The organism is Chitinophagaceae bacterium (assembly GCA_016717285.1).
In the GTDB taxonomy this organism is placed as follows: Bacteria; Bacteroidota; Bacteroidia; order Chitinophagales; family UBA10324; genus JACCZZ01.
This window is the reverse complement of record JADKFU010000001.1, coordinates 57,672-288,357: the sequence shown is the minus strand read 5'-3', so window position 1 is coordinate 288,357 and position 230,686 is coordinate 57,672. Positions and strand designations below refer to the sequence as shown.

Sequence of the window (230,686 nt, the reverse complement as noted above, 5' to 3'; positions counted from 1 at the left end):
CTCCATTGATTCGCTTGCCGGTTTAATAACCTGCGATTGCCCTGCAAATTGAATGTATGGCTCGAGCCGGTTGAAATCCGATTCCCTGAAACCATATATCATTTTGAGGTCTTCCTTTTTGAAAAATTTTCCGCCCTTTGAACGGTATTTCAAAATCGTCCGGATATTTTTTTCCGGCACACCCAAACTTTTCCAACCGTTTTCAGCAAGTGAATTTGGATCAAAGGGAAAGAGTTGCAATTCAGATTCAATAATGTTGGTTGCCGATGTTTTACTGCGTAATCGCCCATTGCGAGCGAGTTCATGGATGAATCACCATTTGAAAATTGATCAGCTTTATCTATACTGTTTGCACGAAAGGAATCGATGGCCAGTTGAAAAGCTGAAAAATCAACCGGAGGATCTTTGTAGAGTCGCTTAAATACAGCGGGCCAAAAAGTGATCAGTAACATGATCAGCAGCAGCACAATTAATCCGTTACGTTCTTTCTTGTTAAACGTAAAATAATTACGCAGGAATTTTTTCCACATATAGATTGCTTTATAGTCAGCATATAAATAATTAATAACATTGGAAAGATACTTACTTCCGGTGAATCAACCAATAACTACCATTCAATTTTTAATCCGTCATACGCCAGATAAATATTCGGCGGCAGTAGTTTTTCTACTTCTTCATGCTTTCCCAACTGATGGCTGATGTGCGTGAAATAGGTTGCTTCTGCACCTATCTCTTTTGCCAGGGCAATAGCTTCTTCGAGGTTAAAATGAGAAATATGCTTCTCTTTACGAAGTGCATTCAACACCAGAAACCGCGACCCTTTTATTTTCCTTTTTTCTTCTTCCGAAATAAAATTCGCCTCGGTTATGTAGGTGAAATCATTAAAACGAAACCCCAACACAGGCAATTTAAAATGGAAAACTTCTATAGGATCAAAAGCAATGTTTCTTATTTTGAACGGACGCAAATCAATCATGTGCAGCTTAATTTTTGGAATGCCCGGATAATCATTCTCCCTGTCAAATGCATAAGAAAATTCATTGCGTATTACTTGTTGAACCGGTAGTGTTGCATAAACATCCATTGGTTGCTGTTGAAAATAGTTAAAGGCACGCACATCATCCAATCCGGCAAGGTGGTCTTTGTGTGCATGCGTAAACAAAACAGCATCCAGTCGTTTCACTTTTTCACGAAGCATTTGTTGGCGGAAGTCAGGACCAGCATCAACGGCAATACAAGTATCACCGGAATCAATCAGTATGGAAGTCCGTAACCGTTGATCCCTGGTGTCCGGTGAATGACAAATAGCACATGGACAACTGATAACCGGAATGCCTTGCGAAGTACCCGTTCCTAAAAATGTAACCTTCAATTTTTTATCCTGGCTTCTTTAATATGTTCTAAAAATTCCAATGATTTTTCTGATAGTTTGGAATAATCCATTTCAATCTGCGACAGTATATCCAGTAAACTGTTGATCCGGGATTCCGTATCAAAATATTTATTGATCACCAGCACTTTCTTGTCTTCAAGAATACAATAGCCTGACTTAAAAGTACCTTTCTCATAACGCACCACGTAATCACTTTCCCGGTAAAGATGCTCCAGTTTTTGAAGCGTGGCAGGCGTGTATCTAAACATAGCTATGGTTGGTTAAATCAATCAAAAAAATTACAACCGCTGTTTATCAATCAGTTGCAGATTTTCACTTTAACATTGCCTTGTTAATTGCATTGAATTGCTTTAGGTTTGCCTCAGCGAAAAAATCCGGACAAAGATAAACGTTACAATTCAGTTTGCTCCGGTACGATATTCACAATGGATAAAAGCATACTGCTGAAATTTTTATTCGTGGTTTTCATGACTTGCTTTTATACAGCGGCAAGGTCACAGGATGCCGACAAAACGGAACTTCGGTTTCGCGGCGGTGCAGTTTTAGGACTGAATGCCTGCCAGGTAGATGGTGATGATTTTGCAGGTTATCATAAGCTCGGACTTAATGGCGGTTTTTTGGCTGAAATTCCTGTTTCCAAAAGATTCTTCTTTAGCATGGAAATTCTTTACAGTCAAAAAGGAGCTAAAAGCCGTACCTATCCCGGTATTCCGACAGAATATAAAGTAAACCTCGATTATGCTGAAATTCCCCTGCTCTTTAATTTCCAGGAAAAGTCTGCAGTGAATTTTGGGTTAGGTGTTTCTTACGGAAGACTGGTCAGAAATAAAGAATATGTTGATCAACTTGCGCAACCAACTTCAGATGATTTTGATCGCGATGATATTTGCGCTATTGCCAATGGCAATTATCTGATCTCTGATCATTTTCGATTGAATTTGCGTTTTGCTTATTCCATAGTTCCTATGGGACATCGCGACTCCAGCAATTTCAATAACAGGGGCATGTATAACAATGTGCTTTCCTTCAGGCTGGCTTATGTGATGTAACGTGAAGTTGTTTATTGTGTCGATAATATTCACTTACCTTTAGCTATATTTTAAAACGGATTTTCGTTTTACACTATATCGAAATAAATTGCTTCCAATGATTTCTAAAACTTTCTTTAAACATGAGTGAAGTAACCAACCTGCGAATGGCCATGCTGATTGATGGCGACAACGCACAACCGAAACTGATTGCATTAATTCTAACTGAAGCCTCCAAGTATGGCAAGGTGACCATCCGCCGTGTGTATGGCGACTGGACGCAACAATCCATGAACGGTTGGAAAAATGTATTGAATGAAAATGCCATAAGCCCTATTCAAAAATTTTCTTACACCACTGGAAAAAATTCTACCGACAGTGCATTGATTATTGATGCCATGGATATTTTACACAGTAAACTGGTAGATGGTTTCTGTATTGTTTCCAGCGACAGTGATTATACCGGCCTTGCCAAACGCATCCGCGAAGAAGGCATTTTTGTATTGGGAATTGGCGAACAAAAAACACCAAAGGCTTTTGTGCATTCCTGCGACAGCTTTACTTTTTGCGAAACATTGCTGGCAGAAGAAGAAGCTGAAAAGACACCGCATACCAAACAAAAAATAAAATATACGGTACTCAATAAATCCGCTTCCAAACATGATCTCAATATCCTGAACAGAGCTTTTAACATGGTAGTCGGCGATAATGAAACTGCTTACCTCTCAGAAATTGGTTTGGGATTACGAAAGCTCGATCCAAGTTTCGATCATCGAACTTACGGTTTTAAATCACTGGCAGAATTATTCCGCTCACTTGAAAATGAATTTGAAGTGCTTACCAATGATGCGAATGGAATGAAGGTTTATATGGTAAAAAGAAAGTAGAAAGTTTTAATAGGCTAACGATCAAGTCTAAATTATTTATACCATCTTCCTGCTCCCCACCCATACAAACCGCTTAATCACAAACTCCGGATTGGTGAAGGAGGCATTGCCAGCAGGGTTTCCACCCGTAACATGAAAGTCGGAGAAGGCCGCATGCTGATTGACCCAAATGGGACCGGTGAGATTGAATGTTACCGGAGTGAATACTTCTTCCATTTCATCCGTAATCATTTTCATCACTGTATCATCGGTAGTATAAGCAGCACAAGTGATAGCACCTTGTTTCACGGCAAGTTCTTTTGCGAGCGCTATGGACTCTTCTGTATTTTTTGTTCTGATGGCAATAGCAATGGGTCCAAATAATTCACTTTCGAATAATGCAGTATCAGTTGCCTGCACTTCCAGCAAAACAGGTGATACCGTTCTTGAGTTTTCAAATTCTTCATTCTTCACAGCAACCGATGTGAGCCATAATTTTCCACCAACACCACCTGCCTTGTTCGCTCTCTCTTCTGTCTGCTCACTTTGAACAGCTCCTAATACGCCTGCTCCCATTTTTGGATTATTCACCAACCCACTCATGCTCTCTTTCAGCTTCGCTACCACTTCATCAAAAGAGAGAAAGTCATCACCCACCTTCACCAATTCAGGAATAAAAAAATTCTGAGGTGCCGTGCACATTTGTCCGCTGTAGAGTGAAACTGAAAACGCAAGATTTTGTAAAACAGGTTCCAGTTCTTTTACAGAATCTAGTATCACTGAATTCACACCGGCCTTTTCGGTAAATACAGTCTTGCCTGGAATTGATTCGATATAGTTACCAAAAGAAGTGCTGCCGGTGTAATCAATCAGCTTTATCGCAGGATGCATCGCAAGTTCTTTTGTATTTTGATTGACAGAAGTATCTGCTGCCAATTGCACCGTGTTTGCATCAAAACCATTTTCTGTCAATGTTTGCTGAATAGCAGCCACACAAATCGCAATCGGCAAGATTGCTTTTGGATGAGGCTTCACAATCACCGCATTTCCGGTTACGAGACTCGCATATAAACCGGGCAAACTGTTCCATACCGGAAAAGTAGAGCAGCCAATCACCAATCCGATTCCTTTGGCCTTCGGCAGGTATGTTTTTTCAAGCTTCACCGAAAATTTGCCCATTGGTTTTTCCCAAACTACTCTTTCAGGAAACCGAACCTGCTCATGATATCCCAATGCTATGGTTTCCAATGCACGATCTGCAGCATGCGGACCTGATGCCTGAAACGACATCATCCACGATTGGCCGGTGGTATGTTGAGTAGCCAAAGCAATGTCGAAGAAGTGCGCTTTTATTTTTTCCAACGATTCCATCAGTAAACCTGCTCTGTCAGCAGGCGTTGCATTCTTCCAGGATTCAAAAGCATGTCTTGCATTTATAATGAGATCTTCAACTTCATAAATCGGGTAAGAAACATTCAGTGGTTTACGTGTATAAGGCGATATTTCCTCACCTTTCCAATCAGTTGGTATTCCCTGTGAAGGAAGCTCAAACTTTCTGCCTTCATAATTTTTATACACTGCAGCCCCTTCTGAAGGCGCTTCCTCTCCATAAGCTTTCGGATGCTCCGGAAATGCTGTATAGAACATGCGTTCATGAATCGCTTGTACAGCGCGGTCCAGCGCATCCTTGTGCTTCTCGAAAAGTGTCATGGTTCAGTATATTTTATGAATGAATTTTTCAGGAGTAAAAGTGATTTATAAGAAATGCAAAAGTAGGTTTTGATGATGGAAGTTAAAATTAAAACCTTTTATGTGCTGGAAGACTGTTAATATGTTTGAACGTGAATAGAGAAACTTCGCCTACGTAATAAAAGGGCACCAGTCGATTTTATGAATCTTGAAAGAAACGATAATTTTGAGATGACTTAAACTGCTATAAAAAGAATGAAGAAAACCATAGTCTTACTAACCACCTTGTTAATGACGCAACTATTTTCCTTTGCGCAATTACAGGAGCCATCAGCTCTGCACGGTAAAGAATATGGCAGCTACTACATTAAGAACTTAAAGCAAGGTGCTTTGGTTATGCGACTTAACTTCAAAACAAAAGCTATAAATGCACTTCTTAAGGCGGATAATCCAAACGGAGCAAACCAGATTCGTTATCAGCAGGCTGAAATAAATTCCGTGATTATGAACGCTTTTAGTAAACATTTTAAATTTTGCCCCGTGTATTTTATCTCCTATGATTCGACATTTGCTTTTGTTGAGGGCAGGCGATCAGCCATTTTTCTGGACAATAATCTTCAGATAGATACGGCAATAAAACCGGCAACTGACTTCTTCTTAGTGGCTGAGTTAGGCACATTGGAAACGAAGGTTGCAAGTGACGAATTGATTGACGGGCAGGAAACTGCACAACACGGTTTAATCGACAATGCCCTGGTGATACTCAATGAGGACCTTAGACCTTTACATGATCCTTTTCCGTATTATGTCCGTCAGCAACAAAACTGGGATAGCCGCATTAAAAAGCTCGATAAAAAATTCCAGAAATATTATGAAATGAATAAGTAAAGATGATGTATCATCTTAAATAGAAAATAATTTCTCTGCAATTATTCCAACTCTGCATTTTCGTTTCAGGAATAAATTCGACTTCGTAACCTAATTGAATTCCAAATTTCAAAGTCATTTTTCAAGATGTTATTCGTGATTACTTAGTGATATAAGTGTGTAAAAGAAGGCCACAGGAAAAAAAATCATGATGGAAATCATATGACAGAAAATCGTTAACCAGCAATTTCACAGGGTATGATTCGTAAAAAACTTTTCAACCAGCGCCTTTTTAAGTTTCATCAGCGTGGTAAAGAAATACGCCGGATCGAAACATTCAGCGATGCCATTTTTGCTTTTTCAATTTCCTTGCTGATCATGTCATTGGAAGTGCCGCAAACTTTTAAAGAGTTGTTGATAATTCTTCAAAATTTTCTTCCTTTTATCGCCACAGTTTTTTTGGTCACCTTATTTTGGAAGGCGCAGGACCGTTATTTCCGCCGCTATGGCTTTAATGATTCGCTGGTAATCTGGTTGAATATTCTGCTCCTGGTGGTCATATTGTTTTACGTTTATCCGCTAAAATTTCTATTCTCACTATTACTTTCTATGCTTACTCACACCAATTATTTTCCAAGAGCAGGCAGTGAAGTTGTAATTAATGCGAATGACTTTCCAAGCCTGGTTATGATTTATAGTTCAGGATATGCTGTAATCTGGTTGCTGTTTCTTGCGCTTTATGAAATTGCCTGGTACCGCCGTGATTTGTTAGGACTAAATCAATATGAAAGGGCTGTAACAAAGAAGGAATTGCGCGGTGCTTTCTTCAATTCATGCATTGGTATTTGCTCACTTATTTTCGCAGCTTTTCAAGCGCCGGCACTTGGAGGAATGTGCTTTTTATTAATTCCGGCAATTTTATGGATAAGCGACAGGCGAATGAGAAAGGAATTAAATACAAATTCGTAACGTGGTATTTATAAACCGAATTTCATTAACCTGTACATAAATATTCCAATACCATTTCAATCTTGATACTTACTCTTTCACCCATTTTATGGTTGTCGGATTTTTACCAGGAATTTCAACCTGCAAAATATATATGCCAGGAATAAGCGAACTCACATCAATTTTTAAATCTTCTGACCCGTCCGTAATTTTTCGCACCTCAGTTAGCTGACCCATAAGATTGAACAACTTCACCTGGCCGGAAGTTGGCAACACGTCAAAATGTATGGTAATTTCATTACTGGCCGGATTAGGATACACAGATACATTAACCGAAACCGGAGCATCATTTAGAGAGGGTCCGATATTCAATGGAACTATTTGTATGGAATAGTCTTCTACCTCACCATGCAAAAAAGTATCACATGAAGTCTGCGCATCACCCCTTTTCATTGAAATCCTCATCCTTGTTTTGCCTATAAAAGCAGAAGCTGGTACTTTGAAGTTTTTGGAGATGATGCCCTTATTATTTGCACTCTTTTTTAAGATAGTCTCGTTATTTTCAAATACACCGTTGCCGTTAAAGTCGATCCACGCCCTCCACGATTCGACGAAACGTAAATCAGAATAACCTGCGCTGAAGGAAAGGATATTCTCTGAATTAAGTGCAACTGAGGTAAATATCAAAGTCCCATCATAATAACCATTATCTGCAGCAGAAGTACGCTCAATAGCACCACACTTAACATAGTCTATCCATTCCCGATCTGTTTTGCTGCCAAAAGAACTGCAATAGTTGATCAACGGAGTAAATGAAACTGTATAATCTTCCACCTCTCCATATTTAAATGATTCGCAGGTGCTGGCCGCAGAATCAAACTTCATAGAAACGCGCATCCTTGTATTGCCGGCCAATCCCATGGGAACAGCAAAAGTACCGGTAATAGCGCCACTGACAGGTTGAGATTGGAACACTTTCTCATTAGCATCCAGGAAATCGAAATCTTTATTGTAGTCAATCCAAACTGTAAACGTTTCATCATAATTAGTGCCTGCATATCCGGGTGTCAATGCAATTGAAACAGTAGTTCCAGAACTAAGGTTAGCAATATGGTTTGTGAAATCGGAATAACCGGTACCTGCTCCGGACTCTAAATTCATTGTGGTCAGCACCACAGACTCTATCCATTCTCCACTCGTCGATTGTCCTTTAGAAAGACAGTAAGACGGAGGATTCGGAACACAGGATGAACTGAGGCAACTTGAGGCATCAACAGCCGCGCGGATCGCATCGCCGGGAAGCAGACCAAAGCCCTTATTAAAATTAATACCAAAAGTGGTCAGGTGACAATAGCTCATAATAGTGCCACCATCAACAGGCGCTGGTCCTAAAGGACAAGTGCCACCTTCATTAGGAAAACCGATCAGCGGTCCGCAATTATCAATTGCACCACCAGGCCAATTACAATTATGCGTATGGTAGGCTCCCAGCAGATGTCCGAATTCATGTGCAACCACATTTACCGTCCACGAATATGCAGGAACAGTGGAGAAAGCTAAATCCACATCACTGTAGCAATATTTGTTATCCGAATTACATAAGCCATTTATTGCGGAAGCAACACCACCGAGCGTACCGGGCTCCATAGTTAACAACTGACCTATATCACCATTAAATGAAGCCCTGAAACTTTTAAATGTGTTTAACTGAGTAACTGCTGAGGTGGCATTGAAAGGATCATCTTGCGTCCACACAAATATTTCAGAGATCGCTGTCTTTATATTGTCGTTGCTGTAAAGGGTTGCAACATTATTATGCACAGCAGTTATCCAGTTAACAGTAGTAGTTAAATTGATACCGTTATTCTGGTAAATTGCATAATCAGCTTCATAATACATCCTCACACAGTTATTGGTTCTGATAGTTCCGGCATTATCAAGTAATTGTGCGAGTTGGGTTGCGTAGGCGGGATCATCATATGTTGAACAGCTATTCGAATGTGGAATTTTGAAATCACGATCAGCGTAAATGATATATTCATCAGTTTGCAAATTGCCGTTTAGAAGTTTCCCAATCACAATATTACCGTCTGAAGATGAAATCATTCCGATTACCTCGTCTTTAAAAAATGAAAATGTAGCTATGGAAGATGGTTCACCTTTTATGGTACCGCTATAGTAGATTCCAGGTTGGTATGCAACGGATAAGCCACCTGAACCATCCGTAACCACTTTAAAATCATCAGTAAAAAGATTTGCCTTTACAAGTTCTAATTCGATATCTGAATTCTTATAAGGAACAGTCAGTTCTATTCCACCTGGAGCTTCTTCCAGACAATTCTTTAATGCATTCTTATCTAGATTTATCCTGGTATAATCTTTCAATATATTGTCTTCCTCAGCTCTTCGCAAAGAAGAAACATTGAATAAATATTTTTTGGGAAGAACAGGAAATGCAGATTTATATCTGTCAACTGTTGCTGCTACATTTCCGGGGCTGATTTGCTGTCCGCTTGTGTAATATGGAAAAACACCTATTACAATCAGCAGAAAAAGTACCAACCAATTAAGGTAATTTTTAAGCACCATTCTGAAAAATTGAAGTCTCTAAATTATAACAAAAACATTAACTAAATGCACAATTTGGTAATGAATTTAACACAAAAGCAAAGAATTAATCAACATGTTTATAACTATTCATTACTCCACAGGAAATACACATTTCCTTCCAAGTCAACGTATTAACCGGATTATACCAATGTCACCGGTAAGTTTTAATTCATGATCAATGACAGCCGTTCCAACTGGTCGTTTGATAATTCAAGATGTTCCTTTAAGAAACAATGTCATATTACAGTATGCTACACTCTGGCAAATAATTAATGGGTGACGTGTAACATTTATCGGTTTCATTCGCCACACAGTCTCATTTCAAAATAAAAAATTTACGCATGAACGTCTTATTCATAAAAACATCCCTTTTTGTTTGGCTTCTTTCCATTTCTTTTCATTCGGGAGCTCAATCAAATACGGCTATAGAAAACAGAAATTTATCTGGATTTTCAAGTGTCGTTCTCAATGTGCCTGCTATGCTGACGGTAAGTCAATCAGAAGAATTTTTAGTTCAACTGGAAGGCCCTAAGGAACTTCTTGACGAATTGATTACAGAGTTAAAAGGTGATCGATTATTGATCAGGTATAGAGAGAATAAATGGCCTTCTGCTTCAGAAAAAGCATTGCAGATTTACATCAAATTGCCTGATGTAACAGGTCTTGAGTTAAACGGATCAGGTACAATTACTGTAATAACGGAACTCAATAGTAAAAACCTTGCACTGGAAGTAAACGGTTCCGGTAACATAAAAACCAGGAATATTAAAGTGGAGAATCTTACCGCATCGATAAACGGATCAGGTGGCATTTTGGAATTAGGTGGTCAAGCTAACATGGCAGAAATGGAAGTGAATGGTTCAGGTAAAATTGATGCTGATAAATTAATGTGTACGAATACGAGCGCAACTACTACCGGATCAGGTAATATTTCGGCAGGCACTCCTGCTTCCATTGATGCCACCATAACCGGTAGTGGTACTATTTTTTACAATGGAAATGCATCAAGCATAAAAAAGAACGTCACCGGCTCAGGAAAAGTGATTCAACATTAATACTTTCTACATTTACAAAACCCGTTAAAAAACAATTATGAAAAAAATACTTCTGTTTGGAAACCTGTTGTTCCTCCTTCTTTCATTGGAGAAGCCCGCACATTCTCAGCAAGTCACTACCGGAAAATCTTCGTCTCAGACCCGAGCGCTTTCGAATTTTAGTTTCATTAATTTGAAAATGAGTGGAACCATTTATCTTAAGCAGGCAGATGAGTTCCGTGTGGTAATTGAGGCTCCGGTTGAAATTATTGATAAGATAACTACCGAGGTTTCCGAGAACACACTTATAATACAGAACAAAAACAAATACACGATAGGCTACTCTCCAACCGTTAAAATTTACGTGAGCTTACCAAGACCCAATGGATTGGAGGTAAATGGTTCAGGTGATATAATTGCACAAACAGATATCTCGAGTAACTTTTTAGCTGTGAGCGTAGCCGGCTCAGGGAGAATTAAACTCATGAACGTTTCGGCAGGAAAGATGAATGTTCAGTTAGAGGGTTCGGGTCAAATTAGTCATAATGAAGTCATTACAGAAAGTGCATTGATTGAAATTCGCGGATCAGGAGATTACGATGGAATAAAATTAACCAGCCGGTTAATTTCTGCTTTACTGGACGGTTCCGGCAGCATTAAACTTTCCACCATTGCTGCAACAAAACTCTGGATGCAAAACAAAGGATCGGGAAGCATAAGACAACTGAGTGGAATGGCGACAGAGGTTTTATTTGAAAATAATGGTTCGGGCGATATTTCAGCAGGTGAACTTAATGGGGGTACCATTTCCGTATCAAATGCAGGGTCCGGAAATATTGATGTAGGAATTTGCGAAACATTGAATGCAGAATTGAGTGGAAGTGGTGATGTCCGATATCACGGAATTCCTAAAACAATGCGGAAGGATGTTTCAGGATCCGGCAACGTATCACAACATTGATAGTAATAGGATTACCCGGAATTATAAAAGGCACTCGAAAGGTGCCTTTTACTTTTGCAGAAGAACATTTTACAAATCTCTTCAGATCAACTGCGTTAAGTAAATGTATGTATTGTTTTACCTTACTAATATATGGAACCAACATTTGATGGTGAGTGGTAAGATGGAGGTCAAATGTTAAACAGCCTTTCAATTCTTCGTACGCCTGCCCGGCAACCAATTCCTTAATCCTTCTAAAGTGAACTTATCAATCAGGAAAATCTCCCGAACACTCTATTTTAAATCAGTCCGGCTTCTGAAAAATTATCCTTAGTTTCCGAGCCGAACTCAATCTGCATTATGTTTAAAAAAATAAACCTTACCGCCCAGATCATGATAGGCATGATCTTGGGAATTGTTATTGGCCAGGCATACAGAAGCACTCATACGGATCCGGAAGACCTTAAGTCATTTGCACATGGCGTTCAGCTTTTCAGCGATATTTTTCTCCGGCTGATTAAAATGATCATTGCCCCGCTTGTGTTTTCATTGTTGCTTGTCGGCATTGCGAAAGTGGGAGATTTTAAATCTGTCGGAAGAATCGGTTTAAAAACAATTGCCTACTTCACCTTTGCGGCTTTGCTGGCCATGGTGGTTGGCTTGATCATCGTAAATGTGGTGGAGCCGGGAAAAGCGCTTAACCTACAGCAGGTTGCAAACAATGGAGTAGAATCCAAAGCATTCGATGCACGGGAATTCATCACTCATATATTTCCGGAAAGCGTATTTGATTCCATGGCACGCAACCAGATTTTACCCATTATCATATTTGCGATATTCTTTGGCATTGCAACAGCTGCCATTCATGATAAAGGCAAAATCATTATAGAGTTTTTCGATTCAGTTTCACATGCGATGCTTAAGGTTACATCTTATGTAATGAAACTGGCACCATTGGGTGTGTTTGGTGCAATTACCGCGGTAATAACAGAAAAGGGGCTGAGTGTGCTGGAAGGTTACCTTACCATCATCGTTTCCTTTTTCTGCGGATTGATTGTTTTTGTTTTTGTGATTTTATATGCCATCTGCCTAATCATGCGGATAAACTTTTTCTCATTGCTTTCTCATGTGCGGGAACCTATGTTGCTGGCATTTACAACTTCAAGTTCTGAAGCGGCGATGCCAAAAACGATATTAGGCCTGGAACGTTTTGGATGCTCTAACCGGATTGTAAGTTTTGTTTTACCGCTTGGTTATTCATTCAATCTTGATGGTTCCATCATGTACATGATCTTCGCCACCATTTCTATTGCACAGGCTTATGGGATGGAAATCTCCTTCGCACAACAGGTATCTATGATGCTGATACTCTTAATTTCAAGCAAAGGCATGGCCGGAGTGCCACGGGCTTCGTTGGTGGTTATTGCGAGCATGTTACAGATCTTTCACATTCCTGCAGAAGGTCTTACGCTATTACTGGCTATTGATTGGCTACTGGATATGGGCCGAGCTTGTACTAATGTAATCGGGAACGCAGTTGCTACTGCAGTGGTAAGTAAATGGGAAGGTGAACTGGTAGGTCCACAAATAGCTTCGAAATAAGGAAGCATTATCAAGATGCAACAGCGCAAAAAAAATCGCCCGACTTTTTCAAATCGGGCGATTCACTTTTTAGAAGATAAATACTACTAAGCACCGCCGGATTTTCGCTGGCGGATTTTAGGTGTATTGGTAGTTTTTGTTGAAGTTTTTTTCTCGCTCTTCTTAGTATCAACAGTCTTAGATTCTGTTTTTGCACCTGCTGGTTTTGCACTTCCTCTGCGGGTGCGCTTCTTAGGCGCAGCTTCCGTTGCAGTGGCCGTTGCTGATACAGCACCATTGAGCAGACTGTAATCCACCAATTCAATCAATGCCATATCAGCATTGTCGCCTGCGCGGCTACCAATCTTGATGATCCTCGTATAGCCACCTGGACGATTTGCAATTTTCTCAGCCACGTCACCGAAGAGTTGATCTACTGCTTCCTTGCTCCTCAAAACACTGAATACCATTCTTCTGTTATGCGTGCTGTTTTCCTTCGCACGTGTAATCAGCGGTTCCACGTAGCGGCGCAACACTTTTGCTTTTGCGGTGGTTGTCGTAATGTGCTTATGCAGGATCAGCGACGTTGCCATATTACTCAGCATAGCACCTCGGTGCTGGCTGGTTCTGCTAAGTTTGTTAATCTTATTCTGGTGTCTCATGGGATTATTAGGTATTCCTGTAAAATCAGCTTACTACAAAAAAGCGGGCGGATCTTGTCAGTATTTATTCTTGATTCAATCTTCCAGCTTAAACTTCGAAAGGTCCATTCCAAAATGAAGTCCCTTCTCATTAATTAACGCTTCAATTTCCATCAATGATTTGCGTCCGAAGTTGCGGAACTTCAAAAGTTCATTCGTATCATACTTCACCAATTCAGAAAGCGAACTGATCTTGGCAGCCTTCAGACAATTGTAAGCACGAACAGATAAGTCAAGATCTTCCAGTGGAGTCTTGAGCAATTTGCGCATGTGCAGGATGTGCTCATCAACCACATCATCTTCTTTCTTTTCCTTACTGTCGAATGTGATGTTCTCATCTGAAATCAACATCAGGTGTTGAATCAGAATACGCGCAGCTTCCTTAATGGCTTCTTCAGGATGAATAGTGCCGTCAGTAGTAATTTCCATGATCAGCTTCTCATAATCAGTCTTCTGTTCCACACGGGTATTTTCTACTGCATATTTCACATTCTTAATAGGTGTGAAAATAGCATCAGTTGCAATAGTTCCGATAGGTGCATCCTTCACTTCATTCTCTTCAGCAGGCACGTAACCACGTCCTTTCTGAACGATGATCTCCATGTCGAGCTTCACACTGCGTTCCATTCTGCAGATCACCAGATCCGGATTCATGATTCTGAAATTAGAAGAAGCTTTTTCAATATCACCAGCGCGGAAATCATCCTTGTTTTTTATGGAAATAAGAATTTTTTCCTGTTGCAGATCTTCTTCGGTTGTTTTCTTGAGCCTGATTTGTTTGATGTTGAGAATAATCTCGGTAACATCTTCAATCACACCTTTAATAGTTGAAAATTCATGATCCACGCCACTGATGCGAACTGCGGTGATGGCATATCCTTCCAGCGAAGAAAGAAGCACTCTCCGCAAAGCATTTCCGATGGTAACACCAAAGCCGGGTTCCAACGGACGGAATTCAAATAAACCTTCAAAATCAGTTGCTTTTTGAAGAACGATCTTGTCAGGCTTTTGAAAAGTGAGTAAGGCCATTATTTGTTTTGAGTTTAAGTTTAAAATTTAAAATTTTCGCTTCAAGCTGAAAAGTGATTGAGCATTCACTATTCTACTTAGAATACAATTCCACAATCAATTGTTCGTGGATATTTTCCGGTATCTGATCTTTTTCAGGCATCGCCAGAAAAATGCCTTTCATCGTGTCGCTGTTCCATTCAAGCCATGGATATTTTGATTCACGATTTCCAAGTGCTTGTGTGATGGCAGGCAAACCTTTTGATTTTTCCTTGATGCTGATTACATCACCTACCCGTAGTACCAATGATGGAATCCCCGCAACTCTTCCATTAACTGTGATATGCTTATGCGCCACCAATTGACGGGCTGCACGACGCGTTGGCGCTACACCAAGACGGAATACAGTATTGTCGAGACGAGCTTCCAGTAATTTTAACAAGTTTTCACCCGTTACACCTTTTTTTCGAACAGCCTCTGAATAAAAACGGGCAAACTGACGTTCGAGCAAACCATACGTCATTTTCGCCTTTTGCTTCTCCTTCAATTGCGTAGCGTACTCTGAAGATTGTTTCTTCTTACGCGACTGACCGTGCATGCCGGGCGGATAACTTTTCTTTTCCAATGACTTGGTATAACCCATGATAGGTTCTCCAAATCTCCTGTTTACTTTAGCTTTTGAACCGGTGAATCTTGCCATGTTACTTTTGTATGGTGTGTGATATCTTGTTAACTGGAATGGTATGAAATAAAAGTTGCAATCTCTAAACTCTCCTTTTCTTTGCCGGTCTGCAACCGTTGTGTGGCAATGGCGTAATGTCCCTGATTAAAGTAACATCAATGCCTGATGAAGAAATAGAACGTATCGCTGACTCACGACCTGAGCCCGGACCCTTTACAAACACTTCCACTTTGCGCATACCCGAATCATGTGCAACCTTTGCCGCATCCTGAGCTGCAAGCTGAGCAGCGTAAGGGGTATTCTTTTTAGACCCCTTAAAACCAATCTTACCTGCCGACGACCATGAAATTACTTGTCCCGTCTTGTTGGTGAATGTGATAATGATATTGTTAAAGCTAGCCTGGATATGCACATGTCCTTCCGGTTCTGCCTTAATACTGCGTTTCTTGGTGGTCTTCTTTGTTTCAGCCATTGTGGTTAATTCTTTTACTGATTTATGCGCGTTGTAAATTCTGTATTACGCAACTCCTTCTATTTCTTAGCCGGTGTTTTCTTCTTGCCAGCCACTGTTTTACGTTTACCCTTTCTTGTTCTGGAATTGGTTCTCGTGCGTTGACCTCTTGTAGGTAATCCTTTACGATGGCGGATGCCACGATAGCAGCCAATATCCATTAAACGTTTGATGTTCAACTGCACTTCAGAACGTAAAGCACCTTCCACCTTCCAATCGTTGTTAATAATCGTACGGATAGAGTTCAACTCATTGTCGTCCCAGTCCTTTACCTTTTTGGCAATGTCTACTCCTGCTTCCAGCAGAATCTTTTTCGCAGCCGACTGGCCAATGCCAAAAAGGTAGGCAAGGCCTACATATCCCTGTTTATTCTTTGGTAAATCAACACCAGAAATTCTCGCCATGTTGTATTATTAATCTTGAAGTTTGTTTCGTTTAATTATTGCCGGTCTCATTTCGTATTGTGAAAAACAGCTTATCCCTGGCGCTGTTTGTAGCGTGGGTTTTTCTTGTTAATCACATACAGTTTACCTTTCCTGCGCACAATTTTACAATCCGCGCTTCTTCTTTTAATGGATGCTCTGACTTTCATCGGTTATTTTTTATGCTTTCCTGAAATTAAATTGTGTTCTTTCCGCTAAATCTATCCTACTTAAACCGGTAGGTAATTCTCCCTCTTGTCAAATCGTATGGCGACATTTCAACTGTCACTTTATCACCTGGCAAAATGCGGATGTAGTGCATGCGCATTTTTCCTGAAATAGTTGCAATAATCTCGTGGCCATTTTCAAGGCGGACGCGAAACATGGCATTTGATAACGATTCCGTGATCGTGCCGTCCTGTTTAATAAGATCTTGTTTAGCCATTCAAAATTTGAGGGTGCAAATATCGCTTTAATTCGTCAATTTTTTAACCTTTCATCGAATTACCTTCTTTTGATTTCTTTCACGCTGAAACTCCACTTAAACAGCAACACTTGAAACCTCTTCAATGAACTCAAAAGTGGTAAGCTTTACGGGTCCGTCTTTAGAAATGGCTATTGTATGTTCAAAATGCGCCGACGGTTTATGATCTTCCGTAAAAATTGTCCAACCATCATTGGACTGCATCACATTCTTCTTGCCCATGTTCACCATTGGTTCAATTGCTATCACCAAACCTTCCTGCAGTTTGGCACCAGAACCGCGTCTTCCATAATTTGGCACTTCCGGATCTTCGTGCAACTTCTTGCCAACACCATGACCAACCAACTCTCTAACCACTGAATAGCCATTCTTTTCAACAAACTCCTGAATTGTTGCAGCAATATCTCCGATTCTTTTACCAATCCATGCTTGCTGTATTCCCATTTCCAAAGATTGTCTGGTAATATTGAGCAATCTTTGCTTTGCTTCACTTATTTCACCTACCGGGAAAGTATAAGCACTGTCACCGTAGAATCCATCCAACACCACTCCCAAATCGACAGAAACAATATCACCTTCCTTCAGCACCGTTTCACCGGGAATTCCATGAACCACTGCTTCATTTACTGAAATACAGGCTGAATTCGGAAAACCTCGGTAACCCAGGAAAGCAGGAATTCCACCATGATCCCTGATAAACTGATCAGCCAATTTATCAAGACTGATCGTTGTCGTTCCAGGCTTAATGTGCTTTGCCACTTCAGCTAAAGTTCTTGAAACAAGCAAAGAACTTTGTCGGATGCGCTCAATCTCTTCCGGTGTCTTGTAATAAATCATTCCTTATCTAAGCACTTACTGCTGTTGTCCTGCCTTTAATTCGTCCCGATTTCATCAGTCCGTCGTAATGACGCATCAGCAAATGACTTTCAATTTGTTGAAGTGTATCCAGAATAACACCCACCATAATGAGCAATGAAGTGCCTCCGTAAAAATTTGCCCACTGGCTGTTTACACCAAATGCTCTTGCGAATGAGGGCATGATAGCTACAAAAGCAAGGAACAAAGCACCTGGCAATGTGATTCTTGACATTACTGTATCAATGAAATTGGCGGTCTGTTTGCCAGGTTTTACACCGGGAATAAAGCCACCATTTCGCTTCATATCATCAGCCATTTGAACCGGATTCACAATAATGGCAGTGTAGAAATAGGTAAAAATCACAATCAACAACAAGTCCACCAGGTTATACCAGAAAGAACCAGGATCAGTAAAGGAAGTGGCGCCCTGCATTGCTGCCGAATCAGGAAAAAACTGTGCAACTGTTGCAGGAATAAACATCAATGCCTGAGCAAAGATGATAGGCATTACACCGGCAGCATTCACCTTCAAAGGAATATACTGTCTTACTCCTCCGTATTGCTTATTCCCAACAACGCGCTTGGCATATTGAACAGGAATTTTTCGTGTTCCCTGCACCAGCAGTATCACCACTACAATTACAGCCAACAACAAGGCAAGTTCCAGAAGAAAAGAGACTAAACCTCCACCTTCATTCAGGCGGCTATCGAATTCTGCAAGGAAAGCAAATGGCAAACGAGCAATAATTCCGATCATGATTAATAACGAAATACCATTTCCAATGCCACGGTCAGTAATTTTTTCACCCATCCACATAATAAAGATGGTACCTGCAGTAAGTATCACCAAAGATGAAAACCAGAACAAACCGGGATTAACACCACTCACTACATTGGCACCTATTCCGCTCTTCAGGTAAACTACATATCCGGATGCCTGGGCAGCAGTAATAGCTACAGTCAGCCAACGGGTAATATTATTGATTTTCCGACGTCCGCTTTCGCCCTCTTTCTGCATTTTCTGAAAAGTAGGGACGGCCAAAGTGACCAATTGCATCACGATGGATGCTGAGATGTACGGCATGATACCCAAAGCGAAAATGGATGCCCGCGAAAATGCGCCACCGGCGAAAATATCGAGCAACCCAAAAATACCTTTGGCACCTTGAGAAGTAACGGATGCAAGCTGAGCAGGATCAACACCGGGAAGTACAATGTATGAACCTACTCTGTAAACGAAAATAAGACCGAGCGTATAAAGTATTCTTTGACGCAGGTCTTCAATTTTCCAAATATTCTGTATGGTCTGAATGAAACGTTTCATGTACCTGATTAAACAAGGTTAACTGTACCACCGGTAGCTTCAATGGCTTTCTTAGCCGCTTCGCTAACCGCATTTACTTTTACATCGAGCTTTGCCTTTAATTCGCCGGTTCCAAGAATCTTCACCTTGTCTTTTTTGGTAATGATTCCATGTTCCAGCAATATTTCATGGGTGATTGCTGTGAGATTATACTTGTCTACATATTCCTGCAAGCGACCCAGATTAATTACTTCAAACTCTTTGCGAAAAGGATTTTTAAATCCAAACTTTGGCAACCGGCGTTGTAATGGCATCTGACCTCCTTCGAAGCCTCTTTTGCTCTTGTTGCCACTTCTTGAGCCGGCACCTTTGTTACCACGCGTAGAAGTTCCACCATGACCACTGCCCTGCCCGCGACCAATACGCTTAACTTTTTTTACCGACCCTTTGGCTGGTTTAAGATTACTGAGATTCATACTTAGATTTTTTCAATAGTCACTAAATGTTTCACCTTCGTCAGCATTCCCTGAATCTGGACGGAGTCTTCCTTAACCACCGGAACATTCAGTTTGCGGATACCCAACGCTACAATCGTTCTCTTCTGACGCTCCGGCCGGTCGATTGCACTTTTTACCTGGATGATTTTGATTTTTGCCATTGTTATTGTTTCAGTTGGGTGATTTGATGAGTAGTCTACTCCACAGTTCAGCCGCTCAATTTTTTCCGGAAAAATCTCCGGGCAAACTAACCATTAAAGACTTTGTTTAAATTGATGTTCCTTGTTTGGGAAATAACCAATGGATCTCTTACCAGTGATAATGCCTTTATGGTTGCCTTTACTACATTATGAGGATTAGTTGAGCCCAATGATTTGGCTAACACGTCTGTAACTCCCGCACTCTCCAGTACCGCACGCATGGCACCACCTGCAATTACACCTGTTCCATGTGAAGCCGGCTTGATCCAGACTTTGGATGCGCTGAATTTTGCAATTTGCTCATGCGGAATCGTCCCTTTGTAAATCGGCACCTTCACGAGGTTTTTCTTTGCATCATCAATGCCTTTGGTAATTGCTTCCTGCACTTCACGCGCTTTTCCCAATCCCTGACCAACAATACCGTTGCCATCTCCAACTACTACCAGCGCAGAAAAACTGAATGTTCTACCACCTTTGGTCACTTTCGCAACCCGTTGGATATTCACCACCTTGTCCTTGAGATCAAGTTCGCTTGCTTTTACCCTTTGAATGTTTGCTTGCGCCATTTTTGTATTTCTAATTTCTTGTTACCTGATGTAAGCTTTCGCTTCTTTGTTAAAACTGCAATCCTCCTTCACGGGCACCCTCTGCCACCGCTTTCACACGACCATGATAGAGATAGCCTCCGCGATCGAACAATACATTGGAAATGCCGGCTTCAATTGCTTTCGAAGCTATTGCCTTACCAACTTCTTTTGATTTTTCAATCTTGGTGCCTTTAAGGTCTTTCATATCGCGTGAAGAGGCTGCTGCTAAAGTATGACCCTGCGAATCATCTACGATCTGCACATAGATTTCACTGTTACTGCGATATACAGAAAGACGGGGTCTTTCTTTTGTTCCGGAAAGTTTCTTACGAATCCTTCTGCGAATCTTTTCTCTTCTTGCTTCCTTTCTAACCATTTTATTTGTTTTACCAGCGACCACGGAAGTTGCCGTAGTTCATTTTTTAATTTCTTATTTAGCTCCAGTTGCTGCAGACTTACCAGCCTTACGACGTAAAATCTCATCCTTGTATTTAATACCCTTGCCTTTGTATGGCTCTGGTTTTCTTACTTCGCGAATCTTTGCTGCCAACTGACCGAGTAACTGCTTGTCGTAGCTTTGAAGCGTGATGATCGGATTCTGACCCTTCAGTTGTTCAGCTGATGCCTTAATTTCTTTGGGAAGTGAAAACATGACCGGGTGAGAAAAACCAACCGACAATTCTAACAACTGGCCTGTAACCGTAGCACGGAAACCGACACCTACCAGTTCCAGTTTCTTTTCATATCCATCAGTAACACCTTTCATCATGTTGGCCAGCAACGCACGGTATAAACCATGCAACGCTTTGTGACGCTTCTGATTGGTGGGCCGGTTTACGACTACCTGACCTTCTTCTGTAGTGAAAGTGATATCGGCATCCACCTTCTGAGTCAGTTGCCCCTTCGGACCTTTAACCGTTACTTCATTGGCAGGAGAAACAGAGAATGTAACTCCTTTGGGCAAAGCAACCGGCATTTTTCCTATGCGTGACATGATTGATTATTTCTGGTTATGAACTAATTTTTTAAAGTATTCTGAATGTTATCCGTTGTATTTATTTCTAAACAACGATCCATTCTAATGTTTCAAAATCTTATTGATTCTATTCTCTCTTTTATTTAGAAAATGTAACAAAGCACTTCTCCACCTATCTTCTGCGTCTTTGCTTCTTTATCAGTCATCAACCCTTTTGAAGTTGAAATAACGGCAATACCCAATCCATTCATCACTTTTGGCAATTCCTCAGCACCCTTGTATCTTCTCAATCCCGGGCGACTTACTCTGCGCAAAGAACGGATGGCAGGCTGTTTCGTAACCTGGTTATACTTCAATGCAATTTTGATGACACCACTTCCGTGATCGCTGTCTTCAAACTTGTATTTAAGAATGTATCCTTTATCATACAAAATTTCAGTCAGACGTTTCTTCAGGTTGGATGAAGGAATCTCTACAATTCGATGATTTGCACTCAATGCATTACGCATGCGGGTGAGGTAGTCAGCTATCGGATCGGTTACCATTATGAGTTGTGAGTAGTTAGTAGTGAGTAGTTTGTTTAATAAGACTTACCAGGAAGCTTTGGTTACGCCCGGAATCTTGCCATTTAAGGCCAGTTCCCGGAACTTGATCCTTGAAATCCCAAATTGGCCAATGTATCCTTTCGGACGGCCGGTAATCTGACAACGGTTATGCATACGGACCGGCGAAGCATTTTTCGGGAGCTTATCCAGTGCAGCATAATCACCTGCCGCTTTCAACGCCTTACGCTTTTCAGCATATTTAGCTGTCATGCGTGCACGCTTTCTTTCTCTTGCTTTTACTGATTCTTTTGCCATTTGCTTATTTATCTTTTTTGAAAGGAATACCAAGCTCTGTGAGCAATGCTTTTGCTTCGTTGTCGTCGTTGGTGCTGGTTACAAAAGTGATATCCATACCATTCATCTTGGTAATTTTATCGATGTCAATTTCCGGAAAAATAATGTGCTCCGTTACACCCAGCGTATAATTGCCCCTGCCATCAAAACTTTTATCATTCACGCCTTTAAAATCGCGAACCCGCGGCAAAGCAACTGATATAAACCGGTCAAGAAATTCGTACATCCGTTCTCCGCGAAGCGTAACGCGCACGCCAATGGGTGTGTTTACTCTCAACTTGAAATTGGAAATATCCTTTTTTGATTTGGTAGAAACAGCACGTTGTCCTGCAATAGCAGATATTTCTGATATGGAGGTATCAATCAGTTTCTTGTCGGCAGTAGCCGCACCAACGCCCTGGTTGATTGCAATTTTCTTTAGCCGCGGCACTTGCATGCTCGACTTAAAACTAAACTGTTTTTTTAATGCAGGCACCACATTTTCTTCGTAGTGTTTTCTTAACCTGGGAATGTATTTTTCCATTACACTGATTCTTTAAGAAGTTTATTTTATCACCTGGCCGGAACGAACCCTGCCTTTGGCGAAACGCACTGATTTTTCATTCTCTCTTTTTCTGCCTACGCGGGTTGGCTTACCATCTTTAGGGTCCAGCAACATTAGCTTGGAAATGTGCACCGGTGCTTCCTTTTTCACAATACCACCCTGCGTATTTTTCGCATTCGGTTTGGTATGGCGCGAAACGATATTCACTCCTTCCACCAAAGCCTTCATCTTATCCACCATCACTTCCAGCACGCGGCCTTTCTTTCCTTTGTCATCACCCGAACGAACATACACCATGTCATTTTTCTTAACATGTGTTTTCGTCTTAAACCGGGTTGTCGTATTTTTTGTATTGCTCATGGTTATAGTACTTCAGGTGCTAAAGAAATAATCTTCATGAATTGCTTCTCCCGCAGTTCTCTTGCCACAGGGCCAAAAATGCGGGTTCCTCTTGGTTCATCAGAAGGGTTCAGCAATACGCATGCATTGTCGTCAAAACGGATATAAGAACCATCCTTCCTGCGAATTCTCTTCTTTGTTCTTACGATCACGGCTTTTGAAACAGTTCCTTTTTTCAATTGGCCGGCGGGAATCACATCCTTTGCAGTAACAATTACTACGTCACCTACTGATGCATAGCGTTGATGTGAATGGCCCAACAGCCGAATCACCAGCACTTCCCGTGCCCCGCTGTTATCTGCCACCGTCAATCTTGATTCTGTCTGTATCATTGCTCTAAATTCTTTTTTCTTGTATTGTCAACCTGCTGTTAAACGCTGATTTAAAAACCGGCAATTCAATGCGAGTGGCCTAATTACTATTTTACTTTTTCTATCACTTCAACAAGTCTCCACCGTTTGTTTTTGCTAACAGGCTTCGTTTCCATGATTCTTACAGTATCGCCAATAGAACATTCCTGTTTTTCATCGTGCGCCATCATTTTCTTGGTCTTCTTAAGATACTTACCATAGAGCGGATGCTTCACCTTTCTTTCGATGGAAACCGTGATGGTTTTGCTCATCTTGTTACTGGTAACTACACCTATTCTTGATTTTCTGAGATTTCTTTCCATGAATTTCTTACCTCTTTAATTGATGATCAGGATTACTGTTTCCCGATTGTTATGATTTGCTTTCCACTTTTGATTCCGTCAGCGAACGTTGTTTCAATTCAGTTTTCATGCGCGCAATATCCCTGCGAAGCTGTCGCAACGTCATAGGATTTTCAAGAGTGGTTACCACATGATTGAATTTCATCTTGGTGTAATGCGCACCATCCTCTTTCAACTTTTCAACCACTTCAGCAGTGGTAAGATCCTTAAGGTTCAATTTTTTCTTAGCCATTATGCTTCACTTTTTTTAAGCTTTGTAATCTCTCGCTACTACAAACTTTGTATGTACCGGTAATTTATCTGCCGCCAGTTGCATGGCTTCTTTAGCAATACTTAATGCTACACCTTCCGCTTCGAACAGAATTCTTCCGGGCTTAACAGGCGCTACCCATCCTTCCGGGTTTCCCTTACCCTTACCCATCCGTACCTCTGCAGGTTTTTTGGTAAGTGGCTTATCAGGAAAAACACGAATCCACACCTGACCTTCACGTTTCATGTGACGGGTTAAAGCGACACGGGCAGCTTCCAATTGTTTATCTGTCAACCAGGCTTCGTCCAGCGTCTTTAATCCGAATGAACCGAACGAGAGCGTGAACCCACGTTGTTCATTACCCTTCATCTTGCCTCGTTGGGTCTTGCGGTATTTGGTTTTTTTCGGTTGTAACATATTTACTGCTCTTTACTGGTTCTTTCTTTCTCTTTATTCTTTTATAGTCTTCTTACAGAATAATTAACGGTACTAATCTCTTTCAGGACGTTCACGATCCTTTCCTCTTCCTCCGCCACTTCCACCTCTTCTTCCACCTGCACCACTGCCACCGGTTCCGCTCTTAGGACGTTGCATTTCAGTAGTTTTTTGTCCTACGTTTGGCGACAGATCGCGTTTGCCATAAATCTCTCCTTTACAAATCCACACCTTAATTCCGATTTTTCCGTACACTGTTTGTGCTTCCGACAATGCATAATCAATATCAGCGCGGAAGGTATGCAAGGGGACACGACCTTGTTTAATTTCTTCTGAACGTGCTATTTCCGCACCACCCAAACGTCCACTGATTCTCACTTTTATTCCTTCTGCACCCATTCTGAGTGCTGAAGCAAGCGACATTTTTATCGCACGGCGGTAATTGATACGTGCTTCAATCTGCCGTGCAATCGTATCACCTACAATTGCTGCTTCGATTTCCGGACGACGGATCTCAACTATGTTGATCTGAACTTCCTTGTCCGTAAGTTTTTTCAATTCCTCCTTAATCCTGTCCACTTCTCCACCACCTTTCCCGATGATGATACCAGGACGTGAGGTATGAATGGTAATGGTGATGCGGTTCAATGTCCGCTCAATTACTATTTGCGCCAGTCCACCTTTTGTGATACGTGCCCTGAGGTAGTTGCGGATTTTCTCGTCACCTACCAGGTTAGCGGCAAACTCACGTCCACCGTACCAGTTGGATTCCCATCCTCTAATGATTCCGAGTCGGTTACCAATCGGATTTGCTTTTTGTCCCATGCAGTTATCTTATTCTATTTGGGTTATTTAAGTTTATGCTGTTACTGTTTCTTTAGGCGCTTTCTTGCTTCTCGCCTTTTTTGCCGGCGCTTCAACGGTTGGTTCCACTTTGTTTTCCGTCGCTTTCTTCTTAAATTTTCCAGGTGTTTCTACCACAGCAGGTTTCGAATCAACTACCAGCGTAACATGATTTGAACGTTTCCGTTTTTTGTAGGCACGACCATGAGGTGCCGGTAACCAACGCTTTAGCATTGCGCCACCATCAACAAATAATGTTTTTACAATCAGTTGAGCATCCTCAATGCGGATTCCTTCATTTTTCTTCTCCCAATTATCAATTGCCGACCTCAACAATTTCTCCATTGGTTTTGCACCATACTTTGCACTGTGCTGCAACACAAACAATGCTTTTTCAGCATCCATGCCGCGAATCATGTCAGCAACATAGCGCATCTTCCGTGGGGAAGAAGGGCAATTTCTCAATATGGCTCTTGCTTCTGCCATGGCTTAGCTAATTTTCTTTGATGAATGACCTTTGAAATTCCGTGTAGGAGCAAACTCTCCCAGTTTATGCCCGACCATGTTTTCACTTACATAGATGGGTATGAACTTGTTACCATTATGGACAGCAAATGTATTTCCCACAAACTCAGGCGTAATAGTGGAGCGACGCGACCATGTTTTAATCACGGTTTTCTTGCCGCTGCTGGTCATTTTGTCCACTTTCTCCTGGAGATTGTGATCTACGTAAGGTCCTTTTTTTATACTTCTGCTCATTCTTGATGATTAGTTATGCTTGATCAGTTAATCATTTATTTTATTCAACTCTTCGGCTAAAAGAGTTCGTCGCTATTTCTTCTTCCTGCTAATGATGAATTTATTAGATACATTTTTAGGATGGCGTGTTTTCATTCCCTTCGCGTATTTACTTGTTCTTGAACGCGGATGTCCACCGGAAGCCTTTCCTTCACCACCACCCATTGGGTGATCAACAGGATTCATGGCAACACCACGAACACGCGGACGAACACCTTTCCACCTGTTGCGACCTGCCTTACCTGATCTTTCTGTGTTATGGTCTGAATTGGAAGCTGAACCTATGGTGGCAATACAATTTGCAAGCACCATTCTGTTTTCACCTGAAGGAAGTTTAATGATCGCGTACTTGCCTTCCCGGGCACTTAACTGTGCATTTGCACCGGCGCTACGTGCCATCGCACCCCCTTTACCAGGATGGAGTTCAATATTATGAATGATGGTACCCAGCGGAATATCCTTCAGGAAAAGCGCATTACCGATTTCAGGAGGTGCATCCGGACCTGAAATAATTGTTTGTCCAACTTTAATACCGGCAGGAGCAAGTATGTATCTTTTTTCTCCGTCCTTATAATTAATGAGAGAAATAAATGTGGTGCGGTTCGGATCGTATTCAATGGATTTCACTTCACCGGGAACACCATGTTTGTCCCTTTTAAAGTCGATAACACGGTACATCTGTTTATGTCCGCCACCGATATATCGCATTGCGCGATGTCCATCGCTGTTTCTTCCACCGGTTTTCTTAATGGGTTCCAGCAAACTCTTTTCAGGAGTATTGGTAGTTATCTCTGCAAAAGCATTGACGATTCTGAACCTTGATCCCGGTGTAACCGGATTTAATTTTCTTACTGCCATCTTTGATTACTTTTCCGCTAATCTTTAACGTTAGTTGCTATTCGTCTTTTCACGTTGCTGATTTCAACAACTGTGTTTGCACTCTGAATGATCAGATGTTTGCGTAGAAATCAATCGCTTCGCCTTTTGCAAGGGTCACGTATGCTTTCTTGATCGGACTCTTCATCCCTGTCGAAACACCTTTTCTTGTACTTCTTTGTTTTGTCTTACCAGGAAGAACTGAAGTAGCCACTGATTTAACAGTCACTCCATACATTTTCTCCACTACATTCTTAATCTGAATCTTATTCGCATTTCTGGCCACTACAAAACCAACCTTATTGAATTTCTGACTAAGCGAATTCAACTTCTCCGAAATTAATGGCCTGATTAGTATTTCTCCCATGATAATTCTTCTTTAGTTGTTAACTGCTTCAAAATGTTTCAAACTGCTTTCCACAAAAACAAGTGTTGAAGCATTCATGATTTCGTATGTATTCAAATCACTCACCTTGGCAATGCGGCTTTTTTGAACATTGCGGCTGGCTATCATTAAACGATCATCTGCTTCATTTACAATCACGATAGTCTTCTTGCCTGATAAACCCAGATTTTTCAGGATCTGAACAAATTCTTTAGTCTTTGGATTGGTCAAGGAAAAATCTTCGATGATTGCGATGCCATTGTCCTTTGCTTTATAAGACAGTGCGGACTTTTTGGCGAGATCTTTAACTTTTTGATTCAACTTAAAACTATAGTCACGTGGTTTTGGTCCGAACACTCTGCCACCACCCGGAAACAACGGGCTTTTAATACTCCCTTTTCTTGAACCACCAGTGCCTTTTTGCTTATGAAGTTTTTTGGTTGATCCTGAAACTTCCCATTTCTCTTTCGCTTTGTGTGTGCCCTGGCGCTGGTTAGCCAGAAACTGCTTCACCGTAAGGTAAATAGCATGGTCATTGGGCTCCACTCCAAAAAAGGAATCCGGAAGCTCAACGCTTCTTCCTGCTTTATTACCATCTGTTTTTAAAACATCAACTTTCATGATCGTATTATTAATAGCGGTGAAGCCCTTTTAATTTTCATTTTTGATAACTACATAAGATCCTTTTGGTCCGGGTATGCAACCATTTACCACCATCAGGTTCTTATCGGCAAATATTCTAAGCACGGAAACATTACGAATCTTTATAGTTTTTCCGCCATCACGACCTGCCATGCGCAACCCTTTGAAAACCCTGGAAGGATACGAAGAACCCCCCTAATGATCCAGGTGCCCTGTTGCGGTCATGCTGACCGTGAGTTTGCCCTCCCACACCATGAAATCCGTGTCTCTTTACAACACCCTGGAATCCTTTTCCTTTGGAAACACCCACCACATTTACTTTGTCTCCTTCAGCGAAAATATCTACTGATATGGTATCGCCAAGGCCCTTCTCCAATTCAAAATCACGAAATTCAAGCAACTTCCTTTTGGCAGGAGTTCCGGCTTTCGCAAAATGCTTCTGAAGTGGCTTACTCGTATTCTTATCTTTCTTGGTATCATATCCCAATTGAACAGCGCTGTAGCCGTCTGCGTCGTTGGTTTTGATTTGTGTAATCACACAAGGGCCGGCTTCTATAAGCGTACAGGGAATATTCTTCCCGTTTTCGTCAAAGTAGCTGGTCATCCCGACCTTTTTTCCAATTATGCCTTTCATGTTGGTAGTGTCTTTTAACCTTTAATGTTAATCTCAACACCACTGGGCAATTCCAATTTGCTCAGCGCATCCACAGTTTTGGATGATGAGGTGTAAATATCAAGTAAGCGTTTGTATGTACAGAGTTTAAACTGTTCGCGGGCTTTCTTATTCACGTGCGGAGAACGCAACACCGTGAAAATTTTAGTTTCGGTGGGAAGAGGTATTGGCCCCGCCACAACGGCACCGGTGCTGCGCACCGTTTTCACAATCTTTTCACAGCTTTTGTCAACAAGACTGTGATCATACGACAATAACTTAATTCTGATTCTCTGTGCCATTTATTTCAATGAGCTTTTAAAAACGGATTGCAAAGGTATAAAAACTACTTTGTTTCTCCAATAGCCAAACAAAGATTTTTGCATTTGATTTATAAACCGTCCGATAACGGCCGGTTATAGAGTAATGTCCATACAGGCAAAAACCGTATTATTATGGGGCAGCGTGAAAATTAATCAAGCAAAAATTGGAAACTGAAATATTGAGCGCCGTTAAAACAGCGATATAATCATTTTTACAACGATAAACATAAATGTAGCGGCAAGGAACCATCCACCAATTTCGCTGATCAGCTGACTTTTGATTTTCATGGTAGTAATGTTTATGAAACGCAGACTGGTCAAAAACGGCGCCGTTTAAAACAATAATACTTATGGTGGTCAGTATTTAATAGAAATGCTCCTCGTTTTACAGTTAGATGACAAATATTGCTTTTGCGGTATTCAGTTTCATCCTGCACAAATTCACAATGAAAAGCCCCCTGAAAATCAGAGGGCTCAACTCAATTTTAATATGTTAAAAGACTTCAGGCCTCAGCCTTTACCTTGCCTTTTGCTTTCGAAACAACATCCTCAGTTATAGCCGCAGGCGCAGGTGCATAGTGTGAAAATTCCATGATGGAAGTCGCGCGGCCAGATGTGATGGTACGCAATTGTGTTACGTAACCAAACATTTCTGAGAGCGGCACTTTGGCCTTGATCACCTGTGCGTTGCCTTTCATTTCCATTGATTCAAGGTGACCACGGCGGCGATTTAAATCGCCCACTACATCACCGGTATATTCTTCAGGAGAAACAATTTCTACTTTCATGATTGGCTCCAGCAAAATTGGATTTGCTTTGGCACATACTTCCCGGAAAGCATATTTTGCACAAAGCTCAAATGCCATCTGATCAGAATCCACATTGTGGTAACTTCCATCATACAGCGTTACTTTAAGATCGTCAACAGGAAAACCGGCCAAAACACCTGCAGACATTGCTGCCTGGAATCCCTTCTGAACAGGAGGAACAAATTCACGCGGGATGGAGCCTCCAAAAATTTCATTCACGAATACCAACCCTTTTTCTCCTTCACCTACCGGTCCAACTTCCACATGTATATCAGCAAACTTACCACGACCACCGGTTTGCTTCTTGAACACTTCACGGTGTTTGATCGTCTTTGTAATTGTTTCTTTATAGGCCACTTGCGGAGCTCCCTGGTTACATTCTACCTTGAATTCACGCTTCAGACGATCAACAATGATTTCAAGGTGCAACTCACCCATACCACTAATAATAGTTTGGCTCGTTTCATCATCCACTCTCACTTTAAATGTCGGATCTTCCTCGGCAAGCTTTGACAATGCATTCCCAAGTTTATCAACGTCAGCCTGGGTTTTGGCTTCCACAGCAATCGATATAACAGGATCGGGGAACTTAATGGTTTCCAGAATGATCGGATGCTTTTCATCACACAAAGTATCACCGGTGCGAATTTCTTTAAAGCCTACTGCAGCTCCAATATCGCCAGCTTCAATTGTATCAATCGGATTCTGCTTGTTGGCATGCATCTGAAAAATTCGCGAAATCCTTTCCTTTTTATCTGTCCGGGTATTCAATACATAGGAACCGGCATTGAGCGTACCAGCATAAACTCTGAAGAATGCCAGACGACCAACAAACGGATCGGTCATGATCTTAAAAGCAAGTGCTGTGAATGGCTCCTTTGCATCAGGTTTGCGGAAAATTTCTTCTTCCGTATCCGGATTGATGCCCTTCACCGCTTCGAGATCCATAGGAGAAGGCAGGTAAGTGATTACCGCATCCAGCATGGCCTGAACACCCTTATTCTTAAAGGAAGAACCACACAACATCGGTATGATAGCGATATCAATCGTTGCTTTGCGAATGGCTTCCATCACTTCTTCAACTGTAAGCGAATTTGCATCCTCAAGATACTTCTCCAGAATCCTGTCGTCATAGGAAGCAACCGCTTCAATCATGATCGTACGATATTCCTCCACCAGGTCTGCCATGTCTTCCGGAATCGGAATTTCTTTGTACGTCATTCCCTGCGTGGTATCATCCCAGATTATCGCTTTATTAAGTACAAGATCCACCACCCCTTTGAAAGAATCTTCAGCACCAATAGGCAGTTGGAGCGGAACAGGATTCGCACCCAATTTTTCCTTCACCTGCTTAACAACATCTAAAAAATCAGCACCGCTACGATCCATTTTATTAACGAATCCAATACGGGGAACTTTGTAACGGTTGGCCTGGCGCCAAACAGTTTCTGATTGTGGCTCTACGCCTGAAACTGCACAGAACAATGCAACCATACCATCCAATACACGCAAGGAGCGTTCTACCTCCACTGTAAAATCCACGTGACCGGGCGTATCAATAATATTTACTTTGTATTCATGGTCCTTATACTTCCAGAAACAGCGTGTTGCAGCAGAAGTGATGGTAATACCACGTTCTTTTTCCTGCACCATCCAGTCCATTGTGGCAGCGCCATCATGCACTTCACCTATTTTATGGGAAACACCTGTGTAGTACAGGATGCGTTCTGTAGTAGTTGTTTTGCCGGCATCAATGTGCGCAGCTATCCCGATGTTTCGGGTAAACTTTAAATCCTGAGCCATAAGATTGTTAAAAAGCTAAGATGATTAAATCCTGAAGTGGGCGAAGGCTTTGTTTGCTTCCGCCATTTTGTGGGTATCCTCCTTCTTTTTGAAGGCTGCTCCCTCGCCTTTAGCGGCGGCAATTGATTCTGCAGCAAGCTTGTCGGCCATAGAACGACCACTACGTGCGGCTGCATAATTAATCAGCCATTTCATTGCAAGTGCAGTTTTACGCGTTGGACGAACTTCCGCAGGAATCTGGAAAGTAGCACCACCGATACGACGACTGCGAACCTCTACAGCCGGCATCAGGTTTTCCACTGCTTTTTTCCAGATAGGATATCCTTCTTCTTTTGTAGTGTCAGCTATTTTATCAATAGTATCATAGAAGATTTGAAAGGCAGTTGTCTTTTTCCCCTGCTTCAACAGAGTATTCACAAAACGGGTCACCAATTCGTCGTTAAACTTTGGATCTGGTAGAATCGGGCGTTTTTTTGCTCTTGATTTTCTCATAGTATGAAATCGAAAAAGGGTGTTTAAGAATTATTTTTTAGCTGCTGCTCCGGCTTTAGGTCTCTTTGTTCCATACTTAGAACGACTCTTCTTACGGTCATTTACACCGGCCGTATCCAATGCTCCACGTACTATATGGTAACGCACACCTGGAAGATCTTTCACACGACCGCCGCGGATCAGCACGATGGAGTGTTCCTGCAGGTTATGACCTTCTCCGGGAATGTAAGAGATCACTTCAATTCCATTGGTAAGCCGCACCTTGGCCACTTTCCGCAGCGCAGAGTTGGGCTTTTTAGGAGTTGTGGTATAAACACGGGTGCATACACCTCTCTTCTGTGGTGAACTGTTCAACGCTCTTGATTTACTCTTGGAGCGGATGATGGTTCTTCCTTTACGAACTAATTGTTGAATGGTAGGCATTCTTATTTACAGCTAAAATTTTAGAGGGTGCAAAAGTACTTTGAATTTGCGGGATATACAAGTACCCTAAAAAGAAAGTGGGAATTGAATATTTCCAGAAAGGTTCGCTCCACAACAAAGAACCTGTTTACTGCAATTGCAACTGTTGCAAAAGGATCTTCAATAATCAGCAATATTATAAAATTCATTTTCAATCGTGTAGGTTTGAGGATTCTAAATAATCCATTAATTCCATTTTTTATGAAATACTTACCCATTGATCCGCAGCTTTTTATTGACAACAGGAACCGGCTCGTTTCGCATTTGCTTCCCAATTCCATTGCATTTTTCCATGCAAATGATGAGATGCCTAAAAGCGCTGATATGAATTTTGAATTCAGGCAAAATGCAGATTTGTTTCACCTGACAGGAATTGACCAGGAAGAAACCGTGCTACTCATTTTCCCCGACTGTCCTTTGCCTGAATATAAAGAAGTGCTGTTGCTCCGCCGGACCAATGAAGTGATTGCCGTTTGGGAAGGTCATAAATATACCGTTGACGAAGCGCGTAAGCAATCGGGAATCAAAACCATCATGTGGCTGGACGAATTTGAATCGATCCTGCACATGCTCATGACCTATGCCCACAATGTTTATCTTGATACAAACGAAAATTACCGGGCACAACCAAAAGTTGAAGACCAGAACCTTCGTTTTGCGCACCATCTGATGCGTCGTTATCCTGTGCATGATTATCACCGGAGTGCTCCTATCATGATGCAATTAAGACAGATTAAATCAGCTATTGAAGTGAGTTTAATCAAAGAAGCTATCCGCATTACCGCTGTCGCTTTTGAACGGGTGCTGAAATTTACGCGGCCAGGTGTGATGGAATATGAAATTGAAGCAGAAATTACCCATGAATTTTTAAGAAACCGGTCGGGTGGCCATGCTTATACGCCCATTATCGCGAGCGGCAAAAATGCCTGCGTGCTGCATTATGTTGATAACAATCAGCCATGTAATAAAGGTGACCTGCTATTACTTGACTTTGGTGCTGATTACGGCAATTATGCTGCTGACTTAACGCGCACTATTCCGGTAAGCGGCAAATTCTCGCCCCGTCAAAAAGAGGTGTACAATGCAGTACTGAGAGTGCAGAAACAATCAATTGCCATGCTTCGTCCCGGAACTATCATTAATGATTATCATAAGGAAGTCGGAAACATGATGGAAGATGAATTGATCGGGTTGGGCCTATTGAAAAAAGCAGCCGTGAAAAAACAGGATCCGGAAAGGCCATTGTATAAAAAATATTTTATGCATGGAACTTCTCATCATTTAGGAATTGATGTACATGACCTCGGAACACGATTCGCACCCATCGAGCCCGGAATGGTATTTACCTGTGAGCCCGGCATATATATTCCGGAAGAAAACATCGGTATCAGGATAGAGAATGACATTCTGGTTACGGAAGGAAATCCGGTTGATCTGATGTCAATGATTCCTGTTGAGGTGAAAGAGATTGAGGCAATGATGAAGTGAAAGCCATGATCATTCTTTTCCGATTGCTATAAGGTAGTACATAGCTGTGGTGAAAACATCTCTCAACCAGGGTACAGAAGCTACCAGCTTATTTTGTTGTTGCGCTTTCCACCCGAATTTGTATTCGTAAATAGGATTGATCAGATAATACATCCGCTGATCAATTACATAATTGAGTCGTTTCACTATTTTTTCAAAACGCTCAATTGATATTCCTGTTTCTTTTATTTCTGCCATGTCATCAATTACCTGCTGTGATTCGCCGCCCCATTTTAATACCAGTTTATACAGCGACATTGGAAGCAGGTGATAATAAGGAAGTTTAGAGAGCCACTTACTTTTGCAAATCTGCTGATGTCCGCCGAAAGGCATATACCAGGGTGGAAATCCAAAAAATATTCTTCCTGTTGGTCGCAAATATTTCTTGAGTTGTTCCATTAAACGCTGCTGATCGTGAATATGCTCGATTACATCTTTAAGGATGATAAGATCAAAAGCGTTTTTGAATGCATCCGAAAATGACGGATCATAAATATCCTTCGCGATGATTTGAGCATTTTGTTCAGCAATTTCATTTTGCAGAAAGTGCCTTGCAAGCTCTGCTCTTGATGGACTCAGTTCCACGCCAACACCCTTACATCCTCTGTCCAGAAATGCTTTTAAAACACCGCCTTCAGCACAACCGATTTCCAGCACTTTCATTCCGGGAGTGATTTTCAAACCTTTTTCAACAAAAGGAATCACCCACTTAGTGGCATTTTCTTTTTGAATATTAAAATAGGTTTCTTTCTCCTTATGAAATTCGAACATGCAACCGGTTACTTTTATTTTGGATAAACAATCGCAAGGTTAAGGATTTTTTTTCCAGCTTAACAACCTTAATATTTCGTATCCTGCCGGCATACATTAAAAAACCAGTATTGATCCTCCAGGTAGAATCAGTACTGGTAGCTTAATTGAAGGAATGGCCAAATTTTTAATTATTCCACCACAAATTTTTTAGTAAATACCTTTTCGCCCTGCTCCGCAACCAGCAGATAATTACCAGACTTTAACTGATCAATCGACAGGACAATGGTTCCGGTTGATTCATCAAAATTGAGCGTTTGCATTAATTCAGTCTGACCTAATAGATTTACTATGCTCAATTTGATTTTGTCGTTCTGGAAACTTCCGGTAAAATCAATATATAATTTGCCCGAAGCGGGGTTCGGATAAACATTCAGAGCATCAACATCAGCCATAAGGATTGGTGTACCGTCAGATCTACCTTCACAAGGGCTCAATGCCCCGCAATAATTATTATTTATATTGTATTTGCATGCCAGGTAATTTTCCACTGCCATTCTATCAGCAGCGCTGAGTTTCACATTGTACCCAATTACTTCATAGATGTTGCCGACCAGGTACTCAGAAGGGTTGAAAGAATCACGCTGACCAATAGTGATTTTCCGGTTAATGGGTGACAAAAGTGCCTGTACTCCCTGTTGATCTATTGGGTCGGTTGATATTAATCCATTTGAAAAATAAGTTATTTCAGTTACACCAGGTCCCCAGATTCCTTCCATAATACAATAAGTATTGTCTGGTATTGAATTAAGACAGGTGGAAGCTTGCGCAGCGTAATTACCAGAAGAATGATGATGGTAAATTCTTTTATCTAAAATAAGCAACTCCTGCGAAAAGCCACCAGGTGAAAGTGAAATAGCAGCGCCTGAAAAAGACTTCTTCTTTACAATAAAAATCGTAGCAGTAGGATTAAAAAAGCTTGTGCTCGCAGGCGCCTGCAAATATTGACGCCCGTTGAATTTTATAGCTGGGATGTCGGATGGTGTAACATAAAATGGTTTGGACGATCCGGAAGACGAAACATTATTGTTGGCCCCTGATTGGTCTAACCATTTTTTAACCCTTGTTCCATCAGCATTGAGCAAAACTCCTGCATCAGTTTTTAACCAGAGTTGCAAACTTGAATTTCCTGAAACATCTCCAACTCCTCCAGGACCGCTTTGCGCAATTAAATTTTGTAAAAGGAAAAAACACAAGCAAGCAAGAACAATGCTTTTTTTCATAGAAAATCAATTTAAGGTGCGAGACAATATTGTCAAGTCAAATATATATAAGTTTTAACAGAAAAATGTTGGACATTTCTGCGTCTATCATTAAAGAATTGCGGGCTATTTTAAAAGACACCATTGGTGTAATTTCTTTTGAATTAAAACAACGATTATTAAGATGTTTTAACCGGATTCAATGAAGGTTAAGTCGTTGATCTAAGGCAGGAATGTTTATTCTCTCATCGTTCATTCGATTATCAATGTTTTCACCAGCAAATGGCAGTATTTTCCATCGATTACCATGTTGGTGATTTAAAGCAGTTGCTATCTCAAATAAATTCCACCGAGTATTTGCATCAATCATGTAAAGTGAAGGCGCATCATTCAATGCAAGATCTAACAAACGATCGCATGTATCTTCAATAAAGGAACAGGCAGGTTTCCAATTTATATTCACCCGTACTTCTCCGAATTTATTCATTTGATTTTGCAGGTAGTCAATCATGTTATTGCTTCCTGCCGCCGATGCAATCTGCCAACCCAACCTGGCAACAATAGAGGCAGGATTTTGCGATAAGACATATTCTTCCGCTTTTCTTTTTTCATAGCCGTAGCCACTTTCTGCCTGTGGTATGGATGCAGTATCAAATGGCCCTTGCTGGCTGTTGGAAAAAACCAGATTGGTGCTGGTAAAAAGGAACTTCACATTCAGCTTACGGGTGATCCACGCTAATTCTCCCGGCCATTCATAATTAATTTTCCACGATTCATTTTCAATACCTGAGGGTTTTGAAGCATAGCCAAGATGGAATAATATGTCTGGCTGTACATGACTTACAAAATCCTCCATTTGCTGATAATCCTCTAAAGGAATCTTATTACGGTTCCAGGAAATCACTTCAATTCTCCGTTGTTCCAATAAACCACAAAGCACTTTACCAATTGTTCCGCCTGCACCTGTAACTAAAGCCTTCATTCAGATTTTGGATTAAATAATTTGCATTGACTCAAGAATCAAGACTGAAGACACAAGACTCAGGACCTAAGACCCTGGACATACTAAATCTTGATTTGTTTCAAAAAATGGAGGAAACTTCTGACTTACTGCTTCATTAAAGGAATCATGTTTGACATTTCCTTAGAGCTAATCTTTAAAAAATATACGCCTTCTGTCAGAAGTGGATCAAGGAAAATGCATTCAGTATTAAAACCTCTTCTTCTTAATCCTTCTCCGATTTGTTGCCTCAACCTTCCATGCATATCAAACAATGAAAAATTTAGTTGCACATCATCTAAAAGGACATACTGCAAAATAAAGTCAGTGGATACCGGATTTGGATAAATCAGCAACATAGATAAATCTTCCCCAAAAACTGATTGCCCTACTGCCACATCGGAAATAAAGCGTGCCATTGCAAAATCTCCACTGCTACTGCCGGCGGCAAGGATCTTGCCATCAGGTTGCACCTTCAGGTCACGAAGAATACCAAATGTTCCGGTTAGCGCCATGCCATCCTGGCCAAATGTAGAATCAATAGTTCCGTTTAAGTTCAGTCGCACAACGATATACCCATCGAATGCCGTTGCACCTAACAATATTTTGCCGTCTGCTTCCACAGCAACCGAAACATTTATAGTATTATCCAGCAATATATCAGGAATCACTATTCCATTGCCTCCAAATGAATTATCTAAAGTTCCATCAGACTTTAATCTGGCAACTGCAACTTGATACTCCGATATTCCAACTCTTCCCGCAACCAATATTTTATCATCTGGCTGTATTGCTACATCAGTAGCTTCACAAAATGTAAAATTCTGAAAGTTGGCAGTAATCACACCACCTGAACCAAATGTATTATCCAAAGTGCCGTCATCATCATAACGTGCAACTACCACTCCATATCCATCGTAAGAATAGCCGATTGCCACAATCTTTCCATCAGGTTGAATAGCGATTTCTTCTAAATAATCACTGTCGTTGCTGATTTCAGTAATTACGATACCTCCATTTCCAAAACTTCCATCGAGTACTCCATTGCTAGTAACACGTATGAGACAAAAGTCCCAGTCACTGGGCGAATCAAAATGAATGGCAGTAATAATTATTTTGCCGTCAGCCTGAATGGCCACTCCTGTTCCGCCATAGGCATATTCAAAATCATCGCCGATTTTCACTATCCCAGATTCGCCGAAAGAATTGTCGACAGATCCATCTGTGTTTAATCTCACCAAAACCACATAACGAACTGCGCCATATTCAGCATTACCCGCCAATATAATTTTACCATCTGCCTGTAAAGCAGAAGCATTACAATTATCAGTGCCTCCAATATCTAAAATCACCTTTCCATTATCACCATAAGAAGTATCCAACCCACCATCGGCATTAAATCTTGCAGATGCAAAATCGTTTGGATCGAAAGAAGAATAATCTACCACTCCCGAAGCAATTATTTTACCATCTGGCTGAACTAAAACCGAGTAAATAGTTTCTGATGCGCTGTCTAAATCAAAAGTCAATAATCCGGATTGTCCAAAGGAATTGTCGAGTGTGCCGGGTTGTCCCGATAAGTATGGACCAGGCAGCATCAGGAATATCAATTGCATATGGAATAAGGCAACTTTAGCAAGAGTATAATTACCAGCATTCATAATAATGAGCCATTATGAGCTAAATATAACGAATTCGATATCAATAAAATATTGACGTTGTTTTTCCTAAACGGGGGAATAAATTCATTGCAATGTGTTATGAGTCTGGTATTGGTGGAGGTGAAAGGAATCGAACCAATGACCTTCCCGACTGAGGTCGCGACGATCCTGGCCAAAAAAAAACCACTCCGGGATTGAAGTGGTTTTTGGGTGGAGGTGAACGGAATCGAACCGATGACCTCCTGCTTGCAAGGCAGGCGCTCTAGCCAGCTGAGCTACACCCCCAACAAATGCCGCAATTCCGTTCTACCGGAAATATGGCACTTGAAGTAGGCCCGGGCAGAGTTGAACTGCCGACCTCTACATTATCAGTGTAGCGCTCTAACCAACTGAGCTACGAGCCTGTGTCTGCCTGGGAATTGCGGACAAATTTTAAAAGAACAAAATACACCAGCACCTGATTTCAAACAATGCGGGAGCGCAAAAGTAAAATTTTAATTCAAATGAGAAACGACCCGGGCATTTTTTTCGGCTTTTAATTTTCAGAGAATATGTTTCCATTCCTTCAAAAAGATTCTTCAAATAACATTTTTATACTTCTATTTTTGGCCTCTCAATAATTCAAATGCGCCCCACCGTCTTCCTCTCCATTCTGCTCTGCACCCTTTTCCTGTTTTCATTTTGTCTCCGGGAAAACAGCACAAATAATCAAACAGACCTAACAGAATATCCGGCCAGAGGAACCACAAACTTCATCATCGCTTTTTATAATGTGGAAAATCTTTTTGACACCCAGGATGATCCTGCCATTGATGATTCGGAGTTTCTTCCCGGAGGAAAAAATGACTGGACTCATGAGAAATATAAAGCGAAGAGCGATAACATCGCCAGGGTTATCAGCGAATTGAATGATGGCAACGGCGCTGACCTGGTGGGTTTATCAGAAGTTGAAAACGAAGGTGTAATCAAGGATTTAATAAATCATCCGCAACTAAAGAAGATGGATTACGGCATCGTGCATCACGAATCACCTGATATGAGAGGCATTGACGTGGCCATGATTTACAAAAAGAAATCTTTCAGGGTGATCGGTACGAAGGCGCTGACAGTTGACATCAGCCAATTTGAATCGAGACCAACAAGAGATATTCTTTTAATTACCGGTATAACTTCCACAAAAGATACACTCTACATTTTTCTCAACCACTGGCCTTCACGGCGCGGAGGAACGCAGGAATCCCAGGCAAGAAGAGAAGCCGCAGCCAAAGTTTTACGGAAAGCGGCAGATTCCATTTTACTTAAATCTCCCTACGCGAAGATGGTGCTGATGGGCGACTTTAATGACAATCCTTCTGATGCATCTGTTTCAAAAATATTGGGAGCAACGAAAACACCTGACATGACGGTTAATAATTCTTTGTATGATCCGGCTAATAATTTCAATTGGAAGGCCGGTGAAGGATCAGAGTTTTACAAGGGAGACTGGAGCAGATTCATCCAGATTATACTATCTACATCGCTTATCAAAAACGAATTGGACGATCAGAATAATTTTCATGATATCTATCTTTTCAAACCACCATGGCTGCTGACTGAAGAACCCGCGTATCAGCAAATGATACCTTACCGGACTTTCGAGGCTCAGAAACCCATTGGATTCAGTGATCATCTGCCGGTGTATGTGAAGTTGAAATTATAAGTATTGAACCTTTCTATTGATGTCGTAATTTTGATTTCATTCTTTTAAGTATGAATGATTGTTCCAGCGAATTAACAGGAAAAGTCAAACCGGAAAAATTGTGTGCAAAACAAGAAGACTTTCATCATTTGGCACAATGGACACAATGTATATATTGCGGCGCTAAGCGAAAAGGAAGCTGAATCCGGATATTATAAATTAGCCATTCCGATGTTTAAACAGTACAATTTTTCATTACTATAAAAATAAGGGAGTACAGCATGAGTAATAATAATTTTGAAGTTCTCGATGAGGTCGTGATCAAATTCGCAGGCGACTCAGGCGATGGAATGCAGCTTACAGGTGGCCAGTTTACCAATACGGCAGCCTTGTTCGGAAATGATCTTGGTACTTTCCCTGACTTTCCTGCCGAGATCCGCGCACCAATAGGCACTGTAGCAGGTGTTTCCGGTTATCAGCTAAACTTCGGCAGTAAAGAGATTTTTACACCGGGTGATAAATGCGATGTGCTGGTAGTTATGAATTCTGCCGCACTGAAGGTGAATCTTTTCAATTTGAAAAAAGGCGGGATCATCATTGCCAATACCGCAGGATTTGACTTAAAAAATTTAAAGCTTGCCGGATATGAAAAAAATCCGATAGAAGACAATACGCTGGAAGGATTTAACCTGATAAAGGTGGATGTTACCCGTATGACGCGTGAAGCTACTTCCGATATTCAGCTGGGCGTGAAAGAAAAGGATCGTTGCAAGAATATGTTTGTGCTCGGATTTCTCTATTGGATGTTTGACCGCCCGATGGAAAACACCATTAATTTCGTTACGAAAAAATTCGCCAAGTCAGAGGATGTAAAAGAAGCGAATATCCGTGCACTAAAAGCCGGTTACAATTACGGTGATACCACAGAAACTTTCACCACGCGTTTTCATGTGGAGAAAGCGAAGATGGAACCCGGCACTTACCGGAATATAATGGGTAACCAGGCATTGACATTGGGCCTGGTGGCTGCATCGCAAAAATCAGGATTGCCGTTATTTCTTGGTGCTTATCCAATTACACCCGCTTCAGATATTTTGCATGAACTTGCGAAGTATAAAAATTTTGGCATCAGAACTTTCCAGGCAGAAGATGAAATTGCTGCTATCTGTTCTGCCATTGGAGCATCATTCGGCGGATCATTGGGTGTTACTACTACCTCCGGCCCGGGCATGGCATTAAAAATTGAGGCTATGGGATTGGCCGTAATGCTTGAAATTCCATTGCTGATTTGTAACATTCAACGTGGCGGACCCTCTACAGGGCTTCCAACCAAAACAGAGCAAGCCGATCTGATGCAGGCTTTATACGGTAGAAATGGAGAATGTCCGATGCCGGTTATTGCGGCCAACTCGCCGGCAGATTGTTTTTTTGCTGTGTTTGAAGCTGCAAGAATTGCCATTCAACACATGACGCCTGTTATTTTATTAAGTGATGGTTACATCGCCAATGGTGCAGAACCCTGGAGATTTCCTTCCGCAGATGATCTGAAAGAAATAAAAATGGCCTTTGCGAAACCCATGGAGAACGGCGAAAAATTTATGCCTTATGCACGTGATGAAAAACTTGCACGTCCATGGGCTATTCCGGGTACGAAAGGATTAGAACACCGTATCGGAGGATTGGAAAAACAAAACATCACCGGAAATATTTCTTACGAACCGGAGAACCATGAATTCATGGTAAAACTGAGAGAAGAAAAAGTGGAACTGATTGCGAATTATATTCCGCTACAGGATCTTGACAGCGGTCCTTCAAAAGGAGAATTGCTGGTGTTAGGATGGGGTGGAACGTACGGTTCTATTAAAGCTGCGGTGAAAGAACTGCAGGAAGAAGGATACAAAGTGGCACATGCACACCTTCGCCATTTGAAACCTTTCCCGAAAAACCTCGGAGAAATACTCAACAACTATGATAAGGTGATGGTGCCTGAAATTAACAATGGTCAGTTGGTGAAAGTGATACGGGATAAATTCATGATTCCTGCTATTCCATTCAATAAAATACAGGGATTACCCATTATGAAAGCAGAATTAGTGCAGGCGATCAAAGAAATTTTGGCATAGCAAGTACTGAAATAAAAAAGTTTAGCATTTAGAACTCTAAAAGAAAATTAACAAGATGTCTGAAACACTCACAATAGACGCAGCCCCTGAAGTAAAGCTCACTTCAAAAGATTTTCAAACTGATCAGGATGTAAGGTGGTGCCCCGGATGTGGCGATTATTCCATTCTCAAACAGGTGCATACTATACTTCCGCAACTCGGTCTGAAAAAGAAGACATCGTATTTATCAGTGGCATTGGATGCTCTTCGAGGTTTCCTTATTACACCGATACTTTTGGAATGCATTCTATTCACGGTAGAGCAACAGCAGTTGCATCAGGTCTTAAGGCAAGCCGGCCGGAGCTGAGTGTCTGGATTGTAACCGGTGATGGTGATGCATTGTCAATTGGCGGCAATCATTTTATTCACCTGATGCGCCGTAATTTTGATGTGAATGTGCTGATGTTCAACAACCAGATTTATGGTTTAACAAAAGGTCAGTACTCTCCCACTTCTGAAGAAAATAAAGTCACCAAATCAACTCCATACGGTTCTGTTGATCATCCGTTCAATCCAATTGCGCTGGCTTTGGGATCTGATGCCACTTTTGTGGCGCGTTCGATGGATCGTGATCCTGCCCATCTGCAACAGATGTTATTACAAACCTGGAAACACAAAGGAGCTTCCTTCCTTGAGATTTATCAAAACTGCAATATTTATAATGATGGCGCTTTTGAACTCTTCACCGAAAAAGGGACCAGGAAACTGAATGACCTTTTCATGGTGCAGGGACAACCATTGATATTCGGCAACAACGATGAAATGGGCATACGGCTGGATGGATTTACGCCACAGGTAGTGAATCTGAATGAAGGATTTTCGAAAGATGACCTGATGGTGCACGATGCGAAGGACATTAACAAAGCCATGATACTTTCACGCATTTATGAAATGAATGACGGTACGCATTTTTATCCAAAACCATTCGGTGTTTTTTATACGAGAGTCCGTGATACTTACGAAGACGTGATGAATGAGCAGATTGTGAATGCTACCGCGAAAGTTGGAACCGCAGATCTTGATAAGTTGCTTCGCGGAAGGGAAACCTGGACGGTAGAATAATTGCTGATCGAGTTCAGATAACTCCTATCACTTCTCTTTCACCTGTGCTAAATAATTCAGCCAGTCTTCCAATTGCTTTTTCTTCAGCACTCTTGGAAATTTATGCTGACCACCCAGCTTGCCTTGCTGTCGCATCCATTCCATAAACACGGAAGTTGGCATTATATCGACCAATACTTTTTTTAAAGCGGAAGTGCGCTCTGTTGCGTAATCATCATTCAATGCAATCAGGTGCTGATCAAGCTTATCACACAGCATTTTCGCATCCACAGGATCGTCACAACCAATGTACCATTGATGCGCGAATAAACCTTCGTAAGGAATGCCTGCAACAGAGAACTCACGGATATTGATATTGAGTTCTTCATTCACCAGTTCAATGGCACGGTTCATATTGTCAACAGAAAGATGTTCGCCGGTTAAACTCAAATAGTGTTTCGTTCTTCCTACAATTATTATTTCCGCTAACGCGACTGATGTAAACTGCACCACATCACCAATCAGGTAGCGCCATGCGCCGGCACAGGTGGTGAGCAGCAATGCATATGGTTTTTTTTCTTCCACTTCACCGATATGAAGCGCTTTGGCATCTGGCAGCATGTCGCCATTTGCATCAAAATGATCATCATCGAACGGTACAAATTCATAGTAAATTCCATTGGTGAGCAACAATTTCATTCCTTCCGCCTCCGGATGATCAGCGAAAGCGATAAATCCTTCTGATGCGAGATAGGTATCAATATCCACCACTTTTTTTCCGAACAGCTTTTTAAAACCTGTTCGATACGGTTCATAAGAAACACCGCTGTGCACATAGCAGAGCAGGTTGGGCCAGATCTCATGGATGTTTTCAAGATCGTTGTATTCAATAATCCGTTCGAGCATGATCTGAATCCATGCAGGAACGCCAACAATGATGGAGATATCCCAACCGGGCGCTTTGCGTGCAATTTCATTCAGCTTTTTTCCCAGTCTTTTCCTGCGCAATTTTTTTTCCGGGTTTGTAAAACACCTGGAACCAGAAAGGAATTTTCTTAGCGCTGATACCACTCAAGTCACCTTCAAAATATTTACCGCGTTTATTAAGATCAGTGCTGCCACCTAACATTAAAATCCTTTTTTCAAATATCTCCGGTGGAAAGCCAAAATGCCGTCCTGAAAGAATCTGTTTTACAGAAGCTCTTTTAATCGCCCTGATCATGTCAATGGTCAATGGAATTCTTTTACTGCCCGATTCGGAGGTTCCGGAGCTCAATGCAAAATATTTCGTACGACCTGGCCAGCAGATATTGTTTTCGCCATTCAATGTGCGTTGCCACCAATTTTCAAGAATAGAATTATAATGGAAAACAGGTACTGCTTCCCGGTAGGCACTCATTACATCATGATGCATCAATACATTGTAGAACCTGAAATGCTTCCCAAACTCTGTGAATGCAGCTTTGCGCAACAATCTTTTCAACTGCCGCTCCTGGTGTTTAAGTATGCTCACCGGCAGCAAACGGTTACGTTGTTCTTTTAACCGGTCGTTGAGAGCGATCGTGCGTTCGATCATGGGTCCTAGTAAAGGCATCAGGTTACGTTTTCTGTGAGCGGTTGCAAATTCTGTTTTGATAAATGACTTTCAAAACGGTTAAAGATAATACTTCACACATAACATGAACGACCTGCAACCAATCAACTAATGGATCATGATCACCACCCAAAAAACAATAGTTCCTATTGTGAAGTTTGCAGTGAGCCGGTATTATGACATTGTTTAACCAACGCTGCCTGTTGCAAGGCAACCAAATAAAGTTCATATTTGCCGTAAGCTATAAAAACATTTGGACGCAACAAATCCCATATCAATTTCCGAAGATGTATTGGTATCCCGTCTTTTTAAAAAGGACCAATCAGCATTTTCTTATCTCTACGATAATTATGCGCCGGCTTTGAATGGTGTTATTTTCCGGATTGTTCAGGATGAAGAATCATCAGAAGATGTATTGCAGGATACCTTTGTAAAGATCTGGAATAACTTTTCGCAGTACGATAAAACGAAGGGCAAGTTATTCACCTGGATTGTAAACATCGCCCGCAACCTTGCCATTGATTACACCCGTTCTAAAGGCTTCAAGAACCAACAGAAAAACCTTGACGTTGATAAAATCGTAGGTTTCATCGATTCAAAGAAGAGCACCGCTTTTAATCCTGATCAGATAGGATTGAAAAACATGCTTGATAAATTAAAACCGGAACAGCGTGAAATTCTTGACCTCGTTTATTTCAGTGGTTATACACAGGCAGAAGTAGCGAATGAGTTGAACATTCCGCTGGGTACAGTAAAGACTAAAATCAGAATGGCTTTGATACAGTTAAGATCTATTGTTTAATTAAGTGAATACTGAAGAATACATATCATCCGGAGTGCTTGACCTGTATGTCTCAGGACTTCTTTCCATAGAAGAAATGAGAGATGTGGAATTGAAAGCCTGTCAGCATGCTGAAATAAAAGCCGAATTGGTTTCGCTACAATTTGCACTGGAAAGATTTGCTTTTAAATATGCTATTGCTCCATATTGTTGCCTTGAGTGGTATTGCATTTTATTTCAATCATCAATTCATGCATTCACAGGAACAGTTAGCGCAATTGGAAGAACAGGAATCGGGCATTTTAAAGCAAGTAGATGTGCTTCAGTTAGCGTTGAAGCAAAATACAGAGAAGGTGCAGATGCTTACAGATGCGAACACGACAAGGGTGATGATGAAAGGCACTGTGAAATCTCCGGCCAGTGTCGTGCTCGTTTACTGGAACAAAGAATCAAAAGTTGTATTCATGGATATCAAGACGTTGCCGCCTGCTGCAGCCGACAAACAATATCAGTTGTGGTTTATTGATCCAGAAGCAGGTCCGGTGAGTGCAGGTGTTTTTGATGTTAAAACCGGTGAAATGATGAAGATGACCAATGCAACAAATGCAGCAGCCTTTGCTGTAACGCTTGAGCCGCGGGGTGGCAGTGATCATCCCACTATGGATCAGATGTATGTAATAGGAACAGTAGCGTCCTGATTGCGGCATTATTACCGTTTTGAGAAATTTTCAAACTACCTGCAACAAAAATTATTATTCAAATTTATTGGGTAAGTGCATTGAAGAACTAAGGTTGTGTTTGATGTGATTATTTTATCCATCCGATGCGCCTTGCCCGATTGCTTTGCAATGCATCGGATGGTGCGCAACAGCCTGAGTTCATCCATCGGATAGCTTGCGCCAGACCATGAGTAAAGTGCTAACCAATGGATGGGGAATTTTGTAAAAAGCATTTGTATTAAAGATTGGCCATTGATTAAAATCAAAGGCAAGAGATACCGGAATGGCTGCTAAAAAATAGCCTTTCATAGAAGCCTGTAAGTTTCGTTTTACTGTCCGACTCCTATCGCTTTCAAAACTTTTCTATTTTTGAAAATATAAAGCGACTGCTACAAACTGAAATCCACGCATGTATTCTACGGAAGAACAAAAACAACTGATTGCTCTCAGCACACAACTGCTGAAAGAATTTCCTGGTAAGTCATTAGCCAACAAACCGGATCTAAATTTAATCCGCGGACTTCATGACGTAATCCGTTATCACGAATGGCGCTATTATGTTTTGTCGGAACCCGTGATTGCAGATGTTGAATACGATCATTTGTACAGCTATTTAAAAAAGCTGGAAGAAAAATTTCCTGAAATCATCACTGCAGATTCTCCAACACAACGTGTCTCCTATGATCTAACGAAGGAATTTCCGGAAGTACAACATTTAGTTCCGATGCTGTCCCTCGACAATTCGTACGATGCCGAAGACCTGCGTAGCTGGGATAAAAGAGTACGCGACCTTACCGGCGAAAAAGAAATTGTGTATTGTGTAGAACCAAAATTTGATGGCGCGGGCATCTCCGTAGTGTATGAAGGCGACAAACTTATCAGAGGCGCCACACGTGGCGACGGATCCGTTGGAGAAGAAATCACGAACAACATAAAAACACTGCGGTCCATTCCCATTACAGCAGCATTTTCAAAATATGGTGTTCATAAAATCGAAATAAGAGGCGAAGCACTGATCAATAAAGATTCATTTAAAAAGCTGAATACAAAAAGGCTGGAAGAAAATTTACCGCCGCTTGCGAATGCACGCAATTCAGCTTCCGGTGGTTTACGGCAGCAGGATCCAAAAGATGTGGCGGAACGAAAACTCGAAGCCTTTTTATACCACATCAGTTTTGCGGAAGATGCCAATGAAAAAAATTTACTGGGACCCACACTTTCCAATCACGCGGATAATATTTACATGCTGTATGCATTGGGATTTAAAACACCGCAAGGCGAAATAAGAAAAGTAACGGGCATTGATGCGGTGATTGAAGTGTGCAAAGATTTTGAAAAGAAAAGAGAATCACTTGCGTATGAAATTGACGGCCTCGTAATAAAAGTAAATGAGCTTTCGCTTCAAAAGAAATGCGGCTTTACTTCTCATCATCCTCGTTGGGCCATCGCTTTTAAGTTTGCAGCAAAGCAGGCGACAACCGTTTTAAAAAAAGTGGATTTCCAGGTAGGAAGAACAGGCGCCATCACACCGGTTGCAAAATTGGAACCCGTTGAACTGGCCGGCGTCACCATTTCATCTATCTCGATGTTCAACGAAGATTTTATCAATGATAAAGACTTGCGGATCGGAGACCGTGTGCTGATTGAACGTGCAGGTGAAGTGATTCCTTACATTGTGATGGCGGTAACGGAAGGCAGAACAGGCAAAGAAAAGAAGATTGATTTTCCGACACATTGTCCTTCATGTAATGAACCTTTACATAAGCCCGAAGGCGAAGTGAACTGGAGATGTATCAACGTCAATTGTCCGGCGCAGGTTGCTGAACGGTTGATTCATTTTGTTTCGAAAGATGCAATGGACATTAAAGGATTAGGCGCCGCAACAATACAGGAATTTGTTGACGAAGGATTACTGAGCACGATACCTGATATCTATCATCTCGACTACGAGCACATCCGCAAATTAGAAGGATGGAAAGATAAATCCGTAAGCAACCTGAAGAGTGGTATTGAAGCATCGAAGAAACAGCCATTGCACAGAGTGCTGTTTGGAATCGGCATCCGCTTTATCGGCGAAACCACTGCTAAAAAATTGGCGGAACAAATTCACGACCTCACTGATCTAAAAAGCTGGACACAGGAGCAGCTCATGAGCATGGAAGACATAGGGCCTAAAGTGGCCATGAGTGTTTATGAATTTTTTCATACAGAAACAAATGTCGAATTGATTGAAGCCTTACGCAAGGCAGGTGTAAACATGGTGCATGAAAAACGGAAACAATCAACAGAAGGGGCACTTGCAGGAAAAACATTTCTCTTCACCGGCACCTTAAACATGAAACGCGCCGATGCGGAAAAGATGGTGGAAGAAAATGGCGGAACTATTTTAGGATCAGTAAGTGCCAAGCTCAATTACCTGGTTGTAGGTGAAGATGCCGGATCGAAATTGGAGAAGGCGAAAAAGTTGGGGACAGTGAGTATACTTAAGGAAGAAGAATTTATGGGGATGATAGATACAGTTTGATTAAAAAAACACAAAGCAGCAAAAAAGTGAGTGTGCATACCCTGCGGCATTCATTTGCCACGCATCTTTTGGAACAGGGTACCGACCTCCATTACATACAAACTTTGCCTGGACATGAAAACAGCAAAACCACTGAGATTTACACACACGTTACGACAAAGGGATTCGACCAGATCGTAAGCCCGTTAGACAAACTGGAGCTATAGACAATCATGCTACCGAAACACAAATAATAATAACTTGTCATAGAATTGAGATAGTTTAGATGACAGAAATACAATGAAATCAGTTAACCTCCACAACTCTTTAACCCTTAAACAGCAAGCCGGTTGGAATATTTGCGTCATTCGCATATTTCAGCACCAAAATAACAAGTTGTTAATTTTCAATACATTAACACAAAAGTAGAATAGCAAAAATATACGTCATTTTGACGCAAACACAAATGTTATAAGCCATTTTAAAGGACGACAACCAAAATATGAAAATCATCAACTATTTAGCTGACAAACTATTCCGACACCAGAAGAAATTGGAAATTATTGCAATATTTCTTCTTTGCCTGACAATTAGTTTTCGTTTCACAAATTTCAAAACAGAGTGGCTATGGAGTGACAAAACTTACATTGCTGTCATTTTAGTTTTAATGTTAATTTCAATAGCACTTATTTGGATAAAAATTGAAAAGGTAAAGACCGATAATTTAATCAAACTTATAAAAACTGAAATAATCTCCAACAGAACAAACACAGAAAATCAATTAGACGAATTATCTGCTAAACAAAAACAGGTTTTTGATTTGATAGTAACTGGAAAATCAAACAAGGAGATAATGGATGAATTATGTATTGAGTTAAGCACTCTTAAAACACACATAAATAGAATTTATAAAATACTCGGAATAACATCACGACAACAGATTAAAAAGTTAAAAATCTAAGACTAAAACCCTTTATGCCGACAATTATTCAACAAATCAACCTTTTTTCAACCTTCTATCAACCCCTCTCAACCTTGACGGACAGCAACGAACAGACTAATTTTGCAGCTCACAATTTAAATAAAGAGAAAATGAAAAAAAGAAATCTGTTTATGTCCACAACAATAATGTGTGGACTTTTTGTTGCTGCATTTACGTTCAAAGGTGACCAAATTACTTGGTTATGGGCTGACAATAAACCCTTAGCAATTTTTTTAGGCATTTTAGCTATTGTATTAGGGACACAGTGGATAAAGTATCAAAGACTATTGAATAGTGCAAAACAGAATTAGAAGATTGTAATAAAACGGCTTATAACATGGGTATGGCAAAAGTGGCGGTGAAGTGCTGAAATGAACATTTGTGCTTCTTATCAAGTTCAGTGCTGGCAGACAGCTTTGTGCTTTGTATTCGCCACCTTCGCCAAGCCCAAAAACGTTATAGCCAATGCTAAGACCACCTCTATAATTGGTTTTAAACCTGTACAATTAATCTTGAAGTAGTTGTCTGATTAGTTAACTTTGCTTCGTGACGTTTGAAAGACAGGTAATTGCTTATAAAAACTAGTTTCTCGATTTCTGTGAGGAACAACCTGACAACGTTCAGGCAAAGATTGAATGGACGTTAAACTTAATTCGGGTAATGCGACAAGTTCCAGAGAAGTACTTTAAGCATTTAGAAGGCACTAAAGGACTTTACGAAATTCGAGTTGAAACTGGAAGTAACATTTATCGCATCTTTTCCTTTTTCGATAAGGGAAACTTAGTGGTTCTTGGAAATGCCTTTCAAAAGAAAACGCAAAAAACACCAAAGCAGGAAATTCAAAAAGCACTTAAAATAATGAAGGAATATCACTATGAAAACAAAAAGTAACATCACAACATTAGACCAACTTCTTGACAAGAAATATGGCAAAGAAAAGTGCTCCCAAACGTGAACAATGGGAACAACAATTTGAAGCGTTCAGACTTGGGGTCTTGCTGGCAGAAGCAAGAACGAAACGAGGTATGACACAAGAAGAGCTTGCAGAAAAGTGTGGAACGAATAAATCTTATATTTCAAGAATTGAAAACAACTCCTCAGATATCAGACTTTCCACACTAATGAAAATTATACAACAAGGGCTTGGTGGAAACTTAAAATTGACGCTTCAACTTTGATGATAGAAAGAAGCACTGGCTATAACATGCAAATTTGCAATAGGCGGGGTTTTGTTTCCCGCGAGCAGCTTTTTAGTTAATCAAAGTGAAGTTTGCCGAATGAGCATTTGTGTTGAAAGCCCACACATCGCAAATTTGTAAAACTTTAGCCGCAATGCTTGGCAACCCTGCCAACTTGAAATTTCAAAGGTGTATCCACCGATTTTCTTGATAATTTATTTTAAGACAGAATTGATCCTTGTTCACTTTTAAGTTATCTTTGTGCCGTGAATAAAGAAAGAGAAATAATATTTCATGGACAATACTTCAAAGACTTTTACATTGGGGTGAATGACCTCGTAAAAGAAAAGATTGGTTATGTATTTCGTATTGTAAAGTCTGTTGACAAGATTTCGGAAAAGTTCTTGAAACATATTGAAGGGACTGACGGTCTTTATGAAATCAGAATTGAAGCTGGCAGTAACATTTACCGCATCTTCTGTTGCTTTGACAAAGGGAATTTGGTTGTGTTATTCAACGCATTTCAAAAGAAAACTCAAAAGACACCACGACAAGAAATTGATTTAGCATTGAAATTAAAAATGAATACTTCATTTTAAAAAACAAACAAAATGAAAAAGAACGAAGCAATAAGAAACGCTAAAAACTTTGACGAAATTTTAGACATCCAATACGGAAAGATTGGAACTAAAAAGCGCGATGAGTTTGAAGAGAGGGCACAGTATTTTGTGATTAGCGAAACACTTAAAGCTGCAAGGCGTGAAGCTAACTTGACACAGGAACAACTTGCAAACAAAGTTGGAACTAAAAAAAGTTACATCTCACGACTTGAAAACGGCAAGTGCGACATACAGCTTTCAACGCTTTACAGAATTTTTGAAGACGGACTTGGCAGACGGATTAACTTGCTAATTGCATGATTTCATTTCAGAGGCAATTGCAATGACTAAAGAAAACATCAAGCAAAATAGTTATCCTTTTTTACTTTGGGGCTGGCTCATCACCATCGCAAGTTTTTCTTTTTTCTTTTTACATCAATACACCACCACACCCTTTTATTTTTTGCCGTTTCCAGTGTTGGCAATCGCCGGCGTTATCTCAACAATTATTCATTATCGTAAAAATGTTTCCAACGCTACCGTTTCTTATCTAAGCAACTTCCTTTACAAAATGTGGCTGGTGTTAGGCATTTCATTTTTAGCTGTAGTGTTCATCAATGTTTACACATCCAATCCCCCATTCACTTACACTTTAATTATTGCCGCCATCGGAACATTGGCATCAGGACTTGTAATGAAATTTCAACCCCTAATCATAGGCGGCATCTTATTTTTTGTTGCAGCTATCGTCAGTGTATTTGTTCCCGAAGATTACAAAGTTTTGCTTCACGGCATTGCAATCGTTTTCGGTTACCTTATCCCCGGGTATTTATTAAAATCTGCGAAAGCATAAAATGTATAGTGAACTCGACCCCATTTTAAATGTTCCTGTCCGCCTGGCAATTGTTTCGACATTGATGAAAGTGAAACAAGCCGACTTTAATTATTTAATGGAAATCACAAAAACAACACAAGGAAATTTAAGTCATCAAATAAAAAAATTGAGTGAAGCAGCATACATTGAGGTGGAAAAAACATACAAAGGAAATTATCCGCAAACCATTTGCAAGCTCACTGCAAAAGGAAAGAAAGCATTTGAACAATATGCAGAAACAATAAAAAAATATTTGCACCTCTAAAAAATATATTTTTTGTCCATTTGGTTTGTAATACAAACAACATTAAAGAACCAATGTAAAAAACAATTTCAATAAACATTAAGGCGAAGCCGAAAACCTTTTCAGAGCACCATTTCTAAAAAAAAATCATGCAAACTATTTCACATTACAGTTCTGTTTTGTGCAGGACTTTCATTCGTAATTTCATTTTCACCCACAAGCCCACATTTCCCGGCACCTTGGGACACAACTGAAATTATCAAAGCATATTTCAGTGGCTATCCTCATGCAGTATTGATGTGCTCCTTTCTACAATTTATTGCAGCAGTTCCATTGGGGCTATTTGTTGTATGTGTCGTTAGCCGACTGCGCTTTCATGGAGTAACAGCAGTGGGTCCTTATATTGCATTATTCGGTGGACAGATTGCAGCAGCAAATATTCTATTGTCGTCTCTCTTACTTTGGGTAATGGCCTATCCCGAAGTTGCGCAAGACACATCAATCATTCGTGTTTTGTATTTTATAGTATATGCAACCGGCGGTGTTGGTTATTCATTACCACTTGGAATTTTCATCGCAGGTGTTTCCATCACTGCATACTTCACTAAACTTTTACCAAAGTGGTTAGTGTATTGGGGCTTTGCATTGGCATTGTGCGGACTGTTAAGTTCATTGAGTTTGCTTACTCTCCACCTTTTATTTTTTATTCCGCTAACAAGATTCATTGGTTTTATCTGGCTCATCCTTGCCGGTTTTAAGCTTCCATCAAAACAAATGTCATGAAACATCAAACACTCAAATCAATTTCGCTGATTGCAATATTACTTTCAGCATATTTTTTTATTACGTCATTTCAAACAGCAACCGTCAACAATCTGCAAGTAACGGTTACGGGAATCAGAAATTCAAAAGGAGAAATAAATATTAATCTATTCAACAAAGCCGATGGATTTCCAAAGGAAGCATCAAAAGCAATGCTTCATTTAAGAGGTAAAATAACCCACGGCACAAGTACCATAACTTTTGAAAATATTCCCTTTGGAAGATATGCAATCGCAGTTTACCACGATGAAAACAACAATAATAAAATAGATAAAACCTGGTATGGAATGCCTACCGAAGGCATTGCAGTTTCAAACAATGCAAAAGGTAGCATTAGTGGACCACCAAGTTTTGATGCTGCAAAATTTGATTTCAATGCTTCCAAAAAAATTATCTCAATCAAATTGGATTACATCCATACGGAATAAAACAACTTCATTAAAAATAAAAATCAAGTCACATCAACAAAAAGCAAAAAAAATATGCAAGCCGTTTTACAAATAACATTGACATTACACCTTATTGCTTTGGCAATGGCAATAGGTATCACATTAGCAAATGCCATTTCACAATATCAATTTTGGAAACTCTACGACTCAAATAAGGAGCAGGGTTTGGCAGCATTCAAAGCCACAACAAAATTTCGTGTGTTCGGAATTATTGGTTTGATGGTTTCAATTCTTACAGGACTAATCATGCTTTGGCTTTTAAACTGGAGTTTGACAGCACTGCTTTGGTTCAAAATAAAATTAGCCATCGTGGTTTTACTTTTTGTTAATGGTTTTACACTTGGCAGAACAACTTCCGACAAATTAGATGCAATATTAAAATCGGAAAATAATACTGACGAAGTGCAACACGAAACAATTCGCTTGAGAAGAAACATGCAACTCTTCCAACTCACACAATTATCAATGTTCATCATCATTATCATTTTGGCTGTTTTTAGATTCAATTAAACAAACGATACTTTGTAAACGCAAGTAAAAACATGACAATATCCATTGTAAATCGCTTTTAATTACATGCGTAGTGAAATTGACCTAAGACCAATGTTGATGGTGTACATCTGAGGATGGATTTAATGATTTTTGGTTCTATCAAAGTCAGCTCCGCCACCACACCTTCCTGCATTTTGTTTCTGCATTCATTTTATCGTGTGTCTGTTTTGTTCATCATTGCTGTTATTAAGTTGATCTGCCGCGTTCTATCAGTTTCAACGTAATCATCTTTCCCCTTTTGCAATGCGGACAAATATGGAGTGGTCACCAGTCAGAAAATAAGACAAGCGCCATTGATGCAATTTTGTACAGCCTATTTCCCGGTTTGTCGTCAGCCAGGGTAAGTTGGGCTATTTTACTTTATCGTTTTGGTTTATGCATTTACATTTATCAATGGTATATATTATTCAAACCTTTGTTTGAAATGTTATGAGCAAGCACAGTATGATTTGGTAAAATGCTTCAGGTGTTTTGAACATAAAGAAATAAAAATAAAGCATGCTTTTAATTCAGGTTAACTAAACAGCATCCATTGCATTCTTATGAGTTTAACCCGCCGTAAATTCTTACAGACCTCCATACTCGCTGGCTTCGCCTTAGCGACAAAAAAAGGTTGGGCAAACAAGGTTCCCACAGCTGCCATTGAACGCCGCGACCTTTTTCCACAGGGTGTAGCATCCGGTGACCCGACAGCTAACAGTGTAATCTTGTGGACGAGACGTCCGCCAGTAAATGATAGTGTTGCTAAAAAGCTGGTTGTTGAAATTTCAACGACACCTGAATTCAAAAAAATCCTGGCAGGTGGTACATCACAAATCAGCGCTGATTCAGATTGGACCTGCCGGTTTTTGGCTGCAGATCTCGAACCCAACCGTGCGTATTGGTACCGTTTCATTGATGAGCATGGTTTCGCCAGCCGGACCGGTCGTACGATAACTGCACCCAGCGACGATTCGGATGCACCCGTTCGCTTCACCTTTGTTTCTTGTCAATGCCCTAACGAAGGTGCACTGAATGCTTACCGGAAGATGATCTTCGAAGATGAGGCACGTTCCAGGGACCAGCAACTTAATTTTGTGTTGCACCTGGGTGATTTTATTTACGAAGTCACCTGGTATGCAGAAGATAATCCCAACGGAAACCGCGGCCGTCGTATCAGAGATCTGTATAAATTCCCGCAAGGCAGGAAGGTTAGCAATTTTCATCTACCCGTTACGCTCGAGGATTATCGTACACTTTATCGTGCCTATCTCGAAGATCCCGATTTGCAGGATGCGCGGGCGCGTTGGCCATTTGTCTGTGTTTGGGACAATCACGAATTTGCCTGGGCAGGCTATCAAAGTGAGTATGTGGCAGGAGGCGGCTACAACGCTCCTGCACAAAACCAGAAAGTCTATGCCAACCAGGCCTGGTGGGAATTCATCCCTGCGCTGGTTGAACAACCCGGAAACCCTAAGCTCGAAAAATTCATTGCTCCGGAAGTGGTGGATACTCCCATGGAAGAGTTCAACGACGACGGACTCTCAGAAGAACCTAATAACCTGCTGGCGATTAACAGCCTGAAGATCCAGCGGGTATTGCGTTGGGGAAAGAATGTCGATTTGTTGCTCACTGATAATTGGTCATTCCGTTCTCCTGATATGTCCACTGATGATTTTGAAGCTCCGGAGTATCCAAGGGTTTCCCCACAAGTGCCTTTTGAAATTATGAATTATGGTCGTCATTATAATGGCGACCATCCGCCGGACACCATTCGTTTCAACGGTAAGGACATTCCGAATCCGACAAAAGATGTTCATGCCCAGACTTTCCTGGGCAGTGAGCAGAGACGCTGGTTCATAGAACAGCTCGGGGCCTCTACTGCGCGCTGGAAAATATGGGGACACACTTTTGGCACTATGGAAGTGCGCAGCGATTATCAAAATTTACCCGGCGAATTAGGAAGTCAATGGCCTAAAGAGGCAGGATATGCGGTAATGGACAACCGGTTTCTTCGTGATAAAGACTTGATATTTGATTTCATACGCGATCAGAAAATCACTGGTTTTTGTGTGGTGGGAGGTGACCGTCATGGGTTTTATGCCGGATTAACTTCCAAGGCGCTGCCGCCAAAGAATTATGAACCATTAGGTGTGGAATTCATTACCGGTTCCATATCGCAGCAGACTCTTTTTGAAGTGATGGAAGTTACCATGGCTAAAGATCATCCGAAACGTGTGCTGCACCTGATCGATCAACCTGATGGCAAGGTGATCCCTTCCATGAATGTTACTGCTTTACATGGTGTGAATTCAACGTTAAAATTAAAGGAGACCGGAGATATGGAGCAAGCCCGTGCCGTGCGCAATCCGGACGTAGCGCCGCATATGTCATTGGTCGACTTTGGCGGTCACGGCTATGCACTGGTGACTGCTACTAACGATCATCTTTCTGCAGAATTTGTATGTATACCGCGACCCTTTGAACGCAGTGAAGGGACTGATGGTGGTCCTTTGACTTATCGTGTTGTGCATCACACACGTTTATGGAAGGCAGGTGAGGCGCCAAAACTTGAGCAGGAAATTATGGAAGGAGATCCAGGATACTGCATCTGATGCGGCGAAAAACCAAAACAATCACCGCATATTTGCGGTGGTGTGAACTATTCCGACAAAATAAAATCGGTTCTTTTTGGTGTTGCAGTTGGTGATGCACTTGGCGTTCCAGTTGAGTTCCACAGCAGGCAAACCATTCGTAAAAATCCTGTAACCGATATGATTGGTTACGGCACTTATAATTTACCTCCAGGAACGTTCTCTGATGACAGCTCACTTACTTTTTGTCTTGCAGAAGCATTGACAAACGAATTTGACTTAAACACTATCGGACAAAATTTTGTAAGGTGGTGCTACCATAATTATTGGACACCGCGAGGAAATGTTTTTGATATTGGTATTGCAACCCGGCAAGCAATTGACCGGCTTGCAAAAGGTGAACGGCCAGATTTAGCAGGAGGTTTTGATGTTTCTTCCAACGGCAACGGCTCACTCATGAGAATTTCGCCTTTGACTTTTTATTTGTTGGACAAACCTATTCATGAACGCTATGAAATAACAAAACAAGTTTCTTCCATCACTCACGGACACATTCGTTCTGTAATTGCCTGCTTCTACTATCTTGAATTTGCCCGGCAACTATTTGCACAGAAAGATAAGTTTGAGATTTATAAAAACCTGCAAACAGAAATCACACATCACCTCTCTTATCTTTCAATCAATCTGACAGAGGTTGCCTTGTTTGACCGTTTGCTAAAACAAAACATATATGAACTGACGGAAGAAAATATTTTTAGCAGCGGTTATGTGTTACACACTCTTGAAGCTGGTATTTGGTGTTTGCTGACAACTGACAATTACAAAGACGCTGTTTTGAAAGCGGTAAATTTAGGTGAGGACACAGATACAACAGGAGCGGTAACAGGCGGACTTGCAGGATTGCTTTACGGACTTGACAACATTCCAGCGAATTGGATAAAACAAATAGCAAAACAGGACGACATTGAAGAACTTGCGGAACGATTGGCCGAGAAGTTTGCCAGCCTCCAATCGGATAAGCGGCAGTGAGTGAATTATTCACTTTGCGCTATTTACACCACTATGGGTGTTGGGATGCGTAAAGCGGTTCGTCAGGCATACAAAGGTTTAAACAAAAACGCTCCGAAAAATTCCGGAGCGTTTAATTTTAAACCAGGTGTTGGCTATTCAATCACGAGCTTCTTCACATTCGTTTCGCCATTCGACTGCATCCTTAAAAAATAAATGCCTTTAGATAGAGATTGCACTGCATCTGCCTGTACTGATTGCTGATGACTGCCGGCTGCCTGTTGTTCGTTTGAAACCTCGAATATTTCTCTTCCTGTTAAGTCGATGATGGAAACACGCACTTCAGCTGCTTCAGGCAGACTGTAGGTAAGCGTAAAATCACCATTGTTCGGGTTAGGGAAAATATTGAGCGCAGCAGTACCGGAAGCAGGCGACTGAATGCCTACTCCATATTCAGAAACCGCGATATCATCGATATATAAATTGTTGCCATAGCTGCCGCCGGTAAATTCAAACTTGATGCGGATATTGGGTTGCGCAACAATGGATGGAAAAGATACAGTTGCCAGACTCCAGGTACCAGTGGTTGCTCCGGGTGTAAAATAATTTCCATACGCGCCATTATTAATCAGGTCAAGTCCGGAGCGCACATTTCTTAAATACCACGATTCTCCGCAATTGCTCGAAGTATAAATTCTGAGCGCATCATTTATGTTGGTTACGTTCGAACTTCCTGAAGCAGCAGCATAGCGAAAGGAAAGGTTGATCTCGCCCATTCCTGAAAGATCCATTGCAGGGCTGATCATATAATCTACATCTCCCTGATCACCGTTGAAGTTATCAATCCGGGCGCAATGGGAACCTTCATATGCTGCATTCGTAGCAAGCGCCCACTCTGATCCGTTTCCATCAATATTCCTGATGATCCAGTCATTGTTGAATTTGTTCACATCTTCAAAATCTTCGAAGTAATAATGCGAATAGCTGGGAGTAGGCGGACTTACATAAATATCCTTTGAAACAGTGCTGGACCCTGCGGCATTCGTAGCTGTAAGTGTAATGGTGTGCTTGCCAGCTTCATTAAAAACAATCACAGGACTTTCTTCGGTTGAAGTAGAAGGTGTACCACCCGGAATATCCCACGACCAGCTTGAAGCGTCGCCGCCCCATGAAAAATTAGTAAAAGCAATATCAGCACCCTGGCAGATGTTGTAAAATTTCGGGTTAAAATCCGCACGCGGTGCACATTCTGCAACGTAGCCATCATTGGTTCCGGTTGCAATCAGGTTGCTTGCTGACCAAAGATTATCGCGATCAGAAACAGGATTATTTAAGATGCCTCTCATGATCGCTATCTGTCCTTCCGTAAACATTTTTGAACAATACGCATACTCCATGTAATTCTGCACATTCTCGATTACGCCGGCATTGCAAACTGCTCCGCTCAGATTACAACTGGTCCATCCTTTTGTTTCAGGCGTATCCTGAACGCCATCATCACCACATTCCACTCCGGGTGAATTGGTGGAGCCCCAGGTATGCGGCAGATTGAGATAATGACCAATTTCATGGGTGAGTGCTCTTGAAGTTTGTACACTGCTCGATCCAATAGATCCTATATAATCACTTAGTATCATGATGCCATCATAAGGTGCCAGAAAACCGGCTACAGAAGAAGGATAATAAGCATATCCTGCAACGCCATTCTGCATTTTATTCACTGTCCACACATTCAGATACATATTTCTCGGCCACTGAGAGAGTTTTGATCCGTCGTTGCCCTGGTATGTTTCATGAGATTGGATACGGTCGATGCCTGTTGTGCAACCGCCGCCGGACGTTTTCTTTGCCAGCCTGAATTCGATATGCGCATCACCTGCTATTCCTAAAAAAGCATTTACGATGGCCGCAGTATCCGCATTCATCTTGCGGTAGTCATCATTCAGTACACGCACCTGATCTTCTATCTGTTCATCAGAAATGTATTCACTTCCATAATTATGAATTACATGAAATACAATAGGAATAATGTAGACTTCATCTTCATCCCTGGTGTTATCGCTGGCAGCGATCTGATCACGGATTTGCTGATCATAATCCTGCTGCGCCTGCCATAATTCAGGGTATTGTGCCCAGAGTTTCAACTGCATTTCTGTGGCGCCGCAATGATTCAGATCCTGCGAAAAGGCCATGTGTTGGAGACCGGAAATGATAAGCAGGCAAACAATTACTACTGTACTATTTTTTTTCATTCAGGTAGATTTATGGTTTGATCAGGAATTTAATTTCACAATTGAAGGCTATTTTTTAAACTGCTTTAAGTGGTTGCGCTTATATTTTTACACTTAACACGAAACCTGGAAAAGCAAAATATTCCGCGTTCATTTGAGGAAACTGATAAAAAGGGAGGAGAGAGTGTATGAGTCTTTTCAACGAGGAAAATTTCGGCAAATGTAGAAAAAAAGGTCGTTGTTTCACTCATGCAACTTGTGCATTGATAAAACTGACAATTAAGTTACAAACACGCCAAACTCAATTACGGGCCGGTTATTTTTCCAAATCGACCGGCAATTAATTACTTTGCAGTGTACTTACCGATTATCACATGGATTTTGTCGCGATAGATTTTGAAACCGCTAATGAGCTTTCCACCAGTGCCTGTGAGCTGGGAATTGCTGTAGTACGCAACTATAAGGTGGTGGAAAGCAAATCCTTTCTCATTCAACCACCGGATCTCCGGTTTAATCCTTTTAACACCATGCTGCATGGCATCGGTGCCGAGCAGGTGGCAGACCAACCCGATTTCAAAGCACTCTGGCCTGAGCTTCTCCCCTATTTTGAAAACGAACTCGTGATTGCCCACAATGCAGGATTTGACATGCATGTGCTACGGAGTTTGCTCCTTCACTACGAGATTCCTTTCAATGAAATGCCATTTACCTGCAGCATTAAAGTAGCTAAAAAAGTGTGGAAAGAGCACCAGCGATATGGTTTGAAATCACTTACAAAAATTCTCGGAATTGAGCTCGAACACCACCGTGCAGAATCAGATGCAAAAGCATGCGCGCTGATTGCATGCATGGCATTTCGTGAAAACCAGGTGAGCATCACCGAAGAGATCATTACAAAACTCAATATTTACCCAGGCAGCATTTCTTTAGAAAAACTGGTTTCCACCCGTAACAAACCGGAGCTGGTAAAAAGAGGTAAGCGATATTTCTACCGTGAAATGGAATAGTAATTTATTGCTCTGAGATAATGACGATCTATCGTTACTATAAATATCCCGTCAAAAAATTCTGGACAGGTCGAATATCGATGAACGATTTCTGATTGAAGAATTAAAAAGCCTTCGAAGCTGCACCCGTGCCTTCAGTGACTTCCTTTCAAAGAAGTATTCTTTCTATTTTCGCTTCCCCTCCATGGTTCAAAAACTTAACATCGATGCCTTTCTTCAGCAATCAACCGGTCATCCGGTGATTGATGTGCGGGCGCCGGGCGAATTTCTGCATGCACATATTCCCGGAGCTATAAGTCTCCCGCTATTTTCTGATGAAGAACGGGCGGTAATAGGTACGATTTACAAACAAAAAGGACGTGAAGAGGCTATGTTAAAAGCGCTTGATTATTATGGTGCAAACATGCAACGAATCATAAGCGATTTAAAAAAAACAACTGACGATAAAAAGTTATTTGTTCATTGCTGGCGTGGTGGCATGCGCAGCGGTGTGGTGTCATGGATGCTGGATCTTTTCGGATACCAGGTTTCCACACTGAATAAGGGTTACAAAGTATTCAGGGCAGCAGTGCTCGAATCATTTTCACAGACCAGAAGGCTGGTAATTTTAGGAGGCAAAACAGGATCAGCGAAAACAATGGTCATTCATGAATTAATCCGCCAGCAGCAGCAGGTAATTGATCTTGAAGGGCTGGCTTGCCACAAAGGATCTGCTTTTGGAGGATTGAATGAACCGGAATCCCCTTCACAGGAACAATTTGAGAATGATCTTTTCATGAAACTCCGGAAGACCGATGCTTCTCTTCCGATCTGGCTCGAAGATGAAAGCCAGCGCATCGGACCTGTTAATCTTCCCAATGCGCTCTGGGCGCAAATGAGAAATGCACAAGTGATTTATCTCGAAATTCCTTTTGAAGAACGGCTGAATTATCTCGTGCAAACGTATGGCGAATATGAGCAGGAAGAATTGAAAGCAGCAACGCTTCGTATTCGCAAAAGGCTGGGTGGACTGGAAACAAACAAGGTGATTCAACACCTGGAAAGCAAAGACATGAAAAGCGCATTTAATATTCTGCTTCATTACTACGACAAGAACTACCTGCGGGCAACAAAAAACAGAGATGAAACAATGATTCAGAAAATAGACAGTAGCACGGTAGATGCTTCAGCGAATGCGCAATTGATTTTGCAGGCTCTCAAGAATAGATGGATCAATTCCAGCAAAGTTTGATCAATCAAAATGTTGCATATTGAAAATGGATTTAAAAACCGGTTTACCCAATCAATAAATGGAAGAAGAAAAAATCAGGCTTACACAATTCAGTCATGGTGCCGGATGCGGATGTAAGATTGCACCATCGGTGTTGCAAGAAATTCTTAAAGGTTCACGATCAGGAAACACCTTCTCCAATTTACTGGTCGGCAACGAATCAGGTGATGATGCCGCGGTGTATGAATTGACAAATGGTGATTGCCTCATCAGCACAACCGATTTCTTTATGCCGATTGTAGATGATCCATTCGACTTTGGAAGAATTGCCGCCACCAACGCTATCAGCGATGTGTATGCGATGGGTGGTGCACCGATTATGGCGATTGCCATTCTGGGTTGGCCTGTTGAAAAATTGCCGGTTGCATTGGCGCAGCAAATTTTGCAAGGTGGAAAATCTGTTTGTGAGTTGGCAGGTATCCCGTTGGCAGGTGGACATACCATTGACAGTCCTGAACCGATCTTCGGACTCAGTGTGAACGGACTGGTGAAAAAAAATTTCCTGAAAAGAAATAATACCGCAAAAGCCGGTGACCTTTTATTTCTTACAAAACCCATTGGCACCGGCATTCTTTCCACTGCTTTAAAAAGAAAATTAGTGACGGAAGACGCACTGAAGCCTGCGGTAGAACTGATGTGTACGCTTAATAAACCCGGCGAATTATTTGGCGGGTTGGATTACGTGCATGCCATGACCGATGTAACAGGCTTTGGAATTCTTGGTCACCTTTTGGAATTATGTGAAGGCAGCAATGTTTCTGCAACACTCACTTATGCTGCTATCCGTTTGATCGATGGAGTTGAGCCATTGGCAAAAAAATTTGTAGCACCTGATAATACTTTCAGAAACTGGAAAAGCTATGAACCAAAAGTTGAAGGTGTAACCGGCGAACGACTTGTAACACTTTGCGATCCTCAGACTAGCGGCGGATTATTGGTTGCTATTGATCAACAGTTCGGGGAAGCGTTTCAAAAACTGCTTAAAGAGCTTCACCTGGAAAATCATTTGGAACCTATTGGCATTCTTAAAGAAAAAAAAGAGGAGCAGTGGATCAGTGTAGTATGATCGAATCATTTAATTCGGTTGGCTTCGATTAATAGAACTTTTGCTCCCGAAGGCGCAAAGTTCGCAGAGTTACTTCCCAAAGAGGAGCAGTGGATCAGTACAGTATGATCGAATCATTTAATTCGGCTGGCTTCGATTAATAAAACTTTTGCTCGCGAAGGCGTAAAGTTCGCAGAGTTTACTTCCCAAAGAGGAGCAATGGATCAGTATAGTCTGATCGAATCATTTAATTCGGCTGGCTGCGATTAATAGAACTTTTGCTCGCGAAGGCGCAAAGTTCGCAGAGTTTACTTCCCAAAGAGGAGAAGTGGATCAGTGTAGTATGATCGAATCATTTAATTCGGCTGGCTTCGATTAATAGAACTTTTGCTCGCGAAGGCGCAAAGTTCGCAGAGTTTACTTCCAAAAGAGGAGAAGGGGATCAGTGTAGTATGATCGAATCATTTAATTCGGCTGGCTGCGATTAATAGAACTTTTGCTCGCGTAGGCGCAAAGTTCGCAGAGTTACTTCCCAATGAGGAACAGTGGATCAGTATAGCCTGATCGAATCATTTAATTCGGCTGGCTTCGATTAATAGAACTTTTGCTCGCGTAGGCGCAAAGTTCGCAGAGTTTACTTCCAAAAGAGGAGCAGTGGATCAGTGTAGTATGATCAAATGAGCTAATTCCACGGGCAGTGATTAATAAATAATTTGCTCGCAAAGGCGCAAAGTTCGCAGAGTTTACTTCCAAAAGAGGAGCAGTGGATCAGTACAGTATGATCGAATCATTTAATTCGGCTGGCTTCGATTAATAAAACTTTTGCTCGCGAAGGCGTAAAGTTCGCAGAGTTACTTCCCAAAGAGGAGAAGTGGATCAGTGTAGTATGATCGAATGAGCTAATTCCACGGGCAGTGATTAATAAATAATTTGCTCGCCAAGGCGCAAAGTTCGCAGAGTTTACTTCCCAAAGAGGAGCAGTGGATCAGTGTAGTATGATCGAATCATTTAATTCGGCTGGCTTCGATTAATAGAACTTTTGCTCGCGAAGGCGCAAAGTTCGCAGAGTTACTTCCCAAAGAGGAGAAGTGGATCAGTATAGTCTGATCAAATGATTTAATTCCGCTGGCGCTGATTAATAAATAATTTAATCGCAAAGGCACAAAGTTCGCAGAGTGTGCTGACCAACATTTCTTTGCGAGCTTAGCGCCTTTGAATAAATAAAATTTTAGAGGTGATGTGGATTAAAGTAGTAGGATCAAATGATTTAATTCTTCCGATCTTCATCAATGAATATTTACTTGCAATGGCGCAAAGTTCGCGGAGTTTACTTCCTCAATTTTTCCTTTGCGAGTTTAAAGACTTTGCGCGAACATATTTATCAGAAATGGATCATATTGATCACACCGGATTGACAATTTGAAACACACCCAAAGCAATTTTATATTTTCGCAACCCGTTAGCAGCTTTTAATCAACTCTTCAATTCCAGCTTTTGTCAATCATCGTTTCAGGGCTCACAAAAATGTATGGTCAGCAGCGTGCTGTTGACGCCATTTCATTTGAAGTGAAAGCCGGAGAAGTGCTGGGATTTCTCGGACCCAATGGTGCAGGCAAGTCTACCACCATGAAAATTCTGACCGGATATCTTCCGCAAAATGAAGGTCATGCATCTGTCTGTGGATTTGATGTGGAAAAACAATCGCTCGAAGCAAGAAAACACATTGGCTACCTGGCAGAAAACAATCCATTGTACGCTGATCTTTATGTGAAAGAATTTCTGCTGTTTGTGGCGCGCCTGAACCAGGTGAACAACAAAACCAAACGTGTCCGGGAAATCATCGGCATGACCGGTTTAGAAAAAGAACAACTCAAAAAGATCAATGCGCTTTCAAAAGGATACCGTCAACGTGTGGGCATTGCGCAGGCTTTGCTTCACGATCCGCAAGTTTTAATTCTGGATGAACCCACTTCAGGTCTGGATCCGAATCAATTGACAGAAGTGCGGCAACTTATCAGGGAATTGGGGAAAGAAAAAACAGTGATACTTTCTACCCACATCATGCAGGAGGTGCAGGCGATCTGCAGTCGTGTGGTAATCATCGACAAAGGAAAGATTGTTGCTGATGATGCGATTGAACGGTTGCAACAAAAGTCAGGTGGTGAAATAATAATACTTGTTTCCTTCAAGCAAAACACAGAAAGAAAAAAACTGGAGGCCATCATCCATGTTAAAAAAGTTGAATCCGCCGGAGATAATAAATGGAAAATCTATGGACAACCGGGATTACAGGAAGATGTCTTCCGTTTTGCAGTAGACAATCAGCTTACCATTACTTCACTGACTGAAGAACAACAATCGCTGGAAGAAGTGTTTAAGGAATTGACAAAAGTTCGTGGCAACTTAAATCAATAATAAAGAAACCGGCTTCGTAAAGATTCGGCGCGTAAACATATGATCGCAATATTTCGAAAAGAGCTGACAACATTTTTTTCTTCCCTCATTGGATACATCGCCATTGCAGTGTTTCTGATATTGATGGCACTCATCATGTGGGTGTTTCCGAATAATGTGCTTGACAACGGATATGCCAACCTCGACATACTGTTTGATAATGCACCATTGGTTTTTATGCTTTTGATTCCGGCAGTAACCATGCGTATGTTTTCAGAAGAAAAAAAAGCTGGCACACTGGAGTTGATTGTAACGCGGCCGATAACAGCACTGCAAATTGTGATTGGTAAATTTTTAGCTGCTGTCTGCCTTGTCCTTTTTGCTTTGCTTCCAACTTTATTGTATTACTATTCCATTTACGCTCTGGGATCTCCAATTGGAAATCTAGATTCCGGCGCAACATGTGGATCATATATCGGATTAGTGATGATCAGTGCAGCTTTCATATCTATCGGACTTTTTTCTTCTTCTATCACGGATAACCAGATTGTCGCATTTGTAGTAGCTGCATTTTTATGTTTCATTGCATTGTTGTCGTTTGATGCAATAAGTGGCTTAGGATTATTTGGCGGAAAAGCGGATACCATTATTCAATCAATCGGTATGCAATACCATTACGATTCTATCAGTCGTGGCGTGGTGGATACAAGAGATATCATTTATTTTGTTTCTGTTGTAGTGGTATTTGTTTTGTGTACGAAGACGGTGTTAGAGAGCAGGAAGTGGTAGGAAGGGTTTAAAGAGTTTGAAGGGTTTATGTTGTTTAGGGGGGTTGAAATGTTGGTTGAAAGTTTGAAATATAGAAATGAATAGTAAAAGGACATATAAGCGGGAAGCGTTGATCCAACTATCCATCGTGATTGGAATAGTGGTTGCGTTGAATGTATTGTCGTCTGCGGTTTTTACAAGGGTTGATCTTACTGCCGACAAACGATTTACGCTCACTGATTCTACACGTCAGTTGTTGCGGAAACTGGATGATGTGGTATTCGTAAAAATTTATCTCGAAGGTGATTTTCCGGCAGGATTTAAACGGCTTGCCAATGGAACAAAGGAACTGCTGAATGAATTTAAAGTATACGGCGGTGATAAAATTCAATATGAATTTGAGGACCCTACCAAAGGAAAAAATGACAAAGAACTTCAGGATATATTGAAAGAGCTTGCCCAAAAAGGCCTGGAACCGACCAATGTAAAAAACAATGCCGGCGATGAATATTCTGAAAAAATAATTGTTCCGGGAGCCATCGTCAATTATAAAGGACACCAGGTTGCCGTTAACCTGCTCGAGAATACGCCAGGAACAGTAGCTCAGGAAGCATTGAATAATTCCATCGCACATCTCGAAGATAAATTTTCACAGGCCATTGAATCAATGTCATTGATTCGTGCACCAAAGATTGGTTTTATCAGAGGTCATGGTGAAATGAATAACATTGCCACCGCTGATCTTACCACAACAATGTCTGCTTTCTATGATTTGCGAATCATTTATCCGGACAGTGTTACTGAAATAGCAAAAGATTTCAAGGCAATTGTAATTGCAAAACCAACGAAGACTTTTTCTGAACAGGATAAATTCAAGATCGATCAGTATTTGATGAACGGAGGAAAAATATTATGGCTGGTAGAAGCATTGAATGCAGAATTGGATACTGTCATTGCGCGCCGTTCTTTTTTAACCGTTGATTATCCGCTCAATCTCGAAGACCAGTTGTTCAGATATGGAATACGTGTTAATCCCGCATTGGTACTTGATCTCCAGTGCAATCCTGTTCCATTGCTTGTGAGTTACGAAGGCACCAAACCGAAGTTCAATTTATTTCCCTGTTACTATTTTCCGGTATTCGCTGCCGGCAGTACGCATCCGATTGATAAAGGCATCACCGCAGTGTCCTCCTCATTTGCAAGCTCTCTGGACACGCTTGCATTGAAAGGCGTGCAAAAAACTGTTTTACTTTCTTCCAGCGATCACAGCAAGCTCGTGTTTACACCCTGGATGGTGGATTTTAAAGAACTGAAATCAAGACCTGATGAATCGCAATACAACAAGAAAAAACTGATCTCTGCCGTCTTGCTCGAGGGAACATTTCCATCCGTATTTGCCAATCGCATTGCACCTGAAATGTTAACGACATTGAATGATTCACTCAAGATGCCTTTCCGGGAAAAAAGCGTTGAAACAAAAATGATTGTGATTGCAGACGGCGACATCGCGAAGAACGAAGTGAATGCACAAGGTCAGCCACTCACTCTCGGCTACTATCGATTTACAGGAGAATATTTCAGCAACAAAAATTTTCTGCTCAATTGCATCGATTACCTTACAGGCTTCACGCAACATATTGATACACGTTCAAAGACCGTTCAGCTTCGCTTGCTCGACAACACAAAAGTGACTGCTGAAAAAACAAAATGGCAATTGATCAATACACTTGTTCCAATCGGTTTGCTGATTGTTTTTGGTTTGATGTTTAACTTTATCCGCAACAGAAAGTTTGCGCATTAAAATCAATCATTCCAGGACTATAAATGATTAAAGAATTTCAATAAAAGTGCATATAACAACATAAAATAAATGCGTCGCAATTTCCTCTATCTCTTCTTACTGGCTGTGCTTGCAGTGGCTGCTTATTTTCTGGTGATAAAAAAATCTTCCTCCACACTGAATGAAAAAGAAAAATCATTCGCCATTGAGGACACTGCTTCTATTTTCAAAATATTTATTGCTGATATGGAAGGAAAAAAAGTGGTGCTGAAACGGGAAGATGATCACTGGACTGTGAATGACCGCTTCGAAGTAAGAAATGATTACATGAAAACATTACTGTCGACCATCAAGCGATTAGATGTAAGTTATCCTGTTCCGGAAGCTGCGGAAAAAACGGTGATCACTGCGCTTGCGAGCAGCAACAAAAAGGTTGAACTGTATGACAAAGAAGGTTCGCTGCTCAAATCTTATTACGTAGGCGGAGGCACGCTGAATTCTGAAGGCACTTATTTTCTGATGAATGGTTCAGACAAACCTTTTGTGGTTTCAGTGCCTGCTTTTGCAGGTGTTTTGGACAGTCGTTTTGTAACCGATGAAGAGGTGATCCGCAGCACTGCTGTTTTCCGCTTCCGAAATAACGAGATCAGTATGATTACCGTAGAATATTTTGAGAAGCCTGATAGTTCATTCAGCATTAAACAGTTGAGAGCAGACTCCTTTGAAGTGAGTAATAAGAACAAAGGAATATTGGCAGGCGGACAACTCAATAAAGAACGGGTGCATCATTATATTTCGCTGTACTCTTCTATCTTTTGCGAAAGTTTTGTGAATGATCTCCCAAAGAAAGATTCCATCCTGCAAACCATTCCGTTTTGTACAGTTACGGTAACAGACCGGCAACAGCAATCGCAAAGCGCGACATTATATCACATGCCCCGCAATTCCACCAGCGAGCAATTTGATATGAAGGGGAATGAATTGAAATACGATGTCGACCGTTACTTTGCAACCATACATGACAACAAGGATTTCGTAATTCTTCAACAGTTTCATTTCGGACGTTTATTAAAATCTTTCTCCTATTTCAGTATCAAATCAAACGGTAAGAAGTAATGAATGCATTGATTCAACAATTCGGTGATACCGATGTGCTGTATGTTATTTTTGGAATTGTTGTTTTGCTATTCCTGGTGCTCGACATCGGAATATTGCAACGATCCGATAAACCGATGACAGTTAAAAGCGCGCTGTTTCAAACAGGTTGCTGGGTTTCAATTGCATTCGCCTATGGTTACCTCGTGTATCATTTTCATGGAACAGAAAAAGGACTCCAATATATTTCCGCTTACCTGATGGAATATTCCCTTTCGGCAGATAACCTTTTGTTTTTATACTCATACTCTCCTACTTTAAAATATCGGATAAATACTATCACAAGGTTTTGTTCTATGGAATTATCGGCGCGGTGGTTTTCCGGGTCATCTTTATATTTCTCGGAATTCTGATAGTAGAACAGTTTCATTGGGTGTTGTACATCTTCGGTGCGATACTGGTTTACACGGGTGTTTCCATGTTATTTTCGAAAGGGGAAAGCGAATTTAATCCGAAGAAGAATATCATGTATAAACTGCTGAACCGCTACTTCCGGTTAACGGATACTGAAGGTGATGGAAGCTTCAGGATTCAGCAAGACGGCAAAACATACTATACTATTTTATTCCTTGTAATCATGGTGATCGCATCAACTGATCTTGTATTTGCTATCGACTCCATTCCTGCGGTATTCGCTATTTCGCAGGACAGACTGGTGATTATTACCTCCAACATTTTTGCAGTGATGGGATTACGGGCCATGTTCTTCCTGTTAAAAAACATGGCGGATAAGTTTGACTATCTGAAAGAAGGAATTTCTATTATACTGATTTTTATCGGTGTAAAAATGCTGTTGGAAATTTTTCACATTACCATTACCACCGGATGGTCACTTGTTGTAATTGGTTCCATATTGACGATTGCGGTGTTGGTTTCGATTTTCAGGGATAAGAAGTGAGTAGCGAGTAGCGAGTGGTTAGTAGGGTTGGATTACCAGGGGTCGAAATCAAGGTCGATTTTTGGAGGACGTTTATGTTTGCTGCCTGTTATTGGATCGACCTTTCTTTCTTTTGATTTCCTCGGCCCTGTTCCTGCATGATTGTTTCTTACTGGTCTTGTTTCGTTGGAAACTATTTTCTCCATTGTAATTTTTTTTGCGTCAATCGCAGCTTTCAGTTGGAGCGCCAATTCCTTCTTTTCTTTTTTGGTCATGATACAATCTATTTAGTGATTGTATTTTAGAGAATAAAATGGAGATTCTAAGGTTGAATATGCTTTCATAAAAATTCTTGTTGTTGCCTCCCCAATGCTGGCCATTTGCAAATTCGTAACGATGCAGCATACAACATTAATTTCCACACCAATGGCTCACAGCGAATGACCATTCTTGGAAATACCAATCCGGGTTTTGTTGGAATTGGTACCACATCCCCTTCCTCCGTTTTGGAGGTGGATGCATCTAATTATTCAACCGGTGAAGTGGTTCGCACTGTGGCTGCTTCTGGTACTAATAGTTATTGGAGAATGTTTGGCGTTAACAGCGGTACTACTTATGAGTTTGCCGCCTTGTACCGCAATAATGGCTCATTGGATTTTCAGATACAGGCATCTTACGCTGCCAGCGGTGGCGGGGCTTTGCGGTTCAATACGGGAGGCAGTAATTTAAGAATGATCATTACCGGCGGCGGCGATGTGGGCATTGGTACTTCCGGACCAAATGCTAAATTCGAAGTTGTGAAAGCCGCAACCTACCAGCAGCGTTTAAGTTATGATGCTGGGCACTATACGGATATAGGAACATCTTCATCAGGTGATTTAATATGAAACCTGATTGTTCATCTGATTAATTCAAGGCTGTGTTGACTTATCAATGCACACGTACATCGAGGGTAATTCCTCTGTGTCCTGAAATATATTGAAACACAAATAAATTTGCTCTTAGTAACCATTTTATATATTTTAGCTAACTAATTATAAAACATATTATGCTTACCCTGTTACTACAGTTATGCTCTTTTTGATTCAAAACAATCCGCTTCCTGCACCACATTCTCATATTTCTTGTCGCTTCATAAATAGATTAACCCAACTTCACTCGCCCGACTCTTCTTCCGACCCTGATTCTTGCTTAAACACCAAGAGCCGGGCAAGAGCCGGCATCGAGAATGGTGATTGTCTTCATTTAATAGCTAGAAGACTTATTATTTGATTTGGCCAATCAAAAGCTCTTCTTCCCACTGAGTTTTTTTAAAAGTGGAACAAAAACCAAATCATGAAATCTTTTTTACCATTTCCTTTCTTTTTTTTACTTCTGGGTATTTGTCAGGCTCAAAATTTGGTTCCAAACGGATCATTCGAAGAATACGATGCATGTCCAACAGGAATCAACCAAGTTGATACTTGTAAGTATTGGTTTCCATTTGGTGGAATTTATGGAGTTCCTGGTTCACCAGATTACTTCAATGTGTGCGCCTTATCTATAGCTTCAATTCCAGATAATGCTTTCGGTACTCAACCTGCTTACGAAGGGAATGCCTATATGGGATTATATACATTTGAATATTCTTATGGTTATCGTGAATACATTGGGACAAGTCTCCTTGATACTATGCAACCAGGGAAGCACTACTCCGTTTCCATGAGGATAAGTCGGGGCAATCTAGTTCCAGGCGGTACTGATGCAACTGTGGCTAGTAATAAAATGGGCATGCGCTTAACAACATTATCTTATCCACCTGGAAGCATATTGCCTGTGAATAATAGTGCTCAATTGTATGAAGATTCAATTATTGTTGATTCCGTAAACTGGGTTCTATTGCATTGGAATTTCATTGCGGATTCTGCATATACACATGTTTACATTGGTAACTTTTTTGACTCTGATCATACAGACACTCTAAGAGTGGAAGTTATTATTCCGCCTGGAAGAGCATATTATTTCATCGACAGCGTAAGCATTAATTGCACGGATTGTGTATCTACTTCAATGCAGCCGATCCCAAAAGCAATTGGAGTAATTTATAATGGGTATTGTAGTACCTTGGAACTATGTGCAACGGAAACTACTTTGCTGACTGTAGTTAACGAAACAGGAGAAATGTTATTCTGTGACGAAATAAGCGCCGGAAAGAGGAGTATTCCATTTGCGTACTCATCAGGTATTTATTTAATTGTTTTGCAAACAAGGAAAGGAGTAATGGTAAAGAAGATTTTGATTGAATGAATTTTTCAAAAACAAAAAATCTTCATACTATGAAAATTCAATTATTGATCGAAATAGCATTCATGTCAATGCTTGCAACTAATGTAAATGCACAAACATGGTCCACAACTGGTAACACTCTTGGTGGAAGCGATTTCCTTGGCGGTTTATCAGGTGGTGGCAATCCGCTTCGCATTAAGACAGAAGATGCACAGAACCTCAATTTCTACACAAATTCTGGCAGTGGCACATTTAATAATCTACGAATGACCATTCTTGGCAACACAAATCCGGGTTTTGTTGGAATTGGTACCACATCTCCTTCTTCCGTTTTGGAGGTGGATGCATCTAATTATTCAACCGGTGAAGTGGTTCGCACTGTGGCTGCTTCTGGTACTAATAGTTATTGGAGAATGTTTGGCGTTAACAGCGGTACTACTTATGAGTTTGCCGCCTTGTACCGCAATAATGGCTCATTGGATTTTCAGATACAGGCATCTTACGCTGCCAGCGGTGGCGGGGCACTGCGTTTTAATACGGGAGGCCGCACTTTAAGAATGATTATAACCGGCGGGGGCGATGTGGGCATGGGTACTTCCTGACAACTTTTCAATTTTAACAATTTTCCATTCGACCACATTTATTTACTATTATGAATGTTGAATCCTGCACAAGTTCCGCCTCAGTTATCCCGCTACAAATTGCGGTGATATAATTTCTCTACCTTCGCGTTCATCTAAATCATGAGCGGGAAACTGATTGTAATCACCGCGCCATCGGGCGCCGGAAAAACCACGATCGCCAGGCATCTGCTGGACAGTTATCCCATGCTCGAATTTTCTGTATCTGCTACCACACGCCAGCGCCGGCCTGATGAAGTGCATGGCAGGGATTATTATTTTCTTTCAGATGAACAATTCCGGCAGCGCATCGACAACCAGTCTTTTGTAGAATGGGAAGAAGTTTACAAAGGCACATTTTACGGAACGCTCAAAGATGAAATCGAGTCGATATGGAAATCAGGTAAAGATGTACTGTTTGATGTGGACGTGAAAGGGGCGATCAACCTGAAAAAGCAATATGGAGAGCAAGCGCTTACACTTTTTATCAAACCTCCTTCCATTGAAATTTTATTGGAGCGGCTTCGCAGCAGGGCTACTGAAACACAGGAACGTATTGAAGAACGTATTACAAAAGCGCAGTCTGAATTGCAGTTTGAATCTTACTTCGATGAGACGATAGTGAATGATTCATTGCCTGATGCACTCCGGCAGGCGATAGCTATCACGGACAAGTTTTTGTTTTCTTAACAGCACTTCTGCAATAAGAAAAAATATTTACGGCAGTTTTCCCGCTTCCGTTAAAAATCAAATTGCATCAAACTCACACTGCCATCAGGAGTTGCAGTTTGATCGAGTAAGGTACCGTAAGATAGATGTGAAACCCGGAGGTAATAATAGTCCTCCTGAAGTCCGGTAAAAACAGCCAAACCACTGGAGTCTGTAAAGTGATAAACTACAACATCCAGACTGTTATCACGATCATATTCAGTTTTATATACTTCCGCTATTGCTCCGTTGACAGGTGTATAAATAATTTCTCCGTTTACGCCGTCTTGCTGATGGTAAACATTCACTTTGATAGTCGCATTGTGCACATGCGTCACCATATCTTTCGCCTCTTCTTTTCCGCATGAACAAAACATGAAGAAAATGAATGTTAAAATCAAAAAGCTCCTGAGATTCATAAAAAATATTTCTTTGTGTAAATTTACCAATAATGCTTTCTAAAAACTTCATGATATGATAAGGGGTGCACACCAAATTGTCGCATTGATGTTTGGAAAAAAAAGTAAAATCAAAGCTGTCATCCCGAATTTATTTCGGGATATCTCAATTTAGCAGAGATGCCGCCCGCAGGATCCTTCGGAAAATAAATTCGGCATGACGGTTCCATTTAGCGACAATTTGGTCTGCACCTTAAATTAAGGTCAATTTTCATAACTGCATTTAATCACTAAAAGACGTGGATAACTTAAGTGAAGTTGTCTGTTAAAAAGCAAATTAAATTGCGGCAGACGTTTAAAGTTCATGATCTTTGCGTATCAGTACAAATCACTAAATTTTCAACTTTATGAAATTATATTTTACATGCTTCAGTATACTCATCGTTCAACTCCTGCATGCTCAAACGCCTGCTGTGGAATGGGCAAAATGCTATGGCGGTACTGCTATTGACCGTGCCTATTCTTCCATACAAACCAGTGATGGCGGATATTTGGTTTGCGGGTTTACCAATTCCACTGATGGCGATGTCACTTTTAATCATGGTAACTCTGATGCCTGGCTGGTGAAAACCGATCCTGATGGTGGCATTCTCTGGCAAAAAAACATATGGTGGCTCCGGTGTAGATATCTTCAGATCCATCGTAGTGAGCGGTTCAGGTTATGTGGTATGTGGTGAAACAGCTTCAGATGATGGCGATGTAACACTGAATCATGGTATGACAGATTTTTGGGTATGCGGCATTGGCATTACCGGCAACCTGATTTGGGAAAAGACATATGGTGGAAGCAGCGATGATATTGCTTACGATATTGCTGTATCAGACAGCGGCTATTTTGTAATCGGTCAGACCTTCTCAATTGACGGGGATGTAACGAGCTATAAAGACAATGGCGATGCCTGGCTGATTTCCATCGATCAAAGTGGAGTGCTATTGGATAACAAAGCGAAGGGCGGACATGAGGAAGATGCCTATACTACGATTATTCCGGTCTTATCCGGAGGATTCCTGTTAGGTGGTTATACTTTTTCAAATGATGGTAATGTGGATAGTTTGAATCATGGAGGTTCGGATGCCTGGCTGGTGAAAGTCGGCAAGACCGGCAATTTTCAATGGACGCAGTGTTATGGAGATACCAGTAACGATGGAATTACAGAGCTTACAGAAAATAGCAACGGCAATTATGTAATATCAGGCTGGATCACCAATGGAACCGATCAGAACGCATGGAATTTTACTACTGATTTGAATGGTGTATTACTTTCAGACTTTGATTTTGGTGGATCTGATACTGAGTATGGCGGTCCTATGTTTAAAAATACCGTGAACCGCTACATCATTGTGCCTTCTACAGCTTCACCTGTATCGGGTGATCTTAACTGCCACATTGGGGGTGATGATATTTGGGCCGTTGAAGCAGAAGCTGATGGTACACTTAACTGGCAGTTGTGCCTTGGCGGTACACTCAACGATCGAAGCACTGCCAGCCTACTCACTGCAGACACCAGTTACCTTATTACAGGATACACCAATTCCACGGACGAATATGTAACCGGAAATCATGGCAATTATGATTGGTGGGTTGTGAAGCTCATACCCACCTGTGCAACGTATGCATCATTTTCTTATACTGTTGATGGCAATATTGTCACCTTCGATAATAACTCTGTAAGCGCGACAGACTGGCAATGGAGTTTTGGCGACGGACTCATATCCAATCAAAAACATCCGGTTCATGAATATGCAGCAACAGGTGCTTATGAAGTATGCCTGATTTCACAAGCTTCTTCCTGTTTACCGGATACTTTTTGCACCACAATTTATATCTGCGGAAGTCCTGCCGTTGCATCCTTTACTTATACTGCTGACAATGGAATCGTGAACTTCAGCAATACCTCGTCAAATGCCAGTCAATGGAACTGGACATTTGGAGACGGCGATTCAACTACGGATGAAAACCCTTCGCACACCTATTTAATGAATGGAAGCTATACAGTCTGCCTTACTGCTATTGATGAGGGTTGTTCCGAAAACACCTATTGTGAAACAGTTACCATTTGCGTAGGTGAAACCGTTTCACAATTTGAATTTGTTGATGATGGCGGAACAGTGACTTTCACCACCACTTCACCAACGTCCGATTCATGGTACTGGACATTTGGCGATGGGGGCACTTCTACCGAAAAAAATCCGCAGCATGCTTATACAGAGAGCGGAACTTTCGAAGTATGTCTTATTATTACCGATGCCTGCGGAACTGATACTTCTTGCCAGACCATTGACATTTGTGTATTGCCGGTTGCGGGATACAGTTACTTTACTACCGACCCTTTCACTTTTAATTTTATCGATGAATCGCTTTATACAGATGAATGGCTATGGATGTTTGGCGATGGTGATACAGATGCCACTTCCAATCCAACACATACTTACACATCCGGAGGAACATTTGAAATTTGCCTGATCGCAAAAATGAATGTGGCAGCGATACCAGTTGCCAGGAAATAGAAATCGGATGTCCGGATTTCGAATCAGGTTTTGCATTTACGCAATCTGTCGATACCGCTTTCTTCAGTGATCAATCTTCGGCAACCGCCAATTCATGGGATTGGTTTTTTAATGATGGCACTTATTCAACCCAACAAAATCCGGTTCATGTTTTTCCTGAAGATGGTGTCTATAATGTTTGCCTGATGGTGACAGACGGCTGCACGCTGGACACTGTTTGTCATAAAGTAACGGTAGTAGGTGTATACACTAATGAGCCACAAGCTGCAACTGATTGGAATGTTTTTCCAAATCCGTTGTACCAATCCGGCATCATTTCATTTGATCTCGCCAAGCCTTCCGATGTAATGATTTCACTTTTTAATGTGGATGGAAGAAAGATCAGCACCATCACAAACCAGTATTATAGTACAGGCAAACACGAAATAGATTTTGATAGAAATCAGCTTGCGGCCGGAGTGTATTTGATGCAGTTGAAAAGAAAAGATGGCGTGGAGTATAAGAAGCTGGTGATTGAGAATTGAAAATTAGAAATTAGGTATTAAGAATTGTGAATTGTGAAAATGATCACAATGACAGACCAATCACTGTTGTTTCGATTACCAATTTACTAACGATTTAGGACTAACGACTAACGACTTCAACTCACTACTCACCACTCACTCCTCCCGGCCACTTCACTCTTTCCCCCACCACTTTCTCCACTGCTGAAATAGCAATGCGATCCTGTTTCATCGTATCGCGTTCACGGATGGTAACGGTGTTGTCTTCCAGTGTCTGATGATCAACAGTAATACAATAAGGAGTGCCGATTGCATCCATGCGGCGGTATCTTCTTCCGATAGAATCCTTTTCTTCGTAATGACACATTTGCTGATGCTTCAGTAAATTAAATATCTCCAGCGCCTTTTCAGGCAAACCATCTTTCTTCATCAATGGCAATACTGCTACTTTAATAGGTGCAAGGCAAGGTGGAATATTGAGCACCACGCGTGTTGCTTCTTCACCTTCAACGGCGGTTGGAACCTGTTCTTCACGGTAGGAAGCAGCGATGGTTGCCAGGAACATGCGATCCAGACCAATAGATGTTTCAATTACATAGGGCACATAATTTTCATTCAGCTCCGGATCAAAGTATTGCAATTTCTTGCCTGAAAATTTTTCATGCTGACTCAGATCAAAATCACTGCGCGAATGAATGCCCTCGAGTTCTTTAAAACCGAACGGGAATTTAAACTCAATATCACAAGCAGCTTTCGCGTAATGCGCGAGTTTCAGGTGATCATGAAAACGATAATTCGATTCAGAAAAGCCAAGGGCCAGATGCCATTGCATGCGCGTTTGTTTCCAGTGTTCATACCAGTTGTCTTCAGTTCCGGGTTTAATAAAAACTGCATCTCCATTTGTTCGAACTCGCGCATGCGGAATACAAACTGACGTGCGACAATTTCATTCCGGAAAGCCTTTCCTGTTTGCGCGATGCCAAAGGGAATTTTCATCCTGCCTGTTTTCTGCACATTCAGAAAATTTACAAAGATGCCCTGCGCTGTTTCTGGCCGCAGATAAACTGTGCTGGCTTCTTCAGCGATTGAACCCACCTGCGTAGAAAACATCAGGTTAAACTGGCGAACTTCTGTCCAGTTGCGGGTGCCACTTATCGGATCTGCAATATCACAATCCACAATAATCTGGCGCATAGCAGCCATATCATTCTCTTCCAACGCAGCTTTCATCTTTGCATTGATCGAATCAATCTTTTGTTGGTTTTCCAGTACCCGCGGATTTGTAGTGCGGAATTGTACTTCATCAAAAGATTCTCCAAAACGGCCTCTTGCTTTCTCCACTTCCTTTTCCACTTTTGCTTCCAGCCTCGCGAGGTAATCTTCAATCAGATTGTCGGCACGATAACGTTTCTTTGAATCTTTGTTATCGATCATCGGATCGTTGAAGGCATCAACATGGCCACTGGCTTTCCAGGTGGTTGGATGCATGAAAATAGAAGCATCAATACCAACTACATTGTCGCGCAGTTGCACCATGGAGCGCCACCAATATTCCCTGATATTTTTCTTGAGTTCCACTCCATATTCGCCATAGTCATATACAGCACTCAGACCGTCATAAATCTCGCTTGACGGAAAAATGAATCCATACTCTTTACAATGGGAAATGATATCTCTGAATAAATCTTTCTGTTCTGCCATAGCGACAAAGGTAATGGTGGAAATTTAAAATTGCGCTATTGCTCGCCATCGCGCCAGATCTTATTCCCTGAGTCGTTCGTACTGAATTGTCAGCAAATTGGCATTGGTACTGCAGCAATTAACACAAGAGTTCATCAGCATATACATTCATATTTTGGCATAACTCAAGAGCGATCACTAACGACTAAGGACATTACTCACTACTCACTACTCACTACTCCTTACTCACTACTCACTACTTTCACTCAACTGCACGTCCACTAATATGGGATTGATTTCCCTTTTCGGAGCACCTAACTTTGCGACGTCATCAATTCGCATAAATATTCCGCGTTACATGCGCGTCTCTATATAAAAAACAGTCATGGGAAGTTTGGGTGAGGTTTCCGGTCAACAAGATCACATATTGTTGACCGGATTTATTATGGACTACTATTCAATCAACAAATGAAACTGACAACATTCAATCCTTACACTTTAGTCCCATCATTATGGGATTGATTTGAGCAAAGGGTCATCGCATCTTTGTGAAGGAAAAATTCTTAACCACTTTTTAAAACAATTGCAAAATGAATGCATCAACAGATTCCCCGCTTCCTTTAGCTCAGTATGAAAAAAACAATTTTTCTACGGAAGCAAATGAAAATTCCTTCCATGTTTTTTCAGATCGCGAATGGATGGCAGTCCGTCATCAGCAAATGGATGTTGCTCCGAATTGCATATTTCCTGCAAGGGAAAGAAAATCGATGGCGAATGCTCTGCACGTAATTTTTTTGGTTCTTGCTACAGCTTTCAAACTTCCGATCAGGTTTTAAACGCTGACGGAAACCTATGAATCAGGCATTTATACCGAGACTGATTATCACATTGAAATAATCTTCCGATGCAGGGTCATTTTCGCAAAATTGTCTTGAAGAAACCTTCCTTTTTAATTTGACCGGAATTTGATGTGATCAGTTAAAAAGGGCGAAGAATCAGCACGCGCCATTCGATTAAAACTCAGATTCGACTTACGTTGTAATCGCAAGACTAACGGACATATCACAAAAAAAATCCCTCCAACACGAAATTGTTAATTATATTTATTTCTTATTCATACACTCTTAAATCAAAACACCCATGAAAAAATTATTTTTTTTCCGACTCCTGCTTGCCGCGACAGGTTTTTTTGCAGTCTCATCGCTTTCATCCTGCACCTATGTCGTGCAACCTGAAGATATCCAGAAATACCTAGCCGAAGGAGCCGACCTGACGATTAATTTGCCTGCAGGATCATCCTTTGACCTGGTAAAGGAAGACGGGACATATGAAACGCCCTGCGATCAATTATCAGCACCTGACGTTCCGAAGTCACCAGCCGAGCCTGCTGACAGCACAAAAGACAGCAGTGGAAACGGCGAGAAAAAATTTAGGCATGCCGGCGCTTTTGTTCAGCAGGCTTTTGCTTCAGGCGCCTATACATGCCCATCAACATGCCAGATCATCATAAGGACACCACAGTAATTTCATTCACAGATAGGAAGTTCAAATGCAATGAATGGAAATGCGCATTTCCATTCGTGTTGATCCACATTTCTTGTATTCCTGGAAAATTCTTCATCACCCCTGAATTAATTATCTTCGACAAAAGGCATCTTAAAGTGTGATTGGTAATCGAAAAAGGCTTCTTGTTGTTGCAGTACTGCTAATTACTACCTGTCATATTTTAAAAGGACAGGTCAATCAGTCTGCTTTTAGCAACCTGCTTAAAGAGTTTGAGGCGTCAAACTTATATGTAAAATCCATAGCACAAGATGTCGAGGGCTTTATCTGGTTTGGAACTTACAAAGGACTTATTCGATTTGATGGTGTCAGCTATCAACGATACCTGCCCGTCGCGGGAAACAACCACTCTATTTCAGACAATGAGGTAAATGTAATTTTTAAAGACAGCCATGGTAATCTCTGGATTGGAACACGCAACGGGCTCAACAGATATGATTACCTCAGGAATGATTTTGAAAGATTTCTGCATAATCCTCGCAACGTCAATTCATTGTGCAGCAATGAAGTGTTTGCCATTACCGAAGACTCTCAAGGGAATTTATGGATAGGAACATTGAATGGCGGCTTGTCGATCATGACTCCCTATCTTCATGAAGGCATTACAACTTATAACTTTATCAATTGCGCTCATGATTCAACCGATGCGCACAGTTTATCAGGCAATACGGTTTCCTCGATTTGTTTTGACCATTACGGTAAAGGATATATTGGAACCAACAATGGATTAAATGTAACACAGGAAACAAGCATTTCAAATAAAACAATTTCATTTAAACAATACGTTCATGATTCGCTCGATTCCTCCAGCATCGCTTCAAATAATATCTTTAAAATCTTTTGCGACAGTGAGAATAACATCTGGCTCATTTCACAATTTGATATGATTGACCGGCTTCCGGCAAAGAGTGTATCAGCAGGGCAATTTGTGTTTGAACACTTTTTATCTGCTGTCCGTAAGGCAACCAAGGGAACAATCAGGTCCACCAGCATGCTTTTTATTGATCAGCAGAAAAATTACTGGCTCTCCACGTTTGAAAATGGATTGTACAGGTTTCGCATTTTACAAAATCAACAGATTACTGATATGGTCAACTATCACCATAACCCTGTTGACCAACGAAGTTTGAGTAATGGAGGTGTCACTACTTTTTTTGAAAGTAAGGATCACAGTATTTGGGTGGGAACCGACGAGGGAGTATCAAGATGGAATCCGCTACAGGAAAAATTCGCTGTTATCCAATTGCATGCTTCATTTATCGGCACAGCAAATGTAAGTGCTATCGCTGAAGATGCACATGGAACTGTATGGATAGGTTCGTTTGATGTTGACACATTGTATGCGATAATACAACCTAATTCACAACTCAGAAAACTTGCCTTATCAGATAACATGCATTCGGCAAACCGGAAAATTTACATTACTTCTTTGCTCACTGCTGCGAATGGTGCGGTGTACGTTGGAAGTAGTGTTGGGGTATTTATTATTGATGAGAAAGAGAAAAAATTGTTTTTGCAACAACCCGGTTACAAACCTCATGTAAGCAGTTTGCAAAAAAACAGCACTATGCAATCCTTAGTGAGTAACATGGTGAGTTCCCTGGAAGAAGATGATGATGGAAACATCTGGATCGGAACAGGCATGGGTGTGAACCGTTATGATCCTCTTTCGAAAAAATGCGATCGCGTTCTTTACAGTATACTTCCTGATGAAGTGAATCCATCTTTTATCATTCGCCATTTGAAAGCGGCAACTGATGGCACTGTGTGGGCAGCTACCGACAACGGTTTGTTTGGCATCAATGCAAGAACGCTCACTAATAAATTGTACCAGAGCGTTGACGCGTTGCCAGGTTCGAGGTTTCTATTCATTCATGAAAGTAATGACCGGCAGTTATTGTGGATTGGAACAGAACAGGGTCTGCTTTCCTTTGATATTCATTCAAAACAATTTAAGAGTTATCCTCAATCTGGTAATGACCTCTCTGTAACATCCATTCTGGAAGATGAAAAAGGAAACCTCTGGATCAGTTCGCAACATGGTATTACCAGGTTTCATCCGGAAACAGGTGATTCAAAAAAATTCTCGGTAGAAAACGGACTCAAAACAAATCGTTTCAGTGAAAACGCAAGTTGCGTAGCAAAAGACGGTCTTTTCTATTTCGGAAGCGACAAGGGATTTCAATCTTTTTATCCTGACAGCATTTCCGTTAACACAACCGTGCCACCGGTAGTGATCACCGATTTCAGACTTTTCAATCAATCTATTTTTGCAGGAAAAGAAACACAGCTTGTAAACGAATTTCTTCGTTCGAAAAAAATGACGTTGAAGTATAACCAGAATTTTTTCAGTATCGATTTCGCAGCGCTTAACTATAATGATGCAGAAGCCAACACCTATGCATATCAACTGGTGGGAATTGATAAAGACTGGGTAATGGCAGGAAACAGCAGGACCGCAACGTATACCAACATAGCTCCGGATTGCTATACCTTTAAAGTGAAAGGTGCAAACAATCATGGCGTTTGGAATGATGAAGGCGCTTCTTTTGATCTGATCATCACTCCACCCTGGTGGAAAACGTGGTGGTTTTATTCACTTTGCACCATTGCTATTGTTTCTGCGCTTTATGCATTGTACCGTTATCGCATCAGCCAGATCAAAAAAGTTTTTTCCATCCGAAGCAAAATTGCAAGAGATCTGCATGATGATATTGGTTCCACACTCAGCAGCATTTCCATGATGAGCCAACTGGCTAAGGAAGGAAGTGATCATCATAATAAAGAAGAAGAATTGTTTGAGACCATCAGCACTGCATCTAAAGAAGCGATGGAACTCATGAGTGTGATTGTATGGTCAGTGAATCCAAACAACGATAAGCTGAGTAATATTCTCATTCGCATGCGTGAGTACGCTTCAGATATTCTGGAAGCCTGCAATATTGAACTGAACATCTCACTTGATGAAGAAGTGAAAGATTTTATAATACCAATGGAAAAAAGAAAAGATTTTTACCTGATCTTTAAAGAAGCAGTTAACAATGTGGCAAAATATTCAAAAGCTGTCAATGCGGTGATACAGCTATCGAGAGAACATGGCAAAATGATTATGAGCATCACTGATGACGGACATGGATTTGAAGTAGAGAAACTCCGTTCAGGAAACGGATTGGTGAATATGAAAGAACGTGCGAAATCTATTGGCGGCACGTTGGAGATAACTTCGGAAATAGGAAAAGGCACATCAGTTCGTCTTGAAATGCCCATTGTAACATGATGATGGGACGCATGATTAATGCATTCCATCTTACATTTGCGCAATTAACATTCACTTATTCACTGCCATGCCCATCAATGTAATAATTTATGAAGACAATAATTTCCTCCGGGAAAGCCTGTCATCACTCATCAGTAAAGCCGAAGGTTTTGAACTTTGCGGTGCATATGAAAACTGTAATGAAGTGGAAGCACAAGTGGAGGTGCTGAAGCCGGGTGTGGTGTTGATGGATATTGAAATGGCAGGTGTAAATGGAATCGAGGGGCTGAAGATTATCAGAAAGAAATTTCCGGATGTAAATGTTTTGATACTTACTGTATTCGAAGACAACGACCGTGTGTTTGAAGCCATCTGCGCAGGTGCCACCGGTTATTTGCTGAAAAAAACTCCACCTGCAAGAATCCTTGATGCCATCCGCGATGTGGTTGACGGTGGAGCTCCCATGACATCTTCCATTGCCCGCAAAGTGTTGCAATTATTTCCCAAACAACCTGCGCGCAGCGAAGAAGTAGATAAACTGACGCAACGGGAACAACAGGTTTTACAACTCCTGGTAAATGGTTACAGTTATAAAATGATTGCCTCTGAATTAAAAGTTACTTTGGAAACAGTCCGCACCTATATCAAACGCATGTATGAAAAACTACGTGTTCATTCAGTGACAGAAGCAATCAGCAAAGCGTTTCCAGGTCGGAAAATATAATGTTGCTTCCTGTTTCTCCCGTAATTTATTTCAGATTCATGTCTATTTTTAGCTCATGATCCTTATTGACCGCACCATTGTTTCTGATGACTTGCTGGAAAAGAAATTTGTTTGTGCTTTAGACAAATGTAAAGGTGCTTGTTGCGTGGCCGGTGATTCAGGCGCTCCGCTTGATTTTGAAGAAACTGCTATACTGGAAGAAATTTATGAATCGGTGAAGCCTTACATGACTGCCGAAGGCATAGAATCCGTTGAAAAATTCGGTAAATGGCTCATTGACAGCGAAGGTGATTTTGTTACGCCACTCGTTTTGGGAATGAAACAATGCGCGTATGTTTTTTTTGAAAATGGTATCGCACAATGTGCCATTGAAAAGGCATACTTTGATGGTAAGACAACATTCCGAAAACCAGTCTCCTGCCATCTTTATCCTGTGAGAATTACAAAATATGGTGATTATGATGCAGTGAATTATAACCAATGGGACGTTTGTTCACCGGCTTGCAAAAATGGGAAAGAGCTTGGCGTTTCCGTTTATCAATTTGTGAAAGATGCGCTTATCAGGAAATATGGCGCTGAATGGTTTAAACAACTGGAAGGTGCTGTGGTTTTTAAAAATGAAAAATCCAGTCTTACAGATAAATAACGCGGTTGGAATTATTATTTTCCACGCAATTTCTTTTGCAAGCGATGCTCTGCCTCAAACGAAGCAATAAAAATAGCAAGCGAGATGATCACGAGATTTTTTATGATATACTGACCTATCAGGTTGGGCACCATGATACTTTTCCAGGTTAATGCCGGCAGTAAAACAAGTGGAGCAAAAGTGGTAATTGCATGTGGTACCAGCATATAAAGCGCCCATTTCTCCTTTCCTGGAAACAAGAGAATAATACCGATCACACATTCATAGGCACCAAATAAAATGATGAAGATATGCCATGGAATAAACCAGGCCGAATGTTCATAGATGGTATGCACAACAGCATTAGCCGGACTCAGCTCCATCATCTTTAAAATGCCAAACCAAAAAAACACGATAAAAAAAGCAAATCTTGACAATGGCAAACTGATACGGCGAAGAAACAGGAAAAATGAATTTTCTGTCGCAATGCGCCTGTGATTAAACCGCTCAAGAAACCCTTCGCTCATGTTATATATTTTCAGGTGCGAAAGTTAGAGAAGTGAAGTAAGTGTTGGTGCAAATGAAATGTTAACAAGGGAAGGTTTGATGCTCACAAATTGAAGCGAAGGCGCTTGAGTTATTTGGCGAACTTTTCAACGAAAGATTATTCCGCGAACAACTGATATACTTCAAAGGAGTAGAACACGATCAGACTATTGAATTTATGAATGAACCTGTTTCCATAGCTGAAATAGAATCATTTCTCACTGAAGTGGCTTTAGATCCGCTTTGAATAAATTGCATAATTGCTTAACTGTCTAATTGTTTACACGAACTGTATCGAAAGACCAACAACAATTTAACAATTAAACAATGTTTGCAAAAATCAACAAGCATTACTTCGAGAAAACCCCATATTTCAATATACAGTAGATCGCCCTAAACCCATCCTTCCAACTGATCTTTTTTCCTTCAGCATAAGTACGACCGTAATAAGATATGCCGACTTCATAAATGCGCACATTGGGAATACGGGAGAGTTTTAAAGTAACCTCCGGTTCAAATCCAAATCGTTTTTCCCTGAGCTTAAGCAACTGAATAATATCTGTGCGGAACAGTTTATAACATGTTTCCATGTCTGTCATATTCAACCCGGAAAACATATTGCAAAGTGAAGTGAGCATTTTGTTTCCGATAGAATGCCAGTAAAAAAGTAACCGGTGCGGCTTTCCTCCCATGAACCTGGAGCCGTACACCACATCTGCGAATCCCGACAAAATTGGTTTCAATAGAATGTTGTATTCATCAGGATCATATTCCAGATCAGCATCCTGGATGATGAGGTATTCACCGGTTGCTTTACTAATGCCCGTGTGCAAGGCAGCACCCTTTCCTGCATTTTGTTCGTGTTTGAAATATTGAATATTCACCGCAGGATTATTTTCCCGGTAGGTTTGAATACTCTCTTCTGTATTGTCTTTCGAACAATCATTCACGATGATCACTTCTTTTTCAATACCATTGGTTAATGAAACATTTTTAATACGGTCGAGAATAAGGTGAATGGTTTTACCTTCATTATAGACCGGAATAATGATTGAAAGTGTTTTGAAATCATTCATAAAAAATCATCGTAAATTATCGAGTGAGGCAGTCGATAAAAGTAGAAATTTATAATCATGCAATAGCTATATATTTGCGCGCAGGGTGTACGATAAACAGAAGTGTGTTTCGGGCCGAAGTGGTTTTAGATTGAATTTACAGTTGCCACCGAAGCATGGATTTACACGGAAGAAAACAAACAACATAAACTTCGTCATGCGCCCATTCCACCATTCAAAACCATGATGAAATTACACCTATTGCTGATTACAATCCTGTTGTTTCCAACAACTGTTCTTGCACAATTGCCTTCTTTTCTCGGTGCGCCTTCATGGTCAGCACAATGGAACAAGGAAAGAGCAGCTGAATCGCCGGATGATCCTGGCTATTGGGAGCAATATTTCCGGATGAAGAAAGATGCCAATGGGAATATTCCACGCTTGCCTTTTACAGCGATTGCGGCGCAGCAACTCAACACCGTAAATCGCGACCAGCAAATTTTCAATATCCAGGAATTAGGTCCTGAAAATTTTGGCGGCAGAACACGTGCACTACTACTGGATGCCGATAACAGCAATCATATTTTTGCTGCGGGCATTTCAGGTGGCATCTGGTTTTCCGCTGACTCCGGAGCAAACTGGTCGCCGGTAAATGATTACATGAGCTCACTTGCCATCTCTTGTTTGGTTCAGGATCATTTCAACCACGACATAATTTACGCTGCAACAGGAGAAATCGCCGGCAACTCAGCAGGTATTCCCGGTAATGGTATTTACAAAAGCACTGATCATGGAATTACTTTTCAGCAACTTCCTTCTACTGACGCAACTGCATTTGACTACCTGCCAAGAATAGCCACCTCACCTATCGACAGCGACGGAATTTATATCGCCACATCAGGAGGTGGTTTGCACAGATCGTTTAATGGCGGTGACAGCGTGGAAAAAATTTACAGCACCACCAAAGCGATTAATGACCTTGAAGTAACGCCTTCCGGAAGCATATGGATAGGAGTAAATGGTGCTGGTATTTATTATTCGGCAAATGGTGATTCCGGAACTTTTCAATTAGTGACTGCCGGCTTACCGGCTGCAGGAAGTTTTGCGCGTATAGAAATTGCTCAGGCACCAAGTGATACGAGCATTCTTTACGCGGCTTTTGAAAAATCAGGGAGTGCATATTATTCCGGCATCAAAGGATTTTACAAATCAACCGATGCAGGATTGAGTTGGATTGCAGTGGGAAATCCTGATGTTGATTTTGCTTTCTACATGTCATTTCCCTGGTATTCAATGACTATGGCCGTTAAGCCGGACGATCCTGATTTTATTGTTTTTGGTGTGGGTGATGTCGTCTATTCATCAGATGGCGGAATAATCTGGAAAAAATGCATCAACATTCATCCTGATCACCATGTAACCGTTTTCAACCCAGATGACCCATCAAGATTGTATGAAGGGAATGATGGCGGCATCTACCGGATGCGCACCGATGAGATCGCTTATAATCAAACGATCCTCAACAACAATTACAATACGCTACAATATTATGCAGGTTCATTTTTCCCCACCGGCATCAACGCATTAGGTGGTGCGCAGGACAATGGAACTCATTCCTGTTTAGCGGGCAATGGCGAATTCAACGATATATTTGGTGGCGACGGATCTTACAATGCTGTAAACCAGCAATACAATACCATTGCCTATGTTTCTTACCAGGACGGAACAATACACCGTGCAGATGATGCAGATTACGCGTTTCCAAGTTTCTATCCGATTTATGGCGCAATGGACGCCAACGATGACGGCACAATAGATGATGGTGCCTGGTTTATCAATCCGTTTGAAATCAATCTTGTTAATGGAGATCAACTGCTGTTTGTTACACAAAAAAGAGTGTGGCAAACTTTAGATGGAGGATTTGGATGGGAACCTGTCACGAACACCATTATCGGCGGGCTTTCTCCATATGCAATTGGCTTGTCCAATGATTTCAGCGCCACCATTTATATTGGTGGTGAGAATGCAATTTTTTATCGTATTGAAGATGGATACAATGCAGTGGCCGGTGATGAAGTAAATCTTAACTCATCAGTACCTTCAACCGTTACCAATGATTTTATTTCTAACATCGTGGTGCATCCTGCAGATAAAAGCATCTGTTATGTTTCATTCAGCAATTTCTCTGCGCAGCCTCGCTTGTGGAAAGTAACCAATGCAACCACAACACCTGTTTGGACGAGTATCAGCGGAGATCTTCCGGCAGGGCTTCCTGTAAACTATATTGATATTGATCCGGCACGTCCGAATGATTTTTTCCTGGCGGGAACTGATTTCGGATTGTACATCACCACAGATGGCGGACAACATTGGGTGAAGGACAACACGATTCCGAATGTGGTTGTGCAACAAGTGAAAGTGCGTCCTACCGACAGACGTGTTTTTATATTCACACATGGCAGAGGCATGTGGACGGCTGTTTTAGATACAAACAATGTGGGAATAGAACATACACAATTGAATAGCGTCGCGGCTTCCGTTTATCCGAATCCGGTGCAATCGGATCTTTTTATAAAATCAGTTAATGAACCTGTGTCTGCAATCCTTAGCGACATTAACGGACGAATCATATACCAGGATTTATTGATGGCGAATGACAGGATCGTTGATCTGCATTCGATTGCTTCGGGAATTTATTTCCTGGAATTGAAAAGCAAAAACAATATTGGGATCAGGAAGATTGTGAAAGAGTGATTAATCAATAATCTCCTTATTGTTTGATGACAGGTTATAAGCGGACGAAAACGAATCTGTTTATTTAATACCGGACTTATCTCCGGCTTGCGCAACCATTCAGCCATTTAACCACTCTCCTTCGACATTAAACTTTTAAACTCATACAGTTTATAAATATCATCCACTTTCCCGCTAAGACACATCAGCCAATTCTGCCCGGCTACACGGATAGAACATGGTCCATAAGTAAAAATCCTGATTACTCTTTTCCGCGACTGTTTTTGCAATAGCTCCAACATGTCTTCCATCATTTTTCCTTCAAAAGGAGTATACATAAAAAATATTGTTCCCTGAGAATAATCCACTTCTCTTGCATCTGCGTTGATGAATTCTACATGGGATAAATTCAGCTCTGACACAACTTCATTTGCATAATCACAGAAAGCAGGTTCGTATTCAATTCCTTTAGCGGTAACTCCGCTCATCAAATTCATAAGAAGTACAACCTGACCTAAACCGGAACCTATATCAAAAAAGACATCATCGGATTTTATATTCGCCGACTCAGACATCGTGAAAATTATTCTTGCCGGCGTTTTCTGATAAAAAACCATTTCCGTTTCCTCCATTTTTTTTTGTTCAGGAATGGCTTTATAAGATAGTAATCCGTTTATAAAACTATCAAGGTTGTCATAGCCAATGTTATACGATTCGTCAACACCGTCATTGAAAGCGCCAAGATACTTTTGCAAAATTTTACTGAAACAGAATGTCTTGTGCGCTGCTGTTCGGATTTGCTCCCGGAGCTGCTGAAATAAATGAATGTCAATTTCTTCCAGCGCAGCTTTGAGCTTATTCGCGCGTAGCTGTAATCTATTCAATTCGTTTTTTAATTTTTCCTTCAGTTCTTCTCTTTGCAGCAATCCTTCCATCCTGTCAATTATATGAAACTCAATAAAATCCAAAGCTTCAGCCCGTTTATTAAAATTCACCTCCTCAAAGAGCGCTGCATTGGTTTCCAAAGTTTCAATGCCGGACTGAATAGCAGTTGCAATCATTATTGATTTGCCAGTTTGATGTTAACATTGTTCCAATATATTATAGCTAAGATCCACTCGCGCGATGGTTATATTGCACTCCGGCAATGCCGCAACCATTCAACCATTCAACCATTCAACCATTCAACCATTAAACCATTAAACCATTAAACCATTAAACCATTAAACAATTAAACAATTAAACAATTAAACAATTAAACAATTAAACAATTAAACAATTAAACAATTAAACAATTAAACAATTTAACCCAACACCAGTCACCCCAACCTATTCGGATGCTCCTCCTTTTCCTTCAAATGCCCTTGAATAGCACGATACAATTCAGGCATGGAGGCAGCCTTGAAACCACGTTTTCGGTTTTGCATGCTGATGCGGAACAGGATATTCCAGTGCCGGAATAAATCGCGATAGGCTTTTAACAGACTCATTTCAGGATCGTAAATATGTGTAGGTTCTGAATTGGCACCGTTTACTTCTATCACTTTAAAATTTCCTTTGAGCATTTCCTCATACGATTGTGTACGCACATCATAGCGACCGAAATAAAATTCATGTAAGGTGCTGCTTGCTTCATCAAAAACCTCCACCAGTTTATCATTGATTAATTCATGAGCGTCGAAGAATGTTGTACCACGATTGTGGTTACCGATTTCTTCGAGCACTTTTACTTTTCCTGCGGGAAGAATGGTATGCAGCTCCTTCTTAAACTTTATCGTGATCCGGTTCAGGTGATAGACACAGCGTTCACTCTGATGAAATAATTCCAGCAAAGTGGAATTACCATCACCTGTTACGGTCAGAAATTGTCTTTTCATCACCGAGCTGATATTTCCCTTTTTCTCATTCGGATAGCGGTAATACATAATGCCGTACTCTTCCGGCAGATCTATGAATTCCTGCAATAACATTTTTTGTGGCGCATCAGCCAAATATATTTCCGATTCAGCTTCATTGGAAATTTTTTCCACCTTCCAGCCACGTTCTCCCTCATCCGGTTTTAAAATGATCGGAAAGGAAATGTTGGATGAATGCATTCGCTTAATCAATTCCTCCAATAATGGTACAGTACTGAATAAAATTGTTTTGGGAATAATTCGTGGTGCGAGTTGATTGATAATTTCAAACTTTGAATAACTCGAAAATCCACCCATGCGCATACCCGGATTTGATAACGTGAAATACGCAAGTGTCCGTGCACGTATTGCATGCACGATGATGAGAAAATAAACCGGAATATAAAAAATTCGATACGGCCAGAATTCCCATTTCAGCCATTTCGGTAGTGGCTTCTTATTCTTCATGGCGAAAAATAGAGAATTAGGAATTAGGAATTAGGAATTAGGAATTAGGAATTAGGAATTAGGAATTAGGAATTAGGAATTAAAGGCAGATGCCGGGAGCAGAGGAAGGTTGCACGAGAAGTAATAAATATTTTTTTGGATTGAGTTTAGATTGATAATGAGGCAATGGGCAATTCTTTACTTACAAGATCACGATAGTGCATGAAAAATTTATCGGGATTGCATTCAACACCTGTTACGCTGAGGGTGGCAACTTCGGTAACTTTTTCAGGAAGTAAAACCAAATCTTCATACAGGAAATGATTTTTGTGGATGTCAATGAGTGCCTGAACAGAAACTTCTGTCAATGCTTCCAGGTAAGTTTTAAATGCATGTTCCTTTTCTGCAATCAGTTCATCACTGTATAATGTTGCGGATGACCAAAGATGCCATTCGTTTTCAGACAGTAATTTGAAATGTGTTTCACTTCCATCCCAACGCAGTTCATGCAATCTGATCTTTTCCCTGCTGTTTACCAACACCATAGTAAATGGTTCGATGTTCGAGAAATCGTAGGCTGCAATAAAATCTTCGGGTGAATCATAAGTCAGTGAATCCAATACCACAATGCCACGACTTTCCCGGTAGGGCAACCGGCGTTTGTGTTTTTTAAACGCTCCATTCAGTAAACAGGTAAGTCTGTGATTTTCACTTGCGGCTATCCACGAACCATGTGCCAGCGGATCCTGCGGACAAATAATTTCTACGCCCTTGTAAAGAAAACGTTGTGGAGCAGTGGCCAATCCACGTTGTGTGGTTTCATCACGGTTGGAAGTGAGTATAAATTTTCGATTGCCGGCTGGCACAAAACTTACGGTGCACATTTAATGGGTCATTGGACATTGAGTTATTAGTCATTGGTCATTTTACTAACGACTAAGGACTAGCGACTAGCGACTTACTACAGCATGTTGATAGCGTATGGTGGATGGAGCCACCCCGAAATCAAGGGGCACTGCAACATCGGGAAAAGCCTGGCTTACACCCATTTTAATGATGGCCATATGATGTATAGCGTGTTCTACGGCATAATGATATTCGCGGAAAAGAGTGGTGCCGATATAAGACGCAGCAGATTCGCCTTCAAAGGCTAAATCGCCAATGAGGGTGAGTTGATGCTCATTATCCATTTCCGACAACTCTTCCTTTAATTCTTCCAGCAATCCCGCTGCAATCTCTCTGCTGGTTTCAATTCTTGCGTCTCTTACACGGTTATCGTAACAGATGCTGTCTGTTTCCGAAGAAACTGCAACACATTGAAAAAATTCTATGATATGACGATAGTGCTTGCCAACAGAAGCGCCGGAAAATATTTCAGGTGTCAGAACATACTGTTCATCGCTCAAATTGCCCAAAAGGAGCTGAAGGTGATCAAAAATGTAGCCGGCGTTAGTCTTAATTAGCATGTAAAATTGGGTTTGAATTTGTTCGTCGGGAACGTGGCAAATATAGCAATTAAAACAAGCCTAATGTTTTGATGTGAGCGAAGGTTCCCATTGATGAAGCAGTTTTGGTAAACAAAATGTTAATAGTGCACGACAAAGGGCTTCAATTATTAATGGCTTTTGACAAAACAGGGATTCACAATTATTCTGACTTCAACATTGCATCATAAATCGCCTGCTGAATAGTGATGCGGGTCTGTAAAGTGCTCAGCTTTTTATTTTCATCATCAGGAAAAATTCTGTTGGAAAGAAATACATACACCAGTTTATGTTCGGGATCAACCCAAACGCAAGTTCCGGTAAATCCCTGGTGACCGTATGCCGATGCGGAAACGCTTTCACTGGCAGGACTTGCTTTCTTTTCTTCTGTTTCCGGTTTATCAAAACCGAGTCCTCTCCTGCTTTTTAAATTGTAACTCGAAGTAAACTTTGCAATGGTGGCTGAATCCAGATACCTCTTGCCTGCATAGGTTCCATTATTCAACAGCAATTGCATTAATACACCAAGGTCGTTGGCGTTGGAGAATAAGCCCGCATGACCTGCCACTCCACCTTGCATCGCAGCGCCCTGATCGTGCACGGAGCCCTGCAACAATTCTTTTCTGAAAGTGAAATCGAAGTTGGAAGGCACAATATCCTCCCTGGGAAAATGATACAATGGATGAAAGCAAAGGTGACTCAGTCCCAGTGGATCATAGAAATTATTTTCTGTGAACAGTTCCAGCGGCTGACCGGAAATTTTTTCCGCGATTTTCTGCAACAGGTAAAAATCATTATCGCTGTAGATATAGTTGCCGGGTGATTGCAAAGGTGTGGTAATTATCTTTTTCCAGATGGTATCGAGATAATGCTTATTCATGAAGATATCCGGAGTAACTTCAATGGAAAAATCTCCTTCTTTCGTTCTGCTGTAAATGGATGACTTAAGATTTCCCGCGCTATCAAGTGTAGCTTTGTAAAAAGGAAAGTAAGGCACAAAGCCCGCTTCATGTGTGAGCAATTGATACATTCTGATCTCCTGCTTGTCTGTTCCTTTTAATTCAGAAAGACAGTCAGCCGCTTTTTCATTCAGGTCCAGTTTCTTGTTTTCATACAGTTTCATCAGCATCATGGTGGTAGCAGCAACCTTGGTGATAGAAGCCAGGTCATATAAATTATCGTCGGCAACATTGATATCTGCATCATACGTAAAGTGGCCGTATGACTTTTGCCAGATCACTTTTCCATCTTTAGCAATCCATACCTGGCAACCCGGTGTTGCATGTTCGGCAATCGCGTTGTTTGCAAGTGTGTCAATAATTTTTAATCGTGAAGAGCTTATCCCTGTTTCTTCCGGATACGTATATTTTACACGAATGGGCACAGCAGAATTAATCCCCATGCCCATCGCGATGGTGGCGGAAACATTTACAGGCAGCCTGCCAATGGATGAACAACCGCCAAAAATTATTTGCGCAGCGAGTTGCTGTGTAACTGTTTCTTCATTATAAGCTTCCAGCAACCAATCAGCATGCTCAAAATATTTTAATGCATACGGACTTCCGAAAACAGTAATGATAACTTTTGAAGGTGTGGCTGACAATTGCTCCACAAAGTTTTTTGTTTCGTCAGTAACACCAAAACCATTAGCCGGATTACGGGACATATTCTGCACGGCTACAAAAACGACATCATATTCTTTCAACTTGTATAAGAGAGACGCAAAGTCTTTATCGGCAGCATCTTTTTTAATCTGATAATGATTGATGCCTGCATAATTGGTAAGCATTTGCTGGAAAGGTGTTTCGTCGGTTGCACCAATCGCCACTGATGCAAAGCGGACATGATTGACTTCCCGCACCGGGATAAAATCGGTTTTGTTACGGACAAGCGTGAGTGCACTTTCGCTGAGTTGTTGATTCAGATACATTGCCTGGCTGTTATTCAGGTCAGCGTACAAACTATCCGTATCAATTACTTTTCGGGTGTTTAATCCCAGCCAGTATTTTGCCTGCAATATTTTTCGTACACGCGCATCGATGTCCTGTTGAGTGATTTCTTCGTTCACGACAGCCTGTTTGATTTTATCAATTGCCAGGGGCACATTTCCTGAAAACAACAGAATATCATTACCAGCAAGCAGCGCTCTTAATTCCATTTCTCCGGGTTTATCGTACTTGCTGACACCTTTCATGTTTAAGGCATCAGTAAAACTTAAACCTTTGAAACCCATGTCTACTTTTAATAATCCGGTTACAATTTTTTTAGAAAGCGTTGAAGGAAGATTTGACGTTGTATCAAGGGCAGGAATATTCAGGTGCGCTACCATTACACTTCCCACTCCTCCATCAATCATTTTTTGAAACGGAAACAGTTCCATTGAATCCAATTGAGCAAGTGTGCTGTTGATAGTTGGAAGTGTTTTGTGTGAATCCTGGTCGGTGTCACCATGACCTGGAAAATGTTTTGCGCAGGCCATTACTCTTCCATCCTGCAAGCCTTGCATATACATGATGCCTTTTCTTGCAACATTAAATTTATCCTGGCCAAAAGAACGGTCGCCAATAACAGGATTGAGCGGATTGCTGTTGACATCCACCACAGGAGAAAAGCTCACATTCACACCAATGCGCTTGCATTCACGCGCCATCTCTTTTCCAAATTCATAGATCAGTTTATCATCCTGTATTGCACCTAACATTATTTCATGCGGGAAACGTATGGTGCTGTCGATGCGCATCGATAAGCCCCACTCAGCATCCTGACTGATCATCAATGGCACTTGGGCGATACTTTGAAAAAGGTTCGTGAGAGCAGCTTGTCGTACCGGACCGCCTTGCATAAAAATGATGCCGCCTACATGGTAATTCCTGATAAGGTCAATCACCTTCGTCTGGTCGGTGTCGGGCCTTGAATAAGCCGATATCATAAAAAGTTGTCCGATGCGCTCATCGGGAGTCATTGACTGCAGCACAGAATCAACCCACTTATCAGTTACATACAGATAAGGTGGAATGCCATCGCCCGGGTTTTCCTGCTGTTCATGCATCGTGCTTCCCGCGAACAGCGCGAAGCAATTAAATAGCAGGGTCAGTAATAAAAAGCGAATGATCATAGTGGCGGCAAAAATAGGTAATGCCATTTCATTGCAACAAAATGGAAAGAAACATTTTTAACATCCTACTGTAAACGTGTCCAATCACTGTTACCTTTGAATTTTTACTGACATGAAGCATCCAAAAGATTTAGCCATTGCTGATTTTACCTATACCCTTCCACCTGAAAAAATCGCGCAGCATCCATTATTGCAACGCGATTCGTCAAAGTTGTTGGTATATCAAGAGGGGAAAATAGAAGAAACCATTTTCTCTGCTGTTGCTAAACACCTTCCTGAAAAATCAACACTTGTATTTAATGATACGAAGGTGATTCATGCACGCATCATTTTCAGGAATGAAAATGAAGCTAACATTGAAGTTTTTTTGCTCGAACCGCTTGAGCCCTTTCGTGATTTGCAACTGGCCATGTTTCAGCATGGTGAATGCACATGGCGTTGTCTTGTAGGCAATGCGAAAAAATGGCGGGAAGAAATTTTAACAAAAAAAATATCGATTGGTGAACACTCAGGATTGCTGACTGTGAAGTTAGCAGGAAAGGTGGCTGATGATTTTCTTGTTCATTTTTCATGGACGCCAAATGAATTTTCCTTTGCAAAAATTTTAGAAGCCGCCGGATATGTTCCACTTCCACCTTACATTAAACGGGTTGCTGCAGGAGACGATGAACAACGCTATCAGACTTTGTATGCTTTTCAGGATGGATCTGTTGCTGCCCCAACAGCAGGACTTCATTTTTCAGAAAAAATTTTTGATGAATTAAAAGAGCAAAATATTCATCCGTTGTTTGTTACGCTGCATGTTGGCGCCGGCACCTTCAAACCGGTGAAGGCAGCCGTAATGGAAGGCCACCAGATGCATGCCGAACAGTTTGTGGTGCAGAAAGAAATTATCGAACAACTGCTGTTGAGAAAAGACCGGCCAGTAGTTGCTGTGGGAACCACTTCGTGCCGCACCCTGGAAAGTTTATACTGGCTGGGGAAAAAAATTGCTGCTGGAAACGAAACGCTCGTTGTGGATCAGTGGGAGCCTTATGAAACGAAAGACGATGCACTTATAACGATTCACGATGGCGATCATTCACCATTCACTATTCACCATTCACTCAACGCCATCTTAAAATACCTCGAAAAGAAAAAACTGAATCAACTTACTGCCGAAACAAGACTCATCATTGCTCCAGGCTATAAATTTAAAATAGTGAATGGACTAATCACCAATTTTCATTTGCCCGGTAGCACCCTTCTTTTATTGATAGCTGCCTTTATCGGTAGTGATTGGCGAAAGGTGTATGATTATGCACTGGAGCATGACTTTCGTTTTTTGAGTTATGGGGACGGGAGTTTATTATGGCGGAAAAACGCTATTTATTGATTTCAACTTAAGGTTAAAATATCGATTGTAAATCCGTTTGCATTTTCTGAAATAATCGTGATTATTTATCCTTTCAGCTAAACAGTCTGAAATTTTAAACCGAAATTCGCGAACCGAAATTCAACTATGTCCGACATCATCCATCAGCTTCCCGATTCCATTGCCAACCAGATAGCCGCCGGTGAGGTCATTCAGCGGCCGGCTTCGGCAGTGAAGGAATTGATGGAGAATTCGTTGGATTCCGGTGCGACTTCTATCAAGCTGATTGTAAAAGATGCGGGCAAGCAATTGGTGCAGGTGATCGATAATGGTTGCGGTATGTCGGAAACTGATGCGAGGATGTGTTTTGAAAGGCATGCCACCTCTAAAATTTCCACCATCGACGATTTGTTTGCCATTCGCACCATGGGTTTCAGAGGTGAAGCGATGGCATCCATTGCAGCCATATCACAGGTTGAACTGAAATCTAAACGCAGAGAAGATACGCTGGGCACCATTCTCGAAATTGAAGGATCAGAGGTAAAAAAACAAGAACCCGCTCAGGTAGCGGATGGTACTTCCATCGCCATCAAAAATTTATTTTACAATGTGCCTGCCCGCAGAAATTTTCTAAAGGCGAACACCGTGGAAACCAGGCACATCATTGATGAATTTCAACGCATCGCATTAGCAAATCCTGAGATTCATTTTGAGATGCACCACAATGGCATGCAGGTTTTTCATCTGCCTCCGGGAAATCTTCGTCAACGCATTGTGAATGTTTTCGGCAATCAATACAACGAACGGCTGGTGCCCGTAGAAGAACAAACCAACATCGTGAACATTTTCGGATTCATCGGTAAACCGGATACAGCAAAACGAACGCGTGGTGAGCAATTCTTTTTTGTAAACCGTCGCTTCATCAAAAACAATTATCTCAACCATGCTGTAGTTGGAGCTTATGATCAATTATTGCAGAAAGATTCTTTTCCGTTGTATGTATTGTTCATTGATATTGATCCTTCCCGCATAGATATCAATGTTCATCCTACCAAGCAGGAAATAAAATTTGAAGATGACCGTATCGTCTATGCTTTCGTGAATGCCGCCGCAAAAAGAGGACTTTCAAAATATTCCATCACACCTACACTTGACTTTGACCGGGAAACAGCTTTCGATAAGATGAGCGCTTTCTCTGCACCGGCATTGCCTCGTATGCAAGACCTGAAGAATTTTGAAGGCCAGGAAAAAATAGTAAACAGGCCAAGGGATTTTTCTCCCGGCAAAAATGTTCAGGGGTGGGAACAACTTTTTGACATTGCGAGAAAACAGGATCAGCAGACCCTGACGGTTCCAAGTCAATGGGAAAAAGAAACAAACCAGCAACAAACCTCCATTGAAGACTTTTCTGAGAAACAATCTTCGCCGTTTCAGTTGCACAACAGGTATATCGTTTCACAGATCAAATCCGGTTTCATTCTTATCGATCAGCAATCGGCACATGAACGTATCCTGTTTGAAAAATACATGAAGGGACTCGAGTTGAATAACCTCAGCACGCAACAACAATTGTTTCCTGAAACATTGCACATTGCCGCTGCTGATGTGGAATTGCTTCGTGAACTGTTACCGGAATTTACCGGACTCGGCTTCGACATCCAGGAATTTGGCGGCAGCTCTTTTGTCGTGCATGGCCTTCCATCAGATATCCGCGACACAGATCATAAAGAACTGATTGAAAGCATCCTTGATGAATTCAAACAAAGTCAATCAAATGTAAAACTGAATAAACGACATCAGCTTGCTTTGTCGATGGCAAGAAAGGCGTCCATAAAAAATGGCGAGTCACTCACAGAAAAAGAAATGCACAACCTTACAGACCAACTCTTTGCCTGTGAAACGCCTTATTTTACGCCTGATGGAAAACACACTGTTATTACGTTTGATTTGAAGGATATTGAGAAGCTGTTTGAGAAGTGAGTAGTGAGTAGTGAGTGTGAGTCCTTAGTCCTTAGTCCTTAGTCGTTAGTTTGGTTATTAGTCATTAGGCACATCGGCACATTATTTCTAATTCTTATTCCTAATTCTTAATTCTTAATTCTGAATGAGTAATATCCGTACGCAAGGTTTTAAAGTGCTTCCGTTGGTGGTAAAAAATCTGCTGATCCTGAATGGACTGCTGTTTTTAGCGACTGTTGTTTTGCAAAACAATTACAATATTGACCTGGTAAATATTCTTGGACTTCATTTTTTTACCTCCACTGAATTCCGGCCTTATCAGCTAGTGACGCATATGTTTATGCATGGAAGCATTATGCACATTTTCTCCAACATGTTTGCCTTGTGGATGTTTGGCAGTGTGCTGGAAAATCATTGGGGACCGAAACGTTTTCTCATCTTTTATTTTGTGTGCGGACTTGGAGGTGCCTTTATGCACCTTGGCGTTACCTGGTTTGAATATTCGAATCTTCAGAACGCTGTGAACACTTACCTCCTGCATCCGGGCATTCCGGAATTTGCTACGCTTTCCACCAGGTATGATCACCTGCTCAACATGAATGCAATAGATCAGTTTATCAGTCAGTGGAAACAAAATCCAACTGATCCTGCCTTCATAAATCAATCCGGCGAAATGGCGAGCAGTTTTCTGGGCATCTTAGCAGATATTCCTGTGGTAGGTGCTTCAGGTGCAGTGTTTGGTGTTTTGCTGGGCTTTGGCATGTTGTTTCCCAATACCTATTTGTATCTTTTATTTCCACCCATTCCCATCAAAGCAAAATATTTTGTAATTTTTTACGGTTTATTTGAATTGTATGCAGGCTTTTCAGGAACTCAAAGTGGTGTTGCACACTTCGCACACATTGGTGGCATGTTGTTTGGCTTTATCCTGATCCGCTTGTGGAATAAAACCAACCGACAAGATTTTTATTAATGCGTAACAACACCCTTTGGCGCGAATTAAGGCAAACACTTTTGCGAAGTGACAGGATGGTTACGCAATTGATTGCTGTAAACGTCGTGATTTTTCTTGCCATCAATCTTGTCAGACTTGTTTTCTGGCTATCGGGAAATGGTCTTGATCCGGTTTATTATAAAGAATTTTTAGGTGTCCCTTCCAACCTGAACATCTTATTGCGACAACCCTGGACTTTAGTCACTTCGCTTTTTACACAAGGAGAAGTGATGCATATCCTGTTTAATATGCTGGTGCTTTATTGGTTTGGAAAAATTCTCACCGAATTTTTAGGCAACCGGAAAATTCTCCCGTTGTATTTACTGGGTGGATTATGCGGTGTGATTTTATTCATTGTGAGCTACCAGGTTTTTCCGGTATTTAATGCTTCTGTTCCCGATGCAAGAGCGTGGGGAGCTTCGGCCAGTGTGATGGCCATTATGATAGCCGCTGCAACGCTGGTTCCTGACTACTCCATGATGCTTGTGTTTTTTGGTCCTGTGAAAATTAAATGGATTGCATTATTCACGGTAGTGCTTGATCTCGTAAGTATACCATCCTCCAATGCCGGCGGACACATAGCGCATATCGGAGGGGCACTTTTTGGATTTGTATTTATAAGGCAATTGCAACAGGGAAGAGATTTTTCCAATGGCGTGAACTGGTGTTTTGATAAAGTGGCAGATCTTTTTAAACCAACATCAGCGTTGAAAGTAACTTACCGTACAAAAGAAAAGAACACTAAGACAAAAAGGAAAAAATTAATACCACAGCCTTCACAACAGGAAAAACTCGATAGTATACTTGACAAAATTGCTGTATCCGGATATGAGGCCTTATCGAAAGAAGAGAAGGAATTTTTGTTTCTTGTCAGCAAAGAAGATTCCTGATTCCTAATTTTCAATTCCTTATTCTTAATTTGACTTTTCTAAAAAGATTATTTGCTTTCATCAATATGCTTGCAGCAATCGCACTTGCTGCAGGCGGATGGAGCATTTATTTAAATCCTGCTGATTGGTGGTTTCTCTCCTTTTTCGGATTGCTATACTTATTGTTTCTATCCATCAACATTTTCTTTCTTTTTTTCTGGATAGTGGTGCGTTTAAAATATGCCTGGATTTCTATCATAGCTATTTTGATCACCTTACCAGTTTTAAGAAGTTATTGTGCTTTCCATTTTCGGGAACCTGAATCATCAAAATCCACAAAAGGAATCCGGGTAATGAGTTATAATGTGCGCAACTTTGATGTGTATCATTGGACGAAAGAACGGGATGCGTTGCATGGAATAGTTGAAATGATTAAAAGAGAACATCCGGATATCGTATGCCTGCAGGAATTTTACAATGCCGATACCGGGAAATTTAAAACCATCGGATTGCTCACGTCTGAAGCCGGGTTACCTTATCACCATTTAGAAAAAAAGAAATCAGGTAAGAGCGGGCGCTCCTGGGGAACTGCCATTTTCAGTAAGTATCCTGTTATCAATTACGGTACTGTGAAGTTTGACAACGAGACACAAAACTCCTGCAGTTATGCAGACATAAAAATTGACAGCGCCATCATTCGCGTCTTTAACATCCACCTGCAATCGATCTACCTTTCCAAACAGGATTATCAATACCTCAACGACATTTCTGAAAACCAGGATGTGCAGGTAAAACCAACCCGGGAAATTTTTTCCAAATTAAAACGTGCATTCGTTTATCGTGGTGAACAGGCGCTGGATATAGAAAAGCAAATTGATGAAAGCCCTTATCCTGTAATTGCCTGTGGCGATTTTAATGATGCACCCGCTTCGTTTGCTTACCATACGCTCTCTAACCAGTTGCAGGATGCCTTCCTGAAAAAAGGTTGGGGTATCGGTCCAACGTATTCCGGCTTTCCAAAAATTTACCGCATCGATTATATTTTCGCCGATTCAAAATTTGATATCAGCAGCTATCATACTATTTGCGAAGATCATTCTGATCATTATCCGGTTTTAAGTACGATGCAGTTGCGGAATGAATCTCATTAGTTGGTTTCGATTCCACTTTATCTGGATTGAAAAAATGCAGCGATGAATGCGATCAGTCATTGCACTTTGTAATGGAACACACGAGTTCAACCTCTTGCGCCGAATCAAAATCTCTCATTTTTTTTGTACATCTTTAGACATTCTTAGCCACCTTAAATAACTTCCCCTATGAAATTCGTCACTTTACTTCTATTGCTTACTTCTACTGTTGCAATGGCAAAATACCAGTACGTATCCCCTATGCCTGGCTCTACGCTGAACAGCACACTAAGTCACATCATTATTCGCGAAGGAAGTTTGCTGGATCCGGCTTCTATCCAAAACAACGTGTTTGATTTGCAGGGATCAAAAAGTGGACAGCATTCTTTCAGGGTGGCTTTTTCTGATGACCAGAAAACAATCCTGCTTTATCCACAGGTGCCTTTCGGATTTGAGGAAGAAGTAACGGTGAGCATTTTACAAGGCCTTGTTTCTAAAAATGGAAATACACTACAACCCTTCACTTTTAAATTCACCACCGACCGTGAATACACAACCGCGGAAAAAGAAAATTTCAATCAACAGAAAGCAACTTTCTGGAGTGAAGAGTTAAAGAAGAATAAACCCTTTTATGAAAATGAACCGGTAAATCCCAATGCAGAACGTGAATTACTGGCAAGTTTCACGATCGTAAAAAATACGAATGCCACTCCCGGAGCTATCTTTTACGATGCCTGGAATGGTAGTTTTACGAATACAACATATGATGGATACAATATCATTTCACCTGACGGGGATTCAATTTATGCAAGTGATAAAGCAGCCGTCTGTTTTGATTTCAGCGTCAACCCTAATGGTTACTTATCCGTTTACAACGATGTCCTGGACCGGTTTGACGTGCTCGATTCAAATTACCAGGTCATTGATTCCTATTATCCCGGAAATGGCCGCACAGCCGATCCGCATGAATTTACCATGTATGAAGACGGTCATGCATTTATGGTTGCAGAAGAAACACATGTGGTGGATATGACAGTTTACAATCCAACTTATAGTCATAATGCAACAGTGATGACTACCGTGATACAGGAATTTGATCAAAGCAAGAATGTGATTTTCGAGTGGCGGGCCTGGGACCATGTGGTGCCAACCGAATCCTATCAAAATCTTGCACTTGGTTATATTGATGCTGTACATACCAATTCAATTGACCTTGATGATGATGGAAATATTGTGGCTTCCAATCGACATCTGAATCAGGTGAACAAAATTGACCGCAATACCGGGGAGTTTATATGGCGGCTTGGCGGAGTTGAAAACGAATTCACTTTTGTAAATGAACCCGAACCGTTTACGTATGAACACGATGCAAGGCGATTAAGTAACGGGAACATTACACTGTGGGATAATGGAAATCAACATGTGCCGGCACATTCAATGGCGAAGGAGTATCAACTTGATGAAATCAATAAAACAGCAACGCTTGTATGGAGCTTTCAACCTAAATCATATTCAAACACCAATTCTTTTTTTTATGCCATGGGTAGCGTGCGCAGACTTGCAAATGGCAACACCCTGGTAAATGGCGGATGGGATGCTTCATCGAACCAATCAAACATGTGGGAAGTAACTTCTTCCGGTGAAGTAGTCTGGGAACTGGCCTTGAATAATTCGAAGAGCTTAGTGAGTTACCGTGCTGCAAAATATACATGGCAACCTTGTGCATTGGTTGCTCCTGAGAAAATTAAGGTGAAAGAAATTACAGATCATTCTGCAAAAGTGACCTGGAAAGCGGTGAGTGATGCTGTTTCTTACGATGTACAATACAGGAAAACAGGCAAGCCCAATTGGAAAGTTCAGAACACTACCCATCTTAAAAAATTACTCAGTAACCTCGACCCTGATAAAATATACGAATACCAGGTGCGCGCCAATTGCATGAATGGCTTTTCTTCCGATTGGTCGCTGGTAAAAACTTTCACTACATTACCATTGCGGCTAGCCGCAGCACAGGAGATAGTTACCACCTTCAGCGTCTATCCAAACCCGACAAGCAATCTGCTGAACATGACCATTAACTCAGGTAGCGATCAAAGCGCAACGATCAGTGTTTTTGATCTTTCCGGAAAAACAGTTTTTACAGCTTCGCAACAATTGCAAACTGGCGAACAGGTATTGACTTACGATCTCACGCAATTGCCTGCAGGAATTTATCTTTCTGAAATAAAAACTGTTGAAGGATCACAAACCAGGAAGTTTGTGAAGGAGTAAAAACATATTTGGGATAAAGTGTTGTGTTAAGATTGAATATTAGTTTGAACGCAATCTTACCTTTTGCTTTCCACTCCGGATGCTTTATTGTATTTTGAGCTTTAAACACACCCTAATGAAGGCCATTATCCCTGTTGCAGGAACAGGAACTAAACTTCGCCCGCATACTTATACGCAACCAAAGGCGCTTATACCCATTGCAGGCAAACCTATTCTTGCATTTATTATAGATGAGATGATTGAAGCCGGCGTGAAGGATTATATTTTCATTGTTGGTTACCTGGGAGATAAGATCCGCGATTTTGTAAACACAAAGTACCCTCAGATTCACGCCAACTTTGTAGATCAGCCCTCACGCGACGGTATTGGTCATGCTATCTGGCATGCGCGCAACCTCGTTGAAAAAGATGAGCCTGTGTTCATTGCACTCGGCGATAGCGTTTTTGATCTGAATATGAAAGAAATTATTTCAGCACCCACTTCATTATTATGTGTGAAAAAAGTGGATGATCCGCGGACATTTGGCGTGGTGGAAATGGATGAGAAAGGCGGCCTCATCAACAGATTGATTGAAAAACCACAAATTCCAAAATCGAATTTAGCATTAGTCGGCCTTTATAAGATCAATGAATCCACCGCATTATTTGACGCACTTGATTATAACATAAAAAACAAAGTGGTAACACGTGGTGAAATACAGCTTACCGATGCATTGATGCGCATGATTGAGAATGGAATCGTTTTCAAAGGTTATAAAGTCAATAACTGGTTTGATTGCGGAAGAAAAGAAACGTTGCTGGAAACCAACGCGATCCTGTTAAAAAAGATGGGCCATTCTCTCGCCGCTAACCTGCAACATGAAAACTCCATCATCATTGATCCGGTGAGTATAGCTGACAATTGCAAACTCAATAACTGCATCGTGGGTCCTAATGTTACGATTGGTGAAAACACCGTGATTACCGCATCCATCATCAAAGAATCAATTATTGGCAGCAACTCAGTTATCGCTGATGTGCTGCTGCATCATTCATTAGTAGGTAATGACGCAACGATTCACGGCATGAGTCAGACGTTGAATTTGGGAGATGACACTGAAATAGATATGCGGTGAGAATTAGGAATTATGAATTAGGAATTGAGAATTCATAATTCCATATAGTTGTCCTATCAAATACTAACGACACCTGACTAACGACCTTTACTCACTACTCACTACTGAATGAAAAACCGTATCACCCAACTCTTCGGTATCAAATATCCAATCATCCAGGCGGGAATGATCTGGTGTTCCGGTTGGGAGTTGGCTTCTGCAGTCAGCAATGCAGGCGGATTAGGAATTATCGGAGCAGGTTCCATGTATCCGGAAATTCTAAGGCAACACATTCGTAAATGCAAAGCAGCAACCGATAAACCATTTGCAGTAAATGTACCGCTGTTATATCCGGACATTGACGTACACATGAAAACCATAATGGAAGAAGGTGTAAAAATCGTTTTCACTTCAGCAGGTAATCCTAAAACATGGACGCCCATTTTAAAACAGCATAACATCCAGGTGGTTCATGTGGTATCCAGTTCCAGGTTTGCAAAGAAATCAGAAGATGCCGGATGCGATGCAGTAGTTGCTGAAGGTTTTGAAGCCGGTGGACACAATGGCCGCGAAGAAACGACGACCATGGTTTTGATTCCATTGGTAAAACAAGCTATAAATATTCCACTGATTGCAGCAGGCGGTATTGCCTCAGGCAGATCGATGATGGCAGCTTTTGCACTGGGAGCAGATGGTGTGCAGCTTGGAACACGTTTCGCGGCGACTACAGAATCCAGTGCACATGAAAACTTCAAACAAAAAATCATTACTGCTGAAGAAGGCAGTACTATTGTCGCGATGAAGAAGATAGTGCCGGTGCGTTTGATCAAAAATAAATTTTATGAACAGATACAAGCGGCGGAAGATCGAGGCGCTCACGCGGAAGAAATAAAAATCATTCTTGGTCGTGCACGGGCAAAGCGTGGCATGTTTGAAGGTGAGTTGGAAGAAGGCGAGTTGGAGATTGGTGAAGTGAGTGCAAATATCCGTTCTATAAAACCCGCTGGGGAAATTGTTAAGGAAGTGTGGGAAGAGTTTTTATCTGCGCAACAGGAAATTGGGAAAATGGATTTACAGTGATTCCTGTTTTCGAATTAAAACATCGAATGTGAAGCCACTTCGTTATACCCTGAATATCTGATTTAAATATACAAGGCCAATGGCTTTCATCCATTCAACCTATAATGAATACGTACAGTGTCTCAAACTATTTTATTCTTCAACGCTTTAATCACCACTTCAGATTTAGAGTTCACATGCAATTTTCGGTAAATGTTTTTACTGTGAAACTTCACAGTGTCGATGCTGATGGAGCACACATCAGCAATCAATTTATAGCTCAGGCCTTTCACCAATCCGTCCACCACTTCCAATTCGCGTGGAGAGAGATGGAAATCATTTTGTAAATCCGGCGCTGGCTGATGGTTCATGTATTGCAATACTTTGCGCGCTACAGAAGGTGAGAGCGGAACACCGCCCTTATGTACTTCGAAAATCGCTTCAATAATTTTTTCCGGTGTTGTATTCTTTAATAAATATCCTGAAGCGCCTGCACAGATAGAAGCAAATATCTTATCGTCATCTTCCATTTCCGTCTGCATTAACACCTCGACATCCGGAAAACGTTTCTTGATGATCTGCACTGCCTCAATACCTTTTATCCCGGGCATCTCAATATCCATCAGCACTACATGCGGCTTTGTGGCTTCTATGCGATTGATCAGATCAGTGCAATCGTCATAAGCACCTGTACAAACCATTCCATCGGCTTCATCAACAATCTGCTGCAGGTATTCGCGAATGAGGCGAATGTCTTCGAAAATGGTGACACGGAGCAACATAATAATCTCTTTGCTGTAAAACTATTTCTTATATTTAGGATTAATAGTCTAAACCTGAATATCTACCCGTTTGTGTAGGGTATCTTAAGCTGCTTTAGTTGCATTTTTATTCACCATAAAATTATTATCCATGCAAAAAGCTCTTATAATCTCATTATTGAGAATGAGAATTTTCCTTCTGGTTTTCTCCACTTTGGTATCTCCATTTTCCTCAGGAAAATTATTTGCACAGGATCAGCACACAACTGATTCGCTGCTAAAGGTTTTAACGGAAGCACAGGATGACACTAACAAAGTCAATATACTGAATGCATTAAGCAAGCAGTTCTGGAGAGCAGGAAACTACGACGAAGGGAAAAATTATAGTGATAAAGCATTGTCCCTTGCGGGTTCACTTCGACTTGGAAAACAACAAGGATGGGTTAAAGGCATAGCAAACGCTTATAGTAATATGGGATTCATATACAGAAATCAGAGTAATTATCCCGAATCTCTGAAAAGTTTTTCCTTGTCATTGAAAGCAAGTGAAGAAGGGGGCTATAATAAAGGTATTGCGAATGCTTACAACAACATCGGAATTATCTGTGTTTATCAAGGTAATAGTGCTGAAGCATTAAAAAATTATTGGGCTGCGTTAAAAATCCAGAACGAAATAGGTAACAAGCAAGGGAGCGCCAACGCATACAATAATATAGGACTGATTTACGAAGATCAGGGTAACTATCCAGAAGCTTTAAAAAATTATTTTCTTGCTTTAAAAATCAGTGAAGAAGTCGCAGACAAGCAAGGTATGGCCGGCCCATATAATAATATCGGTAATGTATATTTGAGACAAGACAATTACTCTGAGGCACTTAAAAATTATTCAGCTGCATTAAAAATTAATGAAGAAACAGGAGACAAAAAAAAGATCGCTACTTCTTATGGAAATGTGGGAAATGCTTATTTAAGAATGCGAAATTATACTGAGGCCCTTAAATATCAATTTTCTTCTTTAAAAATTAGTGAAGAAATAGGAAATAAACAAAACATGGCTACCGCCAATGACAATATTGGTGATATTCATTCAAAACAGGGTGATTATGATCAGGCTTTGAAAAATTATTTTTCGGCTTTGAAAATTCAGGAAGAAATTGGTGAAAAACGCGGTGCTGCCATTTCCACCATTAATATTGGTGATGTATATACCAAGCAAAAGCTATTTAATAAAGCTCTTCCATTCTTGAAGAAAGGCTTGTCACTTGCAAAGGAAGATGAAAATAACGATGCTGTGAAGGGGGCTTATCTATTTCTTGCGGAAGCGTCCGCAGACATGCATGACTATAAAAGTGCTTACGAATATCACCAGTTATATTCTGATATAAAAGACACTTTGCTCAATATTGAGAACAACAAACAAATTGCTCAAATGCAGGCACAATATGCAGGTGAGAAAAAAGACAATCAGATCGCATTGCTCAACAAAGACAAAAATATTCAGGAGCAAAAGGTAACGCAACAAAAATTTATCAGAAATGTATTCATCGGCGGTTTGATTTTAATCCTCTTGCTTACAGCACTCTTATTCAACCGATACATGATAAAAATAAAAGCCAATCACCTCCTCGAAGAGAAAAACACGCAGATCGAAGCAGAGAAGGGACGCGCAGAAACATCTCAACTACGTGCCGAGAAGAGTGAAAAATTCAAGGAACAATTTCTTGCAAACATGAGTCATGAGATTCGAACTCCCATGAATGCCATCGTTGGCATGACGAACCTGGTGTTGAATTCAAAATTAGATGAGCAGCAGCACACTTACATGGATGCTATCAAGAAGTCATCGCATAACCTGCTGGTAATCATCAATGATATTCTTGACCTTTCAAAGATTGAAGCAGGTAAAATGGAGTTTGAGAAGATCAACTTCAAATTACAGGATGTGCTCAATCAGGTTTATAGTACGTTGCGATTTAAAGCAGAAGAGAAAAGTTTGAAACTGAATATAGAAACCAATGAGGAAGTTCCATCTGTAATTGTAGGTGATCCGGTTCGGCTGAATCAGATTCTACTCAACCTGGCTGGTAATGCAATTAAGTTTACGGAGAAGGGATCGGTGACGATTGATGTGAAGAACCAGACTTTGGGGATCAATAACCAGGAGACAGAGGACCATATCGAATCAATTTGCAATTTAGTCTTTACCGTTTCAGATACCGGCATTGGAATTCCTGAAGAAAGGATTGATACGATTTTTGAGAGTTTCAATCAGGCCGACAGGGATACCTTCCGCAAATATGGTGGTACAGGATTGGGTTTAGGCATTTCAAAATACCTTATTGATTTGCAGGGTGGAAGCATAGCGGTAAAAAGTAAACAGGGCGAAGGCAGCTCATTTACTTTCCTAATTCCCTACCAGGTTGGTACCATAGAAGGATTGCAATCGGAAACAAAAACGATTGATGAGCTGCAGAAATCGAAACTTGGTAACTTAAGAATACTTCTTGCTGAAGACAATTACTTTAATCAAATTGTATTGGTGGACACCTTGCAGGTTTTGTTGCCGGGCATCACAGTTGAAGTGGCAGCAAATGGAAGAGAGGCAATAGAAAAATTGAAATCGCAGCACTTCGACCTTGTGCTGATGGATGTTCACATGCCGGAGATGAATGGATTGGAGGCAGTACACATCATTCGAGAAACGCTTCCATCACCACTCAATAAAATCAAGATTATTGCCTTAACGGCAAGTGTTACAAAAGCAGAGATCACTAATTGTTATGAAGCTGGTATGGACGATTACGTGCCTAAACCTTTTGAACAGGAGGAGTTGGTGAGTAAGATTGCAAAGCTTACGCTGAACTGACACTGTAATATTTCTAACTTGCATTTGGATATTAAGAGCTCAAATGCCTGTTCCTGCTAATAGCCTTATTGACTTATCATTTGTGACTTCCATTGCTAAAGGAAGTCCTGAAGTTATTTTGAAGTACCTGCATATTTTTTTAGAAGACACTCCACCACAAATTGCTGCACTTGAAAAATCAGTTGAAGCGAATGATTGGAATGGAGTTGGAAACATCTCACATGCATTGAAATCGCAACTTAATTTTATAGGTGCCAAATCAACTGCTCAGCTTGCAGGAGCTATCAAAGATGCTTCAGAAAAAAATATTGAACAGGATTCCTTGCCATCGAGGATGAAAGAGTTTTCTGAAAAATATGCTCAGATCCATAAAGAATTGGTGGAGACGGTAAATAAGCTATCAGGAAAATTATGAGTTGAATAGGTTGATAGCGTTTAAAGTCTAGAGTTTAGATTGTATTCCCAGTAACATCCTGGTTCATGGCTGATAATCCTCCTATCAACTTATCGCTATTATTTATATTCAGTGCTCCCCAATTCCTAATTCTTAATTCCTAATTCTCAATTCTCCCCTACCCCAATGTGTAGTTGCGACAGGCATACTACTCAACCTACTTTTGATGAACAAAATATACAGCTCATGAAAAGTCAGACAACCATTTTACCGGAACTCATTTTATCTGCAGCAACACTATCAGAGGTGTCCATTTTTTCAAGCAAAATACTGACACCTTTTATCATGCACAGGATAATAATCATGTTTGTAAGTTTCCTTTTTATTGATAATCCTTGTTTCAGTCAGAACGCAAACGTTCAATGGCAACAAGCACTCGGAGGGTCAGACTATGATGAGCCCGCCGCTATCATTCAATCGCACGATGGTGGATTGGTTGCCACAGGATTCACTTTTTCTTCCGAAGGAGATGTAACTAAAAATTATGGAGGAGCCGATGCGTGGATTCTGAAAATGGATGGAGAAGGTCACTTGCAATGGCAGGTTACGGTAGGAGGAAGTGCAGATGATTACGCTTACGGAATAACCGAAACAATGGATGGTGGATTTGTGATAGCAGGTGAAACGAAATCATGTGAAGGAAATTTCTCTTCCAATCATGGCTTTTCAGATGGATTGATCGCAAAGGTTGATTCACATGGAAAGCTGCTATGGACTAAACTTTTCGGATCACCGGGCAACGATCAGTTCAACGCGGTTTTTGAAAATGCAGATGGAAGTCTGGTTGCAGCAGGAACTGTTGCCTGTCATGAAAATGATAAAAAAGGCGTCGCTGATTTTTGGCTTTTAAAAATAAATGCAGATCAGACAGTATTGTGGTCAAGACATCTCGGAGGAGACGCTAATGACAGATTGATTGGCGCCATGAAATCCAATAATGGATACATGCTCTGTGGCAATACCATCTCGAGCAAAGGAAACGCAGCCGCAGGATATTACCGTAAAACCAATGGATTGATCATTAGCACGAATGCTGAAGGAAATGTGCTATGGAAAAAAACCATTGGCGGTTCCAATGATGATGTGATCACTGCCTGTTCACTTACTATCGATCAGGGTTGCCTTATAGGAGCCATCACTGATTCAAATGATGGAATGCTTTACAGTTTTAAACAGTCATCAAATATTGATTGCTGGCTTCTTAAAATATCAGCCATAGGCGTGATGGAATGGCAGACTGTTGTGTTTGATGAAGGTCAGGATCTTGTAGCCAATACCGTTCTGGAAACAATTGACGGTGGTTACTTCTTAGGCGGTACCGCTTCTCAACGGTCTGTGATGATGAAATTTTTCCAGAACCGATTGATGGATTGGGCACTACTGGGTGACAGAAAGAAAGAAACCGGAAAAGCATTTGTCGAGATGCCGGATAGCAGCTTTATCATGGCCGCTGCAGGATTTACTTCTGATAATTATATCCGAAACAACGGGTTTGAAGACTTCTATATGGTAAAAATGAAACCTGTTAATGACAACTCTTATAAATAAAAACAAGAAGTTGATTGCGACCTTAAAATGTGTCTCATTATTCAGCATTCAAAATCAAAGTCAAAGACATCTCAGAATATTTCTTTAAAGGACGAAGCCGAAAATCCTCATCAGAGTAGGCTAACAAATTAAATAAAAAATAAAAAATGATGAATCAACGAATCACTAAAACCAAAACTATCAGTTCATTAATGCTGATCGCACTTTTCACACTGGCATTTACCAGTTGCCAAAAACAAAATCTGTCTCCTGAAACTTTAAATACTTCCGCTGTTGCAACCGGATCCGATAAGGAGCTTAATCCTAACTCACATTGCCTGGTAACACATACCGACAATGACCTCTTTGGTTATTCCCTCGACATTTATTATAACGCAGATGGTGATCCTGATTCAATGAGTTTTGGTGGATTTCCTGCAACGATGAAATACGATGCAAAGGGAAGATTGAGAACCGCCAATTACGGGTCCGATGGTGTACACTTCGATTTTCTTTACAGTGGCAGAAGCTTGCTTCCTTCTGTGCTGAAATATTACTATCCCGGTATCACCTATCCTGTTAATAACGGGTTAATTGCTATTGACAGTTTTTCATACAACGCGAAAGGTGAAATGACTAAGCTCAGTCTGAACAACCTGCTATTTCCTGCATACAATGGTGTTGAAAATTATGAATATGACGTGCAGGGGAATGTAACCAAGGTTTCAATTACAGCTCAAAATGGTGGTACCGTTTTTTTTCCCGGATATGTTGAAAATGAAGCATTCAGCTACGACAATAAACGCAATTTCATGACCGGCAGTAAATGGATAAAATATATTTTATACAATTCTGGTGTATTTCCTGCAGATTATTTCAGAATGTTCAGCAGGAACAATGCATTGGACTGGACCTGGGGATACGACGGTGGTTACAATCCAATTTCGGCAGATTATGAATACAATGAGGAAGGTTTTGCTACGAAAGCCAATAATCATTTGTTCGATATAGATGGTGTTACCGAAATAATTGCATTCACTGACAACTCTTTATCTACCTGCGATGGGTCAGGCCAAAAACCGCAAGCGATTCCTTCTAAAAGAATTCAACTGCTCCCTGGTAATTTGTTGAAACTGCCTGGAACATTACCATTAACCATTAAATAAAATTTCGACTATTTCGAAAGTGACGAATGAAGATTTCTTCGCACGCAAAAATGTCTTAAAAAAAACAACAACTAATTAAATCAATTAAGGAGAAAGCCGAAAATCCTTAAACAGAGTAGGCGAAATAGTTAAACATAAATCAAAAATGAAAAGACGAATCAATCAAACAAAACTCTTCGGCGCTTTAATGCTGATGACCTTTTTCACACTTGTATTTACAAGTTGTCAAAAAGAAAATGTTATTCCTTCAGAGAGTGAATTTAGCAGCACCACTTCTGTAGACTTAAAACAAGGACCTGACGTACCTGAAATTATTGCCGTACCTGCCGGAAACAGGGTGATCTGGCATGCATATGCAACAGGTGTTCAAATCTACCAGGTTCAGCAAAGCACTACTGATCCCAATGTTTATCTCTGGGTTTTCTTAGCACCTTCCGCCACGTTGTTTTCAGATGCAGGACTCACCCACCAGGTTGGTACTCATTACATAGGCCCCACATGGAAAGTAACCACCGGACGCAAGAATGGGGAGTTTGTAGTTGGAGTTAAATTGCAGGGTATTACTCAGGATGCAACTGCTGTTGCCTGGTTGCTGCTTCAGGCAGTGCCGAATTCCGATCCGAACTATTTCAATGAAGTTACTTATATCCAACGCATCAACACCGCGGGCGGACTGGCACCAACCACCGGCGCTGACGCTGATCATTTAGGTGAACAGGTAGAAATTCCATACACTGCTGAATATTATTTCTTCGGTTCAAATTGAATTTTCAGGATAGCTGCTATTATGAATATGGCGGCTATCCCTTTTTTAGAATCATCAATTCCACCTTTATTTGTTATATTTATTTTTCCTCTTTCATGCTTTGATCATTAAAAGACCGCATTCTCGCATTGATCAATACTTCATTTTTACTGTGCAAAATACCTATTCATAACCTTGTAGTTATTATGATAAAAACTTCTAACAAATGAAGATGGATATGAATTTTTATTGTGAAAGGAGATCAATTGAATAATGCATTCGGGAACACCATTAAATACGTACATAATTATGGAAGCTAAAAAATATTCAAATTGGATGATAGTATTATTATGGATGTGGGCAGTAACTTTTACTGCCTGTGATAAAGATCATGCTGCCAATCCAAACCACCTTGTGACAGTTAGTTCTCTTGGAGGCAACGGTTCACTCGGATTTGCAAATGGGGCAGGTTCTGAAGCACAATTTTGGGGACCAAAAGGAATTATTGTAGATGAGATAACCATGTTTATGCTGTTGCCAAAGATTATTCCGGTAATTTATGGATGGGCACCGAGAACGGATTGTCCGAGTTTCAAGAAGGAGGAATCGTGAGTGTTGATAATAGTATTCCTGCTATCAAAAAATTCAACTTGAAAGTTTTTCCCAACCCATTTCAACAATCCACTACTGTCTGTATATTTCTCGAAAAGAATGCAGACGTTACCCTTGAGGTATTTAACCTTCTCGGACAAAAAGTAAAAACCATTTTGCAGAATCAGAATCAAACAGAGGGAAAACATCAATACTTATTCAGTGGGAACAGTGAAGGAATTTATTTGGTGAAACTTACGGTGAATGAAATTTCTTCTGCGCAAAAAATAATTCACGCAAAATAAAAACGAATGCTATGAACAGATATTCACGATCAGTCTTCTTTCTCTTTTCTCTTATCTTAATAACTATCGCAAATTCATTCGCACAAAATCCGGAATGGATTAACTATACGAATGGGAACTATGTAACATCAATAGCAGCACAGGACAGTTCGGTTTGGGTGGCAACATATGGTGGAGGACTGGTAAAGATTAATAAGAATACCGGCGAAACCTCCTTCTTTAATCATGCAAATTCAGGCCTTCCATATAATGCTGTTTTCTCCCTTGCTTTGGATCATCAGGGTGATTTGTGGATGGGCAATACTGATGGTGATTATAGTTACCTTGCTAGGTTTGATGGTACACAATTTACCTCTTACAATCTTGTTTGTGTACTGTCCATTGCAGTGGATTCCAATGACAATAAGTGGTTTGGTTGTATCGATCTTCAAAAATTCGACGGAACAACCTGGACGAATTTTTCCCCAAGCGGGTTTATTAATATTGATAATCTTGCTATAACTTCGGATCAACATATATGGGGTTTATATCGTGGTGGAAATTCCATTTTGGATTTCGGATATACAGGTGATTCAATGACTTCCTATAATTTTCTAAACTCCAATATCCCTTATGGAAATTATTCAGGGCTTGCAATAGATTCCAACGATACGCTTTGGTTCTGTTCCACCGATCATGTCACTGAAGAAACGGAACTGGTATCTTTCTTCAATGGAGCAATGGTTCAGGTTATTCCTTTTCCTTCTTCGGTAACAGGCACGATCAACCAGCTTTTTATTGATAAAAATGATTCGAAGTGGATCGCATCTCAACACGGACTTTTAGAATTTAGCAATGGCAACTGGATAGTTTACGACATCTCCAATTCAGCTATCAGCAGTAATGCAGTGCTCGCCGTGAGTACAATAAATGATAATGATATTTGGATAGGAACTGACGCTGGTCTCGACCGGCTTAATAATAATATATGGACTCACCATATTACTTCCAACTCCGGGTTAAACAGCCGATATGTTCTTAATGTTAAAGCCAGCACTCTTAAAAGTATATGGATGGATAATGAATCATCCTTGATTTCATTCGACGGAGAAATTTGGTCACACTTCAATCCGAATAACTCAAACGGACAGGGTCCGGCATTCAATCTTTTTGACATTGGAGACGAAGACAATCTTTGGCTATATGATATTTCCAATTACGGTCTCGATCAGTTTTCCATTCAGTCTAACGCATGGTCATTTTACGATCAATCAAATTCAGACATTCCTTCAAATGAAACAATAAGCGCTTTGTATGCAAATAATGGAAATGGTGTCTGGATGCAGTTTGTTTCCGGCGTTCCTGGATTGGTTGAATATGATGGCACTACCTGGAAAATATTTAATACAACTAATTCATCTATTCCTTCTGATGATTCACGTTTGATTGGAGTTGACGAAGAGAATAACGTGTGGCTTGCAGAACCCTATAACAATGCTGAACACGAAAACAAAATTACTAAGTTCAATGGTTCACAATTCGATACCTATGTATTTGGTGATACCAGCTTACATTTTGATTTCGGGCTTTCACATATGGCCCGTGACCAGCAAGGCAACTGGTGGTTTACTTCTATTCCAGGCATATTCAAATTTGACGGAACGGAATTTATCCTGAACCCTAATGGTTTTTCAGCATACAATGCATTGAATATTCTTATTGATGCAAATGACGTAAAGTGGATGGGAACTTATAGTGGTTTGATAAGAATTGATGACTCGTCAAAATATGTTTTTGATATCAGTAATTCGGGTTTGGGAGGTAACCATGTTTACGCTGTTGCCAAAGATAATTCAGGGAATTTATGGATGGGCACAGAGAACGGATTGTCTGAGTTTCAAGAAGGAGGAATCGTGAGTGTAGATAATGGTATGCCTGCTATCAAAAAATTCAACTTGAAAGTTTTTCCCAACCCATTTCAACAATCCACCACTGTCTGTATATTTCTCGAAAAGAATGCAGACATTACCCTTGAGGTATTTAACCTTCTCGGACAAAAAGTGAAAACTATTTTACAGAATCAAAATCAATCCGCCGGAAAACATCAATATTCTTTGACTGGAATTGGAGAAGGAATTTACTTGATGAATCTTACTGTAGATGGAATTTCTTCCACTCAAAAAATTATTTGCCAAAAGTGAAATTACACAGCTCAACTCAACCCTTCACTCACTTTTACCATAGCTTCCCTGGCATCCGCACTTTCATATAAAATCCGGTACGTTGCTTCACAGATCAACAGGTTCACCATAAATTGTTTGTTCACTTCATGAATACATTTGGCTGCATTATAGCCTTCAGCAATCATATTCATTTCAAGTAAAGCTGCTTTCACAGAATATCCTTTGCCAATCATGTTGCCAAATGTTCTGTTGCGGCTGAATTGTGAATAGGCAGTCACCATTAAATCTCCGAGATAAGCGGAATCTTTGATGTCGCGCGTAATCGGATGCACCGCTTTTACAAAACGCTCCATCTCTTCAATAGCATTTGAAATCAGCACGGCCTGAAAATTATCTCCATAGCCAAGTCCATGGCAGATGCCAGCCGCCAGTGCATAAATATTTTTCAGCACGGCGCCATATTCCGTACCGTAAATATCATCTGAAGGCGTACAGCGAACATAACTGCAGCGAAGTAATTCACATACCAATGCTGCATGCTCACTTCGCTGACTCGCCAGTGTGAGATAGCTGAGTTTTTCCAAGGCTACTTCTTCCGCATGACAAGGTCCGCTAATGATCACCGAATTTTCAAGTGGCACTTCAAAATATTTATGCATGAAATCAGCAATCAAAAGATTATCGCCCGGAATCATGCCTTTAATGGCAGACACAATGATCTTGTGCTTAAAGTCTATGGGAGAAAGCGGTTGTAACGCTGTTTTTAAAAAAGCAGCCGGTACTGCAAGGAAAATAATCTCTCCTGCGGAAACCGTTTTTTTTAAATCCACATCGGGAAGAATGTATCCGGGATTAAAATCTACTGAACTCAGATAATTCGGGTTGTTGAACCGTGTGCACAGATTTTCAACCGAAGCTGCATCACGTAACCACCAATGAACGACCTGTTCATTTTCATTCAACACCTTGGTGAGTGCTGTGGCCCAACTTCCGCCACCTATCATACTTATTTTTTGGGAGGTCATGATGGAAAGTTAACTGAAAGACAAAAAGCTGAAGTAAGCATACCGGCTGTTCAGCAAGAAAAAAACAACCCTTCCTTTGGATTGTAGCACTACGAATGCTGCCAGCAGCTCCATTGAACAGTGCCGGGCAGGCATTCCTTATTTTGCCTCTGTATTAAAGAGCTTGTCTTTGTCAACCACTTTCACCACGTCACCATTTTTCAATAGGCGGGAAATCGCACTGAAAGGTGCGGTAATCACCTGCTCATCACCTTTGAGCCCCGACTTAATTTCAATAAATTCGTCATCCTGAATACCGGTCTTCACCGCCACAGTATTTGCGATACCATTCTTAATTACAAACACAACTTCTTGCTGCTTGACTGCATCCTTCTTTGTATTCTTAAAATCAGAGCCCGTTTTTGATTGAGCAGCTAATGTATCTTCGGTTTCTTCCCTGGTAGTAACTGCCTGAATGGGAACAGCGATCACATTGGTCACTTTATTAGTCAGGATCGCCACCGATGCAGACATGCCGGGAAGAAATGGAAATTTTTTCCCATCAGCACCAATCAGTTCTTTATAAGAATCTTTAACCAGCAAAATCTTCACTTCAAAATTGGTTACCTGTTCTGATTGACCGGTAAGCGTACTTTTTGCTGAATTGGCAATCTGCTTTACCACGCCCTTGAACTTCTTATCAGGATAAGCATCCAGTTCAATTTCCGAGGTATCACCGAGCTGCACACGCAGCACATCATTTTCACTTACATCCACCCTTGCTTCAATAGCGTTGAGATCAGAAATGTGCATCATGTCGGTGCCCTGCATTTGCGTAGTACCCAGCACACGTTCACCTTTCTCAATATTCAGTTGTGATACTATGCCATTGATGGGGGCGTAAATAGTTGTTTTGCGCAAATCTTCCGTTGCTTCCTTAACACTCGCCTGAGCACTTTGTACACTGTAATCCGCTGCTTTAACTGTCATTAATGCACCATCATAATTTGCCTTCGCGGCTTTGTAAGCGGCTTCAATATTTTCAAAATCAGCATCAGAAATTACTTTTTGGTTGTGCAGGTCCTTGTTACGGTTATAATTTTTTTCAGACCGCTCGAGCTCAGCAGTTACCTGAATCAGCGCTGCCTGCGATTGCAATGAATTGGATTTGGAAGTATTCAACGCCGCAACCGAACGGTCAAGAATTGCCTGGTAGATATCGGGTTTGATTTTCGCCAGCACCATGCCTGCTTTTACTGAATCACCTTCCTTAATATACAATTCAGTCACCTCGCCTGATACATCCGGACTTAATTTTACATCCAGTTCCGGATAAATTTTTCCGCTTGCTGAAACACGTTCTGTAATCTCCTTGTGCGATACTGTTTCCACACTAACTTCTGTTCCTTTCGAACCACCTATCCATCCTTGTTTTTTTCCAACAAGCAACACAATCACCAGTATGACAGCAATTGCAATTAAAATATAAAGTACCCTGTTTTTTTTGAACATGCTTATTGCAGTGTTAATGGTTTTCCCTGGTAAAGATCCAGCACTTTCAATTTAAAAATATAACGGAATTTAGACTGAAGCAGTGAGGATTGAGCTTTGGTTAGATTACTTTTTGCAGTAGTATAATCAAGTGAGGTGATGCCGCCAAGGTTAAACTTCTTTTGGGCGTCATCAAAAGACTTCTCTAATGCGGTCACCCCTTTTAATGCGGCTGTATAACTGTTTTTTGCAGCCACTGCATCCTGGTAAGCTGTTTCAACATCCTTCTGCAGTTGTTGCTTTGCCGATTGCAGCGAGTATTCCGCATTCTGCACATTAATTTTTGACCGGCTGATGTTGGTGCGCGTATTCCAGTTATTGAAAATAGGAATATCAAGACTAAACCCAAAGGCCTGGCCAAAGTTGTCTTTTAACTGTGTGGTGTAAGCTGCATCTTTAAAAGTGGGTATAATATTAAATGAAGGTGATAACACAGGTTCGCCTGTGCTGCCTACATAACCAATCTGCTGAGGTTCTCCGGTAACCGTATCAATAGATCCTATTCGCTGATAAGCATCAGAATAATTAGTGGACAGGCTTCCGAAAAATGAAAGGGAAGGATATTGAGCACCTCTTGCAATGGCTAAACTGCGCTCATAACTGAAAAGATTATACTCAGCGTTTTTGATAACCGGTTGCAACCGCAGGGCTGTCTGATAAATACTGTCTGCTGTAAGATTAAGATCGCGCAACAACTCCGTACTCATATTGATATCGGGAACAGATACTTCCAAAGGTTCCGACAGGTTCATGAGTTGTGTAAGATTGAGCTTTGCAATATCCAATGCATTCTGTGCATTTACTTTTGCCAGCTCGTCATTCGCTACCTGCGCTTCAATATCATAGAGTGAACCCTGCGAAAGTGTGCCTGCATTTACCAGCAATTTCGTGCGGTCCATTTGCGCACGGGAAACACTCAATTGTTCATCAGCATTCAGCAGGTTTTCTTTTGCATATACGATTTCCAAAAAACCACCTGCCACATATAACTGAATGGTTTGTTCCGTATTGGCCGTGGCTGCCTGGCTTGCCAATAAACTGAATTCATTTTGCTTCACGGTATTCAAACGTTGGAAACCATTGAATAATGGCCAGCCCACAGAAAGCTGGATGTTGTTGGTTTGTGTGTTTTGATTTACAAAGAGGTTGGTGGTAGGATCAATCGTTCGTCCGAAATTGAAATAGTAACCGGTGCTTGCATTTACACTGGGCAGAAGATTCAGTTTCGATTGCGTCAATGTATATTCAGAAAGCTGTGCATTCAGTTGTGACTGCTTCAATGAAATATTATTGGCAGTTGCATAAGCGGCGCACTCTTCAAGCGTCCATGCCTTCTGCGCAACAACGGATTGCAAGGCTGAAATAACAATCGATAAAACAAGAAAAAGACGCCTCAAAAGATTCTCTATTTTTAGTGCCGCCAAAGATAAAAAAAAATGGACGTCGGCAATCATCAATTACTTTCGTGGGTTTTTTGGCCCTACCGGCAAAGCAGCAACGAAGCAAATGTCATTTAGTTAAGCATGATTTATTTTGAATATCGAACATCGATTAACGATTTTTGATTTAAGCATTTAAAAAAATGCAGCAGCAATTTCCGATCCCTGCAGAGCTTTTAAATGCTTAAGGGGGAGTTCCTGAGAAATCCCGGAATAGATAGAAAATTAGTTTCCTTAACGAAATAAGATTGCCCCGAAGTTAACTCTTCCAAATCGCTAAACCTTTCAAACAATCTAAACCCTACCAACCCTTCAAACCACCTAAACAATCTAAACCCTTCAAACAATCTAAACCCTTCAAACCCTTCCATGCCCCTTCCCCACGAATACTATATGAGTCTTGCCATTAAAGAAGCCCGGAGAGCGCTTGACGAAGACGAGGTTCCTATCGGTGCGGTGATTGTAAGCAGCAGCCAGGTAATTGGCAAAGGTTATAACCAGGTGGAAAGACTGAGGGATGTTACAGCTCACGCGGAAATTATTGCCATTACCGCAGCGGCAAATTTTTTCAACAGTAAATATTTAAAAAACTGTACGCTCTATGTTACGCTCGAACCCTGCATGATGTGTGCCGCAGCTATTGGATGGGCACAGGTTCAGCATATTGTAATTGGAGCAATTGATCCAAAAAAAAGGATTTACACTTTATACGCCTTCACCTCTGCATCCAAAAACTACTATTGAAACTGGTATTCTGGAAGAAGAATGTGGTGAGTTGGTGAGGGAGTTTTTTAAGAGAAAAAGGGAGTAAGATTTTCGTAATCGGTTTTTTACTCAGCATATCAACCAATAAATTTCCAGCGCTGACATACCAGACAGCAGCATTTGAAGAAAGTATCCTAATCTCTCCTTATAATTTTTTAACCTTCCATTTGATCCTGCGCTAACCTCACTGGCGAATGAGTCCACCTGATATAAATCATAATTGAAATCTGCTCAAAATCATTTTATATTCAAAAAAGGTGTTTCAACTTTGTGCAGCCATTATTTCTTCCTGCTGAATTTTTCAATTGATAAAAATGAAAAAGTCAACGCTTTCATCAGAAAGCAGAAAATCATTCAGTAAATCAATGGTTCTGACTTTTGCTCTACAGCCTTCACAAAAGTTCCTTTTGCAATCAAAGCCTGATATTAAAATAACAAATGTCAGAATGGGTTTTGAAATATAGCTGAATAAGTAATGCCGGAAATCAATCTGGAAGAGTTGGCAGTCAATTGGTGCTGTTACTGCAACGTCACCGCTGACACTATGTAATAACAGGAAGAAGCTGAAAATCCTTTGCCTGCCCGCGCCCCCAATGTCAGGGACACAGACCGACTTAAAAGAGTAAGCCCCATAATGCCGAAAAGGGTTTAGAGTAAGCAACTCATTTAAGTACTAAAAAATTAAGCCATGAAAAAAATAAGAACAAACCCAATGATGGCGGGCATCATGCTGTTCATCATATGCTGTTTCATAATTGGAACTGCTACGATTCAGGCGCAGACAATAACAGGAGTACAAAAAGGATCATCTGTTATACTTAACGGTTCCGGTTTTGCGTCCAATGAAAATATCAGTATGCAGGTAGTTTATCTTGACAATACGCGGTTCATGAATGCACTTCCCTGGGTGGTTACCACGGATGAAAAGGGTGCTTTTGTGACAACACAAAACATTGCTGCCCATTCAAATGAACCGATTGATAATCTTAAGATAACCGCACATGCCCGTACTTCAGGTGCATGGGTTCAGTATTTTTTAGACGGTGTAACGCCAACCCTGATTGGTTCAAAAATGGTTGCGCAAACAAATAATGCTGTTAAAAATAATCCAGCACCTCCACCCTTGCCTTCAGAAAATTTAATTGATTGCACAGGATTCCCTGATCCGGGAAATACACTGGTAACAACAAATCCCACTTGTGCCAACACAGAATTTACACTTTCACTCCAAAATTCTGGCGGTACTGGAGTTGGCTATCAATGGCAGGCAAATACAGGTGCAGGATTCGCCGATATCCCGGGCGCTACAGATGAAATATATACCACATCGCAATCTGTTGGAACAGATTATCAATGTGTTGTTACGTGTACCAATAGCAGCTTGTCAACTACTTCCACAAGCCTTCTTGTATCTGTTGCAAATCCTTCCGGGTGCGCACTTACAGTTACACCAGGTGGAACAGCCACACAGATTGCTGAAAAACTGCTGGGCCCCGGCGTAACGGTTTACAACGCTGTTATCAATTGCACGTCAAATGCCTACGGAACATTTACCGGTGGCCTCACCAGTCTTGGATTGTCTGATGGTATCGTTTTAACTTCAGGCAGTGCCGTTGACCTGATAGGACCGAATAATTCAGCTTACCAGAGCACTGATAATATAATGCCTGGTGATCCTGATTTGGAAGTGCTCACCACGTCAACCACATTTGATGCCTGCACTATTTCATTTGACTTTGTAGCCGCATGCGACAATATAGCTTTCAATTATATTTTCGGATCAGAAGAATATCCTGAATTTGTGAACTCGCAGTTCAATGATGTATTTGCTTTTTTCATCAGCGGGCCGGGTATCAGTGGTGTGCAAAATATCGCTTTGGTGCCGGGCGCAAATATTCCCATTGAAATCAACAATGTGAATGATGGATATACTATTGATTGTCCGGATGTGTTGCCGGGCCCTTGTACCAACTGTGAATACTATGTGAACAATTGCACAGGAAACACCGTGCAATATGATGGTTACACTACTTTGCTGGCAGCTACTTCAGCGGTGACTCCCGGCCAAACCTACCATCTTAAAATCGGAATTTCTGACGCAGGGGATCCTGTGTATGATTCCGGAGTAATGTTACAATCCAGTTCTCTCTCCTGCGTTTCAACCGCTGTGGTTGAATCCGATGCATTCAGAGGATGCCAGGACGGGCAAGTCCGTTTTTGCAGAACCGGTGCCACAACGGAACCCGCAACTATTCACTATACGATTGGTGGCAGTGCTGTAAACGGAGTTGATTATAACCTGATTGCCGACAGCATCGTGATTCCGGCTGGCCAGCAATGTGCCACACTGTACATAGTTCCTGCTTTGATAAATACAGGCGTTACAAAACTGTTGTATTAACCACTACAGATTTACTGGTGTTAACGGTTAATATTTCAGATGGCGTTTCAATAACGGCTTCGGTGGTTGTAGAGGAAATCTGCGGCTCTTCAGAAATTACGATGCATGGTGCTGATACTTACACCTGGTCACCGTCTATCGGATTAACTGAAACAACCGGCGAAGAAGTAATTGCCTCTCCTCCTGTAACTACTACCTACACCATCGTCGGAAGAATTACCGAATCAGGATGTTCCGATACAATCACTGTGACAATTGATGCAGGTCAGCAACTCTATAAATACTACCGTGATGTTGATGGCGATAGTTATGGAAATATAAATGTGAAAACGTATACCTGTTCTCTCACACCGCCGTCAGGCTACGTTTCGAATTCAACGGATTGTAATGATGCAAATGAATTGATCAATCCCGGAGCAACTGAAATTTGTGGAAACAACATTGATGATAACTGTAACGGAGAGATTGATGAAAACTGCAGCGGTTGTTATGAACCTACGAATCTTTCGATTGCAAAAATCACTGAAAACTCGGCCAAACTGATCTGGTATGCGAGTCCCGGAGCATTGAATTATAAAGTACGCTATAAAGTAGCCAATACCAATGGCTGGACAGTGATTGCTAAAATCACCAATACTTCAAAAACAATTGAGGATTTGTTGCCTTTAACTGAATATGCGTGCCAGGTTAAGAGTGTGTGCAGTAAAAATCCAAAGATCACTTCCTTGTGGGGAACAAAAGTATTTTTCACAACAGAAGCTAACAAACTTGGAGCGATCCCTTCGATACAATTCGAAGTTTATCCGAATCCATTTGAATCCTTTGCCACCATTTCTTACTCTTTAACAATGGATGCAAATGTGCGGATTGACTTGTTCGATGTTGCAGGTCAACTGATGCAACAGGTATCCAATGAAAACATGCCGGCCGGCAGTCACACTACTGCACTCAATTGCAGTCAGCTTTCGCCCGGAGTTTACCTCGTAAAACTTCAGGTTAATGAATCATCCATGATTAAGAAAATAGTGATGATCAAATAATACGGATGTTATCATGAAGAGCCACCGAGGTTCTGCTAACTGCCGTGTTTGCGAAAGCAGGCACGGCAGTTTTTGAATTAATTGTTTGCGTTTTTCCACTGCACATTCGCTGGAGATGAACCTTGATTTTTTTAATTCAAAAAAATTACTGCACAATCAATTTTTGATTCTGAATTCCATTACCCGAAATCATCTGTACCAGATAAATTCCTTTTGAAAATGATGCTGTATTGATTTGCTGGGAATGATCGCCGGCTTCAAAAGATGAATTTAACACCTTCGAAATTTCTTTTCCATTCACATCAAAAATCTTAATGCTGACTTGCGATGATTGTGTGAGGTTGAAATGAAGCGTGGTGTTTCCAGAAGAAGGATTGGGATAAATTTCAAGTGATGTTGCTGCTGCATTTTCATTTGTAATTTTTAATGGAAGTGTTGTGAAAAATTGTTTGGGTGACCAAGCGGAAGTAGTCTTAGGATCATTACTGCAAACACTTTTTATCTGCCATACATATTTTGTGTTAGGTGAAAGTCCCGCAATCGTTTTTGTGTGAGCTTGCGGATTAAGTACTGTCCATGTTCCACTGCTCGCTACTTTATAGCGCAAAGAATATCCGGTCGCTGTTGGCAAAGGATCCCATTTTAATTTTGCAGAATTTGCAGTAAGGGCTTTTGTTATTAATATAGCAGGAATGCTACATTCATCAATAAGACCATTACAGTCATCGTCAATGCCATTTATAATTTCAATTGCACCAGAATGTATGTCGGCATTTGCATCGTTACAATCCAAATCATTTGCAACATAACCGGAAGGGATAACACAGTCAGTTGCAAAAAAACTATTTGCGGCATCTCCATAGCTGTCATTATCAGCATCTGCAAAAACTGTAAATGCATTGCACCCTTCAGCAGAAAGCTTCAACACCCAATAATCACGGATACCCTGGTTCGCTTCGGTTTTATCTCCGTAAATGCCGGACTGGGAATCACCTCCTAGCAGGAAACCTCCATCAGCAGTTTGAATTAATGATCTAAGAAGATCATAGCTGCTTCCACCAATGGTATTTTGCCATTCAATATTACCGGAACTATTCAGTTTCACCACCCAATAATCTTTAAATCCCTGGTCCTCTTCGGTATTATCTCCTGACTGGCCGGAATCTGAAGTACCGCCCAATAGGTAACCGTCATCAGTGGTTTGAATGACAGAGTTCAGCGCATCATCGCCACTTCCGCCAATCGTATTTTGCCACTGAATGGCACCTGAGCCATCCAACTTAACTACCCAATAATCCTTTCTACCCTGCCTTGATTCGGTTTTATCTCCTGAAATGCCGGATTTTGAAAAACCTCCCAGCAGGTAACCACCATCGGTGGTTTGAATGACAGAGGTCAATTGATCTTCCTTTTCGCCACCAATAGTATTTTGCCATTGAATATTCCCTAAAGCATCAAGCTTCACGACCCAATAATCATATCCTCCCAGGCTTGCTTCAGTTTTATCTCCTGAAATGCCGGAACCTGAATAGCCTCCGAGCAGATAACCGCCATCGGAGGTTTGAATTGCAGAAGACAGCTCATCAAAGCTGTTGCCGCCAATGGTATTCTGCCACAGAATGTTGCCGGAGCCATCCAGTTTCACCACCCAATAGTCATAAGTAAAGACTTGGTTCGCTTCAGTTTTATCTCCTGAAATGCCGGAACCTGAATAGCCTCCGAGGAGGTAACCTCCATCGGAGGTTTGAATTGCAGAATTTAAATAATCACTGCTGTTGCCGCCAATGGTATTTTGCCACTGAATGTTGCCGGAGCCGTCCAGCTTCACCACCCAATAGTCATAACTTCCCTGGCTTGCTTCGGTTTTATCTCCTGAAATGCCGGAAGAAGAATAACCACCAAGCAGGTAACCGCCATCGGTGGTTTGAATGACTGAAAGCAAATAATCATAGCTACTGCCGCCAATAGTATTTTGCCACTGAATGTTGCCTGAAACATCCAGCTTCACCACCCAATAGTCATAAGAAAACGAAAAATCACCTTGGTTCGCTTCCGTTTTATCCCCTGAAATGCCGGAATAAGAATAACCACCAAGCAGGTAACCGCCATCAATCGTTTGAATTACAGAATTTAAATAATCAACACCGCTGCCACCAATGGTATTTTGCCATTGAATTTCAGGCGCTGTTACTTGTGCCGTTGCACTAGAAAATGAAAAACAAAGTACAATGATGGAAAGGGTAAATGGATTTTTCATGGTTTTGGGTTTGTAACGATACGTTGTAAGCTATTAAATGAATTGGTAGAGACGCAATGCATTGCGTCTCTACCATTAAAAAATTATTGTACAATCAATTTTTGTTTTTGAATTCCATCACCCGAAATCATCTGCACCAAATAAATTCCCTTCGCATATGATGCTGTATTGATTTGCACGGAATGATCGCCGGTTTCATAAGTTGAATATAACACCTTCGAAACTTCTTTTCCATTCACATCAAAAATTTTTATGCTGACTTGCGATGATTGTGTGAGGTTGAAATGAAGGGTGGTATTTCCCGCAGAAGGATTCGGATAAATCTCGAGCGAGGTTGCTGACATATTTTCATTTGTAATTTTTAATGGAAGTGTTGTGAAAAATTGTTTGGGTGACCAAGCGGAAGTAATCTTAGGATTATCACCGCAAACACTTTTTATCTGCCATACATATTTTGTGTTGGGTAAAAGACCTTCCACGATTTTTGATTTGCCTTGCGGATTAAGTTGAATCCAGGATGCACTGCTCGCTGCTTTGTAGCGCAAAGAATATTTGGCAGCTACTACTTCAGGAGCCCATTTTAATTTTACTGAGGTGGAAGAAATATTTTTTATTTCCAGGTTCGTTGGAGTAATGCAGTTTACATCATCAACAATTCCATTGCAATCATCGTCAATGCCATTGATGATTTCTGTTGCACCTGGATAAACAGCGGCATTTGCATCATTACAATCCATATCATTTTCAACATAACCAGAAGGCACAACACAGTCTGTCACATTAGTAGCAGGATCACCATAACTATCGCCATCTGCATCTGCAAAAAAGGTATTTCCATTCACGCATCCCGCTTTAATGGATGTTTCAGGAGCAGCTGCATAAGCATAATCATGAACTATCAATTCTGGGTTAAATACGGCAAAAACATCTGTGGACAGACGCACCCATCCATAGTGATCTATATTATTGATTTTAAAACGCAGGGCCAGAAATTCTCCATCAACATTTAACCAGCTACCATTGTAAAAGAAATTTGAATTACCGGCATAGTAAGAGAGAGAGGCAGCACCAAGCTTTTGAAATTGATCTTCGTTCCAAATCAAACCGGCACCCACTTCACTATAAATACCAAATACACCTGGCCCATAATCTCCAATTGCGATGGCGTTTCCCGGGGAAGGATATATTCTAATGTAGGCTTGTTGAAAAAAGGGAGCCCAAAAATGCTCATTAACATTTATTAAAAAGTCATCCGTACCATCGTTATTCAAATCCAATCCATATTCGGCATACGGATGCCCGACAAAGTCCGTAACAACGTCTGTATAAATGACTTGACCCTGTGCCAGTGAGGGAAGAGCAATGATTGAACCTGCGAGCCCGGAATAAGAGCTTAGTTTTTTGAGGAAGGTGGGGTTGAATTTTTTCATGGGAATTGGTTTTAGTAACCCCACGCAAATGCGCGAGGTTATTAGATGAATGAAATATTGTAGAGTAGAGACTTAATGCATTGCGTCTCTACCATTAAAAAATTATTGCAAAATCAATTTTTGTTTTTGAATTCCATCCTCCGAAATCATTCGCACCAGATAAATTCCTTTTGTAAATGATGCTGTATTGATTTGTATCGAATGATCGCCGGCTTCATAAGTTGAATTTAACACATTCGAAATTTCTTTTCCATTCACATCAAAAATTTTGATGCTGACTTGCGAGGATTGTGTGAAGTTGAAATGAAGCGTGGTGTTTCCCGAAGAAGGATTGGGATAAATTTCAAGTGATGTTGCTGCTGCATTTTCATTTGTAATTTTTAATGGAAGTGTGGTGAAAAATTGTTTGGCTGACCAGTCGGAAGTAATCTTCGGATCATTGCCGCAAACACTTTTTATCTGCCATACATATTTTGTGTTGGGTAAAAGACCTTCCACAATTTTTGATTTGCCTTGCGGTTTAAGAATTGTCCATGTTGCTCCGCTTGCTACTTTGTAGCGCAAAGAATATTGGGTAGCTGCTGCTGCCGGAGCCCATTTTAATTTTGCTGAGTTTGAAGTAATATCTATTGATTGCAGACCATCGGGAAGGGTACATACAACATCATCAACTATTCCATTGCAATCATCGTCAATGCCATTGATGATTTCTGTTGCACCTGGATGAATTGCTTCATTTGCATCATTGCAATCCAAACTATTCTCTACATATCCGGAAGGGACAGTACAATTTGTTGCGGTAATCGTATAGGCGGCATCTCCAAAAGTGTCATCATCTGAATCTGCAAAAACGGTGAAGTCAGTGCATACATCTGCTGACAGTTTTACTACCCAGTAGTCATTATTGCCCTGGCAGCTTTCAGATTTATCTCCAGAAATGGAGGAGCCTGAATCTCCGGCCAGCAGGTAACCGCCACTATTTGATTGAACGATGGAACGCAGCTTATCAAATGAATTTCCGCCAATTGTGTTCTGCCAAAGAATGTTGCCGGATTTATCCAGTTTCACAACCCAATAATCTTCAAGTCCACTGCCATTTTCTGTTTTATCTCCTGAAATTACCGACTTGGAATAACCCACAAGCAGGTAACCGCCATCAATAGTTTGAATTATAGAAGAGAGATAATCATCAAAACCTCCACCGATCGTATTTTGCCATAAAATGTCGCCTGATTCATCTATCAGAATCACCCAAAAATCGTATCCTCCCATTTTATTTTCTGCTTTATCACCAGAAATACCGGATGAGGAAGACCCTCCCAGCAAGTAGCCGCCATTAGTAACTCTGATTAAAGAAGCCAATCCATCATACGAACTGCCACCAAGAGTATTTTGCCAAATGATGGCACCTGACTCATTAATTTTCACTATCCAGTAGTCACTGTTACCTTGATTTGCTTCTGTTTTATCTCCTGAAATATCTGAATAAGACAGACCTCCCAGCAGGAAACCTCCATCCGTAGTCTGAACGACGGAATAAAGATAATCTTCTACGCTGCCACCAATAGTATTTTGCCATACGATATTACCGGAATCATCCAATTTCACTATCCAATAATCATCCGCTCCTTTTGATGCCTGAGTTTTGTCACCAGAAATTCCTGAATAAGAGTAACCTCCAAGCAGAAAACCGCCATCGGAAGTTTGGATCAATGAATTTAGAACATCCGTGTTGCTGCCGCCGATAGTATTCTGCCAGATAATATTCCCATAATTGTCCAGTTTCAAAACCCAATAATCAGCCCAAAGACCTCCGATGTTCGCTTCAGTTTTGTCTCCTGATACAGGGGAGGATGAAGAACCACCGATCAGGAATCCACCGTCATTGGTTTGAATAATGCCAGTGAGTTGGTCATCTCCGCTCCCGCCAATGGTGTTTTGCCATAAAATATCTCCGGTATTGCTAAGTTTCACTATCCAATAATCAGGAGAAAGTGATAATTCAGAACCTTGGTTTATTTCTGCTTTATCTCCTGAAATACCTGAATAAGAATAGCCCCCTAATAAATAGCCTCCGTCTGAAGTTTGGATAACAGAGCTAAGGAAGTCTGAAGAATTTCCTCCAATGGTATTTTGCCATTCAATTTCAGGTGCGATTACTTGTGCCGTGGAAATGGAAAATGAAAAACAAAAGATCGTGATGTAAATGGTGAAAAACTTTTTCATGGTATTAGGTTTAAGGGCTTGAAATAATAATTCAGCTTATGATCTATTAAAATTTGAGTGAACGTCTACCTGCATTTGATTTGGATTGTTGGCAATAGTATCACTACTGCACAATCAATTTTTGATTCTGAATTCCATCACCCGAAATCATCTGTACCAAATAAATTCCTTTTGAAAATGATGCGGTATTGATTTGTATCGAATGATCGCCGGCTTCAAAAGATGAATTTAACACATTCGAAATTTCTTTTCCATTCACATCAAAAATCTTAATGCTGACTTGCGAGGATTGTGTGAAGTTGAAATGAAGCGTGGTGTTTCCCCAAGAAGGATTCGGATAAATTTCAAGTGATGTTGCTGCTGCATTTTCATTGGTAATTTTTAATGGAAGTGTGGTGAAAAATTGTTTGGCTGACCAGTCGGAAGTAATCTTCGGATCATTGCCGCAAACACTTTTTATCTGCCATACATATTTTGTGTTGGGTAAAAGACCTTCCACAATTTTTGATTTGCCTTGCGGTTTAAGAATTGTCCATGTTGCACCGCTTGATACTTTGTAGCGCAAAGAATATTGGATAGCTGCTGCTGCCGGAGCCCATTTTAATTTTGCTGAGTTTGAAGTAATATCTATTGATTGCAGACCATCGGGAAGGGTACATACAACATCATCAACTATTCCATTGCAATCATCGTCAATGCCATTGATGATTTCTGTTGCACCTGGATGAATTGATTCATTTGCATCATTGCAATCAAGATCATTCTCAACATAACCGGAAGGGACAACACAGTCAGTTGCAAGAAAAGTATTTGCGACATCTCCATAGCTGTCATTATCAGCATCTGCAAAAACTGTAAATGCATTGCACCCTTCAGCAGAAAGCTTTACCACCCAATAGTCTCTAAAACCGTAACTCGCTTCGGTTTTATCGCCTGAAATGCCAGAATAAGAATAACCACCAAGCAGGTAACCGCCATCGGTGGTTTGAATGATAGATTGTACATAGTCCCAGCTACTGCCACCAATGGTATTTTGCCACTGAATATTGCCAGAACTATTCAACTTCACCATCCAATAGTCAAAATCACCTTGACTCGCTTCTGTTTTATCTCCTGAAATGCCGGATGAGGAATTACCTCCTAGCAGGAAACCGCCCTCAGTGGTTTGAACTACAGAAACTGCATTATCATTACTGCTCCCGCCAATGTTATTTTGCCACTGAATATTACCTAAACCATCCAATTTCACCACCCAATAGTCATTGTTACCCTGACTTGCTTCTGTTTTATCTCCTGAAATGCCGCCAGTGGAAATGCCGCCAACCAGGAAACCTGCATCGGTAGTTTGAATGACTGAGGCTAGAACTTCACCGTCGCTCCCGCCAATTGTGTTTTGCCATTCAATGTTTCCGAAATTATTCAACTTCACTACCCAATAATCACCTGAATACGATGCTCCATGATTGGCTTCGGTTTTATCTCCCGAAATGTCTGAATTGGAGTACCCGCCGAGCATGTAACCTTCATCGGTGGTTTGAATGACAGAGCAAAGAATATCATCGTAGTTGCCACCAATAGTATTTTGCCACTCAATATTTCCTGAACCATCTAATTTCACCACCCAATAGTCACTGTTGTAAGAAGCACCTTGGTTGGCTTCTGTTTTATCTCCTGAAATGCCCGAGCTGGAATAACCTCCCAGCAGGAAACCACCATCAGCAGTTTGAATTAATGATCTAAGAAGATCATTGCTGCTTCCACCAATGGTATTTTGCCATTCAATATTGCCGGAACTATTCAGCTTCACCAACCAATAATCAGTACCACCCTGACACACTTCGGTTTTATCGTATGAAATGCCTGAAGTTGAATAACCACCAATCAGGTAACCGCCATCAGTTGTTTGAATAACAGAGTATACATAATTATCATACTCTCCGCCAATCGTATTTTGCCATTCAATGTTGCCGGAACTATTCAGCTTCACTATCCAATAGTCAGCATATCCCTGGTAAGTTTCGGTTTTATCTCCTGAAATGTCGGATGTTGAAGAACCACCGAGCAAATAACCGCCATCGGAAGTTTGAATTACTGAACTCAGCTCATCTGAGTCGTTTCCACCAATTGTATTTTGCCACTGAATTTCAGGAGCTGTTACTTGTGCCGTTGCAATAGAAAATGAAAAGCAAAACACAGCAAAGGCAATGATGAAAAGATTTTTCATGGGAGTTGGTTTTCGTATGATTACTGAATAGTATTTTAATGAATCAAAGATGGAATCGATTTAAGTCTTGCGCATCACAGAATTCTGCTAATATTCATATCAATGAATTCTGGGAGTTAAGGCAGCAATACCGATACGATCCCCGGAAAAGGGATCGCATCGGTAATCTCCAATCATGCCGCGCTGTTGAATAAATTCAACAGCAATAGATAATGGTTTGTGTGAATTGTGTCTTTCAAATTAGCTTTGTAAGTACCTTTTTTTGTTGCTTTATAACTGATGGTGGTTGCACCTTTGAACAACATCTTTCCTTTTATCCCATTGGTAAGTATAACCCGATCCGCTGTTGGCAGTTAATAGCTTCGGTTTCACTATCGTTCACGTATCACAAGAAATCTCTTCAACTATGTGAGCCTTAATAGCTCACGATGTCTTCCTGAACCAGGATGTGTGAAAACCGCAGCAATAAAATACAACTGCTTCTAAAAGTATGAAGCCCATAAGTTCTTCTGCGATTCTCACACGGATCCTCTTCTTTGTAATGGGTTGTTTCAAATTGTTTTGATGAGTACTTTGTTGAAACAATCTGCTGTTCTTGTTTTCTTTTTATCGTAAATTCCTATCACGTGCATTTAATTTAAAGAAGCATTTCAGCCATCCGAAATATGCTGACGATAAAAATTCCTGAGATGATCCAGGCTCCTAATTCAATGCATGCAGCATGAAGCAATTGATTGACATGAGAATTGTTATGTGTCCTATGATCGTGCTGCTGTATCACATAGTTCAACATGGTTGCGCTATTTCGTATTAATAAATTTGATGGTATAAAGATACCGACACGACAAGGTCATGCGCATCACAGATTTCAGCTAAAATTCATATCCCAGAATTCTGCTATTACTGTTTGGGAGTAGTAATGAAAGTTTTCTGATCTGACAGATCAAATCAATCCCATATTGATTCCATAACGAATCAATCCTGCAGTGTTTTTTACACCTGCTTTCATAAGTATATTTTTACGGTGCGATTCCACCGTGTGAAAACTGATGAACAGTTTGTCTGCGATTTGCTGTGTGGTACATTCTTCATTTAGTAACCTCAACACTTCCATTTCCCGCTTGCTGAAGGAAGGAATTTCACGCTGCGAAGAATGGTTGCGCATGCTTTGCAGAATTTCTTTCGTAATCTCTCCTCCGAAAAATTCACCTCCTTCATTTATCACGCGAATAGCCTGCTGCAATTCCTTCGCACCTGTGTTTTTCAGAATGTAGCCTGAAACACCGGCCGCTACCAGTTGCCTGATAAATTCCCGTTGCTTGTGCATCGATACGATCAGTATCTTGATGCCTGGATATTTTTTGCGGATTTCTTTGGCTGTTTCAATGCCATCCTTTCCCGGCATATTAATATCAAGGATCACAATGTCTGCCTTTTTGCTATCAAGCAACTCCAGCAGATCATCTCCGTTCAGTGCTTCGCCTGAAACTTCAATATTTTCAAATGACCGGATAATGAGTTTCAACCCGTCAATAAACATCTGGTGATCGTCGGCGATAATTATCTGTATCATAATAGTACGGAAATTGGAATTTTTATGGTAACAGTGCAGCCTCTTCCGGGTGAAGTATCGAACAACGTGATGCCGTTCAGCAGATTGATGCGAGAACGTACGTTGCTGATGCCGGTGCCACTTGATTTTTTTTCCGGATCGAAACCAATGCCATCATCTTCTACCATTAATGACAACCATTCTTCCTGCCGATGAAAATAAATAGTGATCTCTTTTGCGCCTGCGTATTTTAAAATGTTGCTGATGAGCTCTTGCACAGACCGATAGAGTGCAATCTCAATCTTGTGATCAAGCCGACTATCTAATCCGGCTGTAATAAAATTCACTTCAACGCCGCCCGCACTTTGTATGGTGTTACACAAGTCATGTATCGCATCAACCAATCCAAATTTAACGAGTACTCCTGAGGCAAGATCATGCGAAACCTGTCGCACTTCATTTACAGCGTCATCAAGCATGGAGATCACTTTTTCAAATGATGATTGTTTTTGCGATATTATATCAGCCGACAGTCTGATTCCGTCCATATGCAATTTAATCGCGGAAAGTGCACTCCCCACACGGTCATGCAGATCAGCAGCTATCCTGCTCCGTTCTTTTTCCTGCCCCTCCATCATCGCATTCAACGTGTTAACTTCCTGCGTTTTTAGCTGCGCTGTAAGCTCATTGAGAGCAGCCAGCTTTTCTATTTCCAGTATCTTATTTTCTCTTTCAAGGGTTTCCACCTTTACACTCACCTGATGGTTGTGTGCAGTAGTAAGAGTATCTGCAGCATTAATTTCTTCCTTTAATAGTATAAATTTTTTGTATTCCTTCAGCGCCTCTTTCAAATTACCTGCGGCTTCATATCCTGCGCTCAATTGCTGTGCAATCACGCTTTGAACCGGCTTTTCCAGTGTTCTTTCTGCAAGCGCTCTTGCATCAAGTAACAATGCAATGCTCTCCAAAGATTCTCCCGATTTCAGTTTTTCCATCGCAATGCTGACAAGAAAAACTGTGCTTAAACTTTTGTCGCCGGCATCTCTTGCTATAATTTGTCCTTCCTGAAAAAAAGAAATAGCAGACTCCGGCTTCCCGGAAGCAGATTCAGTTTTTCCCAGATAAAGAAAACACTGCGCAATGCCTCCTGGATTGTGCTGTTGCTCAAATAATAATCTAGCTTCTGAAAATTTCTCAGCCGCTTCTGAAAATTTCTCTTCTATCAATAGCAAAATGCCAAGCTCCATCAATCCTTTGCTTGTAAGTGTATCTGCTTTTAATGCTTCTGAAATCTTAAGACTCTCCATAAGAAGCTGCTGCGCGTCTGTGGTGTTCCCTGCTTCCCTGTGAATGGCCGCCATACTGAGTAGCACATTGGAAGTTCCAAACCGGTCGTGCGACTCTCTTTTTATTTGTAAGGAAGCAGAAAAATGGTCGAGCGCCTTGGTATAATCGCCGAGACGGAAGTGAATCAATCCGATGTTGTTGATTGCATTGCTGATGCCCCAACGGTCGCCGGCTTGTTGAAAAAAAAGATGTGCCCGATGGAGAAAAATGAATGCCCTCTCATAATCGGAAAGATTAAAGTGAACAAGTCCCATGCAAAAGTTACTGCGGGCTTTTCCCAGAACAAAGTGAATAGCTTCAGAAAGAGCAAGTGCTTTTGCAGCTACCGTTAATGCCGCAGCCGGATCGGAATGGCGAAGTTCCATGGCCTGATCGATCAGCAAACTGCATTGCTGTTTATCGGAATGCCTGGTTGCATTTTCCGATGGAAGCTTCCGGATTTTCTCTTTTTCTTTCAAAAAAAAATAATTGCAGGTAGCGATTAAATGTAGCAATTATAGGATGACTTTCCGTATGGCAATCGAAAAAATCCGGAGCTTTCCATAGTATTTTTACTAAATTGTAAGCCACTTGCAGTAAGACCGGAACTCTGTATGAATGAAAAATTAATCAGAGAGGTATTCTCTCACATGGCGGAATACAAACCTGCATTGCAAAAATACCTGATCGCAGATGAAAGGGATGAAGAGGTAGATTTCCGTGTACTTGGTGATTTAATTCTACGAAATTTCCCCTGGCCGATTGGTATCGAATTGAGAAGGCTATTTTCTGGTGCTATGCGTAATTTGGATCGTGGTCGTTTAGACCAGCTCTTCAAAACCATTGAACGAACGATGCAGTTTTTGTCTTTCGTGTTGGTCGCTCAACTCTGGGAAGAACGGATAAAAAATCAGGTAGAACTTCCGGAGGAATTCACTTCCCAGTTTCAAAGTCGTTTTAATATGCTTACGATGGGAAATTACGCCTGGCTCATCCGGATTATCAGCAGGGCCTTTTCACAAAGCAACACCGATCACTTCATTGTTGAAAAGAATACCGTTTTCAATAATAAATTTTTTGAATCACTTGACTTCTGGGTTCCGGAACGTAATAAGATAGGACACTACGAAATTAACCTGAAGCAGGATGAAATTGAACGGCGTTGTGTGGAATACGAAGCCAAACTATCAAACATTCTGAGCAGCATCGCTTTTTTTTGTGAATTACAAATTGGTCACGGTCCGACAGATCAATGTGCTGAAAAAAAAACATCTTAAGGCCACCTTTAATCATTTCATGGATCTGCTGAACAGTTCAGATTCAGATTTTAAAGGAACTGAAGTACAACACACCATCTATGCTGACAGCAATGCAGTGCTTTTACTAAAAGACTTCAAAGAACCCAATACGTATTTAAACCTCTCCCCTCTTATTATTGATTCCCGGACAGAGGTGATTGATCAGGAGGAAAAGTTTTCCATCAAGAAAGATATTTTTCTCTACACAAAGTTTTACGATGGTAAATTGTTTTATGTGGGAACTGAAGTGACTGAGAAGTGCGACCTTACAAGGCTCAGCAGTTATCCTGACCTTTTATCGCAGTTTGATCGAATGCTGAATGCTATTGTTCATTCCGGAAAAATAACGGCATAGCGTGCTATGGCAAATGCACCGTTCAAATTTCTTGATTCTTACACGATAGATGATCGCGATATCTTTTTTGGACGCGAACAGGAAATTGAAGAACTGTATTACAAGATTTTAGATGGAAACCTGCTGATAGTTTACGGCTCAAGCGGTACGGGAAAAACGAGCCTCATTCAGTGCGGTCTTGCCGGAAAACTTGTGGAAGCAGATTGGATGCCGATAGTGGTACGCCGGGGAGATAATATAAATACTTCTCTCAAAAAAGCGCTGCAGCATGTTTCCATTACTCCTCTGCATGAAAAACATACACCGGCACAAAATATCAAATCCGTTTACCTCGATTTTTTCAAACCTGTGTACCTGTTGTTTGACCAGTTTGAAGAATTATTCATCTTTGGAAGTGAGGAGGAAACAGCTGTTTTTGTCAGCTCACTTGAGGAAGCACTTCAAGCTGGATTAAGTTGCAAATTTATCTTCGTGATTCGTGGCGAATACCTTGAAAATATTTCACGGTTTGAAGCAAAAATTCCTAATTTTTTCAACAACCGCATACGGGTTGAGCGCATGACGCGTAAGAATGCCATGCGCGTGATTACGGAACCCGGCAAACTGTTTGGCATTGAAGTAGCCGCTGATTTTCCGGGTCAGGTTTTGGAAAGGCTATTGAGCGATAAAGTATCCGTTGAGCTCACTTACCTCCAGGTTTACCTTGATAAACTACTCAAACGGGCATTAGCGTTGAATGCTCAGCATCCCTTATTTAACAAAGAGTTGCTTGAACATGCAGGCCAGATTGATGATGTGCTTGCTGATTTTCTGGATGAACAAATTTCAAAAACACCCAATCCTGAAAATGCCGTGACCATTTTAAAATCCTTTGTTTCGGGTCAGGGTACCAAAAAGCAAACCTCGCTGGAAGAAGCAACAGAGTTTGTTCATGGGCTTGGAAAAAATTTAGCACAGGAAGAGGTAGCAGCATCACTGCGGCAATTTGTGGATCTGCGCATACTGAAAGATCAGGATGAAAATGGTAAGTACGAGCTTCGCCACGATGCCCTTGCCTTGAAAATTTATGATCAGTTAACTATGAGTGAAAAGGACATGCTGGAAGCCCGTCAGTTCCTCATTAACCGCTTCAATGATTTTCAAAAACGGTCTGTATTGCTTGAAGTTGCCGACATTCACTATATAGTTCCTTTTGAAACACGTCTCTTCCTGAATGAAGAGCAAAAACAGTTTATCGAAAAAAGTAAACGTGCTGCAAGACGAAAGAAGAACCGCCGTAGAAATATTGCTTTGGGAACCGGGCTGGCACTAATCATCATTTTAGCAGGCTTCACCATTTTTGCATTAAGACAACGCAATGAGGCATTAGCACAAACCAGGATTGCTGAACAAAGAACCCTGGAAGCCATCAATCAAAAAGAGATGGCAGAAAAATCTAATGAACTGGCCATGATTGCTTCCAGGCAGGCAATGGATGCAAAATCATTTGCAGAGTTGCAGGCCAGGATTGCAGATGAACAGAAAAAAATTGCAACTCAACAAGCTGCAAGGGCTGAAGAGCAATCACAATTCGCAATTGCACAGCAGAGCATAGCACAGCAGGAAAAGCAGGTTGCCTTGCAAAAAAGTGATGAGGCGTTCCTTGAAAAACAAAAAGCTGATTCAGCTAAGTCGGAAGCAAACCGGTTGAAGATGCTTGCACTCAGCCAAACAATTGCTTTCAAATCATTACAGATAAAAAACGATCCGCAACTTGCAGCATTGCTTTCAAATACTTCTTACAGGTTCTGCAAAGAAAATGGTGGTAACACTCAGGATGCACAGTTGTATTCATCACTTTATGAATGCCTTAAGAATGTAGACGGAGAATATCAACCGATAATTATTCGTACAGCATCTGATGTAAAAGCGATCGGAATAACAAATCCAGGCCAAAATGAAGAGGTATTGAGTGGAGACGGTTTCCTGAGAATTTATTCCGGTACCCATCATAAATTAATAAACACCGTTCTCATTTCTGAAAGCAACAACACATTAAATACAGGATATATCAGCCCTGATGGAAAATATGTTGTTACAGCTTACGAAAATAATGCGATCATTTTTTTCAAGGTAGAAAACGGCAGCGCTTCTCCACCACTTTCAGGCCATACTGGTTTGGTGCGTGCCGCGGCCTTTAGCAGCGATGGGAATATTTTCGCGACAGGCGGACGCGACAGCACGGTAATCATATGGTCTAATAATATTGCCCAGAAGAAAGTGCGCTTCAATGCGCGTATTAAGTCACTCAGTATGAGTGTAGACAATAGCACTATCGTTGTAGGCTGTGAAAATGGTGAAATGTTTATAATGAGTATTGCTGCAACTACAAAAAAATTGCTGGCCACCAATTCACCTGCCCGCATTCAGGCTGGCGCATTCAGTAAACAGGGAAATTATTTAGCATTTGGAAGTTCGAATGGTACTGTCAATCTGTTTCGTTCATCAGGGAGTCCTGTTAAAACATTTATTGATAATTCAAGCAGTGTAGATTTCATATCAACAGATGAAAGTCTAAAAGTACTGATTACTGCGGGCAATAAGATTATTCACATTTACAATCTGAATGATCTTTCACTGAAACCAATTATCATCAAAGACATCAATAGCCCAATCATATCAATGGTGCTTTGCGGAGATGGAGAAATATTGGTGGCTTGTGCTGATAACAGCATCCGCCGGTTCTATTCGAAAACAGAACCAATTCAGGAATTATTATTTACTTTCATCAATCGAAATCTGAGCCTGGCGGATTGGCAATCATTTATTGGAAATGATGTGCCCTATCAGAAAACCAAAAACGATTTACCCTGAAGTTCCTTTGCTCATAACAAATGAAATATGTTGTCAGCAGCATTAAACACAATCAGGTTGACGATCAAATTTATATCTTACTTGGAGTATGCTACACTAAATAAAACCTTTACTATGAAGTCGTTTTTATTCATCTGCATATTTTGCATGTGGACTTCCATAATGGTTGCACAAACCGATACCTGCATTGTTCATCTCAAAAGTGCCAATACTAATTATGACGATGGAAACTATGACCATGTCATCATCCTGCTCACTAATGGTATTTCAGATTGTCAACTTTCAAAACAAGACCTGATAGAGGTGAATAAGCTACTAATTCTAAGTTATATCGGAATTGACAATCTCGAGGCAGCCAACGCTTCGGCTGCTGCAATAATGAAAATCGATCCTAAATACCAGCCGGATAAATTCAAAGACGACCCTAAGCTCACTGCAATGTTCGTTAAATTCAAACCCGAACCCATATGGATCATTAACATTAGTGGCGGGTTGAATTTTCCGGATATTAAAGTCATTCAAACGTATTCTGTTGTACACCCTGATGATGCTACCGGCCTTGCTTCCTATCAATCTCTCACGGGATTCCAGCTTAATAGCGGAGTTGAAAGGCGCATCTATGGTAATTTATGGATAGAAGCCGGTTTCGGTTTTCGGGGCACCGGCTATAAACACACGCTCGACAGTGTGCAAGGCACGACAATTTACTATAGCGAAAAACTCAATTACTTTGATTTTCCACTGTCCTTAAAATATTATTTTTTGAAAGGCAGGTTTAAACCATTTATGCAAGCGGGCGTAAATTTTTCATGGATGCTTCAGGCATACGGCACTTCTTCACGCGAGGGCCAGGAGGATATTGTCAACCGAACCCCACTCAGAAATAATTTTGACATCGGCTATTTTGGAATGGTGGGAGCAACATTTGCATTTAAGGAATTCAGCATTTTTGGAAATGCCGGCTACACCTATTTTCCTGATTTAGTAAACAAGGAAGGAATGCGATATGCCGATGATGTGAATCTCTATCAATACTATTATGTAGATGATGATTTCAAAATGAATAATTTTCAAATCAATGCAGGTGTTGCATACACCCTTTCTTATAAAATCACAAAAATGAAGTAAGGTTATGCTAAGTTTTTACGGCAAAGTTGTTGATTCAATCATATCTCAAGTCAGGCTTCTGAAGATTTTCAAATTCATCAGACAATCCATTGAGCAACTCTATCCAATAATTTATATCGTGCCTGCTATTTTTTGTTCAGGCATTTGGTGCTCCTGTAATAAAGCAGAGAATCCACCAAATTACGTGGAGGCAACATGGGTGAAGATGGTTGCCGATTCACCGGTTTATCTCACAGGAAAAATACGTTCGGATAAACAAAACAACTTGTTTTGCTCCTATTTTAGCGCGGATGCTGGTGTGAATGTGCAGTCAGTCATTATTAAATTGGATTCGGGCGGAAACCTGCAATGGAGAAAGCAGATTGATTCACTCACCATCTTTGATTTCATTGTGGTTCATGATAGTGAAATAATAGTGGCTGCCAGTGAAAAGGCTACGGTAACACTCATCGGAATCTCCGCAAAGGGCGACATAACTTTTACTGCTGCCTTTGCATTGCCTGATGTTGGAGCAACCATCAAACAGGTAGAGCGAATGAAAATATTCTTAGCCGAAAGTGGTGCTTACAACCTGAGCGGAACGGTGAATATTTATTCCACCGATTTTGCTTCTGTCGGTTTTATGATGGAAGTGCTTTCATCTGGTATAATTAACTGGAGTCAATCGTATAAATTTCATCAGGATGGTAAGTCAGCTACTTTCATTACAGGTTGTAGTGAAACCGCCGATGGATACATGCTGTTCGGTAATGTCCAAAACAATGTTCCATTGACCAGCAGTTTTTTTGTAATGAAGTGCAATGCAACCGGTGATTTGCTGTGGACAAAGTTTTATGCCACCAGCACTTATGACGAAATGACGATGGCGTACAATGGGTATTTTTGCTCCACTTCTGACATACTTGCCAGTGATGATGGTAATTTTTTCGCCTGCGCTTACAATGTGAGTTACAATACTCCCGGACAGAATCCTTCTTCCATTAATACCACTGATGATAACAGTGCGCGGGTTTTTAAGATTAATGCTGAAGGTGATACTTTAAAGTCTGTTCGTATAAGGTTTGGCGTTCAAAATGAAGTGGCTGATTTTGTAAAAAGAAAAGATGGAGGGTTGCTGATTGGGTTGAATCCCTTTCATCTGGCAAATTTCAGTTTGGTTGGAGAGCGCCACGCATTTACAGCACTTATAAGTTCAGAGCTTGTATTACAAAATATCACTACCATTCAAACTCAGTACACCGATTATATGGGTTCTGTATGTGTAATGGATGACAACCATTACGCCATTCAATCAATGATTCAGGGTTTTGGAAAAGAGCACTATTTTCTGGAAGTGATTAAAACAGATGAGAATGCAAACTTTTAAACCATGAAAAGATTTATTCCGCTATTTCTTCTGCTTGTACTAACCCTTAACTTGGGTTGCCGGAAGGAAATTGAAAAGGAACTTCTTCCCACCGCTTTCGTAAAATTATATCCGACTGACAGCAGTTACCGCCCACGCGGGTGTTTCCAACTCCAGAATGGGAACTATATTCTCTATGGCTTAGATGTGGCTAACATTGGCGTACTTCCTCTGATTATGAAAATAGATCCATCAGGCAAAGTTATCAAACAACAAAAAATGCCAGACATCTATCATTACCTCACCCTTAAACTATTGAAGGACGGAAACATGTTGGCGATTGGCATAGAGAATACCCTCAGCTCCAATGCAAATGTTTGCATTCTTGATACAGGTTTAGTAATTACACAGGAATGGCATTTTCCAATTGATTCTATAAGGGCTACCGGCGATCAACTACCTGATTTTGTTGAAGAAGAAAATGGTGATTTTACGATTGTCGGTTATTCCACCTATAAAAAGTATTTAACACCTTTCATCCTCAGAATTGATCGAAATGGGAATGAACTGAAATTTCTTCAATATGATTCGCTGCAGAAAGGAACGCACTTTGGGACAATAGGCATTGTTCGCCATAATGATGGATATTCAGTATCCGGCAATGCTTTTAATTTGAGCACTATTTACAGGGGCATGTATTGTCTTCACTTAGATGAAAACTATAACATGGTCTGGGACACCATCATGTTTGACGACGGGGGAACACGTACCGTGGATGGCATGAATAGTGATGAAAGCGATCATTCCACAATTGTCTGTGGCACATTTGGTAGTGAGAGACAGGTCGGAAATCTTTATGTGCGAAGAATAGATGCTTCAGGTAATCCGGAAGACCAGGTATCTTTTTACGATTATAAGAACTATGCAACATTCAACAGTATTAGCAAAACCGTTGATGGCGGATATATTTTAAGTGGCACTGTAAACCAGTTGCTGGATTTGCACCTTGTTTCCAACGCAAATATTTATCTCCTGAAACTGAATTCCAAACTGAACAAGGAATGGTCGCGTCAATTCAATTCCACGATTCCATATAGTGCCTGCTCTGCCGTGCAAGTGGCTGATGGTGGCTATATGGTGAGTGGTTCTGAACACACGGGATCTTATGATTTTACTTTCATTCTGATAAAAACAGATGCGGAAGGAAATATAGTTCCGCAGTAGAAGTATGATATGCTAGTCAATTTTTAAATAAGCATTTCTGGCTTTATTCATTAATCAGCACAATTTTATCAGGGTGAACCTTCTCCATCCCCAAAAAGTTATATTTGCCTTATACATCACTAATCCAATAACCTCATAAACTTTTCAACCATTTCAAACTCTTAAACTCTACGCTATGGCTTTTCAACTTCCTTCCTTACCCTACGGTTTTGATGCACTCGAACCACACATTGATGCGATGACTATGCAAATCCACCACGACAAGCACCATGCGGCTTACGTCACTAACCTCAACAAAGCGCTGGAAGGCAATGATGCGGCAAGCTGGTCGATTGAAGAAATCTGTAAAAACATTTCAAAATTCCAGGTGGCAGTTCGCAATAACGGCGGCGGACATTATAATCACTCCCTGTTTTGGTCTGTCATGAAGCCCGGCGGCGGCGGTTCACCCAAAGGAGAGTTGCTTGATGCCATCTCCCGTGACCTCGGTAGTTTCGAAAAATTCTATGAAGCTTTTTCTGCTGCGGGTACCACCCGTTTTGGTTCAGGTTGGGCCTGGCTGATTGTAGGCACTGATAAAAAACTGGCCGTTACTTCTACCCCTAACCAGGACAATCCGTTAATGGATGTGGTGGAAGTAAAAGGCACGCCGATTCTTGGAATGGATGTTTGGGAACATGCTTATTACCTGAAATACCAAAACAAGCGTCCTGATTATATCGCTGCATTCTGGAATCTAATCAACTGGGATGAAGTGACGATGCGGTACAATGAGACGATGAAATAACATTGTCAAATGCCTGAATGTTGGAATCAAAACGGTAAGAACACTCAGGTGCAAACTTAGAACAAACCCGGATTTTTCAATTGATAAATCCGGGTTTATGTTTACTGTTATTTTTCGTGTAGCATTTCTTAGTGTCAATTACTTTGCCGTCAGTAATCAGTGAATACAGATAAACTCCCTGGTCCAGTTGCGATGAATGTAATACAAACATTCTCCAATAACTGTCTTTATCCTGAAGCAGCTGTTGTGCGAACGACCTCACCTACACTGACTAATTCGCTAAATTTGTTTCTGTTGAAATTCCATCCATCTTTTTCACAGATGAAGCGTCCATGGTTGTTCACCTTTTTTTTATTGATTTGCAGCAAAATGATTTTTGCACAAGGAGATTTTATTATTGCAGGCGATTATCAAAATAATGTCTACTCAGATCCTTCACCTGATTTATCTCCTTACATTTTTTTTAACAATGGATTTTATTACGGTGCTACAGAAATTGACCTGAACAATGACGGCCGGAAGGATTTTAATATCCACTATGTCAATAATTACAATTACGAGTACACTATTTATATTGATTCGTATGATTCCAATAGCATCGCAACAGCTTCCTTTAAAGAGCTTGCCTTTTCGCCCGATACTTCTTATTTGCTGGATGACACATTAACCGCCGTAAAAGGTTTTAACTTAAATGATACCATATCCTTCAGGAATAATTTTGTTCAAAGTGATCACCTCACTTTACGATATGCCTTGTATCCTCCAAATGGCAGCTTTCCTCAATTGGCTTACGGAGCCTGGTTCGATTATTCTTTGCCTGAGTATGATTCATCAGACCATTATATCGGTTGTATGGTAATCGCCGGTGAGGACACCGTGCCTGGCTGGATTCACCTGCAAAGAAATTTCACTTTCTCAGTGAAAGATTACGGCGCCACAGAGGGATTCGGCATTCAGGTGCCAGAAATCAGCAACAACACAATAGCGATTTCACCAAATCCTGTTTCAGGTGAAATTGTACTGAAGGGGAATTTTGAAAGCTATGTACTCTTTAACAGCATGGGAATGCTGGTAAAAAATGGAACACTGAATGCTGCAGCAAACAAAATAGACGTGCATAAATTACCCGCAGGAATGTATTACCTGCATCTGCAGCAAAACAATAATGTTTATCTGGGAAAATTTATAGTGCAATAAGCTTTTTCACTCTGCAACATTATTCCACTGTAACACTCTTTGCAAGATTCCTTGGCTGGTCGACATTGCAACCGCGAAGCACCGCAATATGATACGCCAATAATTGCAGTGGAATCACTGATAACAATGGTGTAAGCGGCTCTTCAGTTTCAGGAATTTCAATCACAAATTCCGCAAGGTCGCGGATGATTTTATCGCCTTCTGATACAATGGCGATGATGCGGCCTTTCCTGGCTTTCACTTCCTGAATATTGCTTAGAATTTTATCGTAAGGTCCACCTTTCGTTGCCAAAACAACAACCGGCATTTCTTCGTCAATCAATGCAATCGGTCCGTGTTTCATTTCAGCAGCAGGATAACCTTCTGCATGGATGTAAGAAATTTCTTTCAGTTTTAAGGCACCTTCCAATCCTACCGGGAAATTATAACCGCGTCCCAGATATAAAAAGTTGCGGGTATCTTTAAAATAATCTGCAATATATTTGATCTGCTCATTCGTTTTCAATACCTGTTTTACCTTATCAGGAATAGAATCCAGTTCGTTGATCAGTTGATGATATCTCGATTGTGTGATGGTTCCCCGCTTTCTCGCCGTATACAAAGCCAGCATGCTCAGCACGGTTACCTGCGCCGTAAATGCTTTGGTAGATGCCACGCCTATTTCCGGACCTGCATGCGTATAAGAACCCGCATCCACAGCGCGTGAAATAGAAGACCCGACAACATTGCAAATACCAAACACGGTAGCACCTTTTGACTTGGCCATTTGTATAGCCGCAAGCGTATCCGCCGTTTCGCCTGATTGTGAAATGGCAATCACAATGTCATCATGCGTAACTATGGGATTGCGGTAACGAAATTCAGAAGCATATTCCACTTCCACCGGAATGCGTGCAAGATCTTCAAACAAATATTCTGCAACAATGGCGGCATGCCAGGAGGTGCCACAGGCAATCATCGTAAGTCCTTTGGCATGCGCCAGTTTCTCTTCATACTCCGCAAATCCGCCTAACTTTATCTTTCCGGTATATGTGTTTAACCTGCCTCGTAAACTATCGCGGATAGAGTTGGGCTGCTCATAAATTTCTTTCAGCATGAAATGATCGTATCCGCCTTTTTCCAACATCTCCAGCTTTAATTCCAATTCTTCTATGTATGGCGTCTTTACTTTGTTACCAATGGTTTTAATGGTAAGATCATTGTTGCGGTTCAGCACGGCAATCTCTTCATCATTCAGATACACCACGTTTTTAGTAAACTCAACAATTGGTGTGGCATCTGAAGCAACAAAAAATTCATCTTCACCGATGCCAATTACAAGCGGACTTCCTTTTCTTGCTGCCACGAGCATATCAGGATTGTTCTTCGCTAAAATTACGATGGCATAAGCACCTACTACTTCATTAAGGGCAATACGCACCGCCTCAGGTAAATCCTGCACTTCATTCACCATGATGTCTTCTATCAGGTGAATCAAAACTTCTGTGTCTGTATCCGATTCAAAATGATGACCACGGAGTAACAACTCTTCTTTTAAAGTAGCATAATTTTCAATAATGCCATTGTGAATGATGGCCAGACTTTTTGATTCAGAAAAATGAGGATGTGCATTTACATCATTAGGTTCGCCATGAGTAGCCCAACGGGTGTGTCCGATACCAATATTTCCTTTGGTGTCTTTATCAGCCACAAATGCTTCCAGCGCACTTACCTTGCCTGCCTTTTTATAAACATGCAACCCGTTGTTAAGCAACGCTACACCAGCACTGTCATAGCCCCTGTATTCAAGACGATGCAGCCCTTTGATGAGAATGGGGAAAGCCTGCTTATTACCGATGTAACCGACGATTCCGCACATGCTGGTGTAAGTTTTTTTTGGTGGAATTATTCTATTGGAGTGTAGACGAGATTCAGTTTGGCCTTGTACACATCATTCCTGTTGCCACCGCCAGCCATTAAACGGTCCGCTGTTTCCTGGGCGCTGTTGTTAATCAGGAACAAACCGTAGTCGGTGATGTTTCCGTCAATCAGTAATTGAACCTGCTGAGAAATGCTGAACTTGTATTGCGCTACCGTATCACCCGGTAAAATGCCATAACTCACCTTGTTACCGCCATAGGCCGGGAAAACCTGGTTCACATCATCATTATCAGGTATCGATTTAATTTTTCCCGCACTGTCTAACGTTACGATCAATATTTGAAGGGGAGGTGTAAACACACTGTCGGCCCTGTTCGGATCCAGGCGTTGCGAGATAATGAGTTCGGCTTTGTTTATGATAACATCATGAAGGTTGAGCAGATTCGGAATAGAAATCCTGGTTCTTATGCTTGCCATTGACTGAATAAAAATAAGACTATCGCCATCTGCCGTTTCGTTTTGAAGATGACTTGCTACAACAGATCCCGAATAGGTATGTTTAAAATAATTGAATTTTACTTCACTGGTTCCTATCGGGAAATTAATGTTCAAATCACTTTTGGCCGGTGTATGCCAATACAATCTGAGTCCGCTAACGGATGAAAGCATAGCAAGATAAAGCATGCTGGCAGCGTAAGGTGTAGCAGTGGTATCCGGAGCGATCATCAATCCATGAAAGTATTCTTTAAATGCAGAGTCCGTAGCAAGAGTTGCTGCACCTGATTGGTTTAAAAGATCCTGGCCAAATCTATCAGACAAACGAATACGCATGTGCGGAGGAAAGCTCACGCCTAACACATCAATGCTATCCTTAAGATTAGGTACTAAGAGCCGTTTTTGTCCCAATAAGTCCGGACTGGTGGAAAATGTTTTATTGGAATAGTAACCCGTTTCAGGTTTCGGGCTCATCTTTTCTATAACCTCATACACTGAAAAGGATTGTGGTACATCTTCGTAACCATACGTTTTAAAGTAAGCCATGGTGAGTACAACAGAATCCAGGAATAAGGTATCAGGATCACCCAGATCAATAGCTGTGGTTGGCAAGAGAAATTCCGTGAAAATAGCCGCGTAAGATTTTCCGAAAACAGGATCATACATATTTCCCAGCAAGCTGTAAAACTGACTGCTGGTAACAAGTGAATCCTGCCGCATAGGCGTGGTAACTACTTTAAAAGTGTCGGTGAAGGTGGCATTGATATCGGAAGAGGCCGGCAAAATACCTCCACCAATCTCAGTTGTTTTTTGACACGAGGACAGCGCCAGACATGCGACCAGAAAACACACAACTAAATTCCTATAAATCATATGAAGGCGCGGTTGCTGTAAGTGATCGCTATCTAATCTTTCAATAGCTGACCCCTGGAAATGATGATTGGTTGACCAAACGGATGTTCAGGGTACTCATTTTTTTGAAAGCGATGCATAAAATTCCTGATAAGTAGCAGGAAACTCTTCTCCATTCACGTATTCAAGTATGGGTTTATTTTTCTGCGCTTTCATAAAAGTTTTCAAAGCTTTATCTATTTTCTGATCGCCCAGAATGAGTGCGTCAGAGTGTGCAATAGCGCCTTTGTTAAGTCCAGTGAAATCTCCCTTTTTGTAATACTCAAAATCGGAATCTTTAATATCCTTGTGAATGAGCGCCTTGGTATTGAATGATTTGGCCAGTGAGCCTTCAAAAGGATTATCGTAAACGGAATAAACAACTTTTGAATTGTGAAACACAGGTTCTTTTTTATACACCGTTCTGATATACATCGGAACCAGACTTGTCATCCAACCATGGCAATGGATAATATCAGGAGGCCAGCCCCATTTCTTTACTGTTTCAAGTGCTCCCTTGCAGAAAAAAATCATGCGCTCGGCATTGTCATCATAAAACTTATGGTGCTCGTCTGTAAAATCGTATTTACGCTTGAAAAAGTCCTCATTATCAAGAAAATAGACCTGTAAACGGGCACCGGGCAATGAAGCCACTTTAATAATCAGCGGAAAATCATCGTCATCTATGATAATGTTCATTCCTGAAAGCCGCACAACCTCGTGCAACCGGTGTCTTCTTTCATTGATACTGCCAAACTTGGGCATCAGCACTCTTATTTCCATACCCTGATTGAGCAAGTGTACGGGCAATTGATTGGTGATGCGCGCCATCTCTGATAACACCAGGTATGGTTTCATTTCCTGCGTGATGATCAGTATTCTTTTTTTGTTCATCTGGGAATTTTCAATTTGGAAGGAGGTTCTGAAGGCAACCTCAAAAAAATAAGTGGCCAAAGATACTAAAAAAAAGCCTGAACTTTTCCAATAGAACAGAGAAAGAGCTCTTGTAATGGCGGCAATGCGATCAACTTTACTCCTTAAACCCTGGTTCTTTTTAACTTTTGATATAGAGGCGCAAGCGGCTGAAAACGAAGCACAACAAAACCAATTCCCGCTAAATGCTATCTTTCGCACCATATCTGATAAACTACCTGACGTGATCAAGTTTACATCAGCAACCGCCGTAAATAATTATGTAGCATGGGTAAGGGCTTCCGGTAAATCAATCGGCTTTGTGCCCACCATGGGAGCATTGCATGCTGGCCATCTTTCGCTGATTACGCGTGCCAGCATGGAAAACGACCTTGTGATCTGCAGCATTTTTGTAAATCCGGTGCAGTTCAACGATCCCAAAGACCTTGAAAAATATCCAAGACCGATTGAAAAGGATATTGAAATGCTGATCGATTCAGGTTGCGACTTGCTGTTTCTTCCGGGCATCACCGACGTGTATCCGGAAGGGCTGCAGCAATTAAAGAACTACGAACTAGGACATCTTGAGTCCTTCCTCGAAGGCGCATCAAGGCCCGGTCATTTTAATGGTGTTGCCAATGTGGTGGATCGTTTCTTACAAATTGTACATCCGGACAGGCTTTATCTTGGTCAAAAAGATTTTCAGCAGGTTAAAGTGCTGGAAAGATTGGTGGAACTTCAGCACTATTCCACGCATATCATCATCTGTTCTATTTTACGGGAAGAAAATGGACTTGCGATGAGTTCAAGAAATATCCGGCTTTCAGCAGAGCAGCGTGAAAAGGCAGCAATCATTTCCCAAACACTTTTTTTCGCGAATCAGCACTTTTGGGAATATGTTCCTGAAACATTAAAGATAGAATCGATCAGGCGCATTGAAACCATGCAGGACGCAAAAGTTGACTACTTCGAATTTTGTGATACCCAAACATTCCGAATCATTCATGACTGGAAAGAAGCACAGCATATTGTAGCAGTAACAGCAGTGATGGTTGGAAATGTGCGGCTGCTGGATAATATGATGATGCGGTAGTTCGGATTTCAAGGGCTATAGCCTATCGGGAAATAATCCGGAAAACTACCTGCTGATCACAAATTTAGCCTGATAGTGTGCATCTCCTGCCTTTACTTCCAGGAAAAATATTCCACTTGTTTCACTGCTGAACTGAAGTTCCCTTATTTCCGCGATCGGACTATTTTTCTGCCAATGATAAACGGTTTGACCAAAAATGTTTTTGATGTCGAGTGATAGCGTTCCTGCAGGGCTGGAACGCAACAGTTCAATATTTACAACGCCTGATGATGGATTGGGATATACGTTAATGCCATTGTCTGTTTCAACGTTGCTGATGCCGGTGATCGTTACATATTGTGTTGCTGAGTTTTTGCAGCCATTGGAATCACCTGCCAGCACAGTATAAAATCCCGTTTGCGAAGCTGTAAAAGATTGATTGGTAGCACCCGGAATATCTACCGTATTCAGTTGCCATTGATACGTTTGAAAAGAATTGCAGGTTAGCTCATATCCATCCTGCGTAATAACCGGAAATGGCGGTGTTGGAAAAACGGTAATGAAGTCGTTTAAGAAAAGCGTATCAGTCCCGGAAGCATTACCGGTAATGAGTGTTACGTCATATGTACCAGGCTCCGTATAACAAATGCCAACAGGATTTGCGGAGGTATCGGTTGCAGGAAAGCCACCTTCAAAGCTCCATTGCCAGGATGTTGGACTATTGGTAGAAACATCAGTAAAATTCACACAAAATTTTTCGCAGATAGATGAATCAGATGCTTCAATGGCAAGTGGTGAAACGGAACCTGTGCTGAAACCGATCATCTTACGGGCAGTGCTTGTATTAGCAACATTACCTCCATATATATCCGTAAACACGGTGACTGGCGCTCCGCCATTGTTGGCATATAATGGAATAGGATAATTACAGTTAGAAAATTCAAACTGAATAGCAAGATTATCAGAGAAGTTGTAACTAAAGGGTGTTGTTAATGGAATTTCTGACCAACCGGTTGGCGGATCATTCCATGGCGCACCGGTTACTGTATAATTAAATAGTGGTTCATCAAGCACGATGCTTGCAGTGCCGGCATTAAAATTATCGGCGAATGTATTGACCGGAACATTTAATGTAGTATGTCCCAAAGTGATCTTCAAATCCTGAATGGCCAGGTTGTAAAAGATATTTGACTTCAGCCAGATGGAATGAATCTCAACTGGTGCATTCATACCTGTGGAAGCTAATTCATCCTGGGTATATATAAACAGGAATTTATTACAAAGTCCTCCATAGAAATAATAATCATTAACGCCCGCGTCAACAGGGTTGTAATAATAATAATCCGGTTGAGAAAAAGCTACGTGATGGCTGGTAAAAATCAGTATTAGTGTCAATAGTGTGGATCTCATAAGGTTTATTTTCTGGATAGCTTTTTTAAAATCTGCTCACTTTTTTTGGCAAAATAAAACCCGCTATATTCAATTCAAAAACAGAATGGGTATAACAAGTTACATTTGAAAATGTTGCCTGAAAACATCCTGATAAGGAAAAAGTTTAAAAATGCAGGAAACTATTTGTTCTTCGCACCAACAGGGCTAACTGCTCTCTTACAAACACTTCAGCAAAAGACAAGAACACAGTTTTGAGTTTAACCGTTTTGCAAACATCTTTTTGAGTGGAACTTCTGCTCACCACAGCAGCTATCAGTGTCACCGTAGCAGCATTTTACAAAAGAAAAATACGATGAAAGAGGTAAAAAAGTGCTTCATCACAACACGAAAAAAAATAATGCGGCCGTTAGTGAACAACCATTAATTTCCTGTTAAGAAAATAGTCACCGGCTGTAATGTGAAGGAAGTAAATGCCGCCGGGTTCCGTAGAAAGATCAACCGTTTCCTCCAAAGTTTTTGTTCCATCTGTTTTCTTAAAATAGAGTACATCGCCGAGGGTATTTGAAATCTGAATACTGCAATTAATATTCAGCGACGATGCGCTCAGAATCTTGAAGACGCCTGCAGAAGGATTTGGATAAACAGAAACTCCTGATTCAGCGAATAGGTCATCCACACCACTTAAAATGATATATTCCGTAACTGAATTCTGGCATCCATGCTCTTCATATATTATTACTGTATAAAAACCGCTTTGCGTAACAGTAAAGGATTGATTGGTGGCACCAGGAATATCTTCTGAATTAAATTGCCATTGATACGCCGCCGCAGGACTGGAAGTAAGTAATGGTAAGTCTTGTGTAATTACCGGAAAAGGAGGAGTTGGATACACGGTAATGTAATCTTCAAGCAATAACGTGTCGTTACCATTTGCATTAGTAGTAATAAGTGTAACATCATAAGTACCCGGAACATCATAACAAATATTATCCGGATTTTCCTCCATTGACGAAGACGGAATACCACCCGGAAACTCCCACTGCCAGCCCGTTGGATTATTCAAAGACTGGTCAAAAAAATCAATGCAGAATTTTTTACAGATGTTCGTATCACTGGAGGACAGGTTTACCTGTTGAAGTGGTTCGCTACTCAAAACATTTTCAGTGAAGCCCGGTAGTCCGTAAGTACAAGAGGCTGCAATAAGAATAAATCCATTGTCGGTAAAATTGCAACCTAAGCCTGATATATCCGGATCGTTAACTACTGCAAGGCCGGACATTCCGTTTCTGCAGATATATAACTTTCCATCAGGACCCAACTGCATCGTTTGCATGGCAGAAGAGGTAGCATTGCCCACCACAGTTTTGCTGGCTATAATATCGGCCAGCGTACCAGCATCCAGATCGAATTGAAACAGTCCGTTATTATTTTCTTCATCCACATATAACCGTTTTCCATTGGGCGAAAATGCAATACCATATACATACGGCAAATTATTGGTAACTGCGCCAAGGTTTATTGCATTGGAAATTAGCCCGGAGGAAGCGTCGAAGTCATAAACTTCTGCCTGATCAAGTCCGGATAATATGGTTGCAAGCCGTGAACCGTCTGTCGAAAATTTCATGCAACCGATGGGATTATAGTTACTGTAAGCAGTTCCGATAGCAGAAACCACACCTGACGAAATTCCCGATGCTGTCAATTCAAAGCAGACAAAATTGTTTCCATTCCATTCATGCGTGGCAATCCAGTAACCTGTGCCGGCAGTGTTTTTGATCACCGCTAATTTTTCACAGGCAGGTGCATAGAGGAGCACATTTTTTACAGCGGTTACAGCACCCAACCCACCATTCTGGCTGAGATCAACAATGCTGTAACGATAGCCATCACTTCCACCACTGTAATATTCTCCTGCCGTAAAAATATAATACTGCATACTGTTTCCCGGATCAGGCACAATAACAGCCGCCTGTGCGCTCGATGAATTGCCGGTGAGTCCGGTGCCATTCGCCATTACCTGGTGATTGGAATTCCAAACAACACTACCGTTGGTATAGATTAAGATTGCACCGGTATTTTTATCGCTGATGGTGGCACACCCTTCAAAGGCTGACATCAAACCATTGGTAATAGAAACGGCTGTGCCGCTGTTAAAATCAATGCCGGCGTAATTTCCGAAGTACCAGGTATTCGCTTCCTTTTGTGCGAAGCAAAAACTAATGCCTGCGAACAGGAAAATTAAAGTCGCAATGGTGTGTGATAAAATTTTATTCATGGAGTCAATTAAAAAAATGCCGGTTACTTTTTATACTGTACTTTAAATGATTGTGCTTATAAATTGATTGAGCAGAAAGCGATAGTTCAAGAACATCTGATGCTCAAATCATTTGCTGATTATTTATTTGTGTTTGACTATTAAAAATATTTAAAAATTTCTAAAGCTGTTACATTCGTCGTGTAAAATCTGGATGTCGCTATAAAAAAGATGATTAAAAAAATTTAACCAATTGAGAAAAACCCAGGATAAACAACGCAGGCCAAACTGCATGTTTATCCTTTTCAGGTAGGTTGAAGTAATTATTGAAAGTCAGCCTTACCAACTGAAAAGCTTCTTCCATTTTCAATTTATATCTTTGCGCCCGCTATGACGATTGAAGTGGTTAAATCGAAAATTCACCGTGTAAAAGTTACGGAAGCAAACATCGACTATGTTGGCAGCATAACTATCGATGAAGACCTGATGGATGCCTGCAACCTGATTGAAAATGAGAAAGTGCAGGTAGTGAACGTCAACAATGGTGAACGCCTCGAAACATATGTGATCAAAGGAGCGCGTGGCTCCGGCATAATTTGTCTGAACGGACCTGCGGCAAGAAAAGCCGTCGTAGGTGACATCGTCATTATTATTTCTTACGGAACTATTGAATTTGAAGCAGCGAAATCATTCAAGCCTTCTATCATTTTTCCGAATGAAAAGAACTTATTAGCCCGTTAGTGAAACAGAAATTATTCTCCGCAATCCGCATCATTCTCTTCGCAGCTATTGGCGGATTTTTATTTTGGCTGGTCATCCGCAACCAAAACCTGGAAGAAATAAAACTGAAACTGGAAAGTGCCAACTGGTGGTGGCCCATGCTTGCGCTCGTGTTTGGACTATTCAGCAACATCTTTCGCTCTTTACGATGGAACATGCTGATTTATCCATTAGGTTACCAACCAAAACTGACTAACACTTTTGGTTCATTAATGGTAGGTTATATGGCCAATCTTGCTATTCCAAGAATGGGAGAAGTGACACGCAGCGCCATGCTTAGTAATTATGAAAAGATTCCGATGAATAAAATTTTTGGAACTGTAGTGATCGAACGTATCATTGATGTGCTTACGATTTTCCTGTTGCTGTTTTTTATTCTTCTGTTGGAATTTGAAAAAATGAGTAGCATGGCTTCCCTCTATGTTTTCGGGCCGATTGGTGAAAAGGTCGGCATTTTATTTTCGCAGGGACTCGTGTTTTACCTTTTGATCACAGCCGTTTTTGCAGCAGTGTTGTTTGCTTCCTGGTTTTATATTGTTCGGATCAAACGTTCAAAATATTACCTTAGACTAAAAGATATGCTGCGTGGGTTTATAGATGGGATCAAAGCCATTGGTAATTTAAAGAACCGCAACCTGTTTTTAGTCTACACTTTCCTGATCTGGTTTATGTATTTCCTGATGTCGTATGTGTGCTTCTACAGTTTTGCTGCTACATCCTCACTCGGATGGATCGCTGCATTGGCGGTGATGGTGTTTGGCGCTTTCGGATGGGCAGCACCGGTGCAAGGCGGATTCGGAACTTTTCATGTAATTGTTACGCAAACACTTTTGTTATACGGCATTGCAAACAATGACGGACTTGCATTTGCCATTCTCAACCATGCCACTCAGGTATTTGGTATGCTCACTTTTGGTTTGCTTGCATTGATTGTTCTTCCAGTTATCAATCGTAAAACTCCCGCATCATGAATTATCTGCCTGTGATCCAACAAAAAATTATCGCAATTCCTGAATTGAACAGAATGATTGCGGTCTGGCACCTGAAGAGCAAGAAAGTGGTTTTTACGAATGGTTGTTTCGACATCATTCATGCAGGCCATATTCATTTACTTACTACTGCAAGATCATTCGGAGATATTTTAATTGTAGGATTGAATACGGATGCATCAATTGGCAAAATCAAACCCGGACGCCCATTACAGGATGAACAATCACGTGCGATGATCATGGCTTCCTTTGATTTTATTGATGCAGTTATTTTGTTTGACGAAGAAACACCTTATGAGCTGATCAAAGCTATACAGCCCGATATATTGGTAAAAGGCGGCGACTATACACCTGAAACGGTGGTTGGAAAAGACGTGGTGGAAAAAAATGGTGGCCGCATTGAACTGGTAAAATATTTGGATGGGTTTTCGACTACGAATATTATTGCGAAGATCAGAGCTATGAAATGATCTTTACGGTTTATAGTTGATTCAGTTTTTCCTTTTCTGCTTTTCAATTTCCTTCTTACGCAACATCATTCTCTGTTTTTGGTATCGATCCAAATGGTAACCGGGCCATCATTCAGCAATTCAACTTTCATCATCGCACCAAATACACCCGTTGCTATGTTTTTAGCAAGTTCCAATTCAAGCTGTTGCAGTAATTTTTCATAAAGTGGAACAGCAACCTCAGGTTTCGCTGCTTTGATATATGATGGCCGGTTTCCCTTTTTTACAGCAGCATGCAATGTAAACTGACTCACCAGCAGTACTTCTCCATCCATATCTTTCAGCGAGTGATTCATTACGCCGCTTTCATCGTCAAAGATGCGCAGATTTGCGATTTTGGCTGAAAGCCAGTTAATATCTTCATCACCATCTGCATCTTCAATTCCCAATAGCACCAGCAAACCTGCACCTATTTGTGAATGCACTTTTCCATCGATGGCAACGGATGCTTTGGTTACGCGTTGAATCAGAGCTCTCATGAATTAATCTGCATTTTAATTTCTCAACAAGATTAAAATCACCATAGATTCATGTACAATCAATCAATCAATTAAACAGTTTAACAATTAAACACTTCAACAATTAAACAATTAAACCATTTAACCATTTAACCCTCAGTCATAAATCCTCTCATCCGTCTTCAACTCATGCATAATAGAAAGATAATTTTCATACCTGCTCACCGGAATTACACCTTCTTCAACGGCAGCCTTTACAGCACAGCCAGGTTCATTGATGTGCATGCAATTATTGAAACGGCAATCATGCCTCACTTTTTCCATTTCCGGAAAATACTGCGCTACCTCTGATGGTTCGAAGTCGAGAATGCCGAATTCTTTGATTCCGGGTGTATCAATAATGAAACCACCGAAAGGCAATTCAAACATTTCAGCAAACGTGGTGGTGTGTTTTCCTTTCTGATTATAAACAGCTACTTCAGCCGTTCGCAGATCCAGCATTGGATCAATTTTATTGATGAGCGTGGATTTTCCAACACCTGAATGACCTGCCAGCAAGGAAATTTTTCCTTTCATCAATTCACGCACTTCTTCAACGCCTGTATTTTTTTCTGCGGAAGTACATACTGTTACAAAACCGATTTTTGAATAAACATCTTTTAAATAATTTACCAGCTCCATTTCCTTTTCATCATACAGATCAATCTTGTTAAAAAGAACGATGGACGGAATGTGATACGCAGTGGCGGTCACTAAAAAACGGTCTATAAATCCTGTTGAAGTGCGTGGCATTGCAATGGTTGCCATGATGAAAGCCTGATCGATATTGGCAGCAATGATGTGTTCAGCAGTTCGATTATGTGTAGATTGCCTGATGATGTAATTGCGGCGTGGAAGCACTTCACGAATGGTGGCATCACTTTCTTCTACACTTACCATCACGAGGTCACCAATATTAACCGGAGTGGTGGTTCTGCGATCGATCAATCTCAGTTTTCCCTTGATACGGCACGACAATACCGATCCATCGTCCATACGAACCTGGTACCAACTGCCTGTAGACTTGATGACACGACCTTGCAAAGAATTAGGAATTAGGAATTAAGAAAGATGTGCCGATGTTTTGATGTGCCGATGCTTAATGACTACTAAGGACTAAAGACTTAAGACTAAAGACTAAAGACTAAAAGACTAAAAGACTAATGACTGAATGACCAATGACTCAGTGCTCACTACTCACTACTCACTACTCACTACCGACTGCACCTCATGCGCTATCGAAAATATCAGCATCGGATCTTTTTCAATTGCATTCCCGACAACTACAATATCAGCTCCTGCTTTGCAGATACTTGCTGCCATTTCTGCTGATCTGATGCCACCACCTGCAATCAAAGGCACTTCAATATTTTCGCTCACCAACTGTATCATTGATTCACTGATCGTTTTCAAAGCTCCGCTGCCTGCATCAAGATAAATAGTTTTCAATCCCAGCATTTCACCAGCCATAGCGGTGCACATAGCAATGTCGTCTTTGTGATTCGGAATCGGAATCGTATTACTCACGTAGGAAACAGTAGTGGTAATTCCACCGTCAATAAGAATGTATCCCGTAGAAATAATTTCAAGTCCACTATTCTTTAAGACCGGCGCAGCAGCAACATGCTGACCAATTAATAATTCAGGATTGCGTCCGGAGATCAGCGAAAGATAAAGTATTGCATCTGCCCTGTCATTTATCTGCGCAGGACTGCCCGGAAATATTACTACCGGAATGTCGCTGCAACTCTTTATCACGTCAATACATTCACCCATCGTGTCATTTACCAGCAGACTTCCCCCAATAAAAAAATAATCAACTGCTGCTTTGGTAGCCACTTCCACAGTAAAGACCAAAGACTCGGGTGTTACCTTATCAGGATCAATCAGTACTGCCAATTGCTTCTGCCTGTTTTTTTTTGCAGCCAGGAAACTCGCGTAAACTTTATTATTGTTCTTCACACATTCACATTTTACAATCACGACAAACCTACACGAAATCGGTAAAATGAAAGAAGAAAAAAATTATGTGATTGGTAAAGTACGCTCATTGTAAGTATGTCCAATCAGTCCTGAAACGTGCATTTCCAATTAAGAACTGTTAGTTTTTGCTTATCGAACCATTGCCTGATCAGCCTGTTTGGAAATTGCAATTTGAAATGAACCTATCCTGAACAGCATCAGTCCCGCGGGTAAATTATTTGTATTTTGCAACTAAAGATATTTTTCTAAATGGAAATTCTAGCGATGCTTAAAAAGGACCGCTGAGAAATCCGGCGCCTGAAATAGACTTAAATATGGCAAGACTGACAAAAACAGACTGGATACGCAGAGGAATAAAAGTATTGAATGACGAAGGATATGCTGCGATAAAAATCGAACATCTATGCATCAAGTTCGGTGTAACCAAAGGTTCATTCTATCATCACTTTGAAAGCATTAGCGATTATGAAGAATTCCTTTTGAAATACTGGGAAACAGAAACCCTTGGCCGTATAAAAGAAGTGGTTGACTCCGGACAAACACCGAGAGAAAGACTGAACCTGATGATTAAAGAAGTGTTCAGTGTTTCAGGTAAAACAGAACTTTCATTGCGTGCCTGGGCACTGCACAACCGAACTGTAAAAAAATATCTTGATAAAATGGATAGTGAACGCATCGGCGTTACGCGTACTTTATACCTGGAAGTTGGAGTTCCTAACGGGAAAGCAGGTGAGCTTGCGGAGTTTGCGTATACCGCGTGGTTGGGTATTCAATGTTTCTATATCGGAACTTCTGCACAAAAAGAAAAAACGGTACGGATGATTAATGAGTTGCTGAATGCTCCGGTGAAGGGGATTGAGAATTAAGAATTAAGAATTAAGAATTGAATTAGGAATTAGGAATTAGGAATTGGCAGATGCCGTTGATATAGGTTTGTTGTGCCTGGCATTTGGAGATTTCATCCGTTGAAAGTTTGCTTACATCTTTGTTCAGCACTATAAAGTCTGCCCATTTTCCGGGTGAAATGCTACCACGATTTTGTTCATCGCCATTTGCGACAGCGCTTCCCATCGTGTATGCATAGATACCTTCCCCAACAGTAATTTTTTGATGCGCAGCAATTGGCTGACCATCGGCATCATGTCTGTCCACTGCTGACCGCAGGCCGGTGAATGGATTAAAATCTTTTACAACCGGTGCGTCTGTTGAAAAAGATAAATTGATTTTATGATTCAAAACAGATCTTGCCGGATAAACTTCTTCAAGATATGTATCAGATAAATACTGTCTGAAATTTTTTCCAAGTTCATAAATAAAAATAGGTTGCATCACTGCACTCACTTGCATAGCATGCATTAGTTCCAGATTTTCAACAGAAGGTAATCCAAGATGTTCTATGCGATGACGAATATTATTCTTGTTGAGTGAAGCAATTTTTTCATAAACATCCAGTACCAAATCAATTGCGGCATCACCTATTGCATGTGTTGCAATGCGAAAGCCGTGTTCCTGAGCTTCCCGGGCAAGTGGCAGAAAAAAATCTTTAGTCAATCGCAACACGCCGTAATCTTCTGAATTACGGTAAGGTTTCTTCATCGCAGCTGTCTTTCCACTCAGGCCACCGTCAGAAAAAAATTTCACGGTATCAACTTTCAGATGATCTGATTGATATTTTTCCGGCAACGGCAATGGCTCAGCAGCTCCGTCGGGTACAATGATAGGAATCGCATTCACACGGATTTTTAATTCGCTGTTTCGGTCCATTGATTTATACACTTCCAGCAAATCAGGCATCACCGCAGGATCCGTTGCTGATGTAATTCCAACTTTCAAAAATTCATCCTGTGCTGCAAGTATCATTTTTCGATAGTGATTAGCACCATAGGATGGGACTTTATTCATCACTAATCCCATTGCTGTTTCTGTGAAGTGACCAGCCAGGTTTCCATCAGGTAACAATTTTATTTCACCGCCCTGTGGAATAGGTGTTTGTATCGTTACTCCTGATACATTCAAGGCCTTTGTATTGACAATGAGTTGGTGTGCACACGTTCTTATCACGCTCACCGGACGATCGCTGATTATACCATCAAGATCAAACCGGTTGGGCATTCGCTTATCAGCAAAAAGAACTTCATTAAAACCACGTGCCTGAATCCATTCCAAATCAGGATTTTGCTTAGCATAATCTGACAACCGCTGTTTCATTTCATCCATACTTTGCACACCACGCAGATCAAGCATGTACGTCATCAAATTGCCGACTTTCCAGATATGAATGTGCGCATCGTTAAAACCGGGAAGCACGGTGGCGCCTTGCAGGTCAATTCGTTCACAATGTTCATTGAATATTCGCAAGATCGACTCGTCTGATCCGGCGCCAATAATTTTTCCGTCAGCAACTGCAAATGCAGTAGCAAGCGATTGTGATTTATCCTGCGTCAGGATATTTCCATTGAAAAATATTTTTTCTTGCGCCATTAGAGCGAATAGGTATCTTTTCGGTGACGGATGCTCCTGATCTCCACTATTTGAATAGTATCAGCAAGAAGATAAATTATTCGGTAATCATTGATGCGAATTCGCCACAAATTTTCATTTACCCCTTTGATTTTCTACAACCCGCTGCTTTGCGATTATTTGCCAGTTTAATAATTCCTGAAATTATTTTTGGAACCATTAAAAGTTTCAGTCTCCTGTTTATGATTTGATGTTAACTCGCGGAAAAAATCGGAAAGGTTACAATTGCCGAAATCTGATCTCAAGCAAATCACTTTGTTGCCAATGCCTTTTTTTCATTCATTTGCGAAGAAGCAGCTGCAAGTCCATTAACGCTTTGGATTCTGTTTGGAGCTGCTTTCAAAGCAAGTTCAAATTGAGTGAATGCTTCAGATGGCCGTTTCATTTTCAACAACCATTCTCCATACATTTCATTAGAAGGTTTTACAACAGTAGGAGGACCAAAAGAATAGCTGACGCTGTTTTCCAATGCTGTTGCCTGTTTGAACCATTTGTCAGTTGAAAAGGAATCTTTCTTCAACTGTGATGACAAAGCCTGCAATTCCATTTCCATCACTTCAGCATATTGCACATCAAGAAGATTTGGACTATTTGCATTCACACTTCCACAACTGTGTCCTGATGATTCAATAATTTTATCAGATGCCAGCATTCTTTCATCATGCATTGTTGAAATAGCATTTGCAAGCTGCTTTTCATCATTATCATGAAATGCTTTCATGCCGTTTACAAAATTATTCATGGCACGAAGTCCAATGTTCAGGTCGTCTTCTTTTACTTCAATGGATGAAATTTCCGAATGCCAGTCATTCGACTCAACCAAATAAGTACTCTTTAAAAGTATCACATGCTCCCTTGCACGTGGCGAAGAAAGTGAATCACAATAATGCTGCATTTCTGTTACCATTTTTTTTGCTTCTTCACTCCGGCCTTTTTGCAATAGAGCATACATCAGCCAATGAAAAGAATGATAGCCCAAAGCATCATTGTTCAATCCTTTGCGCTGCTTTCTTTCCTCACTTGCCGCCCATGCCGCTACATTGGAGCTGATTACTTTATCCCACATTCCCAACGCCAGGTAGATATGTGATGGCATATGCAAAGCATGACTTGCCGATGGCGCAACTTTAGCATATGCGTCTGCAGCTTCCAGTGCCAGATGCGCATGATCGGGATCATCATAAGAATGAATAAGGTAATGCAATGCTCCGGGATGATTTGGATTTTTAACCAATACTGTCTTTGCAATCGTTGCTGCCTGACCATATACGGTTGTATCACGCCCTACTTCCACGGAACCCAGCAAAGCAATGCTGTAGAAGGATGCTACTTCTGCATGGCCGGGATATTTTTCATACAACGATGACATGAATGTCGCGTACTTGTCATCTCTTTCAGCTTTGCTTCCATCTCCGTATAAAATATTTATTGCATTGATGAAATCCTTTTCAATATTTGTTTTCGCTTTTGAAACGCGCAAGTCAGGAGTAGCGGCAAGCAATTTTAAAATAGAATCTGCCTTCTCTTTATTTTGATACCGCCAGAGCGCATGATTGTAGGTCATTGCTTCTCCCCAATATGCCATTACAAACGTGGAATCTGTTTTATGTGCTTTCGAAAAATTTTCCGCTGCATCGTCATATTCAAAACTATGGAGCAGCAACAATCCATTTTTAAAATAGGGTTGTGCTTCCGCATTTCCTGTTACCACGAATTCAAGTTCACCAAGTTGCGCTTCCGGTTTTTTATTTTCTTCAGAACAGCCCAACAGGCAAACTGAAGCAATCAAAAGGTTTAAAGCAATTGAGGATTGAAGTTTCATTTTGTAACTGATTTATTTTTTATAATACTATCGTCACCCTTGATTTAAAAAGCAACTTTATCTTTTAAATATTTACTTCCTTTTTCATCAGCGCGACTGATAGCGCCTTCCAACACATTTAAACCTTCCTGCAATTGTTCATCTGTCATTACAATAGGCGGCAACAAACGGATACAGTTGCTGTATAATCCTGCTCTGATCAATATCACGCCTTTAGCCACGGCATCTTTAATAATTTCTAATGTTAAGTCAGGATCCGGTTCACGGGTTTCGCTGCTCTTTACAAATTCAACTAATTGCATCGCACCGACTCCACGCACGTCACCAATGGATTTATATTTTGATTTCCACGATGCTAAGTTCGCACGCATCAACTCACCCACTTCACTTACACGTTGCAGGAAGGATGATGAACTCAAAATTTTAACTGCTTCAATCGCAGCAACACAGGCCAATGGGTTTCCGCCGTAAGTTCCTCCTACTCCACCTAAATGTGGTGCATCAATGATTTCCGCTTTGCCGGTAACGGCACTGATGGGCATGCCGGCACCAATAGATTTTGCCATACAAATCAAATCGGGGACAACACCTGTGTGCTCGCAGGCAAAAAATTTTCCTGTACGTGAAGCACCACACTGAATCTCATCGAAGATGAGTACGATTCCATGCTGATCACAGATAGCGCGCAGTTTTTCCAAAAATCTTTTAGGCATAGAAATAAATCCGCCCTCCCCCTGAATTGGTTCAATGATGATCGCAGCAACAGCAGCAGGATCAACCTGCGACATCATCTGTTGATCAAATTGCTGTATGCAGTAATCAATGTAATCCTCTTCGCTCATTTGTTTCGGCCGGCGATATATATTTGGTGCTGGCAATCTATAAATATCACTCACAAACGGACCAAATCCTTTTTTGAATAAACCATATTTACTGGTGAGTGATAACGTTAGCAATGTTCTACCATGGTAAGCAGCTTCAAAACAGATCACTGCCGTTCTTTTAGTGTAGTATCGTGCAACGTTTACAGCATTCTCCACTGCTTCACTTCCTGAATTGGCAAGTATTGTTTTCTTCGGAAAATTTCCAGGTGTTAGTTCATTGAGTAATTCCGCGAGCTCCACATAAGGTTCAGGCGTAGCAACCAATGTGCAGATGTGGAGATATTTTTCCATTTGCATTTTCATCGCATTCACCACTTGCTCCGGCCGGTGACCGACATTCATCATACCAATTCCTCCTGCAAAATCGAGTAATGCGTTTCCATCAACGTCGTACACCATTCCACCTTCAGCATGATCAATCACAACTTCGGTTGATTTGGCGAGACCGGCCGGCATTGCATTTTTTCTGCGTTCGAGTACTTGCTGACTTTTTGGTCCGGGGATGGATGTTTTGAGGTTGATGTGTGTCATGGGTAGAGTTGATGTGCCAATGAGTCCTTAGTCAGAAGTCCTTAGTCGTTAGTAGTCTTTAGTCTTATTGTAAAATCCTATCTTGTACGTCCCAATTTAATTCCTAATTCCTAATTCTCCTGCCTCCAAAACAATGAGCGCTCCGGCATTGCCACAAGTTGGATCGTGAAGGTATTCTTTTATCAATCCTGCTATTTTAAATCCTACCTTTTGTTGCACTGAAACTGTCGGATCAAACAACTCACCGCTCTTTACTTTTTCATAATATTCATCCAGGGTCATTTTATCTTTCACTGCTCCGAATCCATTTAACATACCAACTGTTATTTGTCCTTTCAATTCCAACTGGTGAACGGTGTGCTGACGTGCCTTATACAATGCTTTCGCAATACCTATTTTCCTATAGGAAGGATCGACACTTACATCAATGCCATACAACCATTCCCCATTGGGCTCATGTGTTGTCAGCCAGCCACCACCCATCACCTCCTGAAAAGTATGGGGTTCCGGGTCTTCAATATTATAGTGATAACGCATGGAAGTAGTGGCGCCAATTACTTTCACTCCGTCAAGAGCAACGAATTGTCCTTCGGGAAAAATCTCCAGGTGTTTTTTGTATTGGTCAGCATGCAGTAATTCTTCTTCGGCAAGCAATGGAAATACTTTTCGTTGCAATAATTCAAGTTGCTCCGCTTGCACTGCGAGCATTGATGAAATTTGAATTCCGCTATTTAAGGTTTCGATGTAAGTCATAATTTGTTCCGGATGATCAAAGAAAAAATCCAAATCCCAAATACACCAATACAGAAATACCAAAGGCAATTAATGCAAAAGGTAACTGCGAAAGCGCATGATCAAGATTATTAGTGTCTGTGCTTTGCGCAGTGAGGATTGTAGCATCTGAATAGAGACAAGCATTTGCTCCAAACACCCCGGCGCTGACGACAGCTCCGATATCAATCAACGGATTTGATCCCAAAGAAACTGAAAGTGGAATGATGATGGGAATCGCAACTGCATAAACGCCCCATGAAGATCCTGTTGTAAATGAAATGAAAGAAATAGCGACAAACACCAACACCGGAAGGAGTTCTCTGCTCACAATTGGTTTCACACTGTCGATAACATATTGGGTCAGTCCAAGTTGATCTCCTGCATCTTTCAGTACATAACTCATCACCACCAATGCCAAAGCATAGAGCATGCTGTTAAATCCGGTAAACAATGTTTCCGAAAGCTGCTGAAAAGATCCAAGCTTCATCACCATGTAATAGATAAAGGTAAAAGCAACTGCAATCATCACGCCTTTCAACGCATCATAATCCAGCGCTATGGTTGCACCCAATAATACCACCAGTGGTAAAATGAAATACAATGATTTAGGTTGCTTTTCATTTTCAAATAATTCAAGTTTAACCGCGGCAATTTTTCTTCCCGGAGGAATTACTTCTCCTGAGTTAATCGCACGTTCATTTGCCAATTTCATTTTACCAAAGAGCGGAACAATTCCAAGTATTACCAACGGAATTAATAAAACAGAAACCCAACTGTAAGCTACATATGGAATCACCTGCCAGTAAACATGATTACCCATTCCTTCAGGAGCAAACTTGCACTTGACAAGAATGGAACCGATAAAAAGTGTCCATGTTGAAATCGGTACCACCACACTCCATGGCGGCGCCGTAGTGTTTACGATGTATGCCAGGTATTCTCTTGGAATCTTAAAATGATCGGTAATTTTTTTCATAGTAATACCTACCGTAAGTGCGCTGAGGTAATCATCGAGAAAGATAAAAAGTCCAAGTCCCCAGGTGCCAAATAGTGCTGCTCTTCTTGTTTTAATACGCATCAGCATATCTTCCCCGAACTTCATCGCCCCGCCGGATCGCACCATCAATCCAATCAGGGAACCATACAATCCGCAAACAAGAATAACCCATACCGTACTTTCATCTTCCATCACCCGATACAATGAATCAACAAATCCTGTGAAGAAATTTTCGCGTTGAAGAATGATAAAACCTACAATGCAACCGATTAACAATGGTTCGAAAGAAGTGCGGAGCAGGATGGCCAGGATGATGACTACCAATGGTGGGATGAGTGCAAGCGCGCCGTAGTCCATTTGAGTCGTTAGTTGTGAATCCTTAGTCGTTATTTAGTTACTGAGGCATTTGTAATTGTCACATCGGCAAAATAATTCATTGGCGCATCATTCACAATCCACCAATTGAAATCAGCTTCTTCTCCAGGTATTCAAACAATCCTTCACTGCCGCTTTCATGACCGATTCCACTTTGTTTCCAACCGCCAAAAGGAGCTTCCGTTGCATGTGGTGACCATTCATTAATACCAATCATTCCAAATTCCAGTTTCTCTGAAAGTAAGATAGAAGTTTTCAAATCATTGGTCCATATATAAGCTGCAAGTCCGTATGGAGTATTGTTCGCTTTTTCAATCACTTCATCTATTGTATCAAATGGAACAATTGGAAGTACAGGACCAAAAATTTCTTTATTGAGAAATGGTGAGTTCCCGTTACGGTCAGCAATGATGGTTGGTTCGACAAAAAAACCTTTCTCACGTTTAGTTCCGCCTGCTACTATTTCTGCACCTTCATTTTTTGCTTCATTAATAATTGACAACACCATTTCCTGTTGGCGCGCATTTATCAACGGACCCATTTTAGATTTTTCTTCAAGACCATTTCCGGTGGTATGTTCATTTGCATAACGAGCTGTTGCATTTACGAAAGCATCATAGATTTTCCGGTGCACAAAAAATCTTTGTGGAGCTACACATACTTGTCCGGCGTTTCTGAACTTGGAAACTACTGCAGTCTTTGCTACTTTCTCTACATCTACATCATCCATAATAATTACCGGCGCATTTCCACCAAGTTCCAATGCAAGTTTTGTTGCAGTTTTTGACGCACCATCCATCAGAATTTTTCCTACGCGTGTACTTCCGGTAAAAGAAATCTTTTTCAGTTTCGGATGGTGTAACATCGCTTCCCCAATCTTCGCTGAATCACCATTCACGAGGTTGGCAACACCAGCAGGAATTCCTGCTTCCTGCAAGGCTGAAAATAAATTCATGGAAGTCAGCGGAGTGTATTCAGATCCTTTACAAATAATTGTGCAGCCGGCAGCCAAAGCTGCTGCACAAGCGCGAGCAGGATTATAAGCCGGAAAATTCCACGCAGTGATAACCCCGATTACACCCATCGGTTGATAAATCACACTCATGCGCTTATCAGTTCGCGCAGATGGAATTACTTTTCCATACGAACGCTTTCCTTCTTCCGCAAACCATTCAAAGAGATTTGCCGCAACACGCCATTCACCAATCGCTTCTGCCATCGGCTTTCCCGATTCCAGTACCATTTCCGTCGCGTAATCCTTCAGGTTTTTGCGAATGATGTCGGCTGTCTTCTTTAGCATATCACCACGTGTCCAATTAGACAAATTGCTCCATGCGGGAAATGCTATATAAGCAGCTTCAATAGCGAGATTGCAATCTTCATCATTTCCGAAAGGAACGGTTGTGATGATTTCTTCGGTGGCAGGATTTTGAACAGGCCAGGTATTGCCGGTGAGTGCATCACACCATTTGCCGTTTATAAATTGTTGTTTCATTCAGCGAATCTTTCTAAAAATAATTTTGGTGAATAAACAGGTAGGGAAACATTACCGAAACTGCAAGGTTAAAAGGTTGTATGTCAAACTTACAAAACACATGAATGGCTTAGAAATAAAGCCGGCAAACAAAGATTGCTGTGATCACGCACACAAAATCCACCATCAACATGATGCCCAAAGTGTAGCGTGTATTCTTCACACTAACCGATCCGAAGTATAAAGCCACCACATAAAAAGTAGTTTCAGCAGCTCCCTGGAAAAGGCAGGCGAGTTGACCGGTAAGAGAATCTGCTCCGTACGTTTTCATGGCATCCAACATAAATCCACGGGAACCTCCGGCACTGAAGGGTCGCATCAAGGCGACAGGAATGGCGTTGATGATTTGCGGATCCACTTTGAAAATATTCAGTGTGGCCGTGATGCCATTCATCGCGATGTCCATCAATCCTGAATTGCGAAAGATGCTGAGTGCGGCAAGCATCGCAATCATGTAAGGAAGAATCCGCACACCGGTTGTGAATCCTTCTTTTGCACCCATGATAAATGAATCGAAAATATTTGTGTTGCCGGTAGTAAATACTTTTTCCTTTAGAAAAGCATAAGCGACAATAGCGAGGATGATGAACAGCAAAACGCCATTGCTCAGGTTACCGGTGAAATGCATTTTGTCAATGCCATGCAGTTGACTGATGAAATACATTAATCCGCCAATGATGAGACTGATGCCGGCCACCATACCAATCACAGCAACATTGAATAAATTGATGCGCTGCCTGATGCTTACAAATACAAGTGCTGCAATGGTACCGACGAATGAAGTGATAATGGTGGGCAACATAATGTCTGCAGGATTCGCTGCATTCATAGCTGCACGATAACCGATGATGGAAGTCGGAATCAATGTAAGTCCGGCAGCGTGCAGGCACAGAAACATAATCTGGCTGTTCGTGGCTTTCTCTTTCACAGGATTGGATATCTGCATGCTTTCCATCGCTTTTAAGCCGAAAGGCGTGGCAGCAGAATCAAGACCAAGAAAGTTCGCTGCAAAATTCATCGTCATGTAACCGTAAGCAGGATGCGCTTTCGGAAGGTCCGGAAAAATTTTTGAAAAGAGCGGCGTGAGAAACCGCGACATTTTCTCTGTAGCTTTTGAATCGCTCAATAAATTCATCAACCCACAGAAAAAAGTGAGGTAACCGATCAGTGGCAGCCAGATGTCTATGATCGTATTTTTGCAGGTAGGAAAAAGTCCATCCGCTTTTTGAGAACCGACACTTACTTCAACAATTCCTGATTTAGTGAGATGGTAGAGTGTGTCGCCATGCTGATAACCATCTCCCCCAACATTCTTTATTAAAGCAAAGAGCAATGGATCCATCCTTTTCTGATCAGCAGAATCTCTTTCGGCAACCATCGTGGGATCGCCTTGTTTGCCATTGATCATTCCGGTAAATGAATACAGGTTACCGGTGAGCAACAGGAAAAATGCCCAGCCGATGCTGGCAATAATAATGATGGTGAAGAAACGGCTGAGGGCCATGGGGGAAAGATCGGAAAAAAAATACGTGATTAAATTTTATAGCCTTAAATTCTTAGAAGTTCCTATGATTAATCAATGAAATGGCTCTTGCCTTTAAGTGGTTAAAGGTTATCGCATAGTATTTCGTTTTACTGGATCAGCCACTACTATAAAATCAGTCTGTTTTGAAATCAATCAATATAATTGTTACATCGCTTACCCTTCGGCTGCGCTCAGGGTGCGCTTCTGGCAAAGCCGAACCAAAGAGCATTGTAAAAAAATTAATTGATTTCAAAACAGATTCTTACACTGGTAATCACAAATTTCTATTTACCAATATCAAAACGGTTACTTTAAGAGAAGAAAAAACATCCGCAATGGGGAAATTTCTTTTTTGAATATGCCTGGTATAAAAAATTAATTGTGACATTCAGCAACAGATTAATGCAAAAACAGTATTTTGAACTTCTCAATTCATAGCCATGGATCCACTTACTTTAATAGTTGCAGCACTTGCTACAGGAGCAGCCGCTGGCCTGAAACCCACTGCTGAACAAGCAATAAAAGATGCATACGAAGGCATCAAAGCGTTTATCAAAAAAAAATTCGGAGGAAAAATTTCTGTTGATGATTTAGAAAAAAATCCTGCTTCAGAAAGCAAACGCGGATCACTGAGAGAAGATCTTGAGAGCGCCGATGCCCAGAATGATCAGGAATTGCTAACAAAAGCAAATGAACTTATTCAGGTGGTCGAAAAGCATGACCCTGAGAGTTACGGAATTTATTTAAAGGAAATCTCAGGCCGCAATCTCGACATTGATTCAGTCCATATGGACCAGGGAACGGGTGTAAAAGTAGATAAAGGCATATTTACTGAAGATGTAAAAATTAAAAATGTAACTATAAAAAAATCCCCCGATACTGAAAACCCCAAATAGCGACATCAGACAAACAACTGCCGGTTGATGTCGCTTCCTATAAGGAGAAGGCAGGAATAGTAATTACCAGCACAAGTGTTGCCGGAAATATCTCTTTTGGCATTGGAGAAGAGTTCATCAACCAAAGATTTCAGGAACTTACTGATCTCATCAATAAGAACATTCCTGAAGAAGCTGAACTGCTTCAAAAACAAAATGAGCTTCAGTTCGCGCTAAAACTGGATGATTATGATCTCATTATGAAGGAGGTCACCGAATGTAAGGAAGACCTTGAACAGTTGCTTCCCGCTCAAACAACCCTGATTGCCAAGACCAAAAACAAGCTTCGTCTTGCAGAAGAAAAATTACTCAACTTCATCAAAAGAGTAATTTTTATTTACGGTACCATTGAACGCGTGCCGGTAAACACGGCACGATCGATACAAGCAAGAGGGCTTTTTGAAGCAGGTCGGCTTGATGAAGCAATTGCTGTGCTTTCAACACCCGAGATGGACATAGAACTCATTCATGTAAAAGAATCAAGGGATCACCTGAAGAGAGCACTCGAGGAAGCAACTGAAAAAGCCAGGCTGATTGCTCATGATTTTTTGAGCCGCGCACTTTACCAATCTGCAAAACCATCTACCCCTGATTTAGTTAAACAAACCATTGAGTCCTTTGAAAAATCTTTGGAAGCAATGGAGCTCTATGATAACCTGTTTCAATACTCTTTGTACCTGAAGCTCATTGGGCGTGGCTCACATACTGTTTCTTATCTCGGAAAGGCGCTGGCATTTCATATTGCTGAAAATGGTGAAGACAATGAAGATAATGCAATGCTTTACAACAGCCTCGCTATGGCCTGGAAAGACAAAGGCGATCTTGACAAAGCCATCAGCTACCTTGACAAAGCGCTGGCGATTGATTTGAAATTATTTGGGGATGAAAGTCCTAACCTGGCAAGAGATTACAACAACCTCGCCCTGGCATGGCAGGATAAAGGCGATCTTGACAAAGCCATCAGCTACCTTGATAAAACGCTGGCGATTTCTTTGAAGTTATTTGGAGAGGAAAATCCAAATGTTGCCATTGCTTACAACAATCTTGGTTTGTCATGGCAGGGAAAAGGAAATCTTGACAATGCTATCAGCTCCTATAATAAAGCACTGCCGATTTTTTTGAAATTATTCGGGGAAGAAAATCCAAACATAGCAACCGGTTACAACAACCTCGGCATGGCATGGCAAGCGAAGGGTGATCTTGTAAAAGCCATCAGCTACCTTGATCATGCGCTGGCCATTTATTTGAAATTATTCGGGGAAGAAAATTCAAACGTTGCATTGGGTTATAATAATCTCGGCCTGGCATGGCATGTAAAAGGGAATCTTGACAAAGCCATCAGCTACTACGATAATTCGCTGGCGATTTATATAAAATTATTCGGGGAAGAAAACCCAAATGTGGCATTGGGATACAATAACCTCGGCATGGCATGGAAAGACAAAGGTGACCTTGAAAAAGCCATCTTCTACCTTGACAAAGCGCTGGCAATTTCTTTTAAATTATTCGGAAAAGAAAACGCAAACTCCGCAATGGGTTACCTCAATCTTGGCATGGCATGGCAAGCCAAAGGTGATCTTGATAAAGCCGTCAGCTACCTCGATATTGCGCTGGCGGTTTATTTGAATTTATTCGGGGAAGAAAATCCAAATGTGGCATTGGCGTACAATAGTCTCGGCATGGCATGGAAAGACAAAGGTGATCTTGAAAAAGCCATCAGCTACCTGGACAAAGCGTTGGTGATTGATTTGAAATTATTCGGGGAGGAAAATCCGAACGTGGTAAAGGATTACAACAACCTCGGCCTGACATGGCAAGCCAAAGGTGATTTTCACAAAGCCATCAACCACCTAGATAAAGCGCTGACCATTTCATTAAAGTTATTCGGAGAAGAAAATCCAAATGTTGCCACTGCTTATAACAATCTCGGCATGGCAAGCCAGGGTAAGGGAGATCTTGACAATGCCATCAGCTACTACAATAAAGCGCTGGCAATTTTTTTGAAATTATTCGGTAATGAAAATCCAAATGTGGCAACTGGTTATAACAATCTCGGCATGGTTTGGAAAGATAAAGATGATCCTGACAAAGCGATCGGCTACCTTGACCAGGCGCTGGCGATTGATTTAAAATTATTCGGTGAAGAAAATGCGAACCTGGCAAGAGATTACAACAACCTCGGGCTGGCATGGCAAGCCAAGGGTGATCCTGACAAAGCCATCAACTACCTTGAAAAAGCGCTGGCGATTGATTTGAAATTATTCGGAGAAGAAAATCCATCCGTGGCAATTGTCTACAACAACCTCGCACAGGCATGGCAGGATAAAAGGGATTTTGACAAAGCCATTAGCTACCTTGATAAAGCGCTCGCGATTTCTTTGAAGTTATATGGGGAAGAAAATCCAAACGTGGCAACCAATTACAACAATCTTGGCCTAGCATGGCAAGCCAAAGGTGACCTTGAAACTGCCATCAGCTATGAAGAGAAATCATATTTGATTTTCAATAAAATGTATGGTGATGAAAATAACTCCACCAAAACCGTTGAGAAAAATCTTAATAACATGAAGTCATTGAACAGCCAGTGATAAATTTCAGCGTGTTTAATTACCTGGTCAATTCAGTCAAACTTTCTTCCAAAATATCCAAACCTCTTTTCAAATCCTTCTCCTCAATCACCAACGGACTCAACACCCTCACCACATTTCCATTCACTCCCGCACTGATGATGATCAATCCTTTTTCATAACAACGTTGCGTGAGCTGTTTGGTGAAGTCACCATTGGGTTGGTGAATATCGCCATCATGTGAAACTTCAAACGCCATCATCGCACCAATGCCACGCACGTCAGAAATATGTTTGAGAAATTTCTTTTTCAATTCCAAAAAACGATTGCGGATCATCTCACCCACTGCCATTGCTTTTGCGTTGATGTCAATTTCCTGCATGTAATCAAGTGTTGCGATAGCTGCTGCACAACAAACAGGATTGCCAAGATAGGTTCCTCCGATGGTGCCGGGATTGATCGCATCAATCACAGATGTCTTTCCGATCACTGCGCCAATCGGCATGCCGCTGCCCATGGATTTTGCCCACGTGGAAATATCAGGCACCACATCAAAATGCTGATATGATGCCCATTTGCCGGTGCGACCGAAACCTGTTTGCACTTCATCAATAATGAGCATAATACCGTTTGCATCACAAATTTTTCTGAGTCCCTGGATGTATTTTTTTGGCACTACATTAAAACCACCTTCACCCTGCACGCATTCTATAATAATGGCAGCAACATTTTTTTCAGGAACATAATAATGAAAAAACTCTTCCAGCTTTTTCAAATGATAATCAGCGAACTCATCTTCACTCCTGCCATTTCCATCGTGTGAATAATCCGGAAATTCTACCCGATATACTTCCGGGGCAAAGGGGCCACATCCCATTTTGTAACCCACTTTTGAAGTGAGTGTAGTGGCCATTAAAGTCCTCCCGTGAAATGCACCTGTATAACAAATGATGGCAGGCCGACCTGTGGCTTGCCGTGCGATCTTGATTGCATTCTCTACGCTCTCCGCCCCGGAATTGGTGAGCATCACTTTCGTGGAATCTCCATGCGGAAATAGGCTGATCAATCTTTCTGCAACATCTAAATACAAATCATACGCTGCTACACCAAAACAAGTATGGATGAATTTTGCTGCCTGTTCCTGAATCGCTTTCACCACTGTCGGTGGACAATGGCCTGCATTGAGCACACCGATTCCTCCTGTAAAATCAATCAATTCTCTTCCATCAACATCAGTAACTATAGCACCTGATGCTTTTGAAATGGTGGATGGTGTGAAAATGGTGAGTGCATTCGGAACCAGTCTCTTCCTGCGTTCAAATACTTCATCATTTTTAGTTTTCTTTTTAAAGAGTTCGTATCCGGATTCTTCTTTTTTGGTGGTTATGATGGCCATGGAGAGTAGTGAGTAGTGAGAAAAAAGTCGTGAGTCCTTAGTCCTTAGTTGTGCTTAGTTAGTATTGAGTAGTAGAAAATTATAGTTTCAGCAGCACTTTATTGGTCGATGTAAATGGTTTTTGCATTTACGAATTCATGCATGCCGTATTTTCCCAATTCTCTTCCGTAACCTGATTTTTTTACGCCGCCAAATGGATAACGTGCATCGCTTTTCACCAATGCATTGATAAAGACAGCGCCTGAATTTATTTCGCGCGCTATCCGTTCCCCGCGCTCTAAATCTCTTGTCCAGATAGAAGCACCAAGACCATAGCGGTTTTTATTTGCGAGCCGAATTGCATCTGCTTCGTCCTTCACGGAAATAATTGCCGCAACGGGTCCGAACATTTCTTCATCGAAAGCCGGAATTCCGGGTTGCACATCTGTTAGAATAGTCGGTTGAAAATTGGCTTGGTCACGATTTCCTCCGATTAATATGCGAGCTCCATTTTTTACAGAATTCTTTTGTTGCGTTTCCAATTTCTCTGAAAGGTCAACACGAGCCATCGGACCCGTTGTGGTTGTTTCTTCCAATTGATTTCCCTGTTTTAATTTCTTTACTCCATCAAATAGCTTCTGTACAAATTCATCTCTTCCTTTTTCCAACACAATAAAACGTTTCGATGCAATACATGACTGACCGGCATTTTGCATGCGCGATTGCAAAGCGACTTTTGCAGCGCTTTCGAAATCCGCATCATCAAGCACGATCAACGGATCGCTTCCTCCTAACTCCAGCACAGATTTCTTTATGTGCTTACCAGCCAATGCCGCAACACTTGATCCCGCAAATTCACTTCCTGTTAAGGTTACACCCTGAACAATCTCATGAGAAATAATTTTCTCTGTTACATCAATATCCACGATCAGTGATTGGAAAACACCTTGAGGAAATCCAGCTTCCAGGAAAAGCGTTTCAATTTCTTTGGAACACATTGAAACATTGGGTGCATGTTTCAACAGGAAAACATTTCCGGCTAATATGGTGGGCATTGCAGCACGGATCACCTGCCAGAACGGAAAATTCCAGGGCATGATGCCGAAGATTGCACCAATGGGTTGAAAGGCAATCAATGCTTTCTTTGCATCAATTGTTATGCTTTCATCTTTCATATATTCTTTACCATGCCGGGCATAGTACTCACAGGTGACAGCACATTTTTCTATCTCAATCCGCGACTCGCTCAGAATTTTTCCCATCTCCAATGAAATGGAACGCGCAAACTTTTCTTTATTCAATCTCAATTGCGCTGCAATATGCTGAACCAATTGATTACGCGCTTCAAACCCTGTCTTCTTCCAGCTTTCAAAAGCATGTCCTGACAATTGCAAAGCTTGCTGCAATTGTTGTTCACTCATTAATGCATGCTCTGCAATGATGGATTGATCAAATGGGTTGATGGATTTAAAAGTTCTATACATCAGTAAAAACTATTTCAGTATCCGGGATATTGCGTAATTGCTCCACCGCTTGCCGTGATTTGATTTACAGGAATCGGAAAAACAGGCAGCACACTTTCACCAATCACTTCACTCACCTTTCCTATTCTTGCAAGATCGAAATAGCGATGACCTTCAAAATTCAATTCCGCCCTGCGTTCATCCTGCACCGTGTTCATAAAAGCTTCTGGTGTATCAAAATCTTCAGGAAATAAATCTCCAAGGCCACGGTTGTGGCGAAGTGCATTCAAGTCATCTACTCCTCCTCCACTCACTCCTTTTGCTTCCGCGGCAATCAAATACATTTCTGAAATCCGCATGATGTATGCAGAATTATCTTTCGTTTCTTCTCCACGGTATTTTTCCGTTCTGCCATCCGGTTGAATACTTCCATCATTGTGTTCAGGATCAAAGTCAACAGAAGCTGCACGAACATCACCGGGACGATTGAGAAAAAATTCATGGAGATTTTCATTTGCGAGGAAAGAGACATCAACGCGTAAAGCATCACCCCGCACATAAGTAAGGTTATTGTACTGACTCTGATCCTGCACGTTAAATTGCAATTCAAAAATACTTTCACTACTCAGTTTGGTTGTATAGATCAATGCAGGATTATTGACCACTATGAAAATATCATCGTTAATAACTCCTGCTGCTTTTACCGATGCATTTTCATAATCCTGCATGTACAAATAAACCCGGGCCAATAAACCATTCACAAAATATTGAGTGATGTACGCGGGTGTCTTGCTTCCATCGCCTGCCTCCACATCATCATTTGAAACAAGGACCAATGCATTGTTTAAGTCGGCAAGAATAGCATCGTAACATTCCTGAACAGTATTTCTTCCACGTGCCTGCAGCGGATCAGTGGCGTCAAGCACCAATGGAATTCCAAGGTTCGAATTCACATCCCAATGCTCTCCGAAAGTGCGAAGCAAATCGAAGTGCGCCATTGCACGAACGGTAAGTGCTTCTCCTTTCACATCGCTGCGGACCTCATCCATCAAAGATGGGTCTTCAATGGCATCAACGTTCGCAAGGATTTGATTGGCAGTATAAACAGCATTGTAAGCAGCAACCCAGAAGTTATCTATGAAAATATTATCAGCTCCGAGTGATTTATCATTGAACTGATTTAGTTGTGGGGAATCGTATCCGCCTGCCGCGCCGTTATCGCTGTAAGCATCAATCATCAATGGAAAATAGCCGCCGTAGTAGGCGTCGCTTTGCAAACTGTTGTACATACCTATCCTGGCAGAGATCAGTCCGTCACCACTGGTGATCACATGGTCGCTGTTCACATCGTTGGGCGAATCAATGTCGAGGAATTTTTTGCAGGAAGAAAATGTGTTGAGCATCACAACAATAAGGAAACTTCTGATTACAATATTCATAAGTGTCGATTTTCCCGGTAAAATGCTAAAGGAGTTTTTCATGTCTGAATGATAGCATCTATTTTCAAGTCTGATTTTCATGATAAGGTTTTTGACTGTTTAAAAACTTAAGTTCAAACCCAGTAAAAAAGTTCTTGCTTTCGGATACGCTGCATAATCCACGCCGGTGGTATTGATATCCGCTCCACCTGTGCTGCTCACTTCCGGATCAAAGCCACTGTACTTCGTAAATGTGAATGCATTTTGCATTTCAACATACAACCGCAGTGAATTGATGTACGTTGGATTTTTAGGCCTGATCAGGTAACTCAATGTGATATCGCTTAATCGCAGGTACGAACCGCTTTCAAGATTCTGTGTTGAATTCTGCAGGTTGTTTGAATTGATGAGGGATGCTCTTGGAATATCTGATTGATCACCTGCAGTCATCCATCTCTCATCTGCATACTCAGGATTGTTGGAATAAACCAGGTACAAATTATTTTCCGCATCCCAGCCTTCTGCACCATAACCGAGCGAAAGGTATTCACCACGAATAAGATTATACACTTCATTGCCAATTGAATAAGTAGCGTTTAAATCGAACCCCCAATTCTTCCAGCGCAAACTGGTATTTATTCCGCCATAATAATCCGGCAGTGCTTTGCCAATTATAGTTGCATCATTGTCATCAATGGAACCGTCACCATTTAAATCTTCATACATCGGATCACCGGTTTCAGGATCAACGCCGAGATAATTGATTCCCCAGAAAGATCCCTGCGATTGTCCGACAGCAAGAATGTGCGATGGCGCAAGATCATTGTAAGCATACAGCAACAGGCTATCACTGGTGAGTTCAAGCACTTCATTGTGCAGATAAGAAATGTTGAATCCGATATCCCAGGTAACTGTACCACGGACAGGTGTGGCATTAAAACTTAATTCCCATCCATTGTTCAGCACTTGTCCTGCATTGCGTGTGATGGAAGGAAAACCGGAAGTCCCGGGCACTGCATCTTCACTCAAAAGATCATATTTCACTTCACGGTAGTATTCAAATGAACCACTGAGTTTTCCGCCCCACAGTTCATAATCAACTCCCGCATTTAACTTCCTGTTGCTTTGCCAGCGAAGGGATGCATCGGCAATATTGCGCGGACCCAATCCGGCAATGCCGTTGTAGGTAATTGGCGACCAGAAACTGACATCCTGAAAATCACCAATCTCCTGATCACCTGTAAGACCATAGCTGAACCGAAGCTTCAGGTTGGTGAAAACTTTGCTTTCGGGAAAGAAATTTTCATCGCTGATTCTCCAGCCAACAGAGCCCGCCGGAAAATATCCATATTGGTTTTCCGGACCAAACCGTGAAGAACCGTCAGCGCGTATGCTGAAACTAAAAAGGTACCTGCTTTTGTAATCATAGTTCACTCTTCCGAGAAAAGAAACCAACGACCAGGCTGTGCCATCAGCAATGCGTGAAGTGATGATTGCAGAGCTGGAAACATTTTGCAATCCGCTTCCTATCGGGAAACCTTGTCCACCAACTCCTAGTCGGTTTGATACATTTTTTTGCATCGTAAATCCGCCAAGTGCAGTAAGATGGTGCACATCATTCCACGATGTATTGTAAGTGAGAATATTTTCACCAAGCCAATTCATCTGTTTGAAACTTCCATTGAATGCTTTTCCTCCTAATTCACTTGCATCTGTGGTGATGGGCGACCAATACTGATCATCAGTAACGTAAGTAAAATCAGCAGACCAGGAAGTTTTAAAAGCCCATTTGTCATTGAATGCATAGTTGGCCCACACTGTTCCCAAGGCACGATAGCTGATAGAAGTTGCAGTTACTTCGTTGGCACTCAGCACAGGATTATCGCTCAGCCATGCAGCCTGGTACTGCGTATAATCAGCATATGTTCCATCGTCATTATAAGCAGGCATTAATGGTGAACAACCCAATGCATTCGTAACGATTCCGGTGTATGTATCATCGTTGAAACTTCTTTGATTCTGTGAATACGTGAAAGAGAAATTTTCTCCGAAAGAAAGATGATCATTCACTGTCTGATCAAAATTCATTCTGTTGTTAAATCTTTTATAGTCAGAGTTGATGACAATACCTTCCTGTGTAAAATAAGAATTGCTGATATAAAAATGATTCTTCTCCGAACCACCGCTGGCAGAAAGTTGAATGCTGCTCACCGGAGCTGTCTGCATTACTTCGTTCAACCAGTCAGTGTTTACGCCGGTAAACCATGATTCCGGTAATGGATTGGTGAGTATAGATGGATCGAAGCCTTCGCCGAAATACAACGGGTCTTCTTCATATTTTTTCAGGTCTTGTGCACGGCCATCTTCTACCAACGCAACAAACTGATCGCTGCTCATAAATTTTATCTTGTTGGAAACACTTTGTATTCCGGTATAGGAATTCACATTAAAACTGGTTTTTCCGGCAGCACCACGTTTAGTTGTGATGAGCACTACACCGTTAGCTGCGCGCGCTCCATATATAGAAGCGGAAGATGCATCTTTTAATATTTCAATACTTGCAATGTCATCTGGATTTATATCTGCAATGGAAGAAACGCCCTGTCCATTGCCCGTGGTATTTCCCTGCGTATCGTAAGAAGTGGAAAGACTGGAATTACTTTCGCTGAGCATTGGAATGCCATCCACCACATACAACGGATTTTCACTGCCACGCACACTCACCAACAAACCTGCACCTGGTGTGCCGGACGGTGTTTTAACATAAATGCCGGTTGCTTTCCCTGTTAAGCTGGTACCCAGATTGACATTGGGAAGGCCTTCAAGTTCCTTTCCTTTAATTGAAGAAATCGCTCCGGTTATATCACTTTTTTTCTGTGAGCCATAACCAACTACGATCACTTCGTCCAGTTCCCGGTGCAGGGCAAGCTGAATGCTGAATGTTGTTTTAACCGGTGAAAATGCTTCTTCGTAATCGTCGTAACCAATATAGGAGAAAACCAATGTTCCATTTGGAGCAGAAACACCGAGCAGAAATTTTCCATCCTCGTCGGTTTGCGTTCCTTTCGAAGGATCTTCCTTCCAACGCACAGTGGCACCGATAAGAGGTTCAGACCCGGAATCGGTAATTCTACCTTTCAGTGTAGTTTGCGAAAAAGCTGCGATGGTGAAAAGGGAAAAGTATACCGTTAAAATCAATTGCCGGTAGCGTTTGAAATGCAATCCACCAGATCGTTTTTTTAGAAAGCTGAAGCTGGCGGTAGCAAATAAATTATAGCGGAATGAACGAAGCCGGTATGCTTTTGCAAGGAAAAACTGTTTCATACGCTCTTTATTTTTTTGTTGGAAGCGGTTGATGTCTTAACAAGATTTAAATCGGGCTGCGCAATTTTAAAAACGCGGAAATACATGTTGGTGGATGTTTCATCCACCCCTTTTATTTTATGAATTTTTTCGTTCATCAGCCAGATCAGATGTTCGTTATTGCGGCACATCACGTTCACTTCAAGATCGAAGTTGCCGGAGATCATGGCGAGAAAACTTACTTCAGGCAGCTTTGCAATTTTCTCGGCCACCGGAATAATCAGGCTGGCCGGACTTACATTGATAAAAATATGTGCATACGCATGAAATCCGATCTTTTCCGGATCAACCCGGCCAATCACTTGCAGCGTTTTTGTTTCGGTTAACCATTGAACGCGATTGCGTACCGTGCCAACCGATACTTTCAACTGCTCCGCGATGTCAGTAAAAGATTTACGCCCGTCTTGCTGAAGCTGCGAGAGGATTTGAAAATCAAGCTGGTCAAGCTCGGTGTGCGGAACATCCTTAACGGCTTGCGTTACATTCATATAAACAAAGATTAAGTCTTTTTGTCAAAAAAGCAATCATTTGTTACCTTTTTTACAATAAACACTTTTTTTTATGCAAATTGTGCAAGCTTAATGTTCAATTCTTAACAATAAATTTTTACATAGAGATCCATTAATTAAAAGCATTGCATTTGGTATTTCTTCTATAAGAAAACAATCAGGCTCACCAAATGGTGGCTCACGTTTTGAAAGTAGAATTTATCTTATTTTTGCCACGATTTAGCGAACTATGAAAATTCAAATACTTTCTTTTTGCCTGCTGCTTGCTCTTGCTTCCTGTAAAGATGAACTGCCTCCAGTAGTAATACATCCAATTCCACCTGAAGACACGATTAAGTATGCAGGTACTTACGAAGGTTGGGTGGAAAAGCACAGTGCAGGTGTAGATGCGGATGGAGTATATAAGATTGACACTGCTTATACTTATACAGTTACTATAACTGACGAAACCATTGGCTTCATCGATATTCATGGTAGTGATGCACCTCCGATTTTTGTTGACTCCGCCGGTGTTTTTGCGCTTAATGAATTCAACCATAATATTGTAGGCAATTTCAATGGAGACAGTTTATATCTCTTTACTGAAGCCATTAGCGGTTCTTATGATCCTCCCCAATTTTATGATAATACGCAAATGAATTTTGCGGGTAAGAAAGTGGAATAACCACATCTCCATAACCTTTTCGAATTCTAAGGAGCAGGAAAAGAATTATTGCAGGGTTATCCTATTGTTGCGTTCAACCCGTCTCTGGCTGCTTCAATTGCTTTATTGATACCGGCGGGATGAGTGCCTCCTGCTGAAGCAAAAAATTTCTGTCCACCACCACCACCATTTATTTCTTTGCTGATTATCCGGATCATTTTCCCTGCATCAAGCGATTTTTCCTTCACGAGGTTATCAGAAATAATAATCATAAGGTGTGCCTTTCCATCAGCTTCCGCACCAAATACACCTACCAGATTTTCTACCTCATTTCGTAAGTCATAAGCAAGCTTTTTCAATGCATCAGCCGAGTTCAACGAAGTAGCCGCGCCGATAAACTGAATGCCTCCGATATTTTCTGACGTTTTTTTCAACATTTCTTTTACTTGTTGTACCTGCATAGCAGTGAATGATTCCACCTGCTTTTTCAACTGCGCATTTTCTTCCTGTAAATGTTGAATGCCTTTCTCAGCATCCTTTGCATTGCCGAGTAACGAACCAATTGTTTCCAGGCGATTGAAAGTGGAACGAATCAGTTGTTCCGCAGCTTCACCGGTAATTGCTTCAATGCGACGAACACCTGCTGCCACGGCTGCTTCAGAAATAATTTTGAAATAGCCAATTGCTCCGGTAGAATGAACATGGGTGCCACCGCATAATTCACGGGAGAAATTTTTATCGAAAGTGACTACACGAACTTTATCGCCGTATTTCTCACCGAATAAAGCCATCGCTCCGGTTTTCATCGCTTCTGCAACAGGCATTACATCCACTTCACGAATTATATTCTCTCTTATTTTCTGATTCACCATTGTTTCAATCGCGTCCAGCTCTTCCCTGGTTACTTTAGCGAAATGCGAAAAATCAAAACGCAGATGATCAGGTGCCACCAACGATCCTTTTTGCTGCACATGTGTGCCAAGAATTTTACGTAATGCAGCATGCATTAAATGAGTGGCCGTGTGGTTGCTCATGATACTATTTCTTGCAACAACATCCACTTTTGCCAACACGGATTCATCAAACGATTTTGGAAACCTGTTTACAAAATGAATGATAAGCTCATTCTCCTTTTTGGTATCAAGCACTTTAATTTCTTCTTCCCCGAAAAATAATTTCCCCTGGTCACCCAACTGACCACCACTTTCTGCATAGAAAGGTGTTTGATTTAATACCAACTGAAAAACTTCCTTGTCTTTTGCTTTTTGCTTGCGGTATTTCACAACATTTGACTGAGCTTCCAGTGAATCATATCCGAGAAAATCAATCTTGTCAACTTTCTTGAGCTCGATCCAATCACCGGTTACCACTTCAGCAGCCTTCCTTGATCTTTTTCTTTGTTCATCTAAACTCGTGTTGAATCCAGGAAGGTCAACGGTAATGTTTTTTTCTGCAGCCAGTAGTTGCGTGAGATCGATCGGAAAACCAAATGTATCATACAACTCAAAAGCAAACTTTCCTTCCACCATCCTGGCATTGCCTTTTAATGTTGCAGCATACTGATCAAACCGTTTAATTCCATCCGACAATGTTTTCAGGAACGAGGATTCCTCTTCTTCAATAACTCTTGCAACAAATGACTGCTGTTTGCTGATTTCCGGGAAAACATCGCCGAACTCCTTAGCAAGAATTTCCACCAGTTCGAAAAGGACCGGTGTCTGCACATTGAGAAAGCTGTAATAATAACGTACAGCACGGCGAAGAATACGGCGAATCACATAACCTGCTCCGGTATTCGACGGTAACTGTCCATCTGCAATTGCAAATCCAATCGCACGTATATGATCACTCATCACGCGCATGGCAACGTCTGTTTTTTCAGCAGTGCCATATTTAATAGCTGACTTATTTTCAATGAACGCTATGAACGGTTGAAAGATATCAGAATCGTAGTTGGATTTTTTTTGCTGAATCACACGTGTCAGCCGCTCGAAGCCCATTCCTGTATCTACATGATTTGCAGGCAATGGTTGCAACGACCCGTTTGACAGACGATTGAATTGAATGAAAACGAGGTTCCAGATTTCTATCACTTGCGGATCTCCGGTATTCACGAGATTTTTTCCTTCCAGTTTTTTTCTTTCTTCGTCATCACGGTTATCAAAATGAATTTCCGAGCAGGGGCCGCATGGACCCGTATCGCCCATTTCCCAGAAGTTGTCTTTCTTATTGCCTGAAATAATCCTGTCCTCCGCAATCCATTTCTTCCAGAAAGTTGCGGCCTCCTCATCTTTCTCTAAACCTTCCTTCGCATCACCTTCAAAAATGGTGACGTATAATCTGTCGGCAGGCAATTGATACACCTGAGTCAGCAATTCCCAGGCCCATGCAATAGATTCTTCTTTAAAGTAATCACCGAATGACCAGTTACCCAACATTTCAAACATGGTATGATGATAAGTATCAATACCCACCTCTTCGAGGTCATTGTGTTTTCCGGATACGCGTAAACATTTTTGAGTATCTGCCACACGTTTCGAAACAGGAATTTTATCGCCCAGGAAAATATCTTTAAACTGGTTCATGCCTGCATTGGTAAACATCAGCGTAGGATCATTCTTTATTACAATAGGAGCCGAAGGCACGATTGCATGACCTTTGGAAGCAAAGAATTCAAGAAAAGCGGAGCGTATTTCTTTAGCGTTCATGATATGAGTTGTAATGGTCGTTCTTTGTTTACAGAAATTTATTTGGTTAATTTTGTTCAGTTCCCACTGCTTCGGGCGCGTAAAATTAGCTAATAATACTACTTCAAGCGTGGTGCGGTGAAAGGTGTTTGAGAGAAAATAAAATGCATTGAATGTTTTGTTTTCAGCAATCAATTGACTTTGATCAGGAGATTCCGTTACGAACGATTTGAAATATGAAAAAGGTAAAATACTATTACAATACCCAGGCATTGCGTTACGAAAAGTTTGAAGAAGCTTTCCGGACAAGATTCCTGCGCGTTCTTGGATTTATTTCTGCCGCTCTTGTTTTTGCATTTATTATTGTTTACCTCGCTTATACCTATCTCGATTCACCAAAGGAGAAAGCGCTCCACCGCGAGATCAACCAGATGCAGCTGGAATATGATCTGTTGAACAAAAAACTCGATCAGATGTCGGCAGTAGTGACGGACCTTGAAGACCGTGATGATAATATTTACAGGGTAATCTTTGAAGCAGAACCGATTCCTTCGAGTGTGCGACAGGCGGGATCAGGCGGCATTAACAAATACCGTGAACTGATGAACTACGACAACGGACAACTGATGGTGACGGCTTCGGAAAAGCTGGATCAGATTCGCAGGCAACTTTACATTCAATCGAAATCTTATGATGAGATTTCATTGTTGATTAAGAAAAAGGAAGAAGTGTTATCCTCAATTCCCGCAATTCAACCTATCAGCAATAAAGATTTGTCGCACATTGCTTCCGGTTTTGGAATGCGGATAGATCCGATTTATAAAATTCCGAAGATGCATGAGGGACTGGATTTTACCGCGCCCAGCGGAACTCCGATTCATGCAACGGGCAATGGCACTATCAGTATTGTTGAATATGGTGATCGTGGTTATGGCAATAACGTAACTATCAATCACATGGTTGGATATCAGACTCATTATGCTCACATGAGCAGGATTATTGTTCGTGAAGGACAACCGGTGAAACGCGGTGATGTGATTGGTTATGTGGGAAGCACGGGCAAATCCACTGCACCACATTGTCATTATGAAGTGATAAAAAACGGCGTGCATATCGATCCGGTAAACTTCTTCTTCAATGATCTTACGCCGGCTGAATATGAAGAAATGCTGAAACAGGCGGATCTTTCGAATCAGTCGTTTGACTAGAATCTATTGGTGAGGTAAAGATGGGTCAGGATAGATGACTGGCTGGCTAAATGGTTAAATTGCTTAACTGTTTAATTGTTACAGCAAAGCTGGTTTATATGCTGCGTTGATAAAACATGTATATCCCACTGTTGAAAAGACATTCCAATAAAGAAATAGTTGCGCTGATTATTTCAGGAATACATACTCCGGATTCGCAGCAACCGTTTAGCCATACAGCAATTCAACCGTTCAACTTACTTTGAACAAACTCCCGATGATATGCTGTTGGTTTAACGAATCAATGCATCGGCTTCTCCGGAGTCATTTAACTATTTGACAATTTAGCTTTTCATCTTCCATGACAAATCAAAGCTGATACTTTAATTGTGCAGTTAGCATACACACAGCCTTCGCCACAGCATTTAGCAATCAGACAATTTAACCATTCCCTTCTTTTCAATTAACTTCATTCAACTCCATTCAATTTATACGCACAATAGGTGGCGTTGAAAATTTCCTGAGGTTACCACAAAAATAAGGGGCACCGATTTTTCGATGCCCCGTTATTCAAAAAAGCTTAGCTAAATTATTTTTTCTTAGCTGCTTTTTTAGCCCCTTTTTTCGGAGCTGCTTTCTTTGCAGCCTTTTTCGCTGCTTTCTTTTTTGTAGCCATAGTTTAAAATTTTCATCAAAATAAGAATGAATCGTTTCATAACAAAAATATTTTTGAACATTTTTATTCACACAACAATGTGAATAAGGCAAACAACATCATGCTGCAAACTTATTTTGTTATGCAAAACAGAAATGCAGTTGAACATTTTTAAAAAATAATTTTTAATTTTTTTCCAACACTGATTTTATAGGATGCTGAAACACGCAGCCAGCAAAGCTTTCAACACCACTAAAATAATTTTCACGTTGACTCACCTATTCATGAATTCAATTCAACAGCAATAAAATCAGCACGCATGAACATTTATTTCAAGTTATTCATCTTGAAAAATGAAAGAAAAAAAAGTGAAAATATTTTTTTTGAAATCATCCTGAAGATGACTTTAATCAGTCAAATGCAGTTTAAATGAACAATTCATGAAATGTTATTTTTTGTTTCCATGCTATAATTATATCAAATGATGTTGCGAACAGTTCGCATTTTCAATTCCAAAAAAATCAAAAGCATCATGTAATGTATGTTGGGTGAAGAAAGAAACCCTTTATGAATTCTATTTCAAAATGAAGGCAACTAATTTAATTTCCACACATAACACTGCATTCTGAAAACACATTCTTTAATTCAATCCGGCATGGTTTTCATCTCCTAAAAAATAAGGAACAGAATAGATGAGGGTAGTGGAGTATTTTCCTTTTTTTGAAAATAAAGAGCAAACACTTAACAGTTGTAAGTTTGCGCAAAGGGATTTTATAAACTGACTATAGAGAATGTATAACGGGGACGTCAATCAATCCGAACATCTTAAAAATGAGGACACCTATTGCAGCTTTGCAAATCAGCTCTATTTTTCTTTGTAATAAATAGTGAGATTACTGGTAGCAGATTGTTCCTGCAGCACTAATTCATGATCAGTCAGCTTAACAATCTTCATTTTGTAAATGATTCCTGTTTCATTGTCCCTCACAGAGACCATTCGGTTTTGTTCGTCAACAGACCAGGTTCCTTTGATCAACCCGTCAGGATACATTCCCTGTTCTACAGTATAATCAGCATGAAGCGCGAGTATAAATTCGCCAGCTACCTGATCATTAGCAGCAGGCTTGTTGGTTTCTTCCAGGTTTTGCATCCGCCAGGTTTTGGAAATCCTGTTGGTCAATACTGATGCTGTGGATTGCGCAACTATTTTTCCCGGAAGAAAAAGAGCAAGCAGGCAACAAAGTGAAACAGCGATAAGGTGAACGATCGTTTTATCGTGACGAGTAGAAATTGGATTACGATTATTGCTTTCAGGAAACGATATTCCGGAAATAGCCAACGAGGCAGCATGTTGTATCATTACAAAGTTCCCCGCAGTTCCTGCTCGCGTTCAATGGCTTCAAACAACGCTTTAAAATTTCCTTTGCCAAAAGAATTGGCTCCTTTGCGTTGAATAATTTCATAAAATAAAGTCGGACGGTCTTCCACCGGTTTTGAAAATATTTGTAACAGGTATCCTTCATCATCACGATCAATCAAAATTCCTAAATCTTTCAATGGTGCAAGATCTTCATCAATATGACCAACGCGGTCAAGAACTGTTTCATAATAAGATGCGGGAATCTTTAGAAATTCAACACCACGTTTTTGCAATTCAGTAACTGTTTCAATAATGTTGTCAGTGGCCACCGCTACGTGTTGCACACCCTGACTGCCATAGAAATCAAGATATTCTTCCACCTGCGATTTCTTTTTTCCTTCTGCCGGCTCATTGATGGGAAACTTTATTCTGCCATCGCCACTGCTCATCACCTTACTCATCAGCGCGGAATATTCGGTACTGATATCCTTATCATCAAATGAAAGAATGTTTTTGAAGCCCATTACATCTTCATAAAATTTTACCCAGGTGTTCATTTCATTCCAGCCCACATTTCCCACCATGTGGTCAACATATTTGAGACCCAGTGGCTCCGTTTTCTTCATCGATTTGTAAGGTTTAAATCCGGGAAGAAAAATGCCCTTGTAATTTTTACGCTCCACAAAAATGTGAACGGTTTCTCCATATGTATGAATTCCGGAGCGAATTACTTCACCGTGTTCATCCTTTTCCAGGGTTGGCTTCATAAACGGTTTCGCGCCGCGTTTCACTGTTTCCTCAAAAGATTTAGTAGCATCATCTACCCACAGCGCAATCACCTTTACGCCATCGCCATGTTTTTTTACATGATCTGAAATCGGTGAGTCAGCCACTAAGGAAGTTGTGAGTACCAACCTGATTTTGTTCTGTTGCATTACAAAAGAAGCTCTGTCCCTGATTCCAGTTTCAAGTCCGCAATAGGCAACAGGCTCGTAACCGAATGCACTTTGATAATAATGTGCAGACTGTTTCGCATTGCCTACATAAAATTCGACATAGTCCGTTCCATTGATCGGAAGAAAATCAATTAGCTGCGTGGCTGCTGCAGGCTTGGTGAGTGTTTCCATAATAAAAATTTTTGTTTACGATTGAGGATTTTTACTGTCAGGCTTCAGACAACGAAAATTACAAAGAAGTTTATGTTCCTACAATGACTTATTTCGTCTTTTAATGGAAGATGAGTTTTCGAATCGTATCTGAAGGTCATTTTAATTCTTCATATTCTCATTTCAGGAATCTCCCCTTCTACAATTAACCTGCCCGCAGTTTTTGCAACTATTTCTTCAACACTTACACCTGGTGCGCGCTCGATCAACTTAAAACCATCCGGCGTTACATCCAATACAGCCAGTTCACTTACAATTCGTTTCACACATTTAACACCTGTTAAAGGCAGTGAACATTCAGGAAGCAATTTTGATTCTCCCTTTGGATTGGTATGCATCATGGCTACGATAATATTTTTTGCAGCCGCTACAAGATCCATCGCACCACCCATTCCCTTCACCATTTTTCCCGGAATTTTCCAATTGGCAATATCACCGTTTTCAGAAACTTCCATCGCGCCTAAGACTGTAAGATCAACTTTGCCTGCGCGAATCATTCCGAAGCTTTCTGCCGAATCAAAAAAACTGGCTCCGGGAATTACAGTGACGGTTTCTTTTCCGGCATTAATCAGGTCCGGGTCTACTTCTTCTTCAGTCGGATAAGGCCCCATCCCTAAAATTCCATTCTCTGATTGCAGAACAATGCTGATGTCACGCGGAACAAAATTCGCCACCAGGGTCGGAATGCCTATTCCCAGATTCACGTAATAACCATCCTTTAATTCCTGCGCAATCCGTTTTGCAATACCATATTTATCTAAAGCCATGTTTCACTTTAAGTATTGATTATCTAAAAAACAATTTCAAGTCGAAATAAATAAAACCAAACCAGGAAAACCATACTTCCAAACAAACACTCATCACATCGGCACCTATATTTCAATTGGCACATCGGCACATCCACTCCTCACACTCCAATCTTTATCGCCACCGTCCGCTTTTCAATCCGTCGCATATAATTCGTTCCCTGGAAAATACGATGGACATAAATACCCGGCACATGCACCTGATCGGGATCCAGTTCGCCGGGTTCCACCAAATGTTCAACTTCTGCAATTGTAATATCGCCTGCTTTGGCCATCGAGGTAGAAAAGTTGCGGGTAGTTTTTCTGAAAATGAGATTACCCATTGAATCACCCTTCCATGCTTTAACCATTGCAAATGAAGCGTGCAATGCATATTCCATCAGGTACATTTTACCATTGAATTCACGCACTTCTTTTCCTTCTGCTATTTCAGTTCCGAACCCTGCTCCGGTAAAATAAGCCGGAATTCCCATGGCAGCCATTTGAATGCTTGTGGCAAGCGTGCCCTGAGGCATGAGATCTACTTCCAGTTCTCCTGCCAACAATTGTCTTTCAAATTCAGCATTCTCCCCAACGTAAGATGAAATCATTTTTTTTATCTGCCGTGTCTTCAGCAGCATTCCCAAACCAAACTGGTCAACTCCTGCATTGTTAGAAATGCAGGTAAGATCTTTGATTCCTTTGCGTACCAATGCTTCCACACAATTTTCAGGAATACCACACAAACCAAATCCACCGAGCATTAATGTTGCGCCAGCAGGAATATCGCGAATCGCTTCATCTGCTCCGGAAACTCTTTTGTCTATCATCGCTTCAAATTTTTTTAGTGGTTGAAAATAGGAATTCGCAGTTGATTAACTATAAATTGAAACTTCAGATTGAATGATTATTTCGCCAATTGCATTTCTTTTCTGAGAACTGTATCATTAACAACGCCGGCATGCCCGGGAATAGAATCTACACCCTCCTTTTTCAGCACCAGTTCTTTTGCTTTAGCTTTTCCTTCTAATGCTGTGAGTTTATTCACGATCTCCAGGTAGATCTCTTCATATTGCTCAGGATGATGAAGATAATAATCAAACGATTTTTTGAAGGTGTCAAAAGTGGTCCCGTTTTTCTTCATCACATCCTCATACTTTGCAGCAACATTTTGATTCAATTGCTGATTTGTCATGCCGCGACTGTTGACAGAAGATTCTGCAATATGCACATCCAATAAGACTGCAATCATTTTATCTTTGGATAAAATTCCGTCCGGCGCTTTTTCAATTTCAGAAGCACAGGCACAGTAAATGAATACAATGAATAGAGTTACTATCCAGAGCCACTTTGAAATCAGCAAGTTCAATCGTTATCTTTTACGCGGCAAAAGTATTTCTTTTTAAGCACAGAATGATGAACAATGAATGAAACCTTTGCGGCTATCAGGGACTACCTTCGGCAACACCATGTAACACTCGTTGCTATCAGCAAGACCAAACCTGCTGAAGAAATACGCAGCGTGTATGAAGAAGGGCAGCGGATTTTCGGAGAAAACAAAGTGCAGGAACTCACTGATAAATATGAGGCGCTGCCAAAGGATATTCAGTGGCATCTCGTTGGTCACCTCCAAACCAACAAGATAAAATTTGTTGCACCGTTTGTTTCACTTATTCATTCCATTGACAGTCTGAAATTATTGGAAGAAGTAAATAAACTGGCAAAAAGAAATGGAAGGACTCAGGATGTGCTGCTACAGATTTATATCGCCAGGGAAGAAACAAAATTCGGATTGAGTTTCGATGAAGCCCGTGATCTCCTTTTTGACAAATCAGTTTCAGCGCTTCAAAATATCAGCATTAAAGGCATGATGGGAATGTCAACATTTACAGATGACCCTATTCAAGTAAGGAAAGAATTCAGATCTCTAAAAGTTTTTTTTGAAGAAATGAAATCTTACCGTTCTGAAAATTTCAAACCCGAAATACTTTCCATGGGAATGAGCGGCGACTATAAAATCGCCGTGGAAGAAGGAAGTAATATGGTGCGTATCGGAAGTGCTATTTTCGGAGCACGCTAAATCAGTGTATCATTTCAAAAACGGAATTCGAATCAAGCAGCGCTTTCTGAAAAGCATGCATTTCAATGCCGGTTTCAACTTTCATCTCTTCAAAAAATGAAAGCATTTGTTCCGTAGGCATATTGCCTGTCAATTCATCTTTTGCCATGGGACAACCACCGAAACCCTTAATTGCTCCATCGAAACGACGACAACCATTCATGTATGCTGCTTCCACTTTTTCGCGCCAGCGATCAGGTGTGGTATGAAAATGCGCACCGAACTCAATTGCAGGAAACGCAGGAATCAGCTGCTTGAATAGTAAGGAGATCACCTCCGGATCTGCTGCACCAATTGTATCAGCCAGCGAAATTATTTTAATTCCCATCGCAATCATCTTCTCACTCCATTCCAATACAATCTCCGGATGCCAGGGATCTCCGTACGGATTTCCAAAACCCATAGAGATATATAAAACCAGTTGTTTGTTTTGTTTCAGGCAGATGTTTTGGATTTCATCTACTCTTTTCAATGCTTCATTCATTGAAGCGTTTGTATTTCGTTGCTGAAAAGTTTCAGATACAGAGAAAGGAAAACCGAGATATTTAATCTGATCAAACATGGAAGCTTCCAGGGCGCCTCGTGTATTGGCAATGATGGCGAGTAAGTTAGATTTCTCCGGTGTCCAGTTCAACTGCGACAACACCAATGCTGTGTCGGCGAGCTGTGGAATGGCTTTCGCGGAAACAAAGCTGCCGAAATCTATGGTGTCGAAACCTGCTTCGAGTAATGTATTGATGTAGGCCACCTTTTTTTCAGTGGGAATAAATCCTTTGATCCCTTGCATGGCATCGCGCGGGCATTCGATAATTTTTACTTTTTCCGACATGCTATTATTCTGTTATGCTTATGTGCTTATTTTTGTCATCATCTTTAAAGCGACAAAGTTCATTAATTTCATTTAAGAAAATTATTATGGACCCAATGCGCGCGCTGAACAGGTGTTGCTTACAAACAAAATCAAAAAATAATTCCAAACCAACCGGCTGAATTAAACATGCATATCTCGATCAGAAAAGGAACTGTTGCGGATGCTGCTGATCTTACTGAAATCGGCATTGTAACGTTTACTGAAAAGTGGAAAGACAATTACGATCAGAAAACATTGCAGACTTATCTTACAAAAGCTTACGATGCGGCCGGCATTCTGCGTGAATTGCAGCAGGAAGTTGTTACGTATCTGATTGCCACTGCAGAAAATCAAATGATTGGATTTGCTAAACTCAGCAGGCGCCAGCAACTCGCAGAGTGGATCACTGAACCTTGTCTTGAAGTCTGCCGCATTTATGTTTTACAGGCGTTTCAGGATCATAAAGCGGGTGCCAGACTTATGGATGCGGCGATTGAAATTGCAAAGGAGGAAAAATTGCAATCGGTAGTTTTAGGTGTTTGGGAAAATAACCACCGTGCCATTTCATTTTACAAAAAATTAGGTTTCGAACAGATCGGTACGCATCCGTTTCTTACCGGTGATGTGGTGGAGACGGATTGGGTGATGAGGAAGGAAGTAGTGAGTAGTGAGTAATTAGTAGTGAGTAGTGAGTGGTAAGTAGAGAGTCGTTAGTCATTAGTCTTGGTTCGTGCGCAGTAGGTTAGAACGCTTAACCTTGGCATATCGGCACATTAATTTCATCGGCACATCTACCACATCCATCACCTCACACAACCACATTAATCATCCTTCCCTTCACCACGATCACTTTCTTCGGTGATTTTCCTTCAAAGTATTTCTGCAATCCTTCATTCTCTTTTACAGCTTGTTCAATCTGATCGATTGGAAGATCAAGTGCAAAATTCATCTTCAAACGCGTTTTGCCATTGATTGCGATGGGATATTCAAAAGCATTTTCAACCAGTAGTGATTCATCGTAAACAGGAAATGAAGCGTGAACGATGCTGCTTTTGTTTCCTGATTGTTCCCATAAATATTCCGTTACAAACGGCGCATACGGACTGAGGATAATCAACAATGCTTCAAGAATCTCTTTCTTGTGGCAATTGAGCTGCGTCAATTCATTCACGCAGATCATGAAGGCACTAACGGAAGTATTGAACGACAACCGCTCAATATCTTCAGCCACTTTCTTTATCGTGCGGTGCAACACTTTTAATTCTTCTGTTGAAGGCGCGTCATTCGTCACCAACCATTTTCCGTTCTCATCATAAAACAACTTCCACATTTTTTTCAGGAAGCGATAAACGCCGTCAATGCCTTTGGTGTCCCAGGGTTTGTGTTGTTCGATGGGACCGAGAAACATTTCATATAATCTGAAAGCATCTGCTCCGTATTCTCCAACCACATCGTCAGGATTGATGACGTTGTATTTGGATTTGGACATTTTTTCGACTTCGGATTTTGTATAAAATTTTGGTAGCTCAGATGAATTCCCAAAAGATTTTTCATTTATCCAACGACCATCTTTACAAAGAAAAATATTAATGGCATTCCTATTAGCAAAATTCGATTCTAAAAATTGAGGAATATCGAGCACATTATTATTTACAATACTAATTGGAATATGAGACTCACTCAGACTAGTCATGTCACCCACCAAATCTGCACTTACATAAATATTCCAATCATATTGAGTATTCTCAACTTCTATAGGAATTTTTATTTCCTTCAAGAGTACATTCAAATCAGGCCTGTTTGAGATTTCTATTTCTTGAATAATTTTAAGATTATTAAAAGTGTCAAATTTTGCAATGTTGCCTTTGCTCTTGGCAGAAAACATCATTTGACTTACCCCCTGAATCTTCCCCTGATTCAACAACTTCTTCGCCGGCTCTTCAAATGGAATCCATCCGCGATCGAATAAAAATTTTGTCCAGAAACGGAAGTAAAGCAAGTGACCGGTAGCATGTTCATCACCACCTAAATAAAAATCAATATTCTGCCAGTAATCAATGGATTCTTTAGACGCAAAAGCATTTTCATTGTTGGGATCTTCATAGCGAAGGTAATACCAGCAACTGCCGGCCCAGCCTGGCATGGTAGTCAGTTCGTACTGATATTTTCCTTTGTATTTCCAGTTCTCCGATGCTCGTGCCAAAGGTGGCTCCCCGCTTTCTGTCGGCAGATATTTGTCAACAACAGGAAGTACCAATGGCAAATCCTCTTCAGCGATCGTAAGCGGAATTCCTTCTTCATCATAATAAACAGGGATCGGCTCTCCCCAATACCGTTGCCTGCCGAAAATGGCATCACGTAACCGGAAATTTATTTTCCCCTGTCCTATTTGTTCTTCTTCAATTTTCTCAATTGCCTTTTTAATAGCGGCTTTTACCTGCAATCCATCCAGGAACCCGGAATTCACACAAACGCCTTCCTTCGCTGTATAAGCTTCTTTTGTCAAATCTCCACCGGCAATCACCTCAACGATTGGTAAATGACCTAACTGTACTGTCAACTCCTTTTCAAAAAATTTCGCGAAAGCATAATCACGGGTATCGTGTCCCGGCACTGCCATTACTGCGCCGGTGCCGTAAGTCGCAAGCACATAATCTCCGATCCAGACAGGAATTTTTTTATCAGTGAATGGATGCAACACATAAGCACCTGTAAACTGACCGGTGATTTTTTTCACCTCCGACATACGATCCCGTTCGCTTCGATTGGTGGCATACGTTACATATGCATTCACCGCTTCACGATATTCATCTGTAGTTATTTGATTCACCAACTCATGTTCAGGAGCAAGAGTTATAAACGAGACTCCAAAAATGGTGTCGGGACGGGTGGTGAAGACTTCTATGGTGAATGGTGAATGGTCAATTGTGAACCGGACACTCGCTCCTTCACTTTTCCCAATCCAATTACGCTGCGCTTCTTTTATAGATTCACTCCAGTCAAGTTCATCCAATCCAATCCGCAATCGTTCTGCATAAACAGTAATCCGCATACTCCACTGTTTCATCAACTTTCTTTCTACCGGATAACCACCACGCTCACTTACGCCATCTTTCACTTCATCATTGGCCAATACAGTTCCTAATGCAGGACACCAGTTTACCCACGAGTCGGCGATATAAGCCAGGCGATGTTGTAGTAAAATAGCTGATTGCTGTTTCGCTGAAAAACCTTTCCAGCCCTCAGCAGTGAATGCTTCCTGGGAATCGGTAAGAATTAATGGAGACGTCCCGTGTTTTTCAAATTCGCTGATCAATGTTTCAATTGATTCAGCACGATCACTCTTTACATTGTACCACGAATGAAAAAGCTGGATAAATATCCACTGTGTCCACTTGTAAAACTTCGGATCGCTGGTTCGCACTTCCCTGCTCCAGTCAAAGGAAAAACCCAGCTTATCCATCTGTTCCCGAAAAGTATTGATGTTTTGTTCGGTAGTGATGGCAGGATGCTGACCGGTTTGAATGGCATATTGTTCTGCAGGCAATCCGAAGGAATCATAACCCATAGGATGCAGCACATTAAATCCTTTCAGTCTTTTGTAGCGGGCGATAATATCAGATCCGATATAACCCAACGGATGGCCGACATGCAATCCGGCACCCGACGGATAAGGAAACATATCCAGCACATAATATTTCGGTTTTGAAAGATCCGTTATGGTAAGAAATACCTGCTGACTGCTCCAGATTTCTTTGGCCCTTTTTTCAATCTCACTGAAATTAAATTCCATCTTTTCTCAATCTGATTTTGGGCAAAACTAATGAGTTTGGGGGAAGAAATGAGTAGTGAGTCGTTAGTCTAAATCTTTGAACTCCAATTTAATTCCTAATTCCTAATTCTTATTTCACCTGTTGATAATGGACCACCATGTAATGATGTCGAAAAAAATCCGTTGCTTACTTTCGCGCAACAAATAAAGATTATGGCGGAAAGCAGAAAAAAAACAGCCCGGAGATTCAAACCCAATTATATCTACAGCATCATCAGCACTGCATTGGTGTTGTTTATGATCGGTTTACTGGCACTTCTTTTTATTCATGGTAATAAATTAGCCAATCAGTTTAAAGAGAACATTGAATTTACAGTGATCATAAAAGACAACATATCAGAAAAATCAATCCTTGCATTGCAAAAAAAACTCGGACTGGAACCTTGGGTAAAAAGTTCAAAATATGTTTCGAAGGAAGATGCCGCGAAAATTTTCACCCATGAAAACCAGGAAGACTTCAAAGATCTGCTGGAGTATAATCCATTGTTTGCTTCCATAAACCTGAAACTAAACGCGGGCTATACGAGCAAAGACAGTATTAACATCATCGAACAGCGGATTATGGCTCACAATGAAGTTGGCGAATTCTATTATGAAAGACAACTGGTGGAAATGCTGAATGATAACCTGCGCAAAATAAGCTGGGTGATTATGATCATCAGTCTACTTTTAGTATTGCTTGCCATTGGCCTTATTGACAGTACCATCCGGTTATCCATGTATTCAAGCCGTTTCCTGATAAGAAGCATGCAGCTTGTAGGTGCCACCCGAAATTTTGTAATATGGCCATTCACTAAAAGAAGCCTTCAAAACGGATTGGTATCAAGTCTGATTGCCATTATTGCTTTGCTGACCATTCTCAATTTTGCGATCAGCCAGGTGCCGGAGTTGTTGGCTTTACAGGACGTAACCATGCTCTTGCTGGTGTTTTCCGGACTCTTGATTATTGGTTTGCTTTTTTCCTATCTAAGCACTCATTTCGCGGTTAACAAATACCTGCGGATGAAGCTGGATGAGTTGTACTAAGCCTGTCTAAAAAATTCCTGTTAACTTCGCCGTCCGTTGTAACATTTTGAATAATGAGGTTACTTAAGAATCAGATCACTACAAACGGTTACTTCCGCACAAACATTCAGTAATTATTCAACACATGGCCAAACAAAAAGCTGCTGTTACAGAAAAACAGCCAACACAAAAAGTTACCTCTCCCAACCCTGTTGCACCTTTTGTATTTAATCGTCAGAACTTCCTGGTGATGGGTGCCGGCTTGCTGTTATTGGCATTCGGCTTTTTTTTAATGAGAGGGGGCAGTCAATTACCAACAGAATGGGATCCTAATGTAATTTACGGATTCACGCGGATTACTTTGTCCACCACATTTGTATTAATCGGATTTGGTGTGGTGATGGCTTCCATATTCTGGAAGTCGAGGAAAAGCTGATTGCTTTATCCAGGATTTTCCTACCATTCAATTTCATCTTGCGATAGTTATTGAAGTATTACTTTTTCCATTTTCACAAATCCATATTGTGAAAGGTTACACTCAATCAGATAGACTCCTTTAGGCAGTTGGCTGAGGTCCATTTCAACCGAATTAATTCCGGTAGTTAACGTGTGATTGCTTTTATAAACTTCCTTGCCAAACAAATCCATCACGGCGAATGAAGTAAGTCCACCATTGGCCGTACTCACTTCAAAACTCAATATGCCCGTAGTTGGATTGGGATGCACAGGCATCATTTCAGGAGTCGGAAATTTATTTTCCAATGCCAACACCTTTGAATAGCCGAAGCTGCTGTCCTTATTCACTTGCTTTAACCGGTAATAGTTTATGCCCAATAATGGAGCATCGTCGGTATAATGATAATGATGTTCCTGGAACGTGTTTGACGCTCCCGGCTGACGATTGATCTCTGCAAACTGTTCACCATCCGCTGACTTCTCCAAAGAAAAATAATCATTGTTAAGTTCTGTTGCAGTGATCCAATCCACCTGGTTTCCCAGGTCACTTGCAACCGCAGTGAATGAAATTACTTCAACAGGAAGTAATTCTGTTGACTGCGTGGTCCCGAAATCTGAAAACCCGCTCAAACCCACACGCGTAACCTGGCTGATAGTTGACGTGCTGCAGGTTCCGTTTAATGACCAGGATCCGGCAGAAGGTTTTTTCATGACAGTCCAGCTCGATGATCCGGCACTGTTGGTATACGATCCTGCTGTATTATATAAGGTAACATCGTAAGTTCCTGTACTATTGGATGGCGTTGAAGAAATAGTCCATGAACCATTATCGAGTGCCTCCAGGTTATAGTTGATGCCACAATCCAAAACACCCAAGGCAGGAGGAACAACACTGTAAGCTTTAAAATGCGCCAACAGGTTGGTGGCAGTATTTGCTGAAGTGAAATTAATATTGGCGAGCTGGTAACCTTTTCCCGATAAATAATTTCCTACCGGGAAATCATAGGAGCCTGTAGCTGCAGTGGCCCTTCTTAAATCCCCATCTACGTAACTGTTTATGTTACCGGAATTTACTGCAGTGGTTGCACTACTGGTAACATTTACTTCATTTAAAAGTGTTTCGATGCGTCCGCTCGTGAGTGTAAGTGTTCCGGAAATAGTCATGGGATTCCCGACCAGCACTACTGCAGATGCCACACCCTGGTTGATCAGTACTTTATTTAAAGTAAGCGAACCACCTGGTGTATAATTCTGATCTGCGATGCCATTGAATTCAAGCGTAGAATTGGTGACACCGGTAAAAGTAACTGCGCCACTTGCATTGGTAAAGTTTCCGGCAACCTTCATATACTGACCATTCACATTAAACACGCTGGTACTGTTCTGCACGGTAAAATCACCTGCTATTTCAAGTCCTGCATTCAATATTACGCTTCCGGAGGTTTTATTAATCAGCAGGTTTCCAAATTTGTCAGGCCCAACAATAGATCCATAAATATTTTGCGTCCCGGTTCCGGTAAATGCGATAGTGGAAGTTGGGTCGGCAACAATACTTCCATAATTGTAAAAATTGCCGCAAATATTTAAGGTAGTGCCTGCCATTAAAGTAAGTGTTGCTCCAGCGTTAATGGTCAAATCTCTTGTGCTATAGGTAGTCGCGGAAAGAAGTATGGGCTGATTACTTGCGGAAGGTGAAACCACAGCATCAATTGTACAGGTGGGACACACACAACCTCCCCAATTTCCTGTTGTTGTCCAGGTATTGTTGGTGCCGCCTGACCAAATCACCTGCGTAGGTGCCGAATAATTTACCGGTGCAGCCGGATCGATATTGAGCGTAAATCCGGAAGTGCTGTTGGTATAATTACTTACTACCAATTGATATTTTTCACCGTTGGCTACAGTAATTCTCTTTTCGTAAGCAGCTCCAAATCCCGGATAAGCTGCGGGTGCAGTATTAACGGTGTTTGCATTACATCCCGTGACACCCAAAAAACTGTAGTTACATCGCAATGGGTTTACAGTGCCTGCAGCAATTTCAGCACAGGTTACAGCTCCTGTTCCCGCGGTTTTCCAGATTGCGAAATCATAATCAGTGCTCGAAGTACCCGTACCTGGCCAGTCGTTGGGAACAATATCGAACTGGAGATTCCCGGCTGCACTAATCACAATCTCATACCAGGCAGAGCCACGTTCACCTGCCAAAAGGCAGTTTCCGGCTGTAGCTGGAAAATCGCAGGTATTCCCAAAAGCAGCAAAGCCAGGGTTGCCAACAGAAATGCTTTGATTACAAACGGGATTAACTGAACCACATTCCTGTCCCGCAGCAGGAACCACCGGCAGCGATCCATCCGTAACCTGTATGTCAAATGATCCTGTGTTCGTTCCGGCTCCATCTATCACTAAGTAATAGGTTGTGCCAGCCACAAGACCTGAATTTATTATCAGCTCAGAGTTGGAATAAGCTGAAGTTCCGCAGGCCGGCGCATTGTCGTTACACCATGACGCAACGGTAGTAAGCGAAGAACAGGTTCCTGTATACAATCCAATCTGAGTATCTGTTAAGGTGCCCGAGATGGTACGGATTCTCAGTTTGCCGGATGCAGGACAAACTACGCTATACCAAAGAGTGTTGTTGGTTGATCCTGACCAGCAGGATGGCATGGTGGGTTCTCCTGTTCCGGTTGCACATGAATTATCTCCGGCCAGATTTACGCCTAAAGTCAGCGATGTGGCATTGCAGGGTAGATCATTAGAACTTGCAGTTGGAACCGGTGCGCTGATATAAAGATTTGAATAAGCATTATAAGTTGGCGATGTATAAGAATCAAGCAACAGGTAATAAGTATCACCTGCAGTTACCGATACACACATTGATTTGTTTCCCGTGGCGCTTTGTGTATAAGCAACACATGTTCCGGCTATGCCGCTGCATACATTAGCAATTGGACAACCATCATAGAGCATTAATCCCGTTGAGGTACCGGTTGAAGTTAATGAAATAGTAACCTGCCCTGTTTGGGTGGGCGTAAATTCCCAAACCCTATCCTCACCTGCAAAATATAAACTACTGCCACAGGTAATTGCATTGGCAGAAGTGATGTCGTTAGCCGCTGATTGCGTGGTGCCGGAACCAGAATTGTAAGGAAGTGAACTGACTGCAGTAACACCGGTTCCCAAAACTGCTGAACACGATGCTCCTACAACACTACTCACTAATGAAATGTCATCTACTTCTGCAGGGGGTTGTGCACCGCTTGTAGCATCATTCGTCCACGAAAACACAAGCCTTTGCGTCGTTCCTGCAACGCCGCAAACAGTAATAGTGGTGGAAGTCCAGCTACTAGCGTTTAAATTATAGGTTGTTCCAAGCTGTCCGCTGATTAATTGAACACCCGCCGCAGGCGTAGTTGTGGTTGGAACAAGGTATACTTTCAGATAATCCAGATTAGATTCGCCGTTACACTTCCACTTAAAAGTTAGGGTCGCCAAATCCTGTCCGGCAGGAAAAGTAACATCCCTGTAAAAATGAACAACGGAAACCTGGTTTAGGCTGTACGCCGTACCTGCACCACCAACAGCCTTGCTGATATAAGCGCATCGTAAACCTGTATAACCGGTAGGCTGAGTACCTACATACCATTTATTTAATGGTGTTCCATTTACTTCCGTCCAACCGTTTGATGCAAAGGTAGTTCCTGTCTCAAAACCCCCATTTCCCGTCGAACTGATCAAAGTGGTGGATTGACCATACAAAAAGGAAATGCAGGTTTCAAAAAAAACAAAAAAGAGCAGGTGGTAAAAAAATCTCATTCAACAGTATTTGAAAGCGTTTGACAGAATCGATATACCATTTTATTTATGATCATTGGTTTTTGAAACATCAATGTAGCATTCTTCAGAAATCATCCTGAAAGTGGTATTTCCTTTAGGATAAATGCTGAGTTTCCGTTCTGCAAAGGCATGAATGAGCATTTCCTCTTCCGGATAAATAGCAGGATCAAAAAGTAGAAGCAGGCAACTGTGCTTTTCACAATAACCGCTATAACTGATTCCCGGCATTGACCGGATTACAGGTACCAGGTAATCAATTCCTGTATGATCAGCCGGCGATAATCCTGCAACCATTTCTTTCCAACCTGTAGTTGTCTGCGCAGCAGATCTGTTAGTGAAACATAAAATAAAAAACGACAATAAAATAAGCAGTCCTCTTTGTATAATATTTATTTTCATTGTCCTTCCCGGGATGACGTTCGCAAAATAAAAAATAGAATAGTAATTGCCAACTCAATTCTTCAGACAGTAGCAAATTCTTTAAATATTACGAAATATTAATATGCAGGTTTACCGATAAAAAACAACGACTACCGCCAAAATTACAGGGTACCCATAAATACGAAGTTCAATGATATTTTATCGCTCGTTTTTCGCATTCATCTTTAATACAACGTGATTTTCCAGCGCTCATAAATTACATTATCTGCTATATAGCCCCTACTTTTGTTTACCCTTTATTATGTTTTGAATTAATTACATTTGCGCGCTACAAACAGACGTTCAGGAGATGCTTCGCGAAAAGTTCAGACTGTATTCCATCATAAATCTTTTTGGCGATATATTTTTGCTTCTGCTTTCTTTTCTATTGGGATACCTGATTATCTGGGGCGATTTCAAAGCAAATTTCAGAGATTTCTTCTTACAGGCTTCTTTGGCTATGACAGTTTGCTGGCTCGTGGTTTCCTATTTCCTCGAACTCTATACTCCAAAACGTTTCGAACAATTTGAAAAGTCATTTTCAAAACACTTCCAGGCGATTGTATTTCATGCGATGCTGCTATCCACCGTAATCCTGTTATTTACAAGCTATAGCTGGCCCGGTATACTATTCTTATATGGTTATTTTTTCTTCATCATCCTTGACACACTGCTGCGTATCGGCCTGATGTTCAGACTCCGTAATGAACGGCTTTCAGGCAAAAATTCATTTCGTGTAATTGTAGTCGGTGGCGACGGCATGGGTCAAAGAATGTTTGATACACTGAATGATTATACCGGTTATGGTTTTAAACCGTTGGGTATTTTTGACGACAAACTTCCTGCCGGCTCAGCGCACCAATTAGATGGTACCATTGAAGACGCAAAAAAATTTGCCATTGAAAATAACATAGATGAAATATTCTGTGCACTGCCGCTTCGTGAAACGGTAAAGATCAATCAGTTACTCCGGTTTGCAGAAGACCATCTTATCCGCTTTAAAGTAGTTCCTGATTTCAGCGCATTTCACAATCGCAATATCACTGTAGACTTCTATGGTTTCTATCCTGTCATCTCTCTTCAGCCCGAACCATTAGCCAATATCTTCAACCAGATGATCAAGCGAAGTTTCGACATCGTTTTTTCATCCTTTGTAATTATTTTCATTTTGAGCTGGTTGATTCCCCTGGTTGCATTGCTGATAAAGCTTGATTCAAAAGGACCCGTTTTTTATTTTCAGAACCGTTCAGGAAAAGACTATCAGATTTTCAAAATCTTTAAGTTTCGCACCATGACAGTTACGGAAGGCGACACTGATTTCGTTCAGGCGCAAAAAAATGATGCCCGTATCACTAAGGTTGGAAAATACTTGCGCAAGCTCAATATTGATGAACTACCGCAATTCCTGAATGTATGGCTCGGCGATATGAGTGTAGTAGGTCCACGGCCCCATCCTATTAAGCTGAATGAAATTTACCGTTCCATCGTAGAAAAATACATGACACGGCACCTTGCAAAACCCGGCCTCACCGGACTGGCACAGATTCGTGGATTCAGGGGCGAAACAGCAGATCCAACAATGATGAACGGCCGCGTTATAGCAGATGTTTTTTATATCGAGAACTGGAGTTTTCTGCTCGACATAAAAATTATCCTTTTAACTATATGGAATATGGTGAAGGGAGAAAAGAACGCTTATTAAGAATTTTATCGTCCTCTTCATTGCGCCAAATTTGATCACCAGGTACAAACAGCAGGCTCCCTCTTTTCATGAAAAAAATAACTTTCGCCATTGTTGGATTCGGGCACATCGGAAAACGGCATGCTCAAATAATTGTTGACCATCCTCATGCTGACTTAATGGCCATCGCAGATATTGATGAACGCCAAAAAACCAATGCCGATAAATTCAATCTCCCGTTTTTCAGTTCAATAGAGGACTTATTAGATGAGAGCCCTGCGCCAGATGTTATTTGTATCTGTACGCCAAATGGATTGCATGCTCCAATGGCCATTGCTGCATTGGAAAAAGGATGTCATGTGCTGGTGGAAAAACCGATGGGTCTAACTAAAGCATCGTGTGAAGAAGTGATTTTTACTTCTTTAAAAATGTCAAAGCAGGTTTTTTGTGTGATGCAAAACAGGTACAGTCCACCTTCGCAATGGCTTAAACAAATGGTGGATAAAAACAAATTGGGAAAGATTTATTCCGTACAAATTAACTGTTATTGGAACCGGGACGACCGGTATTATCATCCATCAGCAATAAGAAATGCCACTGACTGGAAAGGTACCACCACTTTAGACGGAGGTCCTTTGTTTACACAATTCAGCCATTTCATAGATATGATGTATTGGCTCTTCGGAGATATCACAAACATTCACGCCCGGTTCGAAAATAATAATCATCAACATTCCACAGAATTCAGCGACGATAGTGGCATCGTGCATTTTAATTTTGTGAATGGAGGATTGGGTTCATTCAATTATTCCACCTCTGTATGGGATAAAAACCTGGAGAGCAGCATCACCATCATCGGTGAAAACGGAAGCATAAAAGTGGGTGGTCAGTACATGGAAAATGTGGAATACTGCCATATCAAAAATTATGAAATGCCTCCATTAGCTCCTGTCAATCCACCCAATGATTATGGCGCTTACAAAGGCAGCGCTGCCAATCACCAATTTGTGATACAAAATGCAGTAGATACCTTGCTCGGCAAATCAACTATTACGACTAATGCATTGGAAGGAATGAAAGTGGTGGAGATCATTGAAAGAATTTATGCGTTGAAATAGTAATCAACTGGAAATGTATAAGATGCAATATCGCAACGGGATGAGCTGACACCTTATCGACTCACAACTATTCCTTCGCTATCTTCGGCCGGAATTATGTTCCGCTCCCTTTTACCCAAATCGGATTTTTATCGCCATGTACTCACCCTCATGAGCGGAACGGTGATTGCACAAATCATCCCCATCCTTTTATCACCAATTCTCTCACGCATCTATACACCGGATGAATTTGGCGTCTTCTCGATGTTCACTTCCATCGCTGCAGCCGTTGCTGTGGTGGCCACCTTCCGCTATGAATTGGCCATCATGCTTCCTGAAAAAGAAACCACTGCCATCAACCTGCTCCGGCTTTCCTTTCTGATCACCATCACTTTAAGTTTGTTTTTGCTGATCATCATCGTTCTTTTTCAGCATCAACTTCCAGACTTCTTATCTACACCGGAGCTCAGCAGCTTTCAATTTTATCTTCCGGTCATCCTCTTATTTGCCGGCGGCGCGCAAGCGCTGAACTACTGGATATCGCGACAGAAAAAATTCCATTTACTGGCTGCAGGCAAGATCGGACAAACAGGCATCACAGGAATTGCAAGCATTGTGTTCGGTTCACTGAATTTTTCTTCTGCCGGCCTGATCATTGGCGCGGTTGCCGGTCAGTTCACGTCTTTTTTAATTTATGCAGCGGGTTCATTCAGAAAAATAATATCTCTTGAATCCTTTGTTTCCCGAAAAAATATTCTTGAAAACTTTCGCCACTACAAAACATTTCTGTTTGTCAATACACCACATGCATTGCTTGGCGTATTCCAGGATATCCTGGTGATTTTTCTCATCAATCATTTTTTTTCAAAAACAGCATTGGGATCTTACGCATTCGGATTCAGGATCTTAAAAGTACCAGCAGCGTTTATTGGTGCTGCGATGTTCCAGGTTTATTTTCAACGCGCCAGCACATTGAAAACGGATGCAAAAAATTTGCAGGCACTCACTAAAAGTGTTTACCTTCAAATGAGCCTGGTAGGCGTGCCGATCTTCACGTTCATTGCAGTGCTCGCACCACCCTTATTTTCCTGGGTTTTTGGAGATGAATGGAAACATGCAGGTGAAATTGCTCAGCTTATCAGTCCATGGTTGTTGCTGAATTTCATCTTCAGTCCTGTTGCCGCCATCACCATCGTGTTGAACAAACAACAATGGGCAATCTGGTTTGCAGTGGCGGACACGTTGCTGAGATGCGCAGCTATCACGATAGGCGGACTTCAACAAAATGAACAACTGGCCTTCCTGCTGCTGAGTGCTGGCAGCGGAAGTTTACTTTTGTATGCTTTATACTGGTTTTATCACTTGCCAATGCGTAGCATAAAAAATGCTGAATCAACATGAAAAACCTTCCATAACTATGTTTCGAAAATTCATGCACCGTATGAGGCGCCATTACTTCCACGATCAGATTCCGGAAATGATCTGGGGATATACAACTCCTGAGGGAAACCACCTTTCACAAGTTCGCATCAGCAACACAACCTTTATAAACAGTAAAGAAAATCTGGTGCTTGGTAATCATGTTTTTATCGGGCATTACAACATGATTGATGCGAGTAACGATTTAGTCATTGAAGAAGGCTGTCAGGTTACAAATTTTGTAAGCATTCTCACCCACTCAAGTCATCAATCCATTCGTTTGTATGGAAGTGAATATGCGAAACACAGCGAGCACATCGGTTATATAAAAGGTAAAGTGGTGATCGGAAAATATTCATTCATCGGACCGCATTCCGTAATCATGCCCGGAACAACTATTGGAAAGGGAAGCAGCGTAAGTGCATTCAGTTATGTGAAGGGAAATTTCCCTCCTTTTTCCATCCTCGCGGGAAATCCTGCCATTGTGGTGGGTGATACAAGAAAAATGGATCAGCCGTTTTTAGATGCACATCCGGAAATAAAAACATTTTACAATTCATGGAGCCAATAATTATTCCTGCTTGAAAAAATTATTAATCATAGGAATGAATTCGGTTCATACCTATAACTTCATTCAATTGATTGAAGGTTATTTTGATGAAGTCATGCTCATCACTGATTCCATCAACGAAAAATATTCCGGCAACTCCAGGGCAATTGATTTCTCAGTCGCGAATTCCTGGCGTTTTCTTTCCACCGTATCCGGAATAAAAAAAACAGTGCTGGCTTTTCAACCTTCCGTCATTCATATCCACCAGGCAAATACCGCTGCATGGTTTGTGCTAAGGGCTATTCGTGCATTACAACAGACATCTATTGTAACAGCATGGGGAAGTGATATCCTGATAAACCCTGAACGTGGATTTTTCTACCGTAAAATGGTGGAGCAGATTTTGAAAAACGCAAATTACTTTACGGCTGATGCGCGTTTCCTTGCAGAAAAAATGAAACAGCTTTCCAAAAATGATATTGCTGTTGAAGTAATCAACTTCGGTATTGATCCAATATTCAAGAGCACGAAAGAGTTGGAAACATTTTTCCCGCAAAAGGAAAATATCATCTACTCCAACCGGCTTCATAAAAAACTATACAGGATCGATCATATCATTAAGGCATTCGCGCTTTTCAGTAAGCAAAATAACAAAGCGTGGAAACTCGTGATTGCCGCAACAGGTGTTGAAACAGAAAATCTTCAGCAACTTGTTCATTCCTTGGGCATTGAAAAGCAGGTTGCATTTGCCGGTTGGGTGAATGCTGAGGAAAATGCAACCTGGTACCGTAAAGCAAAAATTTTTGTGAGCTATCCTGAAAGCGACGCAACTTCTGTAAGCCTGCTGGAAGGGATGAGCGCGGGTTGCATTCCGCTGTTGTCAGATCTGCCGGCAAACAGGGAATGGATCACAAACCATGTCAATGGAATTGTTACGGAACAACTTTCCGCCAATGATTTTCAAAACGCGATGCAACTTTGCAACCCTCAAACTGCTGTTGCAAACATTATTACCATACAAAAGAAAGCAACCAAAGCGCTTAGCCGGAAATTATTTCTTGATCTTTACGACCGCGCCATCGCCCATTCATGAAAGTCTGTCACCTCACTTCTGTTCATCCAACTTTCGACACGCGAATATTTGTAAAAGAATGTTCATCGCTGGCTGCTGCCGGGTTTGATGTTACACTGATTGCACCTGCTGAAAGGGATGAAGAAAAAAACGGTGTAAAAATTTTAGCCGTTAAAAAAAATCATTCCCGTTTGTCACGAATGATTACTACCGTGAATGAAGTATATAGAAAAGCAACTTCTGTAGATGCTCACCTTTATCACTTCCATGATCCGGAACTTATTCGTGTGGGATTAAAATTGAAACAACAAGGACATAAAGTTATTTATGATGCTCATGAAGATGTGCCCCGGCAATTGCTTGCCAAACATTACCTGCCTTCCTTTTCCAGAAAACTGATCGCATCCCGTTTTGAGAAATATGAAAATGATGCTGCCGCAAAATTCGACCAGGTAATTACGGTAACGCCATTGCTTGAAAAACGGTTTAAATCCATCAATCGCAACACCACACAGATTTGCAACTTTCCATCGTTGCATGAATTTCTGAAACATGATATTAACTGGCAGCACAGGAAAAATGAAATTTGTTACATCGGTGGAATCACTGCTATCAGGGGAATCCGGGAAATGGTAAAATCAATGGAGGAATGCGATACTAAATTGCATTTGGGAGGTGAATTTTCCCCACGTTCCCTTCGTGATGAAGTCGGGTCTTTCAATGGATGGAAAAAAGTGCAGGAATACGGGTTCATGAATCGCGAACAGGTGAAGTCAGTGCTAAGCATTTGTAAAGCAGGATTGGTTTTGCTTCATCCAACTGAAAATTATGTGGAGGCATATCCTGTTAAAATGTTTGAATACATGGCCGCTGGTATTCCGGTGATTGCTTCCGATTTTACATTCTGGAAAGAAATTATTGACACCTTTCAATGCGGTATCTGCGTTGATCCTTTAAACACAAAGAGCATTGCTGATGCAATAAACTATTTGTTGTCTAACGATGACGCTGCGCTTCAGATGGGAATAAACGGACGCAAAGCTATTGAAAGCACTTTCAACTGGGAACAGGAAGAGAAAAAACTGATTTCCATCTACAGGCAACTCCTGAATCCATCCTGAAATTTTACATTACACAACAGCAACAGTGCAACGAATCAATCAACACAATGCTATCAATATTTCGCTAAAGCATAAATATCTTTTGCTGCTCCTGTTCATTTTATCGCAATATCCTTCAGCATTGTGCCAAACGCTTTTATCAGGAACAGTAGTAGATTCAAACAGCAAAATTCCTTTACCTTTTGTAAACATTGGCATTGAACATAAAAACATAGGAACTACTTCTCAGAAGGATGGATTCTTTTCAATCAATATTCCGTTAAAAAATCAGGACGACACTTTAACTTTCTCTTTAGTTGGTTATGACGACCTGCGTATTGCGGTTAAAGAAATAATTTCCTCCAACACAAAATATTTCGCGCTCCCAATCAAGAGTATTACGCTAAGCAACATCACGATTTCAGCCAGCAGATTGGTGGAAAAAAACTTCGGCATAGAAAAAAACAATGCACTTATTCATTTCACAGACGGCAGCACCAATCAAAAAGATATCTTCGAAATCGCACAACTGATGAAGTTCGACACATCGCTCTCCAAAATCACTGCTGTTAATTTATTTATCGATGAACCTGGAAATGAACCGGTAACCTTCAGAATTAACTTTTATGCATTCGACGGCAACATGCCCGGAAACAAAATAGTTGAGAAAAACATCGTGCAAACGCATGAAATGAAAGCAGGCTGGTTAAAATTTGACCTGTCAGATCAGAACATTTACCTCCGAGGAAATTTTATCGTTTCCATTGAATTTATTCCATCAACAAACCCTGATAAAACTGCGGTTTATTATGAAATAAAGTTAGGTGGCGGAGCAAAAAGTTTTGTGAGAACAAGCAGCCAGGGAACCTGGGGCATTCCACCTCATCACTACCGGATGTTCGTTACCGCGCTTGTTCCGGACAATAAGAAATACTACAACACTGATAATGATGAAAAAGAAACGGTACCAACCACCAGCTTGTATTCCGCATTTGTAAAAGATTCTTTTTTCCTTTTTATACAGACACCCGCGGAATACGAAAAAAAGAAAAATCAAAACTATCCTGTCATTTTCCTGTTAGATGCAAATGCTTATTTTGATATTGTAGCAAATGCAATGAATGAAAAATCTATAGCTGCAATCTTAGTAGGTGTGGGATATAAAGATGTTTTGCAAATGGATTCACTAAGGCAGCGTGATTACACCTTTCCGGTCGCCTTGGTTGCTGACAGCTTTTCGATCAGCGGTGGAGCCAACCAGTTCCTCCGTTTTTTTGAAAATGAATTATTGCCTTACATTGACACCACGTACAGAACAGATAAAAGCAACCGGACAATCATGGGACATTCTTTGGGAGGGTATTTTGCTTTGTTTATGTTGCTGACAGAATTGAAAGATAAAACCAACTATTTCAAAAATTTTGTTGCCGCAAGTCCTTCACTGGACTATTACCATCAATATCTCCTGCAACAATTTCAAAACATTACCGAAATTGAAAATGCGAAGCGAAGCGTGTTACTTACCACGGGAGAAAAGGAAAAGGAGGAAAATGTTGAAGCAAACGCCATTCATTCAGATAGTTTCACGCTCCTTGTGAAGCAACTTACAGCAACAAAATTTAACAGCATCAATACATACAATATCATTTATCCTGGCGCTGAACACATGGCCACAGCCGTCCCAACCTTCACGCAATCATTGCAAATAATAAAATGAAAAAGGTCAGCGTAGTCATTCCCTGCCGCAATGAAAAAGATTTTATTGAAGCCTGTATTCAATCCATTGTTGATGCTGATTATCCTGAAGAATTGCTCGAGATTATTGTTTGTGATGGATTGAGTGATGATGGAACAACTGACATTCTCGAAAAATTAAAAATAAAAATTCCCATCCTGCACATCGTAATCAACCAGAAAAAAATCACACCGGCAGCACGAAATCTTGGTATTCAAAATGCATCCGGAGATTACATTCTCATTTTTGATGCACATGCTGACATGGCTGCGAATTACATTTTGGAAAATGCAACCATTCTTGACCGTCAGCCGGAGGTTTGGTGCAGTGGTGGTAGTTGGAAAAGCTGTTACACGAATGAACTCTCAAGAAACATAGCACATGCAATGTCATCTCCATTTGGTGTGGGAAACGCTTACTTTCGCATCGGTCAGCAAAGCGGTTATACCGACACGGTCGGTATGCCCATGTACCGGAGTTCAGTATTTCAAAACATAGGACTTTTTGATGAAACACTCCTCCGAAACCAGGATGATGAATATAATTACCGCGTTGAAAAAGCAGGTGGCCGCATCTGGTTCACCAATCAAACGTATTCAAATTATTATGTGCGGCCGAGCTGGAAAAAATTATTCAGCCAGTATTTTCAATATGGTTACTGGAAAGTGTATGTGAACAAAAAGCACAAAACTGTTACCACTATAAGACAGTTGGTTCCACTGTTCTTTGTAACATTTTTGATCAGCGGAATATTCGTTTCACTTTTTCAGCAATCACTCAGCCGTCTTTACATTCTCATCCTGATCATTTATTTAGCCTTGGGCTTTGGATCTGCCGCAAAATTCTCCAGGCAACCCAAAGACCTCCTGCAGATTTTCATTTCGTTTTTCATTCTTCACTTTTCTTATGGCAGCGGTTACGCAAATGGGATCCTGGATTTTCTGATCCTTCGAAAGAAAAAAGGTTGAAGTGTTAATGTTAGTTTTGCGAAACGAAGTGTTTGAAATGTTTATGAGTTTGAAATGTTTAGCTCCATGCACCTCACACCTCAATGAGGCTAACAGCAATTAGACAATTTAACAGTTTAACAATTTAACAATTGATCCCCTTCTCCCCACCACACATCGACCAGGCCATCATCAACGAAGTAGTTGATGCATTAAAATCGGGTTGGATTACTACCGGACCGAAGACCAAACAACTCGAAAAAAACCTTGCCGCTTATGTAAAGGCTGAGCAGGTATTGTGTGTGAATTCAGCTACCGCCGGCCTTGAATTGATGCTTCGTTGGTTTGGAGTTAAGGAAGGAGATGAAGTTATATTGCCGGCGTATACGTATTCTGCTACTGCCAATGTAGTGATTCATTGTGGTGCCAAACCGGTATTGGTTGATGTGAAGGCAGATGATTTTAATATTTCAGTACAGAAGATAAGAGCGGCCATCACCACACGGACAAAAGTGATTATGCCGGTGGACCTTGGAGGCTTGCCTTGCGATTATAAAGCGATCAATCAACTGGTAAATGATGAGGCGGTGAAAAAGAATTTCTCTTCAAACACACCTGCGCAACAAACACTTGGCAGAATCCTGGTCCTTTCTGATGCAGCGCATTCAATCGGCGCTTCTTACCAGGAAAAGAAGACCGGCACATTGGCAGATGCCACCGTTTTTTCATTTCATGCCGTTAAAAATCTGACCACTGCCGAAGGTGGTGCCGTTTGCCTGAACCTGCCCTCACCATTTAAGAATGAAATTATTTATCAGCAACTGAATACGAAATCGCTGCACGGACAGAATAAAGATGCACTTGCAAAAATGCAGAAAGGCAACTGGGAATATGATATTGTAGAAGCCGGTATGAAATGCAACATGCCTGATGTGCTGGCTGCAATCGGACTCGCGACGCTTCGGGAATATGAAGCTGTGCAACTGCCAAGAAGGAAGCTTATTGTTCAAAAATACCTGGAAGCATTCAGCAAATTTGATTGGGCGCAATTACCCGTTGTTCATACAGCAGACAAAGAATCATCTTATCACTTGTTTATGCTTCGGATCAAAGACATTGATGTAATTGGACGCAATGCCATCATTCAAAAAATTTTCGATCAGGATGTTGCTGTCAACGTTCATTTCAAACCACTGCCACTGCTCACCTACTATAAAAATCTTGGATACAGGATGGAAGATTATCCGGTGGCTTTCGACAATTATGCGCGCGAAATTTCTCTTCCGGTGTATGTGGATTTAACGGACGAACAAATGAATATGGTGGTGAATGCAGTTGCACATGCAGTGAAGGAAATCATTCCTGGTTAACCGTCTGAACACCTACTAAATTTTTTGAAGAATTTGCTAATTCAAATCCCGCCATGTACCTGTTCACCAAAAGGATTTTTGACGCAACTGTAGCCGCCATCGCGCTGGTATTGCTGTCTCCCCTGTTCGTGGTAATTGGCATTTTTATCCTCTTTGATTCGGGCTTTCCGGTTTTCTTCCTTCAAAAAAGAGTCGGCCTTCACCAACGTCCCTTCAGTATGTTCAAATTCAGAACGATGCATACCGGCGCCGACCGGCAAGGGTTGCTAACCGTCGGTATTGATGACAACAGGATTACTCGAATCGGAAAATTTCTCAGGCGCTACAAACTTGATGAGTTACCTCAACTGATCAATGTATTCATTGGAAATATGAGCCTCGTAGGTCCGCGACCCGAAGTTCAAAAGTATGTTGACCTTTATTCCGAAGAACAACTTAAGGTATTGGAAGTAAAGCCGGGCATTACCGATCCCGTTTCACTGGCATTTTTTAATGAAAATGAACGCATCGCAAGATATACTGACCCGGAGGAAGGATACATAAAAGAAGTAATGCCAGAAAAACTGCGGATGAACCTTGAATATCTTCAGCACAGAAATTTTAGCAACGATCTGACAATTCTTTTCAAAACCATTAAAAGAATTTTTTCCTGAACAAAGCACCTCGACTTTTAAGTCGTGACAACCACAATTTTAGCCAAATCACTCTCTTATTTGCACCCAATTACACAATTAAATGCCCTTTCAGCAATTATATAATTAACTTCGTCGATTCAAAGGCGTATTTCTGCCTTTCTTTTTGCGACTTCTAACGCATCATTTTTAACCAGAATCCGCGTACCTGACATGAACAAAGAGCAGCTACTAAAGAAACTTCGCCTTGAAGGAGATCAGGCAGTTTTGATTGTGAATGCCCCCAAAGAATACATCACACTGCTTGGAGCAAAAAAGTACAGCACCAAGCCGTTAAAATCCGACGAGGGAAAATATGACTTTGTACAGTTGTTTTCCGCTTCACAAACTCAGTTGGAGAAACTGGTATTGCAATGTTCCAAAGTTGGTAAGTACAATTGTATTTTCTGGGCATGTTACCCCAAAGGTGGTGGCATGATTAAAACCGATATCCGGCGCGACTCTGTATGGACTGCATTGGAAAAAGCTGGTCTCCGCCCGGTTTCACAGGTTGCTATTGATGAAACCTGGAGTGCGCTGCGTGGAAGACCACCTGAAATGGTTGGCAAAAGCGAAGAAGCAGATGCTGAAGCTGATACCGGCGCATAGCCATAAGCCACTTTCAAAATTTTAAACAGATTTTTTTTCATCAAAAAATCAGCATAGAAAGTCGGTTATGATTGCCTTTCTATATTCATTGAAAGATCTGCGATGTAAAATGTAAATAAAACCAAATCCGCTGCTGCCAATGCGGCAATCCATTACATTTCGGTTTTAACTTTTAAATTCCACTACTATGTTCATTCGCAATTCCCTTTTTATTTTAATGCTGCTGAGCTGGTGCATCATTTCTTGCAAACATCCCGTTACAGGCAATGGTAATATTATCTCTGACGAACGTACACCTGAAAATTTTGAATCAGTAGATTTACTGGGCGCGGCTGAAGTGGAAATTATACAAGGAAATGTATACAAAGTAGTTGTGAAAAGTGATGAAAACATAGTTCCATTGGTTGGAACAAAAGTGAATGACCGGAAATTAACTATTTCGACAGTTGATGAAATCAATCTTGCCCATTCTAAAATTTCTATTCAGATTACCTGTCCGTCCATTAATTCGGTTAACATATCAGGCGCTGGTGATTTAATTATTAATTCCTTTCATCAGCCAAATATCAAAGTGAGTGTACACGGGGCCGGCAATGTGAAGTTTGCCAACAGTGAATGCGATACTGTATATGCAACATTATCAGGTGCTGGAAACATGTATGTGAATGCAAAAAATTATCTGGAAGCAACTGTAAATGGCGTCGGAAATATTGAATATTCAGGCGATCCAACAGTGAAGTCAAAGGTGTCAGGTGTAGGGAATGTGAGTCAAAAAAAATAGCAGCACTTATTCCATCCTTAATTCCCAATTCTTAATTAGCTTTCACCGTCAGCTTAAAACCAACACCATGATGGTTTTCAATTTCCACCTGTGGATCGACGGTTAAATATTTACGCAGTTTTGAAATAAAAACATCGAGCGAGCGGCCGAGAAAATAATCATCGCTGCCCCAGACCTTCATCAGCAGTTCATCACGTTTCACCACATTGTGCAGGTTACTGCAAAGCGCATATAAAATCTCCGCTTCCTTCTCTGTAAGTTTTCGTTTGTCGACCACTGTTTCAGTTACGCCTGCTTTACGTTTATCCTGCAAGCCCTGCGGCTGATTTACGCTCAATTCAAAATTCGTGTAATCAAAAAGTATGGAGCCGAGTTGAAATGTTTTTTGCTTGGAATGATTCGTTCTGCTTCGTTTCAAAAAAACTTCCATACGCAACACCAGTTCTTCGATGTTAAACGGTTTGGTGATAAAATCATCGCCGCCGGATTTAAATCCCTTGATGCGGTCTTCCTTGCCTGATTTCGACGTAAGAAATAAAATTGGTATAGCTTCTTCTGTTTTCCTGATTTCCTGAGCCACAGCATAGCCATCTTTTTTTGGCATCATTACATCGAGAATACACAGATCAAATTTATTATTCTTAAATATGTTCAACGCCGATTGTCCGTCTTCACAAAGTGTAACCTGGTATCCGGAGATGGACAAATAATCCCGGATCACCGAAGCAAGGCTCTTGTCATCTTCTACCAGTAATACCCTGGCTTTTTCTGCCTGCATGTGTACCTATTTTTTTTGAGGAAAATTAATGTTTATCGTGGTTCCCTGGTCAGGTTCACTTTTTACTTTTATGTGTCCGTGATGGTCGCGTACAACATGCCGCACATAATACAAACCCAATCCGAAACCCTTTACATCGTGCACATCACCGGTTGACACGCGGAAAAAACGATCGAAGATGCGGCTTATATTTTTTTTGTCAATACCAATACCGTTATCTGCAACAGAAATCCCGATTTCATTTCCGGCATTTGCTGTGCTGATAACCATGACAGGTGGCTTCAGACAATATTTTACCGCATTATCCAACAGGTTAAAAAATGTATTCGTGATATGCATGCGATCACCTTGTATAAAGGGATTTTCAGCGTTAAAATGTTTCTCAAGTCTGCCGCCTTTCTCCAGGATAATCTGCTCTACGCTGGTAATTGCCTGTTCAAGACATTCATGAATATCCACTTCTCCCAGCCGGTACTTCATTTTTTTCTGATCCCAGACTGCCACCTGCAATACCCGCTCAACCTGATTCTTTAAACGCAATGCTTCCTGTTGTATCAGGTTTGAATAGCGTTCGATGATTTCCGGTTGCTGTTGTATCTCAGGTTTGTTCAGCAATCTGGAGGTTACAAGTATGGTAGAAACAGGGGTCTTGAATTCATGCGTCATGTTATTCACGAAATCTTTCTGAATCTCCGACAATTGCTTCTGACGGAAAATAGTAATTAATGCAAAAGCAAAAAACAAAACCACCACCAGCAATACCAATGACGAAAAAAGCCAGATACTCATAGAGTCAATCAGGTGGTTCGACTTATCAGGAAAGTTGACGGAGAAATAATACAGGTCGTTTTTCCATTGCGGCAATTCGCGTGGTGCCCGGTAGGTTTCATCTTCCTGAAATGAAACATAATTACCGTATACCAGCTTCTGATGGTTACAATCATAAACGCCGTATTCAAAATCGCTTGTTAGACCACGCGACTTAAATTCAGCTTTCAGCAATGATTCCAGCACCTTGGTATCAATCTCTCCATTCACACTCACCACAAAATAATTACCTGACAACTGATCCACTAAACGCGCATTTGGAATCTGCTGGTTGTTCATCTGCAGCAACTGTTCCGCTACACGTTGAAGTGATGTAAATACATTCTGATCAAATTCCTTTTCATGCACATCAAAAGCTTTCCGAAACCAGAAGATCTGCAGCACTACAATACCAGCCATCGAAATAATGGCCATCAGTGTAATGATTTGTATCGTCCGGTTTTTCATTATCAGTAATTGGTAAGAGAATGATGCGCTTCTATTTTCAATCTGTTATTCAGGAAGGCGAAATTAGTCAAGATGCAGTTAGCGGAAAAGCTTTGGAAAAGATTCGAAAATATAACGGGTGCTTTCAAAACCAGAAAATCTTTTCCAAAGCTTATTAACTAAATTTTAAGAAATCTTAAATACTGTATAACAAGCACTCATGGTTTATGGCGCTACATTTGAAACCTGCTTTGTATCAAAGCATTTATCATCAATTAAGCATTACATCGACTGGCATGAAAAAAATTCTTACACTCTTTATTATCTGTAGTACTTGCTGCATTGCGATGTCCCAATCATCAAAAGATATTACTACAGCACTTGAATGGAGCAACGGCATTACCCATGACTTTGGAAAAATTATGCAGCATCAACCTGCTTCCTATACATTTGAATTCACCAATACGGGAACCCAACCGGTAACCATTACCAAAGCGCAGCCGGGTTGCAGTTGCACAGTTTCCGACTATACAAAAGAACCCGTCCTGCCAGGAAAAAAGGGGTTGGTAAAAGCGACCTACAATGCACACAGCGCCGGAATGTTTAATAAGACGATAACAGTCTCAACAGCACCCGGCAATGAATCTACCATTCTAAAAATTACCGGCGTAGTTGTTCAAAAACAGACAGATGTTGCTGATACTGTGGCAGCACCAAGAAAATAATTTGGCTATTTAAAAATTTGGTTGAGAGGATCAATTCTTTGGAATTGATTCATGTGAAGGCTCCGTCGGCTGGTTACCGGCGGAGATTTTTTTTTGAAGGGCTAAGTTGGATGGATGGTTGGATGGTTGGATGGTTGGATGGTTGGATGGTTGGATGGTTGGATGGTTGGTTGGATGGTTGGATGGTTGGATGGTTGGATGGTTGGATGGTTGCGGCAAAGCCGGTTCAACCAAGGTCGTCATTAATCAAAGGGCTTTTCGAGCGATTCCCCTTACACACACTTCAACCAGCATAAAGGCTTGTGGCGGGAGAAGCACAACCATGTAATAATTTAACCATGCAACAATTAACCATCCCATTCTCCGGCTTCGCCGAACCATTTAGCAATTTAACCATGTAACAATTTAATTAAACCTCACTCCTTCACCAGCTTGGTGCTATAAAAATCCCTTCCGCAGATAACATGTATAAAATATAATCCTGCTGAAATTTTATCCAGATGGTCAACTTCAATAAAGTTAATTCCCTTCTTTAAATCAGGAGTCATTTCAAAGAATACTTTTCCCGATACATCAACTAACTGCAACAATGCCGATTGTTCTGAAGCGGCATACAACGAGATCGACGTATTATCATGTGCCGGATTAGGAAATACAAAAATAGACGCCGCAACATCCTGTTCCTGCAATTCCACCCATCTTACCGGAGAATAGGTGAATGTCTGATCGAGATTCACCATGCGCAACCGGTAATAAATTTTGGTGACACCCAACTCAGTTACTTCGTAATCTGTATAAAAATAATTATTCGGCACAGTGGAACTTCCAGCAGCATTCGTAATACCAATCTCCTCAAATTGAATTCCATCAAGGCTTCTCTCTATCGCGAAATAATTACTGTTCCATTCCGACTGCGTGTTCCATTCGAGCAAACTGTTTTCCCCAATTAATGAAACGGTAAAAGTAGTGAGTTCAACAGGCAGAATAAATGTTCCGACACCAATACTGAAATCAGAAAATGAATTGCAGGAATAATCAGAACGTTCCGCATAAGCAGTACCTCCGGATTCCGACTGTGTGGCATTCACGTGTGTGCCGCATTGTTGATTCCATACAGCACCTGTAGGATCTGCAGAATCAACCCGCTTTATCACAGCGTAATAAAATGGTGAAGCTGCAGAGTTGGAATGACCTCGTTCATTCAAGGCAACATTGTAAGTGCAGGAAGGGCTTGCCACCAAAGCAAGCGCCGCATCATATGGTTTGAAATTCCAATAGCCAGCGTTTAATCGATCAACGATCACCGTTCCGTTAACGGTCAATGAAAAAGTTTCATCGGCAGTAGTGGTAGCATCAGCGGTAAACCTGCCCAGCAAATTATCGACATTGGAGTTGGTAGCGAAATCAAACAGTGCAAGCTCATATCCATCACCATTGGTTAAAGTTGAAGTTCCTACCGGGAAAGCATAGACACCGGTTGTGATTTTTCTTCGCAGGTTTCCATTCACCCAAGAAGCTGCGGAGGAATTGGAAGCAGGATAGGAAATAGAACCTGTTGCATCATTTGTAACTGATACTTCATTGCTGCCGGTAGTAATTAAACCATTGGTCAATGTCAACAGATTTGAAACACTGACACTGCTTGTAGCTCCTGATAAGGCTATGCCTGAAGCATTGTTGATTTTGAGCCCGTAATAAGTTTCATAGCCGGCATTCAATGAAATAGTTTGCAGAGAAGCGCCGGAGAAAATAACTGTTTTGGAATTCGGTGAGAAACTGCCATTCGTTCTTGTCCAGTCGCCGTTGATATATAAATCGCCGGTTGCACCTGTTGAAAGCTGCAACGTGCTTCCTGTGATTGTAAGATTTCCTCTGATCAAATGATCAGCTACGTTGGCAGCTTGGATAATCAGATCAGTACTTGAAGCTGCTGTTGTAATTTCGAGATGATAAGGAATTCCAATGTCACCACTTACTCCATTGGCCCACGTAATATCATTCAATCCAACCTGGTAATCATTACCACCGGTAAACCTCAAAATGGAACCCGTATCATAATGCGCTGCATTTCCAACGGCTGCTCCTCCGTTATCTACCTGGAAAACACCTTTGATCGTTGTGAGATTTCCTGTACCGAAATTAATTTCTCCGGTTGCATCTTTCAACGTTACATTTTGATCGAAGAGTAAAGTTCCTGATGAAGTTGAGGTTACCAGAAAGCTGGTAGCATACAGCGTTCCCGTAACGCTTACAGTGCCTGTTCCTGTTACAGATCTTATTCCACCTGTTGCATTCCAATAAGATGCGGTTTGCCCGGAAGTCATGGCAGTGGGTGCCGCCCAAAAAAGTGTTTGCCCATTCAGGTTAATATTTCCGCCTGACATAGTAAGGTAAGTATAAACAGAACCGCTGTAGTTATACATGGTAATTTTCATACTTGTTAAATTTCCGGCTGTATTGCTGAGATACAAATCACCTGCTGATTTATTTACTTCCACATAATGAAATGTTTCTATGCCGCCTCCTGTAACTGTGATGGTTTGATTTGCTGTTCCGTTAAATTTTACCAGTCTTCCTACCGGGATAAAAACGCCTATTGCAGCGCGTGTCCAGTTGCCCTTGATGTATAAATCACCTCCAAGGGTTGAGGACAGTGCGAGTGTGTCACTGCTTCCAATCGTCAGGTTGCCACGCATTTCTCTAGGATAAGCTGTATTAAAAACAAGCTTCGTTCCCGTGCCTGCAATATCCACATGCTGCGGCCAACCTGAACCACTGAATGTATTATCGTACCATTCTGCATTGGCAGTATAAGAGCCGTTCGTATTATATTGAAGTGTTGAATTAGTGGAGTACGTTGGAGCAGAACTATTGAAGACATAGCTGCCTGACTTCAATTGTAGTATTCCATTCACGGTAGTGCCTGAACCACCCATTCCAACGCCAATGTTCAATGTTACATTTTCAAATTGTGTAGCTGCTATAGGAACAATGGTTGCTGTATAACTATTCAGTGTTTTTGTAAAAATGACTTCCGTATTGGAGTTCGCCGTAAAGGTGCCTGCATTGGTAAAAGTAGCATTGGAACAGGTTGCATCAATCGTGAGTTTGCTTGCACTGTTCATGGTGAGCGAAGCCAACGCAATCACGGTTAAAGAATGACAGGTTGCAGTAGTGCTGCTGATAACCGGATAATTGGTAGTGACAACCGGAATCGTAACATCATAGTAAATGGTCGGCACGATCTGCGGACTCCAGTTGGTGGAAACATTCCAATCGGTACTGGTAGCTCCTGCCCAGGCAATGGCATTGCTTACTTCATCGGCACCAATATCAGGTGTAGTGCCACTTCTCGATGTTGCATCATAGTCTGTAGTAAAACCGGCAATAGGTGTTCCTGCATTATTTAATGTAGATATATCACAGGCATTCGCAACAATATGAAGATCAATAGTGGAGACGAAAGTAAAACTCATAGAGAGCGACGGCGGAGATCCGGCGGGATTGTCCTGATTGACAGGTGTGGTGGCGGCAGACCAAAGTGCAAGAGAGGTTTTATTGGCTGCTCCTACATAACCCAACACTCCACCCGTGCCGGAAGTAAATAAGTCGTTTGCTGTGCCTGTATAAGTTGAAGGAGTACTGTTGAACCGGATAGCATAATGAGTGCCTGTTGATGTTCCGGAATTGCTACGCTCGTTGATGAAAATATTATTTTTTAAAACGAGCGCATTAGTTGTGGCGCAATAAAATGCATGCGAGTTACCGCTGCCTGACGTTGGCATTCCTTGAATTCTTACAGTATTGAAATAACCGGTGACAGTACTGGATACATAATTGATTCCATAGAAAAGATTACCATTGGAGATGCCGCTTCCCAGGGAAATCATGTTGTTAACTAATGTTGCAGAATTTCCACCGGTAAAAATAGTAATCCCACTTACCTGCGCCGTAGAACTGCTGGAACTTACTGACAGTGAATGAACCCAGTTTTGCTGCACCACCAATGCTGTTGCAAGGCCACCCGACCCACCTGTAACATACATGCCTCTTACATCAGTGGCAGGAGAACCTGATGTAGCGGTATTGGTTAAATTGCTAATCGTGTTTCCTGTTATTGCATCGCTTGGTCCGCTGAAACTGGTATTTTGAATTCCAATAACAGATGCATTGGAGCTTATTCCTGCATTTGCACCACTACAGGTTAGATTTTGGATGGTATTTGATGAAATGGTATTGGTGGTCCCGGCAGCACTGGTGAGTTTTATGCCAACTATATTAGCTCCTGAAATAGTATTCACGCTCGTAATATTATTAGCCGTGCTGTTTCCAATCGTATTGCCGCTGATAAAAGATGAATTAGTATTGTTGCTGTAAATCGCGACAAAGGGATTTCCGCCTTGGGCCCCTACGCTTCCGGTTGATCCGGTATAACTGATAGAGATACCGCCAATTGTATTACCTGAAATAGTATTGGCCGACGAACCGCTTATTAAAATTCCCACAACAGGAAGAAACGGACTGGTGCCTCCTGACTCCAGATTCTGTTTGAACAAAATACTACCTGTACCACTGGTTGAGCCAATAATGTTATTGGTAATATTTGCTTTGCCTCCCTTTAGCCAAATTCCCACAAAACTGTAAGTGGTACCTGTATTTGTACTGCGTGCAGTAGTGAAATCAATATTCGCAATTGTATTTCCGCTAATTGTAGAGGTGGTTGTATTAAGATTGAGCGATATGGGATACAAGTCAATGGAAGTGTGCGATCCTGCAATATTATTGGTAAATGTAAGATAGCCGGTGCCCGCCGAAGTATTATATCCAAATACATTATTGGAAACGGTGTACCCACCACCACCTTCTATTCTCAATCCATAAAAATCGTTGGCCCCACCTGCTACAATATCTCTCGTACTGCTCTGGTAAAATTTATTACCAGAAATCGTCCAGGTTGAGACAAACGTTGAAGCAATATATACAGCGCATGTATTATTTCCCGCCGTTAAATCAATCCAGTCATGGAGCGCACAATTGGTAATCTGGCAAAGGTCATTTGCATTTCCAGAACCATAACCCTTAATCAGGATAAACGGTAGCGTGGCAGCATCAGGGCCGAAATCACAATTCTGAATATAATTGTTATCATTTCCGGTAGAGCCGGATGTACCGGCGATCGTGACGATGCCTCCATCGGATGCAGTTTGGGTTGAAGCATTTCTTCCCTGCAGATTGCAATATTTTATAACGTTGTTGGTTGCATCATTGTAAAGTTTAATAGCCATTGCCGACGCTGAAGAACTGGTATTGGCAATCGTAAGCGAAACAACTCCGCTAATTGATCCATCAATCGTAACATTATCTGCCCCATTAAAAATAATCATGCCGTTCGCTGCAGGTGCTCCCGTAATAGTCCATGATCCACCCGAAGGTTTGATGGAAATAGTTGTCCAGGCGCCACCAATCAGGGCAACATTACTAGAGTTGGGCTCTGTCACATTTCCGGTAATCGTTATCATGATATTGTTACCTGTTTGCGCAAAACCATTTATTCCAAAGAAGGCACCGGCTGCTCCTGAAAGATTAGTATAGCTCCCATTGCTGCCTGCGTTGGCACCCGACACCGTCACCTGTGCCAACAGCTTTTCAGCAAAGGCACAAAGCAGCAAAAACAAGGAGAGTCGGAGTAATTTCAAGCCCAGGGATTTATCAAACTTAAGGCTTCAAAAATAAATGAAAAAAATGCCGCAATTACTATGTTAACGCAAAAATAACCGAACAAAAAAATGTGGAAAATAATCGCATGGTTTGGGAGTGTAATATTACTTCAAAATGAATACCTGTCTGAATGCTCTTTGGAGCTGATTTAAAAAAAACAAATGATAAAATCCATCATATAAAACACGCTGTGTTACTTTTAATGCTATTGCATTATGAAAGAATTGAAAAGCTGCTTTGAAAAAACAGCAACTCTCAGCAGCCTGTATATAGTTCACAGAAGAACATTTGCTTTTATGTTGTGAAAAAATATGTTTAACCAAAGCCGGTTCCCAATAAAAAAATAACTACTTTTGAGAGATTATCTTTTTTTAACCACAAAACCCAATTGACATGAAAAAAAATCTTTACACTTTTTTGATTGCCTTTGCCTTTGTAGCGTTTGTTTCGAACGTCAATGCGCAAGTTACCATCACGTACCAGGTGGACATGACCGGTGCAATGTTAGGTGCTGCCGGCGGCACCTGCCCCGTACTTCCTTTTGACCCTACCACGGATGTGGTTCAGGCAATGGGCGCTGAATACAATAGCTGGACAGAAGCAGAAAATGTTGCCTGTGGATTAGCTTTTACTGCAGACCCAACTGTTGACTTTGCTCCAATTGCTGCAGGGTCCTGGATCTACACCCGCACAAAAGACATCACCCCTGATGCATTCGGTAAAATCACCTGGAAATACCGCCTCAATCACTCATGGGACAATGATGAACTCAGAGGTGTAGGTGATGGTAACCGTCATGCATCTGTGCCTGCAACTGGTGCTATTACCATTATTTCCCTTTTCAACGACACTGTAAATACCATTACTTCAGGTATTCACAATCCCAAATTGGCTGAAGTTCGCCAGGTGTATCCTAATCCTGCAAATAACAGTTCAGTGGTTACGTACTACACTTTGAGCAATGAAAATGTTACCGTTTACCTTGCCAACGTACTTGGTCAGACCGTGAAGACTTTCTTCAACGGTAATCAATATGTAGGTATTCATAACCTTACTATGGATCTTGCTGATCTTTCAAATGGTTTCTACTTTGTAAATGTTAAAGTAGGCAGCTCCATTGCTTCACAAAAAATTACGGTATTGGATTAATTCTAACCGGTTACCTAAAAGAAGCCCACTTTGTTGTGGGCTTTTTTGCCCTCACATTTGATTTTAAAATGTTTGCTATCACGACCGCTTTTGCAAGAATGAATTTTGTAATGCATAATTTGCAGTAATAACACACTTCTTAAAAATCTTTCTCATGAAAAATTTCTTCGCCGGTTTTCTCTTTACGCTGTTTTGCATTGAAACAGAAAATTCATTCTCGCAGGTAATCGTCGCTAATCCACTCTTCCCTGCCGATAATGCTACCGTAATACTTACCTATGATGCTGCACAGGGAAACCAGGCGCTGAAAGATTTTACAGGAGATATTTACATACATACCGGAGTGATCACGAATCTCAGCACTTCCCCCAGCGACTGGAAACATGTGGTAACTACCTGGGCAAGCACCAATCCGCTGCACAAGCTTACACCCCTTGGTAACAATAAATATTCATTTACCATAACCAATATCCGCACGTGGTACAATGTACCTGTGAGCGAAACAATTTTGAAACTGGCCATGGTATTCCGCAATGCTGATGGCAGCATCGTTGGCCGCAATGCTGACGGCAGTGATATTTTTTATGATGTGTGGGACGGTGTTACTTTGCAAACTTCTTTTCTCGAACCGTCGAATAATCCTGTCTTCCTGAATCTGAACGAAACCCTGCAAACAACTTTTGTTGTTTCCAAGCCCGTTACGATTTCACTTTACCAAAATGGAAGTCTCATCAACCAGGTTCTCAATACAGATTCTATCACTGCCACTTTAACTGCCACTGTAAATGGCAAAACATGGGTAAAAGCTATCGCTGATGATGGCATTACACAGGTAGCAGATTCATTTTATTTCGTTGTGAATCCTCCTGTAACTATCGCTGATCTTCCGGCAGGTGCAGCAATTGGAATCAATTATCTTACAGATACAAGTGCAACACTCGTACTTACAGCGCCCAACAAACAATTCGTGTATGCGATAGGCGATTTCAGTAACTGGGAAGCGGAAACTGATTTCTTCATGAACAAAACCACAGATGGAAAATACTGGTGGGTTACGATTGAAGGTCTTACTCCGCAGGTGGAATATTCTTATCAATATTTAGTGGATGGCAACCTTCGGATAGCAGATCCTTACAGCGATAAAATTCTCGATCCGAATAATGATCCTTATATCAGCGATGCTACCTACCCCGGGCTGATTGATTATCCTACCGGGAAAACAAGTGGTATTGTTTCAGTGCTGCAAACGGGGCAAGTTCCATTCAACTGGCAGGTTACCAATTTCATAAAACCGGATCCCAACAACATGGTAGTGTATGAATTGCTGGTGCGCGATTTTATAACAGCACGCAATTTTGCGGTATTGAAAGATTCCATTCACTATCTGAAAACTCTTGGCGTAAATGTGATTGAGCTGATGCCATTCAGTGAATTTGAAGGCAATGAAAGCTGGGGTTACAATCCGGATTTTTATTTCGCGCCCGATAAATATTACGGTACTAAAAACATGCTGAAAGAATTTATTGATGCCTGTCATGAGAATGGTATAGCGGTAGTGCAGGATATGGTATTAAATCATTCTTTCGGACAATCTCCGATGGTGCAACTTTATTGGGATGCTGCTTCAAACGGACCAGCAGCAAACAATCCGTGGTTTAACCCCGATCAGAATCTTTCTGTGGCCGGTTACCAGGGAATGCATCCGTACGGCGTGGGATTCGATATCAATCATGAGAGTGAATACACGCAGCGCTTTGTTGATGATGTGCTGGCATACTGGGTTACTGAATTCAAGCTGGATGGATTTCGTTTTGACTTGTCGAAAGGATTCACGCAAAAATATTCCGGAGATAATGTAGGCTTGTGGGGACAATATGATCAGTCACGTATAAATAATCTGAATCGCATGCGCGACCAGATTATTACAGTGGATCCTTCTGTAATACTGATCCTGGAACATTTTGCCGATCAGAATGAAGAGCAGGTACTTTCAACAGATGGATTTTATCTCTGGTCGAATTCAAATAATAACTATGCACAATCTGCAATGGGTTATGCAAGCAGCTCCGATATTTCATGGGTTTCTTATAAGTCACATGGCTTCACACAGCCTCATGCCGTGGGTTATATGGAAAGTCATGATGAGGAACGAATCACTTACAAAGTGATTACTTACGGAGCACACACGACTGACTACGATGTGCGTCCATTAGATGAAGCACTGAACAGGATGATGATGGCAGCCTGTTTTTTCTTTACTATTCCCGGACCAAAGATGATCTGGCAATTCGGTGAATTGGGCTACGATTATTCCATTAATTATTGTCAGAACGGAACCATCAGCACCAATTGCCGCGTAGATGCAAAACCAGTGCGATGGGATTATCTCAACTACAATCCACGCGTGTGGGTTTATAATTTTTACAAAGCAATGATTGATTTAAAGTTGAATTACTCTGTTTTTCAAACTTCAGATTTTGTAATGTCTGTAGGCAACCTGAAAAAAAATATCCGCCTGAACAGTGCAACCATGAATGTTTGCGCAGTGGGTAACTTTGATATTACAGGAGCTAATCAGCCGCCCAATTTTCAACATACCGGTTGGTGGTATGAATACTTTACCGGCGACAGCATTAATATAACCGACATTTCCGCTCAAATGTATCTCAGCACGGGCGAATACCGCTTGTACACGGATCATAAACTTGCGACGCCAGAGTTGGGAAATGTAGGCATTGATGATCCGCAACTTCATGCCTTGCAACTTTATCAGAATGTACCGAATCCGTTTGGTCAAAATACAACCATTGATTTTTATGTGCCGCAGGCCGGCAAAACATTACTGGAAATTTATGACCTCTATGGCCGGCTTGTAAAAACAGTTTCCAATAAATCGCTGGCAGCAGGATTCTATACC

198 protein-coding genes, 2 tRNA genes and 8 pseudogenes (2 of these 208 only partly in view) are annotated in these 230,686 nt (G+C 41.1%); 105 read left to right on the top strand and 103 right to left on the bottom strand.

What is annotated here, in order from left to right:
- From IPO83_01280 to IPO83_01265, 4 genes are all read right to left on the bottom strand, one after another.
- On the bottom strand, nt 1–186 hold the start of the coding sequence (locus tag IPO83_01280; protein MBK9729918.1) for a helix-hairpin-helix domain-containing protein. It extends 420 nt beyond the left edge of the window; the window shows 186 of its 606 coding nt (coding positions 1–186); the start codon lies at nt 184–186; its stop codon lies beyond the left edge, outside the window.
- On the bottom strand, nt 150–530 hold the full coding sequence (locus IPO83_01275; GenBank protein ID MBK9729917.1) for a hypothetical protein: 381 nt from the start codon (nt 528–530) through the stop codon (nt 150–152). The genes IPO83_01280 and IPO83_01275 overlap by 37 nt, the downstream gene beginning before the upstream one ends.
- A gap of 77 nt (nt 531–607) precedes the next feature.
- Complete coding sequence (locus tag IPO83_01270) at nt 608–1,372, bottom strand: MBL fold metallo-hydrolase (protein MBK9729916.1); 765 nt, start codon at nt 1,370–1,372, stop codon at nt 608–610.
- The gene (locus IPO83_01265) at nt 1,369–1,641 is read right to left on the bottom strand and encodes a hypothetical protein (GenBank protein MBK9729915.1); all 273 of its coding nucleotides are present in this window, start codon (nt 1,639–1,641) and stop codon (nt 1,369–1,371) included. The genes IPO83_01270 and IPO83_01265 overlap by 4 nt, the downstream gene beginning before the upstream one ends.
- A 108-nt stretch (nt 1,642–1,749) precedes the next feature.
- On the opposite strand from IPO83_01265, the gene IPO83_01260 reads away from it, so the two are divergent.
- Together IPO83_01260 and IPO83_01255 are read left to right on the top strand one after the other, a co-directional pair.
- Nucleotides 1,750–2,442, top strand: coding sequence for a PorT family protein (locus IPO83_01260; GenBank protein ID MBK9729914.1), 693 nt, complete (start codon nt 1,750–1,752; stop codon nt 2,440–2,442).
- A 122-nt stretch (nt 2,443–2,564) separates the two neighbouring features.
- A complete protein-coding gene (locus tag IPO83_01255) occupies nt 2,565–3,308 on the top strand; it encodes an NYN domain-containing protein (GenBank protein MBK9729913.1) in 744 nt (247 codons plus the stop codon).
- 36 nt (nt 3,309–3,344) lie between these two features.
- Here IPO83_01255 and paaN read toward each other — a convergent pair whose 3' ends face one another.
- Nucleotides 3,345–4,997, bottom strand: coding sequence for a phenylacetic acid degradation protein PaaN (gene paaN, locus IPO83_01250; GenBank protein ID MBK9729912.1), 1,653 nt, complete (start codon nt 4,995–4,997; stop codon nt 3,345–3,347).
- Between the two features lie 234 nt (nt 4,998–5,231).
- On the opposite strand from paaN, the gene IPO83_01245 reads away from it, so the two are divergent.
- Together IPO83_01245 and IPO83_01240 are read left to right on the top strand one after the other, a co-directional pair.
- Nucleotides 5,232–5,864, top strand: coding sequence for a hypothetical protein (locus tag IPO83_01245; GenBank protein ID MBK9729911.1), 633 nt, complete (start codon nt 5,232–5,234; stop codon nt 5,862–5,864).
- A 237-nt stretch (nt 5,865–6,101) separates the two neighbouring features.
- A complete protein-coding gene (locus tag IPO83_01240; protein MBK9729910.1) occupies nt 6,102–6,812 on the top strand; it encodes a DUF1211 domain-containing protein in 711 nt (236 codons plus the stop codon).
- Between the two features lie 69 nt (nt 6,813–6,881).
- On the opposite strand, the gene IPO83_01235 is transcribed toward IPO83_01240, so the two are convergent.
- A complete protein-coding gene (locus IPO83_01235; protein MBK9729909.1) occupies nt 6,882–9,380 on the bottom strand; it encodes a T9SS type A sorting domain-containing protein in 2,499 nt (832 codons plus the stop codon).
- Between the two features lie 362 nt (nt 9,381–9,742).
- Between IPO83_01235 and IPO83_01230 the strand changes: the two genes are divergently transcribed.
- The 3 genes from IPO83_01230 to IPO83_01220 all read left to right on the top strand — a co-directional run bounded on the left by IPO83_01230 (nt 9,743) and on the right by IPO83_01220 (nt 12,977).
- Nucleotides 9,743–10,456: a DUF2807 domain-containing protein gene (locus tag IPO83_01230; GenBank protein MBK9729908.1), complete on the top strand. Its 714-nt coding sequence runs from the start codon at nt 9,743–9,745 to the stop codon at nt 10,454–10,456.
- Nucleotides 10,457–10,493: 37 nt separating this feature from the next.
- Nucleotides 10,494–11,396: a DUF2807 domain-containing protein gene (locus IPO83_01225; GenBank protein ID MBK9729907.1), complete on the top strand. Its 903-nt coding sequence runs from the start codon at nt 10,494–10,496 to the stop codon at nt 11,394–11,396.
- A 339-nt stretch (nt 11,397–11,735) separates the two neighbouring features.
- Nucleotides 11,736–12,977 carry a cation:dicarboxylase symporter family transporter gene (locus IPO83_01220; protein ID MBK9729906.1) on the top strand — a complete coding sequence of 414 codons (1,242 nt, stop codon included), beginning with the start codon at nt 11,736–11,738 and terminating at the stop codon, nt 12,975–12,977.
- An 86-nt stretch (nt 12,978–13,063) separates the two neighbouring features.
- On the opposite strand, the gene rplQ is transcribed toward IPO83_01220, so the two are convergent.
- The 33 genes and pseudogenes from rplQ to IPO83_01055 form a co-directional block, all read right to left on the bottom strand.
- Nucleotides 13,064–13,618: a 50S ribosomal protein L17 gene (rplQ, locus tag IPO83_01215; protein MBK9729905.1), complete on the bottom strand. Its 555-nt coding sequence runs from the start codon at nt 13,616–13,618 to the stop codon at nt 13,064–13,066.
- Nucleotides 13,619–13,693: 75 nt separating this feature from the next.
- Nucleotides 13,694–14,686, bottom strand: coding sequence for a DNA-directed RNA polymerase subunit alpha (locus IPO83_01210; GenBank protein MBK9729904.1), 993 nt, complete (start codon nt 14,684–14,686; stop codon nt 13,694–13,696).
- Nucleotides 14,687–14,759: 73 nt separating this feature from the next.
- Nucleotides 14,760–15,365: a 30S ribosomal protein S4 gene (rpsD, locus tag IPO83_01205; protein MBK9729903.1), complete on the bottom strand. Its 606-nt coding sequence runs from the start codon at nt 15,363–15,365 to the stop codon at nt 14,760–14,762.
- 64 nt (nt 15,366–15,429) lie between these two features.
- On the bottom strand, nt 15,430–15,819 hold the full coding sequence (rpsK, locus tag IPO83_01200) for a 30S ribosomal protein S11 (protein MBK9729902.1): 390 nt from the start codon (nt 15,817–15,819) through the stop codon (nt 15,430–15,432).
- 59 nt (nt 15,820–15,878) lie between these two features.
- A complete protein-coding gene (rpsM, locus tag IPO83_01195) occupies nt 15,879–16,262 on the bottom strand; it encodes a 30S ribosomal protein S13 (protein MBK9729901.1) in 384 nt (127 codons plus the stop codon).
- A 71-nt stretch (nt 16,263–16,333) separates the two neighbouring features.
- Complete coding sequence (gene rpmJ / locus IPO83_01190; GenBank protein MBK9729900.1) at nt 16,334–16,450, bottom strand: 50S ribosomal protein L36; 117 nt, start codon at nt 16,448–16,450, stop codon at nt 16,334–16,336.
- A gap of 56 nt (nt 16,451–16,506) precedes the next feature.
- On the bottom strand, nt 16,507–16,725 hold the full coding sequence (infA, locus tag IPO83_01185; protein MBK9729899.1) for a translation initiation factor IF-1: 219 nt from the start codon (nt 16,723–16,725) through the stop codon (nt 16,507–16,509).
- 96 nt (nt 16,726–16,821) lie between these two features.
- Nucleotides 16,822–17,601 carry a type I methionyl aminopeptidase gene (map, locus tag IPO83_01180; protein ID MBK9729898.1) on the bottom strand — a complete coding sequence of 260 codons (780 nt, stop codon included), beginning with the start codon at nt 17,599–17,601 and terminating at the stop codon, nt 16,822–16,824.
- Nucleotides 17,602–17,608: 7 nt separating this feature from the next.
- The gene (gene secY / locus IPO83_01175; protein MBK9729897.1) at nt 17,609–18,946 is read right to left on the bottom strand and encodes a preprotein translocase subunit SecY; all 1,338 of its coding nucleotides are present in this window, start codon (nt 18,944–18,946) and stop codon (nt 17,609–17,611) included.
- A gap of 8 nt (nt 18,947–18,954) precedes the next feature.
- Nucleotides 18,955–19,401 (bottom strand): 50S ribosomal protein L15, encoded by a 447-nt coding sequence (gene rplO / locus IPO83_01170; protein ID MBK9729896.1) that lies wholly within the window; start codon nt 19,399–19,401, stop codon nt 18,955–18,957.
- 2 nt (nt 19,402–19,403) lie between these two features.
- On the bottom strand, nt 19,404–19,583 hold the full coding sequence (gene rpmD, locus IPO83_01165) for a 50S ribosomal protein L30 (GenBank protein MBK9729895.1): 180 nt from the start codon (nt 19,581–19,583) through the stop codon (nt 19,404–19,406).
- Nucleotides 19,584–19,669: 86 nt separating this feature from the next.
- Nucleotides 19,670–20,188 (bottom strand): 30S ribosomal protein S5, encoded by a 519-nt coding sequence (gene rpsE / locus IPO83_01160; GenBank protein ID MBK9729894.1) that lies wholly within the window; start codon nt 20,186–20,188, stop codon nt 19,670–19,672.
- Nucleotides 20,189–20,237: 49 nt separating this feature from the next.
- On the bottom strand, nt 20,238–20,585 hold the full coding sequence (locus IPO83_01155; GenBank protein ID MBK9729893.1) for a 50S ribosomal protein L18: 348 nt from the start codon (nt 20,583–20,585) through the stop codon (nt 20,238–20,240).
- Nucleotides 20,586–20,639: 54 nt separating this feature from the next.
- Entirely contained in the window at nt 20,640–21,203 is a 564-nt protein-coding gene (gene rplF, locus IPO83_01150) for a 50S ribosomal protein L6 (GenBank protein MBK9729892.1), read from the bottom strand.
- A 125-nt stretch (nt 21,204–21,328) separates the two neighbouring features.
- The gene (rpsH, locus tag IPO83_01145) at nt 21,329–21,730 is read right to left on the bottom strand and encodes a 30S ribosomal protein S8 (protein MBK9729891.1); all 402 of its coding nucleotides are present in this window, start codon (nt 21,728–21,730) and stop codon (nt 21,329–21,331) included.
- 45 nt (nt 21,731–21,775) lie between these two features.
- Complete coding sequence (gene rpsN / locus IPO83_01140) at nt 21,776–22,045, bottom strand: 30S ribosomal protein S14 (protein ID MBK9729890.1); 270 nt, start codon at nt 22,043–22,045, stop codon at nt 21,776–21,778.
- Between the two features lie 4 nt (nt 22,046–22,049).
- Nucleotides 22,050–22,595, bottom strand: coding sequence for a 50S ribosomal protein L5 (gene rplE, locus IPO83_01135; protein ID MBK9729889.1), 546 nt, complete (start codon nt 22,593–22,595; stop codon nt 22,050–22,052).
- Nucleotides 22,596–22,628: 33 nt separating this feature from the next.
- A complete protein-coding gene (gene rplX, locus IPO83_01130) occupies nt 22,629–22,988 on the bottom strand; it encodes a 50S ribosomal protein L24 (protein ID MBK9729888.1) in 360 nt (119 codons plus the stop codon).
- Between the two features lie 2 nt (nt 22,989–22,990).
- Nucleotides 22,991–23,359 (bottom strand): 50S ribosomal protein L14, encoded by a 369-nt coding sequence (gene rplN / locus IPO83_01125; GenBank protein MBK9729887.1) that lies wholly within the window; start codon nt 23,357–23,359, stop codon nt 22,991–22,993.
- 86 nt (nt 23,360–23,445) lie between these two features.
- Nucleotides 23,446–23,700 (bottom strand): 30S ribosomal protein S17, encoded by a 255-nt coding sequence (rpsQ, locus tag IPO83_01120; GenBank protein ID MBK9729886.1) that lies wholly within the window; start codon nt 23,698–23,700, stop codon nt 23,446–23,448.
- A 49-nt stretch (nt 23,701–23,749) separates the two neighbouring features.
- On the bottom strand, nt 23,750–23,971 hold the full coding sequence (gene rpmC, locus IPO83_01115) for a 50S ribosomal protein L29 (protein ID MBK9729885.1): 222 nt from the start codon (nt 23,969–23,971) through the stop codon (nt 23,750–23,752).
- Between the two features lie 15 nt (nt 23,972–23,986).
- On the bottom strand, nt 23,987–24,406 hold the full coding sequence (gene rplP / locus IPO83_01110) for a 50S ribosomal protein L16 (protein ID MBK9729884.1): 420 nt from the start codon (nt 24,404–24,406) through the stop codon (nt 23,987–23,989).
- A 72-nt stretch (nt 24,407–24,478) separates the two neighbouring features.
- Nucleotides 24,479–25,249: a 30S ribosomal protein S3 gene (gene rpsC / locus IPO83_01105; GenBank protein ID MBK9729883.1), complete on the bottom strand. Its 771-nt coding sequence runs from the start codon at nt 25,247–25,249 to the stop codon at nt 24,479–24,481.
- A 33-nt stretch (nt 25,250–25,282) separates the two neighbouring features.
- Nucleotides 25,283–25,753, bottom strand: coding sequence for a 50S ribosomal protein L22 (rplV, locus tag IPO83_01100; GenBank protein MBK9729882.1), 471 nt, complete (start codon nt 25,751–25,753; stop codon nt 25,283–25,285).
- A 3-nt stretch (nt 25,754–25,756) separates the two neighbouring features.
- A complete protein-coding gene (rpsS, locus tag IPO83_01095; GenBank protein MBK9729881.1) occupies nt 25,757–26,026 on the bottom strand; it encodes a 30S ribosomal protein S19 in 270 nt (89 codons plus the stop codon).
- A 72-nt stretch (nt 26,027–26,098) separates the two neighbouring features.
- Complete coding sequence (rplB, locus tag IPO83_01090) at nt 26,099–26,923, bottom strand: 50S ribosomal protein L2 (GenBank protein ID MBK9729880.1); 825 nt, start codon at nt 26,921–26,923, stop codon at nt 26,099–26,101.
- Nucleotides 26,924–27,014: 91 nt separating this feature from the next.
- On the bottom strand, nt 27,015–27,308 hold the full coding sequence (gene rplW / locus IPO83_01085; GenBank protein MBK9729879.1) for a 50S ribosomal protein L23: 294 nt from the start codon (nt 27,306–27,308) through the stop codon (nt 27,015–27,017).
- A 12-nt stretch (nt 27,309–27,320) separates the two neighbouring features.
- Nucleotides 27,321–27,947: a 50S ribosomal protein L4 gene (gene rplD, locus IPO83_01080; GenBank protein ID MBK9729878.1), complete on the bottom strand. Its 627-nt coding sequence runs from the start codon at nt 27,945–27,947 to the stop codon at nt 27,321–27,323.
- A gap of 30 nt (nt 27,948–27,977) precedes the next feature.
- Nucleotides 27,978–28,602: pseudogene (rplC, locus tag IPO83_01075) on the bottom strand (50S ribosomal protein L3).
- Between the two features lie 14 nt (nt 28,603–28,616).
- A complete protein-coding gene (rpsJ, locus tag IPO83_01070) occupies nt 28,617–28,922 on the bottom strand; it encodes a 30S ribosomal protein S10 (protein MBK9729877.1) in 306 nt (101 codons plus the stop codon).
- 524 nt (nt 28,923–29,446) lie between these two features.
- A complete protein-coding gene (fusA, locus tag IPO83_01065; GenBank protein MBK9729876.1) occupies nt 29,447–31,555 on the bottom strand; it encodes an elongation factor G in 2,109 nt (702 codons plus the stop codon).
- Between the two features lie 24 nt (nt 31,556–31,579).
- Nucleotides 31,580–32,047, bottom strand: coding sequence for a 30S ribosomal protein S7 (rpsG, locus tag IPO83_01060; GenBank protein ID MBK9729875.1), 468 nt, complete (start codon nt 32,045–32,047; stop codon nt 31,580–31,582).
- A gap of 30 nt (nt 32,048–32,077) precedes the next feature.
- The gene (locus tag IPO83_01055; protein ID MBK9729874.1) at nt 32,078–32,470 is read right to left on the bottom strand and encodes a 30S ribosomal protein S12; all 393 of its coding nucleotides are present in this window, start codon (nt 32,468–32,470) and stop codon (nt 32,078–32,080) included.
- Between the two features lie 240 nt (nt 32,471–32,710).
- On the opposite strand from IPO83_01055, the gene IPO83_01050 reads away from it, so the two are divergent.
- A complete protein-coding gene (locus IPO83_01050; protein ID MBK9729873.1) occupies nt 32,711–33,997 on the top strand; it encodes an aminopeptidase P family protein in 1,287 nt (428 codons plus the stop codon).
- Between the two features lie 9 nt (nt 33,998–34,006).
- On the opposite strand, the gene IPO83_01045 is transcribed toward IPO83_01050, so the two are convergent.
- The 6 genes from IPO83_01045 to IPO83_01020 all read right to left on the bottom strand — a co-directional run bounded on the left by IPO83_01045 (nt 34,007) and on the right by IPO83_01020 (nt 39,113).
- Nucleotides 34,007–34,807, bottom strand: a complete 801-nt coding sequence (locus IPO83_01045; GenBank protein MBK9729872.1) for a class I SAM-dependent methyltransferase — start codon at nt 34,805–34,807, stop codon at nt 34,007–34,009.
- 170 nt (nt 34,808–34,977) lie between these two features.
- Nucleotides 34,978–36,069: a T9SS type A sorting domain-containing protein gene (locus IPO83_01040; protein ID MBK9729871.1), complete on the bottom strand. Its 1,092-nt coding sequence runs from the start codon at nt 36,067–36,069 to the stop codon at nt 34,978–34,980.
- Nucleotides 36,070–36,247: 178 nt separating this feature from the next.
- Nucleotides 36,248–37,030 carry a sugar nucleotide-binding protein gene (locus IPO83_01035; GenBank protein MBK9729870.1) on the bottom strand — a complete coding sequence of 261 codons (783 nt, stop codon included), beginning with the start codon at nt 37,028–37,030 and terminating at the stop codon, nt 36,248–36,250.
- A gap of 125 nt (nt 37,031–37,155) precedes the next feature.
- Complete coding sequence (locus IPO83_01030; protein MBK9729869.1) at nt 37,156–38,664, bottom strand: T9SS type A sorting domain-containing protein; 1,509 nt, start codon at nt 38,662–38,664, stop codon at nt 37,156–37,158.
- Nucleotides 38,665–38,920: 256 nt separating this feature from the next.
- Nucleotides 38,921–38,994 (bottom strand) — tRNA-Ala (locus tag IPO83_01025).
- A 45-nt stretch (nt 38,995–39,039) separates the two neighbouring features.
- Nucleotides 39,040–39,113, bottom strand: a tRNA-Ile gene (locus IPO83_01020).
- 221 nt (nt 39,114–39,334) lie between these two features.
- Between IPO83_01020 and IPO83_01015 the strand changes: the two genes are divergently transcribed.
- From IPO83_01015 to IPO83_01005, 3 genes and pseudogenes are all read left to right on the top strand, one after another.
- Nucleotides 39,335–40,408: an endonuclease/exonuclease/phosphatase family protein gene (locus IPO83_01015; protein MBK9729868.1), complete on the top strand. Its 1,074-nt coding sequence runs from the start codon at nt 39,335–39,337 to the stop codon at nt 40,406–40,408.
- Between the two features lie 260 nt (nt 40,409–40,668).
- Nucleotides 40,669–42,510 carry a 2-oxoacid:acceptor oxidoreductase subunit alpha gene (locus tag IPO83_01010; GenBank protein ID MBK9729867.1) on the top strand — a complete coding sequence of 614 codons (1,842 nt, stop codon included), beginning with the start codon at nt 40,669–40,671 and terminating at the stop codon, nt 42,508–42,510.
- Nucleotides 42,511–42,565: 55 nt separating this feature from the next.
- Nucleotides 42,566–43,611: pseudogene (locus IPO83_01005) on the top strand (2-oxoacid:ferredoxin oxidoreductase subunit beta).
- 27 nt (nt 43,612–43,638) lie between these two features.
- Here IPO83_01005 and IPO83_01000 read toward each other — a convergent pair.
- A pseudogene (locus tag IPO83_01000) lies at nt 43,639–45,184 on the bottom strand (GH3 auxin-responsive promoter family protein).
- A 253-nt stretch (nt 45,185–45,437) separates the two neighbouring features.
- On the opposite strand from IPO83_01000, the gene IPO83_00995 reads away from it, so the two are divergent.
- The 17 genes and pseudogenes from IPO83_00995 to IPO83_00915 all read left to right on the top strand — a co-directional run bounded on the left by IPO83_00995 (nt 45,438) and on the right by IPO83_00915 (nt 58,489).
- The gene (locus IPO83_00995) at nt 45,438–45,986 is read left to right on the top strand and encodes a sigma-70 family RNA polymerase sigma factor (GenBank protein MBK9729866.1); all 549 of its coding nucleotides are present in this window, start codon (nt 45,438–45,440) and stop codon (nt 45,984–45,986) included.
- Between the two features lie 170 nt (nt 45,987–46,156).
- Entirely contained in the window at nt 46,157–46,663 is a 507-nt protein-coding gene (locus tag IPO83_00990; GenBank protein ID MBK9729865.1) for an anti-sigma factor, read from the top strand.
- A 430-nt stretch (nt 46,664–47,093) separates the two neighbouring features.
- The gene (gene ligA / locus IPO83_00985) at nt 47,094–49,208 is read left to right on the top strand and encodes an NAD-dependent DNA ligase LigA (protein ID MBK9729864.1); all 2,115 of its coding nucleotides are present in this window, start codon (nt 47,094–47,096) and stop codon (nt 49,206–49,208) included.
- Complete coding sequence (locus IPO83_00980; GenBank protein MBK9729863.1) at nt 49,181–49,414, top strand: tyrosine-type recombinase/integrase; 234 nt, start codon at nt 49,181–49,183, stop codon at nt 49,412–49,414. Before ligA ends, IPO83_00980 begins: the two co-directional genes overlap by 28 nt.
- Before the next feature lie 275 nt (nt 49,415–49,689).
- Entirely contained in the window at nt 49,690–50,148 is a 459-nt protein-coding gene (locus tag IPO83_00975; GenBank protein ID MBK9729862.1) for a helix-turn-helix transcriptional regulator, read from the top strand.
- A 14-nt stretch (nt 50,149–50,162) separates the two neighbouring features.
- Nucleotides 50,163–50,480: a hypothetical protein gene (locus IPO83_00970; protein ID MBK9729861.1), complete on the top strand. Its 318-nt coding sequence runs from the start codon at nt 50,163–50,165 to the stop codon at nt 50,478–50,480.
- 235 nt (nt 50,481–50,715) lie between these two features.
- Nucleotides 50,716–51,060: pseudogene (locus IPO83_00965) on the top strand (type II toxin-antitoxin system RelE/ParE family toxin).
- Nucleotides 51,044–51,347 (top strand): annotated as a pseudogene (locus tag IPO83_00960) (helix-turn-helix transcriptional regulator). The pseudogenes IPO83_00965 and IPO83_00960 overlap by 17 nt, the downstream one beginning before the upstream one ends.
- A gap of 266 nt (nt 51,348–51,613) precedes the next feature.
- Complete coding sequence (locus IPO83_00955; GenBank protein ID MBK9729860.1) at nt 51,614–51,946, top strand: type II toxin-antitoxin system RelE/ParE family toxin; 333 nt, start codon at nt 51,614–51,616, stop codon at nt 51,944–51,946.
- Nucleotides 51,947–51,958: 12 nt separating this feature from the next.
- Nucleotides 51,959–52,267, top strand: a complete 309-nt coding sequence (locus IPO83_00950; GenBank protein ID MBK9729859.1) for a helix-turn-helix domain-containing protein — start codon at nt 51,959–51,961, stop codon at nt 52,265–52,267.
- Nucleotides 52,260–52,799 (top strand): hypothetical protein, encoded by a 540-nt coding sequence (locus tag IPO83_00945; protein MBK9729858.1) that lies wholly within the window; start codon nt 52,260–52,262, stop codon nt 52,797–52,799. The genes IPO83_00950 and IPO83_00945 overlap by 8 nt, the downstream gene beginning before the upstream one ends.
- A gap of 1 nt (nt 52,800) precedes the next feature.
- The gene (locus IPO83_00940; protein MBK9729857.1) at nt 52,801–53,085 is read left to right on the top strand and encodes a transcriptional regulator; all 285 of its coding nucleotides are present in this window, start codon (nt 52,801–52,803) and stop codon (nt 53,083–53,085) included.
- Nucleotides 53,086–53,361: 276 nt separating this feature from the next.
- Nucleotides 53,362–53,847 (top strand): hypothetical protein, encoded by a 486-nt coding sequence (locus IPO83_00935; GenBank protein ID MBK9729856.1) that lies wholly within the window; start codon nt 53,362–53,364, stop codon nt 53,845–53,847.
- A complete protein-coding gene (locus IPO83_00930; GenBank protein MBK9729855.1) occupies nt 53,844–54,314 on the top strand; it encodes a DUF2141 domain-containing protein in 471 nt (156 codons plus the stop codon). Before IPO83_00935 ends, IPO83_00930 begins: the two co-directional genes overlap by 4 nt.
- Before the next feature lie 54 nt (nt 54,315–54,368).
- Nucleotides 54,369–54,845, top strand: coding sequence for a hypothetical protein (locus IPO83_00925; protein ID MBK9729854.1), 477 nt, complete (start codon nt 54,369–54,371; stop codon nt 54,843–54,845).
- Between the two features lie 584 nt (nt 54,846–55,429).
- Complete coding sequence (locus tag IPO83_00920) at nt 55,430–57,481, top strand: alkaline phosphatase D family protein (protein ID MBK9729853.1); 2,052 nt, start codon at nt 55,430–55,432, stop codon at nt 57,479–57,481.
- 42 nt (nt 57,482–57,523) lie between these two features.
- Nucleotides 57,524–58,489: an ADP-ribosylglycohydrolase family protein gene (locus IPO83_00915; protein ID MBK9729852.1), complete on the top strand. Its 966-nt coding sequence runs from the start codon at nt 57,524–57,526 to the stop codon at nt 58,487–58,489.
- 134 nt (nt 58,490–58,623) lie between these two features.
- Here the strand turns inward: IPO83_00915 and IPO83_00910 are convergent, their stop codons facing one another.
- A complete protein-coding gene (locus IPO83_00910) occupies nt 58,624–60,720 on the bottom strand; it encodes a T9SS type A sorting domain-containing protein (protein MBK9729851.1) in 2,097 nt (698 codons plus the stop codon).
- A 353-nt stretch (nt 60,721–61,073) separates the two neighbouring features.
- Here IPO83_00910 and IPO83_00905 point away from each other — a divergent pair, with 353 nt between their 5' ends.
- The 9 genes from IPO83_00905 (at nt 61,074) to IPO83_00865 (ending at nt 71,016) form a co-directional block, all read left to right on the top strand.
- Nucleotides 61,074–61,706: a 3'-5' exonuclease gene (locus IPO83_00905; GenBank protein ID MBK9729850.1), complete on the top strand. Its 633-nt coding sequence runs from the start codon at nt 61,074–61,076 to the stop codon at nt 61,704–61,706.
- Nucleotides 61,707–61,890: 184 nt separating this feature from the next.
- Nucleotides 61,891–62,937 (top strand): tRNA 2-selenouridine(34) synthase MnmH, encoded by a 1,047-nt coding sequence (mnmH, locus tag IPO83_00900; GenBank protein MBK9729849.1) that lies wholly within the window; start codon nt 61,891–61,893, stop codon nt 62,935–62,937.
- A gap of 58 nt (nt 62,938–62,995) precedes the next feature.
- A complete protein-coding gene (selD, locus tag IPO83_00895; GenBank protein MBK9729848.1) occupies nt 62,996–64,042 on the top strand; it encodes a selenide, water dikinase SelD in 1,047 nt (348 codons plus the stop codon).
- A 1,473-nt stretch (nt 64,043–65,515) separates the two neighbouring features.
- A complete protein-coding gene (locus IPO83_00890) occupies nt 65,516–66,436 on the top strand; it encodes an ATP-binding cassette domain-containing protein (protein ID MBK9729847.1) in 921 nt (306 codons plus the stop codon).
- Nucleotides 66,437–66,475: 39 nt separating this feature from the next.
- Entirely contained in the window at nt 66,476–67,204 is a 729-nt protein-coding gene (gldF, locus tag IPO83_00885) for a gliding motility-associated ABC transporter permease subunit GldF (protein ID MBK9729846.1), read from the top strand.
- A 76-nt stretch (nt 67,205–67,280) separates the two neighbouring features.
- Nucleotides 67,281–68,984, top strand: a complete 1,704-nt coding sequence (gldG, locus tag IPO83_00880; GenBank protein MBK9729845.1) for a gliding motility-associated ABC transporter substrate-binding protein GldG — start codon at nt 67,281–67,283, stop codon at nt 68,982–68,984.
- A gap of 69 nt (nt 68,985–69,053) precedes the next feature.
- Nucleotides 69,054–70,079 carry a hypothetical protein gene (locus IPO83_00875; GenBank protein MBK9729844.1) on the top strand — a complete coding sequence of 342 codons (1,026 nt, stop codon included), beginning with the start codon at nt 69,054–69,056 and terminating at the stop codon, nt 70,077–70,079.
- A complete protein-coding gene (locus IPO83_00870) occupies nt 70,079–70,471 on the top strand; it encodes a hypothetical protein (protein ID MBK9729843.1) in 393 nt (130 codons plus the stop codon). The genes IPO83_00875 and IPO83_00870 overlap by 1 nt, the downstream gene beginning before the upstream one ends.
- Nucleotides 70,357–71,016 carry a TerC/Alx family metal homeostasis membrane protein gene (locus tag IPO83_00865; GenBank protein MBK9729842.1) on the top strand — a complete coding sequence of 220 codons (660 nt, stop codon included), beginning with the start codon at nt 70,357–70,359 and terminating at the stop codon, nt 71,014–71,016. The genes IPO83_00870 and IPO83_00865 overlap by 115 nt, the downstream gene beginning before the upstream one ends.
- Before the next feature lie 32 nt (nt 71,017–71,048).
- On the opposite strand, the gene IPO83_00860 is transcribed toward IPO83_00865, so the two are convergent.
- Nucleotides 71,049–71,270, bottom strand: a complete 222-nt coding sequence (locus IPO83_00860; GenBank protein MBK9729841.1) for a hypothetical protein — start codon at nt 71,268–71,270, stop codon at nt 71,049–71,051.
- Between the two features lie 105 nt (nt 71,271–71,375).
- Between IPO83_00860 and IPO83_00855 the strand changes: the two genes are divergently transcribed.
- The 4 genes from IPO83_00855 (at nt 71,376) to gmk (ending at nt 74,570) form a co-directional block, all read left to right on the top strand.
- Nucleotides 71,376–71,882, top strand: coding sequence for a hypothetical protein (locus IPO83_00855; GenBank protein MBK9729840.1), 507 nt, complete (start codon nt 71,376–71,378; stop codon nt 71,880–71,882).
- Nucleotides 71,883–72,330: 448 nt separating this feature from the next.
- A complete protein-coding gene (locus IPO83_00850; GenBank protein ID MBK9729839.1) occupies nt 72,331–73,281 on the top strand; it encodes a T9SS type A sorting domain-containing protein in 951 nt (316 codons plus the stop codon).
- A gap of 29 nt (nt 73,282–73,310) precedes the next feature.
- The gene (locus IPO83_00845; GenBank protein ID MBK9729838.1) at nt 73,311–73,862 is read left to right on the top strand and encodes a hypothetical protein; all 552 of its coding nucleotides are present in this window, start codon (nt 73,311–73,313) and stop codon (nt 73,860–73,862) included.
- Between the two features lie 138 nt (nt 73,863–74,000).
- Nucleotides 74,001–74,570: a guanylate kinase gene (gene gmk, locus IPO83_00840; protein MBK9729837.1), complete on the top strand. Its 570-nt coding sequence runs from the start codon at nt 74,001–74,003 to the stop codon at nt 74,568–74,570.
- A gap of 50 nt (nt 74,571–74,620) precedes the next feature.
- Here gmk and IPO83_00835 read toward each other — a convergent pair whose 3' ends face one another.
- Nucleotides 74,621–75,007, bottom strand: a complete 387-nt coding sequence (locus IPO83_00835; protein ID MBK9729836.1) for a hypothetical protein — start codon at nt 75,005–75,007, stop codon at nt 74,621–74,623.
- A 386-nt stretch (nt 75,008–75,393) separates the two neighbouring features.
- Here IPO83_00835 and IPO83_00830 point away from each other — a divergent pair, with 386 nt between their 5' ends.
- The 3 genes from IPO83_00830 to IPO83_00820 are packed head-to-tail and all read left to right on the top strand — an operon-like array spanning nt 75,394 to nt 78,078.
- Nucleotides 75,394–75,723 carry a hypothetical protein gene (locus IPO83_00830; GenBank protein MBK9729835.1) on the top strand — a complete coding sequence of 110 codons (330 nt, stop codon included), beginning with the start codon at nt 75,394–75,396 and terminating at the stop codon, nt 75,721–75,723.
- Nucleotides 75,626–77,554 carry a PKD domain-containing protein gene (locus IPO83_00825; protein MBK9729834.1) on the top strand — a complete coding sequence of 643 codons (1,929 nt, stop codon included), beginning with the start codon at nt 75,626–75,628 and terminating at the stop codon, nt 77,552–77,554. The genes IPO83_00830 and IPO83_00825 overlap by 98 nt, the downstream gene beginning before the upstream one ends.
- On the top strand, nt 77,503–78,078 hold the full coding sequence (locus IPO83_00820; protein ID MBK9729833.1) for a T9SS type A sorting domain-containing protein: 576 nt from the start codon (nt 77,503–77,505) through the stop codon (nt 78,076–78,078). The genes IPO83_00825 and IPO83_00820 overlap by 52 nt, the downstream gene beginning before the upstream one ends.
- A 124-nt stretch (nt 78,079–78,202) precedes the next feature.
- Here IPO83_00820 and IPO83_00815 read toward each other — a convergent pair.
- Nucleotides 78,203–79,758: pseudogene (locus IPO83_00815) on the bottom strand (glycine--tRNA ligase).
- A 569-nt stretch (nt 79,759–80,327) separates the two neighbouring features.
- Between IPO83_00815 and IPO83_00810 the strand changes: the two are divergent.
- From IPO83_00810 to IPO83_00790, 5 genes are all read left to right on the top strand, one after another.
- Nucleotides 80,328–80,573 (top strand): hypothetical protein, encoded by a 246-nt coding sequence (locus IPO83_00810; protein ID MBK9729832.1) that lies wholly within the window; start codon nt 80,328–80,330, stop codon nt 80,571–80,573.
- Nucleotides 80,574–80,877: 304 nt separating this feature from the next.
- On the top strand, nt 80,878–81,261 hold the full coding sequence (locus IPO83_00805; GenBank protein MBK9729831.1) for a hypothetical protein: 384 nt from the start codon (nt 80,878–80,880) through the stop codon (nt 81,259–81,261).
- Between the two features lie 139 nt (nt 81,262–81,400).
- Entirely contained in the window at nt 81,401–84,577 is a 3,177-nt protein-coding gene (locus IPO83_00800) for a hypothetical protein (protein ID MBK9729830.1), read from the top strand.
- A 67-nt stretch (nt 84,578–84,644) separates the two neighbouring features.
- Nucleotides 84,645–85,280: a response regulator transcription factor gene (locus IPO83_00795; GenBank protein MBK9729829.1), complete on the top strand. Its 636-nt coding sequence runs from the start codon at nt 84,645–84,647 to the stop codon at nt 85,278–85,280.
- Nucleotides 85,281–85,335: 55 nt separating this feature from the next.
- A complete protein-coding gene (locus IPO83_00790) occupies nt 85,336–85,926 on the top strand; it encodes a DUF3109 family protein (GenBank protein MBK9729828.1) in 591 nt (196 codons plus the stop codon).
- Between the two features lie 14 nt (nt 85,927–85,940).
- On the opposite strand, the gene IPO83_00785 is transcribed toward IPO83_00790, so the two are convergent.
- Both IPO83_00785 and IPO83_00780 read right to left on the bottom strand, forming a co-directional pair.
- A complete protein-coding gene (locus tag IPO83_00785) occupies nt 85,941–86,432 on the bottom strand; it encodes a hypothetical protein (protein MBK9729827.1) in 492 nt (163 codons plus the stop codon).
- A gap of 369 nt (nt 86,433–86,801) precedes the next feature.
- Nucleotides 86,802–87,527, bottom strand: coding sequence for a glycosyltransferase family 2 protein (locus IPO83_00780; protein MBK9729826.1), 726 nt, complete (start codon nt 87,525–87,527; stop codon nt 86,802–86,804).
- A gap of 222 nt (nt 87,528–87,749) precedes the next feature.
- Here IPO83_00780 and IPO83_00775 point away from each other — a divergent pair, with 222 nt between their 5' ends.
- Nucleotides 87,750–90,260 (top strand): T9SS type A sorting domain-containing protein, encoded by a 2,511-nt coding sequence (locus tag IPO83_00775; protein ID MBK9729825.1) that lies wholly within the window; start codon nt 87,750–87,752, stop codon nt 90,258–90,260.
- A 107-nt stretch (nt 90,261–90,367) separates the two neighbouring features.
- Here the strand turns inward: IPO83_00775 and IPO83_00770 are convergent, their stop codons facing one another.
- The 5 genes from IPO83_00770 to IPO83_00750 form a co-directional block, all read right to left on the bottom strand.
- Nucleotides 90,368–91,300, bottom strand: coding sequence for a hypothetical protein (locus IPO83_00770; protein MBK9729824.1), 933 nt, complete (start codon nt 91,298–91,300; stop codon nt 90,368–90,370).
- A gap of 258 nt (nt 91,301–91,558) precedes the next feature.
- Nucleotides 91,559–92,602: a D-alanine--D-alanine ligase gene (locus IPO83_00765; protein ID MBK9729823.1), complete on the bottom strand. Its 1,044-nt coding sequence runs from the start codon at nt 92,600–92,602 to the stop codon at nt 91,559–91,561.
- 146 nt (nt 92,603–92,748) lie between these two features.
- The gene (locus IPO83_00760) at nt 92,749–93,465 is read right to left on the bottom strand and encodes an NRDE family protein (protein ID MBK9729822.1); all 717 of its coding nucleotides are present in this window, start codon (nt 93,463–93,465) and stop codon (nt 92,749–92,751) included.
- Between the two features lie 66 nt (nt 93,466–93,531).
- Nucleotides 93,532–94,047 (bottom strand): hypothetical protein, encoded by a 516-nt coding sequence (locus IPO83_00755; protein MBK9729821.1) that lies wholly within the window; start codon nt 94,045–94,047, stop codon nt 93,532–93,534.
- A 181-nt stretch (nt 94,048–94,228) separates the two neighbouring features.
- A complete protein-coding gene (locus IPO83_00750) occupies nt 94,229–97,207 on the bottom strand; it encodes a serine hydrolase (protein MBK9729820.1) in 2,979 nt (992 codons plus the stop codon).
- 85 nt (nt 97,208–97,292) lie between these two features.
- Here IPO83_00750 and IPO83_00745 point away from each other — a divergent pair, with 85 nt between their 5' ends.
- The 8 genes from IPO83_00745 (at nt 97,293) to IPO83_00710 (ending at nt 107,930) form a co-directional block, all read left to right on the top strand.
- Nucleotides 97,293–98,555 carry an S-adenosylmethionine:tRNA ribosyltransferase-isomerase gene (locus IPO83_00745; GenBank protein MBK9729819.1) on the top strand — a complete coding sequence of 421 codons (1,263 nt, stop codon included), beginning with the start codon at nt 97,293–97,295 and terminating at the stop codon, nt 98,553–98,555.
- A gap of 126 nt (nt 98,556–98,681) precedes the next feature.
- On the top strand, nt 98,682–100,514 hold the full coding sequence (gene mutL / locus IPO83_00740) for a DNA mismatch repair endonuclease MutL (GenBank protein MBK9729818.1): 1,833 nt from the start codon (nt 98,682–98,684) through the stop codon (nt 100,512–100,514).
- A gap of 124 nt (nt 100,515–100,638) precedes the next feature.
- A complete protein-coding gene (locus tag IPO83_00735; GenBank protein MBK9729817.1) occupies nt 100,639–101,466 on the top strand; it encodes a rhomboid family intramembrane serine protease in 828 nt (275 codons plus the stop codon).
- The gene (locus tag IPO83_00730; protein MBK9729816.1) at nt 101,466–102,377 is read left to right on the top strand and encodes a rhomboid family intramembrane serine protease; all 912 of its coding nucleotides are present in this window, start codon (nt 101,466–101,468) and stop codon (nt 102,375–102,377) included. Before IPO83_00735 ends, IPO83_00730 begins: the two co-directional genes overlap by 1 nt.
- Before the next feature lie 65 nt (nt 102,378–102,442).
- Nucleotides 102,443–103,507 (top strand): endonuclease/exonuclease/phosphatase family protein, encoded by a 1,065-nt coding sequence (locus IPO83_00725; GenBank protein ID MBK9729815.1) that lies wholly within the window; start codon nt 102,443–102,445, stop codon nt 103,505–103,507.
- Between the two features lie 168 nt (nt 103,508–103,675).
- A complete protein-coding gene (locus IPO83_00720) occupies nt 103,676–105,757 on the top strand; it encodes an aryl-sulfate sulfotransferase (GenBank protein ID MBK9729814.1) in 2,082 nt (693 codons plus the stop codon).
- Between the two features lie 115 nt (nt 105,758–105,872).
- Nucleotides 105,873–106,871, top strand: a complete 999-nt coding sequence (locus IPO83_00715) for an NTP transferase domain-containing protein (protein MBK9729813.1) — start codon at nt 105,873–105,875, stop codon at nt 106,869–106,871.
- 108 nt (nt 106,872–106,979) lie between these two features.
- A complete protein-coding gene (locus IPO83_00710) occupies nt 106,980–107,930 on the top strand; it encodes a nitronate monooxygenase (protein MBK9729812.1) in 951 nt (316 codons plus the stop codon).
- 122 nt (nt 107,931–108,052) lie between these two features.
- On the opposite strand, the gene IPO83_00705 is transcribed toward IPO83_00710, so the two are convergent.
- Nucleotides 108,053–108,691, bottom strand: coding sequence for a response regulator transcription factor (locus IPO83_00705; protein ID MBK9729811.1), 639 nt, complete (start codon nt 108,689–108,691; stop codon nt 108,053–108,055).
- Nucleotides 108,692–108,821: 130 nt separating this feature from the next.
- Between IPO83_00705 and IPO83_00700 the strand changes: the two genes are divergently transcribed.
- From IPO83_00700 to IPO83_00665, 8 genes and pseudogenes are all read left to right on the top strand, one after another.
- Nucleotides 108,822–111,536: a tetratricopeptide repeat protein gene (locus IPO83_00700; GenBank protein MBK9729810.1), complete on the top strand. Its 2,715-nt coding sequence runs from the start codon at nt 108,822–108,824 to the stop codon at nt 111,534–111,536.
- Between the two features lie 43 nt (nt 111,537–111,579).
- A complete protein-coding gene (locus IPO83_00695) occupies nt 111,580–111,951 on the top strand; it encodes an Hpt domain-containing protein (protein MBK9729809.1) in 372 nt (123 codons plus the stop codon).
- Nucleotides 111,952–112,176: 225 nt separating this feature from the next.
- The gene (locus tag IPO83_00690) at nt 112,177–113,538 is read left to right on the top strand and encodes a hypothetical protein (protein MBK9729808.1); all 1,362 of its coding nucleotides are present in this window, start codon (nt 112,177–112,179) and stop codon (nt 113,536–113,538) included.
- Nucleotides 113,539–113,684: 146 nt separating this feature from the next.
- The gene (locus tag IPO83_00685) at nt 113,685–114,683 is read left to right on the top strand and encodes a hypothetical protein (protein ID MBK9729807.1); all 999 of its coding nucleotides are present in this window, start codon (nt 113,685–113,687) and stop codon (nt 114,681–114,683) included.
- A 145-nt stretch (nt 114,684–114,828) separates the two neighbouring features.
- Complete coding sequence (locus IPO83_00680; GenBank protein MBK9729806.1) at nt 114,829–115,449, top strand: DUF3455 domain-containing protein; 621 nt, start codon at nt 114,829–114,831, stop codon at nt 115,447–115,449.
- Between the two features lie 497 nt (nt 115,450–115,946).
- Nucleotides 115,947–116,006 (top strand): annotated as a pseudogene (locus IPO83_00675) (hypothetical protein).
- 72 nt (nt 116,007–116,078) lie between these two features.
- Complete coding sequence (locus tag IPO83_00670) at nt 116,079–116,324, top strand: T9SS type A sorting domain-containing protein (GenBank protein ID MBK9729805.1); 246 nt, start codon at nt 116,079–116,081, stop codon at nt 116,322–116,324.
- Nucleotides 116,325–116,335: 11 nt separating this feature from the next.
- The gene (locus IPO83_00665; GenBank protein MBK9729804.1) at nt 116,336–118,504 is read left to right on the top strand and encodes a T9SS type A sorting domain-containing protein; all 2,169 of its coding nucleotides are present in this window, start codon (nt 116,336–116,338) and stop codon (nt 118,502–118,504) included.
- Between the two features lie 11 nt (nt 118,505–118,515).
- Here the strand turns inward: IPO83_00665 and IPO83_00660 are convergent, their stop codons facing one another.
- From IPO83_00660 to IPO83_00650, 3 genes are all read right to left on the bottom strand, one after another.
- Nucleotides 118,516–119,511: an NAD(P)H-dependent glycerol-3-phosphate dehydrogenase gene (locus tag IPO83_00660; protein MBK9729803.1), complete on the bottom strand. Its 996-nt coding sequence runs from the start codon at nt 119,509–119,511 to the stop codon at nt 118,516–118,518.
- 138 nt (nt 119,512–119,649) lie between these two features.
- On the bottom strand, nt 119,650–121,002 hold the full coding sequence (locus tag IPO83_00655; protein ID MBK9729802.1) for an efflux RND transporter periplasmic adaptor subunit: 1,353 nt from the start codon (nt 121,000–121,002) through the stop codon (nt 119,650–119,652).
- Between the two features lie 2 nt (nt 121,003–121,004).
- Nucleotides 121,005–122,438, bottom strand: a complete 1,434-nt coding sequence (locus IPO83_00650) for a TolC family protein (protein MBK9729801.1) — start codon at nt 122,436–122,438, stop codon at nt 121,005–121,007.
- Nucleotides 122,439–122,873: 435 nt separating this feature from the next.
- Here IPO83_00650 and IPO83_00645 point away from each other — a divergent pair.
- From IPO83_00645 to IPO83_00635, 3 genes and pseudogenes are all read left to right on the top strand, one after another.
- Nucleotides 122,874–123,291: pseudogene (locus tag IPO83_00645) on the top strand (nucleoside deaminase).
- A gap of 642 nt (nt 123,292–123,933) precedes the next feature.
- Nucleotides 123,934–125,646 (top strand): choice-of-anchor L domain-containing protein, encoded by a 1,713-nt coding sequence (locus IPO83_00640; protein MBK9729800.1) that lies wholly within the window; start codon nt 123,934–123,936, stop codon nt 125,644–125,646.
- Complete coding sequence (locus IPO83_00635; protein MBK9729799.1) at nt 125,583–126,686, top strand: T9SS type A sorting domain-containing protein; 1,104 nt, start codon at nt 125,583–125,585, stop codon at nt 126,684–126,686. Before IPO83_00640 ends, IPO83_00635 begins: the two co-directional genes overlap by 64 nt.
- A gap of 145 nt (nt 126,687–126,831) precedes the next feature.
- Here IPO83_00635 and IPO83_00630 read toward each other — a convergent pair whose 3' ends face one another.
- From IPO83_00630 to IPO83_00605, 6 genes are all read right to left on the bottom strand, one after another.
- Nucleotides 126,832–128,943 carry a T9SS type A sorting domain-containing protein gene (locus IPO83_00630; GenBank protein MBK9729798.1) on the bottom strand — a complete coding sequence of 704 codons (2,112 nt, stop codon included), beginning with the start codon at nt 128,941–128,943 and terminating at the stop codon, nt 126,832–126,834.
- A gap of 83 nt (nt 128,944–129,026) precedes the next feature.
- Entirely contained in the window at nt 129,027–130,373 is a 1,347-nt protein-coding gene (locus IPO83_00625) for a T9SS type A sorting domain-containing protein (GenBank protein MBK9729797.1), read from the bottom strand.
- Nucleotides 130,374–130,475: 102 nt separating this feature from the next.
- On the bottom strand, nt 130,476–132,599 hold the full coding sequence (locus IPO83_00620) for a T9SS type A sorting domain-containing protein (protein MBK9729796.1): 2,124 nt from the start codon (nt 132,597–132,599) through the stop codon (nt 130,476–130,478).
- Nucleotides 132,600–132,702: 103 nt separating this feature from the next.
- A complete protein-coding gene (locus IPO83_00615) occupies nt 132,703–134,823 on the bottom strand; it encodes a T9SS type A sorting domain-containing protein (GenBank protein ID MBK9729795.1) in 2,121 nt (706 codons plus the stop codon).
- Between the two features lie 943 nt (nt 134,824–135,766).
- Nucleotides 135,767–136,396, bottom strand: coding sequence for a response regulator transcription factor (locus IPO83_00610; GenBank protein MBK9729794.1), 630 nt, complete (start codon nt 136,394–136,396; stop codon nt 135,767–135,769).
- On the bottom strand, nt 136,393–138,180 hold the full coding sequence (locus tag IPO83_00605) for a sensor histidine kinase (GenBank protein ID MBK9729793.1): 1,788 nt from the start codon (nt 138,178–138,180) through the stop codon (nt 136,393–136,395). The genes IPO83_00610 and IPO83_00605 overlap by 4 nt, the downstream gene beginning before the upstream one ends.
- Before the next feature lie 135 nt (nt 138,181–138,315).
- Here IPO83_00605 and IPO83_00600 point away from each other — a divergent pair, with 135 nt between their 5' ends.
- From IPO83_00600 to IPO83_00565, 8 genes are all read left to right on the top strand, one after another.
- A complete protein-coding gene (locus IPO83_00600) occupies nt 138,316–138,978 on the top strand; it encodes a hypothetical protein (protein MBK9729792.1) in 663 nt (220 codons plus the stop codon).
- A 19-nt stretch (nt 138,979–138,997) separates the two neighbouring features.
- The gene (locus IPO83_00595) at nt 138,998–139,354 is read left to right on the top strand and encodes a hypothetical protein (protein MBK9729791.1); all 357 of its coding nucleotides are present in this window, start codon (nt 138,998–139,000) and stop codon (nt 139,352–139,354) included.
- A 6-nt stretch (nt 139,355–139,360) separates the two neighbouring features.
- The gene (locus IPO83_00590; protein MBK9729790.1) at nt 139,361–142,207 is read left to right on the top strand and encodes a hypothetical protein; all 2,847 of its coding nucleotides are present in this window, start codon (nt 139,361–139,363) and stop codon (nt 142,205–142,207) included.
- Nucleotides 142,208–142,354: 147 nt separating this feature from the next.
- The gene (locus IPO83_00585; protein ID MBK9729789.1) at nt 142,355–143,335 is read left to right on the top strand and encodes an outer membrane beta-barrel protein; all 981 of its coding nucleotides are present in this window, start codon (nt 142,355–142,357) and stop codon (nt 143,333–143,335) included.
- Between the two features lie 118 nt (nt 143,336–143,453).
- Nucleotides 143,454–144,701, top strand: a complete 1,248-nt coding sequence (locus tag IPO83_00580) for a hypothetical protein (GenBank protein MBK9729788.1) — start codon at nt 143,454–143,456, stop codon at nt 144,699–144,701.
- A gap of 3 nt (nt 144,702–144,704) precedes the next feature.
- Entirely contained in the window at nt 144,705–145,904 is a 1,200-nt protein-coding gene (locus IPO83_00575; GenBank protein MBK9729787.1) for a hypothetical protein, read from the top strand.
- A 175-nt stretch (nt 145,905–146,079) separates the two neighbouring features.
- Nucleotides 146,080–146,691, top strand: coding sequence for a superoxide dismutase (locus IPO83_00570; GenBank protein ID MBK9729786.1), 612 nt, complete (start codon nt 146,080–146,082; stop codon nt 146,689–146,691).
- A gap of 294 nt (nt 146,692–146,985) precedes the next feature.
- Entirely contained in the window at nt 146,986–147,888 is a 903-nt protein-coding gene (locus IPO83_00565; GenBank protein MBK9729785.1) for a T9SS type A sorting domain-containing protein, read from the top strand.
- A gap of 19 nt (nt 147,889–147,907) precedes the next feature.
- Here the strand turns inward: IPO83_00565 and glmS are convergent, their stop codons facing one another.
- From glmS to IPO83_00550, 3 genes are all read right to left on the bottom strand, one after another.
- Nucleotides 147,908–149,746: a glutamine--fructose-6-phosphate transaminase (isomerizing) gene (gene glmS, locus IPO83_00560; protein ID MBK9729784.1), complete on the bottom strand. Its 1,839-nt coding sequence runs from the start codon at nt 149,744–149,746 to the stop codon at nt 147,908–147,910.
- A gap of 26 nt (nt 149,747–149,772) precedes the next feature.
- Complete coding sequence (locus IPO83_00555; GenBank protein MBK9729783.1) at nt 149,773–151,026, bottom strand: DUF4270 family protein; 1,254 nt, start codon at nt 151,024–151,026, stop codon at nt 149,773–149,775.
- Between the two features lie 186 nt (nt 151,027–151,212).
- Nucleotides 151,213–152,028: a glycogen/starch synthase gene (locus IPO83_00550; protein ID MBK9729782.1), complete on the bottom strand. Its 816-nt coding sequence runs from the start codon at nt 152,026–152,028 to the stop codon at nt 151,213–151,215.
- Between the two features lie 262 nt (nt 152,029–152,290).
- Here IPO83_00550 and IPO83_00545 point away from each other — a divergent pair, with 262 nt between their 5' ends.
- A complete protein-coding gene (locus IPO83_00545) occupies nt 152,291–153,139 on the top strand; it encodes a pantoate--beta-alanine ligase (GenBank protein MBK9729781.1) in 849 nt (282 codons plus the stop codon).
- Nucleotides 153,140–153,184: 45 nt separating this feature from the next.
- Here IPO83_00545 and IPO83_00540 read toward each other — a convergent pair whose 3' ends face one another.
- Nucleotides 153,185–154,528, bottom strand: coding sequence for a T9SS type A sorting domain-containing protein (locus IPO83_00540; GenBank protein MBK9729780.1), 1,344 nt, complete (start codon nt 154,526–154,528; stop codon nt 153,185–153,187).
- A 388-nt stretch (nt 154,529–154,916) separates the two neighbouring features.
- Nucleotides 154,917–156,785, bottom strand: a complete 1,869-nt coding sequence (locus tag IPO83_00535; protein MBK9729779.1) for a T9SS type A sorting domain-containing protein — start codon at nt 156,783–156,785, stop codon at nt 154,917–154,919.
- A gap of 369 nt (nt 156,786–157,154) precedes the next feature.
- Here IPO83_00535 and IPO83_00530 point away from each other — a divergent pair, with 369 nt between their 5' ends.
- From IPO83_00530 to rfaE2, 3 genes are read left to right on the top strand one after another with little or no spacing between them, the layout of a single operon-like run.
- Nucleotides 157,155–157,505 carry an aspartate 1-decarboxylase gene (locus IPO83_00530; GenBank protein ID MBK9729778.1) on the top strand — a complete coding sequence of 117 codons (351 nt, stop codon included), beginning with the start codon at nt 157,155–157,157 and terminating at the stop codon, nt 157,503–157,505.
- Nucleotides 157,505–158,515: a flippase-like domain-containing protein gene (locus tag IPO83_00525; GenBank protein ID MBK9729777.1), complete on the top strand. Its 1,011-nt coding sequence runs from the start codon at nt 157,505–157,507 to the stop codon at nt 158,513–158,515. The genes IPO83_00530 and IPO83_00525 overlap by 1 nt, the downstream gene beginning before the upstream one ends.
- Nucleotides 158,512–159,003, top strand: a complete 492-nt coding sequence (gene rfaE2 / locus IPO83_00520) for a D-glycero-beta-D-manno-heptose 1-phosphate adenylyltransferase (protein MBK9729776.1) — start codon at nt 158,512–158,514, stop codon at nt 159,001–159,003. The genes IPO83_00525 and rfaE2 overlap by 4 nt, the downstream gene beginning before the upstream one ends.
- A 65-nt stretch (nt 159,004–159,068) precedes the next feature.
- Here rfaE2 and IPO83_00515 read toward each other — a convergent pair whose 3' ends face one another.
- From IPO83_00515 to IPO83_00505, 3 genes are all read right to left on the bottom strand, one after another.
- Complete coding sequence (locus tag IPO83_00515) at nt 159,069–159,521, bottom strand: D-tyrosyl-tRNA(Tyr) deacylase (GenBank protein ID MBK9729775.1); 453 nt, start codon at nt 159,519–159,521, stop codon at nt 159,069–159,071.
- 135 nt (nt 159,522–159,656) lie between these two features.
- A complete protein-coding gene (gene rsgA / locus IPO83_00510) occupies nt 159,657–160,583 on the bottom strand; it encodes a ribosome small subunit-dependent GTPase A (GenBank protein ID MBK9729774.1) in 927 nt (308 codons plus the stop codon).
- Between the two features lie 156 nt (nt 160,584–160,739).
- On the bottom strand, nt 160,740–161,501 hold the full coding sequence (locus tag IPO83_00505) for a geranylgeranylglyceryl/heptaprenylglyceryl phosphate synthase (protein ID MBK9729773.1): 762 nt from the start codon (nt 161,499–161,501) through the stop codon (nt 160,740–160,742).
- 335 nt (nt 161,502–161,836) lie between these two features.
- Between IPO83_00505 and IPO83_00500 the strand changes: the two genes are divergently transcribed.
- Nucleotides 161,837–162,388: a TetR/AcrR family transcriptional regulator gene (locus IPO83_00500; GenBank protein ID MBK9729772.1), complete on the top strand. Its 552-nt coding sequence runs from the start codon at nt 161,837–161,839 to the stop codon at nt 162,386–162,388.
- Nucleotides 162,389–162,410: 22 nt separating this feature from the next.
- On the opposite strand, the gene IPO83_00495 is transcribed toward IPO83_00500, so the two are convergent.
- The 8 genes from IPO83_00495 to IPO83_00460 all read right to left on the bottom strand — a co-directional run bounded on the left by IPO83_00495 (nt 162,411) and on the right by IPO83_00460 (nt 172,463).
- Nucleotides 162,411–164,003 carry an amidohydrolase gene (locus IPO83_00495; protein ID MBK9729771.1) on the bottom strand — a complete coding sequence of 531 codons (1,593 nt, stop codon included), beginning with the start codon at nt 164,001–164,003 and terminating at the stop codon, nt 162,411–162,413.
- Nucleotides 164,003–164,113, bottom strand: a complete 111-nt coding sequence (locus IPO83_00490; protein MBK9729770.1) for a type II toxin-antitoxin system RelE/ParE family toxin — start codon at nt 164,111–164,113, stop codon at nt 164,003–164,005. Before IPO83_00490 ends, IPO83_00495 begins: the two co-directional genes overlap by 1 nt.
- Nucleotides 164,114–164,292: 179 nt before the next feature.
- The gene (locus IPO83_00485) at nt 164,293–165,864 is read right to left on the bottom strand and encodes a hypothetical protein (GenBank protein ID MBK9729769.1); all 1,572 of its coding nucleotides are present in this window, start codon (nt 165,862–165,864) and stop codon (nt 164,293–164,295) included.
- A 44-nt stretch (nt 165,865–165,908) separates the two neighbouring features.
- Nucleotides 165,909–167,279: a 4-aminobutyrate--2-oxoglutarate transaminase gene (gabT, locus tag IPO83_00480; GenBank protein ID MBK9729768.1), complete on the bottom strand. Its 1,371-nt coding sequence runs from the start codon at nt 167,277–167,279 to the stop codon at nt 165,909–165,911.
- A 96-nt stretch (nt 167,280–167,375) separates the two neighbouring features.
- Nucleotides 167,376–167,987: a GNAT family N-acetyltransferase gene (locus IPO83_00475; GenBank protein MBK9729767.1), complete on the bottom strand. Its 612-nt coding sequence runs from the start codon at nt 167,985–167,987 to the stop codon at nt 167,376–167,378.
- Nucleotides 167,988–168,048: 61 nt separating this feature from the next.
- Nucleotides 168,049–169,407: a sodium:proton antiporter gene (locus tag IPO83_00470; GenBank protein ID MBK9729766.1), complete on the bottom strand. Its 1,359-nt coding sequence runs from the start codon at nt 169,405–169,407 to the stop codon at nt 168,049–168,051.
- Nucleotides 169,408–169,498: 91 nt separating this feature from the next.
- Nucleotides 169,499–170,920 carry an NAD-dependent succinate-semialdehyde dehydrogenase gene (locus IPO83_00465; protein ID MBK9729765.1) on the bottom strand — a complete coding sequence of 474 codons (1,422 nt, stop codon included), beginning with the start codon at nt 170,918–170,920 and terminating at the stop codon, nt 169,499–169,501.
- A gap of 109 nt (nt 170,921–171,029) precedes the next feature.
- Nucleotides 171,030–172,463 carry a spore maturation protein gene (locus IPO83_00460; GenBank protein ID MBK9729764.1) on the bottom strand — a complete coding sequence of 478 codons (1,434 nt, stop codon included), beginning with the start codon at nt 172,461–172,463 and terminating at the stop codon, nt 171,030–171,032.
- A 461-nt stretch (nt 172,464–172,924) separates the two neighbouring features.
- Here IPO83_00460 and IPO83_00455 point away from each other — a divergent pair, with 461 nt between their 5' ends.
- A complete protein-coding gene (locus IPO83_00455) occupies nt 172,925–173,380 on the top strand; it encodes a hypothetical protein (protein MBK9729763.1) in 456 nt (151 codons plus the stop codon).
- Between the two features lie 5 nt (nt 173,381–173,385).
- Here the strand turns inward: IPO83_00455 and IPO83_00450 are convergent, their stop codons facing one another.
- Nucleotides 173,386–173,568, bottom strand: coding sequence for a hypothetical protein (locus IPO83_00450; GenBank protein MBK9729762.1), 183 nt, complete (start codon nt 173,566–173,568; stop codon nt 173,386–173,388).
- 51 nt (nt 173,569–173,619) lie between these two features.
- On the opposite strand from IPO83_00450, the gene IPO83_00445 reads away from it, so the two are divergent.
- Nucleotides 173,620–176,007, top strand: coding sequence for a tetratricopeptide repeat protein (locus tag IPO83_00445; protein ID MBK9729761.1), 2,388 nt, complete (start codon nt 173,620–173,622; stop codon nt 176,005–176,007).
- Between the two features lie 19 nt (nt 176,008–176,026).
- Here the strand turns inward: IPO83_00445 and IPO83_00440 are convergent, their stop codons facing one another.
- The 5 genes from IPO83_00440 to IPO83_00420 all read right to left on the bottom strand — a co-directional run bounded on the left by IPO83_00440 (nt 176,027) and on the right by IPO83_00420 (nt 184,093).
- Nucleotides 176,027–177,382 carry an aspartate aminotransferase family protein gene (locus IPO83_00440; protein ID MBK9729760.1) on the bottom strand — a complete coding sequence of 452 codons (1,356 nt, stop codon included), beginning with the start codon at nt 177,380–177,382 and terminating at the stop codon, nt 176,027–176,029.
- A 98-nt stretch (nt 177,383–177,480) separates the two neighbouring features.
- On the bottom strand, nt 177,481–178,845 hold the full coding sequence (locus IPO83_00435; GenBank protein ID MBK9729759.1) for an NAD-dependent succinate-semialdehyde dehydrogenase: 1,365 nt from the start codon (nt 178,843–178,845) through the stop codon (nt 177,481–177,483).
- A 14-nt stretch (nt 178,846–178,859) separates the two neighbouring features.
- Nucleotides 178,860–180,263 carry a RagB/SusD family nutrient uptake outer membrane protein gene (locus tag IPO83_00430; protein ID MBK9729758.1) on the bottom strand — a complete coding sequence of 468 codons (1,404 nt, stop codon included), beginning with the start codon at nt 180,261–180,263 and terminating at the stop codon, nt 178,860–178,862.
- 99 nt (nt 180,264–180,362) lie between these two features.
- Nucleotides 180,363–183,566, bottom strand: a complete 3,204-nt coding sequence (locus IPO83_00425; GenBank protein ID MBK9729757.1) for a TonB-dependent receptor — start codon at nt 183,564–183,566, stop codon at nt 180,363–180,365.
- Nucleotides 183,563–184,093: an Lrp/AsnC family transcriptional regulator gene (locus IPO83_00420; protein MBK9729756.1), complete on the bottom strand. Its 531-nt coding sequence runs from the start codon at nt 184,091–184,093 to the stop codon at nt 183,563–183,565. The genes IPO83_00425 and IPO83_00420 overlap by 4 nt, the downstream gene beginning before the upstream one ends.
- Nucleotides 184,094–184,343: 250 nt before the next feature.
- On the opposite strand from IPO83_00420, the gene IPO83_00415 reads away from it, so the two are divergent.
- Entirely contained in the window at nt 184,344–184,778 is a 435-nt protein-coding gene (locus tag IPO83_00415; GenBank protein ID MBK9729755.1) for a hypothetical protein, read from the top strand.
- A 56-nt stretch (nt 184,779–184,834) separates the two neighbouring features.
- On the opposite strand, the gene alaS is transcribed toward IPO83_00415, so the two are convergent.
- A complete protein-coding gene (alaS, locus tag IPO83_00410; GenBank protein MBK9729754.1) occupies nt 184,835–187,465 on the bottom strand; it encodes an alanine--tRNA ligase in 2,631 nt (876 codons plus the stop codon).
- Between the two features lie 215 nt (nt 187,466–187,680).
- On the opposite strand from alaS, the gene IPO83_00405 reads away from it, so the two are divergent.
- Nucleotides 187,681–188,652 (top strand): M23 family metallopeptidase, encoded by a 972-nt coding sequence (locus IPO83_00405; GenBank protein MBK9729753.1) that lies wholly within the window; start codon nt 187,681–187,683, stop codon nt 188,650–188,652.
- 1,499 nt (nt 188,653–190,151) lie between these two features.
- On the opposite strand, the gene IPO83_00400 is transcribed toward IPO83_00405, so the two are convergent.
- The 5 genes from IPO83_00400 to IPO83_00380 form a co-directional block, all read right to left on the bottom strand.
- Nucleotides 190,152–190,646, bottom strand: a complete 495-nt coding sequence (locus tag IPO83_00400; GenBank protein MBK9729752.1) for a hypothetical protein — start codon at nt 190,644–190,646, stop codon at nt 190,152–190,154.
- Nucleotides 190,646–191,773, bottom strand: a complete 1,128-nt coding sequence (gene hppD / locus IPO83_00395) for a 4-hydroxyphenylpyruvate dioxygenase (protein ID MBK9729751.1) — start codon at nt 191,771–191,773, stop codon at nt 190,646–190,648. The genes IPO83_00400 and hppD overlap by 1 nt, the downstream gene beginning before the upstream one ends.
- A 149-nt stretch (nt 191,774–191,922) precedes the next feature.
- Nucleotides 191,923–192,579, bottom strand: coding sequence for a CoA transferase subunit B (locus IPO83_00390; protein MBK9729750.1), 657 nt, complete (start codon nt 192,577–192,579; stop codon nt 191,923–191,925).
- A gap of 140 nt (nt 192,580–192,719) precedes the next feature.
- Entirely contained in the window at nt 192,720–193,427 is a 708-nt protein-coding gene (locus IPO83_00385) for a CoA transferase subunit A (GenBank protein MBK9729749.1), read from the bottom strand.
- 77 nt (nt 193,428–193,504) lie between these two features.
- Nucleotides 193,505–193,966 carry a DUF4296 domain-containing protein gene (locus tag IPO83_00380; protein MBK9729748.1) on the bottom strand — a complete coding sequence of 154 codons (462 nt, stop codon included), beginning with the start codon at nt 193,964–193,966 and terminating at the stop codon, nt 193,505–193,507.
- 54 nt (nt 193,967–194,020) lie between these two features.
- Here IPO83_00380 and IPO83_00375 point away from each other — a divergent pair, with 54 nt between their 5' ends.
- Nucleotides 194,021–194,677, top strand: a complete 657-nt coding sequence (locus tag IPO83_00375; GenBank protein MBK9729747.1) for a YggS family pyridoxal phosphate-dependent enzyme — start codon at nt 194,021–194,023, stop codon at nt 194,675–194,677.
- A 1-nt stretch (nt 194,678) separates the two neighbouring features.
- Here IPO83_00375 and IPO83_00370 read toward each other — a convergent pair whose 3' ends face one another.
- A complete protein-coding gene (locus IPO83_00370) occupies nt 194,679–195,545 on the bottom strand; it encodes a hydroxymethylglutaryl-CoA lyase (protein ID MBK9729746.1) in 867 nt (288 codons plus the stop codon).
- A gap of 168 nt (nt 195,546–195,713) precedes the next feature.
- On the opposite strand from IPO83_00370, the gene IPO83_00365 reads away from it, so the two are divergent.
- Nucleotides 195,714–196,241 carry a GNAT family N-acetyltransferase gene (locus tag IPO83_00365; protein MBK9729745.1) on the top strand — a complete coding sequence of 176 codons (528 nt, stop codon included), beginning with the start codon at nt 195,714–195,716 and terminating at the stop codon, nt 196,239–196,241.
- A gap of 133 nt (nt 196,242–196,374) precedes the next feature.
- On the opposite strand, the gene IPO83_00360 is transcribed toward IPO83_00365, so the two are convergent.
- Nucleotides 196,375–199,359 (bottom strand): leucine--tRNA ligase, encoded by a 2,985-nt coding sequence (locus IPO83_00360; protein ID MBK9729744.1) that lies wholly within the window; start codon nt 199,357–199,359, stop codon nt 196,375–196,377.
- A gap of 192 nt (nt 199,360–199,551) precedes the next feature.
- On the opposite strand from IPO83_00360, the gene IPO83_00355 reads away from it, so the two are divergent.
- Nucleotides 199,552–200,424 carry a cell division protein FtsX gene (locus IPO83_00355; protein ID MBK9729743.1) on the top strand — a complete coding sequence of 291 codons (873 nt, stop codon included), beginning with the start codon at nt 199,552–199,554 and terminating at the stop codon, nt 200,422–200,424.
- Nucleotides 200,425–200,548: 124 nt separating this feature from the next.
- Nucleotides 200,549–200,839 carry a DUF3098 domain-containing protein gene (locus tag IPO83_00350; GenBank protein ID MBK9729742.1) on the top strand — a complete coding sequence of 97 codons (291 nt, stop codon included), beginning with the start codon at nt 200,549–200,551 and terminating at the stop codon, nt 200,837–200,839.
- 47 nt (nt 200,840–200,886) lie between these two features.
- Here IPO83_00350 and IPO83_00345 read toward each other — a convergent pair whose 3' ends face one another.
- Both IPO83_00345 and IPO83_00340 read right to left on the bottom strand, forming a co-directional pair.
- Nucleotides 200,887–204,672: a T9SS type A sorting domain-containing protein gene (locus IPO83_00345; protein ID MBK9729741.1), complete on the bottom strand. Its 3,786-nt coding sequence runs from the start codon at nt 204,670–204,672 to the stop codon at nt 200,887–200,889.
- Between the two features lie 42 nt (nt 204,673–204,714).
- The gene (locus IPO83_00340) at nt 204,715–205,092 is read right to left on the bottom strand and encodes a hypothetical protein (GenBank protein MBK9729740.1); all 378 of its coding nucleotides are present in this window, start codon (nt 205,090–205,092) and stop codon (nt 204,715–204,717) included.
- 331 nt (nt 205,093–205,423) lie between these two features.
- Here IPO83_00340 and IPO83_00335 point away from each other — a divergent pair, with 331 nt between their 5' ends.
- The 12 genes from IPO83_00335 (at nt 205,424) to IPO83_00280 (ending at nt 218,145) form a co-directional block, all read left to right on the top strand.
- Nucleotides 205,424–206,815, top strand: a complete 1,392-nt coding sequence (locus tag IPO83_00335; GenBank protein ID MBK9729739.1) for an undecaprenyl-phosphate glucose phosphotransferase — start codon at nt 205,424–205,426, stop codon at nt 206,813–206,815.
- Nucleotides 206,816–206,883: 68 nt separating this feature from the next.
- Entirely contained in the window at nt 206,884–207,912 is a 1,029-nt protein-coding gene (locus IPO83_00330) for a Gfo/Idh/MocA family oxidoreductase (protein ID MBK9729738.1), read from the top strand.
- A gap of 96 nt (nt 207,913–208,008) precedes the next feature.
- Nucleotides 208,009–209,292, top strand: a complete 1,284-nt coding sequence (locus IPO83_00325; protein MBK9729737.1) for an oligosaccharide flippase family protein — start codon at nt 208,009–208,011, stop codon at nt 209,290–209,292.
- A 31-nt stretch (nt 209,293–209,323) separates the two neighbouring features.
- On the top strand, nt 209,324–209,881 hold the full coding sequence (locus IPO83_00320) for an acyltransferase (protein ID MBK9729736.1): 558 nt from the start codon (nt 209,324–209,326) through the stop codon (nt 209,879–209,881).
- 10 nt (nt 209,882–209,891) lie between these two features.
- Nucleotides 209,892–210,953, top strand: coding sequence for a glycosyltransferase family 4 protein (locus IPO83_00315; protein MBK9729735.1), 1,062 nt, complete (start codon nt 209,892–209,894; stop codon nt 210,951–210,953).
- Nucleotides 210,950–212,053 (top strand): glycosyltransferase family 4 protein, encoded by a 1,104-nt coding sequence (locus IPO83_00310; GenBank protein ID MBK9729734.1) that lies wholly within the window; start codon nt 210,950–210,952, stop codon nt 212,051–212,053. The genes IPO83_00315 and IPO83_00310 overlap by 4 nt, the downstream gene beginning before the upstream one ends.
- A gap of 25 nt (nt 212,054–212,078) precedes the next feature.
- Nucleotides 212,079–213,749, top strand: a complete 1,671-nt coding sequence (locus IPO83_00305; GenBank protein MBK9729733.1) for a carboxypeptidase-like regulatory domain-containing protein — start codon at nt 212,079–212,081, stop codon at nt 213,747–213,749.
- Nucleotides 213,746–214,735, top strand: coding sequence for a glycosyltransferase family 2 protein (locus IPO83_00300; protein ID MBK9729732.1), 990 nt, complete (start codon nt 213,746–213,748; stop codon nt 214,733–214,735). The genes IPO83_00305 and IPO83_00300 overlap by 4 nt, the downstream gene beginning before the upstream one ends.
- Before the next feature lie 131 nt (nt 214,736–214,866).
- On the top strand, nt 214,867–216,084 hold the full coding sequence (locus IPO83_00295) for a DegT/DnrJ/EryC1/StrS family aminotransferase (GenBank protein ID MBK9729731.1): 1,218 nt from the start codon (nt 214,867–214,869) through the stop codon (nt 216,082–216,084).
- A gap of 53 nt (nt 216,085–216,137) precedes the next feature.
- Nucleotides 216,138–216,737 carry a sugar transferase gene (locus IPO83_00290; protein ID MBK9729730.1) on the top strand — a complete coding sequence of 200 codons (600 nt, stop codon included), beginning with the start codon at nt 216,138–216,140 and terminating at the stop codon, nt 216,735–216,737.
- 192 nt (nt 216,738–216,929) lie between these two features.
- Complete coding sequence (locus tag IPO83_00285; GenBank protein MBK9729729.1) at nt 216,930–217,364, top strand: hypothetical protein; 435 nt, start codon at nt 216,930–216,932, stop codon at nt 217,362–217,364.
- A 187-nt stretch (nt 217,365–217,551) separates the two neighbouring features.
- On the top strand, nt 217,552–218,145 hold the full coding sequence (locus tag IPO83_00280; GenBank protein ID MBK9729728.1) for a DUF2807 domain-containing protein: 594 nt from the start codon (nt 217,552–217,554) through the stop codon (nt 218,143–218,145).
- Nucleotides 218,146–218,176: 31 nt separating this feature from the next.
- On the opposite strand, the gene IPO83_00275 is transcribed toward IPO83_00280, so the two are convergent.
- Complete coding sequence (locus tag IPO83_00275; protein MBK9729727.1) at nt 218,177–218,923, bottom strand: response regulator transcription factor; 747 nt, start codon at nt 218,921–218,923, stop codon at nt 218,177–218,179.
- A 6-nt stretch (nt 218,924–218,929) separates the two neighbouring features.
- Entirely contained in the window at nt 218,930–220,198 is a 1,269-nt protein-coding gene (locus tag IPO83_00270; protein MBK9729726.1) for a HAMP domain-containing histidine kinase, read from the bottom strand.
- A gap of 275 nt (nt 220,199–220,473) precedes the next feature.
- On the opposite strand from IPO83_00270, the gene IPO83_00265 reads away from it, so the two are divergent.
- Nucleotides 220,474–220,902: a DUF1573 domain-containing protein gene (locus IPO83_00265; protein ID MBK9729725.1), complete on the top strand. Its 429-nt coding sequence runs from the start codon at nt 220,474–220,476 to the stop codon at nt 220,900–220,902.
- 73 nt (nt 220,903–220,975) lie between these two features.
- Here IPO83_00265 and IPO83_00260 read toward each other — a convergent pair whose 3' ends face one another.
- On the bottom strand, nt 220,976–221,110 hold the full coding sequence (locus IPO83_00260; GenBank protein ID MBK9729724.1) for a PT domain-containing protein: 135 nt from the start codon (nt 221,108–221,110) through the stop codon (nt 220,976–220,978).
- A 208-nt stretch (nt 221,111–221,318) separates the two neighbouring features.
- The gene (locus tag IPO83_00255) at nt 221,319–226,598 is read right to left on the bottom strand and encodes a T9SS type A sorting domain-containing protein (GenBank protein ID MBK9729723.1); all 5,280 of its coding nucleotides are present in this window, start codon (nt 226,596–226,598) and stop codon (nt 221,319–221,321) included.
- Nucleotides 226,599–227,013: 415 nt separating this feature from the next.
- On the opposite strand from IPO83_00255, the gene IPO83_00250 reads away from it, so the two are divergent.
- Nucleotides 227,014–227,769: a T9SS type A sorting domain-containing protein gene (locus IPO83_00250; GenBank protein MBK9729722.1), complete on the top strand. Its 756-nt coding sequence runs from the start codon at nt 227,014–227,016 to the stop codon at nt 227,767–227,769.
- A 154-nt stretch (nt 227,770–227,923) separates the two neighbouring features.
- On the top strand, nt 227,924–230,686 hold the 5' portion of the coding sequence (locus IPO83_00245) for a T9SS type A sorting domain-containing protein (protein MBK9729721.1). 99 nt of this gene lie beyond the right edge of the window; the window shows 2,763 of its 2,862 coding nt (coding positions 1–2,763); the start codon lies at nt 227,924–227,926; its stop codon lies off the right edge, out of view.

Bases quoted from the DNA above. Each gene is read 5' to 3' on its own strand.
- rplO (MBK9729896.1), bottom strand. From the start codon at position 19,401: ATGAATCTCAGTAATCTTAAACCAGCCAAAGGGTCGGTAAAAAAAGTT.
- IPO83_00790 (MBK9729828.1), top strand. From the start codon at position 85,336: ATGATCCTTATTGACCGCACCATTGTTTCTGATGACTTGCTGGAAAAG.
- IPO83_00435 (MBK9729759.1), bottom strand. From the start codon at position 178,845: ATGTATAGAACTTTTAAATCCATCAACCCATTTGATCAATCCATCATT.
- IPO83_00825 (MBK9729834.1), top strand. From the start codon at position 75,626: ATGGTGGCATTCTCTGGCAAAAAAACATATGGTGGCTCCGGTGTAGAT.
- IPO83_00340 (MBK9729740.1), bottom strand. From the start codon at position 205,092: ATGAAAATAAATATTATACAAAGAGGACTGCTTATTTTATTGTCGTTT.
- IPO83_00680 (MBK9729806.1), top strand. From the start codon at position 114,829: ATGAAAAGACGAATCAATCAAACAAAACTCTTCGGCGCTTTAATGCTG.
- IPO83_00700 (MBK9729810.1), top strand. From the start codon at position 108,822: ATGCAAAAAGCTCTTATAATCTCATTATTGAGAATGAGAATTTTCCTT.
- IPO83_00870 (MBK9729843.1), top strand. From the start codon at position 70,079: ATGAATGCATTGATTCAACAATTCGGTGATACCGATGTGCTGTATGTT.
- IPO83_00365 (MBK9729745.1), top strand. From the start codon at position 195,714: ATGCATATCTCGATCAGAAAAGGAACTGTTGCGGATGCTGCTGATCTT.
- IPO83_01240 (MBK9729910.1), top strand. From the start codon at position 6,102: ATGATTCGTAAAAAACTTTTCAACCAGCGCCTTTTTAAGTTTCATCAG.
- IPO83_01040 (MBK9729871.1), bottom strand. From the start codon at position 36,069: ATGAAAAAAAGCATTGTTCTTGCTTGCTTGTGTTTTTTCCTTTTACAA.
- gabT (MBK9729768.1), bottom strand. From the start codon at position 167,279: ATGACACACATCAACCTCAAAACATCCATCCCCGGACCAAAAAGTCAG.
- rplB (MBK9729880.1), bottom strand. From the start codon at position 26,923: ATGGCAGTAAGAAAATTAAATCCGGTTACACCGGGATCAAGGTTCAGA.
- IPO83_00835 (MBK9729836.1), bottom strand. From the start codon at position 75,007: ATGAATCTCAGGAGCTTTTTGATTTTAACATTCATTTTCTTCATGTTT.
- IPO83_00270 (MBK9729726.1), bottom strand. From the start codon at position 220,198: ATGAAAAACCGGACGATACAAATCATTACACTGATGGCCATTATTTCG.
- rpmC (MBK9729885.1), bottom strand. From the start codon at position 23,971: ATGGCTAAGAAAAAATTGAACCTTAAGGATCTTACCACTGCTGAAGTG.
- IPO83_00390 (MBK9729750.1), bottom strand. From the start codon at position 192,579: ATGGCTTTAGATAAATATGGTATTGCAAAACGGATTGCGCAGGAATTA.
- selD (MBK9729848.1), top strand. From the start codon at position 62,996: ATGGAAGAAGAAAAAATCAGGCTTACACAATTCAGTCATGGTGCCGGA.
- IPO83_00635 (MBK9729799.1), top strand. From the start codon at position 125,583: ATGTGCCACACTGTACATAGTTCCTGCTTTGATAAATACAGGCGTTAC.
- rpmD (MBK9729895.1), bottom strand. From the start codon at position 19,583: ATGGCAAAAATCAAAATCATCCAGGTAAAAAGTGCAATCGACCGGCCG.
- IPO83_00975 (MBK9729862.1), top strand. From the start codon at position 49,690: ATGAAAATCATCAACTATTTAGCTGACAAACTATTCCGACACCAGAAG.
- rpsG (MBK9729875.1), bottom strand. From the start codon at position 32,047: ATGAGAAAATCAAGAGCAAAAAAACGCCCGATTCTACCAGATCCAAAG.
- IPO83_00640 (MBK9729800.1), top strand. From the start codon at position 123,934: ATGAAAAAAATAAGAACAAACCCAATGATGGCGGGCATCATGCTGTTC.
- IPO83_00735 (MBK9729817.1), top strand. From the start codon at position 100,639: ATGAGTAATATCCGTACGCAAGGTTTTAAAGTGCTTCCGTTGGTGGTA.
- IPO83_01210 (MBK9729904.1), bottom strand. From the start codon at position 14,686: ATGGCCTTACTCACTTTTCAAAAGCCTGACAAGATCGTTCTTCAAAAA.
- rplF (MBK9729892.1), bottom strand. From the start codon at position 21,203: ATGTCACGCATAGGAAAAATGCCGGTTGCTTTGCCCAAAGGAGTTACA.
- IPO83_00595 (MBK9729791.1), top strand. From the start codon at position 138,998: ATGGATCTGCTGAACAGTTCAGATTCAGATTTTAAAGGAACTGAAGTA.
- IPO83_00515 (MBK9729775.1), bottom strand. From the start codon at position 159,521: ATGAGAGCTCTGATTCAACGCGTAACCAAAGCATCCGTTGCCATCGAT.
- rplP (MBK9729884.1), bottom strand. From the start codon at position 24,406: ATGTTACAACCGAAAAAAACCAAATACCGCAAGACCCAACGAGGCAAG.
- IPO83_00250 (MBK9729722.1), top strand. From the start codon at position 227,014: ATGAAAAAAAATCTTTACACTTTTTTGATTGCCTTTGCCTTTGTAGCG.
- IPO83_01045 (MBK9729872.1), bottom strand. From the start codon at position 34,807: ATGTTCGAATTTCATAAGGAGAAAGAAACCTATTTTAATATTCAAAAA.
- IPO83_00775 (MBK9729825.1), top strand. From the start codon at position 87,750: ATGATGAAATTACACCTATTGCTGATTACAATCCTGTTGTTTCCAACA.
- IPO83_00660 (MBK9729803.1), bottom strand. From the start codon at position 119,511: ATGACCTCCCAAAAAATAAGTATGATAGGTGGCGGAAGTTGGGCCACA.
- gldF (MBK9729846.1), top strand. From the start codon at position 66,476: ATGATCGCAATATTTCGAAAAGAGCTGACAACATTTTTTTCTTCCCTC.
- rplQ (MBK9729905.1), bottom strand. From the start codon at position 13,618: ATGAGACACCAGAATAAGATTAACAAACTTAGCAGAACCAGCCAGCAC.
- IPO83_00610 (MBK9729794.1), bottom strand. From the start codon at position 136,396: ATGATACAGATAATTATCGCCGACGATCACCAGATGTTTATTGACGGG.
- map (MBK9729898.1), bottom strand. From the start codon at position 17,601: ATGATTTATTACAAGACACCGGAAGAGATTGAGCGCATCCGACAAAGT.
- rplD (MBK9729878.1), bottom strand. From the start codon at position 27,947: ATGAAAGTTGATGTTTTAAAAACAGATGGTAATAAAGCAGGAAGAAGC.
- IPO83_00930 (MBK9729855.1), top strand. From the start codon at position 53,844: ATGAAACATCAAACACTCAAATCAATTTCGCTGATTGCAATATTACTT.
- IPO83_00630 (MBK9729798.1), bottom strand. From the start codon at position 128,943: ATGAAAAATCCATTTACCCTTTCCATCATTGTACTTTGTTTTTCATTT.
- rpsN (MBK9729890.1), bottom strand. From the start codon at position 22,045: ATGGCAAAAGAATCAGTAAAAGCAAGAGAAAGAAAGCGTGCACGCATG.
- IPO83_00400 (MBK9729752.1), bottom strand. From the start codon at position 190,646: ATGATACAACATGCTGCCTCGTTGGCTATTTCCGGAATATCGTTTCCT.
- IPO83_00590 (MBK9729790.1), top strand. From the start codon at position 139,361: ATGGCAAATGCACCGTTCAAATTTCTTGATTCTTACACGATAGATGAT.
- IPO83_00925 (MBK9729854.1), top strand. From the start codon at position 54,369: ATGCAAGCCGTTTTACAAATAACATTGACATTACACCTTATTGCTTTG.
- IPO83_00810 (MBK9729832.1), top strand. From the start codon at position 80,328: ATGAATGCATCAACAGATTCCCCGCTTCCTTTAGCTCAGTATGAAAAA.
- IPO83_00905 (MBK9729850.1), top strand. From the start codon at position 61,074: ATGGATTTTGTCGCGATAGATTTTGAAACCGCTAATGAGCTTTCCACC.
- IPO83_00265 (MBK9729725.1), top strand. From the start codon at position 220,474: ATGAAAAAAATTCTTACACTCTTTATTATCTGTAGTACTTGCTGCATT.
- IPO83_01220 (MBK9729906.1), top strand. From the start codon at position 11,736: ATGTTTAAAAAAATAAACCTTACCGCCCAGATCATGATAGGCATGATC.
- IPO83_00715 (MBK9729813.1), top strand. From the start codon at position 105,873: ATGAAGGCCATTATCCCTGTTGCAGGAACAGGAACTAAACTTCGCCCG.
- IPO83_00485 (MBK9729769.1), bottom strand. From the start codon at position 165,864: ATGAAACTTCAATCCTCAATTGCTTTAAACCTTTTGATTGCTTCAGTT.
- IPO83_00805 (MBK9729831.1), top strand. From the start codon at position 80,878: ATGAAAAAATTATTTTTTTTCCGACTCCTGCTTGCCGCGACAGGTTTT.
- IPO83_00760 (MBK9729822.1), bottom strand. From the start codon at position 93,465: ATGTGCACCGTAAGTTTTGTGCCAGCCGGCAATCGAAAATTTATACTC.
- ligA (MBK9729864.1), top strand. From the start codon at position 47,094: ATGTATTCTACGGAAGAACAAAAACAACTGATTGCTCTCAGCACACAA.
- IPO83_00345 (MBK9729741.1), bottom strand. From the start codon at position 204,672: ATGAGATTTTTTTACCACCTGCTCTTTTTTGTTTTTTTTGAAACCTGC.
- IPO83_00620 (MBK9729796.1), bottom strand. From the start codon at position 132,599: ATGAAAAAGTTTTTCACCATTTACATCACGATCTTTTGTTTTTCATTT.
- IPO83_00750 (MBK9729820.1), bottom strand. From the start codon at position 97,207: ATGGCATTACCTATTTTTGCCGCCACTATGATCATTCGCTTTTTATTA.
- IPO83_00725 (MBK9729815.1), top strand. From the start codon at position 102,443: ATGCTTGCAGCAATCGCACTTGCTGCAGGCGGATGGAGCATTTATTTA.
- gldG (MBK9729845.1), top strand. From the start codon at position 67,281: ATGAATAGTAAAAGGACATATAAGCGGGAAGCGTTGATCCAACTATCC.
- IPO83_00425 (MBK9729757.1), bottom strand. From the start codon at position 183,566: ATGAAACAGTTTTTCCTTGCAAAAGCATACCGGCTTCGTTCATTCCGC.
- infA (MBK9729899.1), bottom strand. From the start codon at position 16,725: ATGGCTAAACAAGATCTTATTAAACAGGACGGCACGATCACGGAATCG.
- rpsE (MBK9729894.1), bottom strand. From the start codon at position 20,188: ATGGCGCAAGCAAACATTCAAAGGGTAAAAGCAAGCGAACTTGATCTC.
- IPO83_00695 (MBK9729809.1), top strand. From the start codon at position 111,580: ATGCCTGTTCCTGCTAATAGCCTTATTGACTTATCATTTGTGACTTCC.
- IPO83_00665 (MBK9729804.1), top strand. From the start codon at position 116,336: ATGAACAGATATTCACGATCAGTCTTCTTTCTCTTTTCTCTTATCTTA.
- IPO83_00755 (MBK9729821.1), bottom strand. From the start codon at position 94,047: ATGCTAATTAAGACTAACGCCGGCTACATTTTTGATCACCTTCAGCTC.
- IPO83_00290 (MBK9729730.1), top strand. From the start codon at position 216,138: ATGTACCTGTTCACCAAAAGGATTTTTGACGCAACTGTAGCCGCCATC.
- rfaE2 (MBK9729776.1), top strand. From the start codon at position 158,512: ATGAATTATCTGCCTGTGATCCAACAAAAAATTATCGCAATTCCTGAA.
- IPO83_00300 (MBK9729732.1), top strand. From the start codon at position 213,746: ATGAAAAAGGTCAGCGTAGTCATTCCCTGCCGCAATGAAAAAGATTTT.
- hppD (MBK9729751.1), bottom strand. From the start codon at position 191,773: ATGGAAACACTCACCAAGCCTGCAGCAGCCACGCAGCTAATTGATTTT.
- IPO83_00540 (MBK9729780.1), bottom strand. From the start codon at position 154,528: ATGAGATCCACACTATTGACACTAATACTGATTTTTACCAGCCATCAC.
- IPO83_00950 (MBK9729859.1), top strand. From the start codon at position 51,959: ATGAAAAAGAACGAAGCAATAAGAAACGCTAAAAACTTTGACGAAATT.
- IPO83_00845 (MBK9729838.1), top strand. From the start codon at position 73,311: ATGAAAATTCAATTATTGATCGAAATAGCATTCATGTCAATGCTTGCA.
- IPO83_00530 (MBK9729778.1), top strand. From the start codon at position 157,155: ATGACGATTGAAGTGGTTAAATCGAAAATTCACCGTGTAAAAGTTACG.
- IPO83_01275 (MBK9729917.1), bottom strand. From the start codon at position 530: ATGTGGAAAAAATTCCTGCGTAATTATTTTACGTTTAACAAGAAAGAA.
- fusA (MBK9729876.1), bottom strand. From the start codon at position 31,555: ATGGCTCAGGATTTAAAGTTTACCCGAAACATCGGGATAGCTGCGCAC.
- IPO83_00570 (MBK9729786.1), top strand. From the start codon at position 146,080: ATGGCTTTTCAACTTCCTTCCTTACCCTACGGTTTTGATGCACTCGAA.
- IPO83_01255 (MBK9729913.1), top strand. From the start codon at position 2,565: ATGAGTGAAGTAACCAACCTGCGAATGGCCATGCTGATTGATGGCGAC.
- IPO83_00360 (MBK9729744.1), bottom strand. From the start codon at position 199,359: ATGGAATTTAATTTCAGTGAGATTGAAAAAAGGGCCAAAGAAATCTGG.
- rpsH (MBK9729891.1), bottom strand. From the start codon at position 21,730: ATGGTAACCGATCCGATAGCTGACTACCTCACCCGCATGCGTAATGCA.
- IPO83_00710 (MBK9729812.1), top strand. From the start codon at position 106,980: ATGAAAAACCGTATCACCCAACTCTTCGGTATCAAATATCCAATCATC.
- rpsJ (MBK9729877.1), bottom strand. From the start codon at position 28,922: ATGGCACAGAGAATCAGAATTAAGTTATTGTCGTATGATCACAGTCTT.
- IPO83_00455 (MBK9729763.1), top strand. From the start codon at position 172,925: ATGGATCCACTTACTTTAATAGTTGCAGCACTTGCTACAGGAGCAGCC.
- IPO83_00940 (MBK9729857.1), top strand. From the start codon at position 52,801: ATGTATAGTGAACTCGACCCCATTTTAAATGTTCCTGTCCGCCTGGCA.
- IPO83_00330 (MBK9729738.1), top strand. From the start codon at position 206,884: ATGAAAAAAATAACTTTCGCCATTGTTGGATTCGGGCACATCGGAAAA.
- IPO83_00310 (MBK9729734.1), top strand. From the start codon at position 210,950: ATGAAAGTCTGTCACCTCACTTCTGTTCATCCAACTTTCGACACGCGA.
- IPO83_01235 (MBK9729909.1), bottom strand. From the start codon at position 9,380: ATGGTGCTTAAAAATTACCTTAATTGGTTGGTACTTTTTCTGCTGATT.
- IPO83_01055 (MBK9729874.1), bottom strand. From the start codon at position 32,470: ATGCCTACCATTCAACAATTAGTTCGTAAAGGAAGAACCATCATCCGC.
- IPO83_00285 (MBK9729729.1), top strand. From the start codon at position 216,930: ATGAACAAAGAGCAGCTACTAAAGAAACTTCGCCTTGAAGGAGATCAG.
- rpsC (MBK9729883.1), bottom strand. From the start codon at position 25,249: ATGGGACAAAAAGCAAATCCGATTGGTAACCGACTCGGAATCATTAGA.
- IPO83_00495 (MBK9729771.1), bottom strand. From the start codon at position 164,003: ATGGCGCAAGAAAAAATATTTTTCAATGGAAATATCCTGACGCAGGAT.
- IPO83_00830 (MBK9729835.1), top strand. From the start codon at position 75,394: ATGAAATTATATTTTACATGCTTCAGTATACTCATCGTTCAACTCCTG.
- IPO83_00420 (MBK9729756.1), bottom strand. From the start codon at position 184,093: ATGAATGTAACGCAAGCCGTTAAGGATGTTCCGCACACCGAGCTTGAC.
- IPO83_00385 (MBK9729749.1), bottom strand. From the start codon at position 193,427: ATGATAGACAAAAGAGTTTCCGGAGCAGATGAAGCGATTCGCGATATT.
- IPO83_00850 (MBK9729839.1), top strand. From the start codon at position 72,331: ATGAAATCTTTTTTACCATTTCCTTTCTTTTTTTTACTTCTGGGTATT.
- IPO83_00785 (MBK9729827.1), bottom strand. From the start codon at position 86,432: ATGAGCGAAGGGTTTCTTGAGCGGTTTAATCACAGGCGCATTGCGACA.
- IPO83_00460 (MBK9729764.1), bottom strand. From the start codon at position 172,463: ATGGCCCTCAGCCGTTTCTTCACCATCATTATTATTGCCAGCATCGGC.
- IPO83_00585 (MBK9729789.1), top strand. From the start codon at position 142,355: ATGTGGACTTCCATAATGGTTGCACAAACCGATACCTGCATTGTTCAT.
- rpsD (MBK9729903.1), bottom strand. From the start codon at position 15,365: ATGGCAAGATTCACCGGTTCAAAAGCTAAAGTAAACAGGAGATTTGGA.
- IPO83_00535 (MBK9729779.1), bottom strand. From the start codon at position 156,785: ATGAATAAAATTTTATCACACACCATTGCGACTTTAATTTTCCTGTTC.
- rplV (MBK9729882.1), bottom strand. From the start codon at position 25,753: ATGGCAGAAGCAAGAGCCATATTGAGAAATTGCCCTTCTTCCCCACGG.
- mutL (MBK9729818.1), top strand. From the start codon at position 98,682: ATGTCCGACATCATCCATCAGCTTCCCGATTCCATTGCCAACCAGATA.
- IPO83_00325 (MBK9729737.1), top strand. From the start codon at position 208,009: ATGTTCCGCTCCCTTTTACCCAAATCGGATTTTTATCGCCATGTACTC.
- IPO83_00730 (MBK9729816.1), top strand. From the start codon at position 101,466: ATGCGTAACAACACCCTTTGGCGCGAATTAAGGCAAACACTTTTGCGA.
- IPO83_00280 (MBK9729728.1), top strand. From the start codon at position 217,552: ATGTTCATTCGCAATTCCCTTTTTATTTTAATGCTGCTGAGCTGGTGC.
- rplX (MBK9729888.1), bottom strand. From the start codon at position 22,988: ATGAGCAATACAAAAAATACGACAACCCGGTTTAAGACGAAAACACAT.
- IPO83_00470 (MBK9729766.1), bottom strand. From the start codon at position 169,407: ATGGACTACGGCGCGCTTGCACTCATCCCACCATTGGTAGTCATCATC.
- IPO83_01010 (MBK9729867.1), top strand. From the start codon at position 40,669: ATGAGTAATAATAATTTTGAAGTTCTCGATGAGGTCGTGATCAAATTC.
- IPO83_00765 (MBK9729823.1), bottom strand. From the start codon at position 92,602: ATGAAGAATAAGAAGCCACTACCGAAATGGCTGAAATGGGAATTCTGG.
- IPO83_01265 (MBK9729915.1), bottom strand. From the start codon at position 1,641: ATGTTTAGATACACGCCTGCCACGCTTCAAAAACTGGAGCATCTTTAC.
- IPO83_00405 (MBK9729753.1), top strand. From the start codon at position 187,681: ATGAAAAAGGTAAAATACTATTACAATACCCAGGCATTGCGTTACGAA.
- rpmJ (MBK9729900.1), bottom strand. From the start codon at position 16,450: ATGAAAGTCAGAGCATCCATTAAAAGAAGAAGCGCGGATTGTAAAATT.
- IPO83_00500 (MBK9729772.1), top strand. From the start codon at position 161,837: ATGGCAAGACTGACAAAAACAGACTGGATACGCAGAGGAATAAAAGTA.
- IPO83_00770 (MBK9729824.1), bottom strand. From the start codon at position 91,300: ATGATTGCAACTGCTATTCAGTCCGGCATTGAAACTTTGGAAACCAAT.
- IPO83_00465 (MBK9729765.1), bottom strand. From the start codon at position 170,920: ATGAAACAACAATTTATAAACGGCAAATGGTGTGATGCACTCACCGGC.
- rpsM (MBK9729901.1), bottom strand. From the start codon at position 16,262: ATGGCGAGAATTTCTGGTGTTGATTTACCAAAGAATAAACAGGGATAT.
- IPO83_00970 (MBK9729861.1), top strand. From the start codon at position 50,163: ATGCCGACAATTATTCAACAAATCAACCTTTTTTCAACCTTCTATCAA.
- IPO83_01230 (MBK9729908.1), top strand. From the start codon at position 9,743: ATGAACGTCTTATTCATAAAAACATCCCTTTTTGTTTGGCTTCTTTCC.
- secY (MBK9729897.1), bottom strand. From the start codon at position 18,946: ATGAAACGTTTCATTCAGACCATACAGAATATTTGGAAAATTGAAGAC.
- IPO83_01015 (MBK9729868.1), top strand. From the start codon at position 39,335: ATGCGCCCCACCGTCTTCCTCTCCATTCTGCTCTGCACCCTTTTCCTG.
- IPO83_00860 (MBK9729841.1), bottom strand. From the start codon at position 71,270: ATGACCAAAAAAGAAAAGAAGGAATTGGCGCTCCAACTGAAAGCTGCG.
- IPO83_00335 (MBK9729739.1), top strand. From the start codon at position 205,424: ATGCTTCGCGAAAAGTTCAGACTGTATTCCATCATAAATCTTTTTGGC.
- IPO83_01050 (MBK9729873.1), top strand. From the start codon at position 32,711: ATGAAATACTTACCCATTGATCCGCAGCTTTTTATTGACAACAGGAAC.
- IPO83_00745 (MBK9729819.1), top strand. From the start codon at position 97,293: ATGAAGCATCCAAAAGATTTAGCCATTGCTGATTTTACCTATACCCTT.
- IPO83_00920 (MBK9729853.1), top strand. From the start codon at position 55,430: ATGAGTTTAACCCGCCGTAAATTCTTACAGACCTCCATACTCGCTGGC.
- IPO83_00320 (MBK9729736.1), top strand. From the start codon at position 209,324: ATGCACCGTATGAGGCGCCATTACTTCCACGATCAGATTCCGGAAATG.
- mnmH (MBK9729849.1), top strand. From the start codon at position 61,891: ATGGTTCAAAAACTTAACATCGATGCCTTTCTTCAGCAATCAACCGGT.
- IPO83_01225 (MBK9729907.1), top strand. From the start codon at position 10,494: ATGAAAAAAATACTTCTGTTTGGAAACCTGTTGTTCCTCCTTCTTTCA.
- rpsK (MBK9729902.1), bottom strand. From the start codon at position 15,819: ATGGCTGAAACAAAGAAGACCACCAAGAAACGCAGTATTAAGGCAGAA.
- IPO83_00575 (MBK9729787.1), top strand. From the start codon at position 144,705: ATGAAAAGATTTATTCCGCTATTTCTTCTGCTTGTACTAACCCTTAAC.
- IPO83_00690 (MBK9729808.1), top strand. From the start codon at position 112,177: ATGAAAAGTCAGACAACCATTTTACCGGAACTCATTTTATCTGCAGCA.
- IPO83_01030 (MBK9729869.1), bottom strand. From the start codon at position 38,664: ATGCAATTGATATTCCTGATGCTGCCTGGTCCATACTTATCGGGACAA.
- IPO83_00550 (MBK9729782.1), bottom strand. From the start codon at position 152,028: ATGAACAAAAAAAGAATACTGATCATCACGCAGGAAATGAAACCATAC.
- IPO83_01245 (MBK9729911.1), top strand. From the start codon at position 5,232: ATGAAGAAAACCATAGTCTTACTAACCACCTTGTTAATGACGCAACTA.
- IPO83_00780 (MBK9729826.1), bottom strand. From the start codon at position 87,527: ATGAATGATTTCAAAACACTTTCAATCATTATTCCGGTCTATAATGAA.
- IPO83_00615 (MBK9729795.1), bottom strand. From the start codon at position 134,823: ATGAAAAATCTTTTCATCATTGCCTTTGCTGTGTTTTGCTTTTCATTT.
- IPO83_00625 (MBK9729797.1), bottom strand. From the start codon at position 130,373: ATGAAAAAATTCAACCCCACCTTCCTCAAAAAACTAAGCTCTTATTCC.
- IPO83_00875 (MBK9729844.1), top strand. From the start codon at position 69,054: ATGCGTCGCAATTTCCTCTATCTCTTCTTACTGGCTGTGCTTGCAGTG.
- IPO83_00350 (MBK9729742.1), top strand. From the start codon at position 200,549: ATGGCCAAACAAAAAGCTGCTGTTACAGAAAAACAGCCAACACAAAAA.
- rplW (MBK9729879.1), bottom strand. From the start codon at position 27,308: ATGGGAGAAATACTAATCAGGCCATTAATTTCGGAGAAGTTGAATTCG.
- IPO83_00600 (MBK9729792.1), top strand. From the start codon at position 138,316: ATGAATGAAAAATTAATCAGAGAGGTATTCTCTCACATGGCGGAATAC.
- glmS (MBK9729784.1), bottom strand. From the start codon at position 149,746: ATGTGCGGAATCGTCGGTTACATCGGTAATAAGCAGGCTTTCCCCATT.
- IPO83_00935 (MBK9729856.1), top strand. From the start codon at position 53,362: ATGTGCTCCTTTCTACAATTTATTGCAGCAGTTCCATTGGGGCTATTT.
- rpsS (MBK9729881.1), bottom strand. From the start codon at position 26,026: ATGAGCAGAAGTATAAAAAAAGGACCTTACGTAGATCACAATCTCCAG.
- IPO83_00370 (MBK9729746.1), bottom strand. From the start codon at position 195,545: ATGTCGGAAAAAGTAAAAATTATCGAATGCCCGCGCGATGCCATGCAA.
- IPO83_00355 (MBK9729743.1), top strand. From the start codon at position 199,552: ATGGCGGAAAGCAGAAAAAAAACAGCCCGGAGATTCAAACCCAATTAT.
- IPO83_00275 (MBK9729727.1), bottom strand. From the start codon at position 218,923: ATGCAGGCAGAAAAAGCCAGGGTATTACTGGTAGAAGATGACAAGAGC.
- paaN (MBK9729912.1), bottom strand. From the start codon at position 4,997: ATGACACTTTTCGAGAAGCACAAGGATGCGCTGGACCGCGCTGTACAA.
- IPO83_00705 (MBK9729811.1), bottom strand. From the start codon at position 108,691: ATGTTGCTCCGTGTCACCATTTTCGAAGACATTCGCCTCATTCGCGAA.
- IPO83_00430 (MBK9729758.1), bottom strand. From the start codon at position 180,263: ATGAATATTGTAATCAGAAGTTTCCTTATTGTTGTGATGCTCAACACA.
- IPO83_00415 (MBK9729755.1), top strand. From the start codon at position 184,344: ATGAAAATTCAAATACTTTCTTTTTGCCTGCTGCTTGCTCTTGCTTCC.
- rplN (MBK9729887.1), bottom strand. From the start codon at position 23,359: ATGATACAGACAGAATCAAGATTGACGGTGGCAGATAACAGCGGGGCA.
- IPO83_00910 (MBK9729851.1), bottom strand. From the start codon at position 60,720: ATGAAAAAAAATAGTACAGTAGTAATTGTTTGCCTGCTTATCATTTCC.
- IPO83_00475 (MBK9729767.1), bottom strand. From the start codon at position 167,987: ATGCTCGCAGTGCAAGCGGAGCAACTTGAATTATTGCAACGAAAAGTA.
- IPO83_01035 (MBK9729870.1), bottom strand. From the start codon at position 37,030: ATGAAGGCTTTAGTTACAGGTGCAGGCGGAACAATTGGTAAAGTGCTT.
- IPO83_00655 (MBK9729802.1), bottom strand. From the start codon at position 121,002: ATGTTCAAAAAAAACAGGGTACTTTATATTTTAATTGCAATTGCTGTC.
- IPO83_00795 (MBK9729829.1), top strand. From the start codon at position 84,645: ATGCCCATCAATGTAATAATTTATGAAGACAATAATTTCCTCCGGGAA.
- IPO83_00990 (MBK9729865.1), top strand. From the start codon at position 46,157: ATGCTATTGCTCCATATTGTTGCCTTGAGTGGTATTGCATTTTATTTC.
- IPO83_01155 (MBK9729893.1), bottom strand. From the start codon at position 20,585: ATGGTTAGAAAGGAAGCAAGAAGAGAAAAGATTCGCAGAAGGATTCGT.
- IPO83_00685 (MBK9729807.1), top strand. From the start codon at position 113,685: ATGATGAATCAACGAATCACTAAAACCAAAACTATCAGTTCATTAATG.
- alaS (MBK9729754.1), bottom strand. From the start codon at position 187,465: ATGAACGCTAAAGAAATACGCTCCGCTTTTCTTGAATTCTTTGCTTCC.
- IPO83_00720 (MBK9729814.1), top strand. From the start codon at position 103,676: ATGAAATTCGTCACTTTACTTCTATTGCTTACTTCTACTGTTGCAATG.
- IPO83_00375 (MBK9729747.1), top strand. From the start codon at position 194,021: ATGAATGAAACCTTTGCGGCTATCAGGGACTACCTTCGGCAACACCAT.
- IPO83_00445 (MBK9729761.1), top strand. From the start codon at position 173,620: ATGAAGGAGGTCACCGAATGTAAGGAAGACCTTGAACAGTTGCTTCCC.
- rpsQ (MBK9729886.1), bottom strand. From the start codon at position 23,700: ATGGAAAGAAATCTCAGAAAATCAAGAATAGGTGTAGTTACCAGTAAC.
- IPO83_00440 (MBK9729760.1), bottom strand. From the start codon at position 177,382: ATGGCCATCATAACCACCAAAAAAGAAGAATCCGGATACGAACTCTTT.